Below are 230686 nucleotides of genomic sequence, written 5' to 3' on the forward strand. Positions count from 1 at the left end.
AAGCACTTTGCGCTATATGGCGCAGCGGATGCGGGACGTGACTATAACACCGTGGATATGAGTCGCCTGCGCATGTATAATGAATATATGCCACCTTACAAGGCTGCCATTGATGCTGGTGCAGGCTCGGTGATGAGTGCTTTCAACGTAGTGGATGGCATACCCGCCACGGGCAACAAATGGCTGCTCACCGAACTGTTGCGTAATGAGTGGGGATTTGACGGTTTTGTCGTGAGTGACGCCAATTCCGTTCAGGAGATGTGTGCGCATGGCATGGGAGATACGCAGGACGTGGCTGCCTTGGCCGTCAATGCCGGATTGGACATGGACCTGGGGTCGGAAGCATTCATGCGTACCCTTGAAAAGTCTGTGGCAGAGGGGCGTGTGTCGGAAGAACAGATTAACAAAGCTTGCCGCCGGATTCTGGAAGCCAAATACAAATTAGGCTTGTTTAAAGACCCGTACAAATATTGTGATGTGTCCCGTCCTGCCAGGCAGATGTATACGCGGGAGCATCGGGAGGTTGCCCGGCAGCTGGCAACGGAGACTTTCGTGTTGATGAAAAACGAGAACCGGCTCCTTCCGTTGAAGAGAGAAGGAAAGGTGGCGCTTATCGGACCTTTCCTGAATGATAGGAAAGAGATTCAAGGCACCTGGAGCTTTCCGGGGGCTACCGAAAAATATGCCACCATTTTAGAGTCTTTCCGCAAGGCGGCGGGTGAAAATGTAGAACTGCTTTATGCCCGCGGTTGTGGTTTCGAAGATGACGCCAATGCCGAACAGATAACGAATTACCTGATGGATAAGGGAACAGGTGGCAAGTGGCAGCCCGGCACACCGGAAGAGGCGGATGAGGCTGTCCGCATTGCCGGAGAGTCTGATGTTATCGTCGCTTTCCTCGGCGAGCACGAGATGATGAGCGGTGAGAGTAGCAGCCGTTCGGAACTGACCCTCCCTGCATCCCAGCGGGCTCTGCTCGAACGCTTGCTGAAGACGGGCAAACCGGTGGTACTGGTTTACTTCATGGGACGCCCCGTGGTGATGGACTGGGAAACGGAACACGTGCCTGCCATCCTCAACGTCTGGTTCCCGGGTAGTGAGGCGGGCGATGCTATTGCCGATGTCCTGTTCGGCGATGTCAATCCTTCGGGCAAGCTGACGGCTTCCTTCCCGCGCAATGTAGGACAAATTCCTATCCACTATGACGAACTGCCCACCGGCCGGCCGTTGGCGGAAGGCAGCAAGTCTGTCAAGTTCACGAGTGCTTATCTGGATATTCCCAATACACCGCTCTATCCGTTCGGTTACGGTCTGTCCTATACCACCTACGAATACTCGCCCATGACCCTGAGTGCTGGAAAATTTAAAGTCGATTGACCCACTATTATAAAAGTCTTCTGACCCACCTTTATAACCGAAACTGATCCGCTGTGATTATAATAAAAATTGCCCCTGTATAATTACCATATTTCAGTCTTGTTTTCGTACTTTACAAAGCATTTTAACCCGGTATTATTAACTGAATAAAATTTTAAAGAATGAAAATAAGAATCAAGCACATACTGCGGTGTTATCAGTCAGGAATGAGTATCCGCGGTATCAGTTCTTCTCTCCTTGTTTCACGTAATACAGTCAAACGTTATATCCGTATATACGAAGATATGGGTATAGAACTTGAGCGTCTGTTGAAAATGGACGAGCAGCATCTGCATGAGCTTTTCGGTACGGAGACTGACAAAGAATCGTCTGGCTCTGCAGAGTATAAGTATCTTCAAGAACGTATACCTGATTACATGAAACGACTTAAGGTCCGTGGGACAACAAGAAGGTCTTTGTATGAGGAATATCTTAAAAATCGTCCACAAGGTTACAGCTACTGTTCTTTTTGTTTATATATCAGACGAGAAAGGGAAGTAAAGATTCCTGTTGGACGCATAGATCATATAGCCGGTGATCAGATGTATGTGGATTTTGCCGGCGACAAACTTTATCTCTCATACGAAAAAACAGGCAATAAGGTTCCCGTAGAAGTATTTGCCGCTATACTTCCATGCAGCCAGATTACTTATTACGAGGCTGTACCATCACAAAAGAAAGAACACCTTATCCAGGCATGTGAAAATGCTTTCCATTATTTTGGAGGTGTCCCCAATGCCATAGTTCCAGACAACCTGAAATCAGCCGTAACAAAGCCTGGAGGTGTTGAACCTGTAATCAATGACGACTTTGCTGCATTTGCAGACCATTATGGATGTGTTGTCTTCCCGGCAAGAGTACGAAAGCCTAAAGACAAAGCTCTGGTTGAGAATGCTGTAAGACTGCTCTACAGGGAGGTGTATTCAAAGATGACGGGATTGAAATTCAATGATCTTGAAGCCTTGAACATAGAAATAATGAAGCATACGGATGCGTTGAACAGCCGAAAGATGTACAATCGCAACTACAGCCGTCGGGAACGTTTCCTCGAAGTCGAGAAAGACAGGCTGCATACATTGCCGGCAACAAAATTTATATCAAAAAGCCGGAAAACGGCAACTGTCATGAGAAACAGTTATGTATCGCTTAACAATCACTATTACAGTGTTCCTAAAGAGTATATCGGCGATACTGTAGAATTACTGTATGATGGGGACACAGTGGAGATATATCATAAGTTCAGACACATAACGACACATCGCAGGGATGATACACCTTTCACTTATTCAGAAAAACCGTCCCACAAACTTTCGGGAGTGCTACATGAATACAGAATCAGAATGGATGATATATACCGCAAGGCATGTGAAATTGATCCGGTATTGGAAGAGTACATAAAGCGTGTGGCCGTTGCCAAGAAATATCCGGTCCAGGCCGTACGTTCAGCCGATGGTATATTAAGTCTTGTGGAGCGTTTCGGACATGACAGGGTGGTTCTTTCATGCCAGGTGGCAATGGAATTCGGTATGTTCGGGTACAACGAACTTGAAAGTATTCTGGTAAACAGGGAAGATGAGAAGTATCATGTACAGATGGAGGGACAGGCTCCCGAACTTACCCCCAAACACAGAAATCTCAGAGGCAAGGATTATTTTAACTCTAAAAACATGGATAAAAATGACAAGTAATAATAAAACAAGCAGAACTGTCGGAAAAAATATGGACAGAATAATGGAACTACTCTCCAAGTTACGTTTTTACGGCATGCTTGAAACATATAGAAATGACTGCAGGACCACATCCTCTGATGGTATGACAAACGATGAGTTTCTTAAATGGCTTCTTGAAAGCGAATATGATTACAGACGCAATGTAAGCATTGAGAGACTGATAAAGTCTGCAAACTTCAGATATAAGGCATATATGGAAAAAATAGACTATACCATAAAACGTAACCTTGACCGTAACCAGCTTGAGAGACTTGCATCTCTTGATTTTATAAGAGACGGACAGAATGTTTTCATCACGGGAAGCTCCGGTACAGGTAAAAGCTATATAGCTTCAGCCATAGGATATGAGGCATGTAAGAATGGAATAAAGACTTTGTATTCAAATGCGTCAAAGCTTATGGGACAGCTTAAAATTGCCAAAAACAAGGGCACTATAGAATCTGAGATGAAAAAAATAGAAAAGTGTCAACTGCTGATTCTTGACGATCTGTTTCTTATAGGACTGGATGCCAGGGAAAGGTCAATCCTTATGGAAATAATAGAAGACAGACACGGATTAAAATCAATCATAATAACATCACAACTTCCTGTCGAAAGCTGGTATGATGCAATTGGTGATCCTACAGTAGCTGACGCAATCCTGGACAGAATTGTACATACAGCACACAAGATTGAACTTACCGGGGATTCTGTAAGAAAGATTAATGCTAAAAAGAAATAGTATATATTGTAGATTATTATAATTGAAAATGACCCGGGTTAAAATGCATTTTTCTTTATTTAAATCTAATATTTTTTTGATGGGTCAATTTAGAGTATAATAGTGGGTCAATCGACTTTAAATTTTCCAGCTGGCTTCCGAATGTGGTATCATTGACAGAGGCGTGGTATCCGGGTATGGAAGGCGGGACGGCAGTTGCCAATATCCTGTTTGGAAAGACGAATCCCTCCGGACGGATGCCTTTCACCTGGCCTAAGAAGTTGGAAGATGCTCCGAGCTATAAGTTCGGCTATCAGGACAATGACAATGTGCTGTATACCGAAGGACTGAAAGTGGGCTACCGCTATTTTGATACGGCACAGGTGGAACCGGAGTTCACGTTCGGCTACGGATTGAGTTATACGACGTTCGACTACCGCAACTTGCATCTTAGGAAGACGGGAGCGACGATTGTTTCGGGCAGTGTGGAAGTGCACAATACCGGTAGCAGAGATGGCAGTGAGCTGGTGCAGGTGTATGTCAAACCGCTTCGTCCTTCCGTAGAACGTCCGCAGCACGAGTTGAAGTGGTTTAAAAAAGTCTTTGTGCCTGCCGGTAAATCGGTCCGGGTAGAATTTGAACTGGACAAGGAGGCGTTCTCTTTTTACGATGTCCGCCTGGGCAATTGGAGAGTGGATGCGAGAGAATACGAAATCGAGCTGTGCCGGGATTCGAGGAATGTGATAAAGTCGTCACGTATGGTTCTGGATAGTGAAAGTAATTTGAAAAATTGATAATGAAGCAACGTTTGTTTATGAGAAAAAATGTATGGTTGATATGTCTCGGGTTGGTATGTTGTAACCTCATATCAGCCCAGTGGAGCCCTGCCGGCAATAAAATAAAAACATCCTGGGGAGAGAAGTTGGACCCCAAAAATGTACTTCCAGAATATCCCCGCCCGATTATGGAACGTCCGGAGTGGAAGAATCTGAACGGAAGTTGGAACTATGCGATTACGAAAAAGGGCGCTCCTGCCCCGAATGTGTATCAAGGTGAAATATTGGTTCCGTTTGCGGTAGAATCCTCTTTGTCCGGAGTGGGGAAAACGGTGGGTGAACAGCAGGAGTTGTGGTATCAGCGTACATTTGAGATTCCCGCCTCGTGGCGTGGCAGACAGGTTCTGTTACATTTTGGCGGCGTAGACTGGCAGACGGATGTCTGGGTGAATGATGTAAAGGTCGGCAGGCATACGGGAGGATTTGCTCCTTTCAGCTTTGATATCACTTCGGCGTTGAACAAGGGCGCGAACCGGTTGGTTGTCAAGGTATGGGATCCGACCGACCGGGGTGAGCAACCGAGAGGAAAACAGGTGGAAAAACCGAATGCGATATGGTATACGCCTGTCACGGGCATCTGGCAGACGGTGTGGCTGGAACCAGTGGGTGCCGTGCACATCGCACAGTTGAAGACCACTCCGGACATTGACAAGCGGACCGTAAAGGTGGATGTGGCTACGAACGGCCCTTCTGCGGACAAGGTGGAAGTCCGGGTATTGGACGGCAACAAAACGGTAGCTGCAGGGGCTTCGCTGGGCGGACTGCCGGTAGAACTGTCCATGCCAGAGAATGTAAAGCTCTGGTCGCCGGAGTCTCCTTCGCTTTATGATATCGAGGTTACGTTGTACAAGGACGGAAAGGTGGCGGATAAGGTGAAGAGCTATACGGCATTCCGCAAATTCTCCGTTTGCAAGGACAAATCGGGATTCACCCGGTTACAGCTCAACAACAAAGACTATTTCCAGTTCGGTCCGCTCGACCAGGGATGGTGGCCCGACGGACTGTATACAGCGCCTACGGACGAGGCGTTGGTGTATGACTTGAAGAAAATCAAGGACTTCGGTTATAATATGGTGCGTAAGCACATCAAGGTGGAACCGGCACGTTGGTATACCCATTGCGACCGGATCGGGCTGATTGTATGGCAGGACATGCCGAGCGGTGGTCCCAGCCCCCAATGGCAGATGCGGGAATATTTCAACGGTACGGAAGTGGTTCGTTCCGCTGTTTCCGAAGCCAATTACCGCAAGGAGTGGAAAGAAATCATGGATTGCCTGTATTCCTATCCGAGCATCGGTGTGTGGGTGCCTTTCAATGAAGCATGGGGACAGTTTAAGACGGTGGAGATAGCCGCATGGACCAAGGAGTACGACCCCACCCGCCTGGTGAATCCGGCAAGCGGCGGTAATCATTATGTGTGCGGCGACATGCTCGACTTGCACCATTATCCGGAGCCGAACCTTTATCTGTATGACCCTGTCCGCCCTACTGTGCTCGGTGAATACGGGGGCATCGGCCTGGCATTGAAAGGTCATCTGTGGTTGCCCGACAAGAACTGGGGATATGTGCAGTATAACACTCCGGAAGAAGTGACGAATGAATACCGGAATTATGCCAACCAGTTGCTGGAATTGATAAAAAAAGGATTCTCTGCTGCAGTTTATACCCAAATTACAGATGTGGAAGGGGAAGTAAACGGACTGATTACTTATGACCGTAAGGTAATCAAAGTGAATGAAGCTATCGTCAGGAGTATTAATCGGAAGATTTGTAATACATTGAATGAATAAAGTGATATGTTAATGGAATATTTTGTGAAGAATCGATTAGTCAGATACGTCTTGTCCTTTGTGGGAATAGGCTGTTGTGCATCCGGATTGTCTCAGGAGATGAGTGTACCGACTCAATTGCGATGTGATTTGTTGTTGCAGACTGATTATCAGTCTGCATACGGTTTTGTTGTTCCGACAGAATGGAAAGTGGCACAGTCGGGCAAGCATGAGTGTGTGAGAATCCTCACGCAGACTCCTTCTTTCGGTTGGAACATTTCAAGTGATGAACCGGAGGTGATGCAGACTGCTTATCAGATTTTAGTGGCAAGTACGGAGGACGGTTTGAAGGAGAATCTAGGGGATGTTTGGGATTCAGGAAAGGTGATAAGTGCCCAATCTTCCGGTATCCTTTATGGCGGAAAGCCTCTTGCCGGTGACCGTCTTTATTTTTGGAAAGTAAGGATTTGGAATGGAAACCAGGTGGAGAGTGCTTATTCTGATGCGGCTGTTTTCCTGACAGACAAGAATCTGCAAAAACATGCGACTGCCCGTTATCCTCTGCAGAAACAACAAGAAATGCCTGTATGTGTGCGAAATGTGAAAGACAATACATGGGTGGCGGATTTTGGTAAGGCGGCTTTTTGTGGACAACTTTATCTGACATTGAGCTCAGACAGCGACCGGGATACGGTGGTGGTGCATACGGGGGAAGCGAATACGCCGGAAGGTACTGTAAACAGAAAACCCGGAGGTAATATTCGGTATTGCAGGTATCGCTTGCCTTTGCGCTCTGGAACGCATACCTACCAGATTCAGTTCCGACATGATGGAGGTAGTATAAAGATGCCAAGTTACATAGGCGAAGTAGTTCCTTTTCGTTACGTAGAGTTGGAAAATTATGGCGGTAATGCTGAGCAGGCGTTGTTGGTTCGCAATGCCGTATATTATCCTTATAATGAAAAGGCTTCTTATTTTGAAAGTTCGGACAGTATCTTAAACCAGGTATGGGACTTGTGCAAATATAGTGTAAAGGCAACCTCATTCACCGGTCAGTTTATCGACGGGGACCGCGAGCGGTTGCCTTATGAAGGAGATAATTATATCGGCCAACTGACAGCTTATTGTGTGGACGATGAATATAACCTGCCACGCTATTCGCATGAGTATTCTATTACTCATCCTACCTGGCCTACCGAATGGATTCAGATTTCTGTAATGACGGCATGGCTGGATTACCTTTATACGGGTGACTTGCGCTCCATCCGATATTATTATGAGGATTTGAAAGCGAAATGTCTAATGGATTTCGAGACGGAGAATGGCTTGATTATTGTATCGGGTACAGATAAACAGAAGAATCCGCAAGTAATGGCAAAGATACATCACAAAAGGAGCATTGAGGATATTGTCGACTGGCCGATAACGGAACGTGACGGATATGTGGTTGATAATTCCTGCAAGTCTGTAATTAATGCCTATTATTACCGGGATTTGGTATTGATGTCAAATATAGCAGAAGCATTGGGGTATGTGGACGACGTGACTTTTTATAAAAAGAAAGCGGCTCATGTGAAAAAGAGTTTCCAGCAAGTCTTTTGGGACAGGAAGAACAAGCGTTATCGGGACAGTGATAAAACAGAGCATGCTTCTTTACATGCGAATGTTTTTTCATTAGCTTTCGGATTGGTAAATGAGAAGGATAAAGCATCGGTGATGGAGTATATCCGTAGCAAAGGTATGGCTTGCAGCGTATATGTGGCACAATTCCTATTGGAAGCAGTATATGGTGCGGAAGATGGAAACTATGGACTTTCATTAATGAATTCGACGGGTGACAGAAGCTGGTATAATATGATTCGTGAAGGGAGCACGGTGTCTATGGAGGCATGGGGAAACAAATACAAGCCCAATCAGGACTGGAATCATATTTGGGGAGCTGCTCCCGGAAATATCATTATGAGGGAATTGATAGGAGTAAAACCTGTTTTACCGGGTTGGAACAGATTTCAGATTAAACCTCAGTTGGGTGAATTGGAATGGGCGAAAGCGAAAGTTCCGACTATTAAGGGAGCGGTGACCGTGAAGTATAGCCAGGCAGGCACTACTTTCTCGATGGAAGTAAAAATTCCCGGAAATACAGAAGCTGAGGTGATTCTTCCTGCAAGAAAAGATAAAAATAGAGTAAGTGTTAATGGAAAGCGGGTAAAAGCAAGGTTGAAGGAAGGGAAACTGTTTTTACCGGTGCTAAGGAGTGGAAATTATCAGATTGTTTTGAACTGATTATAAAGTAGGAGAAGCTGCAGGGAAACTAATTGCCTGTGCTGAAAATATGAAGATGAATATAAAATAACCAAATGAAAAATATACTGGTTATAGAGGATGATGTTGTTTTCAGTCGCAGTATCAGTAACTGGCTGGAGAAAAAGGGTATGGCAATCGGTCATGTGTCTGCACTCTCGGTAGCCCGTAAGGAACTTCAGACTAAGGAGTTCGGCCTTCTCCTGGCAGACCTGCGCTCAGTTGTAATTCTTGGGGGATTTGATTCGGGACACAGTCATATCCCTAAGAATTTATTCATTCCTGCACATATTTGAATTAAATACTACATGGTGAAAAACATCTATCATAAGTATCATTCATTTTAATAATCTTTTTATTATCAAAAGAATAGGTATGATAGATAGCTTTAAAAAAATGTATCTATCATACTTTTACCAGCAAAAATAGGTTATCTATCATCAACAAAATAGCCGAATAAAGGTCCTATATAGATAAGATAGCTTGTTTTTGTTGCAATGAACCTGTATAAATCCGATGATCATGGCTTAATAATCCAACTTTAACGGTGATAAGTTTATAGTCCACGTATGTAGGCCGTACAGCCTACATACGTAAACCGTACAGCCTACGTATGCGGGCTATATAGCCTGCATACGTGGGCTATAGAAACATCACCGCTCCCAATAGATTATTAAGCTGTCATATACAGGTTGTCGTCCTATAAAACGTGCATTCTTATGCCTTTAAATGGGTAATCTCACCTAATACTACACTAAAATAGACAAAGTATAGGCATGATAGATAGCTGCTTTTTGTAATAAAAGTATGATAGATACCTTTTTAAAAAGCTATCTATCATACTTATTCTTTTGATAATGAGTGGACTATTAAAATGAATGATACTTATGATAGATGTTTTTTCACTATGTAGTATTTAATTCAAATCCGCATCGATAATTGGATTTTTGATTCATTTCGTACCGAGAATGAATCTTTTTTTAAGGATGTGATTGCCCAGAATCAAATCCCCCAAGTTTTCAGACTGAGCCAATTTGCATATAGTATATATAAAAGAAAACCCATTGAAATGACTGAATTTCAATGGGTTCTGAGAAATTACCGAATCGATAGTGGTGCCACCAGGAATCGAACCGGGGACACAAGGATTTTCAGTCCTTTGCTCTACCAACTGAGCTATGGCACCTTGTGTTGTTCGGTCCGGTAATATCTCTTTTGCGGTTGCAAAGGTAGTGAAACTTTTGGATTCTGCAAGTTTTTTGGAAATAAAAAACACTGATAAAAAGCTAGTTGGCTTATTATCAGTGTTGTATGGAATAAAATAATTTCAAGTATATAATGAAATCTATTGTTTATCTTCCTTCAATGGATTCCATCCTTGTGCTTTTAATTCGAATTCTTGTCCGTCACGGGTAATTAATGCACAGCCAAGTTCGGGTTTGGTGATATGTCCGATGAGGCGCACTCCTTCCATTTGTGATACTTTCTCATGATCGGCGATAGAAACAGTAAAGAGTAGCTCATAATCTTCTCCGCCATTCAAGGCGCAAGTCGTCAGATTCATGTTAAACTCTTCAGCCATAACAGCCGTCTGGTAATCGATTGGAATATGTTCTTCGTACACGCGGCAACCGGCATTGCTTTGTTTGCAGATATGCATCAATTCTGATGACAGACCGTCAGATATGTCCATCATAGAGGTTGGAACAATATTGGCGGCAGCTAGTTTCTCAATGATATCCTTACGTGCTTCCGGTTTTAACTGGCGTTCTAACAAGTATTCTTTGCCGGTAAAGTCCGGTTGAATGTCTTTATCACCTTTTAGTACGACTTTCTCACGTTCCAATAGTTGTAAACCCATATAGGATGCTCCCAGATCACCGCTGACGCAGATAAGGTCGGTTTCTTTTGCTCCATTACGGTAAACCACTTTATCCTTATCAGCATCGCCGATACAAGTGATGCTGATAGCAAGCCCTGTAAGGGAGGAAGTTGTATCACCTCCCACAATGTCGACATTATATTGCTGGCAAGCCAGGCGGATACCGGAATAAAGCTCGTCCATATCTTCTACGCTGAAACGTTTGGAAAGGCCAAGAGATACTGTAATCTGCCGGGGAGTGCCGTTCATGGCATAAATATCGGAGAAATTAACGACTGCTGATTTATATCCCAAATGTTTCAAGGGAACATAAGTCAGATCAAAATGTACACCTTCCATAAGCAGGTCGGTTGTTACCAATACTTGCTTTTCTGAAGGGTAGGAGAGAACGGCGGCATCGTCGCCCACTCCATATTTACTGGATTCATTTTCTAGTTTGATTCCCTCGGTGAGGCGGTCAATCAGACCAAACTCACCGAGAGATGCTATTTCAGTTCTCATAAATCGGGGTGATTGTTTAGGCACGGTTGATAAGTTCGCGCATGATCGTTGTCATTTTCGGTTGAGCGGCGTCGGCTGCTTTCTGAACTTCTTCGTGCGTTACTTCTACGATTTTTCCTTCTACTCCCAAGTCGGTAATGACGGAAATACCAAATACTTTGATGCCACAATGGTTGGCTACAATTACTTCCGGAACGGTAGACATACCGACAGCGTCGGCGCCAAGGATATGGAATAGTTTATATTCGGCAGGAGTTTCGAAAGTAGGACCTTGTGTACCGATATACACTCCGTGTTGTACTTTGATTCCTTTTTCTTTGGCAATCTCGTCAGCTTTACGAATCAGTTCCTTGCTGTATGCTTCGCTCATGTCCGGGAAACGAGGACCATAAGGGATATTTTTTCCACGAAGTGGATGTTCGGGGAAATAGTTGATATGGTCGGTGATAATCATCAAGTCGCCGATTTCAAAGTCTGCATTCGTACCGCCGCTGGCATTGGATACAAACAAGGTCTTGATTCCCAATTCGCGCATCACACGTACAGGGAAAGTCACTTCTTTCATCGAATAGCCCTCGTAATAGTGGAAGCGTCCTTGCATAGCCATGATATCCTTATTGCCTAATTTGCCGAAAATCAGCTTGCCGCTATGACCTTCGACGGTAGACACCGGGAAGTTCGGGATATCCGAATACTTTATTTCATACTTCTCGGTGATTTCGTTTGCTAAACTGCCAAGTCCGGTGCCAAGAATGATGGCTGTTTCGGGACTAGTGTGCATCTTCTCTTTAAGATAAGCTGCGGTTTCTTGTATTTTCTCTAACATAGTCAATAATATGTTGGTTAAATTTATCTTGTTGATTTTGTAATATCTCTATTTCAATAGGTAAAGCATAGATAAACGGTTTCAGTTCCTCGTCCAGTCCCGGATGGTTGACCAAGCGTGTCGCATCCTTCTCGGTGGTGATTATCAGTCGTTTTTCACCTGTTAATCGCTTGAATCGTTCCTTTATCTGTTGCATATCTTTGTGAGTGAAATCATGGTGGTCACTGAAAGATAACGTTTCTATTTGTTTTGCACAATCTTCCAGTCTTTCCAGGATAGGGGCAGGAGATGCAATGCCGGTAACTAACAATATATCGGTATCCGTTAGTGAAGATAAAGAAATGTCTTTGCTTGCCGGGATTACATTTGCGGCGGTTTCTTTAACTCCCTGTTGGAATACAGGTAGCAGATTCCCATAACGGAACGATGAGAAGAATAACTGCTGATACGGATAAAGGTTCAACCGTTTAGTAATAATATTGAAATCAATAGGTTTGATGTCCTGAGGACATTTGGTGACAATGACGATTTGTGCACGGTTCTTTCCACTGACCGGCTCACGCAAACGACCAGCCGGAAGCAGTGTGTCGTCACAGAAAAGACGGTGGTAGTCCGTCAATAGAATACTTAGCCCGGGTTTGACATAGCGGTGTTGGAAGGCATCGTCCAGTAGAACAATATCTACTACGGGCTCTTTCAAAGCAAGCAGTCTCTCTATTCCATGGCAGCGGTTCTCGTCAACAGCCAACGTGACGGACGGGAACTTGGTGTACATCTGATAAGGTTCGTCACCAATTGTCTTGGCGGTACTTTGGGGAGTGGCGAGCATGTAGCCTTGTGTACGTCGTTTATATCCCCGGCTTAGTACAGCCACCTGATATTTATCATGGAGCAACTTTATCAAATATTCGGTATGAGGAGTTTTGCCTGTTCCGCCTACAGCCAGGTTACCTACACTAATGACAGGGACATCGAAACTCTTCGATCGGAACAATCCCCAATCAAAGAGTTTATTTCTCATTATTACCGCTGTTCCGTATAGCCACGAAACAGGATATAGCCATTTATGTATCTTGAAAAAGTGCTCGTCCATGCAATACGTTTTATTTAATATTCAATTCGAATGGAATACGTGCCTGAATCATGGATTGTTCTTTTAAGTTTTTCAGTAAGCCGAATTGTTGGTAATACTCGCCTAATTTACTTTTCAGAAGTTGTGATTCTACATAATTGGTCGGCTTTGCGTCGAATAGAGAAGACAGGAAATCCTGCTTGGCAGGATAGGATACTATTGTATACCCTTCAATACCTGCTTTGGCTACGGCAATATCCAATGCCTTGTCAATGCCTCCTAACTCGTCTACTAATCCTAATTCTTTGGCCGTTTCACCAGTCCACACACGTCCTTCGGCAATCTTTTCGATTGCTTCCTTTGTCATATGGCGTCCTTCGGCACATCTGCCTACAAATGTGTCATATCCCTGGGTAATCATCATTTGTAATAATGACTTCTCACCCTCATTGAAAGGACGCATAATATTTCCGAAATCTGAATATTTGTTGGTTTTTACCACATCATATGTCAGACCTATTTTCTCTGTTAATTCTTTGACATTCGGAATCATTCCGAAGATGCCGATAGAGCCGGTCAGCGTTGTAGGTTCCGCAACAATCGTATCGGCTACACAAGAGATATAATAACCGCCTGACGCTGCATAATCGCCCATGGAAACGATGACGGGCTTTTTAGCTTTCAATTCTTTCACTGCGTGCCAGATTTGTTCCGAAGCAAAAGCACTTCCGCCCGGAGAATTAACACGGAGTACCACAGCTTTCACATCGTCATCTTCTTGCAATTTACGTAAATCGCGGCTCACTTTGGGACCTACGATACCTTCTTCGGAAGCAGAGGAACTGGGATAATCTGTGATTTCACCGGATGCATAGTAAACGGCAACGATATTACCGCTTTTATCTTTGGGCACATTTTTTTTCACATTAATCATATCTGCCAGCTCTACTATGGGCAGACGGTCGTCTTTATCTATTTCCACCATCTGCTTGAGATAGTTGCGTACGTCATTGCGATAAATCAGCGTATCGGCCAATCCGCATTTCACGCTTTCTTCTGCCGGGTAGAACATTAACATACGGTCTGCATAAGCATTGAGAGAATCGACCGGAAGACTACGGCTGGCCGCTACACCTTCCGTCACTTGTCCCCAGATGGAGTTGATGAAAACTGTAACCTGTTCGCGGTTGGCCGGACTCATTTCAGTAGCAATGAACGGCTCGACGGCAGATTTGTAGGTTCCTACCTTGAATACTTGCATTTCCACGCCGATTTTCTGAAGCAGATCCTTGTAGAAGAGAGGAGCGGAAGCGATACCACGCCATTCGATCATACCTTTGGGATTAAGTAATACTTTATCAGCTACACTGGACAGATAATAAAGCCCTTGAGTATAAGAGTCACCATAGGCAATGATGAATTTTCCGCTTTCCTTAAAATCCAATAACGCATTACGTATCTCCTGTAAGGAAGCGTAGGATGCGCCCAATGAACTAGCCTGCAAATAAATCCCTTTGATATTTTCGTTCTCTTTGGCTTTCTTGATGGATGAAAGAATGTCGTCCAGCCCGTATGTGTTAGACCCGTCATCGAATAACTGTGATAAAATGCCTAACGGATCCTCTTGTGTACGTTCCACCAACGTACCGTTCAAATCGAGCATCATTACAGAATTCTTTTTTACTATTGTTTCTGTATCCGAGGCAGACATGATACCTACCAGCGTTACCATGCTGATAATAAATAATACAATACTTGACAAAATGATACCTGTCACTGTGGCAAGTGTGAATTTCAAGAAATCTTTCATTGTACTTATTGTTTTTTTGCGCTAGCTTGTTATTAAGCTAACAAAGATAAATAATTGAGTTGATATTTATTCAATAAGTCGTACGAATTTTTGTTTTATCACAATGAATCTGTATAAATCAGTGCTTCTTTCGTTTAATATTTAAGTATATTTGTCAATATACACTTGTCTTAAATGGGAAGAAATCTTTAATTTTGTGGCATGATTTACGATGCGACATTAACTTAACACTATATTTACATGAAAAGAAAAATCCCTTTGATGACTGCTGCTTTGGCAGGTTTATTCTTTTATTCTTCCTGCACCCCGACAGAAAAAATGGAAATGCAGGATTATGCCCGATATGTTAATACTTTTATTGGCGCTGCTGATAACGGTCATACATTTCCCGGTGCGTGTTATCCTTTCGGAATGGTGCAGACTAGTCCCGTAACAGGTGCAGTCGGTTGGCGATACTGTTCTGAGTATGTTTATCAGGACACGTTGATTTGGGGATTCACTCAGACCCATCTGAACGGAACAGGGTGCATGGATTTGGGTGATATCCTGGTGATGCCGGTAACAGGCACACGTGCCCGTGCATGGGATGCTTATCGTAGTCACTTCTCAAAAGATAAAGAAGCCGCTACTCCGGGGTATTATACGGTTGAACTTTCAGACCCTCAGGTGAAAGCGGAACTGACTGCTTCCATTCATGCAGCCCTGCATCGTTACACTTATCATAAAGCCGATTCGGCTTCAGTCTTGATTGACTTGCAACATGGACCCGCATGGCGAGAAGAACAGTATCATTCGCAAGTGAACAGTTGCGAAGTAAACTGGGAAGATGCGCAGACACTGACCGGGCATGTCAATAATACCGTATGGGTGGATCAGGATTATTTCTTCGTAATGAAATTCAATCGTCCTGTCGTAGATTCTCTTTATCTTCCAATGGGAGAAACAGAAAAAGGAAAACGTATCGTTGCTACTTTCGACATGAAACCGGGTGAAGAACTGATGATGAAAGTTGCCCTTTCCACTACCAGCGTAGATGGAGCAAAGAAGAATCTGGAAGCCGAAATTCCTGCATGGGACTTTGACGGAGTGAAAACTGCCGTTCATAATGAATGGAATAATTATCTGAGCCGTATTGAAATAGACGGTACTGACGATGAAAAGACCAATTTCTATACTTGTTTTTATCATGCGCTAATCCAGCCGAACCAGATTTCGGATGTAGACGGTATGTACCGTAACGCTGCCGACTCCATAGTGAAAACCGGAACAGGAACTTTCTATTCCACCTTCTCTCTGTGGGATACCTATCGTGCCGCTCATCCGTTCTATACATTAGTGATTCCCGAACGTGTGGATGATTTTGTAAATTCGTTGATAGAGCAAGGTGAAGTACAGGGCTTCCTGCCTATCTGGGCATTATGGGGAAAAGAAAATTTCTGTATGATTGGCAATCACGGTGTATCAGTTATTGCTGAGGCCTATCGTAAGGGATTCCGTGGCTTTGATGCCGAACGTGCTTTCAATATGATAAAGAAAACTCAGACAGTCTCTCATCCGTTGAAGTCGAACTGGGAAGTTTATACAAAATACGGATATTTCCCAACAGACCTGATAAAAGCGGAATCGGTATCTTCTACCCTGGAATCAGTGTATGATGATTATGCCGCTGCCGACATGGCACGCCGTATGGGAAAAGAGGAAGATGCCGCTTATTTCTCAAAACGTGCGGATTATTATAAGAACCTCTTCGATTCGGAAACTCAATTTATGCGTCCGCGTAAGGCTGACGGAACTTGGAAAGCTCCGTTTAATCCAAGTGCGTTGGGACATTCCGAAAGTATTGGCGGTGACTATACTGAGGGGAATGCATGGCAATATACCTGGCATGTACAGCATGATGTGCCGGGATTAATCAGTCTGTTTGGTGGTGAAAAACCTTTCCTGAACAAGTTGGATTCTTTGTTCACAGTTAAGCTTGAAGGTGAAAGCCTGTCGGATGTGACAGGTTTGATCGGACAGTATGCCCACGGCAACGAACCGAGTCATCATGTCACTTATTTATATGCATTGGCCGGTCGTCCGGAACGTACGCAAGAGTTGGTTCGTGAAATCTTCGATACCCAATACAAGAATAAACCCGACGGACTTTGTGGCAACGATGACTGTGGCCAGATGTCAGCCTGGTATATGCTTAGCGCAATGGGATTCTATCCGGTAGATCCGGTGAGCGGGGAATATGTATTCGGTGCTCCTCAATTGCCGAAGATGGTATTGCATTTGGCTGATGGAAAGACTTTCACGGTTATTGCAGAGAACTTGTCTAAAGAACATCTGTATGTGGATAGCATAACACTGAATGGAGAACCTTACACGAAGAACTCAATATCACATGAAGATATTGTGAAAGGTGGAACGTTGGTGTATAAGATGAAGTAATTCTCAAGTATTCTCACTGCGATGAGAAAAAATACTCATCGCAGTGAGAATTATCCTTTGTCAGAACATGTTGTGACGGCGCTTTTAGGATGACTTAAGAACGTTTTGAGCTTGTTTGGTATTTTAATGAGTTTTCAATGCTTCTGAAAACTGCTGAAAGTTCTTGTTCTTTTCCAAGCTCCATCCTGTTTCTGCATATGCGGCTATCCTGGGAAATAACAGTTTATCCATACTTTCTACGGTCGGAATAAACTCTCCCCACATCTGGCAACTGACACCTAATACATGAATACGCTGTTCTGTTGTCAGCCCTTCGGGTACAGGGTTGAAATGATATGCTTTCTCTAAAGGAATTTTTTTGTAGTCATAATCGAGATAAGTATATTCGTGATAAGCATTTACTATATCATATCCATTCTCAATAGCTTCTTTAATCAAAGAATAATCTCCTTTCCAACAATGTACAATCGCATTTTTTGCCAGCTTCTCATTTTGGATAGCAGTATCGGTAGAAGATTGGTATTCGTGCAACTTGCTGCCCGTGATTTCGTTCCAGCCCATCATCCTTTTTCCTTTAGAGGAAAGCCAGTTGGATATGCCGTTGGTGAAATGCACTTGTAGTTCTGCCGGTGTTTGCAGTGCATGCTTCTGCATATATGCCTGCACTACAGGAGACTCTTTCCATTGGTTATATTTCACTTCATCGCCCCCGATATGGATTACCGGAGAAGGGAATAATTCAATAACTTCGGTCAGGATATCTTTCAAGGCGTCCAGTACTTTGGGATCGGCTACGTTGTAAACATTGTAATGCACTCCGAATTTTCCCGGCACCTGAATAGATTCGTTATTTGTTCCCAGCCAGGGGTAAGAAGCAATGGCGGCACTGGCGTGTCCCGGCATTTCTATTTCCGGAACAATATTGATATGACGTTCGCGGGCATACTCGATAATTTCTTTTATCTCTTTCTGGGTATAATAGCCGCTATGTGGTTTACCGTCGAACACATCACTTTCAAAATGATTGATTTCGCTTGAATCACGGTAAGAGCCGATTTCTGTAAGTTTTGGAAATTTCTTGATTTCAATGCGCCAGCCCTGGTCGTCTGTCAGGTGCCAATGGAATGTGTTCATTTTTAAATAAGCCATTTGGTCGAGCAGTCGGCATACTACTTCTTTTCCTTTGAAATAGCGTGCTTCATCCAACATGAAAGCTCTCCAACTGAAGTTAGGATAATCGGTAATGCTCAGTTGTGGAAGCCGGTGGTCTGGATATTTACCGATGAGCTGGCGCAATGTCTGGATACCGTAGAATATTCCGGTGGATGAAGACGATTTTATCTGTATATTTCGATCCGAAATTTGCAGGACATATCCTTCTTTATATGCAGGAAGAACAGTTGGGGAGATTTGTAGCTGAATCATTGCACCGAGCTTGCCGGGATGAAGTTGTGTAGTTAGCTCTGATTCCTGTAAATACTTACTTAGTAGAGTTGCTTCCTTATTTAATATCGGTGAATAGGAAATATCAATTGAGCTGGATATTGTGAGAGTACCGGATTGTAACCGGATATCGGCTGGCTGTGGTATCAGCCGGATAGAGTCTTTTGCCTTGAGCGGAAATGAAAAGAGAGTTGCTGCCAGCAGGAAGATGAGTATATATGTAATTCTCATATCATTGTTTTTTAGAGGGAGATGTGTCAATGCTAAATGACGGATACCTTTGAGCGGTGACACACCTCCTGTTTTTTATTTATTGGATAGTTATCTTATTGAGTAGAAACCAGCCTTCTTTTTTGGGGTTATCTTTGATTGCCAGTTTAATCCCCGGCTGTTGGTCTTTCGTCTGGTCGACGATAGCCACAGCCCATTGATAAGTACCTTTCGGAATATCGGTGAAAGTAACTGGATAAGTATAAGAATGTACCGTATTATGCAGCCAGTCCGAAGGTTCCGCATTATCATCTACCCATGTTTGCACAAGACTCCCTTGTTGGTCAAACAATGCAAAAGCCGGTTTATATTTATAATTCCAGTTGGGCATATTGTTAGGCAGATAACCGTTTCCTGTATTTTTCCATTCGTGTAAAATGGTGGCTGTCGAATTGGCTTTGGCACGGACAGGCAATGATACGTTGCACGGATATATCCGGTATCCTCCTTGGACGATAAACTTCTTTACCAAGTCATTTGCCCGTTCGGTCCATCCTTTTGTTTCGGGAATCTCTCGTAAATCCAACGTATTGAAATGTCCTTCAATGGCATGTTGATAAGTCTGCTCGTACACATCCCTCCATGTATTCATCCGATAACGTGTATCCGAGCTGAATGGAGTGCAATCATCGGTGGAACATCCCCAGTAACAGGATTCTCCGATAAGAAGTGTCTTTCCATACATATCCGCAACGATTTTCCTTTCTTCATCACTGAACCACATACTTCCCAATCCGTCTCTTCTCATGCCATATCCTTTTCCGTCGATTGCAATTCGTTTTTCGGTGTCAAAACCGATTTGGCTGCCGAAGGGGAGCGCAAGAATCACGTGCTTGAAGTGAGTGGAATAGAGGGTTGTGAACCAGTCGAACACTTGCTCGAATTTGCTTTGGTCTTGCAGAACCACATGATGACATTCTCCCCACCAACCAAGGCTGTATCCGTCTACAAAGTCTACGATATCCGGATTATCATATTCCCTGGCAAAGGCTTTGACAAACTTTTCCAGTTTTTCCTGAAAAACCGGGTCATCCGGATAAGGTGTCCAAAGATCACCTTTCAGTCCTTTTACGGTATATCCTTTTGCTCCGGCACGGCGTACGTAGTCAGGAGTTCCGGCACGCAGGTTATCCTGTCCGTTGTCGTAAATACGGAAGCTGAGTTTCAATCCACGGTCTAAGGCACCCTGTATCAGTTTCTTGTAATTTTCATCATACAGCCAGGCGTACTTGCCTTCCTCCGGTTCCATGTCCGACCACCTCCAGCGTACATAAAAGAAGGAAGCATATTGACGGGCTGCCTTGTCTTGGGCAGCCCAGTAAATATCCGCGTTTTGTACTTCATCATTAGCGTCGTCATATACTCCCCAACCCATACAAGGGTTGCGAAGCAATGATACGGTGTCTTCCTGCAACTCTACCTTTTGATAGGGGTGCGAGCAGCCTGCAAGGAGCACGGAGATAAGTGCAAATAGATATAAATGTATATGTTTCATATTTTATCGGCTCATTTATTTAATAGTCATCTCACTGATAAACGTCCACCCGTCCTTCTTCTCCTTATCTTTGATACTGATATTGATACCCGGTTTGTTATCTTTGGTCTTGTCCACAATAGCTACCGCCCATTGGTAATTGCCTTTGGAAATACCATCGAGGGAAACCTCATAAGTATAGTTTTTCCGTTGGTTGGACAACCATTGCGAAGGTTCGGCATCCTCGTCAATCCATGATTTTACCAGTTTGCCGCTCTCGTCGAACAAGGCAAAGGTCGGTTTGTACTTATAGTTCCAGTTCTTCATGTTATTCGGCAAGTAACCATATCCGGTGTTTCTCCATGAATGGGAGATAGATACGGTTTGACCTGCTGAGGCTTCATAAGGCATGATTACATAAGTAGGATATACCCTGTATCCTCCGTTCAGAACGAATTTGCGGACAAGTTCCGGTGCCAGTCCCGTCCACCCCTTTGTTTCGGTAATCGTCCTTAGGTCGAGTGTGTTGAAATGATAAGTCTGGGCATGGTCGAAACTCTGATTATATACATCTTTCCATGATTTGAAAGAGAATTTCGTATCATTTTTGTACGGTTCGTAAGCAGCCGTATATCCTCCCCAGTAAGCACATTCGCCCACCATTAAAACTTTTCCGTACATTTCGTTCGCTACTTTCTCGTCATTTTCAGTAAACCACATACTTCCCAGGCCGTCTCTGCGTAATCCATATCCTTTTTGGTCGATAGCAATTTCTTTTTCCGTATTGAATCCGATTTCACTATTATAGGGTAATACCAGAATGATATTCTTGAAGTTCTTGGAATACATCGTTGTAAACCAGTCGAAAGTCTCTTTCTTCTTGTCAGAATTCAGGTATTCGATATGTGAGCCTTCGCCCCACCAGCCCAAAGAGTGTCCATCAATAAAATCTACGATATCCGGGTTATCATACTCTTTGGCGAATGCTGCGACAAACTTTTCATATTTCTGCTGAAAGATAGGATCGTCGGCATAAGGAGTCCATAGTTTGGCGCTATTTTGTCCTTCGACTTCATATCCTCGGGCGCCTGCAGTGCGGACATATTCGGGAGTACCTTGGCGGATGTTATCCTGTCCGTTGTCATAGATACGGAAACATAACTTCAATCCCCGGTCGAGCGCCCCTTGAATCAGTTTTTTATAGTTCTCGTCATAGATCCAGGCATATTTTCCTTCCTCCGGTTCCATTTCCGACCAACGCCAGCGTATATAGAAGAAAGATGCATAGTTGCGTGCAGCTTCGTCTTGTGCAGCCCAATACTCTTCTGCATTGGATACATTGCCGACTGCATCGTCATAAAGGCCCCAACCCATACAGGGATTACGTAGCAGACCACTTCTGTCTTGTTGCAGGTCAATAGCTTTTGAACCTTTGGGTATGCCGTTCTGACCGGATTCCGAATCGGAATCGGAACATCCGGCAAATAGCGTCAGACAACACGCCAGTAATATTTGAAAGTAATATCTTTTCATAATGATTCATGTTTTATTAGTTATTCTGCATAGATATAGCGCATGACGGTTCCTTTAGCCCAGGATACCCATAATGTTTCGCTGTTGTCATGGATTAAAGCTCGCCAGGGATCGTTCCAGGTTGCGGGATCGCCCAAGTCGGCGGCCATAAAGTAGAATTTTTCCTGAGCCAGTTCGATTGCGTCCCTATCCAAGTTCCATGTACCTGCTGAAGTAAAGCTCAGTCCCCATTCATTCAGATGTTCCTGGCCGGTAGGATCTTTATAATAATAGACAGGATCTTTAAGAACATTATACCCGCCATTCTTCCCAGCTTCGGAGAATAAATAATTCCATTCGGCTTCGGTCGGTATTCTCCAGCCTTTCGGGATAATCCGGTCGCGAATCACAAAACTGTAATAGGTACCGATTGCTTTGATCCAGTCCTCTCCGAGGGATTCGGGAGCATATCTGTAATATTCGGCTTCGATTTCCGTTCCATCCGGGTATCTGGTAGTATTCAGATTTTGGGCTGTCCACACTTGCGAAGTTCCGTCGGAGAATGTCACGCGGACTACGGGATAAGTGATCGTCTCATCTCCACGTTTGTCGACAAGACGCATCATGTCGTTTGTGTATAATGTGTTGGCGACACGCGAAATAAGTGACTGATCTGTATTGTTACGTACATTCCAATAAATAGTGTTGGTTCGGTAACGTTCGATAGACAACTTCTCGATTGTCTGTTCCATTTCTTCGTGGGTGATCGAGATATTTCCTGTTCCTTTGGTCGGCAGTTCTACGAAGTTGTCCATTTCCGGATTTAAAGAAAGGAGTACCGTACACTCTGTGTCATTACCGGTTCCTGAAGCGTCCCATTCAAATTTCATTTTGGTTTGTGTAGCGTTTGCTAATAAAGTGGTTGTCGACATATCTTCAGGAGCAAGCAAGACGCTTTTCATTCGTCTGGCTTGTAGCGTACGAACTTCTGATGCGGCGGCAGTCTGGTTGTTTTTATCTTTTACAGTCCAGTAAATGAGTCTCTCATTTCCGGATTTAATATCTAACTTGGAAAGTAATTGGTTAATAACCAGTGCTGATATATTGCAACTAGTCTTTGTCCCTACTTCTACGGTAACCTGTTTCACAAGGTCTTTGGTAGTGCTGAATATCAGTACGGAACCTTGTTCCGAAGCCTTATCCCAAGTAAACTCGTATGAATCTTTACTTTCATCATTTAAGTCCATAGTTGCTCCTTCGGCGGGAGAACTCAGATATATGCCCGACATTGGAATTGTGATGTCGGTCTTATAATCATCTTCGCAACCGGCGAACATTAGTAGTCCGATGATGCTATAAATTAACTTTTTCATGTTTTTTTCTTTTCAGTGATTAATAACCGGGGTTCTGTTTGATTATTCCCTTACCTTCATCAATAATATCTTGTGGAATAGGGAAGCGGTAACGGTCTTCATCCACAAGTGTTTGTTTACCCATTGATTGAGCCTTCTTTTTGATAGCTTCCACAAATAATCCATAGCGGATCAGGTCTTGGCGGCGATTTCCTTCGAAATATAACTCCCAACCTCTTTCGTCCAATACGGCTTTCAGAAATTTATCCACACTGTTCAAATCTTGCAGACTGTATCCTTTTCCGGGAAGCGAGCGGGTACGCACTTCATTAAGTATATTAACAGCTTCCTGCGTTACGGCATTCTTGTTGCGTACAATAGCCTCTGCTGTCAAAGTGAGCACATCGGCATACCGATAGATAATCCAGTCTATCTGTGAGTCTTCTCCCGTACAATCCGGATCAAATTCATATTTCAATGGAACTGCTCCTAAATATAATTGGGCGGAAGGATCCGGCCTGTCATTCTTTTCATTATGTACCACTCCGTCTTTACTGGTATATTCGTATGCAATAGTCAGCAAACGTCTGTCTGCCGGATCAAAGGTCTGCATAAAGTCCCATGAGATTTTATATCCGTTCCATTTGGTCATTTTATCCAGATAAGAGGTGAAATTATAATCGTTGGGTAATACATGAGGTTGCCATTTATGTTCCTGGTATCCTTTGGCACATTGGCAAGCCCAGATAATTTCAGGGTTCTTCTCATTTGCCAGCGTGAATATATCTTTGTATTCGGGCACAAGTTCGAAACCGTATTCAGGTTTCATCAGTTCGCGTCCCTCTGCTTCCGCCTTGTCCCATTGCTTGGTAAGCATATAGAGTTTTAACAAAACGGTATGTGCCAATCCGGCTGTAAAACGACCATAGTTCTTATCACCCTTTTTGTAGTTGGCAGGCAGTACTTTGCTTGCTTCTGTAAGTTCAGTCTCGATATAGGTTTGCATTTCTTCTTCACTGAGTCGGGGGAGAATTTTCTCAGCCATGGGATTCTTGAGTGTTTCCAGGTCGGCAATGGGGATTGGACCGTAGAAATCGTAGAGAAGGTATGCCAGCCACCCCCTACCCATACGGAGTTCAGCGATGTATTGCTGTTTGAGGGCATCGTCCATTTCAATACCGTTCAACCGGTCGATAGTCAGAGTCATTTTACTGATATCGTTTACATAAGCGTAGCTCTCGACGGTCAGCCAGCTACCGGAGCCGGATATCTTGAGGGTGTTCCAGTTGGCATAGTTGATATGGTCCCAGCCCCAGTTACACATTCCGTAATCACCTGCCTCGTCGCTGACGATTTGTATGCCCGTTGCTATATTGAACAGACCACCATAGCCACTATTTTTAAAGGTGGCGTATGCGGCAGACGTTGTGATAGCGTCAGCGTCTTCTGCCGTTTTTGGGAAGATACTGGTATTGATATCACCATAGTTCTCGGAGACGAGTTCGCATGAAGCGTTCAGTCCTGCGATGAGGCAGCTTCCGAGAGCAAGATATATAAGTTTTGTAATTCTTTTCATGTTCAATTCTTTTTAGATTTATTTAGAATGAAATATCTACTCCGATGCTAAAACTAGTGACGTTGGGATATGCATTCGTATTACTGTCTGTTTCCGGATCTTGACCTTTCCAGTTGGTCCATACACATGGATTATTGACGTCAGCATATACTCGCAGTCGGTTACAGATACTTTTACTGATTGGCACGGTGTAGCCTAATGTGATATTTCTGATACGCAGGAATGAAATTTTCTGGAGAAACAGATCACCGGTACCATAAGCCGACTCGATGAAGCTGGGGCGTGTACTTGTCTGGTTGTCCGAACTCCAGGCATCCTTGAAAGAGACGGGTACATTCTGTCCCAGTTTGATGCGGTTTCCATAAGAACCCCAGGCGTCGTAATAACTGTTTGCTCCGGCAATTTTTCCTACCTGTCCATACATATATATATTAAGGTCGAAATTCTTATATGAAAAATTGTTGTTGAAACCGAAAATGAATTTGGGGTCATTGCGTCCGATTAAGACCATATCTTCCTCATTCAGTTTATCGTCTCCATTTATATTCTTGAGTTTCACTTGTCCGGGAAGAAGTTGCGGCTGGTGGGCGGGGGCTTCCTCACCGGGTTGCAACAGTCCGTTGGCTATGTAGGCAAAGACTCCGCGAATCGGGTCCTGTTCTTTCTGGTAGGCAGCGGGTTTCCAGTTCGGGTCGCGTTCTTTCCAACGGTCGTTATACGTTGAGAATGTTAAGTCGGTGTTCCATGCAAATTGTGCAGTCTGAATATTCTGCGTATTCAGAGTCAGTTCCACACCGTTGCTTTGAGTCGAACCGATGTTGGCTGCAATGGTTTTCACTTCATTGTAGTGAGGGATTGTTTTATTTTTTACCAGCAAGTCGGAGATTGTACGCTGAAAATATTCGGCGGTCAGGTTGATCCGGTTGTTGAAGAATCCCAGGTCCAGACCGATATTAAATTCGGTTGTCGTTTCCCACGTCAGATTTGGGTTACCTAATTGTGACACATAGATACCTACGTGCTGTGAATCACCAAATTGGCTGCCATACCATGGGTCTGCTCCATAGTAGTCGAGAGCCCCGTTGCCTACATTATAATTACCGGTTTGTCCCCAACTTAAGCGCAGTTTACCATTTGAAAGGAAGTCAGAGGAAAAACTCTTGATGAATTTTTCTTCGGAGAAACGCCAGCCGGCGGATACGGAAGGAAAATAGCCCCATTGATGTCCTTTGGCAAAGTTGGAAGCGCCGTCGGCACGAAGGGTAGCGGTGAGCAGGTATTTTTCCTTCCACGAATAATTAAAACGTCCGAAGTAAGAACTCAAACTGCTGACTGAAGCGTACGAACCTACTGGCGGGCGGCTATAATTTCCTGCTCCCAGATTATTGTACAGGAATGAATCATTGATAAAATCCTGATTGCCCGCACTCATTCCTTCGGTGTTGAACTTCTGATAGGAATAACCGAAAAGAACATTGAAACTATGTTCGCCGAATGTCTTTTGATAATTGGCTGTCAGGTCCATTAAATAGTCGTTGTTATCTTCCTGTGCTAAATATGCCTGACCGTTGACTGCCGCCCCGTATTGAGTGGTTTTCGGGAGATAAGTTTTTCTTTTCTGGTATTTTCGGTCAATACCCAAATTGGCTTTTAGTTTCAGTCCCTTGATAGGTTCCACTTCTATATAAGCCGAACCCAACAATCGTTCCTTGACGGTTTTGTCATTAATCTCCAGGAGAGAAACCGGATTAGGAAGTTGAGGCATCAGAGGATTAGCCGAGTAGTTCCCTTCTTCATCTCTGACGGGAACAGTCGGATTAAAGGCCACGGCAGCAGTGATGATACCTGAGTTTTCATTCTCACCGTTTCCCAAAGGTACATTGTCGTAGTTATTACGGCTGATATTGAAAGACAATCCGGCCTTTACGTACTTGGAAATCTGCTGGTCCAAGTTTATTTTTGCGGTGAAGCGCTCCATATCATTATTCTTCACTACGCCGGAGTGGTTGAGGTAGTTGATAGAAGCCATATATTTCGTTTTTTCCGTTCCCCCGTTTATAGAAACATTATGCTGATGCATAAGTCCGGTACGTGTGATTTCGTCAAACCAGGGAACTGTCGGTGCGTTGAGTATCTGGTCGTTCGAGTATCTGGGTTTAAAGTCCGCCGCATCATCATTCGGAATCATATAATCCTCGTAAATGCCTTCTCCTTTTTCTTTCAGCCATAGCTCGTGATAATATCGGTTGGTCTGATACATATAGTCCTGCCCGTTCAACATCTTGAATGAGTTTTTCATTCTTTGCACAGATACATTGGCGGAGTAGTTGACGCTTGCTTTTCCTTCTTTTCCCCGTTTGGTAGTAACGATAATCACACCGTGTCCGGCTCTTGCACCGTAGATAGCGGTAGAACTGGCGTCTTTCAGAACCTCTATCGACTCAATGTCATTCGGATTGATAGATTCGAGAATATTATCGGTTTGCCCCGCTTCGTAACGATTGCCCGAACCAAGTGTGGAACTGGAAGAAACGGGAAAACCGTCAATGATGATAAGCGGATCGTTCCCGGCGCCGACGGAGGCTGCGCCACGTATATTGAAACTACTGCCGCCGCCTACCTGTGCACTCGTCTGCACTACTTGCAGACCTGCTGCTTTTCCGGCTAACGCATGGCTGACCGTCGTGAAGGTCTGCACGGGAGTTTCATCCATTTTGATAGAAGAAATGGCACCGGTCAAGTCTCTTTTCTTCATCGTTCCGTACCCCACAACGACAACTTCATCCAACGCCTGTGCGTCTTCTTTCATTGAGATAGCCAGATGCGTTTTGTTCCTGGTATTCACTTCCTGCGTTAGATATCCCAAGTAAGATATTTGCACGCTACTACCTTCGTCGACAGTGAGCTGAAACTTTCCGTCAATATCGGAGATAGTCCCATTCGTACCATTTTTTTCTTTGATATTGGCACCGATGATCGGTTCTCCGTAATTGTCTGTGATTATTCCGCTGATCGTACTTTTTTTCTTTTGTTGTGCGGCTTGGTTACTTTTCTTTTTTATAATGATGTCTTTACCTTGAACTGTATAACTAACATTTTGTCCTATTAAAATCTGTTCCACTACCTTCTCTATAGGTAGGTTCCTGGCTGTTACCGTAATAATCTTCTGGGTATTCAGATCGCTTGCCGCAAATGTAAATGAATATCCATTCTGCTTCTGTATGGTTTCAATGGCCTGTTTTACTGTCACGTTCTTCAACTGCATACTGATATGCTGCGCAAATGAGCTCAGATGAAGACATAGCATGAGCAGGACCATGAAAAAAACTTTTTTCTTACTTTTCATAAGTCAATGAATAAATAATTGATAAATAGGATGAGAAGTTTAGGATTTTATTTATATTTGCCTAAGCTTTCATCAATAAAGTCACTGTGGCTTTTAAGACAGAAAGTCAAAAGGGGTCAGGGGTTGGAAAGGAACCTGACCTTTTTTTATTTCTATCAGGGAGAGTAAAATCATGTTTTTTCAAAGTTGCTTTTCATATTCTTTTAAGTTTTAAAAGGTTTAACATTCAGTCTCATTCAGGAAGTGTGATCACAATATTTTTTCCTTCAATGGTATAAGTCATTTTATCGGTAGATGATAGTACATCCATAATTTCCCGGATACTCTGTTCCCTTCTGCGGAAGTTACCATAGAAACGGACGGAGTTTAGCGCAGCGTCTGCAATAGTGATTTTTATATTGTAGCTTCTTTCCAGTTCCTTCACAATATCGGGGAGCAACGCTTCATCGAAATAGAGACGGTCGTTTGTCCATTCGGCACTGTAAGCAGCTTTAGTACTTGAAATCAATAATTTGCCGGTCTTTTTATCTAATAGGGCTTGTTGGTCTGGGTGAAGTATTGTTTCCTTTTGTTGGGTGCTGAGAGCCACTTTACCTTCGAGCAAACAAACTTTCGCTTCCAGGTCGTCCTGATAATTTCTGAAATTGAATTTGGTTCCTAATACCTTTACGTCCAGTTCATCAGTATGTACTTTAAAAGGAATATGTTTATTCTTGGTTACTTCGAAATAAGCTTCTCCGGTAAGATTCAGTGCCCGTTCGTTGATACCAAAGTCCTGCGCATAACTCATTTTCGAACCTGCATTGAGCCAGACCAGCGTTCCGTCCGGAAGGTATAATTTGGTTTTTGAACCATACGGGGCTTCAATAGAGATCTGGGTCAATTGATTGCGGATAACACTCTTTCCTATCTGAAAAGCAATCGTTCCGCAAATAAAGACAATGATAATCATTGCGGCAGCATACATCCACGGGTGAAGTTGGAAAGCCTTGCGTTTATTGATAGCTTGTCGGGTAGTAGCTTCGATTTGTTTCAAGAATAGTTGATAAGCTCTTTCTTTGTTGAAGCTTCTATCGTCTGTTTCGTCCGAAGCGGCTATCCATACTTCCTGCATATCGGAGAAATATTTTCTGTTTTCTTCCGAAACATTCAGCCATTCTTGCAATGATTGCATTTCTTCCGGTGTCAGGCTATTTGTCAGATATCCGGTAATCCAATCGTTGACTGTGTCCGTATGTAGTGATTGTTCATCCATAAATAATGATTGCCTTTATATATACTACAGTTTTTTAGAATAAGAGGGTAGGGTAAAAAGCGAGAAAAATGCATAAAAAAGTTCCGAGTTCTCTTTTGAGTACTACTAATGCGCTCTTTATGTGATATTTAACCGTGTTGACGGAAATGCCAAGTTCTTGGGAAATTTCTTCGTAACTCATTTCCCGGAAGCGGCTCATCATAAATACCTGCTTGCAGACAGGGGGGAGTTTTTGAATCGCTTCCTGAATTTTATGTTCCAGTTCTTTCTCTAACAATGTACCTAGAGGCTGCTGATTGTCCGGAATGATATTTTGCAGTTGGATTCCTGCCCGTTCCATAGCAGAAAAGCGGATTTCCACTTCTTGTTGTTTGAGAGCCAGATAATTCAGGCATTTATTACGTACGGCTATAATTAAGTAATTGCGCAGGGGAGGAGCAAGCTCCAAATTTTCCCGAACCTCCCATAAGTGAAAAATTACATCACTGACTATGATTTCTGCTTGTATCTTGTCTTTCAGCATATAATAACTAAGTTTGCAGAGAGCAACATAATGATAGTCATACAAATACTTGTATGCCTCATTGTCTCCTGCCTTTAGTTTTTTTATTATGATTTTTTCATCAACTGGATTCATGGTGTGCTTTTTCATCTCTGCAATATTCGGATAATATATTGAAAGATGCAAATTAATTAGAGGAAAAATACTCTCTCCCCATTTTCATTTATGATATATTCTTTCACAAACTAAAAACAGGGGATATGAAAAATAATCTTGGTTACTGATTGAAAATGAATACATTTATGTCTTGCGTTTTAATTATTTTTCTCATATTTTTGCAGGGAATTATTGAATATTTGTGAAAGACATGAGTAGTTTTGAAAAAATGAGAAGATGTTTATTATTTGTGCTTCTTCTCATAAGTAGTACTGTAAGCAAAGGGCAAATTTATAAGTACATAGGATTGGAAGATGGTTTGAATAATCAGAAAATATACCATATTCAAAAAGACCAACGAGGGTATATGTGGTTTCTGACTCAGGAGGGGATAGACCGTTATGATGGCAAACATATCAAGCATTACAACTTTTCGGACGACAGTATGACGCTGGATTCACGGATTGCCTTAAACTGGCTTTACATGGACAGCGGAAATGTATTATGGGTAATTGGTCAGAAAGGTCGTATTTTCAGATATGATTCGCAACATGATAAATTTGAATTGGTTTATGTGCACCCGGAGCTGATCAGAAATAAGTCGCAGGCATTTCTGAATTACGGTTATTTGGACAAGAATGACCGTATATGGCTATGCTGTAAAGACAGCATCACCTGGTATAATATCCATACTGGAAAGACCTTGTATATATCGGCGCCGGTTATTGGTGAAATAACTGCCATTGAACAGGTGGATGGCAATCATTTCTTTATCGGTACGGGAAGTGGTCTGTTTCGTGCCAGGATAGAAGAGGGAGAATTGAAACTGGTTTCTGACGAAGCGGTGGAAAGTATCGCTACATCGGTACATGAACTCTATTACCATGCCGTCTCAAAACAACTGTTTGTGGGGAACTATAAAGAGGGAATACTTATATATGACATGGGTGGAACAGGAAAAATCATTCCCTGTCAATCACCCAATAACGTAGAAGTAAACCAGATTGTAGCTTTGAATTCCCATGAACTTTTGGTAGCCACAGGTGGAAAAGGTGTATATAAGCTGGATGTGAATACCTGTATGAGTGAACCTTATATAACGGCCGATTATAGCAGTTATAACGGGATGAACGGAAATAATATCAATGACATCTATGTGGATGAAGAAGAACGTATTTGGCTTGCCAATTATCCTACCGGCATTACTGTTCGTAACAATCGTTATGGAAGTTACGACTTGATAAGGCATTCTCTCGGTAACAACCACTCATTGGTGAACGACCAGGTTCATGACGTGATGGAAGACAGTGATGGTGACCTTTGGTTTGCAACCAGTAACGGTATCAGTCTTTATCAGACTGCGACAAAAGAATGGCGTTCTTTCTTTAGCTCTTTTGATCCGGTGCCGGATGATGAAAATCACATCTTTTTAGCACTGTGTGAAGTCTCACCCGGTGTGATATGGGTTGGTGGTTTTACATCGGGCATTTATAAGATAGAGAAGAATAAAGGTTTTAAGATAAGCTATCTTTCTCCTGCTGCTATTGCGGGAGTACGTCCGGACCAATATATTTTTGACATAAAAAAAGACTCGGCAGGTGATATCTGGTCCGGTGGGTATTATCACTTGAAACGCATCAATCTTGAGACTAAAGGAGTGCGCTTATATCCAGGAGTAAGTTCTATCACCACCATTCAGGAGAAAGACTCCCAGCAGATGTGGATTGGCACGCGAATGGGACTCTACCTGCTTGACAAACAATCCGGAGTTTACCAGTATATCGACCTGCCCGTTGAATCTCTCTATATATGTGCATTATACCAAAGAGAAGATGGAATCCTGTATATCGGTACCCGTGGAGCTGGACTTCTTGTTTATGACATTAATAAGAAAAAATTTATTCATCAATACCGAAGTGACAATTGTGCACTGCTCTCCGACAATATTTATACAATTCTTCCGCGTCAGGACGGGAGTCTCCTGATGGGTACGGAGAATAGTATAACGATTTATTCACCAGAGGGACACTTTTTCCGCAACTGGACGCGGGAACAGGGATTGATGAGTGTCAATTTTAATGCAGGCTCTGCTACGAGCTATAACAAAAGCGCGCTTGTTTTTGGAGGCAATGACGGTGCTGTGAGGTTTCCGACAGATATAGAGATACCGGAACCGCATTATTCACGTTTGTTACTGCGTGATTTTATGATAGCCTATCATCCTGTTTATCCGGGTGATGAAGGTTCTCCTTTGGAAAAAGATATTGATGAAACTGATCGGCTGGAACTGGCCTACGAGCAAAATACGTTTTCTCTTGATGTAGCTTCCATTAATTATGATTATCCTTCCAACATCCTTTTTTCATGGAAAATCTATGGTTATCATAAAGAGTGGAGCCGCCCGAGCCAGGATAATCGGATTCTTGTCAGGAATCTGCCTCCCGGCAACTATACGTTACAAATTCGCGCCATATCCAACGAAGAGAAATATAAGACCTACGAGACAAGGAACATTCAGATTGTTATAACGCCTCCTGTATGGGCCAGTGTGTGGGCGATGGTAGGATATGCAATCTTGTTGGTGCTGGTTATGGGAGGCATATTCCGTGTCATCATGCTGCATAAACAAAAGAAAGTGTCGGATGAGAAAACACGTTTCTTCATCAATACGGCACACGACATACGTACACCGCTTACATTGATAAAGGCGCCATTGGAGGAAGTTGTAGAAAATCGCATGGTGGCTGAACAGGCCTTACCCCATATGAATATGGCTCTTAAAAATGTGAATACATTACTTCAGTTGACGACTAACCTGATAAATTTTGAACGGATAGATGTCTATTCTTCCACTCTTTATGTTTCCGAGTATGAACTGAATACTTATATGAATGATGTTTGCGCCACTTTCCGCAAATATGCCGAAATGAAACATGTCAGGTTTGTTTATGAAAGCAATTTTGACTATTTGAATGTGTGGTTTGATAGTGACAAGATGGGGTCCATTTTAAAGAATATCTTGTCCAATGCATTGAAATATACACCCGAGGACGGTAGTGTATGTATTTACGCTTGTGAGGAAGGAAATACATGGAGTATTGAGGTGAAGGATACCGGAATCGGTATTCCTTCGGGTGAACAGAAGAAATTGTTCAGAAACTGTTTTCGAGGAAGTAATGTCGTCAATCTGAAAGTGACAGGTAGTGGAATCGGGTTGATGCTGGTATACAAGTTGGTCAAGCTACATAAAGGCAAGATTCAGATTCAGAGTGCCGAACGTCAGGGCACATGTGTACGGATTACTTTCCCGAAAGGAAATACTCATCTCCATAAAGCAAAATTTATTTCTCCCAAAGTACCGAATGAACGTCCGGAGGCTATCATACCTGGGGGGACTTCGGCTTTGCCGGCTATGGAGATATCCCGTACAAACAGTTCCTTACAGCGCATCCTGATAGTGGAAGATAATGATGATTTGCGCAATTATCTTGTGGATATGCTTAGTACGAGTTATAATATTCAGTCCTGTCCGAATGGAAAAGATGCACTTGTTATTATACGTGAATTTAATCCGGATCTTGTCATATCCGATATAATGATGCCTGAAATGAGTGGAGACGAACTTTGCGCTACTATAAAAGGAGAGCTTGAGATGTCCCATATTCCGGTCATTTTGCTGACTGCACTGGGGGATGAGAAGCATATGCTTGAAGGACTGGAAATCGGGGCGGATGCTTATATTACCAAACCTTTCAGTGTGGGGATACTCAAGGCAACGATTAAGAACATACTTACAAATCGTACTTTACTTCGTCAGGTTTATAATAGCATTGAAGATGAAGAACAGGATTTTCCGAACAATTGCACTAATACTCTGGACTGGAAATTTATAGCTTCTGTCAAGGAATGTATAGAGAAGAATATGGGAGATTCGGACTTTAATGTGGAAATACTCAGTACTCGGCATCATATGAGTCGTACGAGCTTCTTTAACAAACTCAAGGCGTTGACAGGTTATGCTCCGGCTGATTATATCCGGATGATACGTTTGCAACATGCTGCACAGTTGCTGAAGCAAGGTGAATATACGATAACGGAGATTGCTGATATGGTTGGATTTTCGGATGCAAAATATTTCCGTGAAGTATTTAAAAAGTATTATGGTGTAAGTCCGAGCAAATATGCGGAATCGGATAAGACAGTATTTTCTCAGGCAACCGATCTTAAAAATGAGGAATAACAGATGGCGTGAATAAACATTGTCCTGTCTCTGGTTGTTATGTCCTGCAAACAAGATATACACTGTCGGATGAAAGCGATATTGATATTTTTAGCCGTTTTGCTTTTCCCTGTTACTTTTTTACTCGGACAAAGCGCAATTCAGAAATATGCAGGAACGGCTATGCCGTATCCTTCGATAAAGGATTTGCCCGTTTTGAACGATGAAGGTATGGTTCCTTTTTATATCAACCATTTGGGAAGGCACGGAGCACGGTTTCCGACTTCCGGGAAAGCATTGGAGAGAGTAAAAGGTGTGCTTATATTGGCGGAACAAGAGAAAAGGTTGACTGCGCAAGGTCGGGAACTGCTTGTTACGGTATTACAACTATCCGAGGCTTTCAAAGGAAAATGGGGAGAGTTGTCGACAGTAGGAGAGCAGGAACAAAAGGAAATAGCAGAACGTATGTTATCACGTTATCCTGAGATATTTGCGGATTCGGCGCGGGTCGAAGCCATAGCCACTTATGTTCCCCGTTGCATTAGCAGTATGAATGCTTTTCTTTCCGGTATGGAAAAACAGGATTCCTCATTGGTCATAAAGAAGAGTGCAGGAAAGCAATATGATGCTCTTCTTCGTTTTTTTGATTTAAACAAGCCTTATGTCTGTTATAAGGAAAAGGGAGGCTGGATTCCCTTGTATGAATCATTCGTACAAGATAAGATGTCGGTAGCACCTGTCATAAAAAGAATTTTTCTTACTTACGGACAGGAAATAGAACAGGAGGACCGAGAGTTTGTCATGACCTTGTTCTCGATAGCCGCCATACTTCCCGATACGGGTTTGTCCTTTGACATAAAAGGTATTTTCAATGATCAGGAATGGTACGATTATTGGCAAACGCAGAATTTACGTCAATATCTGACTAAAAGTGCAGCGCCGATTGGAAATATGTTGCCGGTAGCTATTGCATGGCCGTTACTTTCAGAATTCATCCAAACAACTGAAAAGGCAATTAACGGACAATCGGATAATCGGGCGAATCTTCGTTTTGCGCATGCGGAGACTGTCATTCCTTTTGTTGCGTTGATGGGTATAGGAGAAACGGATATACAGATAGCATCATCAGATTCCGTATCCGCTTATTGGAAAGATTATGAGATTGCTCCGATGGCAGCTAATGTGCAATGGGTATTATATCGCGATAAGAATAGTGAAGTCTGGATCAAAGTACTATTAAATGAGCAAGAAGTATCCATTCCGGTAGTAACCTCTTGTTTTCCATATTATCGATGGGAAGAAGTCCGGCATTATTTGAAACAGCGGATAGCGATGTCGAAAGAAATACTTCTCAAACCTCGGAATGAGACAGATTAACCAAAAGCCCTGTAAGAATAACAGATTCTCACAGGGCTTGATTTTATAGCTTCTTCTTAGTAGAAGGAGATTGTTTATAATAAGTTGTTAGAGCCAAGTATAATCAGCATAGTATATCCCAGTATTAGTCCGATGATTCCCATAATGATGCCGACTTTCTCCATATCCTTTTGTTGAATCATGCCCGTGGCATGTGCCAGTGCGTTGGGAGGAGTACTGATAGGTAATATCATTGCTAATGATGAACCGATTGCCACTCCAATCAATAAAGTCTCTACACCACCGAGTGCATAAAGGTTTTCGCGCATGCTGGTTCCTGCAATGGCAAGAATGGGAACAAGCAATGCGGCAGTAGCCGTATGTGAGATGAAGTTTGCCATGGCATAACAAATCAGTCCGGAGCCGACAATCATCAGTACAGGAGGCCATGTGTTGAACGGAATAGCTTCAATCATATGTTTGGCAAGTCCTGTTTCCTGTAAGGCGACACCCAAAGCAAAGCCGCCAGCTACCATCCATAGTACACTCCAACTGATTTCTTCCAGGTCGCGTTTGGTGATAACTCCCGTTACACAGAACACTGCTACAGGAATCATTGCCACTACATTGGAATTTACTCCCGTCACTTTGTCGAACATCCATAGTACGACCGTAATGGCAAAAGTGATATACACCACTATAGAACGCCAATCCTTCTTAGCCTCCCCTTCGATTTTCAGTTCGATAGTCTTTTGTTTGAAAGGAAACATCCGTAAGAGGATAAACCATGCGATAAATAATACTAGAATGGTGTAAGGCATCATGAAACTCATCCATTCTCCAAAACCGATATTCAAGTTCAGTCCTTCCGGATTATTCAGGTATTTTAGTGCAATGGCGTTAGGGGGTGTGCCGATGGGAGTTCCCATACCTCCTACATTGGCAGCTACAGGGATGGCCATGGCAAGACCGATTTTTCCTTTACCGTCTGCCGGCAGAGTTTTTAATACAGGAGTGAGAAAGGTAAGCATCATGGCCGCCGTGGCTGTGTTACTGAGGAACATTGAAAATGCGGCCGTAACAAGAATGAACCCTAATAATACATAACGTGATTGTGTCCCGAACGGGCGTAACATGACACGTGCCAACAATACGTCCAGTCCGCTTTTAGTTGCTGCAATGGCAAGGATAAAACCACCTATGAATAACATAATGATAGGATCGGCAAAACAGTGCATGATAGATTTGTACTTGACCGTCTGTCCCAGGTCTGCTACCGGAATCCCTTGTGTGAAAAACCACAAACTGCTGTCCGATACGGTAAGCAGCAGTAAGACGACAATAAGTACGGAAGTTGTCCATGCAGGGATAGCTTCGAATACCCACATCAGCGTGGCAAAGACAAAAATAGAAATCAGTCTCTGTTCTATAATGGTCAACCCGTCTATTCCGAATGTTTCGATAGGGAGAAACCATAAAATAAGGGAAAGGGTAATAGCTACGGTTAATTTTATGCATCGGGCTGCTGTTTGACTTTTAGCCAACCGTTTGGCTTTCTTTAAATCTTGATAAGCTTCCACCAGATGAAAGCCGTGAAAAATCTTGTACATGATATTAGTTTAAGATAAAATTAAAAAACGGTGCAAAAATAGCTTTTTATTCTATATGTCATAATTCAGTGAAGAAATTTTTTCGTAGTTCTGTCTTTTTAAAGTGTTTTTGGAGAGGTATTATAGCAAGTTGCTAATTTATTATTTTTATTTTTGTACCGGATTCACTAGTGTCCCGTTAAAATCGGGACGAGTTATTAATTAATCAAATAATCCCGGAATAAGGGGATTAAATTGTTCTTTGACATCATTGAAATTAGTCTTATTAAACAGCTCTTGTAAAGGCGTTTTATCTGTTAATGAGATGCTAAGAATCTGCAAGACCTCATAAGTTGAACGATTCAGTTGCATATCATATTGTACAATAGCTACTAAACAATAGGTGATGATAGCAACACTAATCTGTATTCGAACCGCATTCTCGGTAGTACCCCAGAACCTTTTTATCTTAAGGTGTTGTTTCAGCCATTTGAAGAAAAGTTCCACGAACCATCTTTTCTTATAAAGATTGGCAACATCAAGTGCAGATATGTGTTTGGCATTCGTCAGGAATGTGAATTCACGATCATCCTCTTCATCATAGAAACGGATGACTCTGAATGATTCAGGATACTTCTTTCCAGAAGTGTACCCTATCAGTTTCACTTCCGCATCTGAAAGGATATTTTTCGGCATTCTACGCTTCCATTTACAGAACTTGCATTTCAGATTAGACTTCGCTCTGACTACAAAGAAAGAACCTGTAAGATGAATCCGATAAAGTTCTTTAAACGAGTCATACGCTCTGTCAAATATATAATAAGCATTTGGCTCATAATTAATTGCGGACATTTCTGTTGAATCATGCCTGGATGCTGTAGTTACTGTATAAAAGGCTGGAAGTTGTGCTTCTATGTCATAAAGGACATGAGCCTTAACTCCACCTTTTTTCTTACGGAACTTCGCCCAAGGGAATGTAGCCAAACATAAAGGAATTGTAGTGGAATCAAACGCATACTTCCTTCCTGGAATATCCAAGATGTGAGTCGATCGTTTTTCACATGCTTCCTTCATCATATAGAAAGCAAAATCTTCGAAGATTCTGTAATCCCGATTCTGATTGGCAGATGCAAGCGTAGTTTTGGCAATGGGCTCACGACCCAATCCCAAATGATAACGCTTTCCTTGATGTGCTTCCAAAGCTACAATCAAGTCACGAAGACTTTCACGATTACTGAGTTGACCGAACATCATTGCAAGTAACTGACTCCAGCAAGTGAAATGTTTCACATAACGATTGCCATCATACTTGTCTACAAGTCTTCTGAACTTATCATTGTTCAAGAATTCTACTAACTGAGCGAAAACATATTTATCTTGGTTCATTTGAGGTCACCTTAATTGACCTCAAAGGTATGATTTCAAATCGTCGCGCCTAAAAAGTAGTATCTAATAGACTATATTTCAATTATTTCAAAGAACTATTTATCCACTTTTACGGGACACTAATGTACCGGATTGAATAACAATTATAATTAAAACCATGAAAAAACTGACAGTCTTACTAATGTGTGTGTTGTGTGTATTTATTGCACAAGCCCAAAAAACAATTACGCTGAGTTCCCCGAACGGGAAACTGCAAACTACTATTACAACGGGGGATAAACTTACTTATGACATCACTTGCAACGGACGGCAAATACTTGCCGCTTCTTCCATCTCAATGACATTGGATAACGGAGAAGTCTGGGGTGAGAAAGCGAGACTTTCCGGTATTTCCAGAAAAAGCATCGACCGGATGGTGTCTTCTCCTTTCTATCGTGCCAGTGAATTGAGAGATTATTATAATGAACTGACATTACGATTCAAGAAAGACTGGAACATAGAATTTCGTGCATACAATGATGGTATTGTTTATCGCTTTGTCAGTAGGGTAAAGAAGCCTTTCAATGTGGTTGATGAAGAGGTGGACTATCGTTTCCCGAATGACATGACAGCTACTGTTCCTTATGTCAAGACTGGAAAAGACGGTGATTTTAACTCTCAGTTCTACAACTCTTTTGAGAATACTTATACCACGGATAAACTGTCAAAGCTGAATAAACAACGCCTGATGTTTCTGCCATTGGTAGTAGATGCCGGAGAAGGTGTCAAGTTGTGTGTCACAGAATCCGATTTGGAAAACTATCCGGGACTTTACTTGTCGGTCTCCAAAGGAGAAAACAATTTGAAAGGAACATTCGCCCCTTACCCGAAACGGACAGAACAGGGTGGACATAATAAACTCCAAATGCTTGTCAAAGAACGCGAAGCCTATATTGCCAAAGTCGATAAACCCCGTAATTTCCCGTGGCGCATGGCCATCGTCACCACTGCGGACAAAGACCTTGCGGCAAGCAACCTCAGTTATCTTCTGGCAGCTCCTTCACGTCTGTCGGACATCTCGTGGATTAAACCCGGCAAAGTAGCTTGGGACTGGTGGAATGATTGGAACTTGGATGGCGTTGATTTTGTCACAGGTGTAAATAACGCGACTTATAAAGCCTATATTGATTTTGCTTCAACAAAAGGCATTGAATATGTGATACTTGACGAAGGCTGGGCGGTAAATCTGCAAGCAGATTTGATGCAGGTCGTGAAAGAGATTGATTTGAAAGAACTGGTCGACTATGCCGCTTCCAAAAATGTAGGTATCATTCTTTGGGCGGGTTATTATGCTTTCGAACGTGATATGGAGAATGTCTGCCGTCATTATGCCGCAATGGGAGTGAAAGGTTTCAAAGTCGATTTCATGGATCGTGACGACCAAGAAATGACTGCTTTCAATTATCGGGCTGCTGAGATGTGTGCTAAATATAAGTTGATTCTCGATTTGCACGGAACGCATAAACCGGCAGGTATGAACCGCACTTATCCCAATGTACTGAACTTTGAGGGAGTGAATGGTTTGGAACAGATGAAATGGAGTCCGGCTTCGCTCGACCAGGTGAAATATGATGTGATGATTCCTTTTATCCGCCAGGTTTCCGGTCCGATGGATTATACGCAGGGGGCTATGCGCAATGCTTCGAAAGGTAATTATTATCCTTGCAATTCGGAACCGATGAGCCAGGGCACACGTTGCCGCCAGTTGGCTCTGTATGTGGTCTTAGAATCCCCTTTCAATATGTTGTGCGATAATCCGGGCAACTATATGCGCGAACCGGAATCAACAGATTTTATTGCCGGGATTCCTACCGTATGGGATGAGAGCATTGTTCTTGACGGTAAAATAGGAGAGTACATCGTGACTGCACGCCGGCAAGGAAATGTGTGGTATGTAGGTGGGATAACCGACTGGACTGCTCGTGATATAGAAGTTGACTGTTCTTTCTTGGGGGATGATAAGACGTATGACGTTACCTTGTTCAAAGATGGCGTAAATGCTCATCGCGTCGGTCGTGACTATAAACGTGAATCTCTTTCGATAAAGAAAGATGGTAAGTTAAAGATTCATCTGGCACCTGGCGGTGGTTTTGCTCTTCAGATAAAATAACAATATAACAGGAGATTATTATAATAAAGTTTAAAAACGGATTCGATGCTGTATCAAGGGATTTGATGCAGCATCGAATTTCTTTTATCAGGATAATGCCGCAATGCCTGTTCCTATCAGATTCGCATTATTCATACTTTTTATATCCACTTCGACATCTTCCAAACCGGATAATCTGAAAAGTTTCCGTAATTTCTCTGCGACGATAACGTTGTAATCCTGATCTTTTCTGTGTTCACTCCCAAAAAGGCTGCCTTCGGCAACCAGGCAAATCTTCCGTATATCTTTATTATACGATTTCAACAGCATGATAAGTCCGGTAATTGAAGCGGCTACCAACTGTGCCGACCTGCCATAAATCCATTGCGCCCTTGTAGGCTCAGTTGTAATTCTTGGGGGGATTTGGTTCAGGACACAGCTATATCCTTAAAAACTTGATTCATTCCCGTGCGGAAATGCACCAAATCTCCCATTATCTGTATCCAAACTAGCTAAAAACTCTCTTACTGATTTTTTATGCTATAATCCGGTTTCAGCCGTTTCAGTTTTATTCGCAAACGCCTTGGCAGAAGGGGATAACGGCTGAAGGCGAAAAAAAATCCCCCCTGCGAGAATAGGTTGTAGCCAGGGGGGAGTGCTTTCAGCGCATTCAGCTTTTTCAGACTTGCCAATAGAGCTATATATTCACCGTGGTAGGTATATATACTCACCGTACTGGATCTATATGCCCACCACGCGGGGTATATAGATCCATCACCCGGATAAAAGTGGGTGGCACGTGGTTAAGTTATACACTTTTGCATTCAGGGGTGACTTCAGCCAAAAACACCGATGAAAAGGGGATTTTTTGAAGAACTGAAAGCTGAAGGCGTTTTTTTACTTTTTATATTTGGTAGGAGATTTAGCTGTAACAAGTAGGAGACTTGACTGCAACAAGTACTACACTCAATGAAATGATATAGGAGACTTGAGTAAGTCAAGTACATGGCTCGGCTTACTTCAGTACTGCTTTTTTCTTCATTCTCTTTTCGTGTTTCGTGCGCGCTTTACGCGCACGTGTGAATATAATAAGGTGTCCTTTCTTTCCCGTCCCCTCACACTCCTGTCCCTTTATTAAAAAACATGTTCTACAACATCATTATCAATCAACGAGTTAGCATAAACATTCAAAAATAATTAGAAAAAAGAGCAGAATATATTTGGAGCATATATGAAAAGGGCGTACTTTTGCACCCGCTTTCCAAGAGAAGAAAGCCTTGATAAAATGACTTAGTGTACAAAGCGCAGGACCGCTTAACGATAAAAACAAAAAAAGTTCCGAAAAAGTTTGGAATAAATAAATAAAAGTTCTTATCTTTGCAGTCCGATTCGCAAAGAAAGCGGTTTTGCTTTTTTTCTTTTATGATTATTCTTTCCCTTTCGCAAGAGAGCCTGAGAAACGAGTTGAAAAGAAAAAACAAAAAAAACTTCCAAAAAAGTTTGGCAGTTAAAATAAAACCTCTTACCTTTGCACCCGCTTTTGAAACGAAAGCGACAAGTTCTTTGAAATATTGATAAACAATACAAGTAGTACAAGTTAAAAAATAGAACCGTCAATACTTGTTTCCCATGTAGCAATACAAGTGAAACACAGGTAATTGAAAAGAGTCAATAAATTGTACGGCATCCTGAACAGAGCAAAAACCTGCCTAACGGCAGATTAACAATACTTTTACAATGAAGAGTTTGATCCTGGCTCAGGATGAACGCTAGCTACAGGCTTAACACATGCAAGTCGAGGGGCAGCATTTTAGTTTGCTTGCAAACTAAAGATGGCGACCGGCGCACGGGTGAGTAACACGTATCCAACCTGCCTCATACTCGGGGATAGCCTTTCGAAAGAAAGATTAATACCCGATGGCATAGTCCTTTCGCATGATCGGATTATTAAAGAATTTCGGTATGAGATGGGGATGCGTTCCATTAGTTAGTTGGCGGGGTAACGGCCCACCAAGACAACGATGGATAGGGGTTCTGAGAGGAAGGTCCCCCACATTGGAACTGAGACACGGTCCAAACTCCTACGGGAGGCAGCAGTGAGGAATATTGGTCAATGGACGAGAGTCTGAACCAGCCAAGTAGCGTGAAGGATGACTGCCCTATGGGTTGTAAACTTCTTTTATATGGGAATAAAGTTTTCCACGTGTGGAATTTTGTATGTACCATATGAATAAGGATCGGCTAACTCCGTGCCAGCAGCCGCGGTAATACGGAGGATCCGAGCGTTATCCGGATTTATTGGGTTTAAAGGGAGCGTAGGTGGATTGTTAAGTCAGTTGTGAAAGTTTGCGGCTCAACCGTAAAATTGCAGTTGAAACTGGCAGTCTTGAGTACAGTAGAGGTGGGCGGAATTCGTGGTGTAGCGGTGAAATGCTTAGATATCACGAAGAACTCCGATTGCGAAGGCAGCTCACTGGACTGCAACTGACACTGAGGCTCGAAAGTGTGGGTATCAAACAGGATTAGATACCCTGGTAGTCCACACAGTAAACGATGAATACTCGCTGTTTGCGATATACAGCAAGCGGCCAAGCGAAAGCATTAAGTATTCCACCTGGGGAGTACGCCGGCAACGGTGAAACTCAAAGGAATTGACGGGGGCCCGCACAAGCGGAGGAACATGTGGTTTAATTCGATGATACGCGAGGAACCTTACCCGGGCTTAAATTGCACCTGAATAACGTGGAAACATGTTAGCCGCAAGGCAGGTGTGAAGGTGCTGCATGGTTGTCGTCAGCTCGTGCCGTGAGGTGTCGGCTTAAGTGCCATAACGAGCGCAACCCTTATCTTTAGTTACTAACAGGTCATGCTGAGGACTCTGGAGAGACTGCCGTCGTAAGATGTGAGGAAGGTGGGGATGACGTCAAATCAGCACGGCCCTTACGTCCGGGGCTACACACGTGTTACAATGGGGGGTACAGAAGGCAGCTACCTGGTGACAGGATGCTAATCCCAAAAACCTCTCTCAGTTCGGATCGAAGTCTGCAACCCGACTTCGTGAAGCTGGATTCGCTAGTAATCGCGCATCAGCCATGGCGCGGTGAATACGTTCCCGGGCCTTGTACACACCGCCCGTCAAGCCATGAAAGCCGGGGGTACCTGAAGTACGTAACCGCGAGGAGCGTCCTAGGGTAAAACTGGTAATTGGGGCTAAGTCGTAACAAGGTAGCCGTACCGGAAGGTGCGGCTGGAACACCTCCTTTCTGGAGCGATGTCGTTCGAAATGACTTTTCAAGGTTCTGTTTTTGTACTACTGGTACTTGTTTATTTATAATATATAGATCGAGCGTCTATAGCAATTATAGATAGAGATAAACAAGAGAAAAAAGAAGCCGAGTCTAACGCAACAGGTAGACAAGGTTGAACTAGTCCTATAGCTCAGTTGGTTAGAGCGCTACACTGATAATGTAGAGGTCGGCAGTTCAACTCTGCCTGGGACTACTCCGAAAACTCTTACGGGGGATTAGCTCAGCTGGCTAGAGCATCTGCCTTGCACGCAGAGGGTCAACGGTTCGAATCCGTTATTCTCCACAGTCTCTGAAAAGAGAAACGATCTTTGACATGATGATAACAAAAAAGTAAAATTTTAGTAAAGAGCTAAAAGTATATATCGAACCGTACGTTCTTAACGTATCAAGATTGCGCAAGCATTCCTCCATACGCTAAGAAGTCAGTTTGAAAGAAAGTAAGCAAGGGCGCATGGCGGATGCCTTGGCTCTCGGAGGCGATGAAGGACGTGATAAGCTGCGATAAGCTTCGGGCAGGTGCAAATAACCTTTGATCCGAAGATTTCCGAATGGGACAACCCGACATTCTGAAGGAATGTCATCCATCCTAGATGGAGGCTAACGCAGGGAACTGAAACATCTTAGTACCTGTAGGAAAAGAAAATAATAATGATTCCCCAAGTAGTGGCGAGCGAACGGGGATTAGCCCAAACCAATGTTGTTACGGCAACATTGGGGTTGTAGGACCACGATGTCGCACGAAATTTGGTGAGAAGAATTCTTTGGAAAATGAAACCATAGACGGTGATAGTCCGGTATTCGAAGCCAAACGAAGCGTAGTGGTATCCTGAGTAGCGCGGGACACGAGAAATCTTGCGTGAATCTGCCGGGACCATCCGGTAAGGCTAAATACTCCCGAGAGACCGATAGCGAACCAGTACTGTGAAGGAAAGGTGAAAAGCACTTCGAACAGAAGAGTGAAATAGTCCCTGAAACCATGCGCCTACAAGCGGTCGGAGCTGCTTAAGCAGTGACGGCGTGCCTTTTGCATAATGAACCTACGAGTTACTTTTTCCGGCAAGGTTAAGAATCTAGAGATTTGTAGCCGAAGCGAAAGCGAGTCTGAACAGGGCGATAAGTCGGAAGGAGTAGACGCGAAACCAAGTGATCTACCCTTGGGCAGGTTGAAGGTTAGGTAACACTAACTGGAGGACCGAACCGATAAGCGTTGAAAAGCTTCCGGATGACCTGAGGGTGGGGGTGAAAGGCTAATCAAACTTGGAGATAGCTCGTACTCCCCGAAATGCATTTAGGTGCAGCCTTGTGAGTTACTAATGTGAGGTAGAGCGACTGATAAGATGCGAGGGCTTCACCGCCTATCAAGTCTTGATAAACTCCGAATGCGCATTAGTCCTATCACAGGAGTGAGGGCATGGGTGCTAAGGTCCATGTCCTAAAGGAGAAGAATCCGGACCATCAGCTAAGGTCCCCAAATAATTGCTAAGTTGAACTAACGAAGTCAGATTGCTAAGACAGCTAGGATGTTGGCTTGGAAGCAGCCATTCATTTAAAGAGTGCGTAACAGCTCACTAGTCGAGGAGTTTGGCGTGGATAATAATCGGGCATCAAGCAATTTACCGAAGCTATGGGATGTGCAAACATCGGTAGGGGAGCATTCCACTCTGCGTTGAAGGTGAAGCGTGAGCTTTGCTGGAGCGTGTGGAAAAGCAAATGTAGGTATAAGTAACGATAAAGGGGGTGAGAAACCCCCTCGCCGAAAGACTAAGGTTTCCTGATCAACGCTAATCGGATCAGGGTTAGTCGGGTCCTAAGGCTCAGCCGAACGGTGAGGCCGATGGCAGAACAGGTTAATATTCCTGTACTACCTCAAGGAGTGACGTGGAGACGGAGCAGTGACAGCGTCGCGGACTGACGGAATAGTCCGTTGAAGGGTGTAGACGTTGATTATCCCAGGCAAATCCAGGATAAGAGTCGAACCTGATAGTATACTAAATTCTTCGGAATGCGGTAATAGTGCGTGTAAACATACTCCCAAGAAAATCCGCTAAACTTAATCTTTGAGGTACCCGTACCGCAAACGGACACACGTAGTCGGGTTGAATATACTAAGGCGCTTGAGTGATTCACGGTTAAGGAACTAGGCAAATTGACCCTGTAACTTCGGGATAAAGGGTCCCTACGGCGACGTAGGGCGCAGAGAATAGGTCCAGGCAACTGTTTAACAAAAACACAGGGCTGTGCCAAATTGAAAGATCACGTATACAGCCTGACACCTGCCCGGTGCTGGAAGGTTAAGAGGAGATGTCATCGCAAGAGAAGCATTGAATTGAAGCCCCAGTAAACGGCGGCCGTAACTATAACGGTCCTAAGGTAGCGAAATTCCTTGTCGGGTAAGTTCCGACCTGCACGAATGGTGTAATGATCTGGACACTGTCTCAACCGTGAGCTCAGTGAAATTGTAGTATCGGTGAAGATGCCGATTACCCGCGATGGGACGAAAAGACCCCGTGAACCTTTACTATAGCTTAACATTGAATTTGGGTAATTGATGTGTAGGATAGGCCGGAGACTTTGAAGCGCAGACGCCAGTTTGTGTGGAGTCGCTGTTGAAATACGGCCCTTTGATTATTTGAGTTCTAACCCGTGGATGCGGGGACACTGTTTGGTGGGTAGTTTGACTGGGGTGGTCGCCTCCAAAAGTGTAACGGAGGCTTCTAAAGGTGCCCTCATGACGATTGGTAACCGTCAGTAGAGTGTAATGGCATAAGGGCGCTTGACTGGGAGACAGACACGTCGATCAGGTAGGAAACTAGAGCATAGTGATCCGGTGTTTCCGCATGGAAGGGACATCGCTCAAAGGATAAAAGGTACTCCGGGGATAACAGGCTGATCCCTCCCAAGAGCTCATATCGACGGAGGGGTTTGGCACCTCGATGTCGGCTCGTCACATCCTGGGGCTGGAGAAGGTCCCAAGGGTTGGGCTGTTCGCCCATTAAAGTGGCACGCGAGCTGGGTTCAGAACGTCGTGAGACAGTTCGGTCTCTATCTATCGTGGGCGTATGAAATTTGCGTGGCTCTGACACTAGTACGAGAGGACCGTGTTGGACTGACCGCTGGTTTACCAGTTGTGCCGCCAGGTGCATCGCTGGGTATCTAAGTCGGGATTGGATAAGTGCTGAAAGCATCTAAGTACGAAGCCAGCCACAAGATTAGATTTCTTAGGGTCGTCAAAGACGATGACGTTGATAGGATGCAGGTGTAAAGGTGGTAACATCATAGCCGAGCATTACTAATTGCCCGTTCACTTTCTTATCAAGCTTGTACGTGTCGCGATATATACGTTTAGCTGTTGCTGATTTTACTTTTTCATCATGTCATAACCTTATTCAGGTGGTTATAGCACGAGGGTTCCACCTCTTCCCATTCCGAACAGAGAAGTTAAGCCTCGTCACGCTGATGGTACTGCGTAACAGTGGGAGAGTAGGTAGCCGCCGTTTTTGAAGAAGCCTCGCTTGTCTATTTGATGAGCGAGGCTTTCTGTATTTATATACTTTTATAGGTGGTCTAAGAAAAAATTGCTATATTTGCCGCTGACAATTATTTTATTAAACGTTTAAAGCAAATTTGAAGGTATGAAAACTAAATTATTTTTGGCTGCTGTAGCCGTAACATTTTCTTTTGCAATGATGTCTTGTACTGGTAACAAAACGACTAACGCTGCTGCTGAAGGCGAAGAAGCAACTGTAGAAACTGTAGAAGCTGCTACTGTCGTTGAAGCTGATTCTTGCTGCCAGGCTAAAGATTCTTGTGCTGCTGCTTGTGATAAAAAAGCAGACTGCGAAAAAAAAGCTGATTGTGCAGAAAAGAAAGAATGCTGCAATAAGAAATAATCTATTGATTTAGAACGATAAGGCAAAAGGGGAACGGAGTAAACGAAATACTCTGTTCCCCCTTTTTTATTTGACGGAATATACCCCTCTGTTAGTGATATATTTTAGCTTATAATCGTGTTTAACTTATGAAATGAAATTTTATTCTATAAAAAAGTAACGTTTTATTTGGTGGTAACGAAATAATCTCTACCTTTGCACCGTCGAACCATAAAAAGAGACAAGAAATGAATCAGATGTTTGTACATATTCTACTATGCGGTATTATTATTCTACTATCAAAGGTTAGTGGAAGTGAGTGCTGCGCGTAAATGTGTATAATGAAGATATACGAAAGCCTTTCTCACTTCTACGTGTGAAAGGCTTTTTTTAATGCTAATAATTACATAATATAATAAGAATATGGACAATAGGTTATTTATTTTTGATACCACCCTCCGGGATGGAGAGCAGGTTCCGGGATGCCAGTTGAATACGGTAGAAAAGATTCAGGTAGCAAAGGCATTGGAAGCGCTGGGAGTAGACGTGATTGAAGCCGGATTCCCTATTTCAAGCCCGGGTGACTTTAACTCAGTAATTGAAATTTCTAAAGCGGTGACGTGGCCTACAATTTGTGCTTTGACACGTGCTGTTCAAAAAGATATTGATGTAGCTGTAGATGCACTGAAATTTGCAAAACATAAGCGTATCCATACAGGTATCGGTACTTCTGACTCGCACATTAAATATAAGTTTAACTCAAACCGTGAAGAGATTATCGAGCGGGCGGTAGCTGCCGTGAAATATGCCCGCCGTTTTGTAGACGATGTGGAGTTTTACGCAGAAGATGCCGGTCGTACGGATAACGAATATCTGGCACGTGTGGTAGAAGCTGTTATCAAGGCGGGAGCTACCGTGGTGAATATACCGGACACGACGGGTTATTGCCTGCCTTCGGAGTATGGTGCTAAGATTAAATACTTGATTGACCATGTAGATGGCATTGACAATGCAATCCTTTCTACTCATTGCCACAATGACTTGGGGATGGCTACTGCCAATACGATAGCAGGGGTTTTGAATGGTGCCCGCCAGGTGGAAGTCACCATCAACGGTATCGGCGAACGTGCCGGAAACACGGCACTCGAAGAAATCGCTATGATTATCAAGAGCCATCATGAAATCGACATTCTGACAAATATCAATACGCAGAAGATTTATCCTACCAGCCGCATGGTATCCAGCCTGATGAATATGCCGGTACAGCCGAACAAGGCTATTGTAGGGCGTAATGCTTTTGCTCACTCTTCGGGTATCCATCAGGATGGTGTGTTGAAGAATGTACAGACGTATGAGATTATCGACCCGCATGATGTAGGTATTGATGACAACTCTATCGTATTGACTGCCCGTAGCGGACGTGCTGCTTTGAAGAACCGTTTGACTATACTCGGGGTCGAACTGGAACAGGAAAAACTGGACAAGGTTTACGAAGAATTCTTGAAACTGGCTGATAAGAAGAAGGATATTAATGATGATGATATTCTGGTATTGGCAGGTGCAGACCGAAGTCAGAATCATCGCATCAAACTGGAATACTTGCAGGTGACAAGCGGTGTCGGTGTCCGTTCAGTAGCTAGCCTAGGATTGAATATCGCTGGTGAGAAGTTTGAAGGCTGCGCCAGTGGCAACGGTCCGGTAGATGCAGCTATCAAAGCATTGAAGAAAATTGTAGACCGTCATATGACGCTGAAAGAATTTACTATTCAGGCTATCAGCAAGGGAAGCGATGATGTAGGTAAGGTACATATGCAGGTGGAGTATGATAATCAGATTTATTATGGATTTGGAGCGAATACGGATATTATCGCCGCTTCGGTAGAAGCCTATATTGACTGTATCAACAAGTTCAAATCGTAAAAAACAGGCCGGTAACCGTATCGGCATTACAGAGATTGGCTAAAATAGAAAATAGTAATTAGTAAAATAGTAAATAAACAGATGAATACATTATTTGATAAGATATGGGACGCTCATGTGGTGACTACCGTGGAAGATGGTCCGACACAACTTTATATCGACCGTTTATATTGTCATGAAGTAACAAGCCCGCAAGCCTTTGCCGGATTGCGTGAACGCGGAATCGGAGTATTGCGTCCGGAAAAGGTGTTTTGTATGCCTGACCATAATACGCCGACTCACGATCAGGACAAACCGATTGAAGATCCGATTTCTAAGACTCAGGTGGATACTTTGACGCAGAATGCAAAAGATTTCGGTTTGGCACACTATGGTATGATGCATCCTAAGAATGGTATTATTCATGTGGTAGGTCCGGAACGTGGTCTGACTCTGCCGGGGATGACTATCGTTTGTGGTGACTCTCATACTTCTACCCATGGTGCGATGGGAGCGATTGCTTTCGGTATCGGAACGAGTGAAGTGGAAATGGTGCTGGCTTCGCAATGTATTCTTCAGTCAAGACCGAAAACAATGCGTATCACTGTAGACGGTGAATTAGGCAAGGGAGTGACTGCAAAAGATGTGGCTTTGTACATGATGTCCAAGATGACTACCAGTGGCGCTACCGGATACTTTGTGGAATATGCAGGTTCGGCTATCCGCAATCTGACTATGGAAGGACGCCTTACTCTCTGTAACCTTTCTATTGAAATGGGCGCACGTGGTGGCATGGTCGCTCCTGATGAAGTGACTTTTGAGTATATCAAAGGTCGTGAGAATGCTCCGAAGGGAGAAGAGTGGGAGAGTGCTTTGGCGTATTGGAAAACGTTGAAGAGTGATGATAACGCCGTATTTGATAAGGAAGTCCGCTTCAATGCTGCCGATATCGAGCCGATGATTACTTACGGAACGAATCCGGGTATGGGCATGGGTATCACTCAGCATATTCCTACTACTGAGGGCATGGGAGAAGCCGCTCAGGTTTCTTTCAAAAAATCACTGGATTATATGGGATTCGGGCCGGGCGAGTCTTTGCTGGGCAAGAAGATTGACTATGTATTCCTGGGTGCTTGTACAAACGGTCGTATCGAAGATTTCCGTGCGTTCGCTTCTCTGGTGAAAGGTCGCAAGAAAGCGGATAATGTGATTGCATGGCTGGTTCCGGGTTCCTGGATGGTGGATGCCCAGATTCGTAAAGAGGGTATTGACAAGATATTGGCTGAAGCCGGTTTCGCTATCCGTCAGCCGGGATGCTCTGCTTGCCTGGCGATGAATGATGACAAGATTCCGGCAGGAAAGTATTCGGTATCCACCAGTAACCGTAATTTCGAAGGCCGTCAGGGACCGGGTGCGCGTACATTGCTTGCCAGTCCGTTGGTAGCGGCTGCTGCGGCTGTGACAGGTGTGATTACCGACCCAAGGAAGCTGATGTGATTTCAATCGTAAATAGTAAATCTTTAAATAGTAAATATCAAGATGGCTAAGACTAAATTTAATATAATAACAAGTACTTGTGTACCCCTTCCCTTAGAAAATGTAGATACTGACCAGATTATTCCGGCACGTTTCCTGAAAGCGACCACCCGTGAAGAGAAATTCTTCGGTGATAACCTTTTTCGTGACTGGCGTTACAATGCCGACGGTAGCCTGAATAAGGATTTTGTGTTGAACAATCCTACTTATGGCGGACAGGTGTTGGTGGCAGGAAAGAACTTCGGTTCCGGTTCGAGCCGTGAACATGCAGCCTGGGCGATTGCCGGATATGGTTTCCGTGTGGTGGTTTCCAGTTTCTTTGCCGATATTCATAAGAATAACGAGTTGAACAACTTTGTGCTTCCGGTGGTTGTTACCGAAGGTTTTCTGCAGGAATTGTTCGATTCGATTGAAGCGGACCCGAAGATGGAAGTGGAAGTGAACCTTCCCGAACAGACCATCACCAACAAGGCGACAGGTAAAAGTGAACATTTCGAAATCAATGCTTACAAGAAACATTGTCTGATGAATGGATTGGACGATATAGATTTTCTGCTGAGCAATAAAGACAAAATAGAAGAATGGGAAAAGAAGGCGTGAAAATAGAAATCATGGACACGACGCTCCGTGATGGTGAACAGACCAGCGGAGTATCTTTTGTGCCTCATGAGAAACTAATGATCGCCCGTTTACTATTGGAAGATTTGAAAGTAGACCGGGTGGAGGTTGCTTCGGCACGAGTATCGGAGGGCGAGTTTAAAGCCGTGAAGATGATTTGTGACTGGGCGGCCCGGCGCAATCTGCTTCACAAGGTGGAAGTGCTGGGATTTGTAGACGGTCATACTTCAGTGGACTGGATACAGCGTACTGGCTGCCGTGTGATCAATCTTCTTTGCAAAGGTTCGCTGAAACATTGTACACAGCAACTGAAAAAGACTCTGGCAGAGCATCTGGCAGATGTCATTGACGTGGTGCACTATGCCGACGAACAGGATATCACTGTCAATGTTTATCTGGAGGACTGGAGCAACGGCATAAAGGATTCTCCCGAATATGTGTTCCAGTTGATGGATGGATTGAAAGATACGAGTATCAAGCGTTTCATGTTGCCCGATACTCTGGGAATCTTGAATCCGTTGCAAGTAATAGAGTATATGCGGAAGATGAAGAAGCGTTATCCACATACTCATTTCGATTTCCATGCACACAATGACTATGATTTGGCGGTGAGTAATGTGCTGGCAGCGGTATTGAGCGGTGTCAAAGGATTGCATACTACCATCAACGGACTGGGCGAACGGGCGGGCAATGCTCCTCTCGCAAGCGTGCAGGCTATTCTGAAAGACCATTTCAATGCGGTGACCAATATCGACGAAAGCCGCTTGAACGATGTCAGCCGGGTGGTGGAGTCGTATTCGGGTATCATGATACCTGCCAATAAGCCGATTGTAGGTGAGAATGTATTTACGCAAGTGGCAGGCGTGCATGCCGACGGCGACAATAAAAATAACCTGTATTGCAATGACCTGCTTCCCGAACGGTTCGGGCGGAAACGTGAATATGCGTTGGGAAAGACAAGCGGCAAGGCGAATATCCGCAAGAACCTCGAAGACCTCGGGCTGCAACTGGACGAAGACTCTATGCGCAAGGTGACGGAACGTATTATCGAATTGGGAGACAAGAAAGAACTGGTGACTCAGGAAGATTTGCCATATATTGTTTCCGATGTGCTGAAGCATGGTTCGATAGGCGAGAAGGTTAAACTGAAGAGTTATTTCGTGAATCTTGCCCATGGTTTGAAGCCGATGGCAACGTTGAAGATAGAAATAAACGGAAAAGAATACGAAGAAAGTTCGGGTGGAGACGGTCAGTATGATGCTTTCGTTCGTGCATTGCGTAAGATATATAAGGTGACGCTGGGACGCAAGTTCCCGATGCTGACCAATTATGCGGTGACAATCCCGCCCGGTGGGCGTACGGATGCGTTTGTGCAGACGGTAATCACATGGAGTTACGATGAACAGGTGTTCCGTACCCGTGGACTGGATGCCGACCAGACGGAGGCTGCCATCAAAGCTACTATGAAGATGCTCAATCTCATAGAAGACGAATATGAGAAAAATAACGATTAATGATTAACGATTAATGGTTAACGGGGAGCGAATTGTACTACGGTCTTTGGTTAATCACTAATCACTAATAAACTAAACATTAAATAACATGGATTTTAAAATTGCTGTATTAGCAGGCGACGGTATCGGACCGGAAATCTCTGTGCAAGGTGTAGAGGTGATGAGTGCCGTTTGCGAGAAGTTTGGTCACAAAGTGAATTACGATTATGCCATCTGTGGCGCCGACGCGATAGATAAAGTGGGTGATCCGTTCCCAGAAGCAACTTATCAGGTGTGTAAGGATGCGGACGCTGTATTGTTCTCTGCCGTAGGTGACCCGAAATTTGACAATGACCCTACTGCTAAAGTACGTCCCGAACAAGGTCTGCTGGCTATGCGTAAGAAACTGGGACTTTTCGCCAATATCCGTCCTGTACAGACATTCAAATGCCTGATTCACAAATCTCCATTGCGTGCGGAACTGGTGGAGAACGCTGATTTCATCTGCATCCGCGAATTGACCGGTGGTATGTATTTCGGTGAAAAGTATCAGGATAATGACAAAGCTTATGATACCAACTACTATACCCGTCCTGAAATCGAACGCATCCTGAAAGTGGCTTTCGAATATGCAATGAAGCGCAGAAAACACTTGACAGTGGTAGATAAGGCGAATGTGCTTGCTTCTTCACGTCTGTGGCGTCAGATTGCGCAGGAAATGGCTCCCAACTATCCGGAAGTAACGACTGACTATATGTTTGTGGACAATGCTGCCATGAAGATGGTTCAGGAACCGGCATTCTTCGATGTGATGGTTACTGAAAATACATTCGGGGATATTCTGACGGACGAAGGTTCGGTAATCAGCGGTTCTATGGGATTGCTTCCGTCTGCTTCTACCGGTGAGAGCACTCCGGTATTTGAACCTATTCACGGCTCATGGCCGCAGGCCAAAGGATTGAACATTGCTAATCCGTTGGCACAGATTCTTTCCGTAGCTATGCTGTTCGAGTATTTCGACCTGAAAGAAGAGGGGGCGTTGATTCGTAAAGCGGTAGACGCTTCTTTGGATGAGAATGTGCGTACGCCGGAAATCCAGGTTGCCGGTGGTGCCAAATACGGTACGAAAGAAGTAGGGCAGTGGATTGTTGACTATATTAAAAAGGCTTGATAATTTTTGGTAATCGAGAAAGTCTCATAAAGCAAAACAAAAAGCCTGGCATCGGAAACGGTGCCAGGCTTTTTTATTAATATATTTTTCTGTTTTACCAACTTTTAATCGTGGAATAGATAAGGATTCCGAGCACCGTCAGCAATCCTGTATAAATAGTGACTGATGTTTGCTTGATTTCATTTCTTCTCATGCGAGTGGATGGCTCTAAATAAACGGCTGCTTTATGAGCAATAGTACTGAACATCCATCCGCCGAATCCGCCGATGATACCGCCGACAAGTAAATCTCCGGGATAGTGTACCCCCAGATAAATGCGGGTATAGCAATTGAGTACAGCCCATGCTATGATAAAAAGACTTAGCCAGCGTTTGCGGAACGTACATATCACATACAGGGCAAGTCCGAATGAATTGGCGGCATGGCAGGATGGGAAACCGTAGCTTCCGCCGCGGTATCCATTTACGATATATACCATATCGACAATCGGATTTTCGAGGTTGGCGGGACGCAGGCGTGCTACAACCGGCCGGATAAGGCTGCTGCATATCTGGTCGGCAAAGGTGATGGTAAGGGCAATGGCTACCACATAACACAGCACTGCTTTCCAGTGAAAGTTTTTTAGTAAGATATACAGGATGGTAGCGTACATAGGCACCCAGATTATCTTTCCTGTAAAAGAAGTCATAAAGTAATCCCAAAAAGGGGAGTGGATACCATTGAAAGACAGGAAGATATTTGTATCTATCTCTGACAGGTATTTTATGAGGTCGGTGTTTACCATCATGCTTTATTGTTAAATTTTTGACGTCGCAAATATACAATAAAGAATAGGAAATTGTCTTATATAACCTTATAAATCTTCTGTTATTCCCTGTCTCTAGCGTTTTGCAAGGTCATCGTAGAGCTTTTGCAGGAACGCTTTTCCTTTTTCGAGGTTCGCTCCTTTTTCCGTGCCTTCGTCAAGCTGTACGGTATTGGCATCCAGATTATATACCAGTTGGTTTTCGGGGGTCACCATACCGAAGAAGTTCGGGCGGGTGAAGTATCCGAAATGTGGAGATGCCGGATTCATGATATCCTTACTGAAAGTAAATTCATCGTGTGGCAATCCCAGTTGGGAGAGCAGGGTGGCGGCAATATCAATTTGCGAAGCATAGGTATCTATGACACGAGGTTCTTTGATTGCTCCACCGAGCAGGATAAGCGGGATAGTCTGTCCGTCCAATGGGTTTTCTATCGGATAGGGATAAACTCCTTGATGATCCGGAACGAGTACAAACACAGTGTTTTTCCACTGTGGAAGTTCCTTGTATTGTTTGATGAAGTCGCCTACGCAACTATCAGCGTATGCGAAGGCGTTGAGTCCTTTATCATCCAGTCGGTGAAACGGAACTTTAAATGGTTCGTGGCTGCTTGAAGTCTGAACAAATTTCAGGAAAGGCTCTTTTTGTTTCTCTTCCTTCATATCTTTCAGCAGACGTTGGAACAGGACATGGTCATGTGCTCCCCATTTGCCTGTACGTTCGGATAGCGGGAAATCTTTATCGCAAACAATCTTTTCGATACCGGAAGATATGAGATAAGAGCGCATATTGGTAAAATCAGCGTCTCCGCCGTAGTAATAATCCAGGCTATATCCGGCGTTTTTCAGACTGCGCGGGATAGAGGGAAGTTTGTCTGTCTTTTCGGGATACTTCATGATACTGGTGCTCGGCTGTCCGGGATAAGCGCTGATGATAGATGCCAGTCCGCGGTCGGTTCGGAAACTGTTGGCGTAGAAATTACTGAATAAGATGCCTTCTTTTGCGAATTTATCCATATTGACCGCCACGTTGGGCTGCCCGCCGAATGTTTCCATCAAGTGTGTGGAGAAACTTTCGAGAATGATAAAGACGATATTCGGGCGTTGGGTGTTCAATAATTGTGGGATGCTGTCTGTTGCTGCGACAGGTTTGTCGAGCATTTCCGCAAATAACTCGTCCGCCACTTTCGGATCCATGAAGCGGTATTGCTTGTCGAAGTTAGTCTGATGGGTAGCAGAGTACATAAAGCTGAATGCCGGATTGATAGCAGCATGGTTCATCCGCTGGTCTTGGCTGAAATATACTTTGCTCAAGTTCATGGTCGATACGGTGAAACCGCCGCGGATAGGGATAAAGAGGGCGGCTGTCAGCAATAGAAGCGCGAGAGAGACATTTTGTCGCCGGTAAGGTATTTTCAACGGTTTTCTTTCACGGATAAGTACCATATAGAATATGCAGTATAAGAGGGAGGCATAGATGAGCATTGCCAGTATGCCTAGCAGGACAAACCCAAAGTTGACACTTGCCATAGCGTCTTTGGGCGAAGAAAAGAAGTAGAAAATGGGGGTGGCGTCCAGGCGGAATCCCCAAAAGCCGTATAATCCCAAGTCGATGATAAAGATACACGCCATGACGAAGGCTATTAAACCGAAGTAGACTTGCCGGATACGCCGGAGAATGGATGATTGCGTCCAGGCAGAAGCTATGAGTATCAGTCCCGGAATGGCTGTGAGATAACCTGCGAGGGATAAATCCAGAGGAAGGCCGTGCCACATGACGCTGAAATAGTTGCCGAAGGACACATCATTATATAGTTCATGGTAGTAAACCATGAAGATAGGTTTTTGAAGAACAAACAGAAGGACAAATAAAAAATAGGTCGTGAGAAATTGTATGATTCTCTTTTTCATATCTGTAAACTTAAAAAGATTGAACGGATACAAAGTTACTATACTTTTCATTATCTTTCTTATGATGTGATGTAAAACATACCTTTTTTTCCATATCTTTGCCGATATGTGACAAAAATGAAGTAGTGAAATGGCAAAGATTGCAAAGAAACTAACAGATTTAGTGGGGAATACCCCTTTGATGGAACTTTCCGGTTATAGCGAAAAGTATGGTCTTGAACAAAATATTATTGCCAAACTGGAGTCTTTTAACCCGGCGGGAAGTGTGAAAGACAGGGTGGCTCTTTCGATGATTGAAGATGCGGAAGCACGCGGAGTATTGAAATCCGGCGCAACAATTATTGAACCGACAAGTGGAAATACGGGTGTCGGACTGGCGATGGTGGCTACCATCAAAGGGTATCATCTGATATTGACCATGCCTGAGACGATGAGTCTGGAACGGCGGAATCTGTTGAAAGCGCTCGGTGCGGAAATTGTATTGACGGACGGACTGGGCGGGATGGCTGCTTCCATTGCCAAAGCGGAGGAGTTGCGCGACAGTATTCCCGGTTCGGTGATTCTGCAACAGTTTGAGAATCCTGCCAATGCTGCTGTTCATGAGCGTACGACAGGTGAAGAGATATGGCGGGATACGGACGGTGAAGTGGCGGTTTTCGTTGCCGGAGTAGGTACGGGCGGAACGATTTGCGGTGTGGCGCGTGCATTGAAGAAGCATAATTCGAATGTTTATATAGTAGCGGTGGAACCGGCAGCGTCTCCTATATTGGAAGGCGGACAGGCAGCTCCGCATCGTATTCAGGGAATAGGGGCAAACTTTATTCCGAAGTTGTATGATGCATCTGTGGTGGATGAAGTGATTGGTGTGCCCGATGATGAAGCGATTCGCGCAGGACGTGAATTGTCGGCTACGGAAGGGTTGCTAGCGGGAATTTCTTCGGGTGCGGCGGTGTATGCAGCGCGTCAGTTGGCGCAGCGTCCGGAATTTAAGAACAAAAAAATCGTAGCGTTGTTACCTGATACGGGAGAGCGTTATCTGTCTACCGAATTATTTGCATTTGACGCGTATCCGTTGGATTGATTCATTAATTATATCCCGAACTATATGGTAAGAATTATTATAGCATTACTCTTTTGTTTTCCGGTTGCCATCTGTGCGCAGACTTATCAGCAGTTGTCTGAAAGAGCAATCGAATGTATTGAGAACGATAGTCTTCCTCAAGCCGAAGAGCTTTTGATTAAAGCCTTGAAGATGGAACCGAAGAATGCGAAGAATGCGTTGCTTTTTTCTAATCTGGGCTTGGTGCAACGTCGGTTGGGAGAGTTTGACAAGGCACTCGAATCTTATTCTTTTGCACTGAACTTTGCTCCGTTGGCAGTTCCTATTCTGCTCGACCGTGCTGCCATTTATATGGAGATGGGAAAGACGGATCGTGCTTATACGGATTACTGCCAGGTGCTCGACGAGGATAAAAAGAATAAGGAAGCGTTGCTGATGCGTGCTTATATTTATGTGATACGCAGGGATTATCCGGCTGCACGGATAGATTATAACCGTTTGTTGGAGATTGACCCTCAGAGTTATAGCGGCTGTCTCGGGCTGGCTACTTTGGAGCAGAAAGAAGGGAAGTTCCGGGAAGCTCTTGAAATTCTGAACAAGATGATTGTGGGAAGCCCTGACGATGCAATGCTTTACATTGCCCGTGCCGATGTGGAGCGCGAGATGAAACACGATGACTTGGCATTGGTGGATTTGGAAGAAGCTATACGGTTGGATGCGTCATCAGCGGATGCTTATCTGTTGCGCGGAAATATCTATCTGGCTCAAAAGAAGAAGGCACTGGCTAAAACGGACTTTGAGAAGGCCATATCTTTGGGAGTACCGCCTGCGGATTTGCATGAACAACTTCGGCAATGCAAGTGATGTTATTCTTTTATTCCACAAACTGCTTTATCAGCTTAACGAAATCCTTTCCGTATTTCCTCTTTTTATATTCTCCGATACCACTGATTTCTCCAAACTCTTCAATAGTGGTAGGGCGTGAAATACTGAGCAAGTGTAAAACCTTGTCCGACAAAACAATATAGGCAGGTAGCGCTTCCTGGTCGGCAAGCTGTTTTCTCAACCCGCGCAATGCTTCGAACAAATCCTCGCTTTCGCCGCCTGTCGCACCGAAAGGAAGCTCTTTGACGATAACTACTTTCTTCTTTTTCCCTTTTCGGGTAGCTGCTTCCTCGTGGTGGATAACTGCCAATGTAGCTTGTGCCCTTCCGAAGAGAATATCGCTTCCGCTTGATGTTATCTTGAGATGGTTATTCTCATTATAAGCAATCTCGAAATAACCGAGTTGGAGCATCTGGAGCAGATAATCCTGCCAGTCACGAGGTGGAATGTCGCGTCCGGCACCAAAAGTTTTGAGTTCCTGGTATCCTTTTCCGGTCACTTCCACGGAGTAGTTTCCACGAAGAATATCAATCAATACGCCTGTGCTGATTTGTTGTTCCGCACGTGCGATGGCACTTAATGCTTTTTGTACAATGACCGTGCCGTCAAACCGTTGAGGGGGATTTTTACAGACATCGCAGTTGCCGCAGTCTTCGGTAGTTGTTTCTCCGAAATAACTCAGCAGGATTCTTCTCCGGCAAATATCCGCTTCCGCATACTGCTGCATACGTTGTAGCTTTTCAATATTGATGCTCTGCTGGTTACTCTCCGTAGCAAACTTGGTCAGCAATATCAAATCACCTAAAGAATAAAACAATACAGTGTCACTCGGCAAACCGTCACGTCCGGCACGTCCTATCTCCTGATAAAAACTTTCTATACTTTTAGGCAGGTTGTAGTGGATTACCCAACGGACATTCGACTTGTCAATACCCATGCCGAAAGCAATCGTGGCGCATACTACCTGAATCCGGTCATTGATAAAATCGTCCTGCGTCTCGTCCCTTTGCTGCGTAGACAATCCGGCATGATAAACCCCGCAACGAATCCCCTGCTTCTGCAACATCTGAGCCACTGCCTCCGTCTTGTTACGGCTCATGCAGTAAATAATCCCACTTGTTCCCTCATGGCGGCGGATAAATTCAAGGATAGCTTTGTTCTTTTCCTTTGCCTGGAATCCGCGCTTTACCGTCAGGCTGATATTGGGACGGTCGAAAGAGGATATAAAAGTACGGGGTTCGACAAGATGAAGTTGGCGAATGATGTCTCCGCGGGTAATTTTATCTGCGGTGGCAGTCAAAGCGATGATCGGCACTTGTGGAAATTGTTGGCGGAGAACTCTTATTTGAGTATATTCCGGGCGAAAATCGTGTCCCCATTGCGAAATACAATGGGCTTCATCAATAGCGAACAGGGAAATATGCATATCTCGCAATAAATAGTCTTTCTCCGCCAGCAATTTCTCCGGTGAAATGTAAAGCAGCTTCAACCTTCCTTCAATGCAGGCACGGCGCAGGTTGGCGTTTTCTGTTTCGTCATTACTGCTGTTCAACGCTCCGGCAGCAATTCCGTTTGCCAACAATGCCTCCACCTGGTCTTTCATTAATGAAATCAACGGGGATACTACAACGGCAGTGCCCTCACTAAGTAAGGCGGGAAGCTGGTAGCAGATGGACTTTCCCCCGCCAGTAGGCATTAGCACTAGTGCATCCTTCTTATGGAGGATGTGGCGGATGATGTCTTCTTGCAGGGGACGGAAACTGTCGTATCCGAAATATTTCTTTAGAGTTTCTCTCATGGACGCTTGTTTTAATTTGCTGCAAAGGTACGTTTTTCTTTCGCAATTCCCGCAATGTGTAGATTTCAGTTTCCGAGATGAAATATAAAAAGGTTAAAGTTTCTTATTATTCGAGCTTATTCCCTCTTTTTCAAGGTTTTTGATTGTTTTATTAGAAAAAAAATGCACAAAATAATTGTGTGTTTAAAAAAAAAGTAAGACATTTGTAACATGTAACGTTGCAAATATGCAATTATTAATAAATGAACAAACCCTAACCAGTTAATTCAATGAGTGATTTAGAGAACAAAAAATCGGAAGAAACTCCGAAAAAACGTCCCTACAATTTGAGGGAAAAGAAAGAAAAGAAGGCTGCATACAGGTCTTTAATCAGACCGGAATTGGCAGACGAGTTGTATGACAAGATTCTGAATATTATCGTTGTACAGAAGAAGTACAAAGATGCTGACTATTCAGCGAAAGACTTGGCAAAAGAGCTTAAGACGAATACTCGTTATCTTTCTGCAGTAGTGAACTCACGTTTCGGCATGAACTATTCTTGCCTGTTGAATGAATACAGAGTAAAAGATGCTTTGCATTTATTGACGGATAAGCGTTATGCCGACAAAAATGTGGAAGAGATTAGCGCTATGGTTGGCTTTGCAAATCGTCAATCTTTTTACGCTGCATTTTACAAAAACGTAGGTGAGACTCCTAACGGATACCGCAAAAAACATTTGGAAAACAAAAAGTAATTGCGCATACCGAGATTAATCGAAAGGAATTACCTCTAAATGAAAGATTTTGGAGATGATTCCTTTTCTTGTTTTAATTAATCAACACTAGCATTATGAATAAACATCTTATTTCAATGGCGGTAGCCGCCACGATTCTGACATCGTGCGGCGGAGCCAAAACAACAACTGCCGAGGCAGATAAATTTGATTATACAGTGGAACAATTTGCAGACTTACAGATTTTGCGTTATAAAGTCCCCGGCTTTGAGGAACTGACGCTGAAGCAGAAAGAACTGGTTTATTACCTGACAGAGGCTGCTCTGGAAGGAAGGGATATTCTGTTTGACCAGAATGGAAAATATAATTTGAGAATTCGTCGGATGCTCGAAGCGGTATATACGAACTATCAGGGAGACAAGACAACTCCTGATTTCAAGAACATGGAAGTGTACTTGAAAAGGGTATGGTTCTCCAATGGTATTCATCATCATTATGGCACGGAGAAATTTGTACCCGGTTTCTCGCAGGATTTCTTGAAGCAGGCTGTGCTCGGGCTTGATGCCAAACAACTTCCATTGGCAGAAGGACAGACTGCCGGGCAGCTTTGCGACGAACTCTTCCCGGTTATCTTTGATCCGGCTGTCATGCCGAAACGAGTGAACCAGGCAGATGGCGAGGATCTTGTACTGACTTCCGCTTGCAATTACTACGACGGGGTGACGCAGAAGGAAGCGGAAAGTTTCTATAATGAGATGAAAGACCCGAAAGATGAAACTCCGGTCTCGTATGGTTTGAACAGCCGTTTGGTAAAAGAGAACGGCAAGTTGCAGGAAAAAACATGGAAGGTAGGCGGACTCTATACGCAGGCTATCGAGAAAATCGTTTATTGGTTGAAGAAAGCGGAAGGGGTAGCGGAGAACGATGCGCAGAAAGCGGTTATCGCCAAACTGATCCGGTTCTATGAAACCGGCAGTTTGAAAGATTTCGACGAATATGCCATCCTTTGGGTGAAAGACTTGGATTCACGAATCGACTTTGTGAATGGATTCACGGAAAGTTATGGCGACCCGCTAGGAATGAAAGCTAGCTGGGAGTCATTGGTGAACTTCAAGGATATAGAGTCTACGCACCGTACGGAGATTATCAGCAGTAACGCGCAGTGGTTCGAGGACCATTCGCCGGTGGACAAGGCTTTCAAGAAAGACGAAGTGAAGGGGGTATCGGCGAAAGTTATCACCGCTGCTATCCTTGCGGGTGATCTCTATCCGGCAACCGCTATCGGTATCAATCTGCCGAATGCCAATTGGATTCGTGCGCATCACGGTTCCAAGTCGGTGACTATCGGCAATATCACGGATGCCTATAACAAGGCGGCTCATGGAAACGGATTCAATGAAGAGTTTGTTTATAGCGATGCGGAAAGGCTATTGATTGATACTTATGCTGACCTGACGGATGAACTGCACACTGACCTGCACGAATGTTTGGGACACGGTTCAGGTAAGTTGCTTCCGGGGGTAGACCCTGACGCATTGAAAGCTTACGGCTCTACAATTGAAGAAGCGCGTGCCGACTTGTTTGGTTTGTATTACGTAGCTGACCCGAAACTGGTGGAACTGAAGCTTCTCTCTTCTCCCGAAGCTTACAAGGCTCAGTATTATACGTATCTGATGAACGGTCTGATGACGCAGTTGGTACGTATCGAACCGGGAAACACGGTGGAAGAAGCTCATATGCGTAACCGCCAGTTAATCGCCCGTTGGGTATTCGAAAAAGGGGCAGCTGATAAAGTTGTGGAACTGGTGAAGAAAGACGGAAAGACATATGTCGTTATCAATGACTATGAGAAAGTACGTGAACTGTTCGGTGAATTGCTGGCCGAAATTCAGCGTATCAAGTCGACAGGCGATTTCGAAGCTGCCCGTTCATTGGTAGAAAACTACGCAGTAAAGGTAGACCCGACTTTGCATGCAGAAATATTGGAGCGTTATAAGAAACTGAACCTGGCTCCGTATAAAGGCTTTGTAAATCCGAAATATGAATTGGTGACAGACGAAAATGGAAACATTACCGATGTCACGGTAGCTTATGACGAAGGTTATGTGGAACAAATGCTGCGTTACAGCAAGGATTATTCTCCGCTTCCTTCGGTAAACAACTAATCTGAAAATGGATATTAGAGAACAACTCAAAGATATCAAAACACAGCTCCGTCTCTCAATGAACGGGGCTGTGTCCCAAAGTATGCGCGAGAAAGGGCTGGTGTACAAACTTAATTTCGGAGTGGAACTGCCCCGCATCAAAATGATTGCCGAAGGTTACGAAAAGAATCACGACCTGGCGCAAGCCTTATGGAAAGAGGAGATTCGCGAATGTAAGATTTTGGCAGGCATGCTCCAACCGGTTGAGACATTCTATCCCGAGATTGCTGATATTTGGGTGGAAGACATCCGGAATATTGAAATCGCGGAGCTGACTTGTATGAACCTTTTCCAAAATCTGCCGTATGCTCCTGCCAAGTCTTTTCACTGGATTGCCGATGAACGCGAGTATATACAGACCTGTGGCTTCCTGACTGCTGCCCGGCTTCTGATGAAGAAAGGGGATATGACCGAACGGGCTTCCGGCGAACTGCTCGACCAGGCTATGTGTAGTGTTCATTCCGAGAGTTATCATGTGCGGAATGCCGCTTTGCTGGTGATTCGAAAATATATGCAGCACAGTGAAGAGCATGCTTTCCTGGTGTGCCGCATGGTGGAAGGAATGGGGGATTCTGCCGTAGAAGCCGAACAGATGCTTTATAATATGGTGAAAGTGGAGACGGAATGACTACTCTAATAAATATCAAAGAAATCCTTTTGCGTTCCGCAAAAAAGGCTTAACTTTGTTCGCGCTAATTTTGGCTGATGATGGAAACTCAAAACGTGAAAGATACAGTAAGGCAGATATTCACGGAATATCTCACAGCGAACGGGCATCGTAAGACTCCTGAACGCTACGCCATACTTGATACAATCTATTCTATCGACGGCCATTTCGATATAGACATGCTTTATTCACGGATGATGGACCAGGAGAATTTCCGGGTGAGCCGGGCAACCCTCTACAACACCATTATCCTTCTTATCAATGCACGGCTGGTCATCAAGCACCAGTTCGGAACTTCCTCCCAATACGAAAAATCATATAACCGCGAGACGCATCATCATCAGATATGTACGCAATGTGGTAAAGTGACCGAGTTTCAGAACGAGGATTTGCAGCATGCCATTGAAAATACGAAACTAAGCCGATTCCAACTTTCGCATTACTCCTTATATATATATGGAATATGCAGCAAGTGCGACAGAGCTAACAAAAGGAAGAAAGTTAATAACAACAATAAAAAATAAACATGAAAGTAGATGTTCTTTTAGGATTACAATGGGGCGACGAAGGTAAAGGAAAAGTAGTCGACGTTTTAACACCTAAGTACGATGTGGTTGCCCGTTTCCAGGGCGGCCCGAATGCCGGTCATACACTTGAGTTCGAGGGACAGAAGTATGTGCTTCGTTCTATTCCTTCCGGTATTTTTCAGGGAAACAAGGTAAACATCATCGGTAATGGTGTGGTACTTGATCCGGCACTGTTCAAAGCAGAGGCTGAGGCGCTTGAAGCATCAGGGCATCCGTTGAAAGAACGTTTGCACATCTCAAAGAAAGCTCATCTTATTCTTCCGACACACCGCATCCTCGATGCTGCTTACGAAGCTGCCAAGGGTGACGCTAAAGTAGGAACTACCGGTAAGGGTATCGGTCCTACTTATACGGATAAGGTTAGCCGTAACGGTGTCCGTGTAGGTGATATCCTCCACAACTTCGAACAAAAATATGCTGCTGCAAAAGCACGTCACGAACAAATCCTGAAGAGTCTGAACTATGAGTATGACTTGACGGAACTGGAAAAGGCATGGCTGGAAGGCATCGAATATCTGAAACAATTCCATTTTGTAGACAGCGAACATGAAGTGAATAACCTGTTGAAGGATGGTAAGAGCGTTCTTTGTGAAGGTGCTCAAGGTACTATGCTCGACATTGATTTCGGTTCGTATCCGTTCGTTACTTCTTCCAATACTGTTTGCGCAGGTGCTTGCACCGGACTGGGAGTGGCTCCCAATCGTATCGGCGAAGTATATGGTATCTTCAAGGCATATTGTACACGTGTAGGCGCAGGTCCGTTCCCATCGGAACTGTTCGATGAGACAGGCGACAAGATGTGTACATTGGGACATGAGTTCGGTTCGGTGACAGGGCGTAAACGCCGTTGCGGGTGGATTGACCTGGTAGCGTTGAAGTATTCTGTTATGATAAACGGGGTTACCAAATTGATTATGATGAAGAGCGATGTGCTCGATACTTTCGATACTATCAAAGCTTGCGTAGCTTATAAAGTGGGTGGCGAGGAAATCGATTACTTCCCGTATGACATCACTGACGGCGTAGAACCTGTGTATGCGGAACTTCCGGGCTGGAAAACAGATATGACGAAGATGCAAAGCGAGGATGAATTTCCGGAAGAGTTCAACGCTTATCTGACTTTCTTGGAAGAACAGCTTGGCGTGGAAATCAAGATTGTATCTGTAGGACCGGACAGGGCACAGACTATCGAACGTTATACTGAAGAATAACAATCTAGTAATTATATAGGGGGAAGGCGGAGTTTTTTTTATCTCCGCCTTTCTTTATTCAAACCTTTTGTTGTCTATTTTAAAATACACATAAATAATCGCGCTTATGAAAACACGTTTTATTACTTTTCTTTTGTTGCTCGCAATGGGCGTTAGTGCATTTGCACAGTCTTCTTCTTATCAACCCACCGAAGAGAACCTGAAAGCACGTCAGGAATTCCAGGACAATAAGTTTGGTATTTTCCTTCATTGGGGATTGTATGCCATGCTCGCTACTGGTGAGTGGACTATGACAAATAATAATCTGGATTATAAAGAATATGCCAAACTGGCAGGCGGTTTCTATCCTTCCAAGTTTGATGCGGACAAATGGGTAGAGGCTATCAAGGCTTCGGGAGCGAAATATATCTGTTTCACTACCCGTCATCACGAGGGATTTTCTATGTTCGATACCAAATATTCGGACTATAATGTAGTCAAGGCTACTCCTTTCAAGCGTGACATCGTGAAAGAACTGGCAGCCGCTTGTGCGAAACATGGAATCAAACTTCATTTCTACTATTCGCATCTCGACTGGGTGCGCGAAGATTATCCCTGGGGACGTACAGGACGGGGAACAGGACGCCCCAATCCGAAAGGGGATTGGAAAAGCTATTATCAGTTCATGAATAACCAATTGACGGAATTGCTGACGAATTACGGTCCGATAGGTGCTATTTGGTTTGATGGATGGTGGGATCAGGACAATAATAAGAATTTCGATTGGGAACTACCTGAACAATACGCATTGATTCATAAGCTCCAGCCGGGATGCCTTATCGGTAACAATCATCATCAGACGCCTTTTGCAGGTGAAGATATTCAGATTTTCGAACGTGACCTGCCAGGTGAAAATTCAGCGGGACTTTCGGGACAGGAGATCAGCCGCCTGCCTTTAGAGACTTGTGAAACAATGAATGGTATGTGGGGGTATAAGATTACCGACCAGAATTATAAATCAACAAAGACATTGATTCATTATTTGGTGAAGGCAGCCGGTAAAAATGCCAATCTCTTGATGAATATCGGTCCTCAACCCGATGGTGAGCTTCCTGCGGTAGCTGTACAACGCTTGGCAGAAATGGGAGAGTGGATGAAGCAGTATGGCGAAACTATCTACGGAACACGCAGCGGTGAAGTTGCCCCGCATGACTGGGGAGTGACGACGCAGAAAGGCAATAAGCTCTATGTGCATATCCTCAATCTGAAAGATAAAGCGTTGTTCTTGCCTTTGGCAGATAAGAAAGTGAAGAAAGCGGTGCTGTTCAAAGACCAGTCCCCGATTCGCTTTACCAAAACGAAAGCAGGTGTTGTGCTGGAGTTTGCTGATGTGCCGAAAGATATTGACTATGTAGTAGAACTAACAATTGACTAATTTTTAGATAATTCTTCATAAAAGCAAGGGGAAACTATCCTGACATTGGTAGTTTCCCTTTATTTTTGGCAAACTATTTGTTTATATAGATATAGAGTAATAATTAAAATGAAAAGTATATGATGTCTTATTGGGTATTATTTATTGGAATTGCCGTAGTAAGTTGGTTGGTACAGATGAATTTGCAGAACAAGTTCAAGAAGTACTCCAAGATTCCTACCGGAAACGGCATGACAGGACGCGACGTAGCTTTGAAGATGTTGCATGACAATGGAATTTATGATGTGCAGGTGACACATACGCCTGGGCAGTTGACCGACCACTATAATCCGACTAACAAAACGGTGAATTTGAGTGAAGGGGTGTATGAAAGCAATAGTATTATGGCGGCTGCCGTAGCAGCTCACGAATGTGGACATGCTGTGCAACATGCGCGTATGTATGCTCCTTTGAAGATGCGTAGTGCGCTGGTTCCGGTGGTGAACTTTGCCTCTTCCATTATGACATGGGTTCTGTTGGGTGGTATCTTGATGGTAAATACTTTCCCGCAATTGCTGCTGGCAGGTATTATCCTGTTTGCCATGACTACCCTGTTCAGCTTTATCACGCTGCCGGTGGAAATCAATGCAAGTAAGCGTGCGTTGGTATGGTTGAGTTCATCCGGCATTACTAATTCGTACAATCATGCACAGGCTGAAGATGCTCTTCGTTCTGCTGCTTATACGTATGTAGTTGCCGCATTGGGTTCATTGGCTACATTGGTTTACTATATCATGATTTTCATGGGTAGAAGAGATTAAGAAACGAAAAAGGGGAGTATGTAGGTTTTGCACGGATTCCTCTATATAAAACAGAACGTCTCCATAGCATTGTCAATGCTATGGAGACGTTCTGTTTTATATGCTGATTTTTTTAATTATTCCTTTTATTCGTAATAAGTATATTCTCTTTCTTCGTATAGTACGGGTTTGTCATCAATAAACTTGATGCGTTTTTTCCAGTTGCCATGCTTGTCATTATAGAATTTATATACGAATTTTACAGGCGGTTCATTATTTACCGCTTCCGTACCGGAAATAACCTCGCCGCGGGTACTATATTGATAAGTATAACTCCGTTCGTTTTCGGGAGTACCTATTTTTTCCTCAACGATTCTGCCTTTGGTATTCCATATGCGGGTTATCGGTTGAAATTCCGTCTCCTTGGCTTCTGCCGGGGCAACTAGTATTTGTTTCATAATCAGATTACCGTATGGGTCATACTGCTTGCGGATGTCACTGTATTTTGAACCGTCTTTGCCAAAGCATAATTCAGCAATACAATTGCCTTCTCCGTCATAACGGAAAATCGTCTTGCGCAGCATTTCATTGTTGGCATCCAGCAGGGATTTGCTTTTCACCCTACCGTCATCGTTGTATGTCAATAACGAAGTACTTTCTATTTTGGCGTTGGGTAATTTTTCTATCTCCTTTTCTACGTTTCCATTAGTGTCATATACATATTCGGTACTACCTGCCGGTATGCCTGCGTCCGTGAAATGTGAAACCATTGTCTTTCGTCCGTTCCTGTCAAATTTACAGATGAAGAAATTCCCTTTCTTCTGTCCTCTGTTGATGATGTCGGGGCCGTTGGGAAGTGCTATATACGAAGTCTGGTGCACGGTCTTCACTTTCCCTTGAAGTAATAGTTCTTTCCAGTCTGTGTCTTCTGTTCCGGCATATTCGATGGCACGCATGACGATATATTCCGGGTTGGGACCATTGTATTCTATACGTTTGGTCCAGTTGCCGTACTGGTCATAAGATATATCCACCCTTTTGCTTTTGGGAGCTTTATATCGTGCAAATTTCCCTTCCGAGTAGGGCTTTAACGGTATTGTGTCTTTTTTTTGCAGTTTCCTGTTGCCGGGATTGCCATTACTGTTCAGTGTACTTTCTTCAATGACTTCTGTGACCTGCCCTTCATCATTGTAGAGGATATTCACCGCTTCACGGTATGTTCTTCCTTTAGGCTCTTTTAAAGAGTAGATTACTCCTGCATATATCCTTTGTGTGATTAGTCCGGTCTCATTGCGTATAATAGTGTCTATACCTACTACAGTCCGTTGGGCATTAAGTTTCTTCTTGCCGTCCATCCTGCCTTGTGCATCATAATGGTATTGATAGACGTTGCTGACTCCACCTTTTTCGATAGAGGCGATGACTTCCTCTACTACATTTCCATCTTTATCGTAAACGAAGATAATCTTGCTGTCGGCGCTTCCGTCCGGCTTTAGTGAGTTCTCTGCTATCTTTCTTCCGTTACGGTCATATCTTACAAAATGAATTTGGTCGACGACGGCACCTGCTGCCCATGTGGTATCTTTTTGTATGGCTTGGTGTACCGTAGTACGGGTACTTTTGAAAGGTGGGGTATCTTGGATATTGTTTTGTGCCAGTATCGGCATCGTTAAAAGTGAAGCAGTAATAAAAAGAACTTTCATCTTTTTCATTGAGTAAACAGTAGTTGTATTCATCATATTTCCGGTCTTTAAAGTTTTCCAAAGTGTTATGGCGCTATCTGTTTGGAAAGTTTTGCATAACTTTGGGTGCAATATTGAGCATTTTTTCAGATATATGCAAGCGTTGCTCGGAAATTTGCAGTAAATTTGCGCAATTAAAATTATAAACAGTAATATTATGGCAGCAAAACCAAGTATTCCTAAAGGAACTCGTGACTTTTCGCCGGTAGAGATGGCGAAGCGTAATTATATATTCAATACGATTCGTGACGTATATCATTTGTATGGTTTCCAGCAGATTGAGACTCCGTCGATGGAAATGCTTTCTACACTGATGGGAAAGTACGGTGATGAGGGAGATAAACTACTCTTTAAGATTCAGAATTCAGGAGATTATTTTTCCGGGATTACTGACGAAGAATTGTTGAGCCGTAATGCTGCGAAGCTGGCAAGCAAATTCTGTGAGAAAGGATTACGTTATGACCTGACTGTGCCTTTTGCCCGTTATGTGGTGATGCACCGTGATGAAATCACCTTCCCGTTCAAGCGCTATCAGATTCAACCGGTGTGGCGTGCCGACCGTCCGCAGAAGGGACGCTATCGCGAATTCTATCAATGTGACGCTGACGTGGTGGGCAGTGACTCATTGCTGAACGAAGTGGAATTGATGCAGATTGTCGATACCGTTTTTAGTCGTTTTAATATTCGTGTATGTATTAAGATTAACAACCGCAAGATTCTTTCCGGTATTGCAGAGATTATCGGTGAATCGGATAAGATTGTCGACATTACTGTGGCGATAGACAAACTGGATAAAATCGGGTTGGATAATGTAAATGCCGAGTTGAAAGATAAGGGTATCAGTGATGAGGCTATCGCCAAGTTGCAGCCGATTATCCTTCTTAGCGGAACAAATGCAGAGAAGCTTGCGACGTTGAAAAATGTACTGTCAGCCAGTGAAGTGGGATTGAAGGGAGTGGAAGAAAGCGAATTCATCTTGAATACTTTGGAAGCAATGGGATTGAAGAATGAAATCGAACTCGACTTGACTTTAGCTCGCGGACTGAACTATTATACAGGTGCTATTTTTGAAGTGAAAGCACTGGATGTACAAATCGGAAGTATCACGGGTGGCGGTCGTTATGACAACCTGACCGGTGTATTCGGTATGGCAGGAGTTTCGGGTGTCGGCATATCTTTCGGTGCAGACCGTATCTTCGACGTCTTGAACCAACTCGACCTTTATCCGAAAGAAGCCGTGAACGGAACTGAAATCCTGTTTATCAACTTCGGTGAAAAGGAAGCTGCTTTCTCTATGGGAATTTTGGCTAAAGTGCGCACTGCCGGTATCCGTGCGGAGATTTTCCCGGATGCTGCGAAGATGAAGAAGCAGATGAGCTATGCCAATGCAAAAAATATCCCGTTTGTAGCCATTGTCGGCGAAAACGAGATGAACGAAGGAAAAGTGATGTTGAAGAATATGGAGACTGGAGAACAAAACCTTGTTTCGGCAGAAGAGTTGATTGCTGCTGTGAAGAAATAAGCAGAGATTTATTATAGGATAAATTAATAATATAATAAAAGGTGTCGTTGAATGTAGAATCAGCGACACCTTTATTATTTAATAGATTGTACGTTTCAGAATTTGTAGATGGAATATGATAACAGAGCTACAATCAGAATTCAGAATTACAAATGACGTTCCGGATATAACTCATTCCACCATTCGGGACGGTCTTGCAGCCAACGTGCAAACCAGGCCATGATAGAGTTGTGCCATTTGATACGTTTGTCGTAATTTGAAATGAAATGGTTTTCGCCATCCACAGTAATAAACTCTACGGTCTTGCCTAATATCTTCAGCGCATTGAAAAGCTGGATACTTTCTCCGATAGGCACATTCGTATCCACTGTGCCATGTAGCAATAATAACGGAGTGTTAATCTTGTCGGCATTGAACAGGGAACCTTGTTTGGTGAACAGTTCCGGGTTCTTCCAGGGATAGCTGTCGGCAGCCGCAATCGCGTTGTATGAATATCCCCAGTACCCTTCTCCCCAATAACTTGTCACGTCACTGATACCTGCATGGGATACGGCAGCGGCGAAAATATCAGTCTGAGTTTGCAGGTATTGGGTCATGAATCCACCATAAGAAGCACCGATGCATCCGATTTTTTTCGCATCCACAAAGGTATGTTCCTTGCAGAACTGTTTCGTTCCTTCGATAATATCATCCGCAGTCCGTTTTCCCCAAGCATTGACGTGGCGTGCGGAAAACTCCTGACCGAAGCCGATAGTACCGCTGGGCTGAATGACATATACTACGTAATCACGTGATGCGAACAGTTGGGCGCAATATGGGTTGCCGATACCGCGTGTCGTAGGAGTGGTACCGCCGTAATAGTAAACGATTAACGGATACTTCTTGTTAGGGTCGAAGTCAGGTGGAAGACACATCTTTCCGGTGATAACTGTGCCGTCCGAAGCTGTAAAGTTCCAAGGTTCTGTTTTACCTAATTCTATTTTGTCTAGAATCGGTTTCATCGGGTCGGCAAGCAGGCGGGAAGTTTTTTTCTTCATATCGTAAAGGTAGGCGACTCCCGAAGTGCTATCCGATTGACCGATATAGGCGGCAATAGCCGGATTATATTCAGACAAGGTGAAAGTGCTGACAACATCTGTTTCGAGGTTCAACTTTTCGAAATTACCGCTTTTCGGAGAATAACGGTAGATATTCTTGCAGTCGCCGTCGTCCGTGTTGAAGTAGATACAACCGTCTCCGCGATTCCATTGCAAGGGGCTGACGGTAGGGTTGAAGTCTTTGGTTATCGGCTGGATTTTGCGCGTAGCCAAGTCCATGATAAAGGCTTGCGTGTCGAAATCATTGGCAATGGGATGACTGCCGCAGTTCTTGCCGATACCGCCGAATGCTTCGGGGCTTGCAGTCAGTAACAACTGTTTTCCGTCCGGTGAATAGCTGGCGCCACCTAGAAATCTTTCGTTATGGAAGAGCGTATCTACTTTCAGAGTCTCCAAGTCTACCAGATAAAGAGAAGACAAAGAGAAAGGACGTTGGGTGATATTTTCTTTAGAAGTACTGTACACTATATACTTTCCGTCGGGAGAAATATCCTGCAGGTAAGTGCTGTGATTGCCGTAAGTCAGCCGTTCGGAAACTCCGTTGGCTATGTCGTATTTAGCCAGGAAGCTGCGTCCCCGGGTATTGGGAATACGGTCTGCCGGACTTACAATACGGCGGAGAGCACCTTCTTCCTTTATCCCTTCCTCTCTGGGATAATAAATAAGGAAGTCCTCATTGGGCGACCATGTGAAATTCTGTTCGGGGATTCCTTTTAAAATAACCTCTTCGCGAAGGGTGGCAGGGTCGAGTGCGATTACATCGTTTCCATTTAAGGCAGTGACGGTATAATACAGCTTGTCGCTTTTCGGCATCCAGCGCATACCGTCCCTTGCGTTATCCAAAAGAACTTTTCCGGTTTTCAAGTCGCTGAGTTCGCAATAAGTGCGCGAACGTTTGGCGGAATGATTGTTCCAGTAGCGGGTTAATAAATACTTTCCGCTGGGAGAGATGGCAACAGAAATCGTCCGGTTGCCATATACGGTATTGTCGAGTGAGAAACGTTGCTTTGCGTCGGGAGTAAGCGTGCAGGCAATCTCCTTGAATTTCTCGTCTTTGATAAGTTCACATTTCAAGGTAGGAGCTGCTTTGTCTTCCGAAGCGGAAAGTAGTTTGAACGTAATCTCATAATCGCGTTCAGGCTCCATGGCGATGGCTATTTCGCGTGAAGAGGCGGAAGTGATGCTATCTTCGGCAGCGTCTTTTGTCTGCTTGGAAACTCCGTCGATAAAGACTTCCCAGCGGACGGGAGAAGTCACTTTCAGTTTCCCTTTCAGGAAGCGTTCCGCACGTATTTGCGTTTTCAGCAAGTAGAGTTTGTTGTTTTTCTCCGCTTTTTCCAGGCTCAGATAACCTGCCGTATCGACAGCCAATGACTGCATTTGAGCATCCGGCAAATCTAATACGACCGGAGTTTTGAGCAACATTTTCACTGAATGTTTTTCTCCTTTCGGGTTAATGCTGTCGTTCATAATGGGAGTACGTACCTCGATAGCATTTCGTACTTTGTAGCTTGTCAGTCTCTCTTGGGCTTGGGCTTGGAAAGCAAACCCGGTTGCCAATAAAATGGTAAAGACCATTCTTTTCTTTTTCATGTGTTGTAAGTTAATGAAGGGGTTAATAATAGATTCGGACAAATGTAAGGAATATGTTCTTAGTATACAACTAAATAACTTCCTTTTTTAATATTCAATTTGTTCAAGTATCCCATTGAGGTAGGCAATTGCTACTCCGTAATTCGTCATAGGGATATGCTGCTTCCGTGCACGGTCGATGCGGCTGAGCACATACTTGCGGTTGAACATACATGCTCCGCAATGAATGACTAAAGAATAAGGAGTCAAATCCTGTGGAAAATCCGTTCCGCCTACAATATCAATCTGCAGTTTCTCTCCGATTCTTTTTCGTAACAGGCGTGGGAGTTTCACTCTTCCGATGTCTTCGGAAAGGGGAGCATGTGTACAGGCTTCCGCTATCAGTACGCGCGATGATTCCGTCAGGCTTTCAATGGCGGCAGCACTTTCTACATAATAATGAATATCCCCTTTATATCCCGCAAAGAGAACAGAGAAAGAAGTCAGTTTGCTTTTTTCCGGTTTCTGTTCGTAGACGGTTTTGAATACTTGCGAATCGGTGATGATTAACTTCGGCGGATAGGCAAGAGCCTGTAAAGTTTCCGGAAGTTTATCGGTAGTACAAGTCATCACAAGGCATTTCTTATCCAGCAGTTCACGGATAGTCTGTACCTGTGGCAGGATGAGCCTGCCTTTAGGAGCTTGAATATCCTGTGGCATGACTAGTAACACGAGGTCATTCTCAGCGACAAGTTCTCCGGTGATACTCTGCTGACCGAAGTCCGAAGGGAGCTTTTCAAGAATCGCCTGCCGGATTTCTTCAATTCCTGTTCCTTCTTTTGCGCTGACAAGCAACGGGCGCTGGTTATATTGCAGCTCAATCCGTGCGGCCACCGCATCGGTGTTTTCGCGTATATCAATTTTGTTCAGTATCAGGATGACAGGAATATTCTTCTCTTTCAGTAGCTTCAACATTTCATCTTCCGGTGACTCCAACCTTTCTTTTTCGCAAGAAGTTGAATCATCTTCACAAAGCAGTAGCGCAATGTCTGTCTTTTCAATCGCCTTCAATGTCCGGGCGATACGCATTTCACCTAGTTCTCCTTCGTCGTCGAATCCCGGAGTATCTATAAAAAGACAAGGACCAATACCTTGAATCTCCATTGCTTTGGAAACAAGGTCGGTCGTTGTGCCGGGCGTATCCGAGACGATGGCGGTATCTTGTCCTGTCAGCGCATTGATAAGAGAAGACTTGCCGCTGTTCCGTTTGCCGAAAAGGGCTATGTGGAGTCTGTTGGCGTTGGGAGTATCTGTCAAGCTCATGTTTATTAGTGATTAGTTTGTTGGTGATTAGTGATTAATGGGTTGCGCATTAATCACTAAAATCTAAAGTCTCTTTTGCCTTCGGCGATGGCTTTGAGGTTTCGGATGGCTATTTCTCTGATTTTGGGGTTGGGGATTTGTTCCGTTTCTTTTAGAATCAGTTCCAATCCTTTCTGTCGGGTATCTTCTGAAGCATAATCTTCCAGATACTCTTTCAGAGTCATCAGGGCATTCGGTCCGCAGCAATTTGCTATCTGGCCGGATTTCACGAGCGCCATAAAGCGGTCGCCCGTCCGTCCTTCCCGATAACATGCCGTACAGAAACTGGGGATGTAGCCAAGTTCGAGTAACCAGTTGACCACCTCGTCCAATGTCCTCGTATCACTTACATCAAATTGGGCGGAGTTATTGTCGGGCAGTTCTTTTTCAGCATATCCGCCTACGCTGGTACGCGAACCGCCGCTGATTTGTGAAATCCCCAGTTCGAGCACCTTTTTCCGTGATTCCTGCGACTCGCGTGTGGAGATAATCATTCCCGTATAGGGAACCGCAATGCGGATGACAGCTACAATCTTGCTGAATATCTCATCGGAAATGGCGTTCGGGAAATCTCCCGCGTCAATATCATCCGCCGAGCAAATACGCGGCACACTGATAGTATGCGGCCCTACACCGAACCGGGCTTCCAAGTGCTCGGCATGCATCAACAAGCCTGTAAAATCGTACCGGTATGTATTCAAACCGAAAAGTACGCCTATCCCTACATCGTCAATTCCCCCTTCCATGGCGCGGTCCATAGCTTCGGTATGATAAGCGTAGTTGCTTTTCGGACCGGTAGGGTGGAGCGTTTCGTAGTTTTCCTTATGGTAAGTTTCTTGGAATAAGATATAAGTGCCGATGCCCGCTTCTTTTAAACGGCGGTAGTTCTCTACGGTGGTAGCGGCGATGTTGACATTCACCCGCCTTATCGCGCCGTTCTTATGCTTGATACTGTAAATCGTCCGGATAGATTCGAGAATATACTCTATCGGGTTCAGTGTCGGATGCTCTCCGGCTTCAAGGGCGAGACGTTTGTGCCCCATATCCTGCAAGGCAATCACTTCTCGTCGGATTTCTTCCTGTGTCAGTTTCTTACGTGCAATCGTTTTGTTCTTGGCGTGGTACGGGCAGTATATACAGCCGTTTACGCAATAATTCGACAGATAAAGCGGTGCGAACATGACGATGCGGTTGCCGTAGAACTTCTGTTTGATTTCTTTGGCGAGATGAAAGATACGTTCTATCAGGTCAGGTTGGTCGCATTCCAGCAGGACGGCTGCCTCACGGTGGGTCAGTCCCTTGCACAGGGCAGCTTTTTCAATAAGTTGTTCAATCAGTGCACGGTTATCCTTGTTGTTTTGCGCGTATTCCAGTGTATCTAGAATCTCTTCGTGGTGGATAAACTCTTCTGCTTTGGATGAATCTGCTTGGTATATCATAATTCTGTTATATTAAAGTCTCCTCTTTCGGTGGAAATCCCGTAGCCGATAGCGTCCAACTGCTTTTGTAGCGCAGCCAGTCCTTCGGCAGATTCCGCTCCGAGTGAAGCTTTGTCATTGTATAATTCATATTTCTTCCGTTCTTCCCGGGGCGACAGGTTGGGCATTACCACATTCGCTCCTGCCAGTATTCCCCGTTCTCTGCCGTCGGGAGCGAGCGTAGCCAGTGCCGTGGTTGCCGGAATCAATGCGGACGGGTGCATCAGGCGGAAGATGGATAGTAAAAGAAGGGTCTGTTCCACCGTGCCACTTGGGTATCCGGCAAAAGGTGTGTCATGGTGGGGCAGGAAAGGACCGATGCCAATCATTTCCGGACGGAGCTTTTCTATAAACCGGATATCCTCGATGATATGTTCCACCGTTTGTCCGGGACTGCCGACCATGATTCCTGTTCCCGTCTGATAACCGATGTTCTTTAAATCTTGCAAACATTGCAAACGCTGTTTGCAGGACATATCCGTCGGGTGCAGTTGTCCGTAATGCAGCTCGTTGTAGGTTTCGTGACGAAGTAAGTAGCGGTTGGCACCTGCCCGGAAGAAACGCTCGTACGCTTCGCGCGACTTTTCGCCGAGTGACAGTGTGATGGCGCAATCCGGATAATTCTGCCGGATGGCAGCGACCGTTTTTTCTATCCGGTCGTCTGTCAGGGCAGGGTCTTCTCCGCCTTGCAGCACGAAAGTGCGGAAACCCAGTTCATAACCTTGCTTGCAGCAGTCCAGGATGTTTTCTTGGGTCAGCCGGTAGCGTTCGATATTCGGGTTTCCCTTTCGGATGCCGCAGTAATAACAATTGTTCCGGCAGCAATTACTGACTTCAATCAGTCCGCGGATATAAATCTTGTTGCCGAAGTGGAGCAGGCTGACTTCCTGTGCCTGTTCGTTGATGGTCCGCAGGGTTTCTGCGTCACATTCAGTCAACAGTTGCCGGAATTCTTCCTGCCGGAGTGTTCTTTCCTGTCGGAGTTTATCTATCCATTGTTTCATAGCTCTCTTTCCGTTTGAGAAGCTCCTGTGCCAGTTGGCGACGTCCTGAAACAATATCGTTGTGCGTACTCGGCCCGGTGATGCATCCGCCTTCGCAAGCCATCACTTCAATAAACTGCCCGGCAGCTTTTCCTGTCTTGGCACAAGCACGTAGCAGGGCAATGTTCTTCTTGTTGATATCCGATACCTGTATCGCATTGATTTTCTCTGCTTCCTCTTTCAGATAAGCCTTGACTGCTCCCATCACGCCGCCTGCCTGCGCAAACCCGTGTGCTTCGCGGACGGAAGTATGCAATATGGAGAATTCCTGCACTTGCTCCAACTGGATATCCAGTCCGTCAAGAATCGAGCCCACTTCTTCAAATGTCAGAATGTAGTCCACAGCTTCATCGCGACGCACCTCTTTGCGTTTGGCCACGCAAGGACCTACGAATACGACTTTAGCGTCGGGATGTTTCTCTTTGGCAATCCGTGCCGCATAGTACATCGGCGAACCGGTGGTAGATACATAGGGTTTCATGCCCGGAATATGTTTCTCTACCAATTCTATATAAGAGGGACAACAGGAAGTAGTCATGAACGGCTGTCCTTCTTCCAGCTTCTCCAATAATTCGTGCGCTTCGTTGCTGGTAGTTGACATAGCGCCTTCGGCTACTTCAATCACATCGGTGAATCCTATTTCCTTAAAAGCGCCGTACACTTGTCCGATGGAAGTCTTGAATTGTCCGAGGATAGACGGAGCGATGATAGCGACCATCTTTTCTCCTTTACGAATCCGTTGCAGCACATCGAACGTCTGTGAAATCTCGAAGATGGCACCGAACGGACAAGCATTCATGCACTTTCCGCAATAGATGCATTTGCTTTCGTCGATATGTTCTATGCCATGTTCATCTTTACTGATAGCTTTTACCGGACAAGCTTCCTCGCAAGGCACAGGGATATATACGATAGCGTGGTAAGGACAACTTTTGTGACAGATACCGCAACTGACACATGTATCATGGTCAATCATTGCCTGACCGTTTTTCTTGAAACGTATGGCGTCCTTCGGGCAGTTCATGTAGCAACTGCGGGCTACACAGCCGCGACAAAGGTTCGTAATCTCGTAATTGATTTGTACGCAGGAAGAGCATGCTTCGTCAATAACGCACATGATATTCTCCTTGTCCGGTTCGGGACGGCTCAGCGCCATGCGTGCGTAATCGGAAAGTGGAGTTACTTCGTCGTGTTCGTCTGTCATGTCCAGCCCCATCAGCGGAAAAGTCTTGTATCTCCACACTGCCCGTTCTTTGTGTACACAGCAACGCCCTAGCGGTTTTGATTTCCGCGGACTCAGCTCGATCGGGAGTCGGTCTATCTTTTCTACTAACTGGTCGTTTTTCCAAAGTCTAACAAGGTCAGCCAGCAATTTGTGCCGGACAATCATAATATTATTCGTAAATGCCATATTGTAATAAAGAGGTTGTTAGTTAGTTGCTGCAAAGATACGAACAGAATTTCAATATTTAAGCCTTTTGTAACATTCTTGTCATTTTTTTGTAGCCCGCCGCGTGCTATCTTTGTAGTGTACAAAAAAGATGAGGAGGCAGAGGTATGAACAGCAGTATTTTTGAACAACGCGGCCGCTTTGCAATGATTGGGGCATTGATGGTAATTATCAGTTTGATGTTTTTATTCTATATGGGAAGTTCTTTGGTTAGTTCGACCAAAAAATATCTGGAACAGATACAGGGGATAGAGATTACTTGTATTGATATCGACGAATAAAAGATAGAAAACAGGGAAAAGTATGGTAATCCGGCGAAAATCATTATTTTTGTCGGAATAAAAACAAAATCTGATGGAAGAAAAGAATAAGGTCTGGACAACGGTGAGCAGCAAGTACCTGTTCCGCCGTCCGTGGCTGACTGTACGCTGCGAAGATATGTTGCTCCCGAACGGAAACCATATCCCTGAATATTACATTTTGGAGTATCCCGACTGGGTGAATACGATTGCTATAACGAAAGAAGGCAAATTTGTCTTTGTCCGTCAGTACCGCCCGGGAATCCAGCGGACTTGTTATGAACTTTGTGCCGGTGTCTGTGAAAAAGAAGATGCCTCGCCGTTAGTATCCGCCCAGCGTGAACTGTGGGAAGAAACGGGCTATGGCAAAGGGAACTGGCAGGAATATATGGTGATTTCCGCCAATCCGAGTACCCACACTAATCTGACTCATTGTTTTCTTGCCACTGATGTGGAACTGATAGACCACCAGCATTTGGAAGCTACCGGAGATATTTCCGTTCATTTGCTCACTTTGGAAGAGGTTAAGAGCTTGCTTGAAAATAATGAAATCATGCAGTCGCTGAATGCCGCTCCGCTTTGGAAATATATGGCTAACCTATAATTTTTAATCATCATCATATGAAACTGTATTATTGATTATCAATTGTTTGCAGTTTCCTTTCGTTTCTAATAATGGAAACTCTCGTATCTCTACGAGGGAACACCCGTTTCCCTACGGGGACACAGTCGTATCTCTACGAGGAAACTGGCGTTTCCTTATAGGGAAACGGATACTCATCTTATAGGATATAATTCTTTATCTTGTATCTACAGATTATTCTATCTGTTGTTCCAGATAGTATCAAATCGTTTATCAGTCATTATTATGTTGTTTCTTATGTATTAATACCTGATTCCTCAACTATTAATGTTTGAGATGTAGGGTGTTAATACTTGACGGGATAACTGTTAATACTTTGAACATCAGATATTAATGGCTTGAAGTACGTGTAGGCAGGTATGAGGGTAACTTTTGCTATCTTCTCATTTACCGGAGGTATAATGCACTAAATGGTCTGTTTACGAATATACGTCATTATAAGGAATAAACCTTTTATTTTGTTTAGAGCCTGTTTAAATTTTCTTCATATTATACCTACACTGGGTGTCATGTTTTGACTCCGCTTTACCCGGACATGACCACGTAATCTGTCAAGAAGCAAATAGAAAACATCGAGAGAAGCCCATTTCCGGCAATAGTAATAAACTGATTCCTATTTGGGGAACTCTTTGGGAAGCATACGCTACTGGCAACCTGTTTTTTTACAATAAAATGTGGCATTCCAAATCATATTTTCGCTTTCTTTTTTGCAGGTTCAGCACTTTTGTTATATATTGCACTCGGGTCCCGTTAAATCTGTCAGATACATCTTTATTATAAGTTTGCCCACTTCAAATAAAGATATTATTGGGCAGATACGAAAACCTTCTTAAAATTTCATTTCAACCATTTTTAAACAGGCTCTAAGAAAAAGAGAAAAGAATGAAAGGTTGCTGCGTAGTCTTAAATATGTAACTAATGAAACAATTAGGCATACCTTATTCATAGTATTGCAATAAAATGATTAATTAGGGAATTTATCATTTCTTGTAATTTTGAGATTAAAGAGTTGGATTATGAATTTATTAATTAAAATTAGTTAGATTATGGAAAATAGATTGAAACAGGCATTGGCAGAATTATGGGAGAAGTATAAAAGTATTGATGACATTTTATCCGAGAATACTTATTGTTATTCAGAAGTGTCGGAACAACATGATATACTTTTTACAGGAATCAATCCTTCTGCTCGTGTAAAAGATGCAACTGATTGTTCTGAAGCTCATCATTTTAAATATGAAGAAGTTATTGTAAATGATCGCTACTTTAAAACTATTGATAAGATAATTCCGAATACATTGAAAGGTAAAGTTTCTTATTTGGATTTATTTAATTACAGATGTACTAAACAAGGGGGAATTGCTAAATTTTTGAAAACTTCTGAGGGTATATCTTTCTTGGCTGAGAATTTGTGTATAAATCAGCTGTTCATTGAAAATGTCATAAGACCCAAGATTATTTGTGTAAGAAATAAAGGTTCTTGGGACTTTTGGGGTAAAAATGCCACTCCACAAAAAGATAACAATGTTTGGATGGGATATCTATTTGAAAAAGTAAAGACTTCATTTGAACAAAAAGAAGGAACATTAGAAGTCTATAGGATTGAAGGTTTAATAAATAATGAACAACGTGTTAGTTTCTCTTATCTGCCTAATACAAGATTAAAAGGAACAATTGTTATTTTTGCAAAATATTATCAATATTCAAAGAAAGAAGAACGTATTACCGAAGATATGATTGCAGAACTATATAAACTGGTAACAGAATAATAAATATACTAGCAGGAATCCCGATGTATTTGATATATCGGGATTTTTTTTATTTTGTGCATTGGTTTGGCATATCTTGCTCTCATTTTTGTGTTATTTATAAAACATAACTAATGAGGACATATAAACAAACTATATTGGAATTAATAGATGACATATCTGTTGGTACATATGAACGCCGTCAGGTACTTTTATTATCTATGCTTTGTGCCTTTGCTGGTGAAAGTATCTTCTTGTTCGGTGCGCCTGGAGTCGCTAAAAGCATGATTGCCAAACGTATAAAACTGTTATTCTATAATGCAACAGCATTTGAATATTTGATGAGTCGATTTAGTACTCCTGATGAGATATTTGGTCCTGTATCTATTCAGAAACTGAAAGACGAAGATAAATATGAACGGATGGTAGATGGCTATCTTCCTACTGCCGATATTGTCTTTTTGGATGAAATCTGGAAAGCTGGTTCTTCAATACAAAATGCTCTTCTTACAGTATTAAATGAGAAAGTTTTTCGTAATGGAGATAAGGAAATTCGATTACCTGTAAAGTTGATAATTGCTGCGAGTAATGAATTGCCTGCAGAGGGAGAAGGCTTGGATGCGTTATGGGACAGATTTCTTGTCAGATGTGTGGTTGAAAATATACAAGACAAGAATCTCTTTTATGAGATGATAACTTCTGTGCAAGATGATAATTGTCGTATTTCAATTGTAAATCCGTTTACAGAAACTGTTTATTCTCAGTGGCAAAAGAATTGTTTGGAAATTGGGGTAAATTCTATAATTAAAAATATTATAGACAGAATAAGAGATAAAATAACAGAGAGGAATCAAACGAATGTAGAGTCTGAAACTCTATATATATCTGATCGTCGTTGGAAAAAAAGCATCCATTTGATGAGGACATGTGCGCTATTGAACAATCGGCAGAAGATTGATTTTACAGACTGTTTTTTACTGGAGTACATTTTATGGAATGATAATTCACAAATCTCTTTTGTTAAAGATATGGTGAAAAAGTCCATAACAGAGGGGTTGTTGCAGCCCTATGCTGAATTGTACCAGAACTATAAAAAGGAAATAAATGAATTTCATACGGAGATAAAAAATATTATTAAAAAGAAAGGGGGACCAATGCCCAATAGTTTAATAATTGTAAGTGGATTATTTTATAAAATTAATGCTGTGGAATCACAACAAATTCTTATTCCAATTTCACTTTATAATAAGTTGTCCGGGCAAAACGAGCAGGCAAAACTTCATCAAAATGGACCGTATTGTCAACTAGCATTAGTCTCGAATTACGATTATCGTGTTCTACCGGATGTATTGGTCAGAAAAGGGGAAAATGGCTGCTTGATTATTAATGAACGGGAGTATCCTTTGGAACGTTATGATAGTCTACCTGTTATTAATCGTTTTGCAACACGGAATTATAAAATTTTGTTGGAGAAAAGAAAAGAATTAGATGAATTGAAAAAGAAACTGATACATGATATTGAACAATGGAATGAAGATATTGCAGATAATATCTTTAAGGATCAAGATTGGGTTCTGTTAGGAGAAAAAGAGCTTGTAACATTGATGGGAGAACTTTCTGCCACTATTTTTGAGTTAGGACATGAGAACTGATAAATGTAAAGAAGAATATGACCGATTGTATTTATCCATAGTTGACCGAAGAGAATATTCAGTAAAAGAGTATTTGACAGAAGTGTCTGACTCTATACCTGTTTATATTAGCGAAAATACTTCTTCAATGGAAGTATTGGAAATATATCTACAAGAATCTTTAAAGGATAAACATGATTTGACGATATTCGCTCGTGAAGAAAATTATTTTCGTCAATGTATGCAGATGGATTTTTCTTTGTTTATAAAAAAGTGGGGGGTGTTATGTAAGGCTCTAAAAAAGACTTATCAAGTGGATAATAGTTTCTTGTCCTATTTCAGTATGAAACTAGAGGCAAAGGATAAGTATGCTCAAGGGGAATTGTTACTATGGTGGAAAAAGAGATTGGCGAGAAAACAATTGGCTTATTGGATAAATCTGTTGGATTACTATAGAAATAAATTCCAAAAACTGATATATGCTGCAATAAAACAGGAACGTAGTTCTTTTATAAATAAAAGTCTTTGGTGGAGTCTTGATAAGGGAATATGGAGAGATTTGGATATTGCTATTCATTTGAAATATAAATTATTATTTGAACATAATAATTCACTTCAAAGTCTGGCAGACTCATTAGGAAGAAGGAAGGATAACAAACGAAAGGAATATAAATCGGGATATACACACAGAATAACCGATATTAATACCAATATTAATACCAAGGTTGACATTAATAGTATTTATGCGGGTAATGATTTAAGCTGTGTTTTATGCCATGAACTTGTATTATTACATCGGGACATTGATTATTTATTTTATAAGAAATACACTTCAGGTCAATTGGAACAGTGGCTATATAGAACTGAGGGATCGTCCTTAAAAAAGAGGGGAAGTGTATTTTTTGGGAAAGAAAAGGGACCTGTTATTATCTGTGTTGATACGAGTGGATCTATGGTTGGTTCTCCTGAATTTGTTGCTAAAGCAGCATGTTATGGAGTTATTCATGCGGCTTTGCAAGAAAAAAGAGAAGTATTTATTGTTGCTTTTTCTATAAATATAAAATGCATTGAACTGATAGATTGGGTGAAAGATAAATATAAGATTGAGAAGTTTTTGTCTCATTCGTTTTATGGAGGAACGCGGATGGACTCTGCTTTACGACAGACAATGGATTTATTAAATATGAATTGTTATCAACAAGCAGATGTCTTGTTGATTTCAGATTTTGTCATGCCTAGGTTGCCTTTGAAGTTTGTGAAGGATATAAAGAAATGTCAGGAACAAAAAACGGTATTTCATAGTCTTCAGATAGGCGGCTATGTTAATTACGACATTATGCAGTTGATGAATAATAGGTGGAAATATGATGAAAATAGTGGAAATATTATTTATATTAAGTGAATATTGAGTATATTGTAAGAAGTTGTGTTCTGTTTTGGCATACCCTATTGTCAATTTTGCAAACGGTAACAAAATCATTTAATGACATGGAAATAAAAGAACGTATAAAGTTGTTGTTGGCTGAAATGAATAATGGTGTGTACGAAAAGGATACAGAAATAGGGTTAGCCTTATTGGCTGCCCTTGCAGGCGATAGTATATTATTATTAGGACCACCGGGGGTTGCAAAATCAATGATTGCCAGACGATTAAAAAATGCTTTTGTTAATGCGAAGAGTTTTGAATATTTAATGTCGCGTTTCTCTACTCCAGATGAAATCTTTGGACCAATAAGTCTTAGTCGTCTAAAATTGTCTGATAAATATGAACGAAATGTCAAAGGATATTTGCCAACGGCTGATGTCGTTTTTTTAGATGAAATATGGAAGGCTGGACCTGCTATTCAAAATACATTATTGACAGTGATTAATGAAAAAGTATTTCGGAATGGAGATGAAGAAATTCAATTGCCGTTGAAATTATTAGTGGCGGCTAGCAATGAGTTGCCGGCACAAGGTGAGGGACTGGAAGCTTTATGGGATCGTTTCTTAATTCGTACAGTTTGTACCTGTATTCAACAAGAAGAATTGTTTTATAAGATGTTGTTGAACGACATAGAAGACGAACATCTGAATTTTTGCTGGAGAATATCTAATGAGGAATATTTAGAGTGGAAACAACAAATAAAAAAAATTATCATATCCTCGGATACCTTGTCATGCATTACGGAAGTCCGTAGAAGATTGAAAAAAGTTGATGTTGGGGAAGAAGGTGGTAGGAGTGTATATGTGAGTGATCGTCGTTGGAAATGCATAATAAAAATGTTAAAAGCTTCAGCCTTTATGCATGGACGTACTGAAACCTTAATTCTTGATTTGTTGCCAATTTATCATTGCCTGTGGAATGAGCCTTGTGAATATGACAGTGTTCAAACGATTGTTATTCAATCTCTTTTTTTACAGATAAAAGAAAAACTGTCTTTTATTGTATTAGCCTTAAAAGCAGATTTGAAAGTTTGTAGGGTACATGAAGCATTGAAAAATGTCTCTACAAAAGATGATCACAGGGGGCAGCCTTTACGTATAGTTGATCATTTCTATTATCAGGTAGCTGAACATGGTACAGGAAATACTTATATTTTTATATCGGATTATATAAATTTACCAGATTATAAGAAAGTAGTAGGGCATGGTAATGCTCCTGTTCAGGGAATATTATATAGAGATCCCCAAAATCCTCAAAGAATGACTATTCGTGCATATTCAAATAGTTTGAATCGATATAAAGGTGAATTGGTTACTCTCTATCGAGATGATAAAGGATTGTATATAAATGGAGTGCGCTTTCCTATAATACAGCTTAAGAAAGGAGAAAAACAACAATTCGGTGTGGGAAATATAGCTGCAGTTTCAAAATGCAATTATGAAGTAGAGTTAGAAACGATAAGTATGCAGTTGGAAAATCTTGTTAGCCAAATATCTGGAAACCTTTTTGTTTCTCAGAAAGATAATATAAAAATAAAAGAATGTTTCTTGGCTATCAATAAAGAAATAACTTTAGCACATGTAGATGTACAAAAGTTACAATATGCAATCATTTAACTTTTTTGAGAATGCGGTTTATATGCAGATTCTAGATGTATATATAGAAACTGGAGAATGTAAAAAGATAGAAAACGGAAAGTCTGACCCTTTATATTCTTATCTAGAATCTGTAATGAATGATCCGTTGATAAAAATACAAGTATTAAGTGATGATATTTGTGCAAAATATTTTTATGATACTATGATGTCTTTTATCGTTTCTTGTTTGGAAAGAGAACGGTTTAACATACAGAGAAGTCAATCAGAACAGGAAGGTATGGAGCTTGTTTTAGAATGGTCTGAGAGAAAAAAGAAAGATGGGTGGCAAGCATTATTGAAACATATAGGAGGCAAATACCAGCAATATGGTTTTGATAAACGATTCTATCAAGGGGAATTTGGGAAAAATGGAAAATATGCAGACGAGAGCGTTTGGGAGAAGATGGTTGATGATTGGAAGGAAGCTTTTGAACAACAGATGAAAGAGCAGCAGGAACAATATATAAATGAACGTGATATCAAAAAAACTCTTCATGCGAATATAAAGAGTATTCCGGAATATTTGCAAAAGAATAAAATAGAAAAAGAAGAATTTTTCCAAACTTGGGGGATAATGGGTGGTCTATGGAATACTTATGACTTTGAACGTATACGAAAAATTGTAAGTATTCAAAAAGAGTATCCGATAATTACGAAAATAGCTAATCAAATGGGACGTATTGCGGACGAAGAAGGTAGTGAGGAAGTCTATACTGGCGGAGGTTTCTTTTATCAACTAGAGCATTCATCAAAATGTGATATACAAGGTATTACAGTAGGAAATAATTTCAATGTGTTATTGCCGATAGAGCTAGTGCTATATGCAGATGAGGATTTGGAAGATTTATTTACTTACAAATATTTGACCAATAAACTTCAGACCTTTCAGTGTAAGTCGGAGATAATACAACCTTTTAGACAATTAAGGATAAAATCTGCAAAACCTAAAGGACCTATTATCGTTTGTTTGGATACTTCAGAAAGTATGATGGGAAAACCACAAAAAATAGCAAACTCATTATTGATAAGATTATTAGAGATATCAGACCGACAGAAAAGAGATTGTTTTCTAATTGCATTTTCAATATCTGTTTATCCTATAGATGTTCGAAAAGAAAGGAAACATTTACTTAATTTTTTTTCAAATATAGCTTCTGGAGGTACAGACTCTACTCAAATGCTCGGACTTATGTTTGATTTGTTACAATCTAAAAAAGAGTATATAAACGCAGATGTGTTGTGGATTAGTGATTTTAAAATACCCCTACCTTCTTCAAGTTTACAATATAGAATGTTGGAGTATAAACAAGCGGGAACACATTTTTATGGTTTGCAAATCGGCGTAATAGTACAAAATGAATGGATGTCTTTTTTTGATCATATTTATCAGATAGGTTATATTCCTTCTAGAGGGCATTAGCAGAGGATTGTTCTTTAGTGGAATTGAAAAAGGTTGACTGATTGCAAAGAAAGTAAAATGGTAATTTATTCAAATAATATTTGACTTTATGTGGAAAACTGTTACATTTGTAAATAATGAATAATACAATTAGAGATGGCAAAAGATTTATTTAATAAATATATTTGGTTGGTGGATACTATCTATAGAGTAGGAAAAATTACGTTTGAAGAAATAAATAAGAGGTGGGTGTGTACTGAGATGAGCGGTGGAGAGGAAATTCCTCTTCGCACTTTTCATAATCACAGAAAAGCTATAGAAGAACTATTTGATATAAATATAGAATGCAATAAGCGTGGTGGCTATTATTATTATATTGAGAATCAAGAGAACATTGAAAAAGGCGGGGTACGTAATTGGTTATTGAATGCATTTGCGGTAAATAATCTGATCAATGAAAGTCATAGGCTTAAACAACGTATTTTGTTTGAAGAAATACCCTCTGGAAGACAATATTTAGCTTCCGTTATTGAAGCGATGCGGGACAGCCTTATAATTGAGTTAACTTATTGGAGTTTTTGGCGTGATAAACCACATACTTTTTTTATAGAACCTTATTGTGTAAAGGTGTTTAAGCAAAGATGGTATGTCATAGGGTATGCTCCTCATTATAATGCAATACGTACTTATGCATTAGAGCGTATTCAGGATTTAAAAATTACAGATAAAGTTTTTACTTATCCGCAGGATTTTGATCCTCAATTCTATTTTTCTACAAGTTTTGGTATTATAGTAGATGAATCTTGTAAAATAGAAAGGATAGAAATAAAAACTTTTGGAAACAAGACTAAATATATCCGATCTTTACCATTGCATATCAGTCAACAGGAAGTTGAAAACACAACGGAATATTCTGTTTTTGAATATCGATTACGTCCAACGTATGATTTTTGTCAAGAACTGTTGTCTCACGGAAGTGACTTGGAGGTGCTATCTCCTCAGTGGTTGAGAGAACAAATGAAAAATGTCATAAAGGATATGGAACTGTTTTATGAGTAGTTTTTATAGATATTACAACTGAGCCGTGAAGGATTTGTGAATAGGTTTGAATCCCTGTTCTTTGTATGCGCTAATAACCACCTGAATTACATAACCGAATTTATTTTTGACGTTCTCAATAAGCTCTCCCCTATATCCTCCGTCTGCCAATATGATTTTTATTCCCGAACAAAGTTCTTTCAATACTCTCATTAGCAGATAAGCCACCTTACTGTCATGAATATTGGCTACTATAACCATCACTGCAATAAGGAAGCCATTCTTGTCTACAACAATATGGCGTTTGACGCCTTTCACTTTTTTATTGCCGTCAACTCCGTTCAGAGACCGGTTATTGTCCCATTTAACGCTTTGGCTATCTATTATGCCTACACCGGGTTTCATGTTTTGATTCCGCTCTACCCGGACATGACCACGTAATCTGTCAAAAAGCAAATCGAAAACATCGAAAGAAGACCATTTCCGGTAATAGTAATAAACTGATTCCCTTTTGGGGAACTCTTTGGGAAGCATACGCCACCGGCAACCCGTTTTTACTAAATAAAATATGGCATTTCAAATCATACGCAAGTCATATTTTCGCTTTCTTGCAGATTCAGCACTTTTGTTATATATTGCCACTCGGTTTCCGTTAAATCTGTCTGATACATTTTTTTTAAGTAAGTTTGGTCACTTCAAATAAAGATATTATTGGGCAGGTACGGAAACATTCTTAAAATTTTATTTCAACCATTTTTAAACAGGCTCTTAAAAAGTATAGAACAAATACTTTTTTGCCAGATGGTAAGGGTTGTCGGTCATTTTGTCAGTCAATTTCTGACAAAGAATCATTTATTTGCTTTGGCACGCTTTTCGCAATGTATTTAGCGTCCCACCTGAAAAGATGGGCAACTTCTAACAATTATAATGTATAACTAAAATATAAAAAAGTAACTATGAACATTAAACCATTAGCAGACAGAGTGCTTATCCTCCCTGCACCTGCAGAAGAAAAAACAATTGGTGGTATCATTATTCCTGATACAGCAAAAGAAAAACCTTTGAAGGGTGAAGTTGTGGCAGTAGGTCACGGTACGAAAGATGAAGAAATGGTATTGAAAGTAGGCGATACGGTTCTTTATGGCAAATATGCCGGAACAGAACTTGACGTTGAAGGTACTAAATATCTTATCATGCGTCAGAGCGATGTTCTCGCTGTTTTGGGTTAATTAATAGTAAATCATAAATCTTAAATAGTAAATAAAGAGATGGCAAAAGAAATATTATTCAATATCGATGCCCGCGACCAATTGAAAAAAGGTGTCGATGCTTTGGCAAATGCAGTAAAAGTAACTCTCGGCCCGAAAGGACGTAACGTTATCATCGAGAAGAAATTCGGTGCTCCGCACATTACAAAAGACGGTGTGACAGTAGCAAAGGAAATCGAATTGGCAGATGCTTATCAGAATACCGGTGCACAACTGGTGAAAGAAGTAGCTTCCAAGACTGGTGACGATGCCGGTGACGGTACAACTACTGCAACTGTTCTCGCTCAGGCTATCGTAGCTGAAGGTTTGAAGAACGTTACTGCCGGTGCCAGCCCGATGGATATCAAACGTGGTATCGACAAGGCTGTTGCCAAAGTGGTAGAATCAATCAAATCACAAGCTGAGACAGTAGGTGATAACTATGACAAAATCGAACAGGTTGCTACCATATCTGCAAACAATGACCCTGTAATCGGTAAATTGATTGCCGACGCTATGCGTAAAGTTTCTAAAGATGGTGTTATCACTATCGAAGAAGCAAAAGGTACTGATACTACTATCGGTGTGGTAGAAGGTATGCAGTTCGACCGTGGTTATCTGTCGGCTTACTTCGTGACAAATACGGAGAAGATGGAATGTGAGATGGAGAAACCTTACGTCTTGATTTACGACAAGAAGATTTCTAACCTGAAAGATTTCTTGCCTATCCTCGAACCGGCTGTACAGACTGGTCGTCCTCTGTTGGTTATTGCAGAAGATGTAGACAGCGAAGCGTTGACTACTTTGGTAGTAAACCGTCTGCGTTCTCAGTTGAAGATTTGTGCTGTGAAAGCTCCGGGCTTTGGCGACCGTCGTAAAGAAATGCTTGAAGATATCGCTATCTTGACAGGTGGTGTTGTTATCAGCGAAGAAAAAGGTCTGAAACTGGAACAGGCTACTATCGAAATGTTGGGTACTGCCGACAAAGTAACTGTTTCTAAAGATAACACTACTATCGTAAACGGTGCCGGAAACAAGGACAGCATCAAGGAACGTTGCGAGCAAATCAAGGCTCAGATTGTTGCAACCAAGTCTGACTATGACCGTGAGAAATTGCAGGAACGTCTGGCTAAATTGTCAGGTGGTGTAGCTGTTCTTTACGTAGGTGCTGCTTCTGAAGTGGAAATGAAAGAAAAGAAAGACCGTGTAGACGATGCATTGCGTGCAACCCGTGCCGCTATCGAAGAGGGTATCATCCCGGGTGGTGGTGTAGCTTACATCCGCGCTATCGACAGTATCGAAGATTTGAAGGGTGACAATGCTGACGAAACAACCGGTATTGGTATCATCAAACGTGCCATCGAAGAACCGCTTCGCGAAATTGTTGCAAATGCGGGTAAAGAAGGTGCGGTAGTTGTTCAGAAAGTACGTGAAGGCAAAGGTGACTTCGGTTACAATGCTCGTACGGACGTTTACGAAAACCTGCACGCTGCCGGTGTGGTAGACCCTGCTAAGGTGGCTCGTGTAGCTTTGGAAAATGCAGCTTCAATCGCTGGTATGTTCCTGACTACTGAATGTGTGATTGTAGAAAAGAAGGAAGACAAACCTGAAATGCCGATGGGCGCTCCCGGAATGGGAGGTATGGGCGGAATGATGTAATTCCGGTTTCCTTAGAATGAATATATAAGAGTCGCTTCCGGATTTCCGGAGGCGACTCTTTTTGTTATTTACTGCTCTGATTCTTTAAAGATTCTACTTTGTTTCTTATCTTTGCAATATCACTGTGATATAGGAATAAAACATATGGGAAAGCGATTCTTACATTTATTTACTTGGGCTGAATATGCTGCAAGTTTTCATCATACAGCCCCACCAATAGGCTTTGTCCTTTATCATCCACTTTCAAACCACCATATGTTGCTTTTTGATAAAGAGTATCCTGTCCCTCTTCAAAGAAGAAAGATTCGGCACCGAGAAATACCCGGTTGTCTACTATCTTGTATTTGATAACTACTTCATTATCATTCAAGGGTGTCAGAGTATTCTGTAACCGTATAAGTTGACCTACCTGATTGCTATCTGTCTTTAATATGGCATAACCGCGTGTGGCGGTCTGCTCATCTATAAAGTCTGACAAAGATGAGTTTATTTCATAGTTAAGTCTCATATAATCTCCTTGCATGAGAGAACGAGGGTCAACGGGAGCTAAGTGTAATAATACTAATTGTCCATCCTTCAAAGTCTGTTCTTTTTTGAAAACTGACCAGTTGAAGTATCCCACTAACAATAGAAGATTTGCAATAATCAATATCCGGCTATATTTTTTCATGTCTTATTCTTTTTTGAGTGAAGAAATACCAGGCTGTAATGAATGCGATTCCAATAATGAATAACGTGATAGACTTAATAAGTAAGCTTATATTCAAATCATAGTAGTATTTGGAAACAGCATAGATAAAGAGGAGGAGTGAGGCTGCACACTCTGCTTTATAGCCATAATGGAAACATATCAGAATCAACAATAAGCTACCGGATAAATAAGGGGCAAATACAGTGGGCAGACAGATAACGATACAAAGAATATAGATGCCGGCCTGATGTACCGGGTTATCCACTTGCATGACTTTCATAATCCGTTGAACCATGATAAGAAGTCCTATCCATATAAATACAGACAGAATGCACGATATAATCCAATAATTCGTATCCCGTGTCAGATAATTAATTGACAACCCACTCATTAAAACAAGACAAGAGACGAACAGCCCGTAATGGAATGGCATGTATTTGGAAAAATTATTTCCTAACCGGGCAAGCAGTTTCACTTCGAAAAGATTGGTGAACAGGAATACTGCCATCACAGGAACTATTGCAATTTGCAAAGGATAGGAAGAAGAAAATATATGAGTTATTTCTCCAAATAAGGATATGATAAACGCAATCACTGAAAGAAAGGGCAGGATGAAACCTTTCGATAGGCAGAAGGTGAGCATACTGATTCCTATAAGTGCAATGAAAAGTATGTTCATATAATCACTAAGTCCAAAGCCAACCAATACGTATCCTGCAATATATAAAGTGATATTCATAGCATCGAGGAAAGACCGGATGACAAGACGGCTGATTGTTAATGTAGTAATAATTAATAAACTCCCGACTATCAGGCATGAGATTTCGGAGCTTAGGATTCGGGCAAGTGCAAGAAATCCGAGAAAGAAGATAGCAGTCAGTATTCCACCGATGATGGATACGACTTGAATTGTAAGATTATGCTTCTGTGCCATACCACTTCTTTTTTAGTTGAAGAATAATGTAGATAAGTAAGGTTGTTCCGGTGATAACCATCATTCCTGAGAAGAAGAATAGATTGACTTCTCTCAAATCGCTGTGGCATATGAATGCAGTCAATAGAATCATCAATGTCGCAAAAGGAATAGCAGCCAGGTAGAACAGATTCTTTTCTTTCCATCCAAACCATAGTCCCGCAGAGAATATAAGAATAGTGCTTATGAGTGAAACGATTATAGCTTTTTCTTCGCAGATGTCTGATGTCATGAGAAAACTGGCATCCGCAATGGCAGCCATTATAAGATAACTGGAGTGTACAATGGTAGCCAATGAAAGCAGGCTGACAAACCAGCGATTCTGTTTGTTCAGACTCCCTTTTATACTCATCCATTCAGTGATGACAGTTGCCAAAGCGCATATCCAGGTTACTGCATTGGCAAGTAAAATCATTTCCCATGAGCCGCGAGTGGCAATCTGTATATTGTACAGCCATATCGTAGTACAAAGTAATCCGATAAAAGTCAGCCATAACGGAGCAAAACGGGCGGCAACCGCCCAAAGGATAGTAAAAAGTGTCCAACCCAGGAAAAGGTCGTAGGCATCAGCACCTGTCTGATAAATTTGTCCGAAGACGGCAAAGAGCGTACCTATCAGGAAAGTCGCTCCTGTAAGAAGAATCTGTTTGACGAGCCTGCTCCATCGGGTGAATACGGTAAGCAAGACTGAAGATACTAATAATACTTCTACAATTCCCAGTTTGGCAAATTTGGGCAGGTCGTTCCAGTTATAGGCAAAGAAAAAGATGATACCTGATACAGTAAAACCAATGCCCGCAGCCAATAAGAAAATGGACAGAAACCGGTTCCATTCCTTTTTATTGGCGTAGAGAGCTTGTCGTGACGGGGGTAAATAGTCAGATTTTTCCATGTGTTTCTACTTTTTGATGATTACAAACATAAGAAAATAAAATGATTATCATAGAAAAGAATAATATAAAAAGGTTTGATTTCTAGGTGAAAACAATTATCTGCAAAGAAAAGTTCTAATTTAACATATACTAATGACGGCTTTGTGTCGGAACACATCGCGTTTTTTGTGTTAAAAAGAATTCTGTAACAACTTTTTAGCAAAGCTGAATAAACAAATGCAATATCCATTTGTTGTTTTTATAGGCGAAATCTTAACCTAAGTGTTTTTAAACCTCTTAATAACTGTAGAAAATGAATAGAAGTGAAATCGGTGTGAATGCCGGTAAAGTTTGGCAACTGCTCAGCAATAATGAGAAGTGGGGCTATGGACTTCTGAAAAGAAAATCCGGGCTGAAGGACAAAGAGTTAGGTGCTGCTTTAGGATGGTTGTCAAGAGAGAATAAGATAGAGTTCGATCAGTGTGATGAGGAACTTTACGTGTATCTCTGTGTGAATGTTTACATTGGCTAAAGGAGCTTAGTATCTGGACAAGAACAAAAGAGTCCCCGAAGTAACGACAGGATAGTCAATGCTTCGGGGATTTTTGTGTTGTATGCTCGGCATGAGTATTAGCTAACGGGTGCAAGTCCCCAATGAGCCCTAATAGCGGGAATCATACAGCCCATAGCAAGGGTGTCCACTGCGAGGTGGAATCTGAAAGAAGCTGGCGGCAAACATCTGGTCTGACGGACAGAAACTTCATATAAGGCATATAACTGCGGGTAAGGTTGCTAAACAAATTAAAGCCTTATAGCTATTCGGAACGGTTGGTGTAAATGAAGCAGACTTTAAAAATATTAGTTTGTAAACTTGTTTACAAAGACAGAATTATCTTTTAGCCAGGTTGCTGTAAAGAAAATGGGTACCCCAAAATCATTTGGACTGATATCAGAGTTTATATAATCCAATAGGTACTCCAAAGGGTTATCCGGTGTTATGTTTTCATTGGCAAGGGGATCCAAAATTAGTCCTCTGATTATTGAACTAGCCATGATTGATTTGCTTTTTTCCGATATATCGCCCTTCTTGGTAGTAGATTTATTTAAGATCTCATTCAACGCGACCTTTACATCTTGATAATCAAGGTTCGATTCAACAATTAGAATTGCTCGTCTTCCAAATTCAATAGAACTAACATAAATAAGTTCGCTTAATTGCTCTTGGACTATCGGCGAGTTGCTTAGTTCCCCCTCAGGCATATCCATAGCAATAGAAAAATAACTCTGGCTAATATCTAATACTGCCACTGTTTTATGAGTTAGATTAGGAGATGTTATTCTGAATAATTCGGATAAATTAATTTCCTCACCAAAAGATAAGGCTAGTTGTTCATAAGAATCTATCTGCTTCAATGTAAATGAAAACTGATAGTTAGGTTTCAACACATTATTATCTTGTAGCTTTTTTTGAATAGCCTTAAGCATATTATCGTATGAAGGTGTAATCGTTTCGGATTTTAAAGGCAAACTATAGCTGATTGTAATGGGATTCATTGGCACATTAAAAAGTTGATGTACATCGTTGACATCATTTGCTTTCATAATACCACCAATGAATGCTTTATAAGGATTTTTGACCGCAAACTTGGTTGACGTATACTGATTATTTTGAGCAAAACTGCTAACATGGAGAATAGAGAAGAATATAATGTATATTATTGCTGCTTTCATGTTTTCTATATTAAAGTTTAACTTCCGAGATTAATTCAAATGTGTACTGTACTTTTAGCCACGCCACCTGATTATTTAGAATGTTACTGCTTCCACCCAAATACGTAACTAGTTCGGAATATGATAATAATGAGAAATTCTGTCCTATCACCGACAATGAGCCATGAATATTGCTATCCTTTACCCAGAAGAAACCTGTATTAAGGATAAGTGTGGCTTCTCCGTCCCTACTTCCACAATAGTCCCATGTTCCAGTAACGCTGTTGTACAAATACAAATCACCCTTATTCCATTCGGCTTTATAGCCCTGAATTAAACCACCTCGCTTTATGATTGATACAGAATCATTTCTGAATATAATTTTTTCAGGTTGAAACATTGCTACACGATCCCCAAAATACTGACTGGACTTATCAATATCTATCACTCCAGGTTCCTGCCCAGCTGGTTTATACTGTAATTCCACAATATTCATGGATTTCGGGTAATAACTCAAACCGTCTATTGATGGCTGCTCAATGCTCTTGCGGTTATCATCAGAGCAAGATGTAGCTACAATTGCCACAAACAATATTAATAACAAAGGATTTAAATGCCGCAATATTGCTTTATCTCGCCCAATAATCTGCCGGCATTGTCTACTTAGGTTTACAGAAGAAAATCTAGATGTCCTTTTAGATATGCTATCTAATGTTACTAATAGGGATGATAGTGCTTTTCTTTTTATCATTGCTAATATTTTTATAATAAGTATATTATATATAATATTTATCTTGCCTAAATATGTTTTGCTTGCAGGGGGTACTTAATAAACGTATCAAAAACAGGAATGTTCTCATACATACCCAATATTACTCCTAAAAACTGATATTTAATACTTCCATTATATATTTCCTTCCCTGCGATAAATCTCTTTACACAAGTTAAATACTAAAATATTGCATAATAGGTGTTGAAGGTAACGATAAGCAATGTGAAAGTCTGGTTGCACCATACTCGCAAGAAAATATATGTATTAATGAACGGTAAATAATAGAAGAGAAGGTGGGAACGGAGAAGAATATGGAAGATGATGTGAGAAGATACCCGGTCGGAAGCTCCTTTGTTTCCACAGGATAAATACCGTTTGAACTATAATCTTTATTTTTACTCTTTCCCCAGTCTCTATTGGGGAAGAGGATACGATAACGGAGCAAATTCCGATAATGAGAGTGAATATAAACGGTTTCAAGCACAGGCGAAAGTAGACTTCATGTTCCGTATGGCAAAGAATTTCTATATCGGGCCGATGTTACTATCAGCTTTATGTGCCGTTTCTTATTTGGATGTCCGGCAGTTATCAGGAAACTCACCCTGAACACTGGCAAGCGGTAATGGAGAATAAGGATAAAGATGTGTCTTCCAGCAGTTCCTTCTTTCCGACCATGCTGGATTTGGGTGGAATAGAAACTCCTTATCGGGATGATTCGCAATCCGTGGCAACTTCGCTTTATCAGATGAAGCCGAGAGCCTATTTGAACGACCATAACGAGCCTCGTCCGTTGGATGATTTGGGTATGAAGAAGCAGGATTTCCAAATACTGGAGCAAAAGGAAATTGATTATTAGCCGGTTATTATAATTTGTGCTAAAATTTGAACCCAAAAGCGGGATTGGCGTGTTATTTGCCGTATGATGTATGAACGATTAAATTCATAAAACATGGCCTATATAGATTATTACAAGATTCTTGGAGTAGACAAAAGTGCTTCTCAGGACGATATCAAAAAGGCTTTTCGTAAGTTGGCCCGGAAATATCATCCTGACCTGAATCCCAATGACCCGAGTGCAAAGGATAAGTTTCAGGAAATCAACGAAGCCAATGAGGTATTGAGTGACCCCGAGAAACGTAAAAAGTATGATGAGTACGGAGAACATTGGAAGCATGCCGATGAATTCGAAGCGCAGAAACGGGCGCAGCAACAAGCCGGTGGCTTTGGCGGTGCGGGTGGTTTCGGCGGATTTGGTGGTGGACAGGGATTCTCTGACGGTAACGGAACATATTGGTACAGTTCTGACGGTGAAGGCTTCTCCGGCGGTAATGCCAGTGGTTTCTCCGATTTCTTCGAATCGATGTTCGGTGGGCATCGGGGCGGAAGAGGACAAGGTTCTGCGGGATTTCGTGGACAGGACTTTAATGCCGAACTTCACCTGTCTCTTCGTGACGCTGCCCAGACGCATAAACAGATATTGACTGTCAATGGCAAACAAGTGCGTATCACTATTCCTGCCGGTGTAGCCGACGGGCAAGTGATTAAACTGAAAGGTTATGGAGCCGAGGGTATCAACGGCGGGCCTGCGGGCGACTTGTATATCACTTTCGTCATCGCTGAAGACCCGGTATTCAAACGCCTGGGTGATGATTTGTACATAGATGTGGAAGTAGACCTTTACACAGCCGTGCTGGGGGGTGAAAAGCTGGTCGACACGCTGGACGGTAAAGTGAAACTGAAGATAAAACCGGAAACCCAGAACGGTACGAAAGTCCGCCTGAAAGGTAAAGGATTCCCGGTTTATAAGAAGGAAGGACAATTCGGTGACTTGATTGTGACCTATTCTGTCAAGATTCCTACGAACCTGACGGACAGACAGAAAGAGTTGTTCCGCGAGTTACAGAGTATGAACTAAAAAGAATGAGTACTATGCAGACCGAATTAATTATTGTCAGTGAATACTGTCACAAATGTCATATTGAGCCTTCATTCATAGATATGCTGGAAGAAGGCGGTTTGATTAATGTACATACCGAAGACGGCGAACATTATCTGCTTTTGTCGGAACTACCTAGCGTAGAGCGTTATAGCAGAATGTACTACGACTTGTCCATCAACATGGAGGGGATTGATGCCATCCATCATTTGCTGGAAAGAATGGAAGATATGCAGCGTGAAATGAGTTCGCTCCGCAACCAGCTTTTACTGTATCGGCAACGGGAAATAGAAGAGGTTGACTGGTAAAAAAACGAAGGCTCCGTTTGCACCAAACAGAGCCTCTATTCATATAAAACAGAGGGTCTGATGGGATGAATCAGACCCTCTGTTTTTTTGTATGATAATAGCACAAATGATTTTATCCGATGTATGTACAAATTTCTTCCAGATAGTGTGCGTCAACCATATCGAAAGTATCCAGTGTATCACTGTCTATATCCAATACCCCGATTACTTCACCCTGTTTTATTATCGGCACTACTATTTCCGATTTTGAATCCGAACTGCATGCTATATGTCCGGGAAACTGCTCTACATCAGGGACAATCAGTGTACGCGCCTCTTTCCAGGCTGTTCCGCAAACTCCCCTGCCGAGGCGGATGCGTGTGCAGGCGATAGGGCCTTGGAACGGACCTAGTACGAGTTCATCTCCTTTCACAATATAGAAACCTGCCCAAAAGAAACCGAAAGTCTGTTTTAGGGCCGCCGCAACATTGGCAAGGTTGGCTATGAAATCTGTTTCCGTGCTTACCAGGGCATGTAGCTGAGGGAGTAATTCACGATATTTCTCCTCTTTGTTTCCTGTGTTGATTGATAAATTTTCTGCCATATCGTTCTTATTTGATTTGGTTCAGGATACTCGGGTCTTTTATCTTATCGTCTTCTGCGAAGAAGATTATCTTCGTCAATATCTCGGCGGTCTTCGGGTCTTCGTCTACAAAAGGCAGGAACAGGCGTCCGCGGCTCTGCGAATGTACCGGAAGAACTGCAATTTGCGCACCGCCTTCCTGATGAATCACGCCGCTGCCCAAGTGGATGTTATATTTTCCCAGCTTGCCTTCGATATGGGCAAAGTTGCCTGTCACCTTCACATTATTGAGATGGAATAATGGCATAGTAAGTTCCACCAACACCCTGCGCATTTCGATGGTAGAGTGACTGGTTTCCGGGTCGACACTTCCGGCATGGGCTACACTGACCGCCAAATCCACGTCTCTCATCACTTCGGAGAATATAACGGGCGGAATCTCTGAAATATTCATCAGTTTGTAGTCCCTGCGGTTGTGGAAGCAGACAAATTCCAGTGTCGGAGCTTCGATGTCGGCAGGTGAGAACCAGTCTGCCATCGCGTAGATGGTGGCGATAATATTCTCTTTATAATATACCTTTTGAAGCCCGTCTTCATAATCGGCTACCCATCGGCGTCCTTTCAGGACGGCAACGGTTTTCCGGGGTTGAATCTGGTTTCCGGCATAGCGGCGGGTTTGTGTGGCTTTTTCCTCTTCCGGAGTCGGTATATACAGTTCGCGGAACACTTGCTTGAAAGGTTGGCGGATAGCTTTGTCGAACAGGAATTTCTGATACGTATGCCAGTCGCCGCTCGCGTACAGGTCGGTAGGATGGGCGATACGTAATTCGTCTTTTGGTTTCAGTGGGAAACAAACGGCATTCGCTGTCACCAACAATCCGTCGGTATAGAAACCTGTTTGTCCGTTACTGATAAAGACAAGATGCTTCAGTAATGGCCAGATAACAGGATTCTGCATCAGTTTGCGAAGTTCGTTTTCTTCAAAGCGCGTACAGTCTTCCATAGCCTGTTCCAGCATGATACGCGAACGGGTATGTTGGTCTTTCAGTTTTTTGTGTACCGCTTTCAATTCTTCTACATACGGATGCTTTTTCAACTTGGTGGGCATGCTGTTGAGCTCTTTCCCGGCTTTGATTTGTTTCATCTCCGCCTTGCCTTCGTCGTTGATTTGTACATAGACTTCCACACCGTCTATCTCTTTCGGGGACAGGTAAGGGAGAAGTTCTTTAATCAGTTCCGTTTCCATGCTCCAGGTCAGGCGGGTGACGTCACCGTAACCGGAGTTGAGAGCCAGGTTTTGCAAAGCAATGGCCACTGCTTTCTTTTCGCTTTCCTGTCTTTGTGCTCCGAAGTCCTTGCTTTCTTTCAGGAACTTTTGCAGGAATTGGTAGCGTTCCAACAGTTCCTTATCCGCTTTTTTCCCTAATGGGATAAGGCCGTAGCTCATCAGCAGGTCTTTGTTGCGCTTGGCTGAGATTTCTTTCTTTATATCTGCCGCTTTCACTGCGCCGTTGGTGGCGTCGGCAAACTTGCGGGCACGAGTGTGGCTGTTGCTGCATGAGATATATTTGGCGGCATTGTAAACCACTTCAAAGCGTTGTTTGCCAATTGTCTTGAAAGCATCTTTGAACCAGCCGATGTCGAAAGCGCCTTCCCGAAGGTCTTCTACGGCTATCGGAGTATAGCGGGCGATAATTGCTTTTTTCTTGTCGTCGCAAGTCTCGTTGGTATGGGCATGGAAATAGTAAGCTGCGCTTGTCAGTCCTTTCCATCCTGTTGCCTGTTCGGCAAGTTCTATCCATTGGGGAGCGAACATGGCGGCTTCCACTAGTCGTTCGTCGCTGATTTCGGCTTGTTTCGCCAGTTTCTTGAGATGGGCGCTTGTGTCTGTTGGCAACGGATAACAAGCATGGAGCAGGCTGCTCAATACTCCCCGTTTCGTGTTCCGCCAATTGTAGCTGTCGCGTATGAACGTATCTTTGCCGAACGCTTGCAGGATGCGTATGAATGTTCCGGCTCCATAGACACAGGTCAGTTCTTCTGCCAGGCGGGTCACTTGTGTCTCGGAATCTCCGCGTGATAGTTCTATCTCCAGAATCCGGTCGACTACCTTTTGCAATAACGGTCGGAATAGAGTGAAGTTGAAGTCTTTGATATAAGCGAACCGCTCTCTGTCCATCTCGTTGGAGCGACGGTTTTCATTCAATGCCAGAGTGATGTTCTTTATTTGTATGGGGGAATTGACACGTCCTGTCAGTTCGCGATATATTTCTTCCGTCGGAATCAATCCCAGCATCCATGCACGGGCAAAGTCTGCGGATTGCAGATAAGAATTGGTTTCTTCAAGTTCGGGCGTGTGTTCCATATAGTTGGTGAGCTTATATAGCTGATAGCGCACGGTGAAGTAACGGGTAAACAGCTCATCGTCTATCGGTTTGCTGGGCATGTCAAGCCAGAATTGCACAAACTTATTGTTGTGTATCGGGTAAACAATGACTTTTTCTCCGTATTCCATTGAATCTCTGAGCCATGTATGCTTGTTTGTATATTGGCGGAAGATATTTTTTGTATTGAGCAATGGTGTTAGTTGGAGCAACATATTGGCGGCCATTCGCTGATAAACCGCTTCGTCTCTGTATTCGTAGGCCAGTGCGTCGATGATGTCTTCCATTTGGTCATAATAAGGCAATTTCCGGAGTACTTTCTGTAATCCGCGGTAACTGAAACCTGCATACATCTTGTTTATAAGCGGTTCGAAGCTATTGGCGGATTTGATATCGGCCTTTCTGTCTTCTTCATCCTCTTCGTCATAGTCATCATTCTCTTGGGCGACACCTGTTGACGCTAGCATGAAACTCATCATCAATAAATTCTCGTAACTTCCGATTTCCCGTTCGTAGAAATCCATCCAAAGTTCCGGGAGTCCAAGACCACTTAGTCCACCGTAGTTGCTCCATTTCATCAGTACGCTGTTACCCACTAGTCGCGCTTCTCCGTAGTCGTTTTTGAACTCATCGTTTTTGTGCGCGGCGATGTATTTGCTCAGCCTTTCGAACGTAAGTTTCGCTCTTCCGTAGCTGATAAACTCAAATGCTTTCTTGACATAGAACCCTTTATCCGGTGTGATTTCCGGCAGGCTGACTTCCAATGTGGGATGGTACAGACCGAAACCGTTTTCTTTGGTATAGTGCTGCGTAGCTTTCTTCTCTGTTCCGTCGCCAATCAAGGACTCTATCAATACCTTTTCTTTGGCATTTGGTTTTTGAATCTCTTTGATGGCAGGAAGAAGTTCCTGGTAGATGTCTTGCAGGTATTCTACGTTATGAATCGTCTTCATCATATCCAGTCCCGCCAGGCGGCGTTCGGCAACCTTGTCTGTGACTAACCGGCGGATGCTTCCTGCCAGTTCTTCTTTCGGTTGCTTCATAAGCAGGTTGATGGCATTGATACGCATTTCGCTATATTTGAAACGTAGCAGTTCTTCTACTTTCAGGTTCTGCTCGGGCGATAATGCCATTCCGGACAATACTTTGTAAGCCTCGTTGCGTACATCCAGTGAGCGGTCGCCCAATGATTGGAGTATGTATTCTTCTTGCAGCGGACTGGTAGGCGGATTCAGGGCAATGCCGATATAGCTTGCCCGCATATAGGAATCAAGGGATGCCAGATAGCCGCAAAGCTCATCTTTCATGGCAGAATCATTCAGCATCCAGACGATATATGCCATCTTGAGGATAACTTCCGAACGGGTCAGTTGTGTATTTTCCCAAGGGAAGATATAGGGAGCATAGGTTTCTTTGGCTGAGATGGAGTGGTAGATTTGCTTTAAATATCCATAGTGACGTACTGCTTCTTCCTTGTTCTCAAAGTAATCAGTGAATTTGGGGCCTTCACGTCCGCCATATCGGCTGAGATAGAAATTTGTAAGATAGAGCGGGAGAATGGCCGCTACGACCGACGGGTCGTTGTGCCATTTTTCAAACGCTTCTTTACTGATGCAATAACTCATGCCGGAGTGTTGAGTACAGAGCAGGAAATAGAGGAAAGTCTGTACCTGATGCTTGGCTCCATTTTTGATAATTTCGGGTGCAAGTGCCTGGATATCGTTGGTATTATAGAACCCGATACTCCATAAAGCCAGATAAAGTTCGACTGTATCTTTGCTTTGAAGGGCTTTGCGCGCTTGTTCCTGATTGTTCAGGAAGTGCAGGATTAGTTCTATATATTTATTGGTGACACGTTCGCTGCTGTCCTGTTCTCCGATGTCCGTACTTACTGCGATACCACGTTTCACGGAAGCAAAACGTTGGAGCCCGTTTTCATAAATCACCGTAAGCAGATGAAGATAGCTCTCGGGACATCCTTCGTCCATCGTTTCCACGATAGCCTGTCGAAGTCCTTCCTGTAGTTTGGCAGCCAGCAGCAATTTTCCTTCCAGTTCCAGCAACGGACGATATCCGCTCATTGCGATAGCCTTGAGATGCCCCTGGTTGAGGCGGTTGGCGTTATTCTCGCTGGTCAGTACGTTATGCAGGTATTCAATGACCGTTTGGTTACCTTCTGCTATTTGGGCGGCTGTCCAGTCCTCGCAGCTCATACAGTCTTTGTATGCTTCTATTTCTTCCGGTGTATTTCCACCGTTCAGTATGGCTTGTTCCGTAAAGCCGGTGGCACGCAACTTTAAGAATTGTGTAAGTGCGTCTATGATGTGGTTGAAGTGCAGATAAGGGTTGGCGGCACGTTGTGAACGCCGTGAATAGCCTTGAGTGTACGGGCAATGTACTTTGAGTTTCAGATAGGTGTGGAACAGGCGGGCATATTCATCCCCTAATATGTAACGGAGCAGTTTATTCAACTTTCCATCGAAAAGATTGTCTACGCTCTTGATTCTTTCTTCTTTGATGATGCTTATAATGCAGGGTTCCAGCTTGTCGCTATAAGTGCCGTACCGGGTATCCATATTAAAGTATAACATGAATATGTCAAACAAGGCGGCTGTCTCTTTGTCCAGGCTATTCTTCTTTTTGGTCAATCTCTCCAAGTATGGAAGTACCCGTTTGTTTAATGCTTCATTATAAATAAGTCTCATGATTCTATTTGTTTTTAAGTGTTTTGTAGGATATTAGGATATAATGATTACCATAACCTTCCCGATAGCATAGCCAGCCGGATGAAGGTTAATGTGGAGTCTTCTTCTAGCAGGATGGGAGAGGATAAGTCTCCCGTTTCCGCATCATTGATAAAGATACGGAAAATTCCGTCCTCGTATGATTGCAGGGCATTGGTGATTGCTTCGACTTCTGCGGCAGGTTTGCCGTTATAGTTTACTGCAAAACCAACTTTGCCGGAAGTTGCTTTATTTTCCACTTCTTCCTGTGTGAGGTATTTTAGTACTTCGCTTTGTTGCAAGCGTTCATTATATTCACAGACTTGCCAACTGACGATGGCTTCAATCAACCCCTGTACATCGACAGGCGGAATAGGAAAATCGACAGGAATCTTTTCGATACTGCATTTTCGCTTTCCTAACTGTTTGACTTGGACATATACTCTCATATTCTCTTTATTGGGTGATCTGAATACTTGATGTAATAGCATTCAGATCGGTTTCGGCTTCTTCATCATAGACAAGCATAACAATGGCAAAAATTCGCTTCTTGCTTTCTTGGAAATAGTGTAATACAATTTGTTGTATGTCTTCTCCCGGTTCATCAGGAGTTCCGATGTGCAGAGGGTTTGTAGTTTTTGTCATGGATAGCCCGTTGATGTTGATATTGCTCTGCTTATAGTCTTCCGATGGTTCTCCTTGTGCATTTCGCGGGAGAGTGAGCGATAACTTCTTGATATGTTCAAACTCTTTTTGTGTATCGTAGGTCAGAGCGGTAACCGTCAGTTGGTTGGCACCGTTGACGAGCCTAAGCAACGGAGGTTCTGCGCTGGGAGTCAATCCTTTCGCTCCTGTTATTTTCCTCCAGTTGGTAGGATACTGGCAACTGAAATTTGTTTCTGCATCGTAATAAGAAAGCCATGTATCGTTATTGCCTATCGGAACGTATGGAGGATAGTGGCTGATAGAAGAACTGTTGGCAGTCTTCATGTCGGCTTGGTTACCATTTTCGTTTTCTTCTTCCAGTTCACCATTCAGATAGGCTTCTACAATACCGCTTTCCCATTCACTGCGTATGTCTTGATAAAGAGGGGGAACGTTCTTGCAAAGCATCAAGAAGCTGAACAGGAAAATGCAAAAGATACCAAGCTCCCCAAGGATTGAAACGGTGCGTTGCGCATCGGCTTTTTCAAATTTATAGCTGCATACATAGATGATTCCCAGTAGGAAACCGCTTAATAATCCGCCAATATGTGCAGCGTTGTCAATCCCGGCTTTCATGCCATAAACCAGATTGTAACCGACAAAAATAAGGATACTGGTCAATAATGCTTTCCGTTGTTCCTTTGCGATGCGATAGAAGAACAGGAAGGCGAGGAATATACCATAAAGTCCGAAGATAGCTCCGGAGGCTCCGGCACTGATTGTCTCGCTGTGCATATAAAGACTGAATACTGCCGAACATAGTCCGGTCAGTAAATAAGACATGAACATCCGACGGCTTCCTATCAGTCCTTCCAGTAGAAGTCCTACGTACATGAAAGCGTACATATTCATTAGTAGATGAAAAGCACCGATATGTATGAAGTTACAGGTCACTGCACGCCACCAGTCGCCTGTAAGGGTCAGCGGTCCGAAGTCGGCTCCCCATTTCAGCAGTGATAAGGTGGAAGGAGACATGATTCCCACTCCGGATGCAATCATCACAATAAATACAAGGATGTTGAGGTCTATCAGGATAGGTGTTGCCATAGAACCTTTGCGGGGAATAAAGAACGACCAGAAAGAGTTCCTTTTCTTTTCTTCCTCCAGATAGGCTTTTTCTTCTTCTGTGAGCGGACGGTTACACTCTTCCTCGAAATCTTTTGCCTTTTGGGTTAGCTCTTCCGGGGTAAGGGATGTTTTTATTTCTTTCATCGTCTCGCGTAGCTTTTGTATATTTTTTCTGTTCTTTCCATAGTCTACAAATTGTACGGAAGAGGATTGGCTACGCACAGCTACTTCTCCATCGCTTCCCGGTTCTATGGTGAAGGTTATTTCCTCTCCATGAGAATACATATTGAACGGGACTTCGAATCGTGCTCCTTCCGGAGTCACTTCCTCGATATTCCACTCCAGCTTTTGCGAAGCTTCAAGAGCCAGTATAAGGATTTCTGTTTTTGATAAACCCGGTAAATGCAGTTTGTCGTTATATGAAGGTTTGAGTGCCATATTTCTATTCTTATATAGAGTCGTCGATTAAAAATTACTTATCTCACTGACAAATGTATAGAATAATAATGAAAAATAATAGAATGTGACAAATAAAAAAGCATCCGCTTCCTAAGAAGGGATGCTTTTATGAGATTTGATAGCGTATTTATTACTTTTTGTAGAATGCCAAATCTTCTTTATCGAAGTTCTTGATGAAGTTTGAGTGCTTTTCTACTTCCGCTTCTGCATAGTTCAAATATACATGTGCAGATTTGGAGAACAGTTCGGAAGCCTTGCTGGCATCTTGAATCAGCAGGTGACACATGATAATGTCAGCAGCCATTTCCACCAGTTTGCGAGCGGTGAAGTCAAGCAATTCCTGGTCTTGTACTTCTTTCACTGCATTGGTGCTTGCTTCGAATTTGTCAGCCATCTTTTTCAGACGAGACATCAGCGGTTCCATTTCCGGTGAGCAAGGAATGGCTTCAAACTCGCGGATAGTAGCGATGTAAGAACCATTGGTTACGTAACGGATAGCGGCTACGGTCTGCAACTGGGTAGTTCCTTCGTAGATGCTGGTGATGCGTGCGTCGCGATAGATGCGTTGGCAAGCATATTCCATCATGAAACCTGAACCACCGTGAATCTGAATACAGTCGTAAGCGTTTTGGTTCGCATATTCAGAGTTCATACCTTTAGCCAGCGGAGTAAAGCTGTCTGCTAATTTAGCATATTTCTTCTGTTCCTGGCGTTCTTCCGGAGTCAGTTTACGTTCGCGGGCAATGTCGTCCAATGCTTTGTAGATGTCTACGTAGCGAGATGTTTGATACAGTAAAGCACGTCCGGCATCCAGTTTGCCTTTCATGATAGCCAGCATGTCATATACAGCCGGGAATTCGATAATTGCTTTTCCGAACTGCTTACGGTCTTTAGCGTATGCCAAACCTTCATTGTAAGCTGCCTGGCTCAATCCTACAGATTGTGCGGCAATACCCAGACGGGCACCGTTCATCAGAGCCATTACGTATTTAATCAAACCGAGTTTGCGCTCACCGCAAAGTTCAGCTTTTGCATTCTTATATACCAATTCGCAGGTAGGAGAACCGTGGATACCGAGTTTGTTTTCGATACGACGTACGTTCACGCCACCCTGACGCTTGTCATAGATGAACATAGACAAACCACGGCCGTCTCTCGTTCCTTCTTCCGAACGTGCCAGTACGAGGTGAATATCCGCGTCACCATTTGTGATGAAACGTTTCACACCGTTCAGCAACCAGCATCCGTCTTTTTCGCTGTAAGTAGCTTTCAGCATAACAGATTGAAGGTCGGAACCAGCATCCGGTTCTGTCAAGTCCATTGACATGGTTTCACCTTGGCAGATACGTGGGATAAAGCGGCTGTGTTGGTCGGAGTTACCAAACTCATAAAGAGTTTCGATACAGTCTTGCAATGACCAAATGTTTCCGAATCCTGCGTCGGCAGCAGCCACGATTTCTGCACACATGGTGTACGGAGTGATCGGGAAGTTCAGACCGCCGAACTTACGTGGCATGGTCATACCGTTCAAGCCGGCTTTTACCATTGCGTCCAAGTTCTGTTTGGTTCCTGATGCATATTCTACGCGGCCATTGGCACAGTGAGGACCTTCTTCGTCTACACCTTCTGCGTTAGGGGCAATGATTTCTCCTGTGATTTCTCCGGTAATCTCCAACACTTTGTCATAAGAGTCTACAGCATCTTCGAAGTCCAGCGGAGCATAATCGAATTCATCTTTATCTCTGTAATTGCGTTCTTTGAGTTCGCAAATACGTTTCATCATCGGATTGTTCAAGTGAAACTTGAGTTCCGGTATGTCTGTATAATAATTAGCCATCTTTCCTTACTTGCTATTTTGTTTATAATACTTAATCATCTTCGGCACAACTTCTTCGATAGTTCCGTTGATTACGTAATCGGCAATCGTGTTGATCGGAGCATCCGGGTCGTTGTTGATGGAGATGATGATACCACTTTCCTGCATACCGGCAATATGCTGAATTTGTCCGGAGATACCGCAAGCGATGTAGAGTTTCGGACGAACCGTAACACCTGTCTGACCGATCTGGCGGTCGTGATCTGCGAAACCTGCGTCAACAGCAGCACGGCTGGCGCCTACTTCTGCGTGAAGTTCTTTAGCGAGGTCGAACAACAGGTCGAAGTTCTCTTTCGAACCTACACCGTAACCACCGGCTACGATGATCGGAGAACCTTTCAGGTTGTTCTTTGCCTTTTCTACGTGGCGTTCGATTACTTTCACTACATAGTCCGTATCGGCTACGTATTTTTTCACATCGTGACGGATCACTTCTCCTTGATAAGTAGGAGAGAGGATTTCTTTCTTCATCACACCTTCGCGAACGGTTGCCATCTGCGGGCGGTGTTCCGGGTTCACAATCGTAGCAACGATGTTACCGCCGAAAGCCGGACGGATCTGATACAACAGGTTCTTGTAAGTCTTGCCTTCTTTCTTGTCTTCGTGGTCACCGATTTCAAGTGAAGTACAGTCGGCAGTCAATCCGCTGGTCAAAGCAGAAGAAACGCGCGGACCGAGGTCACGACCGATCACAGTAGCACCCATCAGACAGATTTGCGGCTGTTCCTCTTTGAAAAGGTTCACCAGAATAGCTGTGTGAGGAAGTGAAGTATAAGGGTAAAGTCCTTCGCCGTCAAACACGTGAAGTTTGTCTACTCCGTAAGGAAGGATTTGTTTTTCAATATCTTTGAGGCCGGTTCCGGCAACCACTGCTTCGAGTTGACAGTTCAACTGGTTGGCTAACGAACGACCTTTGGTCAGAAGTTCGAGGCTGACGTCTAAAACGTTACCTTCTTCTATTTCGCAATATACAAATAAGTTATTCATGATTATCCGATGGTGTGGTTAGCTAATAGTTCAACAATCAGGTCTTCCACGTCACGGTCGCTGCCGCTGATGGTTTTGCTCTCTTTAGCCTGGAACACAATGTTCTGGATGGCTTTCACTTTTGTCGGCGAACCGGACAGACCGCATTGTGCGAGGTCACCGTTTACGTCGGCTACGCTCCATTCTGTCAGATTCAGATAATCGCGCTTGTCGTACAGGTCGGTATAGTCAAGATTGCCTTGCTGTTTTTCAGTCACAGTTTTGGCATGTTTGTATTTCTGAACCAATTTAGCGTTACGCGGACGGCAAGGAGCTGCAGAACCGTTGACAGTAATCACGATAGGCAGCGGGCCTTCTACTGTTTCAACACCACCGTCGATGTGACGTTTCACCTTAATCTTACCATCGCCTACTTCCAGAATTTCTTCTGCGTATGTGATTTGCGTCAATCCCAGCTTTTCTGCTACCTGCGGACCTACCTGTGCCGTGTCACCGTCGATTGCCTGACGGCCACCGATAATAATGTCATACTCACCGATTTTGCGGATGGCAGTGGCAAGTGCGTAAGACGTAGCCAGTGTGTCTGCACCAGCGAAAGCACGGTCGGTTAATAAGTAACCGTTATCTGCACCACGGAAAAGTCCTTCACGAATAATGTCGGCTGCCCGTCCCGGTCCCATTGTCAGAACGGTTACGGTAGAGCCTGGATGAGCATCTTTCAATCGGAGAGCTTGCTCGAGAGCATTCAGGTCTTCGGGGTTGAAGATGGCGGGGAGTGCCGCACGGTTAATCGTTCCGTCGGCTTTCATGGCATCTTTCCCAACGTTGCGTGTGTCGGGAACTTGTTTTGCCAATACAACAATTTTCAAACTCATGCTATTAATTTTAGTATTAGTATTTCTACAAGTTAGTAGCCAGTAGTCAAGTAGTAATCTCTTGCTATTCAAACTATCCGGTTAACTATCAGCGTGCAAATTTACTCAAACACTTGGTTCTGACAAGAAATCCGAGTAAAAAATGCACAGGTTTAATAATTTTGAGCAAAATAGGAGGGTTTTTATAGATTTAATTCAGGGTTGACAAGGCGTTTATGAGGAGGGGTGTCCGAAAAGGATCCCTTGATGAATTCCGGATTATTTGATAAGTTCATAATAATGTGCGTTCATGAAATTATCATTCTTGAAAATAGCCTTTTGCATAATTCCTACTTTCGTGAATCCCACTTTCTCTAATACCCGCATGGATGGGGAGTTATGCTCAAATACGACTGCGAATACACGTATTTTATCAGTGTGTTCGAAATAATAGTTGATAGCTTTTTTCAGGGCGTCAGTAACGATTCCCTGGTTCCAGAAAGGTTCTCCAATCCAATAGCCCACTTCTGCACTAAAACGTTCTACATCCGTAGCGGGTATAAAACCGATATTTCCGACTGCTTCTCCGTTTACCTCAATGCAGAAATCATGAATGTTTTCTTTTGCTTGTACCATAGCGAGAAAAACGTTAGCATCCTCCTGGCTATAAGGATAGGGGAGACCGTCACGACAGTTATTCCAAATATTCTTGTTATTGAGATATTGGGCTAATGATGCTGCATCTTCGGTTTGCCAAGTACGGAGAGTATAGTTTTTCTTCTGCACGATAATCTCTGTTTTCTGTACCATATTATCTATTATTTTAGAATTTCAACGGTCTGACACAACCATTTGAGGAATAAACATTTAGCGGAATATTTGAGGAATAACAGTAACGAATTGGCAACCGTGCGATTTTCAGCGCTTTGCGGTGCTATGCTGTCAAATGACTCTCTTTGTTTGCAAATATAGAAAGTTTTCCCGAAAGATAGAAATCTCTATACAGCATTTTTTGCGTTTGGGTCGTTCAGAGAAGTTAAAATGCGGGATTTTTATGCCGTATTGCGACTACTCTATTGGGTAGTTTTTTCTACGATAACAACAATACTACCCTATCGGGTAGCAGGTAATATATTTATTATTCAGAACTTTGCGCTATAATTCAAATCGCAGAGTGTATGAAAGCAAATAATCTTTTCAAATGGGTATGTCTTCTGTGTTTGTTAAATGTAGCAGAAATAATAAGGGCACAGAATATTACGGGTAAAGTTGTGGATGAACAACAATCGCCAGTGGCTTTTGCCAATGTTGTATTGTTGAAGACCGACTCCACATTTGTGGAAGGGACTCTTAGCTGGGAGGACGGAACATTCCAATTAAAAGAACGTAAAGGTGATTGTCTATTAAAAGTCACTTCTGTCGGCTATCAGCCTCAAATAATAGAGTGCGATGGAAGGGATGTGGGGACAATTATATTACGGGGAGGAATAGAATTGGATGCCATAACAGTAACAGCGCAAAAGAAGTTGGTAAAAAACGAAGTTGACCGTACCACGTATGATGTGCAGGGAGATACGGATGCAAAAAGTAGTTCAGTCATAGAGATACTGAGAAAGGTTCCTTTCGTAACGGTGGACGGACAAGGGAATATCAAAGTGAATGGAAGCAGTAATTTCAAAGTATATAGAAACGGACGTCCAAGCCGAAACTATACCAACAATTCAAAAGACGTGCTTTCTTCCATTCCAGCCGATATGGTAAAGAACATTGAAGTAATTACAGAACCGGGAGCAAAATATGACGGAGAAAGTGCGGATGCCATATTGAACATTATCACGAATGACAAACTTTCTATGGACGGAGTTGTAGGTACGGCACAAGGAGCATATAGTGCGTCCGGACAACATTATGGAAGCTTGTTTCTGACAACACAAGTCCGGAAGTTTACATTAGGAGGCAATTACAGTGTACAGAGGCTCAGCCATGACGGTACTTACCATTATGGAGACGAAGAATATCTATATAAAACCAGCGGGAACGTGCAACGAATATCCGACAAAGGCGATAATCTCGGCTGGCTGCACAATATGGAACTGGAAGCAAGCTATGAAATGAACGCACGAAACTTGTTCTCCTTGTCGTTCGGAGGCTACTCTTATGATGTTGACATCAACTACAATAAGACCACCTCGCTATTTTCCAGAAACAATACTGTCATATATTCGTATGCGGAAAACTTGCACGACAGCTATCAAAGGTTTTTCGATTTCAACGGTCACATTGATTACCAACATCTGACTGGAAGAGAAGGAGAAGCCCTGACGTTTTCTTACTTGCTTTCCACCACCAATACACGTCAACGCGCCGATTGGGTTTATTCGGATATGGAAAATATGCCCGTTGACTATTCCGCTTTCGACAGCAGGAAGAAGAACAATTTTGCCGAGCATACGTTTCAGTTTGATTGGGAGCGTCCGTTATCCGAGCATCACCAATTAAGTATGGGAACGAAATATATTTTCCGTGACAATAGCAGCTTGAGCCAGTTTGGTTACGACAACGGTACAAAGAACCATACCGACTTTGCCCACTATACGCACATTGCCGCTGTTTACGGAGAATATCGCTTCACATCAGGAGCATGGAATGCACGTGCCGGAATGCGCTATGAATATTCATATATCGACGCACACTATAAAGATGGAAGCAATCCGGACTTTGCCAAACATCTTGGTGACTGGATTCCTTCCCTCGGTATCAGTTACAAGGTAAATGACCGGAATACGCTCAAGCTGAATTATCTCTCCCGCATCTACCGTCCGGGGATTTCCTATTTGAATCCTGCCGTTGAAGAAACTCCTGATGAAATATCCAATGGAAATCCATCATTAAAAAGTGCGCATCCTCATAACATTTCACTTTCCTATATGCTGACTTTGCCCAAATTGACCGCAAATGTTTCGCTGTCTTCTACACTAAATAATACCGGAATCGGGGAGTACAATTATCTGATGGATGATGTGCGCCATACCACATACGAAAACAATCTGAAACTCCGTGGGTATACCATTAACACTTACTTGCGTTGGAGAATTTCACCTACTACAAGTCTTATGCTAAACAATAGCGTACAATACAGGAAACTCTACAGCCACCAACTTGGGCTGGAGAATGAACGCTGGCATTGGACATTCTATGCGCAGGCAGAGCAACAGTTGCCGGGGAAAATAAAACTGTCGCTTGCGACCGGGCGCAATGAATCTACTTTAGATAATCTGTATGACTATTCGAAACCGACTTATTTCTATATGTTGACACTTTCACGCTCATTCCTGAAAGAAGAGCGTCTGTCAGTTCGCCTCATGGGCTATTGCGACAGCGGCAATTTCTCCAGATACGGACAGTATTGTGCACATACAATCAACGGGGATTACACGGGTGAGAGAAGATGGATAACTCACTCCCGCAATCTGACATTGCGTGTGTCCTATCGTTTCGGCTCATTGAAAGCACGTGTGAAGAAAACCAACAAGACGATTGAGAATGAGGATTTAATCGGCAGGAGATAAAATGGAATACCCCTTGACATTCATAAATCTTTCATGGGCGGAAATCGGTATCTTTGAGAATACTGCTTTTCCCCTTGCATCCCTACGGAAAGAGGATGAGCCGATAGAAAAGGCGGTAGAAAGATATGTTATCGGCTATATGGCATTTTGGAATATTGCTTTTATCAAAAAAAGGATGATATACCCATCTTTGCAAGATGATGTTATCAGGAAGAGAGGACAAGATAAAATAAGGCAATATGTCGAACGGCATCTGCCTATCGAACCGTTTCCGAAATTTTATCTCGTCTTTCTAAATCAGCCGCAGATTGGATGCGATGCCGATGGCTTCAGTGATGTTTTTTGCATGTAACTTCTGAAACAGTTTTTTCTTGTGGAATTTCACGGTATTGGCATCCACAAACAAAGCCTCTCCAATCTCCGTATTGGAAAATCCTTTTACTGCGAGTTGCAGAATGTCGGTTTCTCTGTCGGTCAATACAATATTGGGAAGTTCCTTCCACCGTTGCCCCTCAAAAGAATAGGCCCAGTGAACCGGGCGGTGCTTGCATGTCATCAACACGTTTCCCGGAACGGATGCGGGAGAAAGCGATACGGTACATAACGCCAGCCACATATACCCATCCTTGTCAAGGAGCACGGGAGTCAGCTTGTGATGGATTAACCGGAAACGTCCGTCACAGGCCTTGATATGGAAATCATATTCGATAGTCATACCGTACTTCTCTTCCGAAGAGTGCCTGCCGAAAAGATAAAAACCTGCCTCGTTTATTTCGAACAGCATTCTTATCTCTTCTGCCGGAACCACCTCGAAATAGAAACCGTATCCTTTCCCTCGCACCTCTTCCGGTGTGTATCCGCACAAGAACAAAGGATTCGGAGATACATACAAGAAGTTTTTCTGGTTATAATCAATTATATACAAACTGCTGTTCGTATTCCGAGCCATGGCGTCTGCCATTGAAATGCAAACTTTCGCTTGTACATAATCGTCCTCTTTTACATCGAATGAATGATTTATAGGACGAAAAAAACGTAAGATGTCTTCCTGCATATCCTTGCTGATGTTATTCCGACTGCAAAATTATAAAAAGTGCAGTTCCCAGCAGTACAAGAAACGCACTTTTTTATTGTGTATTAGCAGAATAATGATTTTAATAGGAGAACTGACTGTTTTTACAGTTTCATCACTTTGCCTTTTCTTTGTGGTTGTATAGGTCGGTGTATTACCGACAGATATGCAAACCTACGCAAATCGCAGAAATAGAAGCCTTTAACTAAAAACTTTCATCCGTTACGGTAGTAATGGGCTGGTAACTGAACTCCTGCCGCATTTGGCTTCAAAGTGGCTTTCAGTTGCTTCCTTACCACACAAAAACGAAGCGTAACGAACACTGTTTCAGTGCCATTCGCTACGCTTCGCTCAAATTTGTCTTTTCGCTATGTGTTTATTGTATGTTACTAATTAGATTTTCTCCATAGCCTGATAAGACTATCTTGATTGCCTATTATCTTTTCGTATGACTATAGTTATTCGTAAGGATAACTATAGTCTCCCTTTCGTATAACTATAGTCATACGAAAGAGAAACTATAGTTATACGAAATAAGATTGCCTAATGAACTATATCCAGGCAGGCAAACGGCGAAATAAAAATGCCTATAGGAATCATTTATTATAATAAAGCAAATGGTTTAGTTCATAATTGCACCTTATTCTGATTTTATGGAGAGAGTCTCTATTCTTTTATTGTATACCAATTTCTGCTAACCCCATCGGTTCACCGTCATGTATCATCCGTGTTGCTTTCAGTTGGACATAGCGGGCGTTTACCGGAGTAAAGTAAACCGATTGCAGAATCGGATTATTCTTTATGTTGGAAAATTCATCTTTGGCTACTAGCTGGTTGACAGCATTGCTGTCCGTGCCGACAGAGATTTCATAAGAGCTGATTATCCCTTTATTATATTCACTTTGGTCGGGGAGATAATGGAAGGAGGTAATTGTACGTTCCTCTCCCAAATCAATCAATAATGTATTTCCGTTGATGAAGCAGGTGGTCTGATTGTTTTTATCCATACATTTCTGTGCTTCTTCCGCATCTACTTTAACGAGCGTGAACGGATAGCTCTTCAACTCTTCTGCTTTTGCAGTATATGTATCGGAAGTCTCTCCTGCATAATAGGCTTCTATATTATTGATACAGAGGCAAGCCCGCGAATCTGTAAAACGGACACGAATCTTATCTGTGGTGACTGTCTCGAAACGAAGAAGACGTTTATATCCGATAGTGGTCGTCTCTTCATTCAATTTTACCGGAAGCCATTCGCCTTCTTGGTTGTATTCTACAACGAATGATTTGACACGTTGCCCCAGAGGTATATATTCCTGTAACATCATACGGTTGATCTTTTCCGTTTGAGGCAGGTCAAACTTGATTGTGGCAGAGTTGATACCGTCATTAGTAGCCCAATAAGTATCATACTCACTATCGGTCACCGCTTTTGCAGAGAATGTTTTTCCCCGTTCGTCCGATGCTTTGGGAGAAAGTCCCGCCAATAGGTTGTGTGCCAGTTGCTTTTGTACGTTCTGGTGGAAGTTTACGGCGTTGGCAGAGTCTGTCGGATGGATCAGTCCGTCACGATCGACCGGGAAGTTGAGTAATAATGTTGCGTTATGACCTACGCTGCGGTAATATAAGTCAGTTAGGTTATCTACTGTTTTCACACGTTCGTCTTCTTCCGGGTGGTAGAACCATCCCGGACGGATGGAAACGTCACATTCGGCGGCTACCCATTGATTGCCGTCAGCGTGACCGTATTGCAGTTCGCGGTAGTTGGGATAGCCCGGATAGACCTCTCCGGCACGAAGGAAAGACCAGTTGGTAGCTCCGGCAAATCCTTTTTCATTACCTACCCAGCGGCAACCCGGACCACCATCAGAGAAGATAACAGCTTGTGGTTGCAGTTCGTCAATCATTTTGTAAGCTCTCGGATAGTCATAATAAGTCTTACGGTCGATAGTACGGCTGTCTTTTGCGCCACCATACCAGCCGTCTCCACCGTTGGCACCGTCAAACCAGATTTCAAATACATCACCGTAGTTGGTCAGCAGTTCGTTGAGTTGCTTATAAAAGTAGTCTACATATTCGGGAGAACCGTAATTGGCTTGATGCCTGTCCCAAGGCGACAGATAAACAGCAAACTTGATGCCGTACTTTTTGCAGGCATCCGATAGCTCGCGGACAATATCACCTTTCCCGTCTTTATATAGAGTGTTGCGGATACAGTACTCCGTCAGTTGCGTAGGCCACAAGCAGAATCCGTCGTGATGTTTCGCTGTCAGGATTACTCCTTTCATGCCCGAATTTACAAACGTTTGTACCCATTGCTCGCAATCCAGCTTGGCAGGATTGAATGTTTTAGGGTCGGAATCTCCGTATCCCCATTCGCGGTCGTTGAATGTGTTAAGTCCGAAGTGTACAAAAGCATATGTTTCCATCTTTTGCCATTCCACTTGTTTGGCTTCGGGAACAGGCAAAATAGCTTCCGGTGCTTTTGTCGGATTGCAGGCGCTCAGTAAAAGAACTCCTGCACAGAAAATAAGAGAGTGTTTTTTCATGGGGGTGATTATTGCTAAATTATTAAATAGATAAATTCGCTAGAGTGTTATTCCGAATACAAAATAAACCTGCTCTTCGTAAGGATTGGCTATCAGCTTTCCGAATACAGGTAATGAGAAGCCGGACGTTATCTTGATTTCTTTTGTCGCAGACAATCCGACGTTGACCACATTGAATTTGTCGGAATAGAAACTTTTCCAAGGCGTGAAGCCTGCTTCAATACTTAAATCAACATCTTTCACACTGAACGGGTAACTCAGTTCACAATAGCTCGACCAGGCGCGTTTCCCGTTTTCCCGATAGTCGTTTCCGGCAAACGTAGTGTACCAGCTTACTGATAGCGGGAATTTCTCACTGAGCATATATCCGGCTCCTACTTCAAAGGTATGTCCTGTGGAGTGTGAGTTGTAGTTGAAGTATTTGAAAGGCTCGTCTTCTGTTTGGGTAAAATAGTTGTTGGCGTAAAGAGTCAGGTTTTTATAGGTATATTCCAATGAAAGGTCTATTTCATTGTTCTTTTCACGAAATTCGGTAGAGCCCCAGGCGTAGATGGTCAGTCCTTTCCAGTTGAGACCGAGTGAAGGTTGCACACTTGCATTGCCGCTGTCTATACCGCGCCAGATATAGCTGCTGACAAAATCCGCATTTACAAAAACTTCTTGTGCCTGTGCGAAGGCTGTGCAAAATAGAATTGCAATAAGTACAATATTTTTTTTCATTTTATCGGTTGTATTTTTTCTTTTCGGGGGTAAAGATACGTAATATATAGATAAATGTTGGCAGGTAGGGTAAAAAAAAGTTATAGAACGGCTGCGCAACGCAGCCGTTCTATAATCAAATTTAAATCGTAAGAGTTATTTAGAAAATGGAAGAACGGCTTCCCACGCATTTCATGCGGGTTCACCGTTCTTATATTGTCAATCTTCGAAAGATTACTGAAGTTTCCCGTCTCCGTATTATCTTCGATAAGAATAATTACTTATTTGATGCCTAGTTTCTTGGCGATTTCCTTAGGAAGCGCATCTTTATGTACCAGTATGTTCATAGTCTTATAAGCTACGAATGCTTTGGAAGCATACCAGATACCGTTGTATTTGCCGGATTTGCCCCAAGAGTTCTTCACCATGAAGTATTCTTTTCCGTTCTGGTCTTTGGCGATACCGTAGATAACCATTCCATGGTCATCTGTTGTTTCCCAGTTGTCGAAAGCGACTTGACGCATTTCCTGGGTAATATCCTTTTCCGGGAAAGGTTTGGTGAATAATTCTCTGCGTTTGTCGGCGGCAGTCAGACCAGTCCAACGAGCCATGTCCGAACCAGACAGTTCCGATTCTTTGGCTGCGTCCGGCATAACGGCGATACCATCGCGTGAGAATCCTTGTTCGCTCACGTCGCTACCCCATGCGAAAGTATAACCTTTCTTTACAGCGTTGTCCATTACAGCCATCAGTTCGTCGATAGGCAGGTTGTAAGACAAACCGTTGCGCCAGTTATCCTGAATTTCGATAGCGAATTGGGAATAGAACGGATGATGTGTATAAGAAGTCAGTGATACGTAATCGTCAGGATTCAATCCCAATGATTCAGCAAAGGACTTCGGAGTATATTCCTTGCCTTTGTAAGTGAAGTTTTCCGGGCACTTTCCTAAATAGGTGTCATAGACTGCTGCCAGCCCGTTTTTCCATACCGGAGTCAACTTGTTCAGTTTGCCTTTAGCAATGGCGTTGATATAGCCGGAAGCAACAGCGTCCAGTTCGTTATGTACCGGCAGAGTATCGCCGTACATGATTCCCGGCATCACTTCCTGCGGAACGATACCATAATTCTTGATGCAATACATTACATCGTAGAAACTTCCGCCCGGAGAGAAAGAACTGTCACCGTGATAACGTACATAGTTCACACCGCGGTCTTGCATTGTTTTGTGCACTACGAACATTTCGGCCAGGTCATACTCGCCTTTGCCCATACGGAGTAATTCTGACTCTACAAATCCGAGGGTGGAGAAACTCCAGCACGTACTCGAACGGTTCTGGTTCTTGATAGAAGTAATCAGGTTTTCTTTCACTGTCGTGAAAACAAAACCTTCTTCAGGTTTTGCATCTTGTGCCATGATGTTTAGGCTGAACAAGCCTAAGGCAGCAATAAGGATTGTCTTTTTCATTCCTATGAAATTAATATTAAATTGTTTTGGCTACAAATATAGGAAAGTTTCACCACAGATTACACAGATTTACACAGATTAATTTACCACAGAGGACGCAAAGGACACAGAGGCTTTATCTTTTCAAGCGTACTTACAATTAGATAGACAGTTTCGTCTGATCTCAATTTTCTAGTATCTTCCTCTGTGTCCTCTGCGTCCTCTGTGGTGAATGTTATTTGTAATTTGGGTCATTATGGCGCTAGTTACGAACTTTATGACTACTCCTTTGTTTCATTTGGTGGAACATATTTTCGTACGTCGGGAAGAAAAATTATCTTTGAAGCAAAATTGATATTTTGTTTCGGGCGTCCGGAATCCGGGCGTGTGTTGCTTTTCATTCTGAGGATGAGGCTGTGATGCGTGAATTGTCATCTTTGCTGGTAATCCGCCGGAATAAGAATACGGGAGATAAAAATGAAGGACTTGAAAATTGATGAATCTACGGGATTAGTGTTGGAAGGCGGAGGAATGCGTGGAGTATTCACCTGCGGTGTGCTTGATTATTTTATGGATCACGATATCCGGTTTCCCTATACGATAGGAGTATCTGCCGGTGCGTGCAACGGGTTGTCGTATGCATCACGGCAACGGGGACGTGCCAAGTACAGCAACATTGACTTGTTAGAGAAGTATAATTATATCGGTCTGAAACATTTGCTCAAAAAGCGTAATATATTGGACTTTGATCTATTATTCAATGAGTTCCCCGAACATATTCTTCCTTACGATTATGAAACATACTTTGCTTCACCGGAACGTTTTGTGATGGTGACTACGAATTGCATCACGGGAGAAGCCAACTATTTCGAAGAGAAAAAAGACAGTCGCAGGGTGATTGATATTGTCCGCGCATCCAGCAGTCTCCCTTTTGTATGTCCTATTACTTATGTTGACGGGGTTCCCATGCTCGACGGAGGAATTGTAGATTCCATTCCTTTGCAAAGAGCCATTACGGATGGCTGCACGAGAAATGTTGTGGTACTCACCCGTAACCGGGGGTATCGGAAAGATTCGAAAGACATTCGTATCCCTTCGTTTGTATATCGGAAATATCCGAAGTTGCGCGAAGCATTAAGTAGGCGGTGTGCTGTTTATAATGAGCAGTTGGAAATGGTAGAGCGCATGGAGGATGAAGGACAGATTATCGTTATTCGCCCGTTAAAACCTGTAGCCGTAAACCGCATCGAGAAAGATGTGCAAAAACTGACAGAGTTTTATCAGGAAGGGTATGAATGTGCGAGAGCCTTACTTGAAGAATAAACAAGTTCTCCATAGTTGAACAATAGACAGGATCTCACATGCTTTTTTGTTTTTCTTGAATGTCAGATAGGATAATTGGGCGTGTTCCCTTTTCATTTTGAATGGGTATATTGTTCAGCAGCCTTTTTTAGTTTCCTACTCATCAATTCTACCAGAGTCTTCGGATAAAGAATTTGTATTCCCTCGGCATATCCGAAGAATACTCGTTCTAACTCATGGTTGATGACGACTTTAATTTCCAGTATGACACTTCCGTCAGCCAATCTTTCCACCACTTGCTGGCTGCGGTGTATAGGCTTGGTTATGATGTAAGGTGCTTCGGCAGCCGCTACCTTGAAACCGACTTTCTCCGCTACACTTCCGGAGTTTTTAGTGACTCCTACCAGATCATCGAAGAACGTGTTCGGATCGAAGAACGTATTTTTTATGTAATGTTGTTGTGGCAGAACCTCCAATGATTGTATTCTGTCCAAAGCTAAATTTTGCAAGATCCGTCCGTTTCCTCTGACACCATAAACGAACCACCGGTTACGATACTCTTTTAATAGATAAGGATAAAAAATAAAGCTGTTGGCCGAACGTGCCTTGAACGAACGATATTTGAGCTGTATCGGATGCTTGTTTACAATCGCGTGATAGATCGTATCCAGATAATCCAGTCCTTTCAATGATTCATTCTTTTCAAAGTCAATGACAGGAGTGGTTTTCATCCGGGCAGAAGCAACGTGATCTTCCAGGCGGTTGATAATATCGCTCATTTCCGTAAAATAGGAGAAGCCTTTAAACTGCCTCAACACTTCTACTGCTTCCGACATCGTTTTCAGGTCTTGTTCGTTCAGCGGAGTTTGTGTAATGCTGTATTCCGGATCCTCGTATTTATAGTATTTATTTTCGTACACCACAATCGGAGCGTTATAACCCAGCTTCTCGCTGCGCATCATCTGTATATCCATCTGTACCGTACGTTTGCTTATGCCTTTATCGATGCCTTCGTATTCATAAAGAGCATCCGAGCAAGCATCTACCAAATCTTCCAACGTCCAGCGTCGATAAGGATTACGCAGACAGTTATCAATTGTTTTATAACGGATTAAGGCATTTCTATTTGCTGGCATAAGTAGAAGAATAAAGATTGGCTTCAAAAGTAGAAAAATAAATTCAGGAAAACAAAGAGGTTACAGGTCTTTATTCTTGGATGATAAAAGAAAATTCTTAGGATTTGTATCAAATTTGATACCCTTTGAAACAAAGTTTATAGACGAAGGCGAAGATACCCCCTATCTTTGCCTTCGTCTTTTAGATTAAAAGCTTGTATAAACTAGGAATACTTTGTTGCCATGAAAACAAACCCTTGGATGAAACTATGTAAAGGTGCAATACTTGCGTTAGCAGTCTCTTACGGACTGACTTATTGCCACACGACTAAAAGCAAGTTGACCTTGGAGCAGAAAAGCGATAGCCTGACTGTCATCCACATCACCAATCCGACTAATTATATATTGCTTCCTATAGAAGAGGAAGCAGCGGAAAGTCAGGTTCTCCTCAATACAGGAGAAGCTGCCGATACTGATATGGATATTCGTTTGGCACAGACTAAAGTGGACTATTTCGTTCCATTTGCCTTGCCTGCCGGAGTGAAGACTGCCACCGTGCGTATTCGTAATAAATCAAAGGAGGCACTTTGCTGGAAAGAAATCAAGTTATCTGATACATTTGATACTACCAATACAGAACAGTTCCGTCCTGTTTATCATCATACTCCTCTCTATGGCTGGATGAATGATGCCAACGGATTGGTGTATAAAGATGGAGAATATCATTTGTATTTTCAATATAATCCTTACGGCTCTAAATGGGGAAATATGCATTGGGGACATTCTGTCAGTAAGGACCTTGTACATTGGGAACATCTGGAACCAGCTATCGCCCGTGACACATTGGGACATATCTTTTCCGGCAGCTCTATTGTCGATCAGGAAAATGTAGCCGGTTACGGAGCAGGGAGTATCCTGGCTTTTTATACTTCTGCCAGTGATAAAAACGGGCAGATCCAATGTCTTGCTTTTAGCAAGGATAATGGACGGACATTTACTAAATATGAGAAGAACCCCATCTTGTGCCCTGCTGATGGTTTGAGAGATTTCCGCGACCCAAAAGTGTTCCAGTATGAACCGGAAGATAAATGGGTGATGATTGTCTCCGCCGATAAAGAAATGCGTTTCTATGACTCTAAGAATCTGAAGGACTGGAACTATATGAGTAGTTTCGGAGAAGGATACGGGGTACAGCCTTGTCAATTTGAATGTCTGGACATGGTGGAACTTCCGGTGGATGGTGATCTGAACCGTAAGAAATGGGCATTGATAGTGAACGTCAATCCAGGATGTTATTTCGGAGGAAGTGCCACTCAATACTTTACAGGAGACTTTGATGGAAAGAAATTCAGTTGTGACAGTCAGCCAAATGTCACGAAATGGTTGGATTGGGGCAAAGATCACTATGCTACCGTTTGTTTCTCAAACACTGGAGAACGAACGATTGCTGTTCCTTGGATGAGTAACTGGCAATATTGTAATATTGTTCCGACAAAGCAATTCCGTAGTGCTAACGCTTTGCCGCGTGAGTTAAGTCTTTATACACAAGACGGTGAAATTTATCTTTCAGCAGCTCCGGTACTGGAGATAAAAACTCTGCGAAAAGAAAAGAAAGAGATTCCGGCATTTACGGTTGCCAATGATTATCATATTGATTCTTTATTGGCTGATAATGATGGTGCTTATGAACTGGCATTGGAAATTACCGCCGGGGAAGCGGAGATTATGGGATTCAGCCTCTTTAATGATAAAGGTGAAAAGGTGGATATCTACTTCAATCTTCCGGAAAAGAGATTGGTTATGGACCGGACGAAAAGTGGTATCGTGGATTTCGGAAAGAAGAGTGTGCCTCATGAAATAGAGGTTTACGACCGTAGAAAGACGACTTCCATCAATTATATAGATGATTTCGCATTAGCTACCTGGGCACCGATAAAGAAAGAGAATAAATATACGTTGGATGTCTTTGTTGATAAATGTTCTGTAGAAATATTCCTGAATGGAGGAAAGGTAGCAATGACTAATCTTATTTTTCCATCGGAACCATACAACCGTATGTGTTTTTATAGCAAAGGAGGTTCATTTCAAGTAGATTCATTCAAGGCGTATCGGTTGGGTTTATAATAGAAATAGAAGTTACACAATAGATGTTTGCATAGATTCAGTGAAAGCAACAAGTATTGATTGCTTTTTAAGGATTCATAGGTTAGATTTATAAGTTAGGTTTTGTAGATTAGAATTAGGTGTTTGGTAGCTGTCAGATGTGAAATCCGGCAGCTACTTTTATTCATCAATTATTCATCAATTTCAATTGTATATCCTCCTTGGAATATCTCTTCCGGTTGTAAGTGCTGCATCCAGTCCTTATCTTTATATTCACCAGTATAATGTGTGCGGTCGCAACGTCCGTACCAAGGTTCGATGCAGACGAAAGGAGCATTCTTTGCAGGTGGAGACCAAAGACCGACTACCGGAGCGTTAAAATGTAAACTAAGATAAGCCTGTTTCTCTTTATTATATAAGGTAACTTTACGGACCTGTTCATTCTCCAGTATCAAAGCATCTTTATCAAAAGTATGCGTGTCCAGTGGTAATAATCCGTCCGTCAACTCTAAAGAATATTCAGTAGAAGGATCAGCGCATCCTTTTTCTGAAATGAGAATATATTTCAAACCGTTTTCCTTGTCAAATCCGAAGAACCCTCTTTCAGAATTGCTTGCATCGAACTCCGGCCAATAGAAAGCTGGATGTGCCCCAATCTGAAAATACATATCCTTGTTGCCGGTATTCTTTACTTCCCACATAACCTCAATTTTCTTTCCCTGGATGCGATAGCCTATTTCCAGACAGAATGAAAAAGGGTATTTATGCAAAGTTTCTTCATTGCTGACAAGGCGGTAACGTACTTCATCCTCTTTTTCAGAAATAAGAGTAAATTCCATGTCACGGGCAAAACCATGTTGAGTAAGCGTATAAGGAATCCCTTCATTCCGATACTCATTTTCCCATACGCTCCCTACAATCGGGAATAGGACAGGAGAGTGTCGCTTCCAAAAAGCAGGATCGGCTTGCCACAGATATTCTTTTCCATTGGCGACGATGCTGCAGAGTTCAGCTCCGTGAGGAGATACTTGAATCGTGAGTTGTTTGTTGGAGATTGTTTTCATATCGTTGATTTTTTCAGTTGACTACAACCAGTAGTTAACTCCATTTTTTAAGTTCTTATCACCTGCAAAGGTAATATTTTCCATACTTACTGGAGGATAGATATTCTATAATTCTTCTATTTTGAAGAATAATGTATAAAACCCTATAAAATAGCGTTCTATGCAACAAATGTTATAGCCTTTGAAACATTTTTTTCAGTCGTTTGATATAAATCAACCGTAATTTGCATTATCGATATAGATAAAATTCGTACTTTTAATTTAATAACATCAAACTAATGCATCGTATTATGAAGAACAAAAAACTTCTTTGCAGCGTTTGTTTCCTGTTTACTTTCATGTCAGTCCTTTGGGGGCAAAGCATTACGGTGAAAGGAAACGTTACTTCTAAAACGGACGGACAGCCGGTCATCGGCGCCTCTGTTGTTGAAGCTACAGCTACTGCTAATGGAACAATTACTGATTTAGATGGTAATTTCACCCTTTCGGTTCCGGCTAACTCTACTTTAAAGATTACGTATATTGGTTATAAACCGGTGACCGTAAAATCGGCTGCTATCATTAATGTATTATTGGAAGAAGACACTCAAATGGTAGATGAAGTGGTTGTAACAGGTTATACCACTCAACGTAAAGCCGACCTGACCGGTGCTGTTTCTGTAGTGAAAGTAGACGAAATCCAGAAGCAAGGGGAGAACAACCCGGTGAAAGCACTTCAAGGCCGCGTGCCCGGTATGAACATTACAGCGGATGGAAATCCGAGCGGATCGGCTACCGTACGTATTCGCGGTATCGGTACGCTGAACAACAACGATCCTCTTTATATTATCGATGGAGTTCCTACCAAAGCCGGTATGCACGAATTGAACGGAAACGACATTGAATCCATTCAAGTACTGAAAGATGCTGCTTCAGCATCCATCTACGGTTCGCGTGCTGCAAATGGCGTTATCGTCATTACTACCAAACAAGGAAAGAAAGGCCAGATTAAAATCAACTTTGATGCTTCGGTTTCAGCTTCCATGTATCAAAGTAAGATGGACGTGTTGAATACGGAACAGTACGGACGTGCCATGTGGCAAGCCTATGTAAACGATGGTGAGAACCCGAACGGCAATGCCTTGGGATATAACTACAATTGGGGTTACGATGCCAACGGAAATCCGGTACTATATGGTATGGGTCTTTCCAAATACCTGGACTCAAAGAATACAATGCCTGTGGCAGATACCGACTGGTTTGATGAAATTACCCGTACAGGTGTTATCCAGCAATACAATCTCTCTGTCAGCAACGGTTCGGAGAAAGGTTCTTCCTTCTTTTCTCTGGGATATTACAAAAACCTGGGTGTAATTAAAGATACGGACTTCGACCGTTTCTCCGCCCGCATGAACAGCGATTATAAATTAATTGATGATATATTGACTATCGGCCAGCATTTCACTTTAAACCGTACTTCGGAAGTACAAGCTCCCGGCGGAATTATTGAAACTGCTTTGGACATTCCTTCCGCTATCCCCGTTTATGCTTCGGATGGTTCATGGGGAGGACCGGTAGGCGGATGGCCGGACCGTCGTAATCCTCGCGCCGTACTCGAATACAACAAAGACAACCGATACACTTACTGGCGTATGTTCGGTGATGCTTATGTGAATCTAAGCCTCTTCAAAGGATTCAATGTTCGTTCTACTTTTGGCTTGGACTACGCAAACAAGCAAGCCCGTTACTTCACCTATCCTTATCAGGAAGGAACACAGACCAATAACGGCAAGAGTGCAGTGGAAGCCAAACAAGAACACTGGACCAAATGGATGTGGAATGCCATTGCCACTTACCAGTTGGAAATAGGCAAACATCGTGGAGATGTTATGGCAGGTATGGAGCTGAACCGGGAAGACGACAGTCATTTCTCCGGCTACAAAGAAGATTTCTCTATCCTTACTCCCGACTATATGTGGCCCGATGCAGGTAGCGGCACAGCACAGGCTTACGGTGCCGGCGAAGGTTACTCGCTTGTCTCTTTCTTCGGCAAAATGAACTATTCTTATGCTGACAGATATCTGCTTTCATTGACGCTCCGTCGTGACGGTTCTTCCCGCTTCGGTAAAAACCATCGTTATGCCACTTTCCCTTCCGTTTCTTTGGGATGGCGCATCACACAGGAGAGCTTTATGAAGGAACTGACTTGGTTGGACGATCTGAAACTGCGTGCTTCATGGGGACAGACCGGTAATCAGGAAATCTCCAACCTTGCCCGTTACACTATCTACGCTCCTAATTATGGAACAACAGATTCATTTGGCGGTCAAAGCTACGGTACGGCATACGATATTACAGGTTCTAACGGAGGTGGTACTCTGCCTTCCGGATTCAAACGTAACCAGATTGGTAATGACAATATCAAATGGGAGACAACCACACAGACGAACGTCGGCATCGACTTCAGCCTATTCAAACAATCCCTGTATGGTTCATTGGAATACTATTACAAGAAAACAACCGATATCCTGACTGAAATGGCAGGAGTGGGAGTATTGGGAGAAGGTGGCAATCGTTGGATTAATTCGGGCGCAATGAAAAACCAGGGTTTTGAATTCAACTTGGGCTACCGCAACAAAACTGCCTTCGGACTGACTTACGACTTGAACGGAAACATCTCCACTTACCGGAATGAAATTCTTGAACTGCCGGAGACAGTGGCTGCCAATGGAAAGTTTGGTGGTAATGGAGTAAAAAGTGTAGTCGGTCATACATACAACTCACAAGTGGGCTACATTGCCGATGGTATCTTCAAATCACAAGAAGAAGTGGATAATCACGCTACGCAGGAAGGTGCAGCCGTTGGCCGTATCCGCTACCGCGACATCGACCATAACGGTGTGATTGATGAAAAAGACCAGGAATGGATTTACGATCCGACTCCTGCTTTCAGCTACGGATTGAATATCTACCTGGAATATAAGAATTTCGACCTGACTATGTTCTGGCAAGGCGTTCAGGGAGTAGATATCATCAGTGACGTGAAGAAGAAAAGTGACTTCTGGAGTGCATCCAACGTCGGCTTCCTGAACAAAGGAACCCGCCTGCTCAATGCCTGGTCGCCTACTAATCCGAACTCTACTATTCCGGCATTGACCCGCAGCGATACAAACAATGAACAGCGTGTCTCCACTTACTTTGTTGAAAACGGTTCCTTCCTGAAACTGCGTAATATCCAATTAGGCTATACAGTTCCGGCAGTAATCTCCAAGAAGTTGAGAATGGAACGTTTACGTTTCTATTGTAGCGCGCAAAATCTGCTGACGATCAAGAGTAAAGACTTTACGGGAGAAGACCCGGAAAACCCGAACTTCTCTTATCCGATCCCTGTGAATATCACCTTCGGACTTAACATCGGATTTTAATTCACTTCATTTATAAAACGAACTATCATGAAAAAGATACTATACATAGCAACCATCGGATTTACCTTGCTGACAAGCAGTTGCAACGATTTTCTGGATCGTCAGGTTCCGCAGGGTATTGTGACCGGCGATCAGATCGCTTCTCCCGAATACGTGGACAATCTCGTGATTTCAGCCTACGCCATTTTGGCAACAGGTGACGACATCAACTCTTCCTTCTCGCTTTGGAATTATGACGTACGTTCCGACGATTGTTATAAAGGCGGTTCCGGTACGGAAGACGGCGGTGTGTTCAACGCACTGGAAATTTCTAAAGGTATCAACACCACCGACTGGAATATCAACGATATATGGAAAAGACTGTATCAATGCATCACCCGTGCCAACACAGCCTTGCAGTCACTCGACCTGATGGATGAAAAGACTTATCCGCTGAAGGACCAGCGCATTGCTGAAATGAGATTCCTGCGCGGACACGCCCACTTCATGTTGAAGGAACTGTTTAAGAAGATCGTTATAGTAGACGATGAAAACATGGACCCGGATGCTTACAACGAGCTTTCGAATACCACCTATACCAATAACGAACAATGGCAAAAGATAGCAGACGACTTCCAGTTTGCCTACGACAATCTGCCGGAAGTGCAGATAGAAAAAGGACGTCCCACACAAGCTGCCGCTGCCGCTTACCTGGCAAAGACTTACTTGTATAAGGCTTACCGTCAGGATGGAGTGAACAACAACCTTACCGGTATCGACGAAGAGGACCTGAAGCAGGTAGTGAAATATACCGACCCTCTCATCATGGCCAAAGCCGGTTACGGATTGGAAAATGATTATAGCATGAACTTCCTGCCTCAATATGAAAATGGCGCAGAGTCTGTATGGGCGATTCAATATTCTATCAACGACGGAACATACAACGGTAATCTGAACTGGGGAATGGGACTGACAACTCCGCAGATACTAGGCTGCTGTGACTTCCACAAACCGAGCCAAAATCTGGTGAACGCTTTCAAAACCGACTCGCAGGGAAAGCCGTTGTTCAATACCTACGATAATGAGAACTACGAGGTTACGACGGACAATGTAGACCCCCGTTTATTCCACACGGTAGGTATGCCGGGCTTCCCTTATAAATACAATGAAGGCTACTTGATTCAGAAGAATGATGACTGGAGCCGTAGCAAGGGACTTTACGGATATTATGTTTCGCTCAAAGAGAATGTAGACCCGGACTGTGACTGCCTGAAGAAAGGTTCTTATTGGGCAAGTTCCCTGAATCATATCGTCATCCGTTATGCAGATGTATTGCTGATGCGTGCCGAGGCCCTGATACAGTTGAACGACGGACGCATTGCCGATGCCATTTCACTTATCAATGATGTACGCAGCCGTGCAGCCGGAAGTACAATGCTGATCTTCAATTACAAAGAAGAGTACGGAGTAAACTTCAAAGTAACTCCTTATGAACTGAAAGCATATACACAGGACGAAGCCATGAAAATGCTGAAATGGGAACGCCGTATAGAGTTCGGTATGGAAAGCTCACGTTTCTTTGACCTCGTAAGATGGGGAGAAGCCAAAGACGTTATCAATGCTTATTATGTGACCGAAGCAGCCCGTTGTTCTATTTACAAGAATGCAGGTTTCACGGAAAATAAGAACGAATACCTCCCAATCCCATTCGAACAGATCAGTGCCAGTAACGGAAATTATACACAGAATTTCGGTTGGTAACCATCAATCTTAAAACAAAGAATAAAATGAAATCAATCATAAAACAACTCTATACCATCCTGTTGGTGACTGTAGCATGTCTGACAGTTGCGGGATGTAGCGATGACTTCAAATCCAATCTTCGTCTGAACGGAGATGTATGGGTGAACTCTATTAAACTGGATGAATACGCAGGGACGATCGATTATCAGAATAAGACAATCGTAGTGGGAGTACCTTACGACTATGACGTTACCCGAATGGCCGTCAGTGAAATCAATCTTTCCGAAGGTGCTACGGCGAGCATCGCTGTTGGTGAAACAATCGACTTTTCTCTTCCCGTATCTTTGACCGTGAAGAATGGCGACGTACAGATGAGCTATACGATTACCGTGAAGAGAGACGAAGCAAAGATACTGACCTTTAAGTTGAATGATACTTATGTAGGAAAAGTAGACCAGCTATCAAAAACAATCTCTGTAGTTGTTCCGCTGACAGTGGATATTACCCAGTTGAAAGGTACATTCACCGGATCAGATGGAGTCACTGTGACTCCGGCATCCGGCAGCATTCAGGACTTTACCAACCCTGTCACTTATACAGCAACTTACCGTTCGGCAGTGACTCCTTATGTAGTAACAGTTACTCAAGGAAATGTAATTCCGACTGCCTTTATCGGCACAGCTTCTTCTGTGAGTCAACTGACAAGTCCTGAAGAAAAAGCCGCTGCCCAGTGGATGATGGATAATATATCCATGTCCGAATACGTCTCATTCAAAGATGTAGTAGAAGGAAAAGTAGATTTAGGTAAATATACTGCAATCTGGTGGCATTTCCATGCAGACAATGGCGATAATCCTCCTTTGCCGGATGATGCGAAAGCTGCCGTAGAGAAATTTAAAGTCTACTATCAAAACGGTGGTAACCTATTGCTGACCCGCTATGCAACTTTCTATATTAAGGACCTTAGCATTGCAAAAGACGAGCGTGTACCCAACAACAGTTGGGGAGGAAACGAAGACTCACCCGAAATTACGTCTTCTCCGTGGAGCTTCCCGATTACCGGTAGCGAATCGCATCCGTTGTTCCAGGATTTAAGATGGAAAGATGGCGACAAATCGACAGTATATACTTGTGATGCCGGCTATGCGATAACCAATAGTACAGCGCAATGGCATATCGGAACAGACTGGGGAGGTTATGCCGACTTGAACGAATGGCGTAACCTGACTGGAGGAATTGACCTGGCACGTGGAGGTGACGGTGCGGTAGTCATTGCCGAATTCGAGCCGCGCGCCAACAGCGGACGCACGATCTGTATCGGCTCCGGTTGTTACGACTGGTACGGTAAAGGCGTAGACGCTTCTGCCGACTACTACCACTACAACGTAGAGCAAATGACTCTGAATGCAATCAACTACTTATGTAAATAAAAGAATAAGCAATAATTATGAAAAATATGATCTTACATATAGCAATCACCACGCTGTTGGCCTCAATGAGCGCTTGCAGTGATGAAATGGATCCCGTATTGACTCAAAGGGACTGGGACGGTACAGCCACTTACTTCCAATCGGCCGACGAGCATGGCTTCTCGATGTACTATAAACCGCAGGTAGGCTTTGTCGGTGACCCGATGCCATTCTATGATCCGGTTGCCAAAGACTTTAAAGTGATGTACCTGCAAGACTACCGTCCGAACCCCGAAGCTACTTACCACCCCATTTTCGGGGTGGCCACCAAAGATGGTGCTACTTATGAATCTCTCGGCGAACTGATTCCGTGTGGAGGTCGTGACGAACAGGATGCTGCCATCGGTACAGGAGGTACCATCTATAATCCGGTTGATAAACTCTACTACACCTTCTACACCGGCAATAAATTCAAACCTTCTTCCGACCAGAATGCACAGGTAGTCATGGTAGCTACCTCTCCCGACTTTAAAACATGGACCAAGAATCGCACTTTCTATCTGAAAGGAGATACGTACGGCTATGACAAGAATGACTTTCGCGATCCGTTCCTGTTCCAGACCGAAGACGGCGTTTATCACATGCTGATTGCCACCCGTAAAAGCGGAAAAGGACACATTGCCGAATTCACCTCTACTAACCTGAAAGAGTGGGCGTCTGCCGGCACATTTATGACCATGATGTGGGACCGTTTCTATGAATGTCCGGACGTATTCAAGATGGGAGACTGGTGGTATATGGTCTATTCGGAACAAGCTTCCTTCATGCGCAAGGTACAATACTTCAAAGGCAGAACACTTGAAGAACTGAAAGCAACCACCGCCAATGATGCCGGAATATGGCCGGACAATCGGGAAGGTATGCTGGACAGCCGTGCATTCTATGCAGGCAAGACTGCTTCCGATGGAACCAACCGTTACATCTGGGGCTGGTGTCCTACCCGTGCCGGCAATGATAATGGAAACGTAGGGGATGTAGAACCCGAATGGGCTGGCAACTTGGTGGCACAACGCCTCATTCAGCACGAAGACGGTACATTGACTCTCGGAGTTCCCGATGCAATCGACCGTAAATACACTTCTGCACAAGAAGTAAAAGTGATGGCTAAAGACGGAAACGTAACAGAAAGCGGTAAAACCTATACGTTGGCCGAAGGAGCTTCCGTCATCTTCAACCGGTTGAAAGTGCACAACAAGATTTCCTTTACCGTAAAAGCATCCTCGAATACAGATCGTTTTGGAATCTCTTTCGTTCGTGGAACGGACTCCAAATCATGGTATAGCATCCACGTCAACGCTGACGAGGGTAAAGCCAACTTCGAGAAAGACGGTGACAATGCCAAATACTTGTTTGATAACAAATTCAATATCCCGTCCGATAATGAATACCGTGTGACGATTTACAGTGACCAGTCGGTTTGTGTGACTTACATCAACGATCAGTTATCTTTCACGAACCGCATCTATCAAATGCAGAAGAATCCGTGGTCACTCTGTTGTTATAAAGGTGAAATCACTGTATCAGATATTCAAGTGAGCACCTATTAATAGAAAAGTAACATCTTTTACAGTGTTTGAAACAAAAGTGATAGGCGTTTCATCCCGGAGCGCCTATCTTTGCACTGTAACAACCTTAATACCATAAAGCATGAATTTAAGACTCTCTTCCAAACAAATTCAAACCTTCGCGGTTTTATTTTGTATGATTGTGATGAATATCTCTCTATCCGCCCGTGCGGACAACTCTCCTTTATTAATTAAAGATTTAGGAGAAGGACATTGCCTCGTACGTGTCAACACTAACCAGAAGTATCTGTTGTTGCCCGTAGAAGATACATCGCCCGATGTGCGTATCAGCATGATTGTTAATAATAAAGAGGTAAAGAACTTCGATGTCCGTCTGGCCATCCATAAAGTCGATTACTTTGTTCCGGTAGACCTTTCCGACTATTCCGGCAAACTAATCTCTTTCAAATTTAAAATGAACTCCAACGATCCGGTTCGTGTCAACCTTTCGCCGGACAACACTGCTTGCTGCAAGGAAATGAAATTGTCCGATACGTTCGATACAAGCAACCGTGAAAAGTTCCGTCCCACCTATCATTTCTCTCCCCTTTACGGATGGATGAACGACCCAAACGGAATGGTATACAAAGACGGCGAATACCACCTTTTCTACCAATACAACCCTTATGGTTCCAAATGGGGAAATATGAACTGGGGACATGCCATCAGCAAAGACCTCGTAAACTGGGAACATCGCCCCGTAGCAATCGCCCCGGATGCATTTGGCACTATCTTCAGTGGCTCCGCCGTGATAGACCATCATAATACCGCCGGCTTCGGTGTAGGCGCCATCGTCGCCATCTATACACAAAACAGCGACCGTCAGGTACAAAGCATTGCTTACAGCACCGACAACGGACGTACCTTTACCAAATACGAAAACAATCCTGTATTAGTATCCGAAGCACGTGACTTCCGCGACCCGAAAGTATTCTGGTACGAAGGCACCAAACGCTGGATCATGGTATTGGCAGTAGGGCAGGAAATGCAATTCTTCTCTTCCCCCAATCTGAAAGACTGGACATTTGAAAGCAGCTTCGGCAAAGGACACGGCGCACACGGAAACGTTTGGGAATGTCCCGACTTATTCGAACTCCCAGTAGAAGGAACAAATGAAAAGAAATGGGTACTGCTTTGCAGCCTCGGCGACGGTCCTTTCGGTGACTCGGCTACTCAATATTTTGTAGGCTTCTTCAACGGAAAAGAGTTTGTAAACGAATCACCCTCCAAAACCAAATGGATGGACTGGGGAAAAGATCATTATGCCACCGTGACTTGGAGTGATGCTCCCGACAACCGCCGCATCGCTATCGCATGGATGAGCAACTGGCAATACGCAAACGATGTTCCTACCTCCCAATACCGTAGCCCGAACTCCGTTCCCCGTGACTTGAGCCTGTTTACCGTAGATGGTGAGACTTACCTCCAATCAGCTCCCTCTCCCGAACTGCTGGCTTTGCGCGATGCTTCCAAGAAACGCTCGTTCAAAGTGAACGGAACACGCACAATTAAAGAAATGATTCCCGGCAATGACGGTGCATACGAAATAGAATTGGCAATCGAAAATCAACGTGCAGATGTAATCGGCTTCCGTCTCTACAATGACAAAGGCGAAGAAGTGGATATGCAATATGACATGAAAGAAAAGAAATTCTCAATGGATCGTCGCAAGAGCGGAGAGGTCAGCTTCAATGAGAATTTCCCGATGTTGACCTGGACAGCAATTGAACAAGGTAGAAACGAGGAACAAGGCGGCAAAGAGGCATTAAAACTCCGTCTGTTTGTTGATAAATCCAGCGTTGAGGCCTTTGGAGACGGTGGACGTTTTGTGATGACCAATCAGGTATTCCCTTCGGAACCTTACAACCATATCGACTTTTACAGTAAAGGAGGAGCTTATAAGGTAGACTCATTTGTAGTTTACAAGTTGAAGCCATAAGCCCGTTCTATTCCGCTCCATGCGTTCTTTCCCTGTTTCCTTAGGGCAGAGTTCCTCTTTCCCAATGAGAGAGTACCCATAAAGTGGGGATATAGTTGCTCTAAACTTAAGCTATTGGTAGTTCTTCACGGCCGTGACGAGATCCTACCACGGCCGTGGTAGCTTCTTCCCACAGCCGTGAAGAGAAGTCACCACGGCCGTGGGAAGGTAACAATACCGTAGCTTTAGCATAACAAGAAACGGGAGATACACCAACTATATAAAGGACTGACGTGTACATTGCCGTAAGGTTATGTGTCTTGTCCTATAGATACAGAAATTATTATATAAAAGATAAAACAATGGAAAACAGTAAAAACTCTTCCCTTTCCAAACTAATCCCGGTGATGCTTTGCTTCTTTGCCATGGGATTTGTTGACCTGGTAGGCATTGCCTCCAATTATGTAAAGGCAGACCTCGGTCTGTCGGACTCGCAGGCGAATATCTTCCCTTCACTGGTATTCTTCTGGTTTCTGATTTTCTCCGTACCCACAGGTATGTTGATGAGCCGCATCGGTCAGAAGAAAACCGTATTGCTTAGTTTGCTTGTGACTTTTGCTTCTTTGTTATTGCCGGTTTTCGGAGACAGCTATATGCTGATGCTGATTTCTTTCTCCCTTCTGGGCATCGGAAACGCGTTGATGCAGACTTCCCTGAATCCGTTGCTTTCTAACATCGTACGTGGCGACCGTTTGGCAAGTAGCCTGACTTTCGGCCAGTTTGTGAAAGCCATTGCCTCTTTCCTTGCTCCTTATATTGCCATGTGGGGAGCGACACAAGCCATTCCGACTTTCGATTTAGGCTGGCGCATCCTGTTCCCGATTTACATGATTGTAGCCGTTATTGCTATCCTGTTGCTCAATGTCACACAGATTAAAGAGGAAAAAGAAGAAGGCAAACCGTCTACTTTCGGACAATGTCTCGCTTTGCTTGGCAAACCGTTTATCCTGCTTTCTTTCATCGGTATCATGTGTCACGTTGGAATTGATGTAGGAACAAATACCACTGCCCCCAAGATTTTGATGGAACGTCTCGGCATGGGACTCGACGATGCGGCTTTTGCAACAAGCCTTTATTTTATCTTCCGTACGGCAGGTTGCTTTCTCGGTTCTTTCATTTTGCGTAAGATGTCGGCAAAATCGTTCTTCGGCATTAGCGTTGTGATGATGCTGATAGCGATGGCAGGTTTGTTTATATTCCATGACAAGACAATGATTTATGCATGCATCGGTCTGATTGGTTTCGGCAACTCCAATGTGTTCTCCGTAATCTTCTCGCAGGCATTACTTTACCTACCGGGTAAAAAGAATGAAGTTTCCGGTCTGATGATTATGGGACTGTTCGGCGGCACGGTATTTCCGTTGGCTATGGGAGTAGCATCCGATGCCATGGGACAGAGTGGGGCAGTAGCCGTAATGACGGTGGGCGTGCTTTATCTCTTATTCTATACGTTCCGTATTAAAAAATAATTTTATAACTTTGGAAACAATAAAATCCGTAGATCATGAATAATGTAATCGTAGGAATGGGCGAGGCGCTTTGGGATGTGTTGCCCGAAGGAAAGAAAATAGGTGGTGCTCCGGCAAACTTTGCCTATCATGTATCACAGTTTGGTTTTGACAGTCGCGTGGTGAGTGCCGTGGGCAAGGATGAGTTGGGAGACGAGATTCTGAACGTATTCAACGAAAAGAAACTGAAAACGCAGATTGAACAAGTGGATTATCCTACCGGTACGGTACAAGTGACACTGGATAACGAGGGTGTACCTTGTTACGAAATCAAAGAAGGCGTGGCATGGGATAACATACCTTTTACGGATGAACTGAAACGTTTGGCATTGAGTACGCGTGCCGTTTGCTTCGGTTCCCTGGCTCAACGTAATGAAGTGAGCCGTGCCACTATCAACCGTTTTCTGGATACGATGCCCGATATAGACGGACAACTGAAAATCTTTGATATTAATCTCCGCCAGGACTTCTACACCAAAGAGGTATTGCGCGAATCTTTCCGCCGTTGCAACATTCTGAAGATAAACGACGAAGAACTGGTGACCATCAGCCGTATGTTTGGTTATCCCGGCATCGACTTACAGGATAAATGCTGGATCCTGTTGGCAAAATACAACCTGAAGATGCTGATTCTGACTTGCGGAATTAATGGCAGTTATGTGTTTACCCCGGGTGTTGTCTCTTTCCAGGAGACACCGAGGGTTCCGGTTGCCGATACGGTGGGGGCAGGTGATTCCTTTACGGCTGCTTTCTGTGCTTCCATTTTGAATGGAAAACCGGTTCCCGAAGCTCACAAACTTGCTGTTGAAGTTTCTGCTTATGTCTGCACGCAAAGCGGTGCAATGCCCGAACTTCCGCAGGTTTTGAAAGACAGACTAATGTAATTGTTTGATGGAAAGTAAGTATAGAGGTATATCTCATTCGTGGGAATATACCTCTTGTTCTTTTTGCATGATTCGTATGATATGAGAGGTAGGGGCATAAAAAAAGGAGCAACGCCTTGCTCCAACCTTTGTTAACCTTAAATCTAATACTATGAAAAACACATTGCAAAGATACGGACTTCTGCTAAATCTGCAAATAATCCAAATAAAAAGAGATGTTTTATAACATTTATTGAGTGTTTGTCTTACGCTTTATACTTTTGTTGATAGTTTCCGGTTGAATATTGGAAACTGTTTTGCATTTCTTTGGAGGATAATGAGGAGAATAATTGGGTGATAAATAGCATACTCACAGTTTTATTTCTTATTTTTGTTCTCAATCAATCTATTGAAGACTATGAACACGATACTATGCCGGATGAAAGGTTTGCTATTATTGGGACTGTTATTTCTTTCTAGTGAGGTATTCGGGCAACCGATGATCGGGAACGATGCTTCTCCCGAGACTCTTGTTTTCGAATTGACCAATAAAGAGGCTTTGAAACTTCTAAAAGGTAAACTCCGGCAGAAACAGTGGGATAAGATACAACAGGCTCCTTTTGCCCGCTTCACAGATACATGGACCGCCCCTCCTGTAGAGGGACATTTCCTGCTGGCTGACGTAGAACGGAATGAAGTCCATTACCGGTATGCTCCGGTGATTCCTTTTCATGTTTTTCTTTTCAAAGAGTATGGTGTATTGACTTTGCAAGTGGTTGATGCCGAAGGAGTAATCAGAAAAGATGCTAAAGTACGTGTGGGCGGTAAGGCTGTATATTACGACCAGGACAGCCAAACGTATACGGATGACAACTGGTCGCAAAAGGAGCAACATATCCTGACTGTTGAATTGGATAAGTTTCGTGCCGTATTTGATTTGACAAAACATTTGGTGTCGCCCTGGTATCAGAATGACTATGGACGACAAAACGGTCCGGAGTTTTATGGTTATCTGATTACTGACAAGAACAAATATAAACCGGGTGAGACGGTTCGTTTCAAATCGTATGCTCTCTCCGAGCATAAACGCCCTCTGAAACAGGAACTTTCATTATGGATGCGCGTTGGCTCTTCCTGGCGTGACTATAAGAAGATAATGCCGGTTATCCCTTACCATCCAGGAGGCTTTGCCGGAGAATTTCAGTTGAACGATTCATTGAATTTGAAGTTAGACCAAAGCTATTCCATCCAACTTCGTGACAAGCGGGGACGCATCGTTGCTTCCACCCATTTCAACTATGAGGACTATGAACTGAATGGAAATAAGTTGCTTGCAACGTTGGCTTCGAATGTGCAATACGCACCGCAGAGTAACCGCGTCGATATCAGTGCAACGGATGCCAACGGCCTTCCTCTGCGGGAAGTGAATGTAGAAGTGACTATTGGCAGGGAACAAGTGTTTAAATCGTACACCGAAATACTTTCTTTGCCCGATACGCTGATGTCTGTGCAGGCGGAACTGGATGTCTCCGGAAAAACTTCGGTGGATATTCCTTCTCAAATATTCGGAGCTTCCGATTGTCTCTATCATGTGAATGTTGTCTTACTGACAGCGGACAACAACCGCCTGGAACAGCAGGACAAGGCGACTTTTTACTATTCTTGTTATGATGTACAGTGTACCACGCAAGCTGATACAATCTGTTTTTCATTCTTCGACTTAGGTGTGGAACGTCCCCTGGAAGCGGAACTGACTTATGGAGATAAGAAAGAAACAAAAAAAGTCCGTTTGCCTTACCGGGAACCTTTCAATCAGACCATTTCGGATTATCGCTTCAAAATACCGGAAATAGGATATGAAACAATCATTACTTCCGCCGGACTGGACCCCAAACTGGAACTGAATGGCGGAATAGAGAAAGACTCATTCTGTGTCTCCCTCTCCAATCCTTTGCAACTGGAGCTTTCCTGGTATGTATATCAGGGCAACCGATTATTGCAGAAAGGTTCGGGAAAGGAGATGGAACATAAATCCGGAGAGATTGACCCTTCTTCGGTCTATTACGTGGAGGTATTCTATTTTATGGGAAATAAGGAATGTATGATGAAACGCTCGTACACTTCGCCTTCCGAACGATTAGTGATTGAATCTGATCTGCCCGAACGGATATATCCCGGACAGACAGTGACAACAAAACTGAACGTGACAAATATTCAGGGACGTCCGGTATCTAACGTCGATCTCACTGCTTTCGCAGTCAACAGCCAACTGGATTATCAGATTCCGGACTTGCCTTATTACGGGAGTGCGCCCCGTCCCCGTGAGCAGCGTGCTTCCTATTCGATGAAGCAAAAAGAATACCTGCATACGGCTACGTTAGATTATAAACGTTGGAATGGACTGCTTCATTTAGAAGAGTTACCTTATTATCGGTTTGCTTATCCTTCGGGAAATCTGTATCGCCAGACGGTGGATACGCCGGATGGAACCACTCAATTTGCTCCTTATGTGATGTTGGACGGGAAAGCAGTCAATATCTATGTGATTGAGCAGAATGATATTCCCTGTTATTTTTCGTGGACGGAACAGCCTCAAGGGTATTCTTTTCCTGTACTTCGTCCGGCAGGGAAGCAGAAGATAACATTGCGAATGCATGACAGGGCGTTTATCATCGACTCTCTGGCTTTCGAGCGTGGCAAGAAAACAATTTTGAGCTTCGATATGAATCGGTTGCCGCAAGGAGTGGAAATGGTCTGGCTGCGCCAAAAGAAAGGAAAATACTACGAATACCAATTTGCCAAAGAAGAAAAGAAACGGTACGAACGGTATCTCTGCCGTCTTCCTGTGATGGACGGGGCGATATGTACTACTCTGGAACATGATGGAAAGTTGTTTCCGGTTTCGTTTTCGGAGTTGTCCCATTATAAAAAGAATATATTGGCAGGTCCCGTAGAGCCGGGGCCTTGGAAGTATATGAATGGCGTATTATATCGGCACGAAGGAGGTTTCTCTTATGAATTTGATGGAAATGTTGTCTATAAATATAAGGATGACGAACTGTGTCCGCGGTATTTGCATTTTTCGTCTGTGGCGAAGATTGCTACTTTGAATGATTATTATTTATCACCGGAAAGATTCCGTAACTTGGTGTCTGAACTTCGGAAGGGAAAGAGTTGGCATCCTACCCGGATTTATTTCTCTTTGCCGGATAAGAAGTTGAATTTCCGCCTTCCCGAAGAAAAAGATTCTACCGGAGTGGCAAGCCTGTTCTTTAAAGATTGCACGACTGGCGAATTGATTTATCCGGATACATTGGTGCGCATGAACCGGATTTATTCCCGACTTCCTGCCGGTACGTATGATGCGATTTTACTTTATAATAACGGGAAATACCTGAAACAAGAAGCTTTGCCTATAAAGTCATATAGCTATCTGGATGTAAATATGGAGTCTTTGCCTTTGAACGAAGCTGATTCGCTATCGGCAGGATGGCTTTTGTTGGGAGGAAGAGGGGTGATCGGTACGAATCATCCTGGTTATAAGGAGATGAGAATCACACAGTACGTGCGCAGTTATGGTGGCAAAGTCTGTGGCTATGTGACAGATGCTACTGGAGAGGCGTTGGTAGGATGCAGCGTGTTGATCAAAGGAACAACAGAAGGAACAATAACCAATGTGGATGGATATTTCGAAATGGATTGTGACAGGAGAGGCGAACAACTGCTGTTTAGCTATGTCGGCTTTAAGCCACAAGAGATGAGAGCAATGCCCGGGTCGAACCTGTTGGTTACGCTGGAGGAAAATAGCCAGGCATTGGATGAAGTGGTAGTGGTTGGATATGGGATAAGTAGAAAATATTCGTTGACGGGGGCTCTTGCCGGAGTGAGGGTAGATCAGTCTTCCTCTGCCACAACTCCTTTGGAGGAATTGGACGGACAGGATAAGGAAGAGAAAGCGAAGGAGGAAGCAGATGCCGATCGGTTGTATACTGAACTGTTGCAATTGAACGGGTTACGTCGGAATTTCTCCGATGTAGCTTTTTGGCAACCTCGTCTGTTTACGGATAAAACCGGGACTGTCCGGTTTGAGACTACTTTCCCCGACAACGTGACGAAATGGGAGACGGTGGTTTATGCCATGAACCGACGTTTGCAGACTGGAACTTTCCGTCGTTCCATCCGTTCTTACAAGCCATTGATGGCGGAACTGAAAACTCCCCGTTTCTTGGTGGAAGGAGATCAGAGTACGTTGGTTGGAACCATACGTAATTATCTGGATGGACAGCGTATAGGAGGAACCACTCAATTTGGTGTTGGAACAGATACGTTGAAACAGCGGGAAGTCGATCTGACGGAAGGATTTCATGAAACATTACCGATGCAGGCTGCGAATACTGACAGTGTGACCATCAGTTATCTTTTTACCCGGAAGGATGGGTATAAGGATGGGGAGGAATATACGATTCCGGTATTGCCGCAGGGGACAGAATTAGCACAAGGCACATTAGGCATCTTATCTGATGAGGAGACAGTGAGCGTACAATCCGGTAAGGATGAAGAAGTGGTGGTCAGCATCACGGACAATCAGTTGGATATTTACAAGGAATCAGTGAATTTCCTGACCGGATATCGATATTTGTGTAACGAGCAATTAGCTTCCAAACTGATCGGTTTACTGGCTTATCAACAGTATATGCTGGGGATAGGAGAGAAGGCGAAGGGGGATAAAGCGATCCGGACTATTATTCGCCGGTTGATGAATCATCAGAATAAGCATCGGTTATGGTCATGGTGGGGCAACTCAGAAAATACTTCTTTTTGGATGTCGGCACATATCTTACGGGCTTTGAAGATGGCAAAAGATGCTGGTTATCCCGTCGATCTGAATCTGAATGGATTGAAAGTGGAGTATGCCCATATACGTCCTTACCGGGGAATGAAACTGGAGGATATAGAAATACTTCATGCTTTGCATGACTGGAAGGTAGAAGCTGATTATTCTGTTGCTGTCAGATTATTGGAACCATTTGTCCGGCAGTTGGAACAGAAGGAAGATTCGTTGGCAAGCCGGAACAAGCATTATCGTCCTCTTTCTTATTTGAAGGAAAAGTTGCTTCTTTGGGAAATCAAACAACAAGTAGATTCTGTCAATGTTGGTGATAGCGTGCGGCATTATCTGAAAAAGGATATGTTGGGAGGCGTTTATTGTGACGATGGACGGCGCACTCATTATTGGGAAGGAAATCAAATGATTAATACATTGATTGCTTATCGGGTGATAAAGAATGATTCTTCTTTGTGCAAGTTGAAAGAGAATATGCAACTGTATATTCTGCGGACTAAAGAGCGCGGATGGAATACCTATCAGGCTTCTGCTGCGGTGGCAACTGTTCTGACAGATTTACTGACAGGATCGGAACGCAACGGAGTAGGAACGTCAGTATCCGTCAGCGGTAAGGAGAATAAGCGGATTATGGAATTTCCTTATCATGCCCGATTGACGGCAGGGGATAGTCTGTTTATTTCAAAAACAGGTAAAGAGCCTTTATTGTACAGTGTTTATTCAACGAAGCGAGTGATGGATGCTCGCGAAAGTGATGCTTTTAAGGTGGAGGCGGTCTTGGAGAAAGATTCTCTGGTAGCGGGTGTGCCTGTTATGCTGACAGTCACCTTGCAGGTGAAACAGGAAGGTGCGCAATATGTGATGCTCGAAGTTCCTATTCCGGCGGGTTGCAGTTATGCTTCAAAACCTGTTAATTTCTCCCGTTCTGAAGTATATCGTGAATATTTTAAGGAGAAAACTGTTATCTTTAGCGAAAAATTACCGGTAGGCATTTATCAGTTTACTATCCCTTTGCTTCCACGCTTTACAGGAAAATACACGCTGAATCCTGTGAAAGTGGAGTTGATGTACTTTCCGGTAGTGAATGCTAATAATGAAGGACGAAAAATTTGGATTACAGAAAGAAATACGAAAGAATGAGAATGATTAGAGCGATGAGGTATACAAAGTGGATAGCGGTCTTGCTTTGTTTTCTTGGCATGACTGCTTGTCGGCAGGACACACACCGCTTCCGTATCGGGGTGGCGCAATGCAGCGATGATTCTTGGCGACATAAGATGAATGATGAGATTCTTCGCGAAGCCATGTTTTACGATGGAGTATCGGTTGAAATCCGGTCGGCTGCGGATGATAATCGCAAACAGGCGGAAGACGTTCATTATTTTATAGATAAAGGAGTAGATTTATTGATTATCTCTGCCAACGAAGCGGCTCCGATGACTCCGATTGTAGAAGAGGCTTACCAAAAGGGAATCCCTGTTATTCTGGTCGACCGGAAGATTCTTTCCGATAAATATACTGCATATATCGGTGCTGATAATTATGAAATAGGTCGTGCAGTAGGAAATTACATTGCGTCTACCCTGAAAGGAAAAGGAAATGTGGTGGAACTTACCGGACTGGGTGGTTCGACTCCTGCTATGGAACGTCATCAGGGATTTATGGCGGCTATCAGTAACTTTCCGGATATTAAGTTGATTGATAAGGCGGATGCGGCCTGGGAGCGCGCACCGGCGGAAGTGGCAATGGACAGCATACTCCACCGCCATCCGAAGATTGATGCCGTATATGCTCATAATGACCGCATAGCTCCGGGAGCTTATCAGGCTGCCAAGAAGGCGGGGCGGGAGAAAGAAATGATATTTGTCGGCATTGATGCTTTGCCGGGCAAAGGAAACGGACTGGAACTTGTGCTTGACAGTGTATTGGATGCTACCTTTATTTATCCGACTAACGGCGATAAAGTACTGCAATTGGCAATGAATATTCTCGAAGCAAAACCTTACCCCCGTGAAACCGTCATGAATACAGCAGTAGTAGACAGGACAAACGCACACGTCATGCAACTTCAGACTACTCACATCTCGGAACTGGACCAAAAGATAGAAACACTGAACGGACGTATCGGTGGATATTTGTCACGTGTGGCTACGCAACAAGTGGTGTTGTATGGCGGTTTGGTTATTCTCTTATTGGTGGCAGGACTATTGGTCGTTGTCTACAACTCGCTTCGCTCTAAAAATCGTTTGAATAAAGAACTGTCCGAACAAAAAAGGCAGTTGGAAGAACAACGGGATAAGTTGGAGGAACAGCGCGACCAGTTAATACAACTTTCCCACCAACTAGAAGAAGCTACTCATGCCAAACTGGTGTTCTTTACGAACATTTCACATGATTTCCGAACTCCCTTAACTTTGGTTGCCGACCCTGTGGAACATCTGTTAGCCGATAAGGCTTTGAGTGATGACCAACACCGGATGTTGTTGCTGGTACAGCGAAACGTAAATATTCTCTTGCGCCTGGTTAATCAGATTTTGGATTTCCGTAAGTATGAAAACGGAAAGATGGAATACACGCCTGTCCCGGTTGATATTCTTTCCTCTTTCGAAGGCTGGAATGAATCTTTCCTGGCGGCAGCCCGCAAAAAGCATATTCATTTTTCTTTTGACAATATTCCGGATACGGATTTCCGTACTTTGGCAGACGTAGAGAAGTTGGAACGTATTTATTTTAATCTTCTCTCCAATGCCTTCAAGTTTACTCCAGAGAATGGTAAGGTTTCCGTCCGTTTGTCTACCTTGACAAAAGAGGATAACCGGTGGATTCGTTTTACAGTATCCAACACCGGTTCGATGATTTCAGCCGAGCATATTCGTAATATTTTTGACCGTTTTTATAAAATAGACATGCATCATGCCGGTTCGGGAATAGGACTGGCTTTGGTAAAGGCTTTCGTCGAGCTGCATGGCGGAGCTATATCAGTAGAAAGTGATGAAAAGCAGGGCACTGTCTTCACCGTCGATTTACCGTTATGGACTTGTGTTGATGAGACCTCTTCATTAGACCCTCCGGCATCTTCTGTTTCCGAAGTTTCTCCTTTGAATGACGCTTTACCTGTTGAAGAAGAACTGGAAAAGAACTATGATTCTTCCAAACCTTCCGTGCTTATCATTGATGATAATGCGGATATTCGTTCATATGTTCATGGGTTGCTTCATACGGACTATACCGTGATTGAAGCCGTAGACGGTTCGGAGGGTATTCGCAAAGCTATGAAATATGTCCCGGACTTGATAATCTCCGATGTTATGATGCCGGGCATTGATGGTATTGAATGTTGCCGCCGTTTGAAAAGCGAACTGCAAACATGTCATATTCCTGTTATCCTGTTAACAGCCTGTTCTTTGGATGAACAAAGGATTCAAGGCTATGATGGTGGTGCGGACTCTTATATTTCCAAGCCTTTCAGTTCGCAATTGTTGCTGGCGCGTGTCCGCAACCTGATAGATTCACATCATCGTCTGAAACAATTCTTCGGTGACGGACAGACATTGGCAAAAGAGGATGTCTGCGATATGGACAAGGACTTTGTTGAAAAATTCAAAGCCTTGATTGATGCGAAAATGGGGGATTCCGGTTTAAATGTAGAAGATTTGGGCAAAGAAATGGGCTTGAGCCGTGTGCAGCTTTATCGGAAGATAAAATCTCTAACCAATTATTCTCCTAATGAATTGCTCCGTATTGCCCGTCTAAAGAAAGCCGCCTCTCTGCTCGCTTCATCAGATATGACGGTAGCCGAAATAGGTTATGAAGTCGGCTTCAGTTCCCCTTCTTATTTTGCCAAATGCTATAAGGAACAGTTTGGTGAGAGTCCGACGGATTTGTTGAAGAGGAGAAAGGAAAGGATAAGTAAAGTTTAGGTAATGAAAGATTATAAAGTAGATAAAGCAAGCCTTTCTGATGAATTTCGCCGGGAGGTATATCAGGTGGTCTGTGAAATCCCTTCAGGCAAAGTTTCCACTTATGGCAGTATTGCCGCATTACTGGGAATGCCCCAATGCTCCCGGATGGTGGGGCGTGCCTTGAAGCTGGTGCCGGATGACGTTTCTGTGCCTTGTCATAGGGTTGTCAATGCATCGGGGCGTCCTGTTCCCGGTTGGGAAGAGCAAAAACGATTACTCTTGGAAGAAGGGGTTTCTTTCAAACAAAATGGGTGTGTAGACCTGAAAAAGCATCTTTGGAGCTACTCCGTTCCCGAATAAGATTTCTAATCTTTGAGTGATAAAACAAAAACGGGAGCCATGCATTGAACAGGCTCCCGTTTTTATATGTATCAGAGAGTGATTAATTATTCAGCACCCCAGTTTTCTCTAGCCAAACGTTTGTAGCTGTTGTAACGCCATTTAGCGTTTTCTTCAGCAGCTTTGAACAGTTCTTCAGCTTCAGCAGGATATTGTTTCATTACAGAAGCGTAACGAACTTCACCCTTCAAGAAACCTTGGAAATCTTCCCAGTTCGGTTCTTTGCTATCCAATTGGAATGGGTTCTTGCCTTCTTCTTCCAAAGCCGGGTTGTAACGCCACAAGTGCCAGTAACCGCACTTAACAGCTTTTTCTTCTTCTTCTTGGCTCTTACCCATACCGGCTTTCAGACCGTGGTTGATACATGGAGCGTAAGCGATAATCAAAGATGGCCCAGGATATGCTTCAGCTTCACGGATAGCTTTCAGAGTTTGAGCTTGGTCAGCACCCATAGCGATCTGTGCAACATATACATAACCGTAAGTAGTAGCCATCAGACCGAGGTCTTTCTTACGTACGCGCTTACCAGCAGCAGCAAACTTAGCGATAGCACCTACCGGAGTAGATTTAGAAGACTGACCACCTGTGTTAGAGTAAACCTCAGTATCCAGAACAAGGATGTTAACGTCCTTACCGGAAGCGATTACATGGTCAAGACCACCGTAACCGATATCGTAAGAAGCACCGTCACCACCGATAATCCACTGGCTGCGTTTTACAAGATATTGTTGCAGTTCAGCGATTTGTTTGCAGTGGTTGCATTTATCCTTGTTAGCTTCAACCATCGGGATGATCTTAGCTGCCAATTCCTTAGTCTTGTCTGCATCCAACATATTGTTGATCCATTCTGCGAACAATTCTTTAGCTTCAGCAGGAGTGCAGTCAGCAGCAATAGCCTCGTTCATCACTTTCACGAGACGAGCACGCATCTTTTCGTTAGCCAATTCCATACCCAAACCGAATTCACAGAAGTCTTCGAACAGTGAGTTAGCCCAAGCAGGACCGTGTCCGTTTTCGTTTGTAGTATACGGAGTAGAAGGAACAGAACCAGAGTAGATAGAAGAACATCCGGTAGCGTTAGCAACCATTTCACGGTCACCGAACAATTGAGAAATCAATTTCACGTACGGAGTTTCACCACAACCGGAGCAAGCGCCGGAGAACTCAAACAACGGAGTAGCGAACTGTGAGTTCTTCACGTTAGACTTAATGTCAACAAGATGTTGTTTAGTCTTCACGTTTTCAGTACAGTAAGTCCAGTTGTCAGCTTCAGCCAATTGGCTTTCGAGGTGTTTCATTGTCAATGCTTTGCCACCCTTCTTCGGATTACCCGGACAGATGTCGGCACAGTTACCGCAACCCAGACAGTCGAGAACGTCCACCTGAATACGGAATGTCATACCATCGAATACTTTACCTACCGCTTTCAGTTGTTCGAACTTAGCACCCTTCTGCTCTTCAGCATCGAGTACGAACGGACGGATAGAAGCGTGAGGACAAACGTATGCACACTTGTTACACTGGATACAGTTTTCCGGATTCCATTCAGGAACGAAGGCAGCTACACCACGTTTTTCGTATTTAGCAGTACCTTGATACCAAGTACCATCTTCGATACCCTTGAATGCAGATACTGGCAACAAGTCACCGTCTTGTGCATTGATCGGACGAACTACTTCGTTGATGAATGCAGGATCGTTGTTTTCAGCTTTTGCGTCATCCGGCAGGTTAGCCCAAGCAGGATCAACAGCCAAAGTCTTGTATTCACCACCACGGTCAACGGCAGCATAGTTTTTGTTAACAACGTCTTCACCCTTCTTGCCGTAAGACTTAACGATGAATTTCTTCATCTGTTCAACAGCTTGGTCTACAGGAATAACGCCTGTGATACGGAAGAATGCAGATTGAAGGATCGTGTTGGTACGGTTGCCCAAACCGATTTCCTGTGCAATCTGAGTTGCGTTGATATAGTATACGGAAATGTTGTTCTGCGCGAAGTATTTCTTCACCTTGTTAGGCAGGTTCTTAGCCAGTTCTTCGCCTTCCCAGATAGTGTTCAGCAAGAAAGAACCGTTCTTACGCAAACCGCGGGTTACATCGTACATGTGCAGGTAAGCCTGAACGTGACAAGCAACGAAATTCGGAGTATTTACCAAGTAAGTAGAACGGATCGGAGTATCACCGAAACGCAAGTGAGAACAAGTGAAACCACCTGACTTCTTAGAGTCGTATGAGAAGTAAGCTTGGCAGTGTTTGTCAGTGTTGTCACCGATAATCTTTACAGAGTTCTTGTTAGCACCTACTGTACCGTCAGCACCCAAACCGTAGAATTTAGCTTCGAACATACCTTCGCCGCCTAAAGCGATTTCTTCTTTTTGAGGAAGAGAAGTGAAAGTAACGTCGTCTACGATACCGATAGTGAAGTGGTTCTTCGGCATTGGCATAGCCAGGTTTTCGAATACTGAAAGGATTTGAGCAGGAGTAGTATCTTTTGAACCCAAACCGTAACGACCGCCAACGATAACCGGAGCATTTTCTGCACCGTAGAAGCAGTCTTTAACGTCAAGGTAAAGAGGTTCGCCGTTAGCACCCGGTTCTTTAGTACGGTCAAGAACTGCGATAGCCTTAGCAGTCTTAGGTACAGCAGCCAGGAAGTGTTTAGCAGAGAACGGACGATACAGGTGTACGGCAACCATACCCACTTTTTCGCCGTTTGCTACCAGGTAGTCGATAGCTTCGCGGGCAGCTTCTGTTACAGAACCCATAGCGATAATTACGCGTTCTGCATCTTCTGCACCATAGTAATCGAACAAACCGTATTTACGACCTGTGATCTTAGAAATTTCATTCATGTATTCTTCTACGATAGCAGGAACTGCTTCATAGTAGTTGTTGCATGATTCACGATGTTGGAAGAAATGGTCAGGATTTTCAGCCATACCACGAGCTACCGGTTTCATCGGGTTCAGTGCGCGGGCACGGAATTCAGCCAAAGCTTCCTGGTCGATCAGCGGAGCAAGATCATCATTTTCCAACATTTCAATCTTCTGGATTTCGTGAGATGTACGGAAACCATCGAAGAAGTTCATGAACGGAACGCGAGATTTGATGGTAGCCAAGTGAGCAACACCAGCCAAATCCATAACTTCCTGTACAGAGCCTTCAGCCAACATCGCAAAACCAGTCTGACGAGCTGACATTACGTCTTGGTGGTCACCGAAGATACACAATGCGTGAGAAGCCAATGTACGAGCAGATACATGGAATACGCAAGGCAAGAACTCACCGGCAATTTTGTACATGTTAGGAATCATCAGGAGAAGACCCTGAGAAGCAGTGTAAGTAGTAGTCAACGCACCAGCCTGAAGAGAACCGTGAACTGCACCGGCAGCACCACCTTCAGATTGCATTTCCTGTACCAATACTGTTTCGCCGAAGATGTTCTTACGTCCTGCGGCAGACCATTCGTCTACGTACTCAGCCATAGTCGAAGAAGGAGTGATGGGATAGATAGCTGCTACTTCAGAGAACATATACGAGATATGTGCTGCAGCTTGGTTACCATCACAAGTGATGAATTTCTTCTGTTTAGTCATAACTAAATTAAATATTTAAGTAAATAAATCTTTTAATATAAAAAGCCGAACATCCAGAGAGGTATCTGGTTGCCCCGACCTATTTCAGCCTTATGCAACGCATACGTTACATTCGGATTGTTCTTGATCTTTGCGCCTTCCTGGCAAATTTTGAACGGCATTACTTCGTCTACCATAAAAGAGACGTTTTTATCCCCTTTATGTACCTTATGGTCTTTCCATAAAGAATTTGCAAAAAATGTGTCGAGCACATCCTGCTCTTCCACTTTCACCGGATAGATGGAATACATCAGGTTGGAGTTGTGCATCATTATTTTCGAAGGTTTTTTAGGGAATTCTTCCCCTTTGGGATAAACCAGATTAATGAGCCGTGCGTCTGCCAGATACTTGATATAGTTCATTACCGTAGCGCGGGATGTCTGTATGTCGCTTGCCAGTTGGCTTACATTTGGAGCCTTCGGGCCGTCGACAGCGAGCAAATATAGTAATTTTTTTATCTTTGAAAGATATTTCAGTTCAATTTGTTTGATGAGCAGGATATCTACTTCCACCATCATGTTCATCGTCTTCAGCAGATTCTCCGAAAAGTTACGTTTTTCGAGGAAGAACGGATAGAATCCGTGGTGCAGGTAATCCTGAAAATAGTCAAGCGGACGAACTTTGGAGAGTACTCCTTTGGCAATCTGTTCGTGAGTGCTAAGAATTTCTTCGAGGCTGTATGCCCGGAATTTCATGCCTGTCTGCAAGTTCAGGAATTCACGGAAAGAGAATCCGCGCAGGTTATAGCTCTTTGCGATATCACGCAGTTCGAGATTTTCTTCTTTCAGTCGCATCACGGACGAGCCGGTAAAGACAATTTTCAGATTAGGAAAACGGTCGTAACACATGCGTAACTCTTTGCTCCATTCCGGATGTTTGAACACCTGGTCGATCAACAATACTTTTCCGCCACGTTTCTGAAATTCGTTGGCGAAATCTACGATGCTATGTCCTGAGAAATAGAAGTTGTTCATGTTGATGAACAGGCATGAACGGTCTGTTCCGAATTTCTCTTTGGCGTACTGGAGAAGGAAGGTGGTTTTTCCTACGCCACGTGTCCCTTTGATACCAATCAAGCGGTCGCTCCAGTCAATCTCGTCCATAAGGTCGCGGCGAACGGGGGCATTAGTGTGCTCAACTAGGTAGGCGTGTGTGCGGTAGAATGATTCCATTTCTGTTCTTTGTTTTTCGGGTGGCAAATATAGTGCTTTTTTTAGGATTTGCAAAGTAGAGATGGCAAAATTGTGTGTTTAATTCCAACTTTCTGTTTATTGTAGTCCTTCCTGGCTATTTCCTGTATATATTTGCAGAATAAAGTTTTGAATTCATTTGAAATGACAAAAAAGGCTCTTTATATATTCAATCCGGAACATGATTTGGCACTTGCCAGTGGTGAAGCGAATTATATGGCTCCGGCTTCCGCCAGGCGGATGGCTTCCGAACTGTCTCTGCTTCCGATGTGGTATGCGGGAGAGGAGAGTGCGGTGTTGGCTCCTTCTGCCTATAATCTGGATTATTTGAGACAAATGCAGGAGTTACTGGATATTCCGGTTCGTTTGATAACGGAGCCGGAACTGGCTTCTGAACCAGATTGGGATATTCATCCTTGGGGCTGGGATGTAGCTTTACGGAAGCGGCTATCTGTGTTGGGCGTGGATGAAGCCCTGCTTCCTTCCGTGGAGCAATTAAATGGTTTGCGAGAATATTCCCATCGTTCTAAAGCTGTCTCGTTGCTTCCGGAATTGCAATTGGATGAGTATTTCTGTGGAGAATCATATTATTTGGAAACACCGGAAGAATGGAAAGCTTTTGTGGAGGAGCGGGAAGGCTGCCTATTGAAAGCTCCGCTTTCGGGAAGTGGCAAGGGATTGAATTGGTGTAAAGGTGCATTTACTCCTTTTATTTCCGGTTGGTGTGCGCGTGTGGCTGCTTCGCAAGGCGGAGTTATCGCGGAGCCTATATATAATAAGGTGGAGGATTTTGCCATGGAGTTTTATTCCGACGGTGCAGGTGGAGTGACGTTTGCGGGATATTCCCTCTTTCATACCGGAAAGAGCGGAATGTATGAAGGAAACCGTTTACTTTCTAATGAGGCAATCCAAAAACAACTTTCGCAATATGTCCCTTTGGAGGCTTTGACAGATTTGGAGAACTGTCTGAAATACAAACTTTCTGCATTGGTAGAAACCGTTTATAAAGGTTATCTTGGAGTTGATATGATGATTTGCCGGTTTTCGGAGAATAAAAAAACTGTATTCCGAATTCATCCTTGTGTGGAAATTAATCTGCGAATGAATATGGGAGTCATGACACGTCTTCTGTATGACCGTTATGTACATACTGATTCTACAGGACATTTCGGAATTGATTATCATCCTTCGGAAGGTGAAGCCTTGAAGGAGCATGAGCGACTGTCCGCAACCTTTCCGTTGGAAATCAGGGAAGGGAAAGTGCATTCCGGTTATTTACCTTTGGTGCCTGTTCATAAGAGAAGTTGCTATCGGACGTGGATATTGGTAGCTCCCGATAATATTTAACTTTATCTGTTCACACTAACCAGCGATTGATATTGCGTTTTTCCGCACTGAACTCCACCCCGATCTTTATCACTTCACGTCCGTCTGCCTGATACGGTATCAGATAGCCTTTATTGTCAATCTGCTTCAATGCCGCTTCTGCCGTGTCATGCAGCTTGAATTCGAAGACATAGATATATTTAGGTGTTTTCACTACGGCGTCTGCACGACCGCGGGCGCTGCGCACTTCGGCATCAGTGAACTGTCCCATAAGTTTGAAGACAATATAGAAAACTACTTGGTAGTGGCGTTCAGTTTGCTCGTTCAGTTCGTAGTTGAAATCAGCAAAGAAGGCTTGCAGGCGGGTGAGAAAGGCATCGTAGTCTCCACTCTCTAACTCATTGACGAACTTGCCGATGTAAAAGCCTTGATCGTTATTCTTCACTCCAGTGTAGAACGGTACTAGGAAATCCATGAAACCGTAACGCACCTCATCGTTCGGAAATTCCAACAGGTAGTTGCGAAAACGTTCATCATAAGCTTTTATCGTCAGATAACCACTTTGATAAATCAGCGGAATTGGATTCTTGGAATCTACCCGATACTCGGAAAACATGGAAGACGGTGCTTCGATGCCGTCGAGCAAAGTACGTAGGTCATATTCGGTTTCTTGCAGCATCTCGACGAGAAAAGTCGGGGTACCGGTTTGGAACCAGTAATTGTCGAACACTTTTGATTTTAGGACATTCAGTACACTGAACGGGTTGAAAATGCCTACCGAGTTGATGCAAAAATGATAGCCGTCATAGAGACGCGTCATTCGTAACACTGCCTCGTCATAAGAAATGGAATTATTGGTTGCAAGTATCTTTATTTCCGGTTGGAAAGTATCCAATAATTCTTGAAGAGTGATGCCGCAAAGAGTGCCGTAATCGGGCCATAAGGTGATGTCCTGCAACTGGTTGAGGTCACTGAATACACTTACTTGTGCGAATTTCGTCACTCCCGTGAGGAAAACAAAACGCAGGTAGCGGTCAGTGCTTTTCAATACTCCATAAAAGGCTTTCAGAGTTTTACGGTAGTCATCCAATAGGCCGTCATTACCTAGGGCTTGAAGTAACGGTTTGTCATATTCGTCTACCAAAACCACAACGCTGTTGCCTGTTTGCTCGTAGGCACGGCGGATGATGCCGGAGAAGCGGCCGGAAAGAGTATTTTCATCCATTCCTTTGCCATACTGAATCTCCCATAGGGTAAGTTGACGGCTAAGAATATCATAAAGTCTTTCCGGGGAGTCATACTTTTCTGCGTTCAAATCCAGATGTAGCACAGGATGCTTTTCCCATTTCGTTTCCAGCTTTTCGATGGCAAGTCCTTCGAAGAGTTCTTTCTTTCCTTCAAAGTAGGCTTCAAAGGTAGATAGGAGAAGACTTTTACCGAAACGGCGTGGACGGCTCAGAAAGTAAGGAGTAGATGTATAAGCTATTTTCCACACAAGTTCTGTCTTATCTACATATAGATAATCACCCTTGCGAAGTTTCTCAAAAGTCTGTATCCCAATGGGGAGTTTGCGAAGCAGGTCATTCATTGTTAATCTCCTTTTAGTGGTTCAAAGATAATCATTATTTTCGTAATATTCCGTTTTCAATATGTCAAAGAATGGGTATTATAATTTTGTTTAACTGGAAAATTATCATTTAGCTCATTCTGGCACATGATTTGATTTAAATGATACATAATGAAAAAACATCTATCATAAGTATCATTCATTTTAATAATCTTTTTATTATCAAAAGAATAGGTATGATAGATAGCTTTAAAAAAATGTATCTATCATACTTTTACCAGCAAAAATAGGTTATCTATCATCAACAAAATAGCCGAATAAAGGTCCTATATAGATAAGATAGCTTGTTTTTGTTGCAATGAACCTGTGTAAATCCGATGATCATGGCTTAATAATCCAACTTTAACGGTAAGCATTCGGCCTCGTGCGTGTTTGTTTCCCTTCTTTTCCTTCCTACCTTTGTGTCTTCATTACAATCTTAATCCATATATGTGTTCTGTATTAGTATTTTCTAGCGAAAGTGATAAACTACGTAGTCTTTTGTCCGAGTCTAACCATTTTGATTCGGTTCTTTTCATATTTGATGGTGGTCGTCGTTATAAAGTTTCGGCTTCCAGCCTTGGTATCCATTCCCCTCAGGACCTACTTCTCCCTTTAGGCCTTGGTCTTTTCCGTAGCAGTCCTTTCTGGGCCTATTACCTTTATCCCCAAGGTTGTAATTTCCATAAAGGCATTGACGGTCTTTGTGGCGAGGTCATCCGGCACACGGGCTCTTGCGTGTCAGAGCAGAGTTGCCATGTTTTTCTTGACCGCTCCCGTAGCAGGTTGCATATCCTTTATCGGTGCGACGACGAATACCGTTTGGAATACCGTCGTCTGAATCGCGGCTCTTTTTTCTTGAAAAAGGACGAACGGAAGAGGGATTTTCTTCAAATTTCCTGGAATCGCCTGAATGAGCTGCTTACTGTTAAAAAGTATCGGAAAACAGTTGAAAAGTAATCTCCCGTCCTACAAGCCGTTCTGCTTTATTTTCATAACTTTGTCACATAATAAAAAAGTGGATATACAGTGAAAGAACCGGTCATTACCCTTACTTTGGAAGAGTACGAAGAGCTGCGCAAGGAACGTGAACGCCTTGAAAAGGAACATGCAGAACTTCAGAGAAAATACGAATCCTCTTTGCGGGAGTATTCCCGCCAGGTCGAAGAAATCTCAGCCTGTACAGCCGTCATTGCCGACCTGAGATGGAAATTGGCTGACTTGACACGCCGTTTATGGGGTAAATCCAGTGAAAAACGCCATCTTCCCGAAGATGCTGGCCAGTTGAGCATCTGTTTTGAGTCTCCGTCCGATGTCAATGACCCGGTAGCGGAAGAACAGAAAACAGCTGAGAAATCTGCCAAATCGGAGAATGGCTACAACCGTTTCCGTAAGAGCTTCACCAAAAAGATTACCCCCCACGCCCGTAAGCCCATCGCCCCGTCCCTTCCCCGTGAAGAGATTATCATTCCCATGCCGGAGGGCCTTTCGTTGGAGGGAGCGGCGAAGCTGGGAGAGGAAGTGAGCGAACAATATGCCGTCAGTCCCGCCCGATTCTATGTGAGACGCATCATCCGCCCTAAATACCGGCTCGCCGACGGTCGTATCATAACTGCTCCCATGCCCGTAATGGCACATCCCCACAGCAATGCGTCGGAAAGTGTACTGTCACACATTGCTACCGCCAAATATTACGACCACCTGCCTCTGTACAGACAACTGGACATCTTTGAGCGTGAAGGCATCCATCTGAGTCCTTCCACTGTAAGTAACTGGATGATGGCTGCCGCACAGCGTCTGGAGCCAATCTATAATGAACTTCGTGAACTGGTCAAGGACAGCTATTACGTCATGGCCGATGAGACGCCCCATCCCGTACTTGAAAGCGACCGGCCCGGTGCTCTTCACCGCGGGTATATGTGGAACTTCTATCTGCCCCGGTTCCATACCCCATTCTTTGAATATCACAAGGGACGTGGCAGCAGCGGAATAGACACGCTGCTGGCAGGACAGGTTCGGGTGGTACAGAGTGACGGCTTTGCAGTATATGACGAGTTCGACACACTACCCGGAAAGTTGCACCTGTGCTGCTGGGCACACGTCAGGCGCAAGTTTGTGGAAGCGGAAGGAAATGACCCTCCCAGAGCAAGGCATGCACTTGAACAAATAGGCAGACTGTATGCTGTGGAGGAGAAAATCAGGATAGGACATCTGGAAGGCGGGGCTGTAGTAAGGCTTCGCCGGGAAGAATCGTACCCTATTATCAAAGGACTGGAAAAATGGTGCAGGCAGGAGTATGAACATACGGTTGAGAAATCGCCTATTGCAAAGGCCATATTCTATATGTACACACGTTTTGAACAACTGTCTGGATATGTCAACGATGCACAGTTCTGCATTGACAATAATCCGGTGGAGCGCTCTATAAGGCCATTGACTTTGAACAGAAAAAACACTCTTTTCTCCGGTTCACATGAAGCGGCACATGCAGCGGCAATATTCTTTTCACTGATGGGATGTTGCAGAGAAAATAAGGTGAACCCAAAACTATGGATGCAGGACGTGTTGATTAGGGTACAGGAGAATGAAAGAGAAAAGAAAAACGACTACGCTGATTTACTGCCATTTAATTGGAAAGGATAAACAAGAAAGATAGATAAAGTCAAAAGCCAGACAAAGCATGTCTGGCTTTTGACTTTATTATAGCTTGGAGAGAAATACGGGCGAGGCCGAATGCTTACCTTTAACGGTGATAAGTTTATAGTCCACGTATGTAGGCCGTACAGCCTACATATGTAAACCGTACAGCCTACGTATGCGGGCTGTATAGCCTGCATACGTGGGCTATAGAAACATCACCGCTCCCAATAGATTATTAAGCTGTCATATACAGGTTGTCGTCCTATAAAACGTGCATTCTTATGCCTTTAAATGGGTAATCTCACCTAATACTACACTAAAATAGACAAAGTATAGGCATGATAGATAGCTGCTTTTATTCTTATTTAATTCAAATCCGCATCGATAATTGGATATTTGATTCATTTCGTACCGGTTTTGAATAAAACGTATAGCTGCATCAAGGTTATTTCTCCTTTGTGTTACAAATTGAACTTGAATGGTTATTTTTCTTTGATTTTATATACGTCTTTACTTGATACTTCTAGTTTCCTTCTTGTATCGCTACGCTTTCATTTCCGTAACGGTCTACAGCTGTAACAGCGAAATGTTTTTTAGCATTCCAAGGCAGGATAGGGGCGTAGATATAACTTGTCTCCCTGATATTCTGTGCTACGATATTTTTTGGCCGGCTGGTATCTACTGGATACTCATTGGAAGCATAAATAACGTACATCGGATTATTATGCGGATCATTATCCGTAGCAGCCTGCCATTTTAATTCTGTGTATCCATTGTCGATATGGGTTATTTTCAGTTCGGATGGAGCCGTAGGCGGAACATTGTCCAGCCAGGGCATGGGAGGCTGTAAAGCCGGATATGCGTAGAAGTTTTCGGCCAGTTCATCATAAATGCCTTGTGTGTTTTCCATGAGATATTTCACACGGTAGTGTCCTTCACCAGCCATTTTATGATTGCGGATGAAGTTTATTTGGCGGTCTATCTCATCACGTGTCCATTTACCTTCGTCGGGATGAAGGAAATAGATGCCGAGTCCCGGAATCACTTGCCGTCCGTTGCTTTGTTCCTGCCAGTCGAGGGCAAAAGGATAGAAACTGTTTCCCTGGAAATACATCATCGGATATATCTGGTCTATGATGCCTTCGCCGAGCCATCCTTGCGGGTCTTGATAAACAGTAAAGAAAGCATTCCACCCACGGGAAGGGTAACGCGAGGTATCCCGGTATTTTCCTACCGGACTGGCACTGAGCTTCACCCACGGTTTCATCGCTTTTACACCTTTATATATATAGCGTACGATTTCCGAAATATTGTCCCGTCGCCATTGCTCTATTGTACGCCCTTTGCCGTATCGGCGGAAATCGTACTTGTCGGGAAAGAGAGGAGCATTCTCCGGATAACGCAGATAATCGAAATGCACTCCGTCTATATCATAACGGCTTACGACTTCCCGCACCAGTTTCATCAGATACTCTTTGGTTCCCGGATGTCCCGGATTGAGGAAATACTCATTCTTATAAGGTACACAAATGTCTTTCATCCGTTTGGTGACGGAACGGCTGCCGAGAGAGGCAACGTGTTTCCTGTTTCCCAATGGGATAGTCACCATCCAGGCGTGGCACTCCATTCCCCGCTTATGACATTCCTCAATGGCAAAGGCAAGCGGGTCATATCCGGGATTTCCACCGGATTTTCCTGTCAGGATAGAGTTGAAAGGTTCGATAGACGAGGGATATAACACGTCCCCGCGTGTACGTGTCTGAAACAGGACGGTATTGAAGTTGGCAGCTTTTAGCTTATCGAGAATATCCACCAATTCTTCCTTTTGCTTGCGGATACTTTGAGGACTTAAAGCACGTGTACGAGGCCAGTCAAGACCATACAGAGCAGTGAGCCAGGCGGCACGAACCTCATGCTTGGGCTGTGCAGCTACGGAGAGGAAAGGAAACAAAAGTGAAAGAATGAAAATATATCGACGCATATTCTTTATTTTTTGTTTTAAATCCCTGCAAAGTTAGTAAAAGTGTCGGTAATGTTGGGCTGTTTCGTGAGATTATGTTACATTTGCCAAGCTAAAAAACGACACACTATGATAACATTTACTCTATGCCTGCTGGCGCTGATAGTAGGCTATTTTACGTATGGACGTCTGATGGAGCGCGTCTTTGGACCTGATGGCCGTAAAACACCGGCTCTGACCAAGGCTGATGGAGTGGACTATATTCCATTGCCAACCTGGAAAATCTTTATGATTCAGTTTCTTAATATTGCAGGACTCGGTCCGATATTCGGGGCAATAATGGGAGCTAAATTCGGTAGTTCTTCCTATTTGTGGATTGTATTGGGTAGTATTTTTGCCGGTGCGGTGCACGATTATTTTGCCGGGATGCTTTCATTACGGAATGGTGGAGAGAGTTTGCCGGAGATTATTGGTCGGTATTTGGGGATTACGACAAAGCAGGTCATGAGAGGATTTACCGTTATCCTGATGATTTTGGTAGGTTCTGTTTTCGTTGCTGGTCCTGCGGGACTGTTGGCAAAGCTCACACCGGAAAGTCTGGATGCAACATTTTGGATTATCGTTGTGTTTGCTTATTATATTTTGGCTACTTTATTGCCTGTTGATAAAATCATAGGCAAAATTTATCCGTTGTTTGCAGTAGCTCTCCTGTTTATGGCAGTAGGAATCTTAGTGATGCTTTATGTCAATCATCCCGCTTTGCCGGAATTATGGGAAGGACTACAGAATACGAATCCGGAAGCCAGTGAGCTTCCTATTTTCCCGATTATGTTTGTGAGCATTGCCTGTGGTGCAATTTCCGGTTTCCATGCTACGCAGAGTCCGTTAATGGCACGTTGCATGACTTCGGAGCGTCACGGTCGACCAGTGTTCTACGGTGCGATGATTACCGAAGGAATCGTTGCTCTTATTTGGGCTGCCGCTGCTACTTACTTTTTCCACAAGAATGGAATGGAAGAAAGCAATGCTTCCGTTATTGTGGATGCCATTACAAAAGAATGGTTGGGGGCAATCGGTGGAGTGCTTGCTATTTTGGGAGTCATCGCCGCTCCGATTACTTCGGGAGATACGGCTTTCCGTTCTGCCCGTCTGATTGTGGCGGACTTTTTGGGCATGGAGCAAAAAAGTATGCGTCGTCGTTTGTACATTTGTATTCCGATGTTCGTAGTTGCTATCGGTCTGCTTTTGTATAGCTTACGTGATGCGAACGGATTTAATATGATATGGCGTTATTTTGCTTGGGCTAACCAGACTTTGGCTGTGTTTACCCTGTGGGCTATAACAGTCTTCCTGGCGGTATCCAGAAAACCTTATATCATTACTTTGATACCTGCACTGTTTATGACAAGTGTATGTTCAACTTATATATGTATTGCTCCCGAAGGATTGGGACTTTCGCATGCACTCTCCTATGGCATCGGCATAGCGTGTGTGGTGATTGCGGCAGCTTGGTTCTATGTCTGGCTGGGCAAGCAGAAAACAAGAAAATTATCAGAATGAAGAAAATAAAGAAATCAACGGGAGTTGCGTTAGCATTCCTTATTTATGTATCAGTAACGGCGGCTTATTTGTTGCCACGTAACACTGAAGTTAGTTTGACAGAGAAAATTCTGACGGTGGGTATCTCTTATGTCATTGTCTTTCTTCTTTGGTTAGTGCTTCGTAAAAAGGAACAAATGCGTGAACGCCGCAAAAAAGACGAACAATCTATTCACTTAAAAAAGTAAGTTTATGAAGAAATTAGCTTTAGCTCTTTGCTTATTGGCAGTCTCTTTCACTGCACAGGCACAATTTGAGAAAGGAACCACGATTATTAATCCTTCATTGTCAGGATTGGACTTTTCGTATAGTAAAAATGACAAAGCAAAATTTGGCCTTGGTGCACAGGTCGGTACGTTCTTTGCCGAAGGTATTGCCCTGATGGTAAACGCCGGAGCTGACTGGTCGAAACCGGTGGATGAATACACATTGGGTACGGGTGTACGTTTTTACTTTAATAAAACCGGCATTTATCTGGGTGGCGGACTTGATTGGAACCGTTTCCGTTGGAGTGGCGGCAAGCATCAGACTGACTGGGGATTGGGTATTGAAGCTGGCTATGCTTATTTCCTTTCACGCACAGTAACTATCGAACCTGCCGTTTACTACAAATGGCGTTTCAACGATGGTGATATGTCACGTTTCGGCGTTAAGATAGGGTTCGGATTCTACCTTTAAATAAGTTGAGAGTTATTTGCTGCATAGTAACTCTCAACTCTCCATTCTCAACTTATCCCAGCTTTTCTTTCAAAAACCGTCCCGTATAGCTTGCCTCGCAAGCCGCCACTTCTTCGGGAGTACCTACTGCTACTATATTTCCCCCTTTATCTCCACCTTCAGGACCGAGGTCAATCACATAATCAGCACATTTGATAACGTCCATGTTGTGCTCGATAATAACGATGCTATGTCCTCGACGGATAAGCGCGTCGAAAGCATCCAATAGTTTGCGGATGTCGTGGAAATGTAATCCTGTAGTCGGTTCGTCGAAGATAAACATAGTCGGGTCTGCTTTCTCCTGGCTCAGGTAGAATGCCAGTTTCACACGCTGGTTCTCACCGCCGGAAAGGGTGGAAGAGGATTGTCCCAGTTTGATATATCCTAACCCTACGTCCTGTAAGGGAAGCAACTTCTTCACAATTTTCTTCTGTCCGTGCTCGTTGAAGAATTCAATAGCCTGGTTCACGGTCATTTCCAATACATCATAGATACTTTTATCATGGAATTTCACTTCCAGCGTATCGGATTTGAAACGTTTCCCGTGGCAGGATTCACATTCCAATACCAAGTCTGCCATGAACTGCATTTCTACAGTAATGGTTCCATCACCCTTACACTCTTCGCAACGCCCGCCTTCGCTGTTGAAACTGAAGAATCCGGCTGTATAACCCATTTGTTTGGCTAGCGGTTGCTCAGACCACAGTTTACGGATTTCGTCATACGCTTTGATGTAGGTTACCGGATTAGAACGTGATGATTTGCCAATCGGGTTCTGGTCTACAAATTCCACGTTCCGCAGGTCGCGCAGACTGCCGCTGATAGAAGAGAACTCTCCCGGTCGGTCACTGCATTCGTCCAATTCACGTTTCAATGCCCGGAAGAAAATATCCCTTACTAACGTACTTTTTCCGGAACCGGAAACTCCAGTAACGACCGTCATTACGTTAAGCGGGAAACGGACGTCTACTCCTTTCAGATTATTCTCGCGGGCACCTTTCAATTCTATGTAGTTATTCCACGGACGGCGGTGTTCGGGAACGGGAATTTCCTCTTCTCCCAGAAGATAACGCACTGTGTGGCTATTACTTCCCTTTTTCAAGTCTTTCATGTCGCCTTGATAAACGACCTCTCCACCCAAGCGTCCGGCATTGGGGCCTATGTCGATGATATAATCTGCGGCACGGATGATTTCTTCGTCATGTTCCACGACCACTACCGTGTTGCCTAATTGTTGCAGTTGGCGTAATACATAAATCAACCGGTCTGTATCACGGCTGTGAAGCCCGATACTTGGCTCGTCGAGAATATAAAGACTGCCTACAAGGCTGCTGCCTAATGATGTCGCCAGATTGATACGTTGGCTTTCTCCACCGGACAGGGAATTACTGAGACGGTTCAAGGTCAAGTATCCCAAGCCTACATCAATCAGGAAGTGGATACGGTTGTTGATTTCAATCAGGATACGGCGGGCTACGTCACTGTCGTGCTCGTTGAGTTCCAGTCCGTCAAAGAACTGCTTTAATTCCGTAATAGGTAAATCTACCAGTTCGGAGATATTCTTACCGCCCACCCGTACATATCCGGCTTCCGGTTTCAGACGTGTGCCGTGACATTTCGGGCAAAGTGTCTTTCCCCGGTAACGTGCGAGCATCACACGATATTGTATCTTGTATTGATTTTCTTCCAGCATCTTGAAGAAATCGTTGATGCCGTGGAAGTATTGGTTACCTTCCCACAGTAACCGGCGCTGTGCATCCGTCAACTCATAATAAGGAGTGAATATCGGGAAATCAAACTTGTCCGCGTTGTGGATCAATTCGTCTTTCCATTCTCCCATCTTCTCGCCACGCCAGCATACGATAGCCCCTTCATAAACCGATAAAGAACGGTTCGGCACAACCAGATGTTCGTCAATGCCGATCACTTTTCCGAAACCTTCGCAGCTGGGACAGGCGCCGATGGGAGAGTTGAACGAGAACATCTGGTCGTTCGGCTCTTCAAAGACGATGCCGTCTGCTTCGAATTTCGTGCTGAAAGTGTGTAGCTTTGTTGTCTCATCCGGAAGATAGAAACGCAACATACAGGTTCCGTCACCTTCATACATGGCTGTTTCGGCAGAGTCGGTGAGCCGGCTGATGGCATCTTTGCTGTTGGTTACCGCCATACGGTCTACCAACAGATAGACTTCATCACCTGCCACGGGCGTATATTCGTCCATACGCTTCATTTCACCGTTCACTTCGATACGGTTGAATCCCTGTTTCAAGTCTATTTCCAGTTGTTGTTGCAGGGTGCGGTCTTCACGCAGGCGAATGGGTGTCAGCACTGTATATCTCGTACCTTCCGGATACGAGAGCATGCAGTTGACAATATCTTCAGTCGAATGCTTCTTCACTTCTTGCCCGCTGACAGGGCTGTATGTTTTCCCTACGCGAGAGTAGAGCAGGCGGAGATATTCGTAAATCTCGGTCGAAGTTCCCACCGTAGAACGCGGATTGCGGCTGTTTACTTTCTGTTCGATGGCAATGGCGGGCGGAATACCTTTGATGAAGTCACATTCCGGTTTGCTCATCCGTCCCAGGAACTGGCGTGCATAGCTGCTAAGGCTTTCTACATAACGGCGTTGTCCCTCGGCATAGAGCGTATCAAAAGCGAGGGAAGATTTTCCGGAACCCGATAATCCGGTGATTACAACAAGTTTGTTGCGTGGTATATCTACATCGATGTTTTTAAGGTTGTTGACTCGTGCACCTTTTATCGAAATATAGTTGTTTTCTGACATAAAATACTCCTTGTTTTATGGTAGTCGGCAAAGTTAGCGAATTTATCGGGAGTTTGTATTATCTTTGCGTCACATTATTACGATTTAAGAATATTATGAAGCTGAAAAACTATCTTTTACTTTTAGCTCTTCTTCTTGCGGTAGGAGTGAGGGCGCAGGTGCCAACCGGCAATAAATATCCCAAACGTGAATTTCGTGCAGCATGGATACAGGCTGTCAACGGGCAGTTCCGTGGTATTCCTACCGAACGGCTGAAACAGACGTTGATTGGTCAGTTGAACTCTCTTCAGGGAGCCGGCATTAATGCGATTATCTTCCAGGTACGTCCCGAAGCGGATGCACTGTACGCTTCGCAACATGAACCGTGGAGTCGCTTCCTGACCGGTACGCAAGGACAGGTTCCTTCTCCTATGTGGGATCCGATGCAGTTTATGATTGAAGAGTGCCAGAAAAGGAATATGGAGTTTCATGCCTGGATTAATCCTTATCGTGTGAAGACTTCATTGAAGAACCAGTTGGCTCCGGAACATATTTACCATCAGCATCCTGAATGGTTCGTTACTTATGGTGATCAGCTATACTTCGATCCGGCACTTCCCGAAAGCCGGGAATACATCTGTAAGATCGTGACCGATATCGTGTCCCGCTATGATGTGGATGCTATCCATATGGACGATTATTTTTATCCTTATCCGGTGAAAGGACTGGACTTTCCGGATGATGCGAGCTTTGCCCGTTATGGCGGTGGATTCACGAATAAGGCGGACTGGCGTCGTAGTAATGTCAATGTGCTGATAAAGAAGCTTCATGAGACTATCCGCGGGATAAAGCCGTGGGTGAAGTTCGGTATCAGTCCGTTTGGCATTTACCGTAATCAGAAGAGCGACCCGTTGGGAAGTAAAACGAACGGTTTGCAGAATTACGATGACTTGTATGCCGATGTCCTGCTTTGGGCACGTGAAGGCTGGATTGACTATAATATTCCGCAGATATATTGGGAAATCGGTCATAAGGCAGCCGATTATGAGACATTGGTGAAATGGTGGGCTACCCACTCGGAAAACCGCCCGTTGTTTATCGGTCAGTCTGTACCGAATACTATTCAGCATGCTGATCCTCAGAACCCTTCCATCAATCAGCTTCCACGGAAGATGGCTTTGCAGCGTGCTTATCAGACGATTGGCGGTAGTTGCCAATGGTATGCATCGGCAGTTGTCGAAAATCAAGGAAGATACCGCGACGCTTTAGTCGGTGAATACCATAAGTATCCTGCTCTGATTCCTGTTTTTGACTTTATGGATGACAAGGCTCCGGGAAAAGTGCGCAAGATGAAGAAAGTATGGACAGAAGATGGTTATGTTCTTTTCTGGACTGCTCCGAAAGCAGAAACAGAAATGGATAAAGCTGTTCAATATGTAGTCTACCGCTTTGACGGAAAAGAAAAGGTGAATCTCGACGATCCTTCACATATTGTAGACATCACCCGCAATCCTTTCTACAGACTCCCATACGAAACTGGAAAAACAAAACACCGCTACGTGGTAACAGCTTTGGACCGTCTTCATAATGAATCGAAATCTGTAAGTAAGAAAGTAAAACTTTAATAAGATTCTTGATTTAATAAAGCAGCAATCCTGCAATACCGCAGGCGATAATCATCAGAATCGGGTTTGCTTTATATTTTCTAGTTCCGATAAAAGCAATCAGGAATATAATGACGCTGATAACGAATGAATAAGTATCTTCCATTGGCGAACCGAAATTCTCTACATTCATTAATACCAGTGCGGCAGAAGCCAGCAGTCCTACGACTGCTGGTCGCAGCCCGCTGAAGATGGATTCTACTACCGGATGTTTCTGGTATTTCAGAAAAAATTTGCTGATAGTCAGCATTAAGATAAAAGAGGGGAGAACTACTGCGAAAGTAGCAATGATGGAACCCCAGACACTGCCTGTCGAAGTAAATCCTACATAAGTTGCCGCATTGATGCCTATCGGCCCCGGTGTCATCTGGCTGATAGCGACAATATCCGTGAACTCCTGCGAACTTACCCATCCATAGCGGGTCACCACCTCGCCTTGAATCATGGAAAGCATGGCATAACCGCCACCGAAACCGAAAAGTCCGATCTTGAAAAATGTATAGAATAACTGTAGATAAATCATATGTTTAATAATTATGTCATTATAATTAGTTTATGTAATCCGTTTTTTCTCAACTCTCCACTTTTCTAACCTTTCCCCATAAGAATCCGCCTACACCTGCCGCAATGATAATCCAAATAGGAGAGAAGCCCAACAGCCAGATAAGCAGTGCTGAAACAACGGGAATCCACAGGTTATAGCGGTTGATTTTCGCTGATCGTCCCATTGTAAAAGTCGGGGCGGCGATAAGTGCTACTACTGCCGGACGGATACCTTTGAAGATACGTTCCACTATCGGATTGTCTTTGAAATTATGGAAGAACAGGGCGATAGCCAATATAATAATGAAAGATGGTAGAATTGTTCCTAATGCCGTGACAATACTTCCCCGGATGCCGCGCAGCTTATATCCTATAAAGATAGAAATATTAACTGCCAGGATGCCGGGGGCAGACTGGGAGATAGCCAGCAAGTCGATAAAATCTTCCTGTGCTATCCATTTCCGCTTCGTTACGATTTCATTTTCGATTAACGGTACCATTGCATATCCGCCGCCAATGGTAAAAGCGCCTATCTTAAAAAAGATTCCAAATGATTCGAGATAAATGTTCATTTCTCTTTTTCTCCTTCTTCCTTATTTATTACTTTCTTTTCTTTGAAGTATTGGCTGGGACTTACGTTATAATGCTTCTTAAATACTTCGCGGAAGTATTTGGCATCACTAAATCCTGTCATCTCCGCTATTTCTGTTATGCTATGTGCGTCTTCTTTAAGCAACTGTATGGCACGTTTCAGGCGAATCAGCCGGATATAATCTCCCGGTGCCTGGTCGGTCAGTGCTCTCAGCTTGTTGTAGAAGCTAGTGCGGCTCATGCCCATCAGACTGCAGAGTACGTCTACCGTGAGAGCCGGATTGTCTATGTTATCTTCTACGTTTTTCTTTACGCTTGCGATAAACTTCCAGTCAATATCCTGCGAGCAATTGATGAAATCTCCATCGTTTTCTTCGTCTTCCAGTTCCAGGCTTGCATACTTGCTGCGCAGGAGAGCGCGGTTGGCCAGCAGATTGGAGATATTCGCTTTCAAGATACCGATATTGAAAGGTTTCACCACATATTCGTCCGCACCGATATGGAGTCCCGCGAGAATATCTTTCTCGTTGTTGAGGGCTGTCAACAAGATAACGGGGATGTGTGATGTTTCGATATGGTTCTTGATGGTTTTGCACAGTTCGTCTCCTCGCATTTCCGGCATCATGATATCGGAGATAACCAATTCCGGTTTATATTCGGGAATGATTGTCAATGCTTCTTTTCCGTTAGAGCAAACTTGAATAGTATAGTCATCAGATAATGTTTGTGACAGATAACCGCGTAATTCATCGTTATCTTCTACAATTAAGATCCGTTGATGCCCTGCATTTTCTTTCTTTTGTGCAGTTTCGTAAATCTCAGGTGATGGAGGCGGAACATCACCGATAGTCTTAATCTCCTGACGTTGTTGTTTACTTGGAGTTGCCAAATGCGCTTTCCGATAAAGTTTGCTGTCTTTCGGGAAAGTGATTTTAATCACAGAACCTTGGTTCTCTACGCTCGACAAGTTAATTTTTCCCTTGTGCAACCGTACTAACTTCCACACAAGCATCAGTCCGATACCGCTACCGGTCACTTTGGAGTTGATAGCGTTACTGCCGCGGAAATGGAGCTTGAACAGCTTGTTTTGCTCATTAGCCGGAATGCCGATACCTGTATCTCTGACCTCCACGCTCCACGAATCGGAAGTCTCTGAAACGAAAACCTGTACGTTTCCGTTTTCAGGCGTATATTTTAATGCGTTTGAAATGATATTTTTAAAGATAGATGCCATTTTCTCCTTATCAAACCAGACATTCATATATCTGAAATTGCTTTCGTAAGTGAAGTTGATATGTTTGATATTGGCATATTGCTGGAACGCATTGAATATTTCATTCATAAACGTATTGAGCTCATGTTCCGAAATGTATAGCTCGGAAGAATATACGTCCGCCCGTTCAAAGTTGATAAGATTGGTTGTGAGGCGAAGCAAGGCATTTACGTTACGTAAAGCCGTATTCATATTTGAAATGCCTTCTTTGCTTAACACTTCTTTTTCACGAAGTTCTTCCAAGGGGGCTTTGATTAGCGTCAATGGAGTGCGTATGTCGTGTGCCGTATTGATGAAGAAGTGTATTTTTTCATCAGAGACTTTGCGCTGTTTCCTTAAAATGAGAATACGTAGTAAAATGGCACCAATAAGGAAAAGGATGCCTGCATATAACAGCATTGCCCAGAACGTCAACCAAAATGGCTGGGCAATGATAATGTCCATGTTTCTCTCTTCGAGTACGATACGTTTATCTTCGTTGGAGATGGCACGTACTCTCAGTGTGTATGTTCCAGGGGCAAGGTTAGTGTAACGTATTATACTTTCGCTGCTAGGCTTACTCCATTCTTCGTAGAATCCTTCCAGTTTCCAGGAATAGAGAATGTTTGAAGGATAATCATAGTTGATGGAAGAAACCTTTAAGGAGAATATATTTTGATTGTATTTTAATTCCAGTACTTTGGTATCATTGATACTTTCTTTCAGGGGAGAATTGTTATCCCCCGGATAGATAGTCTGATAGAAAAGTTTGAAGTCGCTGAAAAGCATCTTGGATGAATAACTTCTGGGTAACTTCATATCTTTGTGGAATTCGATTGCTCCGTCAGAACTTCCGAAGACAAAGTTGTTGTTTTTGCGTAATACGCCTGACAGCGCGTTGAAGTGCGTAGTCATTAATCCCATATCTTTCGTCCAATTATGGAACTTTTTTTGTTCCGGATAGAAGCTGGTTAACCCGCTTTCCGTACCCATTAGTATTTCCTTATCCGCATCCGACAATATAGTATAGATGTTATTGGATATCAGAGCGCAGTTTTCCGAGTAGTAATGAGTGAACAGCTTTTTGTTAAAATCATAGATCAAGAGTCCTGAGCCGCTTGTACCTATATATAATGACCCGTTCTTTGCCTGATACAAAGAGTAGATATAGGTTGATTCTACGGGAAGTTTGATGCGTTCCCATTTCCCGGATTCTTTGTCCAGCAAGTATAACCCTGTGGCACTGCCTATCCACATGCTTTTATCATCCTTCTCGACAATGGCAGTAATGGAGTTCAAACCGGGGTAGAACCGTACGTCCTGGGTTTGCAAACGAATGCGTTTAAGGTTGTAAAATCCGCCTGACCAGATGTAACCTTGTGAATCCATACGGATGTCACGTATATACTTGTCCGGCCGCATACTGGTTTGGGTGTATAGCGGCGGCATGAAATAACTGACATTAAATGATTTCTTGTCTATCTGATAAGCACCGGAAGAATAGCCGCCAGCCCAAATAGTTCCGGGAGCCACCTCGCAAAGAGTGAGGAATATATGGCTCTTGTTTTCTTGCGACTTCTCAAATGAACTGAGCACAGAACGCCATTGGCCGGTTTTTGAGTTAAAAAAGCTGATTCCATTATTCGTAGCGTACCATAAGTCTCCGTCGCTGTCTTCAATGATTGCATTTACTTGGTCATTGATTAAGGACTGTTTGTTGCCAATGGAGTGCTTTATCCATTTGTAGCTGGAATAGCGGTTATTTTGTAACGTTACTCCAATAGGATAATTTGCGAGCCAAATCCTTTCTTCATCATCCACATAAATGTCGTTGATACTGTTGCCGTTCATGCCATTATTGCTATTGTAGTCTGTGATGATATAAGGCTCAAACCGGAAAGTTTCGACATTCATCTTATGCACGCCGCCACCGTCCGTGGCTATCAGTAATTCTTTGTCGTTTAGCGGTTTGAATTTGTTGATAGTAATATCTTTCAAGTTATTGTCCGGTTGTACGACAGACTTGATGTTCATATCATATACAAAAACACCTCGCAGGAAAGTTCCTATGAACAGTTTGCCCGCTTTTCTGTCGAAATGCAAATCACTGACTTGGACTTTCACATTCTCCAGTTTGTCACAATTGATAAGTTCCAGAGTATTATTTTCCAGTTTGGCATAGTGGATTCCCATTTCAGTACCAATAAAGTAATGGGATTCATCAATCTGCTCAATGTCTGTGATTTCTTCTTTTATTTCGTTTTTTATGGGACATACCTGAGCAGTCGCTGTATTATACAGGAAGATGGTTTCTTCATTACATAGCCATATATGATTGTTCTGGTCCAGCCATGCATAACTGATCGGGGCAGGCAGGTCACGAAAACTCTCTATCGGCAACTTGTAGACAAGATCGAAACGGTCATGTACTTCGTCATACTGAAATATCTTGCCTTTCTTGCCGATTTCCCATAGAACTCCATTCCGGTCAATGTATAGCCAGTTGAGGTTTAATAGAGAGTTTACTTCAGTGTCACCATCCATCAGCTTATATCGCTTGAAGTCTTTTCCGTTGTATCTATCAATGCCTTCGTGCGTAAGGAACCACATATAACCGGTTCTATCTTTTTGAATGCGATAAACTCGTCTGTTGCTTAATCCATCCTCTACTCCTAGATATTGATAGGTCTGAGCGATACAAGCTAAAGGAAACAATAATAATAGAAAAATCCACTTTTTCATACAAATAGGACTTTTAAGGGTTATTGAATCTTGTTTTAGAGGGGGAAAGTCTGACAAAATTAAGAAGAATTTTCGATACTGCAAAATTTTAAGCTAAGATTGCGTAGCTCTTAAATTGGAGCGAATCAGGTATTTTATGGTTATTTGTATATGCTGTTTATTTATGGAATGTTTAGTTGCAAAAAAAGGAATTGTGGTAGTAAGAAAGTGAAAAAGAAAAAGCTGGTATCTCGAAAAAATACCAGCTTTTCTTAACTAAATTATAAAGGAAATCTTTATTTCACTTTTTCTTCAACCCATTTGCGGGCGTTGACAAATGCTTCGATCCACGGAGTAACCTGGTCGCAGTTCTTGCGGTCTGCCGGATAACATCCGTTCTGCCAGGGGAAGATGGCGCGCTCCAAGTGAGGCATCATCGCCAAATGACGTCCGTCTGCACTAGCAAGTCCTGCGATGGAGTAGTCTGAGCCGTTCGGGTTGCCAGGATACTCATCGTAACTGTATTTTGCGACTACATTGTATTTGTCTTCATCGTACGGCAGTGAGAATTTACCTTCTCCGTGTGCTACCCAGATACCTAGTTTGCTTCCGCTTAGTGAACCGAACATTACACTGCGGTTTGTCGGGATAGTCAAGCCGACAAATGTTGACTCGAATTTGTGGGAATCATTGTGCAGCATCTTGCCTTTTTTCTTATGTTCCGGATTGATAAGACCAAGTTCCATCATCAATTGGCAACCGTTGCAAATACCCAGTGAGAGCGTATCTTCACGAGCATAGAATTTGTCGAGTGCTTCTTTCGCTTTCGGGTTGAACAGGAACCCGCCTGCCCATCCTTTGGCAGAACCCAGTACGTCGGAGTTGGAGAAACCACCGCAGTAAACAATCATGTTTACGTCTTCTAGTGTCTCACGTCCGCTGATAAGGTCGGTCATCGTAACGTCTTTTACGTCAAAGCCTGCCAGATAGAGTGAGTATGCCATTTCACGTTCACCGTTCGTGCCTTTCTCACGGATGATAGCCGCGCGGATACCACTCGGAGTACGACGGTCGGGAGTGATGCCGTATTGGGAGAGCTTCCCTTTGAATTCCGGCATGAAAGCGAATTCTACGGGTTGCATCTTGTAGTTTTCAAAACGTTTCTTGGCGCAGCCGTTCATTGACTGTTTGCGGTCGAGCAGGTAAGAAGAAGAATACCATACATCACGCATGTAGTCCACGCCAAACTGGTAAGTAGCACCATCCTTGGATACCAGGATATGGCGCTCGTCAGTCGGTTTACCCAGTTTAATATAACCTACGCCGGCATCTTCCAGTATCTTCTTCACTTCTTCCTTGTGCTTGTCGCTGATCTGGATAACGATACCCGGATTTTCGGCAAACAGAATCTTGATGATATCCTGTTCTTTCATCTTGTCAAGGCTGATTTCCATACCACCTTCTACATTAGAGAAGCACATTTCGAGCAGTGTAGTGATCAGACCACCGGCAGAAATATCATGACCGGCGAGAATCAGTCCTTTGTTTACGAGCTCCTGTACGGCAAGGAAAGCATCACGGAAGTATTCGGCATCTTGTACGCAAGGCACATCGTCACCTACTTTACCCAGTGATTGCGCAAAAGCGGAACCGCCGAGTTTCAGTTCGTCAAAACTGAAGTCGATATGATAAAGAGTTGTCTTTTCGTTGTTTACCAATACCGGAGATACTACCTTCTTCACATCGGAGACTTCACCGCCGGCGGAAACAATCACTGTTCCCGGAGAAATTACTTTTTCACCGTTCGGGTACTTCTGGGTCATTGATAAGGAGTCTTTTCCGGTAGGAACATTGATTTGCAAAGCGCAGCAGAAGTCGCTCAATGCTTTAACGGCTGTGTAAAGGCGGGCGTCTTCACCTTCCTGAGAGCGGCAAGGCCACATCCAGTTGGCAGACAGGGAAATGCTGTCCATACCTTCTGCCATCGGAGCCCAAACGAGGTTGGTCAATGCTTCGGATACGGAAAGGATGGAGCCGGCAGCCGGATCCGCCAATGCTGCTTGTGGAGCATGTCCGATAGAAGTAGCGATACCTTTCTCGCCACGATAGTCGAGTGCTACGACGCCACAGTCGCTCAACGGCAACTGAAGTTCACCCTGGCATTGCTGGCGGGCTACTTTACCTGTCACGGAGCGGTCCACCTTATTTGTCAACCAATCCTTGCAGGCTACTGCTTCGAGCTGTAATACATTTGTCAGATATTCATGGAGTTTTGACAATTCGTATTTCGGCATTTCGTAATGACGTTCTACGGTTTTGTCAATCATGTAAGTCTTGGGAGAAGAACCGAACATCTGTTCTACGGCAAGGTCGAAGGGACGTACACCGTCAGCCTGCTGGAAAGCGAAACGATGATCGCCGGTTGTTTCGCCGACTACGTACATCGGAGCGCGTTCGCGTTCGGCAATCTTGCGTACATGTTCGATAGCTTCTTCTTTAATCAACAGCCCCATACGTTCCTGGCTCTCGTTGGCAATGATTTCTTTTGCCGACAAGGTCTTGTCGCCGATAGGTAGCTTGCTCATGTCAATCAAACCGCCACATTCTTCCACCAACTCGGAAAGACAGTTTACATGTCCTGCCGAACCGTGGTCGTGGATGGAAACAACGGGATTCACCTCTTCTTCGCAAAGAGCACGTACTACGTTGTTGGCACGTTTCTGCATTTCTGCGTTGGCACGTTGAACCGCGTTCAGCTCGATGCCGCTGCTGTAACGGCCTGTGTCTACTGAAGATACGGAACCACCGCCAAGGCCGATGCGGTAGTTGTCACCACCGATTACTACCACCTTGTTTCCTGCTTCGGGAGCACCCTTCAGGCAGTCACGTTGTGTGCCGTAACCTACACCGCCGGCAAGCATGATTACTTTATCGTAACCATACACTTCTTTGTTCTCCGTATGTTCGAAAGTCAGTACGGAACCACAGATCAGCGGTTGGCCGAACTTATTACCGAAGTCGGAAGCACCGTTGGATGCCTTGATAAGTATCTGCTCGGGAGTCTGGTACAACCATTTGCGTACCGGAAGTATTTCTTCCCATTCGCGTCCTTCATCCGTGCGGGGGTAAGAAGTCATATAGACAGCAGTACCTGCAATCGGCCATGAACCTTTACCACCGCCCATACGGTCGCGGATTTCACCGCCTGTGCCGGTAGAAGCACCGTTGAACGGTTCCACGGTAGTTGGGAAGTTATGTGTTTCCGCTTTCAGCGAGATAACGCTCTTGATGTCTTTCACCTGGAAGTAATCAGGCTTGGAGTGGTCTGCCGGAGCAAACTGTTCTACCACCGGACCTTCGGCGAAGGCTACATTGTCTTTATAAGCAGAGATGATTTTATTCGGATTTTCCTGTGTCGTCTTTTTAATCATCTGGAACAGGGAAGACTCCTGTTCTACACCATCGATGATAAATGTTCCGCCGAAGATTTTGTGGCGGCAGTGTTCGGAGTTGATTTGTGCGAAACCGAAAACTTCGGAGTCTGTTAGTTTACGACCGAGGTCATTTTCCACTTTCTTCAGATACTCCATTTCTTCTTTAGAAAGTGCCAGACCTTCTTTTTCGTTGTACACTTCGAGGTCTTCGATGTAGATGATTGGTTCCGGCTGGCGGTTGGTCGTGAATACGTTTTGGTCGAGTCCTTTGTACATGCGTTGCAGCATCGGGTCGTGGTCAGCGTTTTCGTCCTTAACGGAGAAGTATTCCTCGATACGGCTGATGCCTTCAAGTCCCATGTTTTGGGTGATTTCTACTGCGTTTGTACTCCAGGGAGTGATCATCTCGCGGCGCGGGCCAACGAAACAGCCTTTCAGGTTTTCTTCACTTTCCATCGCGGCTTCGCCAAAAAGCCAGCAGAGTTTATTACTTTCGTCAGGGGTGAGCTGATGATTGCTCTCTACGGCAATCACGCTCTTGGAAGGGGTTCTGAAAAAAAGAATCATGTTGTATATTTACGATTTTACGATTTACGATTTTACGATTGAAGTCTCTGCAGGAGAAACTCTTCTCTTTTTCTGTGGCGCAAAGATAAGCAATTTCATTGGTGGTGAGAAAAAAAAAGGAAATAAATATCTTTCCGGCTTTCCTTTTTATAAATTAGTATATTTTCTGTACAATAATGAACTAATCCTAGTTTCTCTAAGGTTTAGCTTCTTGTATACTATCAATTAGCACTCGTTATACATAAATTTATTCGTCTGACTGTAGTTAAACTTTTGTCTAACTATAGTTGAATTTTCGTCTGACTATAGTCAGACGAAAGAACCACTATAGTCAGACGAATAGATTTATGCAATGTCAGACGTAAATTTATTAAAGACGAGAAGTAGACAGATGCTAATTTAGGATTAGTTCATAATCGTACAATAATGAATCAGATGTTGGGAACAAAACGCATAATTCCTGCTGCCTGCGTTTTCGAAGTGTTATTTTAAATTTCTCTTACTCCATGAAATAGGGGCAATTCGTTGGAAAAAACGTTAATATCCTATCCTCATATCATAAAAAAATGCGATATTTGCGGAATGATTCAGATAGAGACGATATTCGATATATTAGTTAAAGGCTTTATTATTGGCGTTGTTGTGTCCGCACCTCTCGGTCCGGTGGGTGTATTATGCATCCAAAGGACTCTGAATAAGGGGCGTTGGTACGGATTTGTGACAGGCCTGGGAGCCTCTTTGAGCGATATAGCTTACGCTCTGCTGACCGGTTACGGCATGAGTTTTGTATCAGATTATATTAATAAGGGCAGTTTTTATCTGCAATTGCTGGGTAGCGTCATGTTACTTCTTTTCGGAATCTATACTTTTCGTAGCAATCCGGTGAATTCTATCCGTCCGGCTTCGTCCAGCAAGGGCTCTTATTTCCATAATTTTATTACCGCATTTTTTGTCACTCTTTCCAATCCTTTAATCATATTCCTGTTTATCGGACTTTTTGCCCGTTTTGCCTTTGTTCAGCAGGGCGTTTTGGTCTTTGAAGAGATAACGGGATATTTTGCTATCGCTGCGGGAGCATTGACCTGGTGGCTCGGAATCACTTACTTTGTAAACAAGGTGCGTACCAAATTCAACCTGCGTGGCATCTGGATACTGAACCGTGTCATCGGAAGTATTGTAATACTGGTATCTGTGGCAGGGTTGATTTATACTTTGTTGGGAGAGTCAATTTATTAGGAGATAACTTATGAATCAGATAGCACAACAACTGAAGGAGCAGAATATTGCTGAATACCTTATATATATGTGGCAAGAGGAAGACTTAATCCGTGCCAATCATTGTGAACCGGAAGAGATGGAAGCCAATGTGATTTCCCGTTACCCGGAAGACCGGCGTCCTGATATGCGAGAATGGTATGGAAACCTGATTACAATGATGTGCGAGGAAGGTGTGCGTGAAACGGGGCATTTGCAGATTAACAGGAATGTGATTATCAATCTGACCGAACTGCACAATGCGCTGGCTTCATCTCCAAAGTTTCCTTTTTATAGCGCTGCCTATTTCAAGGCATTGCCGTTTATCGTGGAATTACGGAATAAAAACGGTAAGAAGGATGAACCCGAACTGGAAACTTGTTTTGAAGCCTTGTACGGAGTACTCCTGCTCCGGCTTCAAGGAAAGAACATCAGCGAAGGAACGGCAAAGGCAATGGAAGCCATCACTAGTTTCCTGTCTATGTTGGCGAACTATTATGATAAAGACCGCAAAGGTGAATTAAAACTTGATGAATAAATGAGAATTTTGGTAACGGGAGCCAACGGTCAGCTTGGCAACGAAATGCAGGTGCTTGCAAAAGAGAACCCGCAACATACGTATTATTTCACAGATGTGCAGGAACTCGACATTTGTGATGCACAGGCTGTATGGGCTTATATTGCTGAAAAGCGAATTGAATTGGTCGTAAACTGCGCAGCTTATACGGCCGTGGACAAAGCGGAGGAGAATGCGGAACTGGCTTACAAATTAAATTGTGAAGCGGCGAAAACATTGGCAACCGTTGCGCAATTTAATGGTGCAGCTATGATACAGGTCTCTACGGATTATGTGTTCGACGGCACTGCTCATATTCCTTATACTGAAGATTGTGACCCTTGTCCGGATTCTGTATATGGCACTACAAAATTGGAAGGAGAATATGATGTGATGAATCATTGTGAGAAAACGGTTGTTATCCGCACTGCATGGCTCTATTCCACTTTCGGAAATAATTTCGTAAAGACGATGATTCGCTTGGGAAAAGAACGTGATAGTTTGGGAGTCGTTTTCGACCAGATAGGAACACCTACTTATGCCAACGATCTGGCACAAGCCATCTATACCATAATTAATAAGGGTATAGTTCGTGGTGTCTATCATTTCAGCAATGAAGGAGTCTGCTCCTGGTATGACTTTACGATAGCCATACACCGCCTGGCAGGAATCACTTCATGCAAAGTAACCCCTTTGCATACGGCTGAATATCCGGCAAAGGCCAACCGTCCCGCTTATTCCGTACTTGATAAGACAAAGATAAAAACAACGTTCGGCATCGAGATTCCTCATTGGGAGGAAAGTCTTAAACGATGCTTGGAGAAATTGAAAATTGAAAATTAAAGGTTGAGAATTGAGAATTTAAAAACAGATGTAAAAGTATCATTTTTAAATTCTCAATTCTCAATTCTCAATTTAACAACTATGGCAGATAATACAGAAATTTTGAGACGGCGAACGTTCGCCATTATAGCGCATCCTGATGCCGGTAAGACATCTTTGACGGAAAAGCTGTTGCTATTCGGTGGGCAGATTCAAGTGGCAGGTGCAGTAAAAAGTAATAAGATTAAGAAAACGGCTACGTCCGACTGGATGGAGATTGAGAAACAGCGTGGTATCTCGGTAACGACTTCTGTGATGGAATTCGATTATCGCGACTACAAGATTAATATTCTCGATACTCCCGGTCACCAGGACTTTGCCGAAGATACATATCGCACATTGACAGCTGTAGACAGTGTTATCATCGTTGTAGATGGTGCGAAGGGTGTGGAAACACAGACACGTAAACTGATGGAGGTGTGCCGTATGAGAAAGACTCCGGTAATTATCTTCGTCAACAAAATGGACCGTGAAGGAAAAGACCCGTTCGATTTGCTTGATGAACTTGAAGAAGAACTGATGATTCAGGTTCGTCCCTTGTCTTGGCCGATTGAACAGGGAGCACGTTTTAAAGGGGTATACAATATCTACGAACAGAAACTCGACTTGTATCAGCCATCCAAACAGGTGGTAACAGAGAAAGTGGCAGTCGATATTCATTCGGAAGAACTGGACCAGCAGATTGGCAAGTCGTTGGCAGACAAGTTGCGTGGCGATTTGGAACTGATTGAGGGGGTTTATCCGGAATTTGATTCGGAATCCTATTTGGCGGGGGACTGTGCGCCTGTATTCTTTGGATCGGCGTTGAATAACTTCGGTGTTCAGGAATTGCTGAACTGTTTCGTGGAGATAGCTCCAAGCCCTCGTCCTGTGCAGGCTGAAGAACGCGAAGTGAAGCCGGAAGAACCTAAATTCACAGGATTTATCTTTAAGATTACCGCCAATATTGACCCGAATCACCGTTCGTGCGTGGCATTCTGCAAGATTTGTTCCGGTAAGTTTGTGCGTAACGCTCCCTACCAACATGTGCGTCACGGAAAGACGATGCGCTTTTCGTCGCCTACGCAATTTATGGCGCAGCGCAAGACAACGATTGACGAAGCTTATGCCGGAGATATTATCGGTCTGCCGGATAACGGCACTTTCAAGATCGGTGATACGCTGACGGAAGGCGAAATGCTTCATTTCCGCGGATTGCCCAGTTTCTCGCCGGAGATGTTCAAGTATATCGAGAATGCAGACCCGATGAAGCAGAAACAATTGGCAAAAGGTATCGACCAGTTGATGGACGAAGGTGTGGCACAGTTGTTTGTCAATCAGTTCAATGGCCGTAAGATTATCGGTACGGTGGGGCAGTTGCAGTTTGAGGTTATCCAATATCGTTTGTTGAACGAGTACAATGCGTCCTGTCGGTGGGAACCGGTAAGCCTTTATAAGGCTTGTTGGGTAGAGAGTGACGATCCTGCGGAACTGGAAGCTTTCAAAAAACGCAAATATCAATATATGGCGAAGGATAGGGAAGGGCGCGATGTGTTCCTTGCGGATTCCAACTATGTACTCCAGATGGCTCAAATGGACTTTAAGCATATCAAATTCCATTTTACAAGTGAGTTTTAAGATGTATTCGATGTATTTTATCTAAAAAAATAGGTAAAAAAAGGGAAAACATATCTCATCTAAATGAGCGAAGAGAAATGAAGACACTATCCTGGGATAAGATTCAGCAAGGAGATGAAGAGGCGTTCAGGCAGCTTTATGACCAATACGCAGATTTGCTTTATGGGTATGGCATGAAGATAGCCGGTGATGATACTGTGGTGACAGAGGCGATACAGTCGTTGTTCGTTTACATCTTTGAAAAAAGGGAAACGTGCGCCGCTCCTCAATCCATACCTGCCTATCTATGTGTTTCGTTGAGGCACATGATAGTGAACGAGCTGAAAAAAGAGAATAGTGGAACATTCAAATCGCTGGATGAAGTAGACACCAATGAATATCGGTTTGATCTGGAAATAGACATAGAAACTGCTATTATCCGTTCGGAGTTGGAAAAGGAACAGTTGGAGGCTTTGCAGAAAGAGTTGAATGACTTGACAAAGCAGCAGCGGGAAGTATTGTATTTGAAATACTATAAGAAGATGAGTCCGGAAGAAATAGCCCAGGTGATGGGACTCACTTCACGTACGGTATATAATACGACCCATATGGCTATAACCAGATTGAGAGAGCGTTTAGGTAAATCTTTATTGTTAGCGGTGGTGGCTAATTTGTGGATATTTAATTGAGGTGGGATATGGAAAATTGGACAGAGTCTTTAGACAAATATCTGGAAGAAGGCAAACTTCCTCTGATCGGCGATAAGTTCTCTCGCAAGAAAGAAATCGGTGATAAACTGAAGTTGCAGCGTGAAGAAAGCCATAAGATTGCCTTGAGCCGCAGAAGAAAACAAGGCGCTGGGCGAAACATTCCTTTCTCTTGGGGAATTGCTGCCATGTTCTTGCTTCTTTTGGGAGTGGGCGGATATTATTTCTCGGAGAAAAAGATAGTGACGGAAGGCACGGCTATGGCATATGAATTGCCGGATGGTAGCAATGTGCGGATTATGGCAAATTCTCGTCTGACTTATAACCGGATTGTCTGGCTTTGGGAACGAAAACTGCAATTGTTGGGCAAGGCTTCTTTTGAGGTGACCAAAGGCAAGACATTTACTGTATGTACCGAAGCCGGTGACGTGACGGTGTTGGGAACAAAGTTTTTGATTGACCAGAAAGGAAAGAATATGTTCGTGAATTGTGAGAAAGGGAGTGTCAAGGTGGAGACTGCTGTGGGTAAGCGGACATTAGTTGCCGGAGAAAGCGTGCGTTGTGATGAAAATAAGATTGTTACTATATCGAAACCGGATGATCCGGAGTTTCCGGAAGTCTTGGGGTATGAAGACGATCCGCTGATAAATGTAGTGGCGGATATAGAACATATATTTAAGGTGATGGTGGTAGGGCATGAGAAATGTGACAGACTTACCTATAATGGCAAGGTCTTGACGAGAGACTTGAAAGCCACCCTCGAAAATGTTTTCGGCTCGTGTGGAATCAGTTACGAACTTCATGGAAAAGAAATTATTTTAAAATAAAAAAAGCCTCTTCTAAGTGTCTGGAAGAGGCTTTTTTATTTTTCTTCAAATTTTCTTCATTTTTTCTTGGTAAAAACGAAACGTTCTCTTCTCTTTCTAATAGATGAGCTATTAATGATATTTGAAAGAAACGATAGATTTAATTAGAAGAGTAAATTTTAGGCTCAAAACAAACAATAGACAATTGGCAGGTGAATGGTTGTCGGAATTTTAAGTAGGAAATGGCCCCCTCGTTGATAGTGGCGATTGCTCCCTAGACTTGTTTTCCCTATCAAACAGACATAGTTGGCTATACAAGGGTTGACAACCGGACACTATACTGCTGTACTAAGTAAAAAATGGACGCCGGGATGGCGCATGAGAGGTTTACAAAGAGGAACGGTCCTTTTGGCGGTTAAATAGGTTAAGAAGGTATGAAGCCAAAATGAGAAGCCGAACCAGTTTTTATCATTGAGTATTTTTATTTAATAATTGTTTTATCAGAGTGTGAGAGAAGGTTGAGGGGTCTTCTCTCACATTGTTTTTAGACGGATTTGATAATAAGAGAATTTATGGTTTTATGCTTTATATTCCTTTCTTAATTTATTTTATAATAAAAATTTGGTATTTTCGAACGCTTTTTGGACAAACGACTTAAAATACTAATAGTTTATTATATGGAAAATATCGAAACAGCGATCCTGCTGATGGTGGTCGGAATGGCTACCGTATTTGTTATTCTGCTGATTGTGATTTGTTTAGGTAAGTTTTTGATCACTTTGGTCAATAAATATGCCCCTGAAGAAGTGGTTCCTGTGAAGCAGGAAGCAGCGAAAGGTCCTGCGCCTATTCCGGGAAATATTCTGGCAGCTATCACGGCCGCTGTGAATGTGGTGACATTGGGCAAAGGAAAAGTCACTAAAGTAGAAAAAATATAAATCTATAAAAAGTAATATCACTGAAAGACATGAAAAGAGAAGTAAAGTTTAGTTTGGTTTTCCGAGATATGTGGCAATCTGCCGGAAAATATGTACCTCGTGTAGATCAACTCGTAAAGGTAGCTCCCGCCATTATTGAAATGGGCTGTTTCGCCCGCGTAGAAACAAATGGTGGTGGTTTTGAACAGGTTAATTTATTGTTTGGAGAAAACCCGAATAAGGCTGTACGTGAATGGACCAAGCCATTCCACGAAGCAGGCATTCAAACCCATATGCTCGACCGCGCACTGAATGGGCTTCGTATGAGCCCTGTTCCGGCAGATGTCCGCAAATTGTTTTATAAAGTAAAGAAAGCTCAGGGAACAGATATTACCCGTACGTTCTGTGGATTGAATGATGTACGCAATATTGCTCCTTCCATCACCTACGCAAAGGAAGCTGGCATGATTTCGCAATGCTCGCTTTGCATCACTCATTCGCCTATTCATACGGTAGAGTACTACACCAATATGGCGTTGGAACTTATCAAACTAGGGGCAGACGAAATCTGTATCAAGGATATGGCAGGTATCGGCCGTCCAGTTTCATTAGGTAAAATCGTAGCGAATATCAAGGCTGCGCATCCGGAAATACCTGTCCAGTATCATAGCCATGCAGGTCCCGGATTCAATATGGCAAGCATCCTCGAAGTGTGCGAGGCCGGTTGCGACTATATAGACGTAGGCATGGAACCTCTTTCATGGGGCACGGGACACGCTGACTTGCTCAGTGTGCAGGCGATGTTGAAAGATGCCGGATACCAGGTTCCTGAAATCAATATGGAAGCCTACATGAAGGTACGTGCAATGATTCAGGAATTTATGGATGACTTCCTGGGCTTGTATATCAGCCCGAAAAACCGCTTGATGAACTCTTTGCTGATCGGTCCCGGACTTCCCGGCGGTATGATGGGCAGCCTGATGGCAGACCTCGAATCCAACCTGGAATCTATTAATAAATACAAAGCTAAACATAACTTGCCGTTTATGACGCAGGATCAGCTTCTTATCAAGTTGTTTGATGAAGTGGCTTATGTATGGCCTCGTGTGGGATATCCACCGTTGGTGACTCCATTCAGCCAGTATGTGAAGAATCTTGCCATGATGAACGTGATGGCAATGGAAAAAGGTAAGGAACGCTGGGGTATGATTGCTGACGACATCTGGGATATGATTCTGGGTAAAGCCGGACGTTTGCCGGGCGAGCTTGCTCCCGAGATCATAGAAAAGGCGAAACGTGAAGGACGTAAATTCTTCGAAGGAAATCCGCAGGATAATTATCCTGATAATCTTGACAAGTATCGTAAGTTGATGAAGGAGAACAAATGGGAAGTAGGGCAGGACGACGAAGAACTTTTTGAATATGCCATGCATCCGGCTCAGTATGAGGCTTACAAAAGTGGTAAGGCAAAAGAAGACTTCCTGGAGGATGTTGCCAAGAGACGTGCGGAAAAAGACAAGTCTCCGGAAGAAGATGCAAAACCGAAGACACTGACTGTACAGGTGGATGGACAGGCATACCGCGTGACTGTTGCTTATGGTGATGCCGAACTTCCCGTGGCTCCTGTTGCAGCTGCTCCGGCAGGGGAGGGTAAGGATGTTCTTTCTCCATTGGAGGGTAAATTCTTCCTGGTGAAGAATGCACAGGAAACTGCCTTGAAAGTGGGCGATGCTGTGAAAGAAGGTGACGTACTCTGCTATGTGGAAGCGATGAAGACTTACAATGCTATCCGTGCTGAGTTTAGTGGTACGATAACTGCTATCTGTGCCAATCCGGGAGACACCGTTTCAGAAGATGATGTATTAATGAAGATAGGATAATGAACGAGATATTTGAGAATTTATACGATATGACTGCGTTCAGCAATATTATTGCCGAACCACAGTTCCTGATAATGTATGCCATCGCGTTCATCTTGCTTTATTTAGGTATCAAAAAGCAATACGAACCGTTGCTGCTTGTCCCTATTGCTTTTGGTGTGTTACTTGCCAACTTTCCCGGAGGAGATATGGGGGTGATACAGGCGGACGAGAATGGGATGGTAATGATAAACGGAGTAATGAAGAACATTTGGGAAATGCCTTTACATGACATTGCGCATGAATTGGGACTGATGAACTTCATCTACTATATGTTGATTAAGACAGGTTTCCTGCCACCGATTATTTTTATGGGTGTCGGTGCGTTGACGGACTTCGGACCGATGTTGCGTAACTTGCGCCTGTCTATTTTCGGTGCTGCTGCACAGCTTGGTATCTTCACCGTATTGCTGGTAGCTATCCTGATGGGCTTCACCCCGAAAGAAGCTGCTTCATTGGGTATTATCGGTGGTGCGGACGGTCCTACGGCAATCTTTACAACGATTAAGCTTGCTCCGCATTTGCTGGGTCCGATTGCCATTGCTGCTTATTCTTATATGGCATTGGTGCCGGTAATTATTCCGTTGGTAGTAAAATTGCTTTGCTCAAAGAAAGAGTTGAGTATCAACATGAAAGAACAGGAGAAGAAATATCCTTCAAAGACGGAGATCAAGAATCTGCGTGTGTTGAAGATTATCTTCCCGATTGTAGTGACTACGGTTGTTGCGCTTTTTGTGCCGAGTGCTGTACCTTTGATTGGTATGTTGATGTTCGGTAATCTGGTGAAAGAAATCGGAAGTAATACCTTCCGTCTGTTTGATGCGGCTTCCAATAGTATTATGAATGCTGCCACTATCTTCTTAGGTTTATCAGTAGGTGCTACTATGACTACAGAAGCCTTCTTGAACTGGACAACAATCGGCATCGTTATCGGTGGTTTCCTTGCATTTGCCCTTTCTATTGCAGGGGGTATCTTCTTTGTGAAATTGGTGAATCTTTTCTCCAAGAAGAAAATTAACCCGCTTATCGGTGCAACCGGATTGAGTGCTGTTCCGATGGCGAGCCGTGTAGCGAATGAGATTGCTTTGAAGTATGATCCGAAGAATCACGTATTGCAATATTGTATGGCAAGTAATATTTCCGGAGTTATCGGTTCTGCTGTAGCTGCGGGTGTCTTGATTTCCTTCCTTGCATAAGTGAAAAACCGCGGAATTTAGAGATAAAAACCGGAGAATAAGCAAAATGCTCATTTCTCCGGTTTTCTTTATATAGCGATTTATGAATAGGGTTCTTTTTATTCACTGATAACTTTTCTGTATTCTGCTATCGCCATCTTTTCGGACAGATAAGCATTTATCAGGTTGGTATGAGCCTGTGTCCATGACAACTGCGCGGAGAGTACATCTACCATATTCGCCTTTCCTTCATTATACGAGAAAGAAACCAAATCGAGATTTTCATTTGCCAGGTTCATTGTCTCTGTTGCTGTCTTTACTTGATATTCTGTTTCTGTCAGTTTGGTCAGTGCGGCGGAAAGTTCTTCATTGATATTATCCGTTATGTAGCTTTGTTGCAGTTTCTGTATGCTTATGTATGCTTTCTGCTGACGACTCGTTTTGAAACGGGCTCCCCAACGGAAGATGGGAATATTCAGATTAATGCCGACGATGGGGTTGAATGAAACATCATATCCGAGGTTGGGCGTACCTGTTGCCCAACCACCACTAAAGTACATACTCAATTGGGGATTAAATTGGCTGAGCGCGGCTTTGCGTTGTGCCTCGCTCTTTATGATATTCACTTTCGTGCTTTCATAATCGGCACGGCGTTGCAATACATTCTCAAGAGACAGTATTTGAACAGGGGCAGAAGAGATGTCAATCGTTGAAAGACTGTCAACGGGAGCATTCGGCTCCGCACCCATTAGAATATTCAGTTTTTGCAGCGCCAATGTGTAATTCTGGCGGGCCTTGATATATTGTAATTCCGCTTCTTTCAACCGGGTAGAAATCATCAGTAAATCTGTGCGGCTAATCATTCCGTCATTGAAGCGATCCTGGATGATATCATACTGCTGTTTTACGATACTCTGATATTTGTTTGCTGCCTGCAACATAGCTTGTGAGGCGGAAGCGTTCCAATAGACAGCGTCACTTTGATAGTGAATCTGGTCTATGGTGAGTTCTTCATTAAGCTGGCTCAGTTTTTCGTCAGCTTTCGCAATCTTGTGCTGCGCATTGAGGGCACCACCTGTGTAGAGAGGCTGCGAGACGACAAATACCCCCTGATAGGTATGATTGCGGTATTCGCCTAAAGGTTCGTTCCATGCGTCAAGGTCGCTCATGTTGAGTGTGCCGTCTGCATTGATATCTATTTTAGGTAGGAATCCTGTGTGGGCAATCTTCCGTGCTTCAACGCTTGCCAAGGTTTTTAGTTTCTGTTGTTTCAGGATTTGACTGTACGTTTCCACCTTATCTCGGTAGGCTTCCCTGCTGAGGTAAGGTTGTTGTGCTTTGGCTGAGAAACCGAGGAACAGCAGTGATAGAATTATAAGTTGAGTTTTCATTTTATTAATTATAAATGTTTAAATCAAGTTTCACGGTTTAATCCGCTGAATGGCGCAATAAGCTACCGGGAGTACAAACAATGTCAGTGCCGAAGCTACTAGCAAACCACCCATGATAGTAGCTGCCATTCCGCCGAACATTGCATCGAACAACAATGGTAGCATACCCAGAATCGTTGTACCGGACGCCATTGCCACAGGGACGATACGGCTGGTCGTAGCACTGATAACGGCGTCCAACGGCTTTTTCCCCGTTGCCGCTTCCAAGTCGATTTGCTCGACAAGTACAATCGCATTTTTTATATTCATACCTATCAATCCTAGTAAACCGAGGATGGAGAAGAAGTCGAATGATTTGCCAAGGACTAATAATCCAAAAACAATGCCGATGAAAATCAACGGTAACATTAACAGAATCACTGTTGGCTTACGATACGTACGGAACAGGAACAGCAATGTTACAAACATAAGGAAGAACGTCAGCGGTAAATTCTTGGCAAGAGCCTCGTTAGATTCCACCTGGCTTTCCTGTTCACCGAAATACTTCATCGTATATCCTTCCGGAACTTTAATCTCTTTCTGTACTTGCGACCATACCTGATTAAAAGCTGCAATAGCATTTACCCCGCGACGCGGGTCGCACTGGGCCATCATCACCATCTGCCGGTTATAATCTTTCACATTTGAGAACCGGTACTGAAAATCAAAATCAGACACTACTTGTTCGAGGCTGGTAGTCTCATTTCCGCTACCGAATACCGGCAATGTGCGCAAATCATTGATACGGAATGAATCTACCGTATTGTCTTTCAGTAAAATCGGAAGTATCTGATCGCCTTGCCGATATTCTCCTAGTGTCATTCCTGTCGTTCCAATTTGGATGCTCTGTGCCATGCCTTGACGGGATACTCCCAGCGGTTGTGCCCGTTCCGGGCTATATACCGGTTTCCACACCGGAATTTTGTTACCCCATGAATTGCGTATATTTATCAAATCGGGATTCTGATGCATAATGTCCAACACTTGGTTGGTGAGTGCCACGAGAGTATCCGTATTTGGTCCGATAAAACCGATTTCAATGGCGGCATCTACTGCGGGCGACAGTTTGAACAAGCTTGTGCGGGTTATCGCGTTTGGATAATTCGCTTTCATGTATCCGTCGAAATCCTCTTCGTATTCTTTGGTATATTTACTATCCGTCAGCTCGACCAATACATTGGCAAAGTTGGGCTTCGGTCCTACTGAGGTGGAAGCAAGGTAATATCTGAGCGGTGTGCTACCAAAGGTGATTGATACTTTTTTCACTTCCGGCTGTTTTGCCAAATGCTCTTCTACTGATTTCATCTCTTTCACAACATCATTGATGCTATACCCATCCGGATAGAATATGTCCGCACGGAAATAGGGCTTATCCAGAGAAGGGAAGAAGTTTTGCGGCATTGCCCCCATGATAACCAGTGAAATGACGAAAAGTACTACCATCGAACCCAATGTCAGGGTTTTCCTGCGAATCAACACACGGAGAATGGAAGCGAATTTGTGATAGAATGGTTTATCATACGGGTCTTTGGCATCGTCGTTTGCCTTTGCTTTCAGAATAAAATTACCGAATACGGTAGTTTGCGTGAGAGCAAGCACCCAGCTCAATCCTAGTGAAATGGCGAGTACAATGAAAAGCGGTTTCACGATTTCCGCCACAGAAGAAGGGGCGAGGTAGAGTGGCAAGAACGAGCAGATAGCAATGAAAGTAGCTCCGAGTAACCCCCATTGCGGTCCGGTGGCACCGTCTATCAGGGCTTTCCGCCGGTTTATTCCACGGGCAATGGCTATCTGTGCATTATCCGTTACTACAATGGCGTTGTCTACCAGCATTCCCATGGCGATGATGAACCCCGCCAATGAAGTACGATTCAGCCCGACGCCAAAGAAAGACATAATGAGCAGTGTACCACCGATGGAGAAGATGAGGGATGAACCGATTAATACTCCGGCACGTAACCCCATCACTAGCATGATAATCACGATTACTATTAGGATAGATTCTATCAAGTTAATGATAAATCCGTTGTTGGCCTCATTGGCGATCTCGTTTTCCAGATATAAACTTTGTAACTCTAGTCCCACAGGCATGAGCGGTAGTAGTTCATTTAATTTGGCTTTCACATTCTCGCCTGTCTGCACTACGTCCCGTTGAGGATCGGTAGAGACACCAATGCCGATGGCACGTTTTCCGTTCACGTGCATGATATTGGAGGGTGGATCCATATATCCTTTTTCTATAACGGCAATATCGCCTAGTTTCACTTGTCCTGCTTTCGTCGTAATAACTTGATTACGAATGTCGTCTACTGTGGTGTACATGCCATTGGCAGTCACCCGTAGTTGTTGTTCGCCTGCACGGATCTCACCAGTATTGATAATCTGGTTTTGGGATTGCAGCAGGCTGGCGAGTTGCTTCGGGTCAATTCCCATTCCCACTAGTTTGTTGGTTGAAATAAAGATATTGACTACTTCTGTCTGTACTCCGAACAGGGCAACTTTCATTACTCCGTCCGCGGTGATTACCTGTGTCTTGATTCGCTCCGCCCAGTTACGCATTTCTTCGTAAGAGTAACCGTCGTCTGCTGTCAGACCATAATAGATGCCGAACACGTCACCGAAATCATCGGATACGGTTGGCGTAGAAGCACCGTTTGGCAACTGCGGCTGTATATTGAGCACCTTGCGTCGCAACTCATCCCATTTTTGTGGAATAGAACTGGCTGCCAGTGACGGCTGTAACTCGAATGTGACTTTAGAGAGTCCGTACATTGATTCTGATTTAATCTTGTACACGCCGCTCATACTTTGAATCTCGCGGGAGATGGGTTCGGTAATCAATCGCTCTACCTCAGCCGGTTCGGCTCCCGGATAACGGGTCATGATAACCGCTGACTTGATGACGAAGGGAGCATCCTCTTTCTTGCCTAACTTACCAAAAGAGGTGATTCCCCCGATTAGTAATACAGCAAGAAAGAAGTAGATGATTTTCGTGTTGTCTAATGAATATTTAGCTAAGTTCATTTTTCAATTTCTTTTACTGTTTCTCCTTCTACTAACTGATACACACCTGCAATAACTATTTTCTCACCGGGTTTCAGCCCTTCGGAGATAAGAGCCTGCGCTTCTCCAGTGGGCGCGTTGACGGTAACCTTGCGCTTATGGACTTTGTCACCTTCTACTACCCAGACGTACATTTTCTTCCCTTCACTTTCACCGAACACGGCGCTGAGCGGCACAATCGTCCAACTGTCTTGCACGAGTGGACCTACATCTGCCGTGAAACGGATGCTGCATGTAAATCCCGGTTTTACAGCATAGAGATCCCGGTCGAAAGACGGGTCGTCAATCGTGATACTGACCGGAATTCCGGTTCCATCTGTCGAAATGTCAAGATACTCTTCAAGCTTTGCCTGAAACACGTGCCCTTTGAATGTATCGAATTCGACTAGGAAACGCGGCTCTTTGGCGCGAAGCAGGTAGAGGTAAGCATCCGGAATAGTAAATTTAATGCGTAAATTGCGTGTGTTGACTAACTGCACGATGCCTTCACCCGAATTGACGCGTTGATAATTCTCTACCAGACGTTTCTCTATGGAACCGTCAAAAGGAGCTGTCAGCTTTGTGTCGCGCATGTTATTGACGGATAATTCATACTCAGATTTTGCTTTCTGATAGTTGGCAAGGCTGATTTCGTATTCCTGCACGGAGATAGCCTGACGGGAGAGGAGTCGCTTGTTACGTTCTACTTGTGCGGCAGCCGTTTCGTAGGCGGATTTTGTAGCAGCATATTGCAACGCAATGTCTCTGGGATCAATTGCTGCTATCAGTTGCCCTTTTTTTACTTTTTCCCCCTCAATGACGGGCAGTTGGATGATCTGTCCGCTAACGCGGAAGGCTAGTTTTACATACTCTACAGCTTCCACGATTCCCGAAAAATCTTTCCTGATAATTGACCTTGACTCTACAATCGTAGTCTTTACGGGACGGGCTGTTGTTACTTTCGTCTCTTTTTTCTGTCCGCAGCCGGCTAGTAAGATTGCAGCTGCCAGGACGAATCCATATTTCTTCTTCATATACCACACTGATGGTTAGAGTTTTTGCGTTGATTCGTTTCTCTTTTCTTAAGAGAATAAACAACTTATGGATATGAATGTTCAGGATTCGTTTCTTTTTATACAATGTACATGAGAGGTATAAAAAACAATCCTTGGCAATAAAGTCACTGCCAGGGATCCAGGGATTACTCTTATTCATTTTTTTGAATTTTAGCTTCGTTGTCTTTGGGGGTTCCCGAAAAAGATAGTCAGTTCGAAAATAGTAAATATGATTTCGGCTGTTGAATAGCCGTTGAGATCATATTCCAGATTTTTGTTATCGGAGTAATATTTAAGATAAATGGTTGGAGTTCCTTTGTCGAAATCGAGGAGATGTATAATCATAGATGTCTAGGCCGGCAAATTCATTTAATATGGCTGTATTGAAGAGTGTGCACCATCCGGTTGTCTCTTCATGTCCCGACATTTCGAATCTGCGGTGTTCTTTATTGAAATCTTCTTCTTTTACATGTTTGAATTGCTTTTTTATTTTTGTGCTGAACGACAGGCGTTGTCTGATGAAATTGAGAACTTCTTCTTTTGTCATTTGCTTTAATTGGGTTATTTCCATTTTATTTGTTTATTAAGTCACCAAAGGTCGTTTCTTTATTTGATAATCAAACAAAAATGGAAGTGTTTCTTTTAAGAAACTTTCTTTTTGTCGTGATAAGGCTCTCAACAAAAAAGAGAAAATTCCAATTACGGAATTTCCTCTTTTTTCATCTTTAACGAAAGATTGAATTATTTCTTCTTACGGTCACCGTAACGGCTCATGAACTTGTCAACACGACCTGCAGTATCCACCAATGTAGATTTACCTGTATAGAACGGGTGAGAAGTGTTAGAGATTTCAATCTTCAGCAACGGATAAGTTTCACCTTCAAATTCGATGGTTTCTTTAGTTGCTACTGTTGATCTAGACAAAAACATATCACCATTTGACATATCTTTGAATACTACCGGACGGTATGATTCTGGATGAAGGCCTTTTTTCATTTCAGTATCTGTTTTTTTAATTTATATTCTGTTACTATTTTGGTAAGAAATAGTGTAATGGTCATTTTCAGTGCGCAAAGATAATGCATTTCTGTGAAATAGAAAAAGGTTTTGCAGAAAAAAAGATGATAAAGTAATTTGGTGTCTTATTGGCCGGCTCTGATTACTTGCAATTTGGTAATTTTATCTTTTGGCTGTTTGTTTGCAAGGTGGACATTACAATCTAATGTAGAACTGACTTCCTAACGAGATTTAGATGTCCGTTTTAAGCCTTTTTCTACTATATTTTTCTTTCCGATGTTCGTTATTCGGTGGATAATGCTTACTTTTGCGTAGAATTTTTATTCACTAACAATAAACTTTAAACAAAATGGTAAATTACAAAGATTTAGGATTGGTAAACACGAAAGAAATGTTTGCTAAGGCTATCAAAGGTGGATATGCTATCCCAGCATTCAACTTCAACAATATGGAACAGATGCAAGCTATCATCAAGGCTGCTGTTGAAACTAAATCTCCTGTGATTCTTCAGGTTTCTAAAGGTGCTCGTCAGTATGCTAACGCTACTTTGTTGCGTTATATGGCTCAGGGTGCTGTAGAATATGCTAAAGAATTAGGCTGCGCACATCCCGAAATCGTTCTTCATCTTGACCACGGAGATACTTTCGAAACTTGTAAATCATGTATCGATTCAGGTTTCTCTTCAGTGATGATCGACGGTTCTCATCTTCCTTACGAAGAAAACGTTGCATTGACTAAGAAGGTAGTTGAATACGCTCATCAGTTCGACGTAACAGTTGAAGGTGAACTTGGCGTATTGGCAGGAGTAGAAGATGAAGTTTCTGCTGACCACCACACATATACTGACCCTGAAGAAGTTATTGATTTCGCTACTCGCACAGGTTGTGATTCTTTGGCTATCTCAATCGGTACTTCTCACGGTGCTTACAAATTTACTCCGGAACAATGTCACATCGATCCGGCTACAGGTATGATGGTTCCTCCTCCATTGGCATTCGATGTATTGGACGCTGTAATGGAAAAACTTCCGGGATTCCCTATCGTTCTTCACGGTTCATCTTCAGTTCCTCAGGAAGAAGTTGCAACTATCAACAAGTTCGGTGGTAATCTGAAAGCTGCTATCGGTATTCCTGAAGAATGGTTACGTAAGGCAGCTACTTCTGCAGTTTGCAAAATCAACATCGACTCAGACTCTCGTCTGGCTATGACTGCTGCTGTACGTCAGGTGTTCGCAGAAAAACCGGCAGAATTCGACCCACGTAAGTATCTTGGTCCGGCTCGTGACAATATGGAAAAATTGTACAAGCACAAAATCATCAACGTACTTGGTTCTGACAACAAATTGGCTCAGTAATCATCTGATTATTTCAATATAATAGGAGAGGCTGCTTCCGGTTGACGGTGGCAGCCTTTTTAGTTGGTATTAAAGAGTTCTTTAATGTGCTTGATAAATGGGAATTTAGGGGCGTAGCGCCCCAACAAGGCTTCCATTCGGCATGTTGTCGTTTCAGGCACACCCTGAAAGGGCGGAATTGTATATGATTATGCTCTTTCAGGGAATACCGAATGGAAACCTTGCTCCGGCGCTACGCCGGTAAATTATCATTTTCCGTTTTGAAAGAAATCCTCTATTTTCTGTTTGCTTTTCAGGTCTTTCAGCCAGTTCTCGGCAGCGTTATAATAATTTGTTTTTCCTAAAACAAGTTCGCTTTTTTCGTTCAGTTTCGCTTGTTGGTCTTTTTCATCTTTAGGACGTGTTTTAAGGAACGCTTCCAAATATCGTTCTGCACTTTTCTTGTCTTGCAGCGCAGAAATGGAGAGGTGAGCCATGTCATATAGTAATTTGTGATTTTGTTTGTCGTACTTCTGATATCGTTCCTTCATAGACGCTAATTGTTCTTTATACATTTGCGCCATTTTATAACAGTCGGTCATACCTATATAAAGGCGTACCATGCTGCTGTCTTTCGGTATTGACAGATTGATAGCTTGCTCCAAATACTCCACTCCCTGCTTTTTCCACGATGTTTTGGCACAGGATCGTCCGAGGTAATAGAGGAGGTTTACATTTTCCGGGTCGTATTTTCGGGCAACTTCCAAAAAGTCATGTGCCTCGTAATATTTTTCTATCGCATAATAACTAATACCAAGATAGTAGCAGGTATGGAAAGAACTGTCTCCCTGGTTCACCAGGTATTGATAACGACGGATTGCGGTAGAATAATCCTGTTTCAAACAGTATGCCAAAGCATTCTGACGATTGACGGCAATGTTGGTTGTATCGATCTTCCGGTATTTTTCCGTTGCTTCTATTGCTTCGTCATAGTAGGAAGCGGCTATGTTGATTGCTCCTAATTTGGCAGCGGCAAGATAGTCGGCGGGATATTTCTCTTGGATATTGTAGTAGCATCCCGCAGCAGGCAGAAGTTCGTTCATTCCTTCGAAACTCTGTGCTTGTAGATGCAAGGCGATAGCGGAACTGTCTTTTTCCGTCATTATGCTACTTTCTCCTAATGCATCGCGGAATCTTTGTTGGAGAGAAGCAGTCCGATGTACTGTATGCGTACATATTTATTCTCCGGAGTCAAGTCGAGTACTCGCTCATAGTATGCCGATGCTTGCTTGTATTTAGCAAGAGTACGGCAACATTCGGCAGCTTCAATCATTGCACGAGTGTTGGTACTGTCATTAGCTATGATTTCCTGATAGGTGGAAAGGGCTTCCATGTTAAGTCCCAAGCTGCGTAAAGCTTTGCCTTTTTGCAGTAGCAAGGGAGTGGTGGCTTTCTTTTGCGCAATTAGCGAGAGTGCTGTTTCGTAGTCGTAATTTGCCATTGCCTCTTGGATAGGGTCAAGGTGTTGTGCCATTAACAGAGTGGCGGGGCAGAGCAGGAACAATAAAAGCATCCGTTTCATAAATCGTAATTTTAGTGTATCATTTATGAAGCGCAAGTTACTAGAAATATTGTGTTTACGAAGTATTCGTAATTTGTTTCAGATAGATTAACGTACTGATAACACTGGATAACATAACAGAAGAATACTGCACAACGTAAAGAGTTACAATAAAAAATGCCTCTTTCTGCAGAAAGAAGCATTTTTCGGAGTAGAAAAATCTACTTTTATAATTTTAAAGCCTACCGAATAGAAACTCGGTGGGGGGATTGCCCCTTGCTTTTACATCAAGAATCCCAACAGGATACCGGCGGCAACAGCTGAACCGATTACGCCTGCTACGTTCGGACCCATAGCGTGCATCAGCAAATAATTGGTCGAATCGTATTCCAAACCAATCACTTGTGAGATACGTGCCGAGTCGGGAACAGCAGATACGCCTGCGTTACCGATTAATGGATTGATCTTATTACCCTTCTTCAAGAAAAGGTTGAATATCTTCACGAAGATCACGCCTGATGCAGTTGCAATAACGAATGACAATGCACCGAGAGCGAAAATCTTGATAGAGTCGAAAGTAAGGAACTCGGAAGCCTGAGTAGAAGCACCTACTGTCAAACCTAACAGAATAGTAATTGTGTCAATCAACGGACCACTTGCCGTATTGGCAAGACGACGGGTTACACCACTTTCTTTCAACAGGTTACCGAAGAACAGCATACCCAACAAAGGCAGACCGGAAGGAACCAGGAAGCAAGTCAGCAACAAACCGATAATTGGGAAAATCACTTTCTCTGTGTGAGAAACGGCACGCGGCGGTTTCATACGTATGATACGTTCGTTTTTTGTGGTGAGCAAACGCATGATAGGTGGCTGTATCACCGGAACCAACGCCATATAGGAATAGGCGGACACTGCAATGGCTCCCATCAGGTTAGGTGCCAGCTTCGAGGACAGGAAGATTGCCGTCGGACCGTCTGCACCACCGATAATACCGATTGCACCGGCTTGCATAGGATCAAACCCCATTGCTAAGGCGATCATGTATGCACCGAAGATACCAAACTGTGCTGCCGCACCGATCAACATCAATTTCGGATTAGAGATAAGTGCCGAGAAGTCCGTCATGGCGCCGATGCCCAAGAAAATGAGCGGCGGATACCATCCGGAAGTCACTCCCTGATACAATATATTTAATACCGAACCTTCTTCATAAATACCGACTTTCAGCCCGGCATCCATATTAAAAGGTATATTACCGATCAACATACCGAATCCGATAGGAATCAGAAGCATCGGTTCGAATTCTTTGGCTACCGCCAAATAGATGAATACCAAGCCTACCAGAATCATAACCACGTGTCCTACGGTAGCATTAGCAAAACCCGTGTAGGTCCAGAAGTCGGCAAGGTTGTTTCCTAAAAAGTTTATAAAATCTCCCATATTATTCAATAATTACGAGGTCATTACCTTCAAGAACAGAATCTCCCTTATTTACGTTGATGGCAGTAACCTTACCGTCTTTATCCGCATTGATATTGTTTTCCATCTTCATGGCTTCCAATATGATAATGGTCTGTCCTTTCTTTACAGTATCGCCTACATTCACTTTGATGTCGAGGATCACACCCGGCAGCGGAGATTTCACTCCTGATTTTCCGGTAGATGGAGCGGTTGGTTTCACTACTTGAGCAGGAGCAGTAGGAGCATTAGGCATCGGGCGTACTGTCACAGGTTTTGCAACAGGCTTCGGCTGTTTCTCCATTTCTACTTTATAGTGTGTACCGTTCACTTCTACATGAGCGATGTTGTCTTCAATATCTCCGATGGTTACTTTATATAAGTTACCGTTGATTTTATATTTATATTCTTTCATCGTTTTTACTTTTTAAAAGGTGACTTACTTTCTGGAAGGAGTTTCACGCAACGTGTAAATCTTCGAACTCCATGGTGAGTAGCTGCGTTTTACACGAGTGATGGTCAGCACTGTTTCTTCTACGTCATGCACTTCATCTTGCATTTCGTGTAATGCCATAGAAATAGCAGCATAAACTTCGCCCGGAGCTTGTGACAGTTCCTTAGCTTCATGCTTGTCGATGCCTTTAGATTTCATAGCGTTGCGCTTGCTCAAATTAACGGCTGCTTTTCCTATAATCTTGAAGGCTATAAAAAGAAGAATCAATCCGCAGAATACTACACTCATGGCAGAAATGGCCATTCCAATACCATTAGCATCGTGTTCCTCAAACTTTTCCTTCTTGGCATTGCTGTCAAGAGTTTTGTTGTTAGTGCTTGGAGTAACATATTTGTCACTGCTTGCTCCTTTTACTTCCCAGTTTGCTGCTCCATCACTTACACGGGCAAATGATTGATCGGCTTTCAAAGCACCTGCCGGTATTACAATTTGATCCATTAGTTTCCTGCCGGAGTCAAATAATCCTATCCAATTGGCTGTTTCAGGATTCAGTTTAAAATTGGTATGGAAAGTTCCACGGTTAGGTTGTCCGTCTGCCCAAAATAAGGCATGTTGGCGTGGCTTCACTACCGTAAGTATATCACCTTTCGGAATAAAGTAAGTAACTGTATCGCCCGGTTGGCTGCTAACTTTTAACAAGCAAGCTGCCAGGTCGGCGCTACCAAATGATTTATTGAATATTTCAATCCATGCACTGTGCAAGCCGTAATCATCCTGAAAGTTACTTTGGTTATCTATCAGGATTTCGTTCAGCATTAGCTTGTTGTTCGACTTCTTTTCTCCGCAAGAAGTCAATCCAACCAGCAACAGCAAAGAAAGGAATATTCCGATTTTGGTTTTGTTCATAATCGTTCTTGTTTTAATGTGAAAAGTAGGATTACAACGGAATATTACCATGCTTCTTAGCCGGATTGGTCAGTTTCTTTGTCTGCAATTGCTGTAAAGCGCGGATGACACGGAAACGTGTGTTGCGTGGTTCTATCACATCATCAATGTAACCGTATTTAGCTGCATTGTAAGGATTGGCGAACAGTTTCGTATATTCCGCTTCTTTTTCAGCAAGGAACTGAGCCGGATTTTCCTGATCTTTCGCTTCACGTGCGTATAATACTTCTACTGCTCCTGCACCGCCCATAACTGCGATTTCGGCTGTCGGCCATGCATAGTTCATATCTCCGCGAAGTTGTTTACAGCTCATCACGATGTGAGAACCGCCATAAGACTTACGCAATGTGATAGTCACTTTAGGCACGGTAGCTTCACCGTAAGCATACAGCAATTTAGCACCATGAAGGATAACGCCGTTGTACTCCTGGCCTGTTCCCGGAAGGAAGCCCGGTACGTCTACCAATGATACGATAGGAATATTGAAAGCATCGCAGAAACGAACGAAACGTGCACCCTTGCGAGATGCGTTGCTATCAAGCACACCTGCCAGATACTTGGGTTGGTTGGCAACGATACCTACGGATTGACCGTTGAAACGTGCAAAACCGATGATTATATTCTTGGCATAGTCTTTCTGGATTTCCAGGAATTCTCCATTGTCAACAACAGCACCGATAACTTCGTACATATCGTATGGCTTAGTCGGGCTGTCAGGAATGATATCGTTCAGAGAATCTTCCAGACGGTCGATTGGATCTGTGCAATCTACGTAAGGAGCTTCTTCAAGATTGTTCTGAGGAATGTAACTCAACAGTTTGCGGATAAGCGCAAAACCTTCTTCTTCAGTTTGGGCAGTGAAGTGAGTAACACCTGATTTGGTAGAGTGAACGCTTGCACCGCCGAGGTTTTCCTGGCTTACATCTTCACCTGTCACAGTTTTCACAACTTTCGGTCCGGTTAGGAACATATAAGAAGTGCCTTCCATCATCAGTGTGAAGTCTGTCAAAGCTGGAGAATAAACGGCACCACCGGCACAAGGACCGAAGATACCGGAAATCTGCGGAATAACACCGGAAGCGAGAATATTACGTTGGAAGATTTCTGCGTAACCAGCCAAAGCGTTGATACCTTCCTGGATACGTGCGCCACCTGAGTCGTTGATACCGATACAAGGGGCACCCATTTTCATGGCTTGGTCCATGATTTTGCAGATCTTCAGTGACATTGTTTCTGATAAAGAACCGGCAGAAACGGTGAAATCCTGTGCGAATACATACACCAGGCGTCCTTCGATAGTACCGCAACCGGTTACTACACCGTCACCCGGATAATGTTTTTTGTCCATGCCGAAGTTCGTGCATCTATGCTCAACGAACATGTCCATTTCTTCGAAGCTACCTTCATCCAGCAACATGGCTAAACGCTCGCGTGCTGTATATTTCCCTTTTTCATGTTGCTTCGCAATTGCTTTTTCGCCGCCCCCGAGACGTGCTACGGCACGGCGTTCAATAAGCTCTTTAATTTTTTCAAGTTGATTACTCATGAGTTCTTGTTAGTTTTAGAGTTTATGATTAATGTTCGCAGAGTTCTGTCAGTACACCCAAGGTTGATTTCGGGTGAAGGAAAGCAATGCTTAAACCTTCGGCACCTTTGCGCGGAGCTTTGTCGATAAGACGGATTTCCTTGCTTTCCGCTTCCGCCAAAGCATTGGCTACACCATCTTCTACAGCAAATGCAACGTGATGAACACCTGCACCTTTGTTTTCGATAAACTTAGCAATGGTACTCTCAGGGCAAGTCGGCTCCAACAGTTCGATTTTTGTTTCGCCTACTTTTAAGAAAGCAGTTCTTACTTTTTGATCTTCCACTGTTTCAATGTTGTAACACTTCAGACCTAATACATTTTCGTAGTAAGGAAGGGCCTCTTCGATGCTTTTTACGGCAATGCCCAGATGCTCAATGTGTGAAATCTTCATAACTATACTTTTATTATTTGGTTTTAATTATGTGCTTATATGGCATAAAACAGCACAAAGAAAGGCATTTCTTACCTAATAAAGAAATATTTCTGCATTTAATTGTTGGGTTATAAAGCATAAAAAATGGCAGGAAAGGAGCACTGGAAGTCGTTTTGCAATCTTGAGATTACATTTAGACATAAAATTTGACTAGAAGTTTGTTCAACCAAGTCCAACTGACGCGGAACCAGCGGCGTGTGCTGCTTTGCTTTCCACCGAAACGAAGTACGAAATCACGGTAACCGTGCTTGCGGAACGGGAGTCCTACATCCATAAACTCCATATGCCGGAATCCACGTTCGTGAGCGTCTTCCAGAGCTTTCCAAACAGCGAGTACACCGGGATATTGCAATGCATAAATCTTTCGCATCCCACCCGAAAACCAGAGGAAAGCACTGTCGCCGGAATAAATGCAAACAGAGCCGCCGATAATCTTCTCCTTATATTTTACAATGAATATTTTTGCCTGTTTTCCTTTGATTAACATACTGTTCATATGCCTGAAAAAATCATTGGCAGGAAAGTATCTGCGTATGCGGGAAGAATATACTTTGTGCAGCATTCGTGAGAAATCACGTATTTCTTCTACGGTATGCGCTTCTTTCACTATTGCTCCGTTATTAAGCCCTTTTTTTATTTGCCGGATACGCGACGGACTGAATCGGTCTTCGACCTTTTGCATACTGTGCAGCGAATTGCGGACCCGTAGCCAGTTGACCGGAAAATAATCATTGCTTCGGAAGAACTTGTAACCGAACATAGAATTATTCAGATTTCGGAATTCGATGAGGAAACAAGTTCGTGATGCTTCCTGAGTGAGATGTTCGAGCATCTCACCGAATACTTCTTCCGCTTTTTCTTTATTGGTATAGAGGGTTTCATCCAAAGCTTCGCCTTCACTATATACCACACAATGTTTCACCAAAGAGGATGGAAGCCATCTCTTTGCCTTACGGATAGCGGCAAGTAAGCGTGCCACTGGTTTACCATCTTCTGTCGCTACTATTAATAAAGGTGTATACCCTGGAGTTGCTTCATAAATCTGAAACAGCTCTTTGGAGTGGAATGTATTCTTTCCTGATAAATCAGGAATATCCTTTCCTTTATAATATGTTGTTAGCTTAAGTGGCATCTAGGTACAAATTTACACTTTTTATTCTTCATTCAACAATAAAATAGAGAATTTGTTGGGATGATTTAAAGTAACGCGAATGATTTTAGAGAGGTATGTTGTGATAATATGTTCTTTTTTCTTTATCTTTGTATGGTTACATATCAAATAAAAAGCTATGTTAGAAGAAATACTTGCTTACAACAAAAAGTTTGTTGAGAACAAGGGATATGAAGCGTATATTACAAATAAGTATCCCGATAAGAAAATTGCTATTCTTTCCTGTATGGATACACGACTGACAGCTTTGCTGCCTGCCGCATTGGGCATCAAGAATGGAGATGTAAAAATGATTAAGAATGCAGGAGGTGTTATTTCCCATCCTTTTGGTAGTGTGATTCGTAGTTTGCTTGTGGCTATTTTCGAGTTAGGAGTGGAAGAAATCATGGTAATTGCACATTCTGACTGTGGAGCTTGCCATATGCACAGTGAAGAAATGATCGAAAAAATGAAAGCACGGGGGATTAACCCAGATTATATCGACATGATGCGTTTTTGCGGAGTTGACTTTCATTCCTGGTTGGATGGCTTTGAAGATACGGAGAAGTCGGTGAGAGGGACTGTCGATTTTATAATGCGCCATCCTTTGATACCGACAGATGTAAAAGTCTACGGATTTATTATTGATTCTACGACCGGAGAGTTGAGCAGGATTGTGTAAACAGGTTTTTCTTAAATCTGATATTATCGGAAACAGTATAAAAAATAAGGCAGCTCTTTGTTAGCTGCCTTTATCTTTTTGCGGTTATAAACTTTCTTTGACTGGTGCACCCGTTTATGACAAATGGGGTGTCCGTACATCTCTATTTCAGCCTCCCGGCTTGCTTTACGATTCGCTTTAATGTAATCGTCCTGCGTAATTCGCTTTTTCATATCTTGATATTATTTGTCAGTGCAAAGATACTATTTTATTTTCTATTACGCCCCGTTTGCATTATCTTTGCATACATTAATCAAATGAAACCGGAAATAATATGGAAAATTTCAGTGAATTGATAAAGAACCGTCGCAGTATGCGCAAGTTTACTGATGAAGAACTGACACAAGATGAAGTTGTTGCATTGATGAAAGCAGCTTTGATGTCTCCCTCTTCCAAACGCAGTAATAGTTGGCAATTCGTAGTAGTTGATGATAAAGAAATGTTGAAAGAGTTGTCCCATTGTAAGGAACAGGCTTCTTCCTTTATTGCCGATGCCGCTTTGGCAATTGTCGTAATGGCCGATCCGCTGGCGAGTGATGTCTGGATTGAAGACGCTGCTATTGCTTCCATTATGATACAGTTACAGGCAGAAGACCTGGGCTTGGGAAGCTGCTGGGTACAGGTGCGTGAACGCTTCACTGCTACCGGGATGCCTTCTGATGAATTTGTCCATGGGATATTGGATATCCCTTTACAACTTCAAATTCTTTCCGTCATAGCTATCGGACACAAAGGGATGGAACGTAAACCTTTCAACGAAGAACATCTTCAGTGGGAGAAAATTCATATAAATAAGTTTGGGGGGAAATAACAATGGGAGCTGCTAAAGCAAATAATAGTAAAGACACCTATATGGCTACTGCCGTTACCTTTATGGTAATCGGAACACTCTATCTGATTGATAAACTGATTCATTTTTCTTCCATCGGTTTGCCCTGGGTGATGAATAAGGATAATATGTTGCTGTATGCTTCTATCTGTTTCCTTATTTTCAAACGCGATAAATCCATCGGCTTCGTATTGTTGGGGCTTTGGCTGGTGATGAATATCGGTTTGGTAATGTCACTGCTGGGTTCACTGTCAGGATATTTGCTGCCACTGACATTACTGATTGCCGGAGTTGTTTTATTTTGGATTGCAAAACGATAGAGAAACGGTAAATAAATGATGAATAGAAGTATAGAAGATACCCCGATTGTGTTTATCGGTGCGGGAAACCTGGCTACCAACCTGGCAAAAGCGCTCTATCATAAGGGGTTCCGCATTGTGCAGATATACAGCCGGACTGAAGAATCCGCCCGTGCCTTAGCCGGACAGGTAGAAGCTGAATATACCACCGACTTACAGGAAATATCGAAAGAAGCCAAATTATATATCGTATCTTTGAAAGATGCTGCTTTTGTAGAATTATTGCCCCAGATAACGGAAGGCAAACAAAACGCCCTGTTGGTACACACGGCAGGAAGTATTCCAATGAGTATTTGGGAAGGATATACAGAACGCTATGGAGTGTTCTATCCGATGCAGACGTTCAGCAAGCAGCGTGAAGTCAAATTTCAAGAGATACCTTTCTTTATTGAAGCCATAAGACCGGAAGATGCGGAGTTTCTGAAAGCTATTGCCGCCACTCTCTCGGAGAATGTCTATGAGGCAACTTCCGAACAGCGCAAGAGCCTTCATCTTGCCGCTGTTTTTATCTGTAACTTCACCAATCATATGTATGCCTTGGCGGCGGAACTACTTGAAAAGTATAACTTGCCTTTCGACGTTATGCTTCCGTTAATTGATGAAACGGCGCGTAAGGTGCACGAACTGGCACCCCGTGATGCGCAAACCGGTCCGGCTGTGCGTTATGACGAAAATGTGATAAGCAATCATCTTGCGATGTTGACGGACTCGCCGGCATTGCAGGAAATATATAAACTAATGAGCAAAAGTATTCATGAGCACCATCAATTATGATTTATCCCGAATCAAGGCATTGGCTTTTGATGTCGACGGAGTATTGAGTTCAACCACAGTTCCGTTGCATCCTTCCGGTGAACCGATGCGCACTGTGAATATCAAGGACGGATATGCTATCCAACTGGCTGTAAAAAAAGGACTTTATATTGCCATTATCACCGGTGGGCGGACAGAAGCTGTACGCATCCGTTTTGAAGGATTGGGGGTGAAGGACTTGTATATGGGGTCTGCCGTGAAGATACATGATTATCGCGCTTTCCGAGATAAATACGGATTGTCCGACGATGAGATATTGTATATGGGAGATGATGTGCCTGATATTGAAGTGATGCGGGAATGTGGGCTTCCCTGCTGTCCGAAAGATGCAGTGCCGGAAGTGAAATCCGTTGCGAAGTACATCTCTTATGCAGACGGCGGTCGTGGCTGCGGTCGTGATGTCGTGGAGCAGGTCTTGAAATCTCATGGTTTGTGGATGGCACAAGATGCTTTTGGCTGGTGATAAAATTAATTATATAATTGACAGACATCAACAAACGGTATTTTCAATCATAAATCGTCTAATCGTAAATAGAACAATGCTTGATAATCTAAAGAAATATCAGATCATACTGGCTTCCAATTCACCCCGTCGGAAAGAGTTAATGTCGGGATTGGGAGTAGATTATATCGTCAGGACATTGCCTGATGTAGATGAGTCTTATCCCGATACTTTGGCAGGTGCGGAGATACCCGAATTTATTGCCCGCGAAAAGGCTGATGCCTATCGTGCCATGATGAAACCGGGAGAACTTTTAGTGACGGCGGATACCATCGTCTGGTTGGACGGAAAAGTCCTGGGTAAGCCGGAAGGTAGGGAAGGAGCAATTGAAATGCTTCGCACGCTTTCAGGAAAATCCCACCAGGTTTTCACGGGTGTTTGTCTGACCACTACCGAGTGGCAAAAGAGCTTTACCGCCTCTTCCGATGTACAGTTCGATGTCTTGTCCGAAGACGAAATCCAGTACTATGTTGACCGTTACCAGCCTTTGGACAAAGCTGGTGCTTATGGCGTTCAGGAATGGATCGGCTATATCGGGGTAAAATCTATTTCCGGCAGCTTCTATAATATAATGGGACTCCCCATACAGAAACTGTACGGGGAGTTAAAGAAATTATAGTTGATAAGCTTGAATCCTGAATCCTAGGAAGAAAATCCTGAATCTCAGGAGAAGCGGCAAACTAGATTAAATCCAGCATCAAAGGAATATCCTCTTCTCGAACACCCTGTTTGAGGAGAGATTCCTCATCTTTATGAAACATTTCAAGGAATCGTTCCCGGTTTCCACTGGCTGTAATCGCTTTTCCGTAAAAAACTGCCGCCTTCTGAACATCTCCCATCACCCAGGCAACATGTCCGGCGTTCATATAGTCGATAGCCAATGGTTTCTGTTCGATGATTTTCTCGTAATACTTCATCGCCTGCTCGTATTTCAGGCTGATGAATGAACACCATCCGATGCCACGCCATGCTTTTACGCAATTACTTTCGATGAAATCCAGTTTGAAGAAATAATTCAGCGCTTCTTCATATTGTCCCATTTCAGCCAGGCAGCTACCGATATAGAAAGTTACATTCACATCTTCGGGCGCAACTTCTTCCACTTTTTTATAATACGTAAGGGCTGCCTGATAATTCCTGTTCAACCGATAGCAAATAGCCAGATGGCGATTATTCCAGATATTGTCCGGTTTCAGCGTATCGGCTTTCAGATAGGCCTTGACAGCTTCTGCGTATTTCTTTCTTTTCTGTAATGCATACCCGAACTTTTGATAATACTCTGCACTTTCCTCATCAAATTCACCGATAGTCTCTAACTCCTCAAAAATCTCGATAGCCTCGTCCCAGCGTTCCTTTGATAAATAGAAATCAGCAATAGGGAATAATACATCTTCCCAAAACAACACATTGTCGAGCGCAGGGACATGATGGAGATCGAGCTTTTCTTTAAAAATATCCCTGAATTCCTGACGGCGTACACTGAGCTTGAAGAAACGGTAAAGGTCATGCAGGTACTGGTTGCTAACCGTTCCCGGGCGTTCATTGAACCGTTTCATTGTTTCAGCATTCGATTTTTCCGCCAATTCGGCCACCTGCTGTTCGTTGAGCTGGCTCAACATCATATCCTGCTGTGCCTGTGGTAATTGGTGGATGGTGAAGAATAACGAATACTTGTCGCTATTGCTGAAAAATCCCGACTGAAGAATCAAGTCCAATAAACTGCTTCCCTGATTTCCTACCTTTTTCAGCGATTTTAGCACATTAGACTGCTGCTTGCTGAATGGATAAAACCAGTTTTGTACTTCGCGGAAGAACGGATAATTCTTCAAAGCGGCAAACGTGCTCATATATACATCGGCTCCTTCCAACTGGAGTTCGTTCATTTCACGCAATTTATCTCCCAATCCCGACTTCTCGAAAGCATCTTCCCAGTCCGGATTCTTATCGTCATTCTCTTCGTCGTTTTCTTCAAAACCGAACCTCATATTCTTCATCGAAGAAACATTTTTCAGCATTTCGGGAATAATCTCTTCCCGCATCTTCTTGTCGATTTTCTCCGTCTCCTGACACAACAACATCTGACGGTAAATACGTGCGACGTCATCAACAAAAGAAGGAATTTCTTCCATGAGATCCACCCGCTTGATAAGTTCCGGGTAGAAAGTGAGCCGATTTCTGTAAATGTGGAAGATAATCATTGCACCTACCAACGCCCGTTGGTTGACGTTGACATCCGGATGACGGTATGCGTCGAGTAGCCACATGATTTTCCGTAAGTCGAAACACTCCATTAGACTCAACGTGACAGCACTGACGAACAAGCATAAATCATCTCCCGGAAGTAATTCGGATACCAGCATAGCTTGGGCTTCTTCTTCATCCTGCGGATTCCATGCACTGTTTGTCCAAGTTCTTATGAACATAAATTTGAGTGTATCTTCATGTCGTTTCAAGACTCCATCCATCTTTTCGTCAGACAGCAATCCGCTGACTGCCAAGTCGTCATTAAAAGACTCCAATATATGCAGTATCGTCTTAATGCCATAATCCGACAATTCCGGTGACACGGGAGTGCGGCGCACTTCATGATAATATCTTGAAGAAGCGTTATCCAGCATGAGCAACCGCGATTGGTCGGCGATTCCCCATGTGTCCGCCACCATTTTCTGATACAGGTTCCATCGCTCTGGGTCGTTTGCGCCTTGTCTCATATAGTCCAGCATGTACTTGTATGAGGTCTGCAATTGTTCCAGACGGGTACGTAAATCCCAGTCAGGACACTGCCAAAGCAAGGATTCCAGTTGCATCAAGGCTTCCTTGAGCCTTTTGTCCTCAAGCAAGGTGCGTATATATGCGTATTGGTCATTAATTGTTTTTTCGTTCATTGTGATTTAATTTTTAATTTTTTTCCAATCCAGGTCAGGCGTTTCCAAAGACCTTCAAAAGGACCGTGTTTATGATGACGGAGCCACCACGAACAGAATGCCATTTGTAATAGAACAAAAAGGATGCCAAAAAGGAAACTGTATGTAATTCCTAAATACCGTCCCAGTTCGAACCCCCAATGATAGAACAAAAGAGAACCGAAAATTGATTGCCCTCTCCAAATGGCTTGGTCGGTGAAGTTCATCCATTCAAAAGGGACCTCTTTCGGGAAAGAGTAGAAATTGAAATGTTCGATACTGTGCAAGAGAATAATGCCCAGCTAATCCTCTCAATACGTCGGCAACGTCAACTCGGGCATTGGGTTCAGCGATTTTGTGTTCCATGATTTCTTTTGTATATCCGAGTTGTGCATATCCTGCAAGGTTGATACGCTCTTTCAGTTGGAGAAGTGTTTTTCGCATGAAGTAGTTGTTATTTGATTATGGTTGATACTTATCGAACAAGGGCAACTCTTTTCACAAAGAATTGCCCTTTTATTTTTAACCTTGTAAAAATTAGCTATAAATTCTTATTCTTGAATAGCAGCGATACCCGGAAGAATTTTTCCTTCGATTGCTTCAAGCAATGCGCCGCCGCCAGTTGAAACATAAGATACACCGCTAGCCAGACCGAACTTGTTAACACAAGCTACAGAGTCGCCACCACCAACGAGTGAGAATGCGCCATTCTTAGTTGCTTCAACGATAGCTTCACCTACTGCACGTGAACCGTGAGTGAAGTTTTCAAATTCGAATACGCCTGTAGGACCGTTCCAAAGAATAGTCTTTGATTCTTTGATAACGTTAGCGAATATTTCTTCAGTCTTCGGGCCGATGTCAAGACCTTCCCATCCGTCAGGAATTTCGTCAACCGGACAGAATTTAGTATTTGCATCGTTAGAGAAAGCGTCAGCGATTTTAGCGTCAACAGCCAAAACAAGGTTTACACCTTTTTCTTTAGCTTTCTTGATCAAGTCCAAAGCCAGGTCGAGTTTGTCGTCCTCACAGATAGAGATACCGATCTTGCCGCCCATTGCTTTAGTAAATGTATAAGTCATACCACCTGCGATAATCAGGTTGTCTACCTTGTTCAGCAGGTTTTCGATGATTTCGATTTTAGAAGAAACCTTAGAGCCACCCATGATAGCAGTGAACGGACGTTTGATGTCGTTCAAAACTTTATCGACAGCTTTCACTTCTTTTTCCATCAGGTAACCGAACATTTTGTTGTCAGTATCGAAATATTTAGCGATCAATGCCGTAGAAGCATGAGCACGGTGAGCAGTACCGAATGCGTCGTTTACGTAGCAGTCAGCGTAAGAAGCCAATTTCTTGGTAAATTCTTTCTGGCTTTCTTTTACAGCTTTCTTAGCAGCAGCTTTTTCTTCATCTGTTGCGTCTTCTGCCAAACCTCTCGGTTTGCCTTCTTCTTCAGCATAGAAGCGAAGGTTTTCGAGCAACAGGACTTCGCCCGGTTGCAGAGCAGCAGCTTTTACAGCAGCTTCTTCGCCCATGCAGTCGTTAGCGAACTGAACTTCAACGCCCAGCAATTCAGACAGGTGCTTGATGATATGTTTCAAAGAGAACTTATCGGCAACGCCTTTCGGACGGCCCAGGTGAGAGCCAATGATGATGCTACCACCGTCTGCCAGGATCTTCTTCAAAGTAGGAAGAGCCGCACGCATACGAGTGTCATCTGTAATGTTGAAGTTTTCGTCCAGGGGTACATTGAAGTCCACGCGAACAAATGCCTTTTTACCGGCAAAATTGAATTTGTCAATTGTCTGCATAATACTCTATTTTTATTTAAAAGTGTTTTAAAATTCTTCTTTTAGAACGACCGCAAAGTTACTATTTATTTCGGTTCCCTGCTATTAAATCGTTATTTATTCTTGCCTTTTGATGCCTCTTTTGTAACTTTATACGTGTTACAGAAATATTTGCACATCATTTGCAAACCACAGGTGTCACATTTTGGAGTACGCGCCTGACAAACATAACGACCGTGCAGGATGAGCCAGTGATGAGCAATCGGTACAAGTTTTTCCGGGATATTCTTCATCAGCTCCTTTTCTACACTGAACGGGGTCGTGCAACTGTCCGGCACTAGTCCGAGACGGTGGCTGACACGGAATACATGTGTATCTACTGCCATTGCCGCCTTGTTGAATACTACGGACTGAATGACATTCGCCGTCTTCCTTCCCACACCGGGCAGCTTTATCAAATCATCCATATTGTCCGGCACCTGGCTATTAAAGTCATTTACCAGCATCTTTGCCATGCCGACCAGATGTTTCGCCTTATTATTCGGATAAGACACACTCCGTATATATTCAAAAACTACTTCCGGAGTAGTGGCAGCCAATGCTTCCGGTGTCGGAAAATCCCTGTACAAAGGCGGAGTGATCATATTCACCCGCTTATCCGTACATTGTGCGGAAAGGATTACGGCTATCAGTAATTCATACGGATTGTTGTAATGTAATTCAGTTTCTGCCACAGGCACGTTTTCCTGAAACCAGGCGATTACTTTCTCATAACGTTCTTTTTTTCTCATCGTAGTTTGTTTTTATGATAATGAGGCGTTACTTTGATTCTGAAATAGGTAGCGGAAACCACCGTCAGGCAGGCTCCAAAAAGATAGGCTTTGTCAAACGTACTGATTTCTGCAATATATCCCCCGGTCAGCATCCCGATACCGATTCCCACATCCCAAGAGGTAAGATAGGTCGAAGTCGCCGTACCCCGTTGATTGTTAGGAGCGAGATTCACAAACAACGTATTGAATGCCGGAAACATAATCCCGAACCCGACACCCATCAGCAATGCGATGCCGAAAAACAAGACCGTGCATACGGTATCATTCCACTTAATCAGATACACGCATCCCGAAAGCAGAAAAAAGCTGAACACAACGAGATACAATCCGGCAGCTATCACCTGCGTTATTTTTCCCCGGTCTACCAATTTGCCCGAGAATATCCGTGAGATAGCCATACCGACCGCCATAAAAGTGAAGAAGAATCCCGTCTGTGCATGGATACCTATCTCGTGGGCATACATAGCTACATAATTGGTCGTCATCCCGTAAGGGATAGAAAGCAGCAGTAAGCTAAGTCCCGCAGGCATCCCTTTCAATAGGATAAAGCGGTCGAGCGAAATCGGTTCCCTTTTTACAGGAGGCTTATAAGGCGTTTTTATCAGGCTTGCACATAGAAAACCTAAGATGCAAGAACCGAACGCATAGCAGAATATCGTAGCAAAAGAAACTCCCGCATCATGCAGAAACAACCCGAACATCGGCCCGATGGACATCGCCGTATTGTTCGTAAGCCCGTAATAACCTAATCCTTCCCCTCTGCGTGAAGAAGGCATAATGTCGATTACCACCGTATTTCCGCCTACCGTGACCATCCCGAAAGAGACACCGTGAATGATTCGAAATATAATAAATAAGGTAAGCGAACCGGCAATAAGATACCCCCCGAACATCATCATAAAAATGAAGTAAGCGAAAAGATAGAGAGGTTTACGGGCAAAAGTATCAAGCAGATAACCGGAAAACGGACGGATGCAAAGCGCCGCCACTGTATAGCAGGAAAGCACAATGCCGATAGTTGAATTTCCGGCTTCGAAAAATTCGGATAAGTAGAATGGCAAAACAGGAATCAACAACCAAAAACCAAAGTAAAGCAGGAAGTTGGCTGCTAAGATGAAACAATAACTGGGAGTAATGAGTCTATCCTTTGCCATGGGAATTATTTACGATTAGACGATTTACTATTTACGATTGGGAGTGCCCATTCGGATAGTGAAAATATAGAGTGATTGAAAATTTACGATTTACGAGAGACGCTACCATCAATCGTAAATCGTAAATTGTCCAATCGTAAATTAGTATGCCGCTTCGAATTCTTTTAGGAAGCGTGTATCGTTTTCGGAGAACATACGAAGGTCTTTCACCTGGTATTTCAGGTTCGTGATACGCTCGATACCCATGCCGAGGGCATAACCGCTGTACACTTTGCTGTCGATACCGTTGGCTTCGAGCACGTTCGGGTCTACCATGCCGCAACCGAGGATTTCCACCCAACCAGTGTGCTTGCAGAACGGGCAACCTTTGCCGCCGCAGATATTACAACTGATATCCATTTCGGCGCTGGGCTCGGTGAACGGGAAGTAGGAAGGACGCAAACGGATCTTCGTATCCGCACCGAACATTTCCTTGGCGAACAGCAGCAATACCTGCTTCAAATCCGTGAATGATACATCTTTGTCTACGTACAACGCTTCTACCTGATGGAAGAAACAGTGTGCACGGTAGCTGATAGCTTCGTTGCGATATACACGTCCCGGACAGATGATGCGGATAGGCGGTTGTGAAACTTCCATCACACGGCTCTGTACGGAAGAAGTATGCGTACGCAATACTACGTCCGGGTGAGCTTCGATAAAGAAAGTATCCTGCATATCGCGTGCCGGATGGTCTTCCGCAAAGTTCAGTGCCGAGAATACATGCCAGTCATCTTCAATCTCAGGGCCTTCAGCGATGCTGAATCCCAGACGGGCGAAAATATCAATGATTTCGTTCTTTACAATGGTAAGTGGGTGGCGTGTACCCAGTTCCACGGGATAAGCCGAACGCGTCAAATCCAGTCCGTCGCAACCGTTGTCCTGGCTTTCAAACTGCTCTTTCAGCGCGTTGATTTTCTCCTGCGCTTTGGTCTTCAGTTCGTTCAGTCTCATGCCGACTTCCTTTTTCTGTTCGACGGCTACATTACGGAAATCCGCCATTAAGTCGTTAATGGCTCCCTTCTTGCTAAGGTATTTGATGCGGAGAGCTTCGAGTTCTTCGGCATTGGAGGCGTGCAAGGCTTCCACCTCTTTCAGAAGTTGTTCAATCTTAGCTATCATATTCTTGATATATTGTTATTCAGTTTCTTAGTAAAAACCTTGCAAAGATATAATATTTATTTCAGTTGGTGAAATCTATATAGACGTTTTTATAGGGCGGTTCATTTTAGGTTCGGATTTAGGATGGCATCCTCGTAGGGATAGGGAACATACATCTTGCTGTCGTCCCACGTGCCCGTGACGGGTACTATTTCCTTTCTTTTCACTCCAGGAGCCACTTCGATTTCCGGGTTTTCCTTGCGATATTCAAAATGGTCTTTGTACCGGTACATTCTGAACATATCCCTTGCCCGGCTTGCAATGCCGCCCCAGTAATATCCTGCCATTTCCCAACCATGCTCGTTGTAGGCAGCTTCCGCCAGTTCTTCGGGGCTCATGGTTGCCTTGTATATATCGGATTCTTCGCCATCAGCCCTATTGCGTACCTTATTTAATACTTCGACGGCTTTTGCGTTCATTTGTCCCGAACGTCCTGTCGCTTCGGCATACCAGCAATATACCTGCGAAAGCCGTATCAATTGGAATGTCTTTTCGCCTGCCGCATTGACCAGGCTGGGATTTGTATAATCAAATTCCGTTCCGCGCACGGCTCCTTCCACAGTCTTCATGAAAACGGGAGCGACTACTTCGCGAGAAGGGGGATTGGTGTCATACCACCAGTCGTGCAGTTCGCCGTCGTTCAGCATGATTTTTGGGAAATAAGTGGCATCTTTGCGCGGGCCTTCCGGAAACTCCTTCCAAAATTTGATTTCCCCGTTTGTGTCACCCCATCCGCCTTGTTTCATATCCTGAAGAAAATCCGTCAAGGGGGCTGCCTGGTTAGTCTGATCCCTGTTGTAATAGATACCCAACAGGAGTTCCGTATTCTTATTGTTGTATTCCCATGAATATACTTTGCTGTATTCGTCCAACAGTTTATAGTCATAAGTGCCGTTCTCCGTGCCGTCAATAACTTCTTTTGCTTTGCTGGCGGCCAGTTCATAATATTCTGTACCCTTGTTGAGCGGCCATCCCGCCATACACATATAAACATAAGCCATCGTTGCTTTCACGGCTGCCCGGCTTACGGCGATATTGAATCCGTTTCTTGCATAAGGCTCTTTGGTGTACTTTATGGGGCAGTCGGTTTCTGCAATTTTCAAGTCGGATATGATCAGTTCATACACTTCCTCTTCCGTTTTCAGCGGAGCATTGTAATTGATTTCCTCTTCCAGCATGATAGGCACTTTTCCCCACGTTGTCACCAGATAGAAATAAGAATAAGCTCTCCAATAACGCGCCTGTCCGATGGCTGCCTTGATTTCGTCATCCGACACGTCGGGAGTGCGTCCGGCATTGTTTATGATAAAGTTGGCTGCCTTGATAACTTTGAAACGCTGTTCCCACATGCTGGACAACCATGAGTTGTTATCCTTTACATCAAACTGGTCATGTTCCCTAAGAGGCTGCTTGTTGCTGGAAGGGTGGGTGGAAATATCATCGCCGACCAGAAAGTTTGTGCCGCAAAGGTTGTTGCTGGCTTGCGAACCTGCTATCACAGAATACAATGCTGTCAGTGAAGCGTCGAGGTCTTCTTTATTGCTGAAGAAGTTTTCTGAAGTCAACTGCCCTTTAGGGTCTTCTGTCAGGAAGTCGTTGCACGACGTCAGGTATAAGCCTGCGAAAACGAATGGTAATGTCCTTCTTATATATTTATATGCTGTTTTCATCTTATTCTTTTTTTATAGGTTCAATGGTTAAAATCTGATTTTAGCACCGAAAGTAATTGTACGGGGGATAGGGTAGGCGCCATAATCCAGACCGTCGTAGCTCGTGTAAACTTCGGGATCCATTCCTTTGTAGCGCGTGATTGTAAAGAGATCCTGTGCGCTGACGGACAATTGTATGCTTGCAAATTTGGCGACCCGTCTCGGGATACGGTATGAAATGCTAATGTTCTTCAATTTGACGAAAGAAGCGTCTTCCAACCAGAAGTCCGAGTTGGCGTAATTTTTGCTGTCGGTGTTGGTAAGGCTTGGGTAAGTTGCTTCTGCTTTGTTGTTTACGTGATCCCAACCTTTGAAGTAAGCATCGCGCAGGGTGACGAAACGTGAATTACCCGTCATGGATGCTGTCGTGTAACGGCTGATGTTCAGACGGTTGTATCCGGTAGCGGCATTGAAGAAAACGTTGATAGTCCAGTTCTTCCAACTGATTGTGTTATTCCATCCCAGTGTCCATTTCGGGCTTGCCTGTCCTTTGACTACCAAATCTCCGGAGGTGGGGCTGGTTGTCAGGCTGCCGTCCGCTTTCTGATAAAGGTTGGCACCTTTGTCATTGAACCCTTTCCACTGATATACGTAGAAAGACCCCATCGGATAGCCGGGTTTCATGATTTGCATCGCACCGCCCAAGTCACTATAATTGGCTGTCAGTACGAAATCGCTGCCGGCAAGGTCGGTTACTTCATTCTTCACATAAGCGGCATTGAAGCTTGTTTCCCAAGTCACGGTTCCTTTCACCGGAAAGGTATTGACGGAAAATTCAACTCCCGTATTATTTAATTCGCCCTGGTTCACCCAATAAGTGCCGCCACCGTTATACTTGGGCACTTGTTTTTGGAAGAGCAGGTCTTTGGTCATTTTCTTGAACCAGTCGAAGGTAATGTTAAAACCGCCCAGACTCAAGTCTACACCGAGGTCATACTGATAAGTTTTTTCCCAGGTGATGCCGGGTGTCGGGAACTGGTTGCCCCAATATCCGGTGAAAGCGGTGGAGGTTCCCCAGCCATAAGCTGCACTCGACAACATTCCTAATGTGCTGTAAGCGGCAATGTCCTGATTACCGGTGACACCGAAACTACCTCTTAGTTTTAGTTGTTCCAGTACGTGTTGGTCGCTCATAAATCCCTCTTTGGCTATGTCCCAGGCTACTGCTGCGGATGGGAAATAGCCCCATTTGTTGTTTCCCTGAAATTTGGATGAACCATCAGCTCTCAATGCGGCAGTGATGAAATACCGCTTCTTGTAGTCGTAGTTGGCACGTATGATTCCCGAAGCCAGGGATGCTTCGGTGTACGAGTTGCTCGCGTTTCTTATGGCGGCATTGGCGATATTCCAGTAGCCTACGCTCTCGTTGTTCAGATTAGAGCCGGTAGCCTGCAAGCCTGTATCCCATGAACGGCTTATTTCCCATACAGCCATCGCTGTGACGCTATGGTCACCGAATTGCCTCTGCCAGGTCAGGTTGTTGGTGTTTTGCCAGTAGTTGTGCGTATTGCTCGTGTTGCTCATGCTGTTGATTGCACCCGGTGCTTCCAGTTTCGACTTGAAAGAATAAGAAGGACTGTGGTCGTAATCGTAACCGCCCTGTACTGAGAGGGTAAGACCTTTCATGATTTTGAACAAAAGAGTCAGGTTTGCATTGAGGTTATAGCTGTAACTGTCGCTGTAATTCACCATCAACTCTCCGTATGGGTTCGAACCGTTGGCGATGTTGTACGGATCCCTGTTATATACGCCGGTTTCCGCGTCTTTCATTTCCATTGTAGGTGAGAAATTGGTGATATGAAACCAATTGGCGCCATTGTTGTGCTTGTGCAGACTGCTGGCATTCATCTTCGCCGATATTGTCAGCCACGGTTTTACGTCTGCGTCGATGTTTGCCCGGATACCGTAACGTTTGTAGTCTGTTCCGATTGTGACGGCTTCCTGATCCAACACATTTCCGGAAACAAGATATTTCACTTTGGCATTTCCGCCCGATATGCTTAACCTGTAATCCTGCGTGACGCCGGTATGGGTGATAAGGTCAGTCCAGTTGATTCCTTTCGTCCCGTTCTTGTACGCTTCGAGGTCTCCGGCGGGAATGGTGGACGAACCACGAATATCGTTCAGTGCCGTTGCATACTCGTATGCGTTCAGTAAGTCATATTGTTTTCTTACGGCAGAAAGCCCCACGGAAGCGTCAAACGTAATGCTGGCTTTTCCCTCAGTGCCGCCTTTGGTGGTGATTAAAATGACACCGTTTGAACCCCGCGAACCATAAATGGCGGTAGAAGAAGCGTCTTTCAGCACTTCCATTGACTGGATATCCGAGGGGTTGATGCCGTCCAGACCACTGGAAGAGATGATTCCGTCTATCACATACAAAGGATCGCTGCTCTTATTGATAGAGGTGGTACCCCGTACGCGTACCTTCATACCCGCTCCCGGCACACCGCTTGTTGCGGTGACTTCCACACCGGGCGTGCGGCCTTGGAGTATATTTTCCACCCGTTTCACCGGCTGGTTCTTGAACTGTCTGGTCGATACGCCCGAAACGGAACCCGTCAAGTCGCTTTTCTTAACTGTTCCGTATCCTACTACTACCACTTCGTCGAGCAACTGATTGTCTTCTTTCAGTATGATATTGAGAGTCGTCCTTTTTCTTACCTTTATTTCCTGCGGATGGTACCCGATGTAAGAAATAACAAGAGTCGCTCCTAGTGGAGCTTCCAAAGTAAATTTACCGTCCATATCACTGGTGGTTCCAGTCTCTTCACCTTTTATTAATACAGAGGCTCCGATAATCGTTTCTCCTTGTTCATCATAAATGATTCCTTTTATTTTTCTGTCATCATCTCCCTGGGTTTCCTGTATTTCCGTCGGTTGCTCTTCAGGCATACTTGCAGCTTGCGAAAATAGATGAGATGGTAAAAGAAACATAAATAGAATACTTAATAACCATTCGTCTTTTCTTATTCCTTTCATGTTTGATTAAGTTTAGATTTGTTATAGGGGTTGTATCCTGTTAATATTTAACAAGTAGTATGCCAAAAGACAATACATAATATGTGTTTGAAGTGAAAATGTTTGATTATTAGTGATATATAATAGGATGAAAACGAGGTAAACATCTTTGATTTGTGGAATGGCTAGTTGTGGAATTGTGTAAAAATTCCACAGTGTTGTGAGATGCATTCCACAACACTGGGATATAAAGCCAGTGATTCGTTTCCTTTTCTTGATTATGTTTGTCACACAGGGTAAATGTTTGAGTAAGATGTTTTTATTCAGCTATATTTTTTCATGCGCCATCGAAATTATTTGTATCTTTGCCAACGATACGTACCGAAAATCCGGCAACTTATGAAAAAGATTGTTTTCACTCTTCTACTTTTGACTTTTTCTTTCCGCCTTATGGCTCAAATAGATTATTTGGAGCCGGTGCGACCTTTTTCTACTTATAAAGGCGAATTGGGCGAATATTATCGTAATGTGTTTTCTTTACTAAATACAGGCTTTCAAAAACAACCTTATGCGCGTTTTGTGGCTATCCCTTCCTTTTCACCCGAATATGCGATGTCGGTTGAGAAGAGGAACGGACGTTATACTTTGGTTTCAAATACATTGTCGCGCACCTATTGGCAAGCGGAGAAAGGGACGGTGAAAGTGGATACTAAATCAGTAGTAATCAGTGCATCGCTTTACCAGTCTTTGGGTGCTATTTTTCGTTTGGTCACTGAGCAGATACAGGATTTGGATGGTTCCAGTGCAGGTTTGGACGGGGTGGTGTATTATTTCTTTTCTACTAGTGTGAAAGGGAAGGAGCAGATGGGACGCAAGTGGTCGCCCGCCAAGGGAACTTTGATGGAACGGCTTGTGTTAGTTTGCCAGTCGGCATATATGTTGTCCAAAGGTGAGAATATCTCGGAGCCGACCTTGGCGGAAGAGGCTGCTGCCTTATTGAAAAAGTTGCAGCAACGCAGCAATGCAGAACCGGATGCTTACAAGAAACCGATGTATGTAGGCATTTATCAGATAGGTCCCCGTTCACAAACGCTTTCGGGTAGGCAAGTCGAAGAACTGGCTCACTTTCCGGACATGAATGCGGAAGAATATATCGCCGGACAGATGATTTATCCGGAAAGCCTTTTGGAAAAGAATGTATCAGGATATGTCCTCTGTGAATTTACTATTGACAAAGAGGGAGTGATTCTTCGTCCGCACATTCTGCGTTCCACTCATCCTGAATTTGCAGAAGAAGCACTTCGCATAGTGAAAGGGATGCCGAAATGGTCGCCTGCCCTTGTTGGGGGAAAGCCGTCGGATAGCAATTATACCTTGTATATTCCTTTCCGTCCGAAGAGTTATCGTGCCAAATAAATCACCACTCTCTCCCAAGTAAAAATCCAAAATCCTCTATCACCTATCACCGGCAACTTGAAAACCCTTTATTCATCGGTGTTTCAGACTTGGTGACAGGTTGTAGCAACCTATCACCGTATCTATCACCTATCACCTGAATTTTTTTCTAGATAAAGAATGGCTGATGTTTATTTACGTATCTGATAATCAATGTAGTATAGTTTCCTTTAGTTTCCATTAGAGGAAACTCTTGTTTCCTACCTAAGGTACGCACGTTTCCCTACTGGGGTACGTTCGTTTCCAGGAGTGGATACTGGCGTTTCCCTATGGGGAAACGGACCCTCATCTTATAGGATACATAGTACCTTTAACGTCAGTTCGATAGATGCCTGTACTTTTCCTTTAATTTCTTCAAAAGTCATTAAAACAACAAACATTTCTAGTTCTTTATTGTCTTATAGCCATAAACCTATAAAAATAAAAACTTATGGATGATATGATTAACAGACATGATTCGATTGCCGAAGAGAATATCGAACCGAATGGTCGTCCGGCTACGAACAAATTTGAAGAGTGGAGCGGCGAAGTGGCCGACCGTGCCGACAATGTGTTCAAGAATGATACGAAAGACGGTCCTATCAAGGATCGTAAGAAACGGATAAAGGAAATGGATGAAGTGATAAAAAAAGACCTTGAATAAAGGTCTTTTTTGTTTTAGTATGCATAAAGTGTAGTAGCTGTTCAAAAGCGTAAAGTTACTCTATAAAATAAAAAAGAGGATGCCTTTCTGAAGAGACACCCTCTTTTTTAGTGGAGCGTATCGGACTCGAACCGATCACCTCGACACTGCCAGTGTCGCGCTCTAGCCAGATGAGCTAACGCCCCTTTTCAACCTTATATGATAACGTTTGTAAACGAATCCTTTTTTGTTGCCGCAAATATAATGCAATATTCTGAAATAATTGCTATGTTTGCGGTAAATAATTGTTTGAAAAAAAAGATATGCTGATTTATAATACTACTTTTCAGGTGGACGATGAGGTTCACGATAACTTTTTGATTTGGATAAAAGAATCCTATATCCCTGAAGTACAGAAACACGGTACATTAAAAACACCGCGAATTTGCAGAATTTTAAGCCATCGGGAAGATGGGAGTGCCTATTCTCTGCAATGGGAAGTGGAGAGCAGCGGATTGCTGCACCGCTGGCATCTGGAACAGGGAGTACGTTTGAATGACGAACTGACAAAAATATTTAAAGACAAGGTAATCGGTTTTCCGACATTAATGGAGATAATAGAGTGATTCAGCCGGTAAAGGAAAAGATAATTCTGGGGATTGACCCCGGTACGACAATCATGGGATATGGAGTTCTGAGAATAAAGGGAACCAAACCGGAAATGATTGCCATGGGGATTATCGACTTGCGCAAGTTTGCCAATCACTACTTGAAACTGCGTCATATCCACGAACGGGTATTGGGCATTATAGAAAGTTATCTGCCTGACGAGCTGGCTATTGAAGCTCCTTTTTTCGGCAAGAACGTCCAGTCTATGTTGAAGTTGGGACGTGCGCAGGGGGTAGCGATGGCGGCAGCATTGAGCCGTGACATCCCTATCACCGAATACGCCCCTTTGAAAATAAAAATGGCGATTACCGGAAACGGACAAGCGTCGAAGGAGCAGGTGGCGAATATGTTGCAGCGGATGCTTCGTCTCTCGAAAGAGGACATGCCTGTCTTTATGGATGCAACGGACGGTCTGGCTGCTGCCTACTGCCATTTTCTGCAAATGGGACGCCCTGCCGTAGAGAAGGGATACAGCAGTTGGAAGGATTTTATAGCGAAGAATCCGGATAAGGTAAAGTGACCGCACAGATTAGAAAGTAATCATCAAACGAAAATCGTTATCACAGGAACAGGAGAGTATAAGATGGGAATTAATTATTCAGCAATAGTAGGGGTGACTACAGTGGCAACAGTGATGAGTTGTTCTTCCGCGAAAAAGGAATATGCTTCCTTCGAGCTATATCCGGTTCGTCCGGGAAGTCTTACGGAGATGGAGTATGAGCCGGAAGCAACTACGTTCACGCTCTGGTCGCCGACAGCCGAAGAAGTGCGCCTGATGCTTTATGATGAAGGTGATGGCGGTCATGCCTATGAGACAGTAAAGATGGAACCTGGCGAAAACGGAGTCTGGACGACCGTAGTGAACAAGGATTTGCTCGATAAATTCTATACCTTCAACGTGAAAATCAACGATAAATGGCAGGGAGACACACCGGGTATCAACGCCCATGCCGTCGGAGTGAACGGAAAACGTGCCGCTATCATTGACTGGAAAGCAACGAACCCCGAAGGGTGGGAGAGCGACCAGCGTCCGCCGTTGAAATCTCCTGCCGATATGATTATCTACGAAATGCACCATCGTGACTTTTCCGTCGATTCTACTTCGGGAATAAAGAACAAAGGAAAATACCTCGCGCTGACCGAACACGGCACGATGAATTCGGATAAGTTGCTGACCGGTATCGACCATCTGATTGAGTTAGGCGTGACACACGTGCATCTCCTTCCTTCCTATGACTATGCTTCCGTAGACGAAACAAAACTGGACGAAAACCAGTATAACTGGGGATATGACCCGCTGAACTACAATGTCCCGGACGGCTCGTACGCAACAGACCCTTATCAGCCTGCCACCCGTGCGAGAGAATTCAAGCAAATGGTGCAGGCCCTGCACAAAGCCGGTATCCGGGTGATAATGGACGTAGTCTACAATCATACCTTTAATACGGTGGAGAGCAACTTCGAACGTACCGTTCCCGGTTATTTTTACCGCCAGAAAGAAGACGGGACGTTGGCGAACGGTTCGGGATGCGGCAATGAGACGGCAAGCGAGCGCCCCATGATGCGTAAGTTTATGATAGAATCCGTTCTCTACTGGATGGAGGAGTATCATATCGACGGTTTCCGCTTTGACCTGATGGGAGTCCATGACATTGAGACAATGAACGAAATCCGCAAGGCGGTGAATGAAGTAGATCCTACTATCTGCATCTATGGGGAAGGTTGGGCAGCCGAAACTCCCCAATATCCTGCTAATTCCCTGGCAATGAAAGGAAATGTCGCCCGTATGCCGGGAATAGCTGTTTTCTCCGATGAACTGCGTGACGGGCTCTGCGGATCGGTCTGGGAGAAGACCAAAGGAGCTTTTCTTGCCGGCGTTCCGGGGGGAGAAAATAGCGTTAAGTTCGGTATTGTTGGAGCCGTAGAGCATCCGCAGGTACGTTATGATTCGGTGAATTACAGTCAGAAGCCGTGGGCGGAACAGCCTGTTCAAATGATTAGCTACGTCTCTTGCCACGATGGGTTATGTCTGACAGACCGCTTGAAAGCGAGTATGCCGGGGATTACTCCTGAACAGCTTGTACGTCTTGATAAATTGGCGCAGACGGTAGTCTTTACTTCGCAAGGTATTCCGTTTATCTATGCCGGAGAGGAAGTGATGCGTGACAAACAGGGAGTGGACAACAGCTATAAAAGCCCGGATGCAGTCAACGCTATTGATTGGCGACGCAAGACAACGAATGGAGACGTTTTCATGTATTACAAACGGTTGATTGACCTTCGTAAATCTCATCCTGCCTTCCGTATGGGAGATGCGGACAAGGTTCGGAAGCATTTGGAATTTCTTCCCGTAGAGGGCAAGAATCTGATTGCGTTCCGCCTGAAAGACCATGCGAACGGAGATCGTTGGGGCGATATTGTCGTAGCTTATAACTCCCGTACTACGCCTGCCCGTCTTGAAGTGCCTGCCGGCAAATACACAGTTGTGTGTAAAGACGGCGTGATAGACGTCCGCGGACTGGGAACGCAAACCGGTCCCGAGGTGATTGTTCCCGGTCAGTCTGCGCTGATTATGTACAGGTAAACTTTTACTTTTATGCCGGCTTTAGCGAGCCGGCTTTTTTATTTCTATATATATAGGTATACTGCTTACTCCTGCTTTTAGAGGCCTGTTTCTGCTTGGATGTAACATGGTAAAATGTATTTGTAACATTTACAAACGATGATGTAACAGACAAGAAACAATCTGAATCGTAAATTTTCGGCGTAGGGAAATAAACTTCTTAAGTTTGCAGCGTCATAAAAGAAAATACAGAATGAATAAGTATTGGTTTAATAAGGTTGGGTTAGTAGTTGTGTTCCTTTGCTTCGCCTTGGTAGGCGGGGCAAAGGTTAAACTGCCTGCTCTCGTTTCCGACGGTATGGTACTTCAGCGCGGGGAACAAGTGAATCTTTGGGGAACGGCAGCTCCCGGTGAAACGGTGAATGTGGCTTTCTTGAAAAAGAAATATAAGACCGTTGCCGACGCACAAGGTAACTGGAAACTTATGCTGCCTGCATTGAAAGCGGGCGGGCCTTATACAATGACCATCAACGATATTGAATTAAAGGATATTCTTGTGGGGGATGTCTGGGTATGTTCCGGTCAGTCGAATATGGAATTACCGGTGGCACGGGTTACAGACCGGTTCCGGGATGAGATAACTGCTGATAGTAACTATCCGATGGTCCGTTATATAAAGACACCATTGCTTTATGACTTCCACGCTCCGCAGACGGATATTCCGGGAATTTCCTGGAAAGCGATGACTTCTGAAAATGTGATGTCCTTCTCCGCTTTGGTTTATTTCTTCGCCAAAGACTTCTATCAGAAAACGAAAGTCCCGGTAGGAGTGATAAACTCCAGTGTCGGCGGCTCGCCGGTAGAAGCATGGCTCAGTGAAGAAGCGTTGAGGCCTTTTCCATCTTATTTGAACGAAAAGCGTATCTACGAATCGGACGACTTGATAGCATCCATGAAGAAAGAGGAAAGAAAGAAGAGTCACGCCTGGAATGTGGCGTTATATCAAGGGGATAAGGGTATGCACGAAGCTACCCCTTGGTATGCAGACGGTTATGACGACAGCGACTGGCAACAAACCGAACTGTTTGCATCCGGTTGGGCGACTAACGGATTGAATCCGATTAATGGCTCTCATTGGTTTCGCAAGGACTTCCAGGTTTCCGAACAACAGGCGGGAGAACAGGCTACCCTTCGTTTGGGGTGTATCGTCGACGCGGATTCTGTATATGTGAACGGAACATTTGTGGGAACAGTTTCCTATCAATACCCGCCCCGTATTTACACCATCCCTGCCGGATTGCTGAGAGCAGGGAAGAATACGGTGACAATCCGGCTTTTCAGCTATGGCGGTCATCCTCATTTTGTAAAAGAGAAACCTTATAAGATTCTTTTCGGAAAAGGCCAACCGGAAAAAGGGGAGTTGGAGATAAGTCTGGAAGGCAACTGGAAATATCGTTTGGGTGCTCCCATGCCGGCTGCTCCGGGACAAACGGCTTTCCATTATAAACCGGCAGGACTTTATAATGCAATGATTGCCCCTTTGCTGAATTATACGGTATCCGGGATAATCTGGTATCAGGGTGAATCGAATGTATCACGCAGAAATGAATACAAAGCGCTGCTGTCTGCCATGATAACCGACTGGCGGGGACGTTGGAACCGACCGCAAATGCCTTTCTACATTATCGAACTGGCGGATTTCCTGTCTCCGGAAGATAAAGGCGGACGTGCTGCCTGGGCGGAATTCAGAAAAGCGCAGGCGGAAGTAGCCGATACAAATACCAATGTCACTTTAATTAAGAACAGTGACTTGGGCGAGTGGAATGATATTCATCCATTGGATAAAAAGACTTTGGGACAACGGCTTTCCCGAGCAATCTTTCAACAAAGGGGCAACTAATTAATAATAAATAGATAATAATACCATGAAAACACAGACTCAAAAAGTGTCGATGGCCGAGAAAATCGGTTATAGTTTGGGAGATGGTTCTGCGAACCTGATTTTCCAGATGATGATGATGTTCCAACTCTTCTTTTATACAGATGTGTTTGGAATCAAAGCAACAGCGGCGGGAATGATATTGCTGGTTGCGCGCATTTTCGATGCGTTCGTCGACCCCGTAGTAGGCATCTTGTCCGACAGAACAAATACCCGTTGGGGGAAATACCGCCCCTGGTTATTGTGGACGGCCATCCCTTTCGCCGTATTCTTCATCCTGGCATTTACGACACCCGATCTCAGTGAACGTGGTAAAATTCTCTATGCGGGTATCACTTATACCTTATTAATGTCCATTTACTCTTTCAATAACACACCTTACTCTTCCCTGGGTGGTGTAATGACCAGTGATATAAAGGAGCGTACCAGCATTTCATCCATCCGTTTCGTCACTGCTACGATAGCGACTTTCGTCGTACAAGGACTGACTTTGCCGCTAGTCTCCAAATTCGGACAGGGAGACGACCAGCGCGGGTGGTTCCTGACAATCACCTTGTTTGCCGTCATCGGAGTTGTTCTTTTGGTTATCACTTTCTTTTCTACCAAGGAACGTATCACTCCGCCTGTGGGACAGAAGAATTCTGTAAAGCAAGATTTTGTAGATATCATAAGTAGCCGTCCCTGGAAGTCCATGTTTGTCCTGACTCTGTTCCTGTTTACGACATTAGCCATGTGGGGCAGCAGTATGTCCTACTATTTTAATTACTTCGTCGACAAGACAGCCCTTTTTGACTTCCTGCAGAACTTTGGACTGGTGCGGGTAGAAGGGGAGACGTATGGTATGTGGCATACTTTTCTGGATGCTTTCGGCTTGATAGCGCAACCCGACCATAGCAATGTATTTGCCGTAGGTTTCAGTTTGTTCAATATGATAGGGCAGATTATCACTTTAGCGGGCGTAATTTTGCTTTCCGGCTATCTTTCCAATATCTTTGGCAAGCGGAATGTGTTCTTGATTTGTTTGGCACTGACCGCATTGTTTACAGCTTTGTTTTTCGTGGTAGAACCGACCAGCATTGGCACGATATTCACCATAAACTGTTTGAAGAGCCTGGCTTATGCGCCTACTATCCCGTTGCTTTGGGCGATGATGGGTGACGTGGCGGATCATTCCGAGTGGGTGAACCATCGTCGTGCTACGGGTTTTGTCTTTGCAGGAGTGGTCTTTGCCTTGAAGGCGGGACTGGGTATCGGCGGAGCTATCTGCGGCGCGATTGTCGATTCATTCGGTTTCATATCCAATATGACGCAGACGGAGAGTGCAATTTTGGGTATCCGCCTGACATCGAGCGTGATTCCTGCTATTACATTCTTTATCGGAGTGATTGCCCTGTTCTTCTATCCGATTTCAAAGAGATTGAATGAGCATATTCAGGCAGACCTGGCAAAACGAAGACTGGAAAATAATTGATTACTAATAAATAGATTAGAGACTATATGAAGATTTCGACAAAAACAACTGTAACTTCCCTTTGGGCTATGGCGGTCTTGATGACAGGCTCTTCAATGGCCTTGGCGCAAGAGAAAAACACCTTGAAAGAGGCTTTGAAAGATAAATTCCTGATAGGGACGGCAGTTAACACACAACAGGCATCCGGCAAGGATAAAGCAGGGGCAGAGGTGATACGGAAACAATTTAGTGCCATTGTAGCGGAGAACTGCATGAAAAGTCAGGAGATACATCCCGAAGAGAACCGTTATAACTTTACGCAGGCGGATGAATTTGTTGCATTCGGTGAGAAAAACAACCAGACGGTTACGGGACATACGTTGATATGGCATACGCAACTTTCGCGTTGGTTCTGTGTAGACAAGGACGGAAAGAATGTCTCTCCCGAAATCTTAAAGAAGCGGATGAAAGACCATATCACCACCGTCGTGAAACGCTACAAAGGTCGTATCAAAGGTTGGGATGTTGTGAATGAAGCATTTGAAGATAACGGGGAGTATCGCAAGACTAAATTTTATGAGATTTTGGGAGAAGAGTACATCCCTTTGGCTTTCCAGTATGCACACGAAGCTGACCCGAACGCCGAATTATACTACAACGACTATTCGATGGCTCTTCCGGGAAGAAGGGCGGCTGTCGTGAAACTGGTGAAAGACTTGAAAAAACGGGGTATCCGCATTGATGCCATAGGTATGCAGGGACATGTCGGCATGGATTATCCGAAAATCAGTGAATTTGAAAAGAGCATGCTTGCTTTTGCCGAAACAGGCGTGAAGGTGATGATAACGGAACTGGATCTGACAGTTATTCCCTCACCGAATCCCAACGTCGGTGCGGAAGTCTCCGCTTCTTTCGAATATAAGAAAGAGATGAATCCCTATCCGAAGGAACTGCCTGCAGAAGTGGCAAAAGCATGGACAGCGCGTATGAACGACTTTTTCCGTCTTTTCCTGAAACATCAGGATATAATAACCCGGGTTACTCTTTGGGGAGTGGCCGACCATAACTCCTGGCGTAACGACTGGCCGATGAATGGACGTACGGATTATCCGTTGCTTTTCGACCGCAACTACCAACCGAAACCGATAGTCGACCTGATTATCAAAGAAGCAGCGCGGAAATGAATCGTTTGTCCGAGCGATAATAATAACTTTAAAAAAGAATAGAACCATGAAAACAGAAAAAAGATATTTAGTTCCCAATGATTATATGGCTGATCCTGCCGTACATGTATTTGACGGCAAACTCTATATTTACCCCTCTCACGACTGGGAAAGCGGAATTGCCGAAAATGACAACGGGGATCATTTCAATATGAAAGACTATCACGTCTATTCTACGGATGATGTGATGAACGGTGAGATTATCGACCACGGAGTCGTACTGTCTACGGAAGATATTCCCTGGGCGGGACGGCAACTTTGGGATTGCGATGTCGCTTTCAAAAACGGTAAGTATTATATGTATTTCCCGTTGAAAGACCAGAATGATATATTCCGTATCGGAGTGGCTGTCAGCGATAAACCATACGGACCTTTTGTGCCGGAAGCCAATCCGATGAAGGGAAGTTATAGTATCGACCCTGCCGTGCTTGATGATGGCAACGGGACTTTCTATATGTATTTTGGCGGTCTGTGGGGCGGGCAACTTCAACGTTACCGTAATAATAAGGCGTTGGAATCGGCTGTTCTGCCGGAAGGAGAGGAAGATGCATTGCCGGCTCGCGTAGTCCGTTTGAGCGAGGACATGATGGAATTTGCGGAAGAACCTCGCCCGGTGATAATTTTGGACGAGAACGGCAAGCCGTTGACGGCAGGAGATACCGACCGTCGTTTCTTTGAGGCTTCCTGGGTACATAAATATAATGGCAAATACTACTTCTCTTATTCTACGGGAGATACCCATCTGCTTTGTTATGCGATTGGTGACAATCCTTACGGGCCGTTTACCTATCAGGGCGTTATCCTTACTCCGGTGGTAGGATGGACTACCCATCATGCCATTGTGGAATTCAAAGGCAAATGGTACTTGTTCCATCACGACTGTGTGCCGTCCGAAGGGAAGACATGGCTTCGTAGCCTGAAAGTCTGCGAACTTCAATACGATGCGGACGGGCGGATTATCACTATTGAAGGAATAGATAAACGCTGAACTATTATTTATGAGAATAATATCTATATTCTTAGCCTTGCTCTTCTGTCTTTCGTCCCATGCGGAAGATGGAAGTGCCCTGTGGCTCCGCTATGCGACAGGTACGAAGGCGGAAATTAGTTGCAGGAAGCAATCGCCGACATTAAACATTGCCGTTTCCGAATTACAGAAATATTGGAAAGGCGGTCTTCCTGTGGCTTTGGAAGTAAACGCAACAAAAGAGTTGCGTGCACTTGGAAACGAAGGATACACCATCCGTACTTCTGCCGATGGCAAGCAAATCACCATTGCCTCTTCCGGTGAACAAGGTGTGCTTTATGGAGTTTACCACTTACTCCGTTTGCAGGCTGCGGAACAGCTTTCGGAATCGAACTCTGACTCGCCCCCGGACTCAAAATTGAGGGTACTGAATATCTCAGAAAAACCGGATTACCGGATTCGTATCCTGAACCATTGGGATAATCTGGACGGCACTATCGAACGTGGCTATGCCGGACATTCACTTTGGAAGTGGGAAGAGCTTCCTGCCGTTGTCTCTCCCCGTTACGAAGCCTACGCCCGTGCCAATGCCTCTATCGGCATCAACGCAACCGTACTGAATAATGTCAACGCGAGTCCCAAGATTCTTTCCGATGAGTATCTGCAAAAAGTAAAAGTACTGGCGGATATATTCCGTCCTTACGGCTTGAAAGTATATCTTTCCATTAATTTCTCTTCTCCGGCAGCCCTGGGCGGTTTGCCGACTTCCGACCCATTGAATAAAGAAGTCATTGCCTGGTGGAAGAAGAAAACGAAAGAAATTTATTCCCTGATTCCCGATTTCGGCGGATTCCTGGTGAAAGCGAACTCCGAAGGACAACCCGGGCCGTGTGATTACGGACGTACCCATGCCGAAGGAGCGAATATGCTTGCCGATGTGTTGAAACCTTACCACGGCATCGTCATGTGGCGTGCTTTCGTTTACTCGCCCACAGACAGCGACCGGGCTAAACAAGCCTATCTTGAATTTGAACCTTTGGACGGCAAGTTCCGCGACAATGTGATTGTGCAGATAAAGAACGGACCGATTGACTTCCAGCCCCGCGAACCGTTCAGCCCGTTATTCGGAGTCATGAAGAAAACACCCGTGATGCCGGAATTTCAGATAACACAGGAATATCTGGGATTCTCCAACCACCTCGCTTTTCTCGCTCCCATGTGGAAAGAATGTCTGGACAGCGACACTTACGTACAAGGCGCAGGCTCTACCATCGCCCGTGTGACGGACGGCTCCCTGTTTGCTCATCCGCTGACTGCCATTGCCGGAGTAACCAACATCGGCGACGACATAAATTGGTGCGGACATCCTTTTGCGCAAGCCAACTGGTATGCCTTCGGGCGTCTTGCCTGGAAACATTCCCTTTCATCCGAAGAGATAGGCGAAGAATGGCTGAAACAAACCTTCCTTCCTATTGACGGACAACCATCCCGCAATTCCGTCAATGAAATATCTCAAAAGGAAAGACAACAACTTCACTCTCAACTCTCCCTTCTCAACTCTCAACTTCTCCAAGAGTCGAGGGAAGCAGTGGTAAATTATATGATGCCGTTAGGACTGCATCACATCTTTGCATGGGGACATCATTACGGGCCCGAGCCTTGGTGTGATATTCCCGGTGCCCGTCCCGACTGGATGCCTTCTTATTACCATAGGGCAGATGACGGCGGTATCGGATTCGACCGCAGCAGCAAAGGGAGCAATGCGACGGCACAATATCACTCTCCTTTGTGTGAACAATTGGATAATGTAGACACCTGTCCCGAAAACCTGCTTCTTTGGTTCCACCATGTTCCTTGGAATCATCAGATGAAGAGCGGGCGTACACTTTGGGCGGAGTTGTGCTATGCTTATGACCGTGGGGTGCAAGAAACCAGAAACTTCCAGAAGTTATGGGCGCCTATGGAGAAATACATCGACCCAGAACGATTCCGTGACGTACAGCACCGGTTGAAGATTCAGACACGTGACGCAGTGTGGTGGAAAGATGCCTGCTTGCTCTATTTCCAGCAATTCAGCAAGCAGCCGATACCTTATGAACTGGAACGTCCGATGCATGAATTGAAAGATATGATGGAATACAAACTGAATATCACTAATTTTGAATGTCCGTCTTACGGATTTACCCGATAGAATGATTATATTTGCATCTTGATTATAAGAAACAAATAACAAACCATTAATCAGTAAACAATGAAATTCAGCAACGTAAGATTATTAGTGAAAGACTTCGCCAAATGCTTCAAATTCTACACCGAACA

Annotated in this window: 159 protein-coding genes, 4 tRNA genes, 3 rRNA genes and 8 pseudogenes (2 of these 174 cut by a window edge); 96 read left to right on the forward strand and 78 right to left on the reverse strand. The window is 43.6% G+C overall.

The features are described from left to right. From bglX to CLIN57ABFB40_RS01885, 7 genes and pseudogenes are all read left to right on the forward strand, one after another. On the forward strand, positions 1–1377 hold the 3' portion of the coding sequence (bglX, locus tag CLIN57ABFB40_RS01855; RefSeq protein WP_175628644.1) for a beta-glucosidase BglX. It extends 630 nt beyond the left edge of the window; only the last 1377 of its 2007 coding nucleotides appear in the window; its start codon lies off the left edge, out of view; the stop codon is at positions 1375–1377. A 161-nt stretch (positions 1378–1538) separates the two neighbouring features. After that, positions 1539–3104, forward strand: coding sequence for an IS21 family transposase (gene istA, locus CLIN57ABFB40_RS01860; RefSeq protein WP_175628403.1), 1566 nt, complete (start codon positions 1539–1541; stop codon positions 3102–3104). Then, positions 3094–3867 carry an IS21-like element helper ATPase IstB gene (gene istB, locus CLIN57ABFB40_RS01865; RefSeq protein ID WP_065539093.1) on the forward strand — a complete coding sequence of 258 codons (774 nt, stop codon included), beginning with the start codon at positions 3094–3096 and terminating at the stop codon, positions 3865–3867. Before istA ends, istB begins: the two co-directional genes overlap by 11 nt. Positions 3868–3977: 110 nt before the next feature. Continuing rightward, a complete protein-coding gene (locus tag CLIN57ABFB40_RS01870) occupies positions 3978–4640 on the forward strand; it encodes a fibronectin type III-like domain-contianing protein (protein WP_262886953.1) in 663 nt (220 codons plus the stop codon). A 20-nt stretch (positions 4641–4660) separates the two neighbouring features. After that, on the forward strand, positions 4661–6472 hold the full coding sequence (locus CLIN57ABFB40_RS01875; protein ID WP_175628646.1) for a glycoside hydrolase family 2 protein: 1812 nt from the start codon (positions 4661–4663) through the stop codon (positions 6470–6472). 24 nt (positions 6473–6496) lie between these two features. Beyond that, entirely contained in the window at positions 6497–8734 is a 2238-nt protein-coding gene (locus CLIN57ABFB40_RS01880) for an alpha-L-rhamnosidase C-terminal domain-containing protein (RefSeq protein ID WP_254871684.1), read from the forward strand. Between the two features lie 74 nt (positions 8735–8808). Next, a pseudogene (locus CLIN57ABFB40_RS01885) lies at positions 8809–8970 on the forward strand (sigma-54-dependent Fis family transcriptional regulator); the annotation flags it as partial. A gap of 895 nt (positions 8971–9865) precedes the next feature. On the opposite strand, the gene CLIN57ABFB40_RS01890 reads toward CLIN57ABFB40_RS01885, so the two are convergent. The 5 genes from CLIN57ABFB40_RS01890 to sppA all read right to left on the reverse strand — a co-directional run bounded on the left by CLIN57ABFB40_RS01890 (position 9866) and on the right by sppA (position 14843). Continuing rightward, positions 9866–9938: transfer RNA gene (locus tag CLIN57ABFB40_RS01890), tRNA-Phe, on the reverse strand. Positions 9939–10097: 159 nt separating this feature from the next. After that, entirely contained in the window at positions 10098–11135 is a 1038-nt protein-coding gene (gene thiL / locus CLIN57ABFB40_RS01895) for a thiamine-phosphate kinase (protein WP_074707327.1), read from the reverse strand. A 16-nt stretch (positions 11136–11151) separates the two neighbouring features. After that, a complete protein-coding gene (locus tag CLIN57ABFB40_RS01900) occupies positions 11152–11961 on the reverse strand; it encodes a purine-nucleoside phosphorylase (RefSeq protein ID WP_175628648.1) in 810 nt (269 codons plus the stop codon). Beyond that, complete coding sequence (lpxK, locus tag CLIN57ABFB40_RS01905) at positions 11924–13054, reverse strand: tetraacyldisaccharide 4'-kinase (RefSeq protein ID WP_175628649.1); 1131 nt, start codon at positions 13052–13054, stop codon at positions 11924–11926. Before lpxK ends, CLIN57ABFB40_RS01900 begins: the two co-directional genes overlap by 38 nt. A gap of 10 nt (positions 13055–13064) precedes the next feature. After that, entirely contained in the window at positions 13065–14843 is a 1779-nt protein-coding gene (gene sppA, locus CLIN57ABFB40_RS01910) for a signal peptide peptidase SppA (RefSeq protein WP_175628650.1), read from the reverse strand. A gap of 240 nt (positions 14844–15083) precedes the next feature. On the opposite strand from sppA, the gene CLIN57ABFB40_RS01915 reads away from it, so the two are divergent. Continuing rightward, a complete protein-coding gene (locus CLIN57ABFB40_RS01915; RefSeq protein ID WP_175628651.1) occupies positions 15084–17279 on the forward strand; it encodes a GH92 family glycosyl hydrolase in 2196 nt (731 codons plus the stop codon). A 123-nt stretch (positions 17280–17402) separates the two neighbouring features. Here CLIN57ABFB40_RS01915 and CLIN57ABFB40_RS01920 read toward each other — a convergent pair whose 3' ends face one another. From CLIN57ABFB40_RS01920 to CLIN57ABFB40_RS01955, 8 genes are all read right to left on the reverse strand, one after another. Next, positions 17403–18953, reverse strand: coding sequence for a beta-N-acetylhexosaminidase (locus CLIN57ABFB40_RS01920; RefSeq protein WP_175628652.1), 1551 nt, complete (start codon positions 18951–18953; stop codon positions 17403–17405). A gap of 79 nt (positions 18954–19032) precedes the next feature. Then, a complete protein-coding gene (locus CLIN57ABFB40_RS01925; RefSeq protein ID WP_254871685.1) occupies positions 19033–20487 on the reverse strand; it encodes a hypothetical protein in 1455 nt (484 codons plus the stop codon). 15 nt (positions 20488–20502) lie between these two features. Beyond that, complete coding sequence (locus tag CLIN57ABFB40_RS01930) at positions 20503–21999, reverse strand: DUF4832 domain-containing protein (protein WP_175628653.1); 1497 nt, start codon at positions 21997–21999, stop codon at positions 20503–20505. Positions 22000–22019: 20 nt separating this feature from the next. Next, positions 22020–23351, reverse strand: a complete 1332-nt coding sequence (locus CLIN57ABFB40_RS01935) for a SusE domain-containing protein (protein WP_175628654.1) — start codon at positions 23349–23351, stop codon at positions 22020–22022. A gap of 19 nt (positions 23352–23370) precedes the next feature. Then, on the reverse strand, positions 23371–24906 hold the full coding sequence (locus CLIN57ABFB40_RS01940) for a RagB/SusD family nutrient uptake outer membrane protein (RefSeq protein WP_175628655.1): 1536 nt from the start codon (positions 24904–24906) through the stop codon (positions 23371–23373). A 22-nt stretch (positions 24907–24928) separates the two neighbouring features. After that, positions 24929–28225: a TonB-dependent receptor gene (locus CLIN57ABFB40_RS01945; protein ID WP_254871686.1), complete on the reverse strand. Its 3297-nt coding sequence runs from the start codon at positions 28223–28225 to the stop codon at positions 24929–24931. 259 nt (positions 28226–28484) lie between these two features. After that, entirely contained in the window at positions 28485–29507 is a 1023-nt protein-coding gene (locus tag CLIN57ABFB40_RS01950) for a FecR family protein (protein ID WP_175628657.1), read from the reverse strand. A 34-nt stretch (positions 29508–29541) separates the two neighbouring features. Beyond that, entirely contained in the window at positions 29542–30144 is a 603-nt protein-coding gene (locus CLIN57ABFB40_RS01955) for an RNA polymerase sigma-70 factor (RefSeq protein ID WP_175628658.1), read from the reverse strand. A 232-nt stretch (positions 30145–30376) separates the two neighbouring features. On the opposite strand from CLIN57ABFB40_RS01955, the gene CLIN57ABFB40_RS01960 reads away from it, so the two are divergent. Together CLIN57ABFB40_RS01960 and CLIN57ABFB40_RS01965 are read left to right on the forward strand one after the other, a co-directional pair. Next, on the forward strand, positions 30377–34405 hold the full coding sequence (locus CLIN57ABFB40_RS01960; RefSeq protein ID WP_175628659.1) for a two-component regulator propeller domain-containing protein: 4029 nt from the start codon (positions 30377–30379) through the stop codon (positions 34403–34405). 69 nt (positions 34406–34474) lie between these two features. Next, positions 34475–35761 carry a histidine-type phosphatase gene (locus CLIN57ABFB40_RS01965; protein WP_175628660.1) on the forward strand — a complete coding sequence of 429 codons (1287 nt, stop codon included), beginning with the start codon at positions 34475–34477 and terminating at the stop codon, positions 35759–35761. Between the two features lie 74 nt (positions 35762–35835). Here the strand turns inward: CLIN57ABFB40_RS01965 and CLIN57ABFB40_RS01970 are convergent, their stop codons facing one another. Both CLIN57ABFB40_RS01970 and CLIN57ABFB40_RS01975 read right to left on the reverse strand, forming a co-directional pair. Next, positions 35836–37350, reverse strand: coding sequence for an SLC13 family permease (locus CLIN57ABFB40_RS01970; RefSeq protein WP_175628661.1), 1515 nt, complete (start codon positions 37348–37350; stop codon positions 35836–35838). Between the two features lie 201 nt (positions 37351–37551). Beyond that, positions 37552–38715 (reverse strand): IS4 family transposase, encoded by a 1164-nt coding sequence (locus CLIN57ABFB40_RS01975; protein ID WP_175628393.1) that lies wholly within the window; start codon positions 38713–38715, stop codon positions 37552–37554. A gap of 157 nt (positions 38716–38872) precedes the next feature. Here CLIN57ABFB40_RS01975 and CLIN57ABFB40_RS01980 point away from each other — a divergent pair, with 157 nt between their 5' ends. After that, positions 38873–40864 carry a glycoside hydrolase family 97 protein gene (locus CLIN57ABFB40_RS01980; RefSeq protein ID WP_175628662.1) on the forward strand — a complete coding sequence of 664 codons (1992 nt, stop codon included), beginning with the start codon at positions 38873–38875 and terminating at the stop codon, positions 40862–40864. An 87-nt stretch (positions 40865–40951) separates the two neighbouring features. Here the strand turns inward: CLIN57ABFB40_RS01980 and CLIN57ABFB40_RS01985 are convergent. Beyond that, positions 40952–41233 (reverse strand): annotated as a pseudogene (locus CLIN57ABFB40_RS01985) (hexokinase); the annotation flags it as partial. A gap of 1344 nt (positions 41234–42577) precedes the next feature. Here CLIN57ABFB40_RS01985 and CLIN57ABFB40_RS01990 point away from each other — a divergent pair. The 11 genes from CLIN57ABFB40_RS01990 to leuB all read left to right on the forward strand — a co-directional run bounded on the left by CLIN57ABFB40_RS01990 (position 42578) and on the right by leuB (position 54737). After that, positions 42578–44106: ribosomal RNA gene (locus CLIN57ABFB40_RS01990) — 16S ribosomal RNA — on the forward strand. A 164-nt stretch (positions 44107–44270) separates the two neighbouring features. Then, positions 44271–44344 (forward strand) — tRNA-Ile (locus CLIN57ABFB40_RS01995). A gap of 16 nt (positions 44345–44360) precedes the next feature. After that, positions 44361–44434 (forward strand) — tRNA-Ala (locus CLIN57ABFB40_RS02000). 148 nt (positions 44435–44582) lie between these two features. Continuing rightward, positions 44583–47464 (forward strand): 23S ribosomal RNA (locus CLIN57ABFB40_RS02005). Between the two features lie 73 nt (positions 47465–47537). Next, positions 47538–47648, forward strand: a 5S ribosomal RNA gene (gene rrf / locus CLIN57ABFB40_RS02010). The 16S, 23S and 5S rRNA genes sit together here with 2 tRNA genes alongside, the layout of an rRNA operon. Positions 47649–47783: 135 nt before the next feature. Further along, the gene (locus CLIN57ABFB40_RS02015; protein ID WP_175628663.1) at positions 47784–48041 is read left to right on the forward strand and encodes a hypothetical protein; all 258 of its coding nucleotides are present in this window, start codon (positions 47784–47786) and stop codon (positions 48039–48041) included. 402 nt (positions 48042–48443) lie between these two features. Then, complete coding sequence (locus tag CLIN57ABFB40_RS02020; RefSeq protein WP_175628664.1) at positions 48444–49940, forward strand: 2-isopropylmalate synthase; 1497 nt, start codon at positions 48444–48446, stop codon at positions 49938–49940. A gap of 81 nt (positions 49941–50021) precedes the next feature. Next, positions 50022–51416, forward strand: a complete 1395-nt coding sequence (gene leuC, locus CLIN57ABFB40_RS02025) for a 3-isopropylmalate dehydratase large subunit (protein ID WP_175628665.1) — start codon at positions 50022–50024, stop codon at positions 51414–51416. Positions 51417–51458: 42 nt separating this feature from the next. Then, complete coding sequence (leuD, locus tag CLIN57ABFB40_RS02030; RefSeq protein WP_175628666.1) at positions 51459–52055, forward strand: 3-isopropylmalate dehydratase small subunit; 597 nt, start codon at positions 51459–51461, stop codon at positions 52053–52055. Beyond that, positions 52037–53587 (forward strand): alpha-isopropylmalate synthase regulatory domain-containing protein, encoded by a 1551-nt coding sequence (locus CLIN57ABFB40_RS02035; protein WP_175628667.1) that lies wholly within the window; start codon positions 52037–52039, stop codon positions 53585–53587. The genes leuD and CLIN57ABFB40_RS02035 overlap by 19 nt, the downstream gene beginning before the upstream one ends. 88 nt (positions 53588–53675) lie before the next feature. After that, entirely contained in the window at positions 53676–54737 is a 1062-nt protein-coding gene (leuB, locus tag CLIN57ABFB40_RS02040; RefSeq protein ID WP_175628668.1) for a 3-isopropylmalate dehydrogenase, read from the forward strand. 94 nt (positions 54738–54831) lie between these two features. Here leuB and CLIN57ABFB40_RS02045 read toward each other — a convergent pair whose 3' ends face one another. Next, positions 54832–55521 carry a phosphatase PAP2 family protein gene (locus CLIN57ABFB40_RS02045; protein WP_175630321.1) on the reverse strand — a complete coding sequence of 230 codons (690 nt, stop codon included), beginning with the start codon at positions 55519–55521 and terminating at the stop codon, positions 54832–54834. A gap of 96 nt (positions 55522–55617) precedes the next feature. Beyond that, on the reverse strand, positions 55618–57453 hold the full coding sequence (locus CLIN57ABFB40_RS02050; RefSeq protein ID WP_175628669.1) for an LTA synthase family protein: 1836 nt from the start codon (positions 57451–57453) through the stop codon (positions 55618–55620). A gap of 130 nt (positions 57454–57583) precedes the next feature. Here CLIN57ABFB40_RS02050 and cysK point away from each other — a divergent pair, with 130 nt between their 5' ends. Beyond that, positions 57584–58534, forward strand: coding sequence for a cysteine synthase A (gene cysK, locus CLIN57ABFB40_RS02055; protein WP_175628670.1), 951 nt, complete (start codon positions 57584–57586; stop codon positions 58532–58534). Positions 58535–58558: 24 nt separating this feature from the next. Beyond that, entirely contained in the window at positions 58559–59377 is an 819-nt protein-coding gene (locus tag CLIN57ABFB40_RS02060) for a tetratricopeptide repeat protein (protein WP_175628671.1), read from the forward strand. Between the two features lie 10 nt (positions 59378–59387). Here CLIN57ABFB40_RS02060 and recQ read toward each other — a convergent pair whose 3' ends face one another. Beyond that, complete coding sequence (recQ, locus tag CLIN57ABFB40_RS02065; RefSeq protein WP_175628672.1) at positions 59388–61196, reverse strand: DNA helicase RecQ; 1809 nt, start codon at positions 61194–61196, stop codon at positions 59388–59390. A gap of 269 nt (positions 61197–61465) precedes the next feature. On the opposite strand from recQ, the gene CLIN57ABFB40_RS02070 reads away from it, so the two are divergent. The 7 genes from CLIN57ABFB40_RS02070 to CLIN57ABFB40_RS02100 all read left to right on the forward strand — a co-directional run bounded on the left by CLIN57ABFB40_RS02070 (position 61466) and on the right by CLIN57ABFB40_RS02100 (position 68792). Then, the gene (locus CLIN57ABFB40_RS02070; protein ID WP_167966763.1) at positions 61466–61930 is read left to right on the forward strand and encodes a helix-turn-helix domain-containing protein; all 465 of its coding nucleotides are present in this window, start codon (positions 61466–61468) and stop codon (positions 61928–61930) included. A 95-nt stretch (positions 61931–62025) separates the two neighbouring features. Further along, positions 62026–64074, forward strand: coding sequence for a dipeptidyl-peptidase 3 family protein (locus CLIN57ABFB40_RS02075; protein ID WP_175628673.1), 2049 nt, complete (start codon positions 62026–62028; stop codon positions 64072–64074). Between the two features lie 7 nt (positions 64075–64081). Continuing rightward, positions 64082–64741 carry a DNA alkylation repair protein gene (locus tag CLIN57ABFB40_RS02080; RefSeq protein ID WP_175628674.1) on the forward strand — a complete coding sequence of 220 codons (660 nt, stop codon included), beginning with the start codon at positions 64082–64084 and terminating at the stop codon, positions 64739–64741. Positions 64742–64821: 80 nt separating this feature from the next. After that, on the forward strand, positions 64822–65304 hold the full coding sequence (locus CLIN57ABFB40_RS02085; protein ID WP_175630322.1) for a Fur family transcriptional regulator: 483 nt from the start codon (positions 64822–64824) through the stop codon (positions 65302–65304). A gap of 2 nt (positions 65305–65306) precedes the next feature. Further along, positions 65307–66578: an adenylosuccinate synthase gene (locus CLIN57ABFB40_RS02090; protein ID WP_175628675.1), complete on the forward strand. Its 1272-nt coding sequence runs from the start codon at positions 65307–65309 to the stop codon at positions 66576–66578. A gap of 106 nt (positions 66579–66684) precedes the next feature. Continuing rightward, complete coding sequence (locus tag CLIN57ABFB40_RS02095) at positions 66685–67992, forward strand: alpha-L-fucosidase (RefSeq protein ID WP_175628676.1); 1308 nt, start codon at positions 66685–66687, stop codon at positions 67990–67992. Positions 67993–68111: 119 nt separating this feature from the next. Next, entirely contained in the window at positions 68112–68792 is a 681-nt protein-coding gene (locus CLIN57ABFB40_RS02100) for a zinc metallopeptidase (protein ID WP_024988134.1), read from the forward strand. Between the two features lie 125 nt (positions 68793–68917). Here the strand turns inward: CLIN57ABFB40_RS02100 and CLIN57ABFB40_RS02105 are convergent, their stop codons facing one another. Beyond that, positions 68918–70510, reverse strand: a complete 1593-nt coding sequence (locus CLIN57ABFB40_RS02105; RefSeq protein ID WP_175628677.1) for a hypothetical protein — start codon at positions 70508–70510, stop codon at positions 68918–68920. 160 nt (positions 70511–70670) lie between these two features. On the opposite strand from CLIN57ABFB40_RS02105, the gene hisS reads away from it, so the two are divergent. Continuing rightward, positions 70671–72035 carry a histidine--tRNA ligase gene (hisS, locus tag CLIN57ABFB40_RS02110; protein WP_175628678.1) on the forward strand — a complete coding sequence of 455 codons (1365 nt, stop codon included), beginning with the start codon at positions 70671–70673 and terminating at the stop codon, positions 72033–72035. 146 nt (positions 72036–72181) lie between these two features. Here hisS and CLIN57ABFB40_RS02115 read toward each other — a convergent pair whose 3' ends face one another. From CLIN57ABFB40_RS02115 to CLIN57ABFB40_RS02135, 5 genes are all read right to left on the reverse strand, one after another. Next, complete coding sequence (locus tag CLIN57ABFB40_RS02115) at positions 72182–74710, reverse strand: prolyl oligopeptidase family serine peptidase (protein ID WP_410489599.1); 2529 nt, start codon at positions 74708–74710, stop codon at positions 72182–72184. A gap of 102 nt (positions 74711–74812) precedes the next feature. Beyond that, entirely contained in the window at positions 74813–76027 is a 1215-nt protein-coding gene (gene hydF / locus CLIN57ABFB40_RS02120) for a [FeFe] hydrogenase H-cluster maturation GTPase HydF (RefSeq protein ID WP_175628680.1), read from the reverse strand. 56 nt (positions 76028–76083) lie between these two features. Further along, on the reverse strand, positions 76084–77505 hold the full coding sequence (gene hydG, locus CLIN57ABFB40_RS02125; RefSeq protein WP_175628681.1) for a [FeFe] hydrogenase H-cluster radical SAM maturase HydG: 1422 nt from the start codon (positions 77503–77505) through the stop codon (positions 76084–76086). Next, the gene (gene hydE, locus CLIN57ABFB40_RS02130) at positions 77502–78548 is read right to left on the reverse strand and encodes a [FeFe] hydrogenase H-cluster radical SAM maturase HydE (protein WP_175628682.1); all 1047 of its coding nucleotides are present in this window, start codon (positions 78546–78548) and stop codon (positions 77502–77504) included. Before hydE ends, hydG begins: the two co-directional genes overlap by 4 nt. After that, positions 78529–79998, reverse strand: coding sequence for a 4Fe-4S dicluster domain-containing protein (locus CLIN57ABFB40_RS02135; RefSeq protein ID WP_175628683.1), 1470 nt, complete (start codon positions 79996–79998; stop codon positions 78529–78531). Before CLIN57ABFB40_RS02135 ends, hydE begins: the two co-directional genes overlap by 20 nt. Positions 79999–80144: 146 nt before the next feature. Here CLIN57ABFB40_RS02135 and CLIN57ABFB40_RS02140 point away from each other — a divergent pair, with 146 nt between their 5' ends. The 8 genes from CLIN57ABFB40_RS02140 to CLIN57ABFB40_RS02175 all read left to right on the forward strand — a co-directional run bounded on the left by CLIN57ABFB40_RS02140 (position 80145) and on the right by CLIN57ABFB40_RS02175 (position 89879). Then, complete coding sequence (locus tag CLIN57ABFB40_RS02140) at positions 80145–80318, forward strand: hypothetical protein (RefSeq protein ID WP_175628684.1); 174 nt, start codon at positions 80145–80147, stop codon at positions 80316–80318. 73 nt (positions 80319–80391) lie between these two features. Then, a complete protein-coding gene (locus tag CLIN57ABFB40_RS02145) occupies positions 80392–80940 on the forward strand; it encodes an NUDIX hydrolase (RefSeq protein ID WP_175628685.1) in 549 nt (182 codons plus the stop codon). Positions 80941–82025: 1085 nt separating this feature from the next. Then, positions 82026–82748, forward strand: coding sequence for a hypothetical protein (locus CLIN57ABFB40_RS02150; RefSeq protein ID WP_175628686.1), 723 nt, complete (start codon positions 82026–82028; stop codon positions 82746–82748). A gap of 113 nt (positions 82749–82861) precedes the next feature. Further along, positions 82862–84379: an AAA family ATPase gene (locus CLIN57ABFB40_RS02155; protein WP_175628687.1), complete on the forward strand. Its 1518-nt coding sequence runs from the start codon at positions 82862–82864 to the stop codon at positions 84377–84379. Continuing rightward, positions 84369–85760 (forward strand): VWA domain-containing protein, encoded by a 1392-nt coding sequence (locus tag CLIN57ABFB40_RS02160; RefSeq protein WP_175628688.1) that lies wholly within the window; start codon positions 84369–84371, stop codon positions 85758–85760. The genes CLIN57ABFB40_RS02155 and CLIN57ABFB40_RS02160 overlap by 11 nt, the downstream gene beginning before the upstream one ends. Before the next feature lie 86 nt (positions 85761–85846). Further along, positions 85847–87400, forward strand: a complete 1554-nt coding sequence (locus CLIN57ABFB40_RS02165; protein WP_175628689.1) for an AAA family ATPase — start codon at positions 85847–85849, stop codon at positions 87398–87400. Then, entirely contained in the window at positions 87387–88841 is a 1455-nt protein-coding gene (locus tag CLIN57ABFB40_RS02170; RefSeq protein WP_175628690.1) for a VWA domain-containing protein, read from the forward strand. The genes CLIN57ABFB40_RS02165 and CLIN57ABFB40_RS02170 overlap by 14 nt, the downstream gene beginning before the upstream one ends. 135 nt (positions 88842–88976) lie before the next feature. After that, complete coding sequence (locus CLIN57ABFB40_RS02175) at positions 88977–89879, forward strand: WYL domain-containing protein (RefSeq protein ID WP_175628691.1); 903 nt, start codon at positions 88977–88979, stop codon at positions 89877–89879. Between the two features lie 12 nt (positions 89880–89891). On the opposite strand, the gene CLIN57ABFB40_RS02180 is transcribed toward CLIN57ABFB40_RS02175, so the two are convergent. Beyond that, positions 89892–90392 (reverse strand): transposase, encoded by a 501-nt coding sequence (locus tag CLIN57ABFB40_RS02180; protein ID WP_175628692.1) that lies wholly within the window; start codon positions 90390–90392, stop codon positions 89892–89894. A 422-nt stretch (positions 90393–90814) separates the two neighbouring features. On the opposite strand from CLIN57ABFB40_RS02180, the gene CLIN57ABFB40_RS02185 reads away from it, so the two are divergent. Continuing rightward, positions 90815–91087, forward strand: a complete 273-nt coding sequence (locus CLIN57ABFB40_RS02185) for a co-chaperone GroES (protein ID WP_004314007.1) — start codon at positions 90815–90817, stop codon at positions 91085–91087. A 39-nt stretch (positions 91088–91126) separates the two neighbouring features. Then, positions 91127–92764: a chaperonin GroEL gene (gene groL / locus CLIN57ABFB40_RS02190; protein WP_175628693.1), complete on the forward strand. Its 1638-nt coding sequence runs from the start codon at positions 91127–91129 to the stop codon at positions 92762–92764. Between the two features lie 169 nt (positions 92765–92933). Here groL and CLIN57ABFB40_RS02195 read toward each other — a convergent pair whose 3' ends face one another. Genes CLIN57ABFB40_RS02195 through CLIN57ABFB40_RS02205 form a run of 3 tightly spaced genes read right to left on the reverse strand, consistent with a single transcriptional unit; the run spans position 92934 to position 95320 of the window. After that, complete coding sequence (locus tag CLIN57ABFB40_RS02195; protein ID WP_175628694.1) at positions 92934–93434, reverse strand: GDYXXLXY domain-containing protein; 501 nt, start codon at positions 93432–93434, stop codon at positions 92934–92936. Next, positions 93421–94389, reverse strand: a complete 969-nt coding sequence (locus tag CLIN57ABFB40_RS02200) for a DUF4401 domain-containing protein (RefSeq protein ID WP_175628695.1) — start codon at positions 94387–94389, stop codon at positions 93421–93423. Before CLIN57ABFB40_RS02200 ends, CLIN57ABFB40_RS02195 begins: the two co-directional genes overlap by 14 nt. Continuing rightward, entirely contained in the window at positions 94373–95320 is a 948-nt protein-coding gene (locus CLIN57ABFB40_RS02205; protein ID WP_175628696.1) for a DUF2157 domain-containing protein, read from the reverse strand. The genes CLIN57ABFB40_RS02200 and CLIN57ABFB40_RS02205 overlap by 17 nt, the downstream gene beginning before the upstream one ends. A 293-nt stretch (positions 95321–95613) precedes the next feature. Here CLIN57ABFB40_RS02205 and CLIN57ABFB40_RS02210 point away from each other — a divergent pair, with 293 nt between their 5' ends. Next, the gene (locus CLIN57ABFB40_RS02210) at positions 95614–95832 is read left to right on the forward strand and encodes a winged helix-turn-helix domain-containing protein (RefSeq protein ID WP_022136827.1); all 219 of its coding nucleotides are present in this window, start codon (positions 95614–95616) and stop codon (positions 95830–95832) included. A 326-nt stretch (positions 95833–96158) separates the two neighbouring features. Here CLIN57ABFB40_RS02210 and CLIN57ABFB40_RS02215 read toward each other — a convergent pair whose 3' ends face one another. Both CLIN57ABFB40_RS02215 and CLIN57ABFB40_RS02220 read right to left on the reverse strand, forming a co-directional pair. Next, positions 96159–97031 carry a thiol-activated cytolysin family protein gene (locus CLIN57ABFB40_RS02215; RefSeq protein ID WP_175628697.1) on the reverse strand — a complete coding sequence of 291 codons (873 nt, stop codon included), beginning with the start codon at positions 97029–97031 and terminating at the stop codon, positions 96159–96161. A gap of 10 nt (positions 97032–97041) precedes the next feature. Then, a complete protein-coding gene (locus CLIN57ABFB40_RS02220; protein ID WP_254871687.1) occupies positions 97042–97761 on the reverse strand; it encodes a hypothetical protein in 720 nt (239 codons plus the stop codon). Positions 97762–98133: 372 nt separating this feature from the next. Here CLIN57ABFB40_RS02220 and CLIN57ABFB40_RS02225 point away from each other — a divergent pair. The 4 genes and pseudogenes from CLIN57ABFB40_RS02225 to CLIN57ABFB40_RS02240 form a co-directional block, all read left to right on the forward strand. Next, a pseudogene (locus tag CLIN57ABFB40_RS02225) lies at positions 98134–98322 on the forward strand (hypothetical protein); the annotation flags it as partial. Position 98323: 1 nt separating this feature from the next. Then, positions 98324–98638 (forward strand): annotated as a pseudogene (locus tag CLIN57ABFB40_RS02230) (hypothetical protein); the annotation flags it as partial. 93 nt (positions 98639–98731) lie between these two features. Beyond that, positions 98732–99697 (forward strand): DnaJ C-terminal domain-containing protein, encoded by a 966-nt coding sequence (locus CLIN57ABFB40_RS02235; RefSeq protein WP_175628698.1) that lies wholly within the window; start codon positions 98732–98734, stop codon positions 99695–99697. A gap of 14 nt (positions 99698–99711) precedes the next feature. After that, on the forward strand, positions 99712–100026 hold the full coding sequence (locus CLIN57ABFB40_RS02240; RefSeq protein WP_175628699.1) for a chaperone modulator CbpM: 315 nt from the start codon (positions 99712–99714) through the stop codon (positions 100024–100026). Between the two features lie 112 nt (positions 100027–100138). Here CLIN57ABFB40_RS02240 and CLIN57ABFB40_RS02245 read toward each other — a convergent pair whose 3' ends face one another. The 8 genes from CLIN57ABFB40_RS02245 to CLIN57ABFB40_RS02280 form a co-directional block, all read right to left on the reverse strand. Beyond that, positions 100139–100609, reverse strand: coding sequence for a GAF domain-containing protein (locus CLIN57ABFB40_RS02245; protein WP_175628700.1), 471 nt, complete (start codon positions 100607–100609; stop codon positions 100139–100141). Positions 100610–100616: 7 nt separating this feature from the next. Beyond that, positions 100617–105677 carry a DUF4132 domain-containing protein gene (locus tag CLIN57ABFB40_RS02250; protein ID WP_175628701.1) on the reverse strand — a complete coding sequence of 1687 codons (5061 nt, stop codon included), beginning with the start codon at positions 105675–105677 and terminating at the stop codon, positions 100617–100619. Between the two features lie 47 nt (positions 105678–105724). Next, positions 105725–106144: a hypothetical protein gene (locus CLIN57ABFB40_RS02255; protein WP_120470468.1), complete on the reverse strand. Its 420-nt coding sequence runs from the start codon at positions 106142–106144 to the stop codon at positions 105725–105727. Between the two features lie 7 nt (positions 106145–106151). Beyond that, the gene (locus CLIN57ABFB40_RS02260) at positions 106152–107906 is read right to left on the reverse strand and encodes a rhomboid family intramembrane serine protease (RefSeq protein ID WP_175628702.1); all 1755 of its coding nucleotides are present in this window, start codon (positions 107904–107906) and stop codon (positions 106152–106154) included. A gap of 151 nt (positions 107907–108057) precedes the next feature. Beyond that, positions 108058–109764 carry an acyl-CoA dehydrogenase family protein gene (locus CLIN57ABFB40_RS02265; RefSeq protein WP_175628703.1) on the reverse strand — a complete coding sequence of 569 codons (1707 nt, stop codon included), beginning with the start codon at positions 109762–109764 and terminating at the stop codon, positions 108058–108060. Positions 109765–109770: 6 nt separating this feature from the next. Then, a complete protein-coding gene (locus CLIN57ABFB40_RS02270) occupies positions 109771–110790 on the reverse strand; it encodes an electron transfer flavoprotein subunit alpha/FixB family protein (RefSeq protein WP_055278939.1) in 1020 nt (339 codons plus the stop codon). Between the two features lie 2 nt (positions 110791–110792). Beyond that, positions 110793–111665, reverse strand: a complete 873-nt coding sequence (locus tag CLIN57ABFB40_RS02275; RefSeq protein WP_135038839.1) for an electron transfer flavoprotein subunit beta/FixA family protein — start codon at positions 111663–111665, stop codon at positions 110793–110795. A gap of 258 nt (positions 111666–111923) precedes the next feature. Continuing rightward, entirely contained in the window at positions 111924–112454 is a 531-nt protein-coding gene (locus tag CLIN57ABFB40_RS02280) for a GNAT family N-acetyltransferase (protein ID WP_004314245.1), read from the reverse strand. Positions 112455–112822: 368 nt separating this feature from the next. On the opposite strand from CLIN57ABFB40_RS02280, the gene CLIN57ABFB40_RS02285 reads away from it, so the two are divergent. Together CLIN57ABFB40_RS02285 and CLIN57ABFB40_RS02290 are read left to right on the forward strand one after the other, a co-directional pair. Then, positions 112823–115213, forward strand: coding sequence for a TonB-dependent receptor domain-containing protein (locus tag CLIN57ABFB40_RS02285; protein ID WP_175628704.1), 2391 nt, complete (start codon positions 112823–112825; stop codon positions 115211–115213). Position 115214: 1 nt separating this feature from the next. Next, entirely contained in the window at positions 115215–115565 is a 351-nt protein-coding gene (locus tag CLIN57ABFB40_RS02290) for a hypothetical protein (protein ID WP_071807684.1), read from the forward strand. On the opposite strand, the gene CLIN57ABFB40_RS02295 is transcribed toward CLIN57ABFB40_RS02290, so the two are convergent. The 3 genes from CLIN57ABFB40_RS02295 to CLIN57ABFB40_RS02305 all read right to left on the reverse strand — a co-directional run bounded on the left by CLIN57ABFB40_RS02295 (position 115506) and on the right by CLIN57ABFB40_RS02305 (position 119554). Continuing rightward, a complete protein-coding gene (locus CLIN57ABFB40_RS02295) occupies positions 115506–116267 on the reverse strand; it encodes a response regulator transcription factor (RefSeq protein WP_065539192.1) in 762 nt (253 codons plus the stop codon). The two genes, CLIN57ABFB40_RS02290 and CLIN57ABFB40_RS02295, sit on opposite strands and share 60 nt — an antisense overlap. Before the next feature lie 692 nt (positions 116268–116959). Beyond that, positions 116960–118834 (reverse strand): alpha-L-fucosidase, encoded by a 1875-nt coding sequence (locus tag CLIN57ABFB40_RS02300; RefSeq protein WP_175628705.1) that lies wholly within the window; start codon positions 118832–118834, stop codon positions 116960–116962. Positions 118835–118873: 39 nt separating this feature from the next. Further along, on the reverse strand, positions 118874–119554 hold the full coding sequence (locus CLIN57ABFB40_RS02305) for a porin (RefSeq protein WP_175628706.1): 681 nt from the start codon (positions 119552–119554) through the stop codon (positions 118874–118876). A gap of 143 nt (positions 119555–119697) precedes the next feature. Between CLIN57ABFB40_RS02305 and CLIN57ABFB40_RS02310 the strand changes: the two are divergent. Then, positions 119698–119829: pseudogene (locus CLIN57ABFB40_RS02310) on the forward strand (LytTR family transcriptional regulator DNA-binding domain-containing protein); the annotation flags it as partial. On the opposite strand, the gene CLIN57ABFB40_RS02315 reads toward CLIN57ABFB40_RS02310, so the two are convergent. Beyond that, positions 119815–120999, reverse strand: a complete 1185-nt coding sequence (locus CLIN57ABFB40_RS02315) for an aminopeptidase C (RefSeq protein WP_175628707.1) — start codon at positions 120997–120999, stop codon at positions 119815–119817. The pseudogene CLIN57ABFB40_RS02310 and the gene CLIN57ABFB40_RS02315 overlap by 15 nt on opposite strands. A gap of 456 nt (positions 121000–121455) precedes the next feature. On the opposite strand from CLIN57ABFB40_RS02315, the gene CLIN57ABFB40_RS02320 reads away from it, so the two are divergent. Then, a complete protein-coding gene (locus CLIN57ABFB40_RS02320; protein ID WP_175628708.1) occupies positions 121456–122301 on the forward strand; it encodes a patatin family protein in 846 nt (281 codons plus the stop codon). A gap of 92 nt (positions 122302–122393) precedes the next feature. On the opposite strand, the gene CLIN57ABFB40_RS02325 is transcribed toward CLIN57ABFB40_RS02320, so the two are convergent. Next, on the reverse strand, positions 122394–123416 hold the full coding sequence (locus CLIN57ABFB40_RS02325) for a helix-turn-helix transcriptional regulator (RefSeq protein WP_175628709.1): 1023 nt from the start codon (positions 123414–123416) through the stop codon (positions 122394–122396). A 222-nt stretch (positions 123417–123638) separates the two neighbouring features. On the opposite strand from CLIN57ABFB40_RS02325, the gene CLIN57ABFB40_RS02330 reads away from it, so the two are divergent. Then, positions 123639–125519: a DUF4980 domain-containing protein gene (locus CLIN57ABFB40_RS02330; RefSeq protein ID WP_175628710.1), complete on the forward strand. Its 1881-nt coding sequence runs from the start codon at positions 123639–123641 to the stop codon at positions 125517–125519. A 170-nt stretch (positions 125520–125689) separates the two neighbouring features. On the opposite strand, the gene CLIN57ABFB40_RS02335 is transcribed toward CLIN57ABFB40_RS02330, so the two are convergent. Beyond that, positions 125690–126562 carry an aldose 1-epimerase family protein gene (locus tag CLIN57ABFB40_RS02335; RefSeq protein WP_175628711.1) on the reverse strand — a complete coding sequence of 291 codons (873 nt, stop codon included), beginning with the start codon at positions 126560–126562 and terminating at the stop codon, positions 125690–125692. A 290-nt stretch (positions 126563–126852) separates the two neighbouring features. Here CLIN57ABFB40_RS02335 and CLIN57ABFB40_RS02340 point away from each other — a divergent pair, with 290 nt between their 5' ends. The 5 genes from CLIN57ABFB40_RS02340 to CLIN57ABFB40_RS02360 all read left to right on the forward strand — a co-directional run bounded on the left by CLIN57ABFB40_RS02340 (position 126853) and on the right by CLIN57ABFB40_RS02360 (position 136661). After that, on the forward strand, positions 126853–129966 hold the full coding sequence (locus CLIN57ABFB40_RS02340; RefSeq protein ID WP_175628712.1) for a SusC/RagA family TonB-linked outer membrane protein: 3114 nt from the start codon (positions 126853–126855) through the stop codon (positions 129964–129966). Positions 129967–129993: 27 nt separating this feature from the next. Further along, positions 129994–131706, forward strand: coding sequence for a RagB/SusD family nutrient uptake outer membrane protein (locus CLIN57ABFB40_RS02345; protein ID WP_175628713.1), 1713 nt, complete (start codon positions 129994–129996; stop codon positions 131704–131706). Between the two features lie 26 nt (positions 131707–131732). After that, the gene (locus tag CLIN57ABFB40_RS02350) at positions 131733–133118 is read left to right on the forward strand and encodes a DUF4960 domain-containing protein (protein WP_175628714.1); all 1386 of its coding nucleotides are present in this window, start codon (positions 131733–131735) and stop codon (positions 133116–133118) included. A 17-nt stretch (positions 133119–133135) separates the two neighbouring features. Then, a complete protein-coding gene (locus CLIN57ABFB40_RS02355; protein WP_175628715.1) occupies positions 133136–134704 on the forward strand; it encodes a glycoside hydrolase family 32 protein in 1569 nt (522 codons plus the stop codon). Positions 134705–134804: 100 nt separating this feature from the next. Beyond that, a complete protein-coding gene (locus tag CLIN57ABFB40_RS02360) occupies positions 134805–136661 on the forward strand; it encodes a DUF4980 domain-containing protein (protein ID WP_074705378.1) in 1857 nt (618 codons plus the stop codon). A gap of 106 nt (positions 136662–136767) precedes the next feature. Here CLIN57ABFB40_RS02360 and CLIN57ABFB40_RS02365 read toward each other — a convergent pair whose 3' ends face one another. Next, positions 136768–136941: a hypothetical protein gene (locus tag CLIN57ABFB40_RS02365; protein ID WP_175628716.1), complete on the reverse strand. Its 174-nt coding sequence runs from the start codon at positions 136939–136941 to the stop codon at positions 136768–136770. Positions 136942–137002: 61 nt separating this feature from the next. Here CLIN57ABFB40_RS02365 and CLIN57ABFB40_RS02370 point away from each other — a divergent pair, with 61 nt between their 5' ends. The 5 genes from CLIN57ABFB40_RS02370 (at position 137003) to CLIN57ABFB40_RS02390 (ending at position 148176) form a co-directional block, all read left to right on the forward strand. Next, positions 137003–138169, forward strand: a complete 1167-nt coding sequence (locus CLIN57ABFB40_RS02370; RefSeq protein WP_175628717.1) for an MFS transporter — start codon at positions 137003–137005, stop codon at positions 138167–138169. 35 nt (positions 138170–138204) lie between these two features. After that, positions 138205–139092 carry a carbohydrate kinase family protein gene (locus CLIN57ABFB40_RS02375; protein ID WP_175628718.1) on the forward strand — a complete coding sequence of 296 codons (888 nt, stop codon included), beginning with the start codon at positions 138205–138207 and terminating at the stop codon, positions 139090–139092. Positions 139093–139489: 397 nt separating this feature from the next. Further along, positions 139490–145054: an alpha-2-macroglobulin family protein gene (locus tag CLIN57ABFB40_RS02380; RefSeq protein ID WP_175628719.1), complete on the forward strand. Its 5565-nt coding sequence runs from the start codon at positions 139490–139492 to the stop codon at positions 145052–145054. Between the two features lie 59 nt (positions 145055–145113). Then, positions 145114–147834: a substrate-binding domain-containing protein gene (locus CLIN57ABFB40_RS02385; protein ID WP_410489600.1), complete on the forward strand. Its 2721-nt coding sequence runs from the start codon at positions 145114–145116 to the stop codon at positions 147832–147834. Between the two features lie 3 nt (positions 147835–147837). After that, complete coding sequence (locus tag CLIN57ABFB40_RS02390) at positions 147838–148176, forward strand: MGMT family protein (RefSeq protein ID WP_175628720.1); 339 nt, start codon at positions 147838–147840, stop codon at positions 148174–148176. 86 nt (positions 148177–148262) lie between these two features. Here CLIN57ABFB40_RS02390 and nifJ read toward each other — a convergent pair whose 3' ends face one another. Next, entirely contained in the window at positions 148263–151811 is a 3549-nt protein-coding gene (nifJ, locus tag CLIN57ABFB40_RS02395) for a pyruvate:ferredoxin (flavodoxin) oxidoreductase (protein WP_175628721.1), read from the reverse strand. Between the two features lie 32 nt (positions 151812–151843). After that, entirely contained in the window at positions 151844–153022 is a 1179-nt protein-coding gene (locus CLIN57ABFB40_RS02400) for an ATP-binding protein (protein ID WP_175628722.1), read from the reverse strand. A gap of 162 nt (positions 153023–153184) precedes the next feature. Here CLIN57ABFB40_RS02400 and CLIN57ABFB40_RS02405 point away from each other — a divergent pair, with 162 nt between their 5' ends. Next, on the forward strand, positions 153185–154387 hold the full coding sequence (locus CLIN57ABFB40_RS02405; protein ID WP_175630325.1) for a hypothetical protein: 1203 nt from the start codon (positions 153185–153187) through the stop codon (positions 154385–154387). A gap of 10 nt (positions 154388–154397) precedes the next feature. Here the strand turns inward: CLIN57ABFB40_RS02405 and CLIN57ABFB40_RS02410 are convergent, their stop codons facing one another. After that, positions 154398–155954, reverse strand: coding sequence for an ATP-binding protein (locus CLIN57ABFB40_RS02410; RefSeq protein ID WP_175628723.1), 1557 nt, complete (start codon positions 155952–155954; stop codon positions 154398–154400). 468 nt (positions 155955–156422) lie between these two features. Here CLIN57ABFB40_RS02410 and tnpB point away from each other — a divergent pair, with 468 nt between their 5' ends. Together tnpB and tnpC are read left to right on the forward strand one after the other, a co-directional pair. Next, on the forward strand, positions 156423–156932 hold the full coding sequence (gene tnpB / locus CLIN57ABFB40_RS02415; RefSeq protein ID WP_175628388.1) for an IS66 family insertion sequence element accessory protein TnpB: 510 nt from the start codon (positions 156423–156425) through the stop codon (positions 156930–156932). Between the two features lie 69 nt (positions 156933–157001). Then, on the forward strand, positions 157002–158615 hold the full coding sequence (gene tnpC / locus CLIN57ABFB40_RS02420; protein WP_175628387.1) for an IS66 family transposase: 1614 nt from the start codon (positions 157002–157004) through the stop codon (positions 158613–158615). 520 nt (positions 158616–159135) lie between these two features. Here the strand turns inward: tnpC and CLIN57ABFB40_RS02425 are convergent. Then, positions 159136–160593 carry a glycoside hydrolase family 10 protein gene (locus CLIN57ABFB40_RS02425; RefSeq protein ID WP_175628724.1) on the reverse strand — a complete coding sequence of 486 codons (1458 nt, stop codon included), beginning with the start codon at positions 160591–160593 and terminating at the stop codon, positions 159136–159138. A 108-nt stretch (positions 160594–160701) separates the two neighbouring features. Between CLIN57ABFB40_RS02425 and CLIN57ABFB40_RS02430 the strand changes: the two genes are divergently transcribed. From CLIN57ABFB40_RS02430 to CLIN57ABFB40_RS02440, 3 genes are read left to right on the forward strand one after another with little or no spacing between them, the layout of a single operon-like run. Further along, positions 160702–162132 carry a carbon starvation protein A gene (locus CLIN57ABFB40_RS02430; RefSeq protein ID WP_175628725.1) on the forward strand — a complete coding sequence of 477 codons (1431 nt, stop codon included), beginning with the start codon at positions 160702–160704 and terminating at the stop codon, positions 162130–162132. Next, positions 162129–162359: a hypothetical protein gene (locus CLIN57ABFB40_RS02435; RefSeq protein ID WP_175628726.1), complete on the forward strand. Its 231-nt coding sequence runs from the start codon at positions 162129–162131 to the stop codon at positions 162357–162359. The genes CLIN57ABFB40_RS02430 and CLIN57ABFB40_RS02435 overlap by 4 nt, the downstream gene beginning before the upstream one ends. A 4-nt stretch (positions 162360–162363) precedes the next feature. Further along, positions 162364–162849, forward strand: a complete 486-nt coding sequence (locus CLIN57ABFB40_RS02440) for an outer membrane beta-barrel protein (protein WP_022138348.1) — start codon at positions 162364–162366, stop codon at positions 162847–162849. A 52-nt stretch (positions 162850–162901) separates the two neighbouring features. Here the strand turns inward: CLIN57ABFB40_RS02440 and uvrA are convergent, their stop codons facing one another. Beyond that, a complete protein-coding gene (gene uvrA, locus CLIN57ABFB40_RS02445) occupies positions 162902–165673 on the reverse strand; it encodes an excinuclease ABC subunit UvrA (protein ID WP_175628727.1) in 2772 nt (923 codons plus the stop codon). 17 nt (positions 165674–165690) lie between these two features. Here uvrA and CLIN57ABFB40_RS02450 point away from each other — a divergent pair, with 17 nt between their 5' ends. Next, complete coding sequence (locus CLIN57ABFB40_RS02450; RefSeq protein WP_410489585.1) at positions 165691–167277, forward strand: glycoside hydrolase family 10 protein; 1587 nt, start codon at positions 165691–165693, stop codon at positions 167275–167277. Positions 167278–167290: 13 nt separating this feature from the next. On the opposite strand, the gene CLIN57ABFB40_RS02455 is transcribed toward CLIN57ABFB40_RS02450, so the two are convergent. The 4 genes from CLIN57ABFB40_RS02455 to purL all read right to left on the reverse strand — a co-directional run bounded on the left by CLIN57ABFB40_RS02455 (position 167291) and on the right by purL (position 176424). Continuing rightward, on the reverse strand, positions 167291–167839 hold the full coding sequence (locus CLIN57ABFB40_RS02455; RefSeq protein WP_175628729.1) for a chromate transporter: 549 nt from the start codon (positions 167837–167839) through the stop codon (positions 167291–167293). 49 nt (positions 167840–167888) lie between these two features. Continuing rightward, positions 167889–168431: a chromate transporter gene (locus tag CLIN57ABFB40_RS02460; protein ID WP_175628730.1), complete on the reverse strand. Its 543-nt coding sequence runs from the start codon at positions 168429–168431 to the stop codon at positions 167889–167891. Beyond that, the gene (locus CLIN57ABFB40_RS02465) at positions 168428–172444 is read right to left on the reverse strand and encodes a two-component regulator propeller domain-containing protein (protein WP_175628731.1); all 4017 of its coding nucleotides are present in this window, start codon (positions 172442–172444) and stop codon (positions 168428–168430) included. The genes CLIN57ABFB40_RS02460 and CLIN57ABFB40_RS02465 overlap by 4 nt, the downstream gene beginning before the upstream one ends. Before the next feature lie 275 nt (positions 172445–172719). Then, positions 172720–176424, reverse strand: a complete 3705-nt coding sequence (gene purL / locus CLIN57ABFB40_RS02470; protein WP_175628732.1) for a phosphoribosylformylglycinamidine synthase — start codon at positions 176422–176424, stop codon at positions 172720–172722. A 582-nt stretch (positions 176425–177006) separates the two neighbouring features. Between purL and CLIN57ABFB40_RS02475 the strand changes: the two genes are divergently transcribed. From CLIN57ABFB40_RS02475 to CLIN57ABFB40_RS02515, 9 genes are all read left to right on the forward strand, one after another. Continuing rightward, on the forward strand, positions 177007–177660 hold the full coding sequence (locus tag CLIN57ABFB40_RS02475; RefSeq protein ID WP_175628733.1) for a LysE family translocator: 654 nt from the start codon (positions 177007–177009) through the stop codon (positions 177658–177660). A 10-nt stretch (positions 177661–177670) separates the two neighbouring features. Further along, positions 177671–178216, forward strand: a complete 546-nt coding sequence (locus tag CLIN57ABFB40_RS02480; protein WP_175628734.1) for a DUF4924 family protein — start codon at positions 177671–177673, stop codon at positions 178214–178216. Further along, a complete protein-coding gene (gene rfbD / locus CLIN57ABFB40_RS02485; RefSeq protein WP_175628735.1) occupies positions 178217–179077 on the forward strand; it encodes a dTDP-4-dehydrorhamnose reductase in 861 nt (286 codons plus the stop codon). 81 nt (positions 179078–179158) lie between these two features. Beyond that, the gene (locus CLIN57ABFB40_RS02490; RefSeq protein WP_175628736.1) at positions 179159–180733 is read left to right on the forward strand and encodes a peptide chain release factor 3; all 1575 of its coding nucleotides are present in this window, start codon (positions 179159–179161) and stop codon (positions 180731–180733) included. Positions 180734–180810: 77 nt separating this feature from the next. After that, positions 180811–181401: an RNA polymerase sigma factor gene (locus CLIN57ABFB40_RS02495; protein WP_175628737.1), complete on the forward strand. Its 591-nt coding sequence runs from the start codon at positions 180811–180813 to the stop codon at positions 181399–181401. Between the two features lie 8 nt (positions 181402–181409). After that, positions 181410–182246, forward strand: a complete 837-nt coding sequence (locus tag CLIN57ABFB40_RS02500; RefSeq protein ID WP_175628738.1) for a FecR family protein — start codon at positions 181410–181412, stop codon at positions 182244–182246. A 656-nt stretch (positions 182247–182902) separates the two neighbouring features. Then, the gene (locus CLIN57ABFB40_RS02505; RefSeq protein WP_175628739.1) at positions 182903–183163 is read left to right on the forward strand and encodes an OadG family protein; all 261 of its coding nucleotides are present in this window, start codon (positions 182903–182905) and stop codon (positions 183161–183163) included. A 29-nt stretch (positions 183164–183192) separates the two neighbouring features. Next, positions 183193–185022 (forward strand): biotin/lipoyl-containing protein, encoded by a 1830-nt coding sequence (locus tag CLIN57ABFB40_RS02510; protein ID WP_175628740.1) that lies wholly within the window; start codon positions 183193–183195, stop codon positions 185020–185022. Next, positions 185022–186257, forward strand: a complete 1236-nt coding sequence (locus tag CLIN57ABFB40_RS02515; RefSeq protein ID WP_175628741.1) for a sodium ion-translocating decarboxylase subunit beta — start codon at positions 185022–185024, stop codon at positions 186255–186257. The genes CLIN57ABFB40_RS02510 and CLIN57ABFB40_RS02515 overlap by 1 nt, the downstream gene beginning before the upstream one ends. Before the next feature lie 98 nt (positions 186258–186355). Here CLIN57ABFB40_RS02515 and CLIN57ABFB40_RS02520 read toward each other — a convergent pair whose 3' ends face one another. The 5 genes and pseudogenes from CLIN57ABFB40_RS02520 to CLIN57ABFB40_RS02540 form a co-directional block, all read right to left on the reverse strand. Beyond that, entirely contained in the window at positions 186356–187627 is a 1272-nt protein-coding gene (locus tag CLIN57ABFB40_RS02520; protein WP_175628742.1) for a TolC family protein, read from the reverse strand. Between the two features lie 30 nt (positions 187628–187657). Beyond that, on the reverse strand, positions 187658–190690 hold the full coding sequence (locus tag CLIN57ABFB40_RS02525) for an efflux RND transporter permease subunit (RefSeq protein ID WP_175628743.1): 3033 nt from the start codon (positions 190688–190690) through the stop codon (positions 187658–187660). Beyond that, a complete protein-coding gene (locus tag CLIN57ABFB40_RS02530) occupies positions 190687–191742 on the reverse strand; it encodes an efflux RND transporter periplasmic adaptor subunit (RefSeq protein WP_175628744.1) in 1056 nt (351 codons plus the stop codon). The genes CLIN57ABFB40_RS02525 and CLIN57ABFB40_RS02530 overlap by 4 nt, the downstream gene beginning before the upstream one ends. Positions 191743–191934: 192 nt before the next feature. Beyond that, a pseudogene (locus CLIN57ABFB40_RS02535) lies at positions 191935–192334 on the reverse strand (hypothetical protein). 170 nt (positions 192335–192504) lie between these two features. Then, a complete protein-coding gene (locus tag CLIN57ABFB40_RS02540) occupies positions 192505–192759 on the reverse strand; it encodes a type B 50S ribosomal protein L31 (RefSeq protein ID WP_004300906.1) in 255 nt (84 codons plus the stop codon). A 370-nt stretch (positions 192760–193129) separates the two neighbouring features. Between CLIN57ABFB40_RS02540 and CLIN57ABFB40_RS02545 the strand changes: the two genes are divergently transcribed. After that, complete coding sequence (locus CLIN57ABFB40_RS02545; protein WP_175628745.1) at positions 193130–194134, forward strand: class II fructose-bisphosphate aldolase; 1005 nt, start codon at positions 193130–193132, stop codon at positions 194132–194134. A 248-nt stretch (positions 194135–194382) separates the two neighbouring features. On the opposite strand, the pseudogene CLIN57ABFB40_RS02550 reads toward CLIN57ABFB40_RS02545, so the two are convergent. The 7 genes and pseudogenes from CLIN57ABFB40_RS02550 to CLIN57ABFB40_RS02580 all read right to left on the reverse strand — a co-directional run bounded on the left by CLIN57ABFB40_RS02550 (position 194383) and on the right by CLIN57ABFB40_RS02580 (position 201687). After that, positions 194383–195695, reverse strand: a pseudogene (locus tag CLIN57ABFB40_RS02550) (tetratricopeptide repeat protein). Between the two features lie 261 nt (positions 195696–195956). Continuing rightward, a complete protein-coding gene (locus tag CLIN57ABFB40_RS02555) occupies positions 195957–197117 on the reverse strand; it encodes a sodium ion-translocating decarboxylase subunit beta (protein ID WP_120467209.1) in 1161 nt (386 codons plus the stop codon). 1 nt (position 197118) lies between these two features. Further along, entirely contained in the window at positions 197119–197550 is a 432-nt protein-coding gene (locus CLIN57ABFB40_RS02560) for an acetyl-CoA carboxylase biotin carboxyl carrier protein (RefSeq protein ID WP_175628746.1), read from the reverse strand. Positions 197551–197574: 24 nt separating this feature from the next. Further along, a complete protein-coding gene (locus tag CLIN57ABFB40_RS02565) occupies positions 197575–198495 on the reverse strand; it encodes an OadG family transporter subunit (RefSeq protein WP_175628747.1) in 921 nt (306 codons plus the stop codon). A gap of 31 nt (positions 198496–198526) precedes the next feature. Beyond that, complete coding sequence (locus CLIN57ABFB40_RS02570; RefSeq protein WP_175628748.1) at positions 198527–200080, reverse strand: acyl-CoA carboxylase subunit beta; 1554 nt, start codon at positions 200078–200080, stop codon at positions 198527–198529. Positions 200081–200108: 28 nt separating this feature from the next. Beyond that, the gene (gene mce, locus CLIN57ABFB40_RS02575) at positions 200109–200513 is read right to left on the reverse strand and encodes a methylmalonyl-CoA epimerase (protein WP_008999807.1); all 405 of its coding nucleotides are present in this window, start codon (positions 200511–200513) and stop codon (positions 200109–200111) included. A gap of 175 nt (positions 200514–200688) precedes the next feature. Further along, entirely contained in the window at positions 200689–201687 is a 999-nt protein-coding gene (locus tag CLIN57ABFB40_RS02580; RefSeq protein WP_175628749.1) for a GNAT family N-acetyltransferase, read from the reverse strand. A gap of 157 nt (positions 201688–201844) precedes the next feature. Here CLIN57ABFB40_RS02580 and CLIN57ABFB40_RS02585 point away from each other — a divergent pair, with 157 nt between their 5' ends. Continuing rightward, complete coding sequence (locus CLIN57ABFB40_RS02585) at positions 201845–202387, forward strand: beta-class carbonic anhydrase (protein ID WP_175628750.1); 543 nt, start codon at positions 201845–201847, stop codon at positions 202385–202387. Positions 202388–202410: 23 nt separating this feature from the next. Here CLIN57ABFB40_RS02585 and CLIN57ABFB40_RS02590 read toward each other — a convergent pair whose 3' ends face one another. Continuing rightward, on the reverse strand, positions 202411–202599 hold the full coding sequence (locus tag CLIN57ABFB40_RS02590; RefSeq protein WP_175628751.1) for a hypothetical protein: 189 nt from the start codon (positions 202597–202599) through the stop codon (positions 202411–202413). Positions 202600–202700: 101 nt separating this feature from the next. Between CLIN57ABFB40_RS02590 and CLIN57ABFB40_RS02595 the strand changes: the two genes are divergently transcribed. The 5 genes from CLIN57ABFB40_RS02595 (at position 202701) to CLIN57ABFB40_RS02615 (ending at position 205548) form a co-directional block, all read left to right on the forward strand. Next, positions 202701–203237 carry a nitroreductase family protein gene (locus tag CLIN57ABFB40_RS02595; RefSeq protein ID WP_175628752.1) on the forward strand — a complete coding sequence of 179 codons (537 nt, stop codon included), beginning with the start codon at positions 202701–202703 and terminating at the stop codon, positions 203235–203237. A 2-nt stretch (positions 203238–203239) separates the two neighbouring features. Next, positions 203240–203575: a hypothetical protein gene (locus tag CLIN57ABFB40_RS02600; RefSeq protein WP_175628753.1), complete on the forward strand. Its 336-nt coding sequence runs from the start codon at positions 203240–203242 to the stop codon at positions 203573–203575. 18 nt (positions 203576–203593) lie between these two features. After that, on the forward strand, positions 203594–204388 hold the full coding sequence (locus tag CLIN57ABFB40_RS02605; protein ID WP_175630326.1) for a Rossmann-like and DUF2520 domain-containing protein: 795 nt from the start codon (positions 203594–203596) through the stop codon (positions 204386–204388). Further along, on the forward strand, positions 204369–204890 hold the full coding sequence (locus CLIN57ABFB40_RS02610) for a KdsC family phosphatase (RefSeq protein ID WP_175628754.1): 522 nt from the start codon (positions 204369–204371) through the stop codon (positions 204888–204890). Before CLIN57ABFB40_RS02605 ends, CLIN57ABFB40_RS02610 begins: the two co-directional genes overlap by 20 nt. Before the next feature lie 76 nt (positions 204891–204966). Then, positions 204967–205548 carry a Maf-like protein gene (locus CLIN57ABFB40_RS02615; RefSeq protein WP_175628755.1) on the forward strand — a complete coding sequence of 194 codons (582 nt, stop codon included), beginning with the start codon at positions 204967–204969 and terminating at the stop codon, positions 205546–205548. A gap of 61 nt (positions 205549–205609) precedes the next feature. Here the strand turns inward: CLIN57ABFB40_RS02615 and CLIN57ABFB40_RS02620 are convergent, their stop codons facing one another. The 9 genes and pseudogenes from CLIN57ABFB40_RS02620 to CLIN57ABFB40_RS02655 form a co-directional block, all read right to left on the reverse strand. Beyond that, entirely contained in the window at positions 205610–207814 is a 2205-nt protein-coding gene (locus CLIN57ABFB40_RS02620; protein ID WP_175628756.1) for a tetratricopeptide repeat protein, read from the reverse strand. Beyond that, a pseudogene (locus CLIN57ABFB40_RS20175) lies at positions 207811–208029 on the reverse strand (DUF418 domain-containing protein); the annotation flags it as partial. The gene CLIN57ABFB40_RS02620 and the pseudogene CLIN57ABFB40_RS20175, both read right to left, overlap by 4 nt. 34 nt (positions 208030–208063) lie before the next feature. After that, positions 208064–208276, reverse strand: a complete 213-nt coding sequence (locus tag CLIN57ABFB40_RS20180) for a hypothetical protein (protein WP_254871689.1) — start codon at positions 208274–208276, stop codon at positions 208064–208066. Positions 208277–208383: 107 nt separating this feature from the next. Beyond that, on the reverse strand, positions 208384–209643 hold the full coding sequence (locus tag CLIN57ABFB40_RS02630; RefSeq protein ID WP_175628757.1) for a phosphoglycerate kinase: 1260 nt from the start codon (positions 209641–209643) through the stop codon (positions 208384–208386). A 92-nt stretch (positions 209644–209735) separates the two neighbouring features. Beyond that, positions 209736–210413 (reverse strand): endonuclease III, encoded by a 678-nt coding sequence (gene nth / locus CLIN57ABFB40_RS02635; RefSeq protein ID WP_175628758.1) that lies wholly within the window; start codon positions 210411–210413, stop codon positions 209736–209738. Then, positions 210410–211609: an MFS transporter gene (locus CLIN57ABFB40_RS02640; protein ID WP_175628759.1), complete on the reverse strand. Its 1200-nt coding sequence runs from the start codon at positions 211607–211609 to the stop codon at positions 210410–210412. The genes nth and CLIN57ABFB40_RS02640 overlap by 4 nt, the downstream gene beginning before the upstream one ends. 141 nt (positions 211610–211750) lie before the next feature. Beyond that, a complete protein-coding gene (gene pheS / locus CLIN57ABFB40_RS02645) occupies positions 211751–212770 on the reverse strand; it encodes a phenylalanine--tRNA ligase subunit alpha (RefSeq protein ID WP_175628760.1) in 1020 nt (339 codons plus the stop codon). Between the two features lie 101 nt (positions 212771–212871). Further along, entirely contained in the window at positions 212872–214479 is a 1608-nt protein-coding gene (locus CLIN57ABFB40_RS02650) for a RagB/SusD family nutrient uptake outer membrane protein (RefSeq protein ID WP_175628761.1), read from the reverse strand. A gap of 27 nt (positions 214480–214506) precedes the next feature. Beyond that, positions 214507–217500, reverse strand: coding sequence for a SusC/RagA family TonB-linked outer membrane protein (locus CLIN57ABFB40_RS02655; protein WP_175628762.1), 2994 nt, complete (start codon positions 217498–217500; stop codon positions 214507–214509). A 378-nt stretch (positions 217501–217878) separates the two neighbouring features. On the opposite strand from CLIN57ABFB40_RS02655, the gene CLIN57ABFB40_RS02660 reads away from it, so the two are divergent. Beyond that, positions 217879–218895: an energy transducer TonB gene (locus CLIN57ABFB40_RS02660; protein ID WP_175628763.1), complete on the forward strand. Its 1017-nt coding sequence runs from the start codon at positions 217879–217881 to the stop codon at positions 218893–218895. Between the two features lie 469 nt (positions 218896–219364). Beyond that, positions 219365–219577 (forward strand): hypothetical protein, encoded by a 213-nt coding sequence (locus CLIN57ABFB40_RS02665; protein ID WP_175628764.1) that lies wholly within the window; start codon positions 219365–219367, stop codon positions 219575–219577. A gap of 111 nt (positions 219578–219688) precedes the next feature. On the opposite strand, the gene CLIN57ABFB40_RS02670 is transcribed toward CLIN57ABFB40_RS02665, so the two are convergent. Continuing rightward, a tRNA-Ala gene (locus CLIN57ABFB40_RS02670) sits at positions 219689–219762 on the reverse strand. A gap of 117 nt (positions 219763–219879) precedes the next feature. Between CLIN57ABFB40_RS02670 and CLIN57ABFB40_RS02675 the strand changes: the two genes are divergently transcribed. The 9 genes from CLIN57ABFB40_RS02675 to CLIN57ABFB40_RS02715 all read left to right on the forward strand — a co-directional run. Next, on the forward strand, positions 219880–220182 hold the full coding sequence (locus CLIN57ABFB40_RS02675) for a DUF4286 family protein (RefSeq protein WP_024988766.1): 303 nt from the start codon (positions 219880–219882) through the stop codon (positions 220180–220182). Continuing rightward, positions 220179–220745 carry a crossover junction endodeoxyribonuclease RuvC gene (gene ruvC / locus CLIN57ABFB40_RS02680; protein ID WP_175628765.1) on the forward strand — a complete coding sequence of 189 codons (567 nt, stop codon included), beginning with the start codon at positions 220179–220181 and terminating at the stop codon, positions 220743–220745. The genes CLIN57ABFB40_RS02675 and ruvC overlap by 4 nt, the downstream gene beginning before the upstream one ends. Positions 220746–220808: 63 nt before the next feature. Beyond that, positions 220809–222809 (forward strand): type I pullulanase, encoded by a 2001-nt coding sequence (gene pulA, locus CLIN57ABFB40_RS02685; RefSeq protein ID WP_175628766.1) that lies wholly within the window; start codon positions 220809–220811, stop codon positions 222807–222809. A gap of 232 nt (positions 222810–223041) precedes the next feature. Then, a complete protein-coding gene (locus CLIN57ABFB40_RS02690) occupies positions 223042–224688 on the forward strand; it encodes a sialate O-acetylesterase (protein WP_175628767.1) in 1647 nt (548 codons plus the stop codon). Positions 224689–224713: 25 nt separating this feature from the next. Continuing rightward, positions 224714–226198: an MFS transporter gene (locus CLIN57ABFB40_RS02695; RefSeq protein WP_175628768.1), complete on the forward strand. Its 1485-nt coding sequence runs from the start codon at positions 224714–224716 to the stop codon at positions 226196–226198. Between the two features lie 26 nt (positions 226199–226224). Further along, positions 226225–227361: an endo-1,4-beta-xylanase gene (locus CLIN57ABFB40_RS02700; protein ID WP_175628769.1), complete on the forward strand. Its 1137-nt coding sequence runs from the start codon at positions 226225–226227 to the stop codon at positions 227359–227361. Positions 227362–227407: 46 nt separating this feature from the next. Further along, positions 227408–228388 (forward strand): glycoside hydrolase family 43 protein, encoded by a 981-nt coding sequence (locus CLIN57ABFB40_RS02705; RefSeq protein WP_175628770.1) that lies wholly within the window; start codon positions 227408–227410, stop codon positions 228386–228388. Positions 228389–228398: 10 nt separating this feature from the next. Then, complete coding sequence (locus tag CLIN57ABFB40_RS02710; protein ID WP_175628771.1) at positions 228399–230558, forward strand: alpha-glucuronidase family glycosyl hydrolase; 2160 nt, start codon at positions 228399–228401, stop codon at positions 230556–230558. 60 nt (positions 230559–230618) lie between these two features. Beyond that, a protein-coding gene (locus CLIN57ABFB40_RS02715; RefSeq protein WP_175628772.1) for a VOC family protein crosses the window boundary here: on the forward strand, positions 230619–230686 show its 5' end (the start). 376 nt of this gene lie beyond the right edge of the window; only the first 68 of its 444 coding nucleotides appear in the window; it begins with the start codon at positions 230619–230621; its stop codon lies off the right edge, out of view.

This window comes from Bacteroides acidifaciens (assembly GCF_903181435.1).
Classification (GTDB): Bacteria; Bacteroidota; Bacteroidia; order Bacteroidales; family Bacteroidaceae; genus Bacteroides.

Bases quoted from the DNA above. Each gene is read 5' to 3' on its own strand.
- istA (WP_175628403.1), top strand. From the start codon at position 1,539: ATGAAAATAAGAATCAAGCACATACTGCGGTGTTATCAGTCAGGAATG.
- istB (WP_065539093.1), top strand. From the start codon at position 3,094: ATGACAAGTAATAATAAAACAAGCAGAACTGTCGGAAAAAATATGGAC.
- CLIN57ABFB40_RS01875 (WP_175628646.1), top strand. From the start codon at position 4,661: ATGAGAAAAAATGTATGGTTGATATGTCTCGGGTTGGTATGTTGTAAC.
- thiL (WP_074707327.1), bottom strand. From the start codon at position 11,135: ATGAGAACTGAAATAGCATCTCTCGGTGAGTTTGGTCTGATTGACCGC.
- CLIN57ABFB40_RS01900 (WP_175628648.1), bottom strand. From the start codon at position 11,961: ATGTTAGAGAAAATACAAGAAACCGCAGCTTATCTTAAAGAGAAGATG.
- lpxK (WP_175628649.1), bottom strand. From the start codon at position 13,054: ATGGACGAGCACTTTTTCAAGATACATAAATGGCTATATCCTGTTTCG.
- sppA (WP_175628650.1), bottom strand. From the start codon at position 14,843: ATGAAAGATTTCTTGAAATTCACACTTGCCACAGTGACAGGTATCATT.
- CLIN57ABFB40_RS01915 (WP_175628651.1), top strand. From the start codon at position 15,084: ATGAAAAGAAAAATCCCTTTGATGACTGCTGCTTTGGCAGGTTTATTC.
- CLIN57ABFB40_RS01920 (WP_175628652.1), bottom strand. From the start codon at position 18,953: ATGAGAATTACATATATACTCATCTTCCTGCTGGCAGCAACTCTCTTT.
- CLIN57ABFB40_RS01925 (WP_254871685.1), bottom strand. From the start codon at position 20,487: ATGAAACATATACATTTATATCTATTTGCACTTATCTCCGTGCTCCTT.
- CLIN57ABFB40_RS01930 (WP_175628653.1), bottom strand. From the start codon at position 21,999: ATGAAAAGATATTACTTTCAAATATTACTGGCGTGTTGTCTGACGCTA.
- CLIN57ABFB40_RS01935 (WP_175628654.1), bottom strand. From the start codon at position 23,351: ATGAAAAAGTTAATTTATAGCATCATCGGACTACTAATGTTCGCCGGT.
- CLIN57ABFB40_RS01940 (WP_175628655.1), bottom strand. From the start codon at position 24,906: ATGAAAAGAATTACAAAACTTATATATCTTGCTCTCGGAAGCTGCCTC.
- CLIN57ABFB40_RS01945 (WP_254871686.1), bottom strand. From the start codon at position 28,225: ATGGTCCTGCTCATGCTATGTCTTCATCTGAGCTCATTTGCGCAGCAT.
- CLIN57ABFB40_RS01950 (WP_175628657.1), bottom strand. From the start codon at position 29,507: ATGGATGAACAATCACTACATACGGACACAGTCAACGATTGGATTACC.
- CLIN57ABFB40_RS01955 (WP_175628658.1), bottom strand. From the start codon at position 30,144: ATGAATCCAGTTGATGAAAAAATCATAATAAAAAAACTAAAGGCAGGA.
- CLIN57ABFB40_RS01960 (WP_175628659.1), top strand. From the start codon at position 30,377: ATGAGTAGTTTTGAAAAAATGAGAAGATGTTTATTATTTGTGCTTCTT.
- CLIN57ABFB40_RS01965 (WP_175628660.1), top strand. From the start codon at position 34,475: ATGAAAGCGATATTGATATTTTTAGCCGTTTTGCTTTTCCCTGTTACT.
- CLIN57ABFB40_RS01970 (WP_175628661.1), bottom strand. From the start codon at position 37,350: ATGTACAAGATTTTTCACGGCTTTCATCTGGTGGAAGCTTATCAAGAT.
- CLIN57ABFB40_RS01975 (WP_175628393.1), bottom strand. From the start codon at position 38,715: ATGAACCAAGATAAATATGTTTTCGCTCAGTTAGTAGAATTCTTGAAC.
- CLIN57ABFB40_RS01980 (WP_175628662.1), top strand. From the start codon at position 38,873: ATGAAAAAACTGACAGTCTTACTAATGTGTGTGTTGTGTGTATTTATT.
- CLIN57ABFB40_RS02015 (WP_175628663.1), top strand. From the start codon at position 47,784: ATGAAAACTAAATTATTTTTGGCTGCTGTAGCCGTAACATTTTCTTTT.
- CLIN57ABFB40_RS02020 (WP_175628664.1), top strand. From the start codon at position 48,444: ATGGACAATAGGTTATTTATTTTTGATACCACCCTCCGGGATGGAGAG.
- leuC (WP_175628665.1), top strand. From the start codon at position 50,022: ATGAATACATTATTTGATAAGATATGGGACGCTCATGTGGTGACTACC.
- leuD (WP_175628666.1), top strand. From the start codon at position 51,459: ATGGCTAAGACTAAATTTAATATAATAACAAGTACTTGTGTACCCCTT.
- CLIN57ABFB40_RS02035 (WP_175628667.1), top strand. From the start codon at position 52,037: ATGGGAAAAGAAGGCGTGAAAATAGAAATCATGGACACGACGCTCCGT.
- leuB (WP_175628668.1), top strand. From the start codon at position 53,676: ATGGATTTTAAAATTGCTGTATTAGCAGGCGACGGTATCGGACCGGAA.
- CLIN57ABFB40_RS02045 (WP_175630321.1), bottom strand. From the start codon at position 55,521: ATGGTAAACACCGACCTCATAAAATACCTGTCAGAGATAGATACAAAT.
- CLIN57ABFB40_RS02050 (WP_175628669.1), bottom strand. From the start codon at position 57,453: ATGAAAAAGAGAATCATACAATTTCTCACGACCTATTTTTTATTTGTC.
- cysK (WP_175628670.1), top strand. From the start codon at position 57,584: ATGGCAAAGATTGCAAAGAAACTAACAGATTTAGTGGGGAATACCCCT.
- CLIN57ABFB40_RS02060 (WP_175628671.1), top strand. From the start codon at position 58,559: ATGGTAAGAATTATTATAGCATTACTCTTTTGTTTTCCGGTTGCCATC.
- recQ (WP_175628672.1), bottom strand. From the start codon at position 61,196: ATGAGAGAAACTCTAAAGAAATATTTCGGATACGACAGTTTCCGTCCC.
- CLIN57ABFB40_RS02070 (WP_167966763.1), top strand. From the start codon at position 61,466: ATGAGTGATTTAGAGAACAAAAAATCGGAAGAAACTCCGAAAAAACGT.
- CLIN57ABFB40_RS02075 (WP_175628673.1), top strand. From the start codon at position 62,026: ATGAATAAACATCTTATTTCAATGGCGGTAGCCGCCACGATTCTGACA.
- CLIN57ABFB40_RS02080 (WP_175628674.1), top strand. From the start codon at position 64,082: ATGGATATTAGAGAACAACTCAAAGATATCAAAACACAGCTCCGTCTC.
- CLIN57ABFB40_RS02085 (WP_175630322.1), top strand. From the start codon at position 64,822: ATGGAAACTCAAAACGTGAAAGATACAGTAAGGCAGATATTCACGGAA.
- CLIN57ABFB40_RS02090 (WP_175628675.1), top strand. From the start codon at position 65,307: ATGAAAGTAGATGTTCTTTTAGGATTACAATGGGGCGACGAAGGTAAA.
- CLIN57ABFB40_RS02095 (WP_175628676.1), top strand. From the start codon at position 66,685: ATGAAAACACGTTTTATTACTTTTCTTTTGTTGCTCGCAATGGGCGTT.
- CLIN57ABFB40_RS02100 (WP_024988134.1), top strand. From the start codon at position 68,112: ATGATGTCTTATTGGGTATTATTTATTGGAATTGCCGTAGTAAGTTGG.
- CLIN57ABFB40_RS02105 (WP_175628677.1), bottom strand. From the start codon at position 70,510: ATGATGAATACAACTACTGTTTACTCAATGAAAAAGATGAAAGTTCTT.
- hisS (WP_175628678.1), top strand. From the start codon at position 70,671: ATGGCAGCAAAACCAAGTATTCCTAAAGGAACTCGTGACTTTTCGCCG.
- CLIN57ABFB40_RS02115 (WP_410489599.1), bottom strand. From the start codon at position 74,710: ATGGTCTTTACCATTTTATTGGCAACCGGGTTTGCTTTCCAAGCCCAA.
- hydF (WP_175628680.1), bottom strand. From the start codon at position 76,027: ATGAGCTTGACAGATACTCCCAACGCCAACAGACTCCACATAGCCCTT.
- hydG (WP_175628681.1), bottom strand. From the start codon at position 77,505: ATGATATACCAAGCAGATTCATCCAAAGCAGAAGAGTTTATCCACCAC.
- hydE (WP_175628682.1), bottom strand. From the start codon at position 78,548: ATGAAACAATGGATAGATAAACTCCGACAGGAAAGAACACTCCGGCAG.
- CLIN57ABFB40_RS02135 (WP_175628683.1), bottom strand. From the start codon at position 79,998: ATGGCATTTACGAATAATATTATGATTGTCCGGCACAAATTGCTGGCT.
- CLIN57ABFB40_RS02140 (WP_175628684.1), top strand. From the start codon at position 80,145: ATGAACAGCAGTATTTTTGAACAACGCGGCCGCTTTGCAATGATTGGG.
- CLIN57ABFB40_RS02145 (WP_175628685.1), top strand. From the start codon at position 80,392: ATGGAAGAAAAGAATAAGGTCTGGACAACGGTGAGCAGCAAGTACCTG.
- CLIN57ABFB40_RS02150 (WP_175628686.1), top strand. From the start codon at position 82,026: ATGGAAAATAGATTGAAACAGGCATTGGCAGAATTATGGGAGAAGTAT.
- CLIN57ABFB40_RS02155 (WP_175628687.1), top strand. From the start codon at position 82,862: ATGAGGACATATAAACAAACTATATTGGAATTAATAGATGACATATCT.
- CLIN57ABFB40_RS02160 (WP_175628688.1), top strand. From the start codon at position 84,369: ATGAGAACTGATAAATGTAAAGAAGAATATGACCGATTGTATTTATCC.
- CLIN57ABFB40_RS02165 (WP_175628689.1), top strand. From the start codon at position 85,847: ATGGAAATAAAAGAACGTATAAAGTTGTTGTTGGCTGAAATGAATAAT.
- CLIN57ABFB40_RS02170 (WP_175628690.1), top strand. From the start codon at position 87,387: ATGCAATCATTTAACTTTTTTGAGAATGCGGTTTATATGCAGATTCTA.
- CLIN57ABFB40_RS02175 (WP_175628691.1), top strand. From the start codon at position 88,977: ATGGCAAAAGATTTATTTAATAAATATATTTGGTTGGTGGATACTATC.
- CLIN57ABFB40_RS02180 (WP_175628692.1), bottom strand. From the start codon at position 90,392: ATGCTTCCCAAAGAGTTCCCCAAAAGGGAATCAGTTTATTACTATTAC.
- CLIN57ABFB40_RS02185 (WP_004314007.1), top strand. From the start codon at position 90,815: ATGAACATTAAACCATTAGCAGACAGAGTGCTTATCCTCCCTGCACCT.
- groL (WP_175628693.1), top strand. From the start codon at position 91,127: ATGGCAAAAGAAATATTATTCAATATCGATGCCCGCGACCAATTGAAA.
- CLIN57ABFB40_RS02195 (WP_175628694.1), bottom strand. From the start codon at position 93,434: ATGAAAAAATATAGCCGGATATTGATTATTGCAAATCTTCTATTGTTA.
- CLIN57ABFB40_RS02200 (WP_175628695.1), bottom strand. From the start codon at position 94,389: ATGGCACAGAAGCATAATCTTACAATTCAAGTCGTATCCATCATCGGT.
- CLIN57ABFB40_RS02205 (WP_175628696.1), bottom strand. From the start codon at position 95,320: ATGGAAAAATCTGACTATTTACCCCCGTCACGACAAGCTCTCTACGCC.
- CLIN57ABFB40_RS02210 (WP_022136827.1), top strand. From the start codon at position 95,614: ATGAATAGAAGTGAAATCGGTGTGAATGCCGGTAAAGTTTGGCAACTG.
- CLIN57ABFB40_RS02215 (WP_175628697.1), bottom strand. From the start codon at position 97,031: ATGAAAGCAGCAATAATATACATTATATTCTTCTCTATTCTCCATGTT.
- CLIN57ABFB40_RS02220 (WP_254871687.1), bottom strand. From the start codon at position 97,761: ATGATAAAAAGAAAAGCACTATCATCCCTATTAGTAACATTAGATAGC.
- CLIN57ABFB40_RS02235 (WP_175628698.1), top strand. From the start codon at position 98,732: ATGGCCTATATAGATTATTACAAGATTCTTGGAGTAGACAAAAGTGCT.
- CLIN57ABFB40_RS02240 (WP_175628699.1), top strand. From the start codon at position 99,712: ATGCAGACCGAATTAATTATTGTCAGTGAATACTGTCACAAATGTCAT.
- CLIN57ABFB40_RS02245 (WP_175628700.1), bottom strand. From the start codon at position 100,609: ATGGCAGAAAATTTATCAATCAACACAGGAAACAAAGAGGAGAAATAT.
- CLIN57ABFB40_RS02250 (WP_175628701.1), bottom strand. From the start codon at position 105,677: ATGAGACTTATTTATAATGAAGCATTAAACAAACGGGTACTTCCATAC.
- CLIN57ABFB40_RS02255 (WP_120470468.1), bottom strand. From the start codon at position 106,144: ATGAGAGTATATGTCCAAGTCAAACAGTTAGGAAAGCGAAAATGCAGT.
- CLIN57ABFB40_RS02260 (WP_175628702.1), bottom strand. From the start codon at position 107,906: ATGGCACTCAAACCTTCATATAACGACAAACTGCATTTACCGGGTTTA.
- CLIN57ABFB40_RS02265 (WP_175628703.1), bottom strand. From the start codon at position 109,764: ATGGCTAATTATTATACAGACATACCGGAACTCAAGTTTCACTTGAAC.
- CLIN57ABFB40_RS02270 (WP_055278939.1), bottom strand. From the start codon at position 110,790: ATGAATAACTTATTTGTATATTGCGAAATAGAAGAAGGTAACGTTTTA.
- CLIN57ABFB40_RS02275 (WP_135038839.1), bottom strand. From the start codon at position 111,665: ATGAGTTTGAAAATTGTTGTATTGGCAAAACAAGTTCCCGACACACGC.
- CLIN57ABFB40_RS02280 (WP_004314245.1), bottom strand. From the start codon at position 112,454: ATGGTACAGAAAACAGAGATTATCGTGCAGAAGAAAAACTATACTCTC.
- CLIN57ABFB40_RS02285 (WP_175628704.1), top strand. From the start codon at position 112,823: ATGAAAGCAAATAATCTTTTCAAATGGGTATGTCTTCTGTGTTTGTTA.
- CLIN57ABFB40_RS02290 (WP_071807684.1), top strand. From the start codon at position 115,215: ATGGAATACCCCTTGACATTCATAAATCTTTCATGGGCGGAAATCGGT.
- CLIN57ABFB40_RS02295 (WP_065539192.1), bottom strand. From the start codon at position 116,267: ATGCAGGAAGACATCTTACGTTTTTTTCGTCCTATAAATCATTCATTC.
- CLIN57ABFB40_RS02300 (WP_175628705.1), bottom strand. From the start codon at position 118,834: ATGAAAAAACACTCTCTTATTTTCTGTGCAGGAGTTCTTTTACTGAGC.
- CLIN57ABFB40_RS02305 (WP_175628706.1), bottom strand. From the start codon at position 119,554: ATGAAAAAAAATATTGTACTTATTGCAATTCTATTTTGCACAGCCTTC.
- CLIN57ABFB40_RS02315 (WP_175628707.1), bottom strand. From the start codon at position 120,999: ATGAAAAAGACAATCCTTATTGCTGCCTTAGGCTTGTTCAGCCTAAAC.
- CLIN57ABFB40_RS02320 (WP_175628708.1), top strand. From the start codon at position 121,456: ATGAAGGACTTGAAAATTGATGAATCTACGGGATTAGTGTTGGAAGGC.
- CLIN57ABFB40_RS02325 (WP_175628709.1), bottom strand. From the start codon at position 123,416: ATGCCAGCAAATAGAAATGCCTTAATCCGTTATAAAACAATTGATAAC.
- CLIN57ABFB40_RS02330 (WP_175628710.1), top strand. From the start codon at position 123,639: ATGAAAACAAACCCTTGGATGAAACTATGTAAAGGTGCAATACTTGCG.
- CLIN57ABFB40_RS02335 (WP_175628711.1), bottom strand. From the start codon at position 126,562: ATGAAAACAATCTCCAACAAACAACTCACGATTCAAGTATCTCCTCAC.
- CLIN57ABFB40_RS02340 (WP_175628712.1), top strand. From the start codon at position 126,853: ATGAAGAACAAAAAACTTCTTTGCAGCGTTTGTTTCCTGTTTACTTTC.
- CLIN57ABFB40_RS02345 (WP_175628713.1), top strand. From the start codon at position 129,994: ATGAAAAAGATACTATACATAGCAACCATCGGATTTACCTTGCTGACA.
- CLIN57ABFB40_RS02350 (WP_175628714.1), top strand. From the start codon at position 131,733: ATGAAATCAATCATAAAACAACTCTATACCATCCTGTTGGTGACTGTA.
- CLIN57ABFB40_RS02355 (WP_175628715.1), top strand. From the start codon at position 133,136: ATGAAAAATATGATCTTACATATAGCAATCACCACGCTGTTGGCCTCA.
- CLIN57ABFB40_RS02360 (WP_074705378.1), top strand. From the start codon at position 134,805: ATGAATTTAAGACTCTCTTCCAAACAAATTCAAACCTTCGCGGTTTTA.
- CLIN57ABFB40_RS02365 (WP_175628716.1), bottom strand. From the start codon at position 136,941: ATGTACACGTCAGTCCTTTATATAGTTGGTGTATCTCCCGTTTCTTGT.
- CLIN57ABFB40_RS02370 (WP_175628717.1), top strand. From the start codon at position 137,003: ATGGAAAACAGTAAAAACTCTTCCCTTTCCAAACTAATCCCGGTGATG.
- CLIN57ABFB40_RS02375 (WP_175628718.1), top strand. From the start codon at position 138,205: ATGAATAATGTAATCGTAGGAATGGGCGAGGCGCTTTGGGATGTGTTG.
- CLIN57ABFB40_RS02380 (WP_175628719.1), top strand. From the start codon at position 139,490: ATGAACACGATACTATGCCGGATGAAAGGTTTGCTATTATTGGGACTG.
- CLIN57ABFB40_RS02385 (WP_410489600.1), top strand. From the start codon at position 145,114: ATGACTGCTTGTCGGCAGGACACACACCGCTTCCGTATCGGGGTGGCG.
- CLIN57ABFB40_RS02390 (WP_175628720.1), top strand. From the start codon at position 147,838: ATGAAAGATTATAAAGTAGATAAAGCAAGCCTTTCTGATGAATTTCGC.
- nifJ (WP_175628721.1), bottom strand. From the start codon at position 151,811: ATGACTAAACAGAAGAAATTCATCACTTGTGATGGTAACCAAGCTGCA.
- CLIN57ABFB40_RS02400 (WP_175628722.1), bottom strand. From the start codon at position 153,022: ATGGAATCATTCTACCGCACACACGCCTACCTAGTTGAGCACACTAAT.
- CLIN57ABFB40_RS02405 (WP_175630325.1), top strand. From the start codon at position 153,185: ATGACAAAAAAGGCTCTTTATATATTCAATCCGGAACATGATTTGGCA.
- CLIN57ABFB40_RS02410 (WP_175628723.1), bottom strand. From the start codon at position 155,954: ATGAATGACCTGCTTCGCAAACTCCCCATTGGGATACAGACTTTTGAG.
- tnpB (WP_175628388.1), top strand. From the start codon at position 156,423: ATGTGTTCTGTATTAGTATTTTCTAGCGAAAGTGATAAACTACGTAGT.
- CLIN57ABFB40_RS02425 (WP_175628724.1), bottom strand. From the start codon at position 160,593: ATGCGTCGATATATTTTCATTCTTTCACTTTTGTTTCCTTTCCTCTCC.
- CLIN57ABFB40_RS02430 (WP_175628725.1), top strand. From the start codon at position 160,702: ATGATAACATTTACTCTATGCCTGCTGGCGCTGATAGTAGGCTATTTT.
- CLIN57ABFB40_RS02435 (WP_175628726.1), top strand. From the start codon at position 162,129: ATGAAGAAAATAAAGAAATCAACGGGAGTTGCGTTAGCATTCCTTATT.
- CLIN57ABFB40_RS02440 (WP_022138348.1), top strand. From the start codon at position 162,364: ATGAAGAAATTAGCTTTAGCTCTTTGCTTATTGGCAGTCTCTTTCACT.
- uvrA (WP_175628727.1), bottom strand. From the start codon at position 165,673: ATGTCAGAAAACAACTATATTTCGATAAAAGGTGCACGAGTCAACAAC.
- CLIN57ABFB40_RS02450 (WP_410489585.1), top strand. From the start codon at position 165,691: ATGGTAGTCGGCAAAGTTAGCGAATTTATCGGGAGTTTGTATTATCTT.
- CLIN57ABFB40_RS02455 (WP_175628729.1), bottom strand. From the start codon at position 167,839: ATGATTTATCTACAGTTATTCTATACATTTTTCAAGATCGGACTTTTC.
- CLIN57ABFB40_RS02460 (WP_175628730.1), bottom strand. From the start codon at position 168,431: ATGAACATTTATCTCGAATCATTTGGAATCTTTTTTAAGATAGGCGCT.
- CLIN57ABFB40_RS02465 (WP_175628731.1), bottom strand. From the start codon at position 172,444: ATGAAAAAGTGGATTTTTCTATTATTATTGTTTCCTTTAGCTTGTATC.
- purL (WP_175628732.1), bottom strand. From the start codon at position 176,424: ATGATTCTTTTTTTCAGAACCCCTTCCAAGAGCGTGATTGCCGTAGAG.
- CLIN57ABFB40_RS02475 (WP_175628733.1), top strand. From the start codon at position 177,007: ATGATTCAGATAGAGACGATATTCGATATATTAGTTAAAGGCTTTATT.
- CLIN57ABFB40_RS02480 (WP_175628734.1), top strand. From the start codon at position 177,671: ATGAATCAGATAGCACAACAACTGAAGGAGCAGAATATTGCTGAATAC.
- rfbD (WP_175628735.1), top strand. From the start codon at position 178,217: ATGAGAATTTTGGTAACGGGAGCCAACGGTCAGCTTGGCAACGAAATG.
- CLIN57ABFB40_RS02490 (WP_175628736.1), top strand. From the start codon at position 179,159: ATGGCAGATAATACAGAAATTTTGAGACGGCGAACGTTCGCCATTATA.
- CLIN57ABFB40_RS02495 (WP_175628737.1), top strand. From the start codon at position 180,811: ATGAAGACACTATCCTGGGATAAGATTCAGCAAGGAGATGAAGAGGCG.
- CLIN57ABFB40_RS02500 (WP_175628738.1), top strand. From the start codon at position 181,410: ATGGAAAATTGGACAGAGTCTTTAGACAAATATCTGGAAGAAGGCAAA.
- CLIN57ABFB40_RS02505 (WP_175628739.1), top strand. From the start codon at position 182,903: ATGGAAAATATCGAAACAGCGATCCTGCTGATGGTGGTCGGAATGGCT.
- CLIN57ABFB40_RS02510 (WP_175628740.1), top strand. From the start codon at position 183,193: ATGAAAAGAGAAGTAAAGTTTAGTTTGGTTTTCCGAGATATGTGGCAA.
- CLIN57ABFB40_RS02515 (WP_175628741.1), top strand. From the start codon at position 185,022: ATGAACGAGATATTTGAGAATTTATACGATATGACTGCGTTCAGCAAT.
- CLIN57ABFB40_RS02520 (WP_175628742.1), bottom strand. From the start codon at position 187,627: ATGAAAACTCAACTTATAATTCTATCACTGCTGTTCCTCGGTTTCTCA.
- CLIN57ABFB40_RS02525 (WP_175628743.1), bottom strand. From the start codon at position 190,690: ATGAACTTAGCTAAATATTCATTAGACAACACGAAAATCATCTACTTC.
- CLIN57ABFB40_RS02530 (WP_175628744.1), bottom strand. From the start codon at position 191,742: ATGAAGAAGAAATATGGATTCGTCCTGGCAGCTGCAATCTTACTAGCC.
- CLIN57ABFB40_RS02540 (WP_004300906.1), bottom strand. From the start codon at position 192,759: ATGAAAAAAGGCCTTCATCCAGAATCATACCGTCCGGTAGTATTCAAA.
- CLIN57ABFB40_RS02545 (WP_175628745.1), top strand. From the start codon at position 193,130: ATGGTAAATTACAAAGATTTAGGATTGGTAAACACGAAAGAAATGTTT.
- CLIN57ABFB40_RS02555 (WP_120467209.1), bottom strand. From the start codon at position 197,117: ATGGGAGATTTTATAAACTTTTTAGGAAACAACCTTGCCGACTTCTGG.
- CLIN57ABFB40_RS02560 (WP_175628746.1), bottom strand. From the start codon at position 197,550: ATGAAAGAATATAAATATAAAATCAACGGTAACTTATATAAAGTAACC.
- CLIN57ABFB40_RS02565 (WP_175628747.1), bottom strand. From the start codon at position 198,495: ATGAACAAAACCAAAATCGGAATATTCCTTTCTTTGCTGTTGCTGGTT.
- CLIN57ABFB40_RS02570 (WP_175628748.1), bottom strand. From the start codon at position 200,080: ATGAGTAATCAACTTGAAAAAATTAAAGAGCTTATTGAACGCCGTGCC.
- mce (WP_008999807.1), bottom strand. From the start codon at position 200,513: ATGAAGATTTCACACATTGAGCATCTGGGCATTGCCGTAAAAAGCATC.
- CLIN57ABFB40_RS02580 (WP_175628749.1), bottom strand. From the start codon at position 201,687: ATGCCACTTAAGCTAACAACATATTATAAAGGAAAGGATATTCCTGAT.
- CLIN57ABFB40_RS02585 (WP_175628750.1), top strand. From the start codon at position 201,845: ATGTTAGAAGAAATACTTGCTTACAACAAAAAGTTTGTTGAGAACAAG.
- CLIN57ABFB40_RS02590 (WP_175628751.1), bottom strand. From the start codon at position 202,599: ATGAAAAAGCGAATTACGCAGGACGATTACATTAAAGCGAATCGTAAA.
- CLIN57ABFB40_RS02595 (WP_175628752.1), top strand. From the start codon at position 202,701: ATGGAAAATTTCAGTGAATTGATAAAGAACCGTCGCAGTATGCGCAAG.
- CLIN57ABFB40_RS02600 (WP_175628753.1), top strand. From the start codon at position 203,240: ATGGGAGCTGCTAAAGCAAATAATAGTAAAGACACCTATATGGCTACT.
- CLIN57ABFB40_RS02605 (WP_175630326.1), top strand. From the start codon at position 203,594: ATGAATAGAAGTATAGAAGATACCCCGATTGTGTTTATCGGTGCGGGA.
- CLIN57ABFB40_RS02610 (WP_175628754.1), top strand. From the start codon at position 204,369: ATGAGCACCATCAATTATGATTTATCCCGAATCAAGGCATTGGCTTTT.
- CLIN57ABFB40_RS02615 (WP_175628755.1), top strand. From the start codon at position 204,967: ATGCTTGATAATCTAAAGAAATATCAGATCATACTGGCTTCCAATTCA.
- CLIN57ABFB40_RS02620 (WP_175628756.1), bottom strand. From the start codon at position 207,814: ATGAACGAAAAAACAATTAATGACCAATACGCATATATACGCACCTTG.
- CLIN57ABFB40_RS20180 (WP_254871689.1), bottom strand. From the start codon at position 208,276: ATGCGAAAAACACTTCTCCAACTGAAAGAGCGTATCAACCTTGCAGGA.
- CLIN57ABFB40_RS02630 (WP_175628757.1), bottom strand. From the start codon at position 209,643: ATGCAGACAATTGACAAATTCAATTTTGCCGGTAAAAAGGCATTTGTT.
- nth (WP_175628758.1), bottom strand. From the start codon at position 210,413: ATGAGAAAAAAAGAACGTTATGAGAAAGTAATCGCCTGGTTTCAGGAA.
- CLIN57ABFB40_RS02640 (WP_175628759.1), bottom strand. From the start codon at position 211,609: ATGGCAAAGGATAGACTCATTACTCCCAGTTATTGTTTCATCTTAGCA.
- pheS (WP_175628760.1), bottom strand. From the start codon at position 212,770: ATGATAGCTAAGATTGAACAACTTCTGAAAGAGGTGGAAGCCTTGCAC.
- CLIN57ABFB40_RS02650 (WP_175628761.1), bottom strand. From the start codon at position 214,479: ATGAAAACAGCATATAAATATATAAGAAGGACATTACCATTCGTTTTC.
- CLIN57ABFB40_RS02655 (WP_175628762.1), bottom strand. From the start codon at position 217,500: ATGAAAGGAATAAGAAAAGACGAATGGTTATTAAGTATTCTATTTATG.
- CLIN57ABFB40_RS02660 (WP_175628763.1), top strand. From the start codon at position 217,879: ATGAAAAAGATTGTTTTCACTCTTCTACTTTTGACTTTTTCTTTCCGC.
- CLIN57ABFB40_RS02665 (WP_175628764.1), top strand. From the start codon at position 219,365: ATGGATGATATGATTAACAGACATGATTCGATTGCCGAAGAGAATATC.
- CLIN57ABFB40_RS02675 (WP_024988766.1), top strand. From the start codon at position 219,880: ATGCTGATTTATAATACTACTTTTCAGGTGGACGATGAGGTTCACGAT.
- pulA (WP_175628766.1), top strand. From the start codon at position 220,809: ATGGGAATTAATTATTCAGCAATAGTAGGGGTGACTACAGTGGCAACA.
- CLIN57ABFB40_RS02690 (WP_175628767.1), top strand. From the start codon at position 223,042: ATGAATAAGTATTGGTTTAATAAGGTTGGGTTAGTAGTTGTGTTCCTT.
- CLIN57ABFB40_RS02695 (WP_175628768.1), top strand. From the start codon at position 224,714: ATGAAAACACAGACTCAAAAAGTGTCGATGGCCGAGAAAATCGGTTAT.
- CLIN57ABFB40_RS02700 (WP_175628769.1), top strand. From the start codon at position 226,225: ATGAAGATTTCGACAAAAACAACTGTAACTTCCCTTTGGGCTATGGCG.
- CLIN57ABFB40_RS02705 (WP_175628770.1), top strand. From the start codon at position 227,408: ATGAAAACAGAAAAAAGATATTTAGTTCCCAATGATTATATGGCTGAT.
- CLIN57ABFB40_RS02710 (WP_175628771.1), top strand. From the start codon at position 228,399: ATGAGAATAATATCTATATTCTTAGCCTTGCTCTTCTGTCTTTCGTCC.